The sequence below is a fragment of the Roseitranquillus sediminis genome (genome assembly GCF_016918935.1).
In the GTDB taxonomy this organism is placed as follows: domain Bacteria; phylum Pseudomonadota; class Alphaproteobacteria; order Rhodobacterales; family Rhodobacteraceae; genus Roseitranquillus; species Roseitranquillus sediminis.
The window spans coordinates 279,692-499,925 of record NZ_JAFFOB010000015.1 but is presented as its reverse complement, the minus strand read 5'-3'; the positions used below and the strand labels follow the sequence as shown (position 1 = coordinate 499,925).

Genomic DNA, 220,234 nt, shown 5'->3' with positions numbered 1-220,234 from the left:
GGCCACGACGTGCTGACGAAATGCGATAGCCACTCGCGGGACGGCATCACGCGAGGTCGTCGCGCACCGGCTGGACCAGTTGCCCGAGCGCCGCTTCTACAACCCGGACGCGTGTGAGACACTGGTTTCCCTCTGCGATACGATCCTGCCGAAGCCCAACCGCGCAGCGCTGATCCCGATGGCCCCGCTCATCGGCGCCGCGATGGCTGCGAAGCGTACCGACGGCACGCGGCGCGCCACGCTTCCCACGATGCGTGAGGCATGGCGGCGTGGCCTTGCCGCCATAGACGCCGAGGCGCAGCGCGAGCGACTGCTGCAGGCGATCGACGATGAGGACGTGCGGGCGCCGGAATGGCGTGACCTGCCGCCGCGCCGCCTCTTCCGCCACGTCCTCGCCAACGAGATCGTGCGGATCTACTACGCCCACCCGGACGCCTGGAGCGAGATCGGCTTCGGCGGTCCGGCCTCGCCCCGCGGCTATGTCCGCCTGTCGCCGAACCGGGGCGATGCGTGGGAAGCGGATCTGGAGCGGCCGAAGCGCTGCAGCAAGCGACGGAAATGCCCTCAAACATCCCTGACACCCGTGCCGCCGACGGCCGCGCGCCCGATGTGTACTCGCACGACGGATGGGAGCCCTTGCGCTGCCACGCGGAGGCCGACGAGGTGGGGCCGCAAACTCACGGTGCATGTCAACGACGCCGTCTTGGGGGACGATGGAGGACGAAACCCGCTGGTACAAGATTCGCCCCCCGATGGCCGTGACTGAGCTCTGGAACTACCACGACAGCAAGTACTTCCACGGCGGCTACGCGATCATGAGCCAGGGGCCGCTGCCCACCTGTTCGAGACAACCGGCACGGCGCATCTCATGGGCAGCTGCCCGACAGGCTTCTCGCCCGACGACAGTGTCGTCGATGCCGACGGCCGCGCCTGGAGTTGCGACAACCTCTGGATCTGCGACGGGTCCATCATGCCAACGGGTGGCGGGGTCAATCTGTCGCTGACGATCATGGCCAACGCGGCGCGAATTGCCGACCGGATCAGAGCGCTGGCGACGCGCAGCGAGGTCGCCCGCGCCGCCTGACAAGACGATCTCTGCCCTCAGACAGATACGGTGTCTCGCGGCTTGCGGCTTGCGCCGATCAACGGGAAGAAATTGGTGGAGCCAAGGGGGGTCGAACCCCTGACCTCTTGCATGCCATGCAAGCGCTCTCCCAACTGAGCTATGGCCCCTGAAGTGGACCGGAGCGTCGGGCGCTCCGACCGGCAGTCAGCGTCTATGAGATGCGGCGGGGCGTTTCAAGCCCCGTTTTCCGCAGATCAGCTTTCGTCGTCGCCCTCGTCCGAGACATCGGCGATGTCGTCCAGCGAGACGTCATCGTCGTCGTTGTCGTCTTCGAGGACCTCGTCATCGCTGTCGTCGTCGATATCGACGTCCTCGTCGTCGAGGACCACCTCGTCGTCTTCCACGACATCCTTCTTGGCGTCGCGATCGGGCTTGTCGGCGACCATCATGCGGCCGGTCCGGGACGTGTCGATCACCACGGTCTCTCCCGTGTAGGGGCTGACGATCGGACTGCGATTCATGTCGTAGAAGCGCTTGCCGGTCGTCGGGCACACGCGCTTCGTGCCCCATTCCTCTTTCGGCATGGCCACTCTCTCCATCGGGTGCGAAACGGAAGCCGCGCCTCTGCCACAGCCCGCGGAGGGTGTCAAAGGCTTTCGCCGCTGGCGCTGCGGAGTCGGGGCAGCTAGCCTAGGGCTCCTTCGGATCGAGGGATGAAACAGATGGCTGTGACGCTGGAGGGCGATCCGCCGATCGAGATCGCGACGCGCCGGGGAGCGCGCGCGAGGCGGATCAGCCTGCGCGTCTCGCGGCTCGACGGGCGCGTGACACTGACGGTCCCGGTGGGCGTGAGGGAGGCCGAGGCAGTTCGCTTCGCCATGTCGCGCGAACCGTGGCTGCGACGCGTGCTGGCCTCCACGCCGCCGCGCCGCATTCCCGCGCCCGGCCGCACGCTACCGATCGAAGGTCGCGAACTGCCGATCGTCGCCGCGCGGATCCGATGGGCGGGACTGGACGCGGGCGCCGTACTGGTCCCGCAGGGGCAGCCGGCCGGTCCGCCGCTGGCGCAGCTACTCAAGCGCCTCGCGCGCGAGCGGGCGGAGCCACTGGTGACGCGGCATGCCGCTGCGGCACGCAGGCGCTTCGGGCGGATCTCGTTTCGCGACACGCGGTCGCGCTGGGGCTCCTGCTCGTCGGACGGCAACCTGATGTTCTCGTGGCGCCTGCTGATGGCGCCGCCGCATGTGCTGGATTACGTCGTGGCGCACGAGGTTGCGCATCTCGTCCATCTCGACCATTCGCCGAGCTTCTGGCTCGAGACCGGGCGGCTGTTCCCTGACTGGCGCGCCTCGCGCGACTGGCTGCGGCAAAATGGCGACGCCTTGCAGCGTATCGACTTCGGCTGAGCGCACCGCGGCAGGCAGGGGCCACTTTTTCCACAGGCGCAATCGACATAGATCGCGTGCGCGACGTGAGGTGGAGGACGCAATGAGAGCAGATGAGGTTGAGGTGAGTCCGGATGTCGTGCGGGACCCGGTCTGCGGCATGACCTTCAACCCTGACGCGGCCAAGCCGCGCCATGAGCATGAAGGGCATTTCTACCACTTCTGCTCGGCCGGCTGCCGCGAGAGGTTCGTGTCCGAGCCCCGCAAGTACCTCCAGGCCACGGACCCGGTCTGCGGCATGAAGGTCAATCGTTCGGCGGCGAAGCACATGGCGAAGCACCAAGGCGAGCGGTTCTACTTCTGCTCCGCAAGGTGTCAGGAGAGGTTTGAGGCGGAGCCGGAGTCGTACCTCAAGGGCCAACCGACGCCCGAGCCAATGCCGGCGGGCACGATCTACACCTGCCCGATGCACCCGGAGATCGAGCAGGTCGGCCCCGGCGACTGCCCAATCTGCGGCATGGCGCTTGAGCCCAAGGGGGTGCCGACGGGCGACGAGGGGCCGAACCCGGAGCTCGTCGACTTCCGCCGCCGCTTCGCCGTCGGCGCGGCGCTGACGGTCCCGCTCGTCGTCATCGCCATGGGGCCGATGCTGGGCCTGCCCCTGGGCGAGTGGATCGGCGTGCGCACCGCGCGCTGGCTCGAGCTGATCCTGGCGACGCCGGTGGTGCTCTGGTCGGGCTGGCCGTTCCTGGTGCGCGGCTGGCGGTCGTTCCGCACCTGGAACCTCAACATGTTCAGCCTGATCGGCATGGGCGTCGCGGCGGCGTACCTGTTCAGCGTCGTCGCGGTGCTGGCGCCGGGGCTCTTCCCGATGGGCTTCCGCGACCATTCGGGCCAGGTCGGCGTCTACTTTGAGGCGGCGGCGGTGATCGTGACCCTCGTCCTCCTCGGCCAGATCCTCGAGCTGCAGGCGCGCGAGCGGACGGGCTCCGCCATCCGCGCGCTCCTCGACCTCGCCGCCAAGACGGCGCGGATCGTCCGCCCCGACGGCAGCGAGGAGGAGGTGCCGCTCGAGGACGTGCAGGTGGGCGACCGGCTGCGCGTGCGCCCCGGCGACAAGGTGCCGGTCGACGGCGAGGTCGTCGAGGGCCGTTCGTCTGTCGACGAGTCGATGCTGACCGGCGAGCCGGTGCCGGTGGAGAAGGTCGCGGGCGACAAGGTGACGGGCGCCACGATCAACGGCACCGGCAGCCTGGTGATCGAGGCCGAGCGCGTCGGCAAGGACACGATGCTGGCGCAGATCGTTGAGATGGTGGCGAACGCGCAGCGCTCGCGCGCGCCGATCCAGAAGCTCGCCGACAGCGTCGCGGGCTACTTCGTGCCGGCGGTGATCGCGGTCGCCATCGTGGCCTTCCTCGCCTGGTCGGCCTGGGGGCCGAGCCCGGCCTTCGCCTACGCGCTGGTCTCGGCCATCGCGGTGCTGATCATCGCCTGCCCCTGCGCGCTGGGGCTGGCGACGCCGATGTCGATCATGACCGCGACCGGCCGCGGGGCGCAGGCGGGCGTGCTGATCAAGAACGCCGAGGCGCTGGAGACCTTCGCCAAGGTCGACACGCTGATCGTCGACAAGACCGGCACGCTGACCGTCGGCAAGCCCGAGCTGGTTGCGGTGCTGCCCGAAGCCGGCCACGACGAGGCCGAGGTCCTGCGCCTCGCCGCGAGCCTCGAGCGCGGCTCGGAGCATCCGCTGGCCGAGGCGATCGTCCGCGGCGCCGAGGCGCGCGGCGTGGCGCTGGCCGCGGCGACGGACTTCGAGGCGGTGACCGGCAAGGGCGTCAGGGGCACGGTCGACGGCCGCGCGGTGGCGCTGGGCAATGCGGCGATGCTGGAGGAGCTGGGGGTGGCGGCCGCGGCCTCGACCGAGGCCGCCGACGCGCGCCGCGACGAGGGCGAGACGGTGATGTTCGTGGTGGTCGAGGGCGCTGTGGCCGGCCTCGTCAGCGTCGCGGACCCGGTGAAGGAGACCACACCCGCGGCGCTGAAGGCGCTGCACGCGCTCGGCTTCCGCATCGTCATGGCGACGGGCGACAACGAGCGCACCGCGCGGGCCGTCGCCGGCCGCCTCGGCATCGACGAGATCCGCGCCGACGTCCTGCCGGAGGACAAGGCGCGCATCATCCGCGAGATGCAGGACGAGGGCCGGACGGTCGCGATGGCCGGCGACGGCGTCAACGACGCGCCCGCCCTGGCGCAGGCCAACGTGGGCATCGCCATGGGCACCGGCGCCGACGTCGCGATCGAGAGCGCGGGCTTCACGCTGGTCAAGGGCGACCTGAACGGCATCGTGCGGGCGCGGAAGCTCTCGCTCGCGACGATGCGCAACATCCGGCAGAACCTGTTCTTCGCGCTGGTCTACAACGCCGCCGGGGTGCCGGTGGCGGCGGGCATCCTCTACCCGGTCTTCGGCCTTCTGATCTCGCCGATCTTCGCAGCGGCCGCCATGAGCCTCTCCTCGGTCTCGGTCATCGCAAACGCACTACGGCTACGGGGCGTGAAGCTCGACGCGTGAGAAGTAGCGCGCCCCTGCGGAAGGGGCGCGCGGCCTGAAGGCCTTGGCACGCGTCAGATCACGCGGTTCAGGAACTGCCGCGTGCGGGGGTTGCGCGGGTCGTTCAAGACCCGGTCCGGCGGCCCCTCCTCAACGACGACGCCACCGTCCATGAAGATCACCCGGTCAGCCGCTTCGCGCGCGAAGGAGATCTCGTGCGTGACGACGATCATCGTCAGCCCCTCGTCCGCGAGGCCGCGCATCGTTTCAAGGACCTCGCCCACCAGTTCGGGGTCGAGCGCGGAGGTCGGTTCGTCGAAGAGGATCAGCCGCGGCCGGATCGCCAGCGCCCGTGCAATCGCCACCCGCTGCTGCTGACCGCCGGAGAGCTGCCGGGGATAGAAGTTCGCCTTGTCGGCGAGCCCGATGCGCGCGAGCAGTGCCAGCGCCTCCTCCCGCGCCTCCTTGCGGTTGCGGCCGTGAATGCCGACCGGAGCCTCGAGCACGTTCTCGAGCGCGGTCATGTGCGGATAGAGGGCGAAGTGCTGGAACACCATCCCGATCTTGCGGCGCTGGCGCCGCACGACGCTGTCCGGAAGGCGGTGGAGCCGGCCGTCGCGCAGGTCAAAGCCCATCTGCTCGCCGTCGACGAAGACCGCGCCGCTGTCGATCTCCTCCAGCATGTTGATGCAGCGAAGGAGCGTGGACTTGCCGGAGCCAGAGGGGCCGAGAATGGTGACCACTTCGCCGGCCGTTACCTCGATGTCGATGCCCTTCAGAACCTCGTTCGACCCGAAGGACTTGTGGACGTCGAGGATCCGTACGACGGGCGACTGGACGGTCTGCATCATCATTGCGCGGCCTCCTCCGCGTCAGCCTTGCCGCCTACCGGGCCGCGCTCGCTCCGGCCGTAATGGCGCTCGATGAACCCCTGTCCCACGTTCAGGAGCGAAACGATCAGGAGATACCACGTCACCGCGACGAGCAGCAGCGAAATCACCTCGAAGTTGCGGTTGTAGATCGCCTGTACCGAATAGAGCAGGTCGGACATGGCGATGACGCTGACCAGCGACGTCGCCTTGACCATCGAGATGAATTGGTTGCCCGTCGGCGGCACGATCGACCGCATCGCCTGCGGCAGGATGATCCGGCGCAGCGCCCGGCCACGCGACATGCCGAAGGCCTGGCTCGCCTCGACCTGCCCCCGGTCGACCGACAGAAGCCCGCCGCGGATGATCTCGGCCATGTAGGCCGCCTCGTGCAGCGCAAGCCCGAAGATCGCGGCGGTCAGCGGCGAGATGATGGTGTTCGTCTCCCACGCCGCCAGGACCGGGCCGCCGAAGGGGACTGCGATCTGGAACTCGGGGAAGAGCGTCGACATGTTGTACCAGAAGATCAGCTGGACCAGCAGCGGCACGCCCCGGAAGAACCAGAGGAACCCGGCGGCGAAGCCAGAGAGCAGCCGGTCGGGCGACATCCGCATGACGGCGACGAGGAGCCCGAAAAGCACGCCCAGGAACATCGCGACGACGCTGAGGCCGAGCGTCACCGTCAATCCCTGCAGGATATTCGGGTGGAAGAGGTATTCGCCCACCACGTCCCAGCCGAAGTTGGGATTGCGGGCGACGATCAGGATCGCCTGAATGCAGATATAGGCCAGCACCACCCACGCCACGATGCGCCAGACCGGCAGCGGCCGGTGGGCGCGTGCGACGTCGTGCTCGCCCGCGGCCGAGTCGCCGCCCTCTACGGACGGCGACCCGAGGGTGTTGGCGAACGCAGCCATTCTACCAGGTCGAAAGGTTGATGCCGGGCTCGGCCAGCATGTTGTTCTCAAGGCCCCACTTGGTCATGATTGCCTCGTATGTGCCGTTTTCATGCAGCTCCTGCAGGCCGGCGAGCAGGACGGGGCCGAGCGGCGAATCCTTCGACACCACGGCACCCTGGTAGAGGTCCTGAAAGCCGTTGCTCTTGCCGACGCCCGCCAGCTCGAGCTGACCGTCGGACTGCTGCACGAAGTAAGTCAGCGGCGCCTGCGACGAAAAGAACGCGTCCGCCCGATCGGACCGCACGGCCAGGATCGAGGTCGGCTGGTCCGCGTAGGACTGGACCTCGATCGGCTCCCTGCCCTCGTCGACGCACTTCTGCGCCTGTTCGGTGATGACGCGCTCGGCCGAGCCGCCGGCCTGCACCGCGACGCGGGCGCCGCACGCGGTGTCCAGGCCCTCGATCCCGAGCGGATTGCCCGACTGCACCGCGAAGACCACGAATTCCTGCACCCAGTCGACGAAGTCGTTGGCCTCCTGCCGCGACTGGAAGTCGCCCACGGGGCCCATGGCGAACTCGAACCGGTTCGAGCCGATGCCGCTGAGGAGCGCGGGCAGCCCCGCGACCGAAGCGTGACGGATCTCGACGCCCAGAATCTCGCTCAGCGCATGGGCGATGTCGGCGGACGCGCCGGTCACCACGGTCGAGCTCTCGACGAAGTCGTAGGGCGGGAACGAGCCGGAGTTCACCGCGGTCATGTAGCCCTTCTCGCGGATGTTCTCGGGGAGCTGGGCGTGCAGTTCCTCGTTCAGTGTCTGCTGCGGCACGTCGTCCTGCGCGAGGACCGGCGCGGCAAGTCCCGCAGTGGCAAGGGCGGCGGCCCCCAGGATCGAAGCTCGTATGGTCATTTCAGTCTCCCTTTGCGTCATGCAGCGCGGCCTCGAGCATGGCGAGCCCGAAGCGGCGGTTCTTGAGCACGGGCAGGTCCGCCCGCGCCCTGGCGATCCCCTCGGGATCCAGTTCGGCCAGGATCAGCGTCGGTTGGCTGCCTGCCCTGTGGGTCACGACGCCGAGCGGGTCCACTACCATGCTGGCGCCGATGTTGCGTGGTCCGCACTCGCCGACCGCGACTACATAGCAGGTGTTCTCAAGCGCGCGGGCAGTCACGAGGGTCTCCCAGTGGTGCTCCTTGCCAGGGCCGCGAACCCAGGCCGCGGGCAATATCAGGACGTCGGCACCCTGGATCGCGTGATAGCGCGCGAGTTCTGGAAAGCGCACGTCGTAGCAGGTCATCAGGCCCACCTTGAGCCCAGCGATCTCGATCAGGTCGGGGACGAGGTCACCCGGAGCGACATGCTCGGATTCCTGCGCGGCAAAGGCGTCGTAGAGGTGCAGCTTGCGATAGCTCGCCACGATCTGGCCCTTGCGCAGCACGACATGCGTGTTGAAGACCCTGCCGGATCCCTCGGACGGGACATGCAGGCAGAAGGCGATGGCGAGATCCAGAGCCGCGCTGCCCTCGAGCAGTGCGGACATGAAGGGGCCATTGAGTGGCTGCGCCGCCTTGCGCACGATCTCGGGGTCCGCGATGTCGCGCGCCAGGATGCCCTCGGGCAGGACCAGCAGGTCGCACCCTGCCGCACTCGCCCTCCGGACGAGATCGAGGACGATCTCGAGATTGTCCTGCCAGTTGTTCGCGGCAGCGAATTGGCCCAGCGCAACCCTCATGCGCGACGCTCCTCTCGTTCTTCGGCCCGATCGGCCGGAAATACATCCCCAGGGTGCGCGCGGCGCGCGATCAGCCCCTGTGCGTGTGCCGCATCCATGAATGACTGGATCATCGTCGCGTTGGCCGCCAGGCCGCTGGCGTCCCAGCCGGGGCGCAGCAGGCGGCCCGTGCGCAGCAGGTCGTCGAAGAGCCACGGGGTGGTTTCGGCATAACGCTGCCGCTTGGCACTCCAGACGGCGCTGGACTGGTCCATCAGGTCGCTCACCGACTCTGCTAGCCACGGATGATCGCTCGCCAGATCGGCGCGGATGGCCAGCGCGTGGATGCCCGGGACGAAGCCACGGGCACGATAGTATTCGGCCTCCGCACCGACTATGTCGTCAAGCACCGGGCGGAAGGCGGAGTCCGGCGAGAAGAATCCCGCCGGCATGAACGGCGTGAAGACCGCATCGAGCTCCCCCGAGAGCAGCAGGTCCAGCATTGGCCGCTCGCCCGGCACCGGGTCGATCCAGCCGGGCTGCGCGAAAGGCCCGAGCCGGTCCACGATGGGATGCTCCGCGGTGAGGCGGCCGGCGAACCAGCGCACCTGGTCGATCGGCACGCCCGCGGCGACGAGGGCGTCGCGTGTCCAGGTGTTCCCTGAGTCCTGCCAGCCGGTCACGCCGATGCGCGCACCGCGCAGATCTTCCAGCCGCCGCGCCGGATGATCCCGGCGGGTGATGATGCAGCGGTGACGGAAGGCGCGCATGGGAAAGTTCGCGATTCCGCTGTCGGCCGTATGTCCGGCAAGTCTCTGCTGGACGAAGCGGCTGAGGGACACCTCGGCGACATCGAACCCGTCCGTCTCCGACGGCACTCCCGGCAGCGTCTGCACGCGTTCGATGCGCAGGTCGATCCGCGGGTCCGCGATCTCGCCCAGCAGCAGCGGCGTCAGGTGGTCCCAGTCACGCATCGCGATGCGAAGCAGCAGCGCCATCTAGCCTCCGGTTGACGTTCCGGCGCCTGCATTAAATGTTCATGACGTAACGGACAAATGTTTTTATGCTACTGAACATTTACGGACGGCTCGGGTGAAGATCGAGGCAGAGTGGCTGGCGCGACGTCTGCGCGGCAGGGACGCGAAGGGCATTGCCGTGGAAACCGCGCGTCTGGTGCGGAGCGGCGAACTCCCCGTCGGCAGTCGCCTTCCTGCCCTGCGCGACCTGGCGTTCCACACCGGCATCAGCCCCGCCACGATTTCCGGCGCATGGACGGCGCTCCGCCGGCAGAAGGTCCTGACAGGTCGCGGGCGAAACGGCACATGGGTCACCGAGACCGCGATCGGCAACGCCCCGGCGCGGACCGGGCGGATGGGTGCTTATGGCCCCGGTGCGCTGGACCTCAGCCTCGCGGTCCCGGACCCCGCGCTGCTGCCGCCACTGGAAGCGGCCTTGCGCCACGCGGCGACGGGACCAGACCTTAACAGCTATCGCCGCTCGCGGATCGAGCCGAGCCTGCGCGACGCGGTGGAGCCGACCTGGCCCTATCCGCCGAACGCATTGCTGGCGACGAACGGCGGCTACAACGCGGTTTATGCGGCGGTGCACGCGCTGGTGACACCCGGCGACGCCGTGGCCTGCGAAGAACCGACGGCGATCCGGCTGCTCGACATCCTCGAGGACGCCGGCGCACATATCCTGCCGGTCGCGTGCGACGATCGAGGTCCGCTGCCAGAGGCGCTGGATGGCGCACTGGCGCAGCGGCCAGTGCTCTTCCTCTACCAACCCCGGACCCATTCGGTCACCGGACGACACGTGGATGCCGCGCGGATCGCGGAACTGGGGGACTCGCTGAAGGATCAGGCGACCCTTGTGCTGGAGGACGACGGCCTCGGCGACGTCTCGGCCCACCCGTCGCAAAGCCTCGGCGCGCGCTTTCCCGAGCGGGTGATCCACATCCGGTCGCTGTCCAAGTCCTACGGACCCGACCTCCGCCTCGCGGTCATGTCCGCGCCGGAGGACGTGGTCGAGCGGGTGCAGTCCTACCGCCTGTTCAGCGCGGGGTGGACGAGCCGCCTCCTTCAGAACGCGGCCGCGTGGCTTCTGAGTGATCCAGAAACGGCGGCCCGGCTTGACGAGGCGCGTTCGATCTATGCCGCGCGTCGCAGCGCCCTTCTCGACGCGCTGGAGACGCGCGGCATGGCTGCATTCCGCGGCGACGGGCTCTGCTTGTGGCTACCTGTGCCGTCGGAGCCCTTCGCACTGGTCACGCTCGCCGCCCATGGAATCGTGGTGCTGCCGGGCGAAAAGTGCTTCCTGCACGGCGCCGGGCACATCCGGGTCGGAACGAGCATGCTCGCCGACGGCTACGAGCGCGTGGCCGATGCCCTTCTCCTCGCCTCGCGCCCGCACGGGTGACGACGCGACGCGGCGGTCCGGAGCTTAGCCGCTTGGCTCGCCGCGCCTGCGCGCCTATGACGGCGGAGCGTCATCAAGCGAGGAACCCATGGCCCTGAAACCCAAGGACGCCCCCGACCTCGACCGGTTTGTCTGGGAAGACCCGTTCCGGCTGGACGACCAACTGAGCGAGGACGAGCGCATGATGCGCGACGCCGCGCGCGCCTACGCGCAGGATCGCCTGCAGCCGCGCGTGATCGACGCCTACCGGGAAGAGGTCACCGATCCCGACATCTTCCGCGAGATGGGTGAGATGGGGCTGCTCGGCGTGACGGTGCCGGAGGAGTTCGGCGGCCTCGGCGCCTCGTACGTCACCTACGGCCTCGTCGCGCGCGAAATCGAGCGCGTCGACTCGGGCTACCGCAGCATGATGTCGGTGCAATCCTCACTGGTGATGTACCCGATCCACGCCTACGGCTCGGACGAGCAGCGCGCGAAGTACCTGCCAAAGCTGGCGACGGGCGAGCTTATCGGCTGCTTCGGCCTCACCGAGCCAGACGCGGGTTCGGACCCGGCCGGCATGAAGACCGTGGCACGCAAGTCCGACAACGGCTACGTCCTCTCCGGCTCCAAGACCTGGATTTCGAACAGCCCGATCGCCGACGTCTTCGTGGTGTGGGCCAAGTCCGAGGCGCACGAGGGCAAGGTGCGGGGCTTCGTCCTCGACAAGGGCCTCAAGGGCCTATCGGCGCCCAAGATCGGCGGCAAGCTCAGCCTGCGTGCCTCGATTACCGGTCAGATCGTGATGGACGGCGTCGAGGTGGGCGAGGACGCGCTCCTCCCGAACGTCGAGGGGCTCCGGGGGCCGTTTGGCTGCCTCAATCGCGCACGCTACGGCATCAGCTGGGGCGTCATGGGCGCGGCGGAGTTCTGCTTCCACGCCGCACGGCAGTACGGGCTCGACCGGCACCAGTTCAAGCGGCCGATCGCGCAGAACCAGCTCTACCAGCTCAAGCTCGCCAACATGCTGACGGAGATCTCGCTCGGGCTGCAGGCGAGCCTGCGAGTGGGTCGGCTGATGGACGAGGGCCGCGCGGCGCCGGAGATGATCTCGGTCGTGAAGCGCAATAATTGCGGCAAGGCGCTCGACGTGGCGCGGATGGCCCGCGACATGCATGGCGGCAACGGCATCTCGGAGGAGTACCAGGTGATGCGCCACGCCTCGAACCTCGAGACGGTGAACACCTACGAGGGCACGCATGACGTCCACGCGCTCATCGTCGGCCGGGCGATCACCGGGTTGCAGGCGTTCTTCTGATGAGCGCGCCGCTCGAGGGGCTGAAGGTCGTCGAGCTGGCGCGCATCCTGGCGGGGCCCTGGATCGGGCAGACCCTGGCCGACCTCGGCGCCGACGTGCTGAAGGTCGAGGCACCGGCGGGCGACGACACCCGCCGCTGGGGCCCGCCGTTTGTGGAGCGCGAGGGCGATCGCAGCGCCGCCTACTACTACGCCACGAACCGCGGCAAGCGGCTCATGGTCTGCGACTTCGCCGACGCGGGCCAGCTCGCGGCACTCAAGGCCGAGATCGCGGAGGCGGACGTCGTCGTCGAGAACTTCAAGGTTGGCGGCCTGAGACGCTTCGGCCTTGACTATGAAAGCCTCGCCGCGACGAACCCGCGTCTCGTCTACGCCTCGATCACCGGCTTCGGCCAGACTGGTCCCAAGGCGCACCTGCCGGGCTACGACCTGCTGATCCAGGGCGCGTGCGGCATCATGGACCTGACGGGCGAGGCGGAGGGCGACCCTCAGAAGGTCGGCGTCGCCTGGGTCGACATCCTCACCGGGCTCTACGGCGTCATCGGCATCCAGTCTGCGCTTGCGGAACGCGCGCGCAGCGGGATCGGCCAGCATGTCGACCTCGCGCTCATGGACTGCGCGGTCGCGGCGATGGCGAACCAGGCGATGAACTTCCTCGTCACCGGTCGCGCGCCCCGGCGGATGGGCAACGAGCATCCGAACATCGCGCCCTATCAGGTGTTCCCGGCTTCGGACGGCCATGTCATCATCGCCTGTGGCAACGACCGCCAGTTCCAGGCGCTCTGCGCGCACCTCGACCTTCCGGACCTTGCCGCCGATCCCCGGTACGCGACCAACCCGGATCGCGTCGCGCACCGAGAGACGCTGATCCCGATGCTAGCGGCGGCGACGCGGCGCTTCGACCGTGGCGCGCTCGTCGCCCTGCTTGAGGCGGCAGGCGTGCCCGGCGGCCCGATCAACACCGTCGGCGACGCCGTAGTGGACCCGCAGGTGGCGGCCCGGGGCCTCGTCGTGCACCCCGAGGGTATCGCCGGCCTCCGCACGCCTCTCAGCTTCTCTCGCAGCCACCTGACATTGGCCCGCAGCGCCCCGCCGCTTACGACCAAGGGCGGCGACTGAACCTGCCGCAGGTCTCGGCGCGACACCGTGTCATCCCGCCGTAGCGTCGCCGTGCTTGCCCCCGCGAATTCGCGAACATAAGTGGAACGGATGGGCCAGAAAACGCTCGAGCAGAAGCTCGCCATCCTGAGCGATGCCGCCAAATACGACGCCTCCTGCGCGTCGAGCGGCACCGCGCGCCGCGACAGCCGTGATGGCAAGGGCCTCGGCTCGACCGAAGGGTCGGGGATCTGCCACGCCTATGCTCCCGATGGGCGGTGCATCAGCTTGCTCAAGATCCTGATGACGAACTTCTGCATCTACGACTGCGCCTACTGCGTGAACCGCGTGAGCTCGAACGTCGAGCGGGCGCGGTTCAGCGTCGACGAGGTCGTGACGCTGACTCTGGAGTTCTACCGGCGAAACTACATTGAGGGGCTGTTCCTCTCCTCCGGCATCATCCGATCACCCGACACGACGATGGCCGACATGGTGCGCATCGCCCGCACACTTCGGGAGGAGCACAATTTCCGCGGCTACATCCACCTCAAGACCATTCCCGACGCTAGCCCGGAGCTGATCGAGGAGGCAGGCCTCTACGCCGACCGACTCTCCGTGAACATCGAGCTGCCGACCGACGCCAGCGTCCGCAGCTATGCGCCGGAAAAGGATCCGGCGACGATTCGCAAGGCGATGGCGCAGGTCCGCCTCAAAAAGGAGGAGCATCGCGACCGCAGCCATACCGGCAAGCGCCCGCGCCGCTTCGCTCCCGCCGGACAGTCGACGCAGATGATCGTGGGTGCCGACGCCTCGGACGACTTGGCGATTCTCGGCAACGCGCGGCGGCTTTATTCGTCCTATGGACTGAAGCGTGTCTACTACTCGTCCTTCTCCCCCATCCCCGACAGTTCCTCGGCGCTGCCCTTGATACGGCCGCCGCTGCAGCGCGAGCACCGCCTCTATCAAGCCGATTGGCTGCTGCGCTTCTACGGCTTCGAGCTCGAAGAGCTGACAGCGCCTGCGCGGGAAGGGATGCTCGACCTCGACATCGACCCGAAGCTGGCCTGGGCGCTCGCCAACCGGGCGCGGTTTCCGGTGGACGTGAACCGCGCCGAGCGCGAGACGCTGCTGCGCGTGCCGGGCTTCGGAACGAAAACCGTCAATCGCATCCTCACGACGCGCCGCTTCCGCACATTGCGCTACGACGACGTAGTCCGCATGGGCGCCAACATGAAGCAGGCGCGGCCGTTTGTGACGCTCGGCGGCTGGACCCCCGGCAGCTTGACGGACAGCGCGGACCTCAGGTCGCGCTTCGCGCCGCCGCCGGAGCAGCTGCGGCTTTTGTGACGCATCTGCGGAACCGCGGCGTGTCGCGCCGCGTCGAGATCTGCAGATGCGGACGATCACCCTTCCTCCGATAGCGACCGCTGCCGCGTGGCGCGACGCCGCGCGCGGGCTGGCCTCCGCCGCGGTCCCGCCCGAGGCGGTCGACTGGCGCTACGGCAACGCGGCGCCCGGCCTCTTCGACGAGGCGGCGGCGCCACCGACTGCGGGGCGTTTCACTGTTCCCCGCGCCTTCGTCGAACTGGCCGAGCGTGTTTGCTGGCACTCCGACCCCGAGCGCTTCGCCCGCCTCTACGGCGTCCTCTGGCGCCTCCGCGACCAACCCGGCCTGATCCAAGATCGCGGCGACCCGGCGCTGGCAAAGCTGCGACAGATGGAGAAGTCGGTCGGCCGCGACATCCACAAGATGCGTGCGTTCCTGCGCTTTCGCGAAGTCGGTGACTCCAGCGCGCCAAGACGCGCCTTTGCCGCCTGGTTCGAGCCTGAGCACCACATCGTGGAGCCGAACGCCTCGTTCTTCCAGCGCCGCTTCGGCGACATGGACTGGCTGATCGTCACTCCCGACCTCTCGGCGCGGTTCGAGGCTGGACAGCTGACCTTCGAGCCCGGCCGGCCGCGCCCGGACATCCCGGAGGACGCGACCGAGGCGCTCTGGACGACCTACTTCCGCAACATCTTCAACCCTGCGCGCCTGAAGGTGAAGGCGATGCAAGCCGAAATGCCGAAGAAGTACTGGAAGAACATGCCCGAGGCGCGGGAAATCCCCGACCTCATCGCCTCGGCCGAAGAGCGGGCATTGGCGATGCGCGCAGCCACGCCTACGCAGCCGCCCGCCTACGCCCGCGCCATCAAGGAGCGACCCATGCCCGAACAGCAGCCCCCTGCCCCCGACACCCTCGCCGCGCTGCACGAGGCGGCGAGGGGCTGCACCCGCTGCGACCTCTACCGCAACGCGACGCAGGTGGTCGTGGGCGAGGGCTCGACCGATGCCGAGATGATGTTCGTGGGCGAGCAGCCCGGCGACCAGGAGGACCTCGCCGGCCGCCCCTTCGTCGGCCCCGCCGGACGGCTCTTCGACGAGGTCGTGGCGGAGGCGGGGATCGACCGCTCGCGCACCTTCGTGACCAATGCCGTGAAGCACTTCAAGTTCGCGCCGCGCGGCAAGCGGCGCATCCACCAACGACCCGACGCGGGCGAGATCCAGGCCTGCCGCTGGTGGCTGGAGGCCGAGCGGCGGCTGGTGCAGCCGCTCCTGATCGTGGCGCTGGGCGCGACGGCGGCCGAGTCGCTGACGGGCACCGGGAAGGGCATCCTCAAGCGGCGCGGCACAGTAGAGACGGCGTTCGAGAACGTGCCGGTCTTCCTGACGGTGCACCCGTCCTACCTGCTCCGCCTGCCGGACGCCGACCTAAAGGCGCAGGAGCGCGAGCGTTTCCGCCAAGACCTCGCGGCGGCGCAGGCGCACCTGGTGGAGCTGCGCGCGACCTAGGGCGATGCCTTGGCGATGGCCGGGCGGATCTGCCCCTCGAGCGAGCGCTGCGTGATAGGGCCGGCGAAGCGCAGCACGATCCGCCCCTCGCCGTCGATCACGTAGGTTTCCGGAACTCCATAGAGACCCCAGTCAATCGCTGTGCGCCCCGACGCATCCGCCCCTATCGCGGTATAGGGATCGCCAAGCTCCTCAAGGAATGCCTCGGCGTTCTCCGGGTCGTCCTTGTAGTTGATGCCGTAGATCGGCACCCCCTCGCTCGCCAGGAGCTCGAGGTTCGGGTGCTCCGCACGGCAGGGCGCGCACCAGCTCGCCCAGTAGTTCACCAGCTTCACGCCCGGCTCCTGCAGGACGGCGTAGTCGAAGACAGGCCGCTCGCCCAGCGGCTCGAGCGCGATAGCCGGCGCCACCTGCCCCTCGCGCGCCGACGGCAGCGCGTCCGGATCGTCGCGCTGCATGCCGACGAAGAAGACGGCCGCCAGCGCGAGGAAAGCGACCGGGGGCACCAGGACCAGCGCCGACACCCTAGCCACGACCGCGGCCCTCCAACTCGTCGAGCCGCCGCCGCAGCCGGGCCGCCCGCGCGACGCTGGCCCAGACGATCCCGCCAAGCAATATTGCGCTCGCGCCGTAAGCGGTCAGGATTTCCGCCGCGTACTTGCCGAGATCAGGCACTCATTCGCCTCCGCATGGTCAACACGTGCAGCCGCCGCGCCCGCACCTCGGTCCGCGTCCTGAGCAGCACCAGCGCCACGAACAGCATCACAAACCCCGCGATGCAGACCAGCAGCGGAAAGTAGAACACATCTGCCACGTTCTCCTCGGCGTCGAGCGACAGCGATGCGCCCTGGTGCAGGCCCTGGTTCCAGAACAGCACCGCATAACGCGAGAGAACTGCGAAAACCGAGCCGACGAGACAAAGCACGCTGGTGAGGTCGGCGGCCGTGTCCGGATCCTCGATCGCCTCCCAGAGCGCGATGTAGCCGAGGTAGAACAGGAACAGGATCAGGAACGAGGTCAGCCGCGGGTCCCACGCCCACCAGGTGCCCCACATCGGGCTGCCCCAGACGGCGCCGGTCACGAGCGCGACCAGCGTCATCGTCATGCCCACGGGCGCCGCCGCGCGTGCGGCAAGCGCACTGACGTGGTGACGGCGGATCAGCCAGATCAGCGACGCGACCAGCATCATCAACCAGCCGTTAATCGCCATCAGTGCCGAGGGGACGTGCAGGTAGATGATCTTGACCGTCGCGCCCTGCCGGTAGTCGTCGGGCGTGAAGAAGAAGCCCCAGACCAGCCCGACCGCCAGTGCCACGGCAGCCGCAGCGCCGAGCGCCTGCATCGGGCGGCGGCTGGTGGCCATGAACTTGGCAGGATTGGCATATTCCCAGAGCGACATTGGCGATGCTCTATGCGGTTCGACGGGCCGCCTCAAGACACATGGGCGCGACGGCTCAGCGCAGGTTGACCCGGATCGCCGCCGCCGCCGCGAAGGGGATCAGCGCCACGACCCCGGCTGTAATACCGGCCAGCATCAGCACCGGCGTCGCCACGCTCAGCCCCTCGGCTCCGCGCCGCACTGCTTCCGCCCCGAAGATCAGCGTCGGCATGTAGAGCGGAAGCACCAGCAACGACAGGAGGAGACCGCCGCGCCGGAGCCCCACGGTCAGCGCCGCGCCGAACGCGCCGATCATGCTGAGCGCTGGCGTGCCGAGCGCCAGCGTCGCCACCAGCCACGGCTGCCCCTCGCCCGGCAGCCCCAGCAGCAGCCCGAAGAGCGGCGCGGCCAGCGTCAGCGGCAGGCCCGTCGTCACCCAGTGCGCCGCCGCCTTGGCCGCGACCAGCCCCTCGAGCGGCAGCGGAGACGTCGCCAGCAGGTCGAGCGAGCCGTCCTCAAGGTCGAGCGCGAAGATCCGGTCGAGCGACAGGAGCGACGAGAGCAGCGCCCCGACCCAAAGGATGCCCGGCGCGATCGCCGCCAGCAGGTCCGCCCGCGGCCCCACGGCCAGCGGCACGAGAACGGTAACGATTAGGAAGAACGCCAGCGCGAGGCCGAAGCCGCCGCCGGCCCGCACCGCGAGACGCAGGTCGCGCAGGAAGACGTCTCTCATAAATGCGCCGGATGGATCACGCAAACGCCTCGTCGAACGCGATCGCACGAGAAGGTGCGACGCGATATCGGATCAGGTCGAGTTCCGGCGCCATGATGCCGAGATCGATGTGGGTCGCGATCAGGGCCGACCCGCCAGCGTCCAGATGCCGCCGCAGCGCCTCCACGAAGAGACCCACCGCCCGCGCGTCGAGCGACACCGTCGGCTCGTCGAGCGCCCAGACCGGCCGCGCCACCAGCAGCAGCCGCGCCAGCCCCAGCCGCCGCTTCTGCCCCGCCGAGAGATGCTGCGCCTGCTGTTCGCGCAGGTCGTCCAGCGCGAAGGCCTCCCGTGCCCGCCGTATGTCTTCCGCGCCGTAAATGGCCGCCCAAAAGGCAAGGTTCTCGTCCACCGTCAGCGTCGGCTTCACCGCGTCGGCGTGCGCGGCGTAGGCGACCGCTTCCGGCGGCACTGAGATCGTGCCGGCGAGCGGCGACTGCAGACCAGCGAGCGTCCGCAGCAGCGTCGTCTTGCCCGCCCCGTTGGGGCCGCGCAGGAGCATGAGCTGTCCGATCCCGAGCCTGAACGAAAGGCCGGAGAGTATCGGCAATCCTCCGCGGGCGCAGGCAAGGTCGGTGACGGCAAGCTCCATCCGAGAGCGCTTAGACGATCCGGCGCGGCCGCGAAAGCGGCCCTAGACGGGCATCAGGGCGATGCCGACGCGGCGCCCTTCGGACAGGAGCACGTTGTAGGTCCGGCAGGCCGGCGGCGACGCCATCACCTCGAGGCCCATGCCCGCGGCCTCCACTGCCTCTCGGAAAGCTCGCGGCGGATGCGCGGGCTCCGCACCTGTGCCGAGGAACAGGATGTCCATGGCCTCCGCCAGATCGAGCAGCGGGGCGAGGTCGTCGTAGCCGCCCCAGCGCGTCACACCAGAGGGCAGAACGGCCAGCGGCGCCGCATGCACCGTGCCTGCGATGCGGAAGAAGCCTGGACCGTAGCCGTCGATCGGCAGTGCCCCGGTATAGGTAACCTCGTTCAGGCGCATGTGCGGCACGTAGCGCCAAAGCAGAAATTCGGCAAGCACAGGCATCGCGATGGCCAAGGCGGCTGCGCAGTCGAAGAAGCGGAAGCGCGGAACCGAAGTCGCCTGCCCCGCCCGGACCCGCACCGCCGGGGCTCCTCTGGTGAGGTCAAAAGGCGCACTCCGGCCATTCGGACCGGATCGCCGCCAGCGAAGCCGGACGCCGTTGGCCTTTTCCGCCACCACGGCCGGGCTTCACTGGGATCCTCTGGCCTCGTCAGCATGCTCGAGCGCGATGGTCGTGCGCATAGCCTCGCACACGGCTACCGCAAGCGCGAGATACTCCGAAGATCGGCGCCATCTGCGAGATCGATAGGATACAGCACCGATCTTGCTGCGCATCTTCAAGGAGGCCGCAGCGGCCGGTCGGGCGACTATCGTTCGCGGGCTCAACGCCGAAGGCATCCCGGCGCCGCAGGGCGGCATCTGGTATGCCTCGACGATCCGCGGCGGATCGAAGTTTTGGGGTTCTGCTTCGCAAGTCGATCCGCCAGTCACGCATCGAGACCCGCGTCTTCTCCCGCCTGCGGAGCTGGCTGCTGACATCGGACCTCTCCGCCGCGTCCGATCGGGCCGCCTCCGAACTCGTCCACTCGGCCCCCGCGCTCCTCGCCGCGCTCTTCAAGAAGATCCTGCTCAATCCAGCCAGCATCGCAGTCGACGGCCTTGCGACCTAGACAAAGGCCGGGCGCGCAAAGCGCCGCGACCCGTCAGGCATCGACGTTGGCAAACTGGTTCCCCTGATTGGCGTCGGGCTTTGACCAGTCGCGCTTCACGCCGAGCATCAGGACGATGTTCTTGGCCACGTAGACGGTGGAGTAGGTGCCGATTATCACACCCCAGAAGATTGCGAAGACGAAACCGCGGATCACGTCGCCGCCGAAGATCAGGAGCGGCAGCAGCGCCAGCAACGTCGTTCCCGAAGTCATGACGGTGCGCGACAACGTCTCGTTGGTCGAAAGGTTCAGCAGGTCGCGCAGCGGCATCTTCTTGTATTTGCGCAGGTTCTCGCGGACGCGGTCGAAGATGACTACGGTGTCGTTGATCGAGTAGCCGATGATCGTGAGCAGAGCGGCGATGGTCGCGAGGTCGAAGCGGATCTGCAGCAGCGAGAAGACGCCGATCGTCACGATGACGTCGTGGAAGAGCGCCGCCACGGCGCCGACCGAGAACTGCCACTCGAACCTCAACCAGATGTAGATAAGGATCAGGATCATGGCTGCGCCCACCGCGATGAAGGCGGTCCGGATCAGTTCGCCCGAAACCTTCGGCCCCACCGACTCGACCGAGGGGAAGGTGATCGAGGGATCGACCGTCTGCAGCGCCGCCTCGACGTCGGATATCGTCTGCGCCGAAACGCTCTCCTGGTCCTCCTGCGCCTGGATGCGGACCATCGCGACGTTGCGTTCGTCGCCAAAGGTCGGGTCGAAGACCTCGGTTATCGTAACGTCACCCAGGTTCAGCGGCTGCAGTGCGCTGCGATAGACCCCGACGTCTACCGCCTGCGTGGATTCGGTGCGGATGGTGGTGCCGCCCCGAAAGTCGATCCCGAAGTTGAGCCCCATCGTCAGCCACAGGACAAGTGATAGCAGCATCGCGATCAGCGAGCCGCCGAAGGTCACCTTGGCGTAGCGGAAGAAGTCGATGCGGGTCTCGTTCGGAACCAGTCTCAGGCGCATGTGCTCAGACCTCCAATGTCCTGGGACGGCGGCGCTCGAACCACATCACGATGATGACCCGCGTCACGTAAACGGCGGTGAAGACCGAGGTGATGAGACCGATTGCCAGCGTGACGGCGAAGCCGCGCACGGGGCCGGAGCCGAGAATGAAGAGTATCGCCGCGATCAGAAAGGTCGTGAGATTCGCGTCGATGATGGCCGAGAGCGCGCGCTCGTAGCCGAGCTGGATCGCCCGCGCCGGCCCCCGCGCGCTCTTCATCTCCTCGCGAATCCGCTCGAAGACCAGTACGTTCGCGTCGACCGCCATGCCGATGGTGAGGACGATGCCTGCGATGCCCGGCAGCGTCAGCGTCGCGCCGATGGCCGAGAGCACGCCAAAGATCAGCGCGATGTTCAGAAGCAGCGCCACGTCTGCGATGATGCCGAAGAGGCCGTAACTCAGCGCCATGAAGAGCAGAACCGCCCCGAGCGCGACGAGCGCGGCGATTCGGCCCGCGTCGATGCTGTCCTGCCCGAGCTCGGGGCCGATCGTGCGCTCCTCGAGGAAGGTCATCTCCGCGGGCAGCGCGCCGGCGCGCAAGAGGACCGCAAGCTGGGTCGATTCCTCTACGGTGAACTGGCCGGTGATGATGCCGGAGCCACCGGGGATGTGGCTCTGGATGACGGGGGCCGAGATCACCTCCTCGTCGAGCACGATGGCGAAGGGCGATCCGATGTTCTCGGCCGTATAATCGCCGAACCGCCGTGCGCCCTGGGGGTTGAACCGGAAGCTCACGGCGGGCCGGCCGTTCTGGTCGAAACTCGGCTGCGCATCCACCAGCTCCTCGCCGGACACCACCGGCGACGGCTCGAGGATGTAGTAGGTGCCGGGCTCGTCCATCGACGGATGGACGACGTTGCGCCCCTCGACCGGGGCGTCGGGATCGCCGGTGCGGCCGACGACTGGGTGGAACGTCAGGCGCGCGGTCGTGCCGATGAGGTTCTTCAGCTCCTCGGCCGAGCCGATCCCCGGCACCTGGATCAGGATGCGGTCGTCGCCCTGGCGCTGGATCGTCGGCTCACGGGTGCCGACCTCATCGACGCGGCGGCGGATGATCTCGAGCGACTGGCGCAGCGTGCGCTCGTCCGTCGCCCGCTGCTCGTCCTCGCTCAGCGTCACCACCAGCTCGTCGCCCTGCCCCGCAACCGCAATGTCGCTGCCACCGACGCCGGTGAGCGAGACGATAGGCCGGGCGAGGTCGCGCACGACTTCCAGCGCGCGCGGCATGCCCTCGGCGCGCGAGATTTGCACCCTGAGCTCGCTTCCCGGCGAGGGCTGGCGGCGGATCGTGCCAACCACCTCACGCTCGTCGCGCAGCGCGTCGCGCACTTCGGGCCAGAAGCCGTCGAGGCGGTCGGCGTAGACGTCCTCAAGATGCACCTCGGCGAGGAGGTGCGCCCCTCCGCGCAGGTCGAGGCCGAGATTAACCAGACCCGACGGCATCCAGTCAGGCCAGCTCTCCGCCGCGGTTAGCCGCTCGGGCGTGGCACCTTGCTGCTCGATCGCCTGGACGGCGTCGTTGTGCGCCTCGACCCGTTCGTAGAACAGGTTTGGCAGCGCCAGCATGAGACCGAGCGCCACGAGGCCCCAGATGACCACCCGCTTCCAGAGGGGGATGTCCAGCATGGCGTTCAGCTCGCCGCCGGTTCCGTCTTGTTCAGCACCTGCGCCACGGTCGAGCGCACCACGCGAACGCGCACGCCCTCGGCCACCTCGACCTCGAGCTCGCCGTCGTCCTTGACCTTGCTGACCTTGCCGATGATGCCGCCCTGAGTGACGATCTGGTCACCGCGCCGCAGCGCCGCCACCATCTTCTGATGCTCCTTCACCCGCTTCTGCTGGGGGCGGATCAGGAGGAAGTACATGATCGCGAAGATCAGGATCAGCGGCACGAAGGAGGCGATGGCCCCTCCGGCGCCACCAGCCGCCTGGGCATAGGCCGGCGTTGCAAGCATCTGAGTGTCCTTGGTCAGCTTCGGGCGGAGGGTTCCGCAAATTGGCGCGCACCCTATAAGCGGGGATTCTGGTTGGCAAGCGACGCTCCTGCGGCATCCGCGACATCACCCGATCGTGCGCGCATGTCGGACCTTGTACAGCGACAGGAAGATTCCCGGTTCAAAATGCTGGCGCCTTTCGCCATAGGTCTCGCGACGACGCCCGAGCCCCGAGGAAGTGCCATGCACGACATCCGCGCGATCCGCGAGAACCCCGCTGCCTTCGACGCCGCCATGGCGCGGCGCGGGCTGTCGGGTGTGTCGGCGGAGCTTCTGGCGATGGACGAGGCGCGGCGGGCGAGGATCACCGCGGCGGAGACGGCGCAGGCCGAGCGAAACGCGGCTTCGAAGCAGGTGGGCGCGGCCAAGGCGCGTGGCGACGATGCTGAGTTCCAGCGCCTGCGAGATCTCGTGGCCGCGAAGAAGGACGAGATCGCCCGCCTCGAGGACGAGGCGCGGGCGGAGGATGCCCAGCTCCGCGACGCGCTGCTCGCCCTGCCGAACCTGCCGTTGCCGCAGGTGCCCGACGGGGAGGACGAGGCCGACAACGTCGAGATCCGGCGGCATGGCACGCCACGCACGATGGACTTCACGCCGCGCGAACACTTCGCCCTTCCGGCGGTGGAGATCGGGATGGACTTCGCCACGGCGGCGAAGATCTCCGGCGCCCGCTTCGTCATTCTCTCGGGAGCGGTGGCGCGGCTGCACAGGGCATTGGCGCAGTTCATGCTCGACGTCCATGTCGCCGAGAACGGGCTGACGGAGACATGGACTCCGGTGCTGGTGCGCGACGAGGCGATGCTGGGTACGGGCCAGCTGCCCAAGTTCGGCGAGGACAGCTACCAGACGCGCGAGGGCTGGTGGCTGGTTCCGACCGCCGAGGTGACGCTGACCAATATCGTCTCCGACACGATCGTCGAGGAGAGCTATCTGCCGCGCCGCTACGTTGCCCACACCCAGTGCTTCCGCTCCGAGGCGGGAAGCGCGGGGCGCGACACGGCGGGAATGCTGCGGCAGCACCAGTTCGAGAAGGTCGAGATGGTGTCAGTCGTGCGCGACGAGGCTGCCGGCCTCGCGGAGCACGAGCGGATGACCCGCTGCGCCGAGGGCATTCTCGAGCGGCTGGGTCTGCCCTATCGCACAGTCGCGCTTTGCACCGGCGACATGGGCGCGGGCGCGCGGATCACCCACGACATCGAGGTCTGGCTGCCGGGGCAGGATGCCTACCGCGAGATCAGCTCCGTCAGCTATTGCGGCGACTGGCAGGCGCGGCGGATGAACGCGCGCTTCCGTCCCGAAGGCGGCGGTCGGCCAGAGTACCTGCATACGCTGAACGGCTCCGGCCTCGCCGTGGGGCGGACGCTGATCGCGGTGCTGGAGAACGGCCAACGCGCGGATGGCTCGGTCGACCTGCCCGAGGCACTGCACGGCCGGCTCGGCGCCACGCGGCTCGATGCCCGCGGCGAACTGGTCTGAGGCGGGGCGGATGTCGCGGGCGGCCCTTGTTCTCGTCGGTGCGGTCGCTTTCGCGCTTTCGCCCCTGCTCTTCGGCGGGTTCGGGGGATTTCCGCCCGATCGCTACCCGGTGCCGCAGGTCGATCCGCCGGTGCAGCCCGTCGGGTGGGCGTTCTCGATCTGGGGTATCATCTATTTTTGGCTGATCGTCCATGCGGCCGTCGGCGCAATCACGCGGGCCGGGGCCGAGGACTGGCAGCCGACGCGCTGGCCGCTCCTCGTGGCGCTCGGCGTCGGCGCGATCTGGATCCCTGTGGCGCAGCGGAGCCCGGTCCTCGCGACGCTCCTCATCCTCGTCATGCTGGGGGGCGCGGTGACGGCGCTGCTGAAGGCGCCGATGCGCGACGAGTTGCTGGCGGAGGCGCCGCTCGGGCTCTTCGCCGGATGGCTGACGGCGGCTACGGCGGTGTCGCTGGGCCTGCTGGCGGCGGGCTATGGCGTGCTTGGCGCGACTTGGGCCGCCGTCGCGGCACTGGTTTTGGCGGCCGTCGCAGCGGCGTTCGTCCTCTCCGCGCGGCCTTCGGTCGCCTGTGCGTTGGCGGTGGCTTGGGCGTTTCTGGGCATCGTAGTGCAGAATGCCGGAACGAACACGCTTGTCATGATCTTGGCGGCGGCGGGGATGCTCGCTGTCCCTGCCTTCGCCCTGTGGCGCAGGCGAGGCTGAGGAGAGGCGCCATGGGCACCGGGCTCCTGACCATCGACCTCGACGCGGTCGCCGCGAACTGGCGCGCCCTCGACCGCGCCGCGCCGGGCACCGAGACATCGGCGGTGGTCAAGGCCGACGGCTACGGCCTGGGCATCGACCGGGTCGCGCCGGTTCTGGCGGCGGCGGGCGCGCGGAGCTTCTTCGTCGCCTTCGCCGAGGAGGGGGGAGCGCTGCGCCGCGCGCTGGGGCCGGAGGTGGCCATCTACGTTTTCGGCGGCCACATGGAGGGCGACGCGCCGGCGCTGCGCGACCATGCGCTGATCCCGATGTTGAACTCCCCGGAGCAGGTCGCGCGCCATGCGCGGGACCTGCCGGGCCACGCATACGGCGTGCAGCTCGACAGCGGCATGAACCGCCTGGGGATGGAGGCGGACGAGTGGGCGTCGGTGCGGGATCAGACGCGGGATGCGGTCCTCTTAAGCAGCCATCTGGCCTGCGCGGACGAGCCGGACCACCCACTCAACCGGACGCAGCTCGCGGCCTTTCGCGAAATGACGAACGGAGCCGGGGCGCCTCGCTCGCTCGCCGCGACCGGCGGCACGCTGTTGGGCCGCGACTGGCACTTCGAGATGACGCGGCCCGGCATCGGGCTCTACGGCGGCGCGCCCTTCAAGGCGGCGCAGCCGGTCGTGCGCCTGTCGCTGCCGGTGATCCAGGTGCGCGATGTCGCGGCGGGCGAGAGCGTCGGCTACGGCGCCACCTGGCACGCCGACGCGCCCGCGCGCATCGCTACTGTCTCGGGCGGCTACGCCGACGGCATCATCCGCGCGATGGGCAATCAGGCGCGGCTCTGGGCCGATGATCGGCCCTGCCCGCTCGCGGGGCGCGTCTCGATGGACCTGCTCACGGTCGACGTCACGCATCTCGCCGAAGTGCCGGAGATGCTCGACCTGATGGGCCCGCACCAGACCATCGACGACGTGGCCGACGCCGCGGGGACAATAGGCTACGAAATCCTGACCTCGCTCGGCCACCGCTACCGGCGGCGCTACGTCGGCGGCCCGCGGTGAAGCCCCTTGCCGCCGTGGGCCGCGCAGCGCTGGCGCTGCTCGCGGTGATTGGGCGCGTCGCGCTTTTCGCCGCCTCCAGCCTCAGCCACCTCGTGCGGCCGCCGTTCTACTTCCGCGAGTTCGGGCACGCGCTCCTGACCATCGGCTGGTTCAGCCTGCCCGTTGTCGGCCTCACCACCCTCTTCACGGGCGGTGCGCTGGCGCTTCAGATCTACTCCGGCGGATCGCGCTTCAACGCCGAGGCGGTGGTGCCGTCGATCGTTGCCATCGGCATGGTGCGCGAACTCGGGCCGGTGCTGACCGGGCTGATGGTCGCGGGGCGCGTGGCGGCCGCCATCGCCGCAGAAATCGGCACGATGCGCGTGACCGAGCAGATCGACGCGCTGGCGACGCTCTCAACGAACCCGATGAAGTATCTCACGGTGCCGCGGGTGCTGGCGGCGACACTGGCGCTGCCGGTGCTCGCGGCCGTCGGCGACGCGATCGGGATCATGGGCGGCTATCTGGTGGGCGTGACGCGGCTCGACTTCAACGCGGCCGCCTACATGACGAACACCATCGACTTTCTCGAGACGGGCGATGTGGTGTCGGGGCTGGTGAAGGCCGCCGTCTTCGGCTTCATCGTGGCGCTGATGGGCTGCTATCACGGGATGAACTCGGGCCGCGGCGCACGGGGCGTCGGCCGGGCGACGACGAACGCGGTCGTCTCCGCCTCGATCCTGATCCTCGCGTCGAACTACCTGCTGACTGAGCTCTTCTTCTCCGCATGATCGAGGTGCGCGGCCTCTTCAAGCGGTTCGGCGCCAACGAGGTGCTGCGCGGCGTGGACGTCACCGTGCCAAAGGGGCAGAGCCTCGTGGTCATCGGCGGCTCCGGCACCGGAAAGTCGATCCTCTTGAAGTGCATCCTGGGGCTCGAGCGACCGGACGCCGGTACAATCAGGGTCGCCGGTGAGGACGCGCGGCGCAGCGATCGCGAGGCGTACCTCGCGCGCTTCGGTATGCTGTTCCAAGGCGGCGCGCTCTTCGACTCAATGCCGGTCTGGCAGAACGTGGCGTTCCGGCTGATGCGCGGGCGTGGCAGGCTGAAGCGCGCCGAGGCGAGATCGGTCGCCGTCGACAAGCTCCGGCGCGTGGGTCTTGGGCCGGAGGTGGCGGACCTCTACCCGGCGGAGCTGTCGGGCGGGATGCAGAAGCGCGTCGGCCTCGCCCGCGCGATAGCCGCAGAACCCGATATCATCTTCTTCGATGAGCCGACGACGGGCCTCGACCCGATCATGGCAGGCGTCATCAACGACCTCATCCGCGAGATCGTGGTCGAAATGGGCGCGACGGCGGTCACTATCACGCACGACATGTCGAGCGTGCGCGCCATCGCCGACCGCGTGGCAATGCTGCACGCCGGCAAGGTTCGATGGGAGGGCCCGGTGGACGAGGTGGACAGCGCGCCGGACCCCTACCTACGGCAGTTCGTAGAGGGCTCCGCAGACGGACCGATTCCCGCAGTGCGATGATGCCATTGCGCGGGAACCTGACCGCGCGATCCAGCGTTTCCTGAAGTCACGGTGAGTCTAGAACAGCGATTACGGGTAGTTGCGATGAGCTTGGCAATGTCGCTTCTCGGCTTGATGGCCTCGCTTCTCGCCGCCTGCGCGGCGTTCGGAGTGGCGGTCCTCTTCTTCCGACGGATGCTTGGGAGCACGCGCTCGCGTCAACGGATATATGGCGGAGCAGCCGGGCTGGCAGCGCTGGTCGGGATCGTCAATCTGGCGGCTCCGTTCATAGTTGAGGACGCGTTCCTGCATGGCCTCTTCGCCTATACCGGTTTTGCGCTGGTGGCGGTCTGGTTCGCGATCCGCGCCGTCGTCGACCTAACTGATGAGATCGAGACGTCGGAAGCCTGACCGCCCTTTGACGGCCCGCTTGCCCGCAGCTAGACGCGCGGCATGGCTCGTCCGTCCCGCCTTACCTGCACCGCCTGTGGTGCCGTCCATTCGAAGTGGTCGGGGCGTTGCGACGCCTGCGGCGAGTGGAACTCCATCGTGGAGGAGGCGCCGCTTTCGGCACAGGCGCACCGCGCCGGCCTCGGCGGCGGCAGGGGCAGCCCGCTCCACCTGACGGATCTCGCGACGGCCGAAGCCCCACCGCCGCGCACGGCCAGCGGCCTTGCCGAGCTCGACCGTGTGCTCGGCGGCGGGCTCGTGCCCGCTTCGGCTATCCTCGTCGGGGGCGATCCGGGCATCGGGAAATCCACTTTGCTGCTGCAAGGCGCGGCGGCGTTCGCCAATGCGGGACTGAAATCTCTCTATGTCTCCGGCGAGGAGGCGTCGGCGCAGGTGCGGATGCGGGCGCAGCGGCTGGGACTTGCCGCCTCGCCCGTGCGCCTCGCGGCAGCCACAAGCCTGCGCGACATCCTGACGACACTCGAGGCCGAGCAGCCGGACGTCGTGGTGATCGACTCGATCCAGACGATGTGGTCGGACGCGGTGGAGAGTGCGCCGGGCTCGGTGGCGCAAGTGCGCGCGGCGGCGCACGAGCTGACATCCTTCGCCAAGCGGCGCGGCGTCTCGGTAATCCTGGTCGGCCACGTGACCAAGGAAGGGCAGATCGCGGGACCGCGGGTGGTCGAGCACATGGTCGACACGGTCCTCTATTTCGAGGGCGAGCGCGGCCACCAGTTCCGCATCCTGCGCGCCGTCAAGAACCGCTTCGGCCCGGCCGACGAGATCGGCGTCTTCGAGATGACGGGCGGCGGGCTCGCCGAGGTCGCGAACCCCTCGGCCCTCTTCCTGTCCGAGCGCGACCGGCCGGCGCCGGGCTCGGCCGTTTTTGCCGGAGTGGAGGGAACGCGCCCGATCCTCTGCGAATTCCAGGCGCTGGTCGCGCCGTCGACGCTCGGCCAGGCGCGGCGCAGCGTCGTCGGCTGGGACGGCGGGCGCCTCTCGATGATCCTCGCGGTGCTCGAGGCACGCTGCGGCATTCCTTATTCGGGCCTCGACGTCTACCTCAACGTCGCGGGTGGACTGCGTGTGACCGAACCCGCCGCCGACCTCGCCGCCGCGGCGGCGCTGCTTTCGGCGCGTGAGGACGTCGCCCTGCCCGAGGGCGTCGTCGTTTTCGGAGAGATCGGCCTCTCGGGAATGCTCCGGCCCGTTGCCCAGACCGAAGCACGAATGCGGGAGGCGGCCAAACTCGGCTTCACCGGCGCGATCCTGCCGGAGCGCAGCACAGCCGGTCCGGCGGACGCGGGTTTCGCCCAGCATCGGCTTGCCGACCTCGCCGCCTTTGTGGGAGAGAACTTCGGCGCCGGCTGACGGCGCGCCGCGGAGCGAGTGCATGGAAGGCTTCACCATCGTCGACGGGGTCGTCGCCCTGGTCATCGTGATCTCGGCGATCCTCGCCTACTCCCGCGGTCTGGTGCGCGAGCTGATGGCGGTGGTCGGCTGGATCGCGGCCGCGATCGTGGCGTTCATCTTCGCGCCGACGGTCGAGCCGCTGGTGACCGAGATCCCGGTCGTCGGAGACTTCCTCACGGAATCGTGCGAGCTGTCGATCATCGCGGCCTTCGCCCTGGTGTTCGCGGTTGCGCTGGTGATCGCCTCGATCTTCACGCCGCTCTTCTCCTCCATGGTGCAGAACTCCGCGCTCGGGAGCGTGGACGCCGGCCTGGGCTTCCTCTTCGGCGTCGCGCGAGGGGTACTGCTCGTCGCGGTGGCCTTCCTCGTCTACGATCGCGTGATGGTCGGCGAGACCTTTGCGTCGGTCGAACAAAGCCGTTCCGCGGCGGTTTTCGAGCGCATGCAGGACAACCTAGACGAGCAGATGCCGGAGGATGCGCCGGGCTGGATCGTCGCTCGGTACGAGGAGCTGGTGGCGAGCTGCGGCGCGCAATGATCCGATCGTGACGAAGCTTTCGTGACACTGGCCGGCGGAGCGACTATGTAGCCGCGTGACTCGTGCCTCACCGGATTGGCCGATGCCCTGCTTTCCCGACCGTTCGCCCTTCGACCCTGCCTGGAACGAGGATCGCCTCCGCGAGGAGTGCGGCGTCTTCGGCGTCGTGGGCGTGGCCGAGGCGGCTAATTTCGTCGCCCTCGGGCTCCACGCCCTGCAGCACCGCGGGCAGGAGGCGGCCGGCATCGTCAGCCACGATCCGGCGCAGGGCTTCAACTCCGCCCGGCGATTCGGCTATGTGCGCGACAGCTTCACCGACCCCGTCCTGATGGAGACGCTGCCCGGGCCGATCGCGATCGGCCACGTGCGCTACTCCACCGCCGGCTCGAAGGGCAATACGGCGATCCGCGACGTGCAGCCGTTCTTCGGCGAGTTCTCGATGGGCGGCGCGGCAATCGCGCACAACGGCAACATCGTCAACGCGCTTGATCTGAGGCGTGAGATGATCGACCGCGGCTCGATCTTCCAGTCTTCGTCGGACAGCGAATGCATCATCCACCTGATGGCGCGCTCGCTGCAGCGCACCATCCCCGAGCGGATGAAGGACGCGCTGCGCCGGGTCGAAGGCGCCTTCTCGGTAGTCGCGATGACGCGCACGAAGCTGATCGGCGTGCGCGACCCGCTCGGCGTGCGACCGCTGGTGTTGGGCAAGGTCGGCGACGGCTGGGTGCTGAGCTCGGAGACATGCGCGCTCGACATCATCGGCGCCGAGTTCGTGCGCGAGATCGACCCGGGCGAAATGGTCGTGATCACACCCGAGGCCGGCGTCGAGAGCCACCGGCCATTTGCGCCGTCTCGGCCACGCTTCTGCATATTCGAGCACGTCTACTTCTCGCGACCCGACTCGATCCTCGGCGGGCGTAGCGTCTACGAGACACGCCGGGCCATCGGCGCCGAACTTGCGCGCGAGGCCCCTGCCGAGGCGGACCTCGTCTGTCCGGTCCCTGATTCAGGCACGCCCGCCGCGATCGGCTTCAGCCAGGTCTCGGGCATCCCCTACGCTATGGGGATCATCCGCAACCAGTACATGGGCCGTACCTTCATCGAGCCGACCGAGCAGATCCGCAGCCTCGGCGTGCGGCTGAAACTGAACGTCAACCGGGCGCTGATTCGCGACAAGCGTGTGGTGCTGGTAGACGACAGCGTCGTGCGCGGCACCACGAGCCGCAAGATCAAGGAGATGATCCTCGATGCCGGCGCGGCCGAGGTCCATTTTCGCATCGCCTCGCCGCCGACCGCCTGGCCCTGCTTCTACGGTGTGGACACGCCGCAACGCGAGAAGCTGCTCGCCGCCACGATGAGCGAGGCGGAGATGCGTGACCATCTCGGCGTCGACAGCCTGCGCTTCATCTCACTCGACGGTCTCTACCGCGCAGTTGGCTCTGAGGCGCGCGATCCGGCGCAGCCGCAGTATTGCGACGCCTGCTTCTCGGGCGACTATCCTGTCGCGCCGTCCGACATGATCGAACGTGGGTTCCGTCTGAAAGCGGCCGAGTAAGCGGAACGACGGTCGACTTTCCTCCGGCTGCCGTCCGCTCTATCAGCACGCCATGAACAAACCTGTCGCTCTCGTCACCGGCGCATCGCGCGGCCTCGGCTCGGCCATCGCCGAGATTCTTGCCGCAAGCCACCACGTCGTCGCCGTAGCCCGCACCGTCGGCGGGCTTGAGGAACTCGACGACCGGGTGCAGGCGGCAGGAGGGCAGACTACGCTGGCGCCGATGGATGTCACGGACGCAGACGCCATGGCGCATCTCTGTCGCGGCATCTACGACCGCTGGGGCGGGCTGGAACTTTGGGTCCATACGGCGGTCCACGCGGCACCTTTGAGCCCGGCCACGCATCTCGACGAGCGCGACCTGAAGACTTCGATCGAGGTCAACGTACGTGCGACAGCGCGACTGATCGCCATGGTGGCACCGCTGCTGCGACAATCGGGCCGGGCCGTCTTCTTCGACGACCCGCGTGCCGGCGCGAAATTCTTCGGTGCCTACGGCGCGACCAAGGCGGCGCAGATCGGCCTTGCCCGCTCATGGGCCGCCGAAACTGAGCGAACGGGGCCCGCCGTCCATGTGCTGGAGCCGCGCCCGATGCCGACCGCCGTCCGCGCCCGCTTCTATCCGGGCGAGAACCGTGACATGCTCGAAGCGCCCGCTGACGAGGCGCGCCGATTGCTCGAGCTGGCGCGCTGACGCAACGTGCCCTTTCACAGATCGCGCTCTGCCTGTAACAGGACGCTGTCCGAACATCCCGGAGCTTGCACTTTGACCGTCACCCGCCCGATCATCGCCATGCCCGACGCCCAGACCGTGACCGAGATCCGCCACTGGACCGACCGGCTCTTCAGCTTCCGCGTCACGCGCCCGCGCAGCTTGCGCTTCCGCTCCGGCGAATTCGTCATGCTGGGGCTGATGGGCGACAACGGCAAGCCGCTCCTCCGCGCCTATTCCATCGCCTCGCCGTCCTGGGACGAGGAACTGGAGTTCTATTCGATCAAGGTGCCTGACGGCCCGCTGACGTCGCGGCTGCAGCACATTCAGCCGGGAAACCAGATCGTACTGCGGCCGAAGCCTGTCGGCACGCTGGTGCTCGACGCGCTGCTCCCCGGTCGGCGGCTCTGGTTTTTTGCCACGGGGACGGGCGTCGCTCCGTTTGCTTCGTTAGTCCGGGATCCGGACACTTACGAGCGCTACGACCAGGTCATCCTGACCCACACATGCCGCCACGCCGACGATCTTGGCTACAGCCGGGATCTGGTGGCAGCGACGATGGACGACCCGCTGGTGGGTGAGCAGGCGCAGGCGCAACTGTCTTACTTTCCCACGACTACTGCCGACGAGAGCGCACAGATGGGGCGTATCACTAATCTGCTGCGCAGTGGGGAGGTGTTCCAGGCTCTCGACGTTCCGCCGATCGACCCGGTCAGCGATCGCGCGATGGTCTGCGGCTCGATCGCGCTCAATACGGATATGAAGGAAATCCTTGAAGGCTTCGGTCTCCGCGAGGGGTCGAACAGCAAGCCTGCGGAGTACGTTGTCGAGAAGGCGTTCGTGGATTGAAAATGACCGCCGCGGTGGAAGCCGCGGCGGTCCCGTCTGTCAGCCCTATTCGCCGAGCGCGGTCCGCACTTCTTCGAGCACATCGGCCAGTTGCTCGGGATCGTCCTGTGCCGCCTCGAGGTCGCTCGTCAGCGTCGTCTTCTGCTCTTCGTCGAGGTCCGACGCTTCGATGAGCTCGACCGCCTGATCGTAGTCGAAGCCTTCGACCGTCAGCACGTCTTCCGCGCCGGCCGTCGTCTCCTCCGCAGGCGCGGCGGCGTCGACACCCTCTTCGAAGGTGACCTCGCCTTCGCCCGCCTCAACCGTGATGGTCTCGTCGACTTCCGTCTCAGCGGGCGCGTCGGCCGCGGCGGCGTCATCTTCGGCAGCCACGTCCTCGACCGCATCGGCAGGCTCTTCCGTCGCAGCGTCGTCGGCAGTGAGGCCGGCCGCATCGACCTCTTCCGAAGCCGCGTCGCCCGTCAGACCTGGATCCGTCGCCGTCTCGCTTTCAGTAAGCGCCATGGACTCGTCTGTGGGCACTTCGCCGGTCTCGACGCCGGCATCGACCGGCTGTTCGTCCACGACGGCGTCCTCAACCTCTTCGGGTGCCTCCTCGACCTCCCCCTCCTCGACGACGGGGGCGGGTTCAACCGTGGCGGTCTCAACGGTTTCGTCGGTGCCCCCGAACGGAATGAATATGATCAGGAGGATCACGATGATCGCCGCGACGACGGCGATAAGAAGATTGCGATTCATGGTCAAAGCTCCGTACGTTCGCGGAATATACTCATCCTACGCCCAGGGGGCCCGTCCAGTTCCCGCAGAGCTTGTTTGCAGGCGGCATTCCGCTTGAACGAGGACGACCTTCGGCCTATCTTCTGCCACCGCAGTTTTAACCACACAAGGACGCGTACCATCGCCAGAAGACCCCACAACGCCCCGCCGGTGCGTGACACGGGCCCCCGGGTCAATTCCAAGATCAGGGTCCCCGAAATTCGGCTGATCGGCCCTAACGGAGAGAATGTCGGCGTCGTCACCCCAGAGCGGGGCATGGCCATAGCCGAGGAGGTTGGCCTCGACCTCGTCGAGATTTCTCCCAACGCATCGCCGCCCGTCTGCAAGATCATGGACTTCGGCAAGTTCAAGTATGAAAACCAGAAGCGCGAGAGCGAAGCCAAGAAAAAGCAGAAGACGATCGAGGTGAAGGAGGTGAAGTTCCGCCCCAACACCGACACGCACGATTACGACGTCAAGATGCGGAACGTCACCCGGTTTCTCGAGGCGGGCGACAAGGTGAAGGTCACGCTGCGATTCCGCGGCCGCGAGATGGCGCACCAGAACCTCGGACGTGATCTGCTCGAACGCGTCGCCGCCGATGTGGAGGGCCTGGGCAAGGTCGAGAACATGCCCAAGATGGAAGGCCGGCAGATGGTCATGATGATCGGGCCGAGCCGCTGAGCCGATTCGCCCCCGCCTGGCGCGGGGGCATTCCTGCGACGGCGGCTCAGGGCATCAGGGACTGCACGCTCTCGAACGTCTCCAGCTCGGGCGCGCCTAGATAAATCTCGCGATGGCTTCCGGCGCCCCGATGTGCGGCGCGAAACGCCTCGGATCTCGTCCACTCCGCAAAGGCCGCTTCACTCTTCCACATCGTGTGCGAGGCGTAGAGGCGATAGCCATCCCGCTCCGGACCCTTCATCAGGTGAAACGCCATGAAGCCCGGCACGTCCGCAAGATGGCTGTCGCGCGTGGCCCAGACCTCCTCGAACTGGTCCTCGTGCCCGATCTTCACCTTGAAGCGGTTCATCGTCAGGTACATGGCCCCTCCTCCGGGCTGGCATTCCGCAGCTTGCGGAGTCATCTACGGGTCGCGTGAGCAGAGGATACCGAGATGAAGCTCTTCGTCGGCCTTGGCAACCCGGGTACGCGATATGCCGGCAACCGCCACAATGTCGGCTACATGACGGTCGAGCGGATCGCGGCGGATCACGGCTTCGGACCTTGGCGATCGAAGTTCCAGGGTCAGGTTTCCGAAGGGCGGCTTGGCGAGGATAAGGTCGTGATGCTGAAGCCGGAGACCTTCATGAACCGCTCCGGGCAGGCGGTGGGCGAGGCGGCGCGCTTCTACAAGCTCGACCCGACGGACATCGTGGTGTTTCACGACGAGCTCGACCTGCCGCCGGGCAAGGTGCGCGTGAAGAGCGGCGGCGGTCACGCAGGACACAACGGGCTGCGCTCGCTCCACGGGCATGTCGGCGAAAGCTATCAGCGCGTGAGGCTCGGCATCGGACACCCCGGGCATAAGGACGCGGTCGCAGCCTACGTGCTGCACGATTTCGCCAAGGCCGATCAAGATTGGCTGGACGACGTCCTGCGCGGCGTCTCGGACGGGGCAGCCTACTTGGCCGCCGGTGACGGAGGGCGCTTTATGAACGCCGTGGCGCAGCGGATCGCACCTGCGCGGCCGTCCGCCGGCCCGCCTACGGCGCCATCCGCCGATCCGAAGCCTGCGCCGGACGAGCGATCGCCTCTGCAGCGCCTCGTGGATCGGTTTCGCTGACGCGCGAGAAGGCTCGGCAGGCCACGCCTGCTCCGTTAATAGAAAGGCATCAGGAGAGTTTCGCGATGCTCCAGAAGGACCCGTCGATCAACGTGCTGGGCGAGCCGCTGGAGCACTGCTCCACGCAGCCGCGCACCGGCTTCTTTCGCGACGGCGCCTGCAACACCTGCAGCGAGGACCGCGGCAGTCACACAGTCTGCGCGATTATGACGGCAGAGTTTCTGGCGTTCTCCGCCTATGTCGGCAACGATCTGAGCACTCCGCGGCCCGAGTCTGGATTCCCCGGCCTCAAGCCCGGCGACAGCTGGTGCCTCTGCGCCGCCCGTTTTCTCCAGGCCTATGACGAGGGCCTGCCGCCGAAGGTAAAGCTCGGTGCGACGCACCGCCGCGCGCTCGACATCGTCGCGCTGGAGATCCTGCGCGAGTCCGCGTTCTAGGACGCCACCTTCAGGCGTCCGCCGAAAGCCTCCTCGTCCATAAGATCATCGATAAAGAGGCTCAGAAGCTGCGAGCGTCCGCTGACCCCGGCCTTGCGGTAGATGGCGTTGGTCTGGGCCTTGACCGTGCCTTCGCTCGTCTTCCGCAGCGCCGCGATCTCGGCCGTCGACAGCCCCTTGATCGCAAAGAGCGCGACATCGCGCTCGGCCGGGGTCAGGCGCCACTCGACAAAGCGCTCCTGCATCAGCTCCATGAAGGCGCCGGAGGCCGCGCGCAGCGCCGCCTCGGCCCGCACCGTGCGCACCCTGCTGTTCCTGAGCGCGAGCCCACCCAGGACGATGCCGAGGAGCAGGCCGAGTGAGGCCGCAATCTCGATAACCTCGCGCATCTGCCAGTTGATCGGTGTGTAGGGCAAACCCATCAAGGTCATCAGGATCTCGCCGACGAAGAACAGCGCGCAGAGCGACTGCACCACAATGAGCGCAACGATGGCGCGCCGGCTCAGCAAATCGTCGTGCCTTCTTCAGCTCGCGGCCGGCGCAGTATCAACCCTTGTCCCTGCCGTTCCCGTTCCCGCCACCATTCCCGTTGCCGCCGCCGTTCCCGCCACCGTTACCGTTCCCGCCACCGTTACCGTTCCCGCCACCGTTCCCGTTTCCGCCACCGTTCCCGTTGCCGCCGCCGTTCCCGCCACCGTTTCCGTTCCCGCCACCGTTCCCGTTGCCGCCGCCGTTGCCGTTCCCGTTCCCGCCAGCGTTGCCATTGCCGCCGCTTCCGTTCCCGTTCCCGCCAGCGTTGCCATTGCCGCCGCTTCCGTTCCCGTTGCCATTGCCGCCGGCGCCAGAGTTGCCAGCTCCGCCGTTGCCGTTCCCGCCGCCAGCCGATCCTCTGTCGGCGCCGTCCAATGCTCCGGTCGCTCCACCGCCTCGGGCGTCTTGCGGCGCGTCGATAGAAGGCTCCTGTGACGGACTGCTGCCGCTCCGCGTCACGCCGCCCTGCAGCGTCGGCGCGATCGATGCGGGCGCGCTCTGGGTCTGCGCCGCCTGTTCCGGCGACGCTTCGGACGTGTAGTCGCGCATGATCGCGCCGCTCGACGGGTTGAGGATGATCTCGCGCGTGCGGCCCGGCGAGCTCCCAACGAAGCGCATCCGGCCGAGCCAGGTGCGCGAAACGCGGACCTCGCTGTAACCATCGCGGGCGAGTTCGTTGATGATCGTCTCGCGCGAGGCGGATACCGCCGGCGTGGCGGTCACTCCGATCGTCACGCATAGCATGAGAAGCCGCACGGCGCGTCCCGGCTGAAGGCGCCGTCCGCACCGCCAAGTCGCGCGCCTGAATTGCTCAGCGCCTGTCATTCCTGTTCTTCGCCTACTCGCTACGCACAACTGCTGTACGGGCCGCGGAAGCCCCTCGCCGCTCGTCGGGCATTCTTAACATGGCCGCAGGAAAAAGGCGATCAGGCGGCTGGGTCGATCTCCACGCCCAGCGCCTTGGCCACGGTGAAGATGTCCTTGTCGCCGCGCCCACACATGTTCATGCAGATCAGGTGATCGCTCGGAAGCTCCGGCGCAATCTTCATGACGTGGGCGAGGGCGTGGCACGGTTCCAGCGCCGGGATGATGCCCTCCGTCTCGCAGCAGAGCTTGAACGCCTCTAGCGCCTCCGAATCGGTGATCGACACGTACTCAGCGCGCCCGATGTCGTGCAGCCAGGCATGCTCCGGACCGATGCCCGGATAGTCGAGGCCAGCGGAGATCGAGAAGCCTTCCAGGATCTGCCCGTCGTCGTCCTGCAGCAGGTACGTGCGGTTGCCATGGAGCACGCCCGGCCGGCCGCCGGTCAGCGAGGCGCAATGCTCCATCTTGTCGTTGACGCCCTTGCCGCCCGCCTCGACCCCGATGATCCGCACCTCCTTGTCGTCGAGGAACGGATAGAAGAGGCCCATCGCGTTGGACCCGCCGCCGATCGCGGCGACGATCGTGTCGGGCAGCCGACCCTCCTGCGCCTGCATCTGCTCCTTCGCTTCCTTGCCGATGATCGACTGGAAGTCCCGGACCATCGCCGGATACGGATGCGGGCCCGCCACCGTGCCGATGCAGTAGAACGTGTCGCGCACGTTGGTGACCCAGTCGCGCAGGGCGTCGTTCATCGCATCCTTGAGCGTGCCGCGACCCGAAGTGACCGGCACGACCTTCGCGCCCAGCAGGCGCATGCGAAAGACGTTCGGCTGCTGCCGCTCGACATCGTGCGCGCCCATGTAGACGACGCAGTCGAGCCCGAAGCGGGCGCAGACCGTCGCCGTCGCGACCCCGTGCTGCCCGGCCCCGGTCTCGGCGATGATGCGGGTCTTGCCCATCCGGCGAGCGAGCAGGATCTGCCCCAGCACGTTGTTGATCTTGTGCGCCCCGGTGTGGTTCAGCTCGTCGCGCTTGAGGTAGACCTTGGCGCCGCCCAGCCGCTCCGTCAGGCGCGGCGCGAAGTAGAGCGGACTCGGACGGCCGACATAGTGGGTCCAGAGATCTTCCATCTCGGCCCAGAAGTCCGGGTCGCTCTTCGCCCTCTCGTACTCCGCCTCGAGATCGAGAATGAGCGGCATCAGCGTCTCGGAGACAAACCGCCCGCCGAAATCGCCGAAGCGGCCGTGCTCGTCCGGGCCGGTCATGAAGCTGTTCAGCAGATCCTCGGGCATCGCGGCCATCCCTCCTCAGGTGAGGTCGCGTTTAAACCCGATGTGCGAGGCGGTAAAGCCGAGGCGCTCGTAGAAGGCGTGCGCCCGCGTGCGCGAGCGGTGGGTGGTGAGCTGAACCAGGCGGCAGCCGGCGGCACGGGCACGCGCTTCGGCGTCCCGCATCATCGCGGCGCCTACACCCGAGCCGCGGAGATGCGCGGCGACGCGGACTCCCTCGATCTGCGCCCGGCGCGCGGCGCGGAGCGACAGGCCATCCAGCAGGGTCAGCTGGTAGCACGCCACGACCTCGTCCTCCTCGGCACCTACCACCAGCATCTGAAGCTCGCTGGCGCGCAGCCGGTCGAACGCGTTGAGGTAGATGGACATGTCCCCACCCTCGCGCGCCGCGCCGAGGTGGTCGTCGCGCAGCAGCTCCACGATAGCCGGCACATCCTCGCGCGCGGCGTCACGGAAGCGGATCACGCCCGAGCTGCCGCTATGAACGCGGCGATGCGATCGGCGTCCTTGACCCCGGGCGCGCGCTCGACGCCTGAACTGACGTCGACCTGCCGCGCCCCCGTCAGCCGGATGGCGTCCGCCACGTTCTCCGCCGTGAGACCGCCCGCCAGCATCCAGGGCACGGACCAGCGTCGGCCTGCGATCAGCCGCCAGTCGAAGGCGATACCGTTTCCGCCGGGCAGATCCGCCCCCGCCAAGGGCTTTGCATCTACGAGGAGCTGGTCTGCCACCCGTGCATATTCTTCCAGCGCCGGCAGGTCCGCTTCGCCTGCGACGCCGACCGATTTCATTACCGGCAGTCTGTACCGGTCACGCAGTGCGGCGACCCGCTCCGGTGTCTCGCGCCCGTGGAGCTGCAGCATGTCGAGCGGCACCATCTCCACGATCTCGTCCAGCCTGGCATCGTCGGAATCGACGGTCAGCGCCACCTTCGCGATCCCCTCGGGCACCGAGCGTGCCATGAAAGCGGCATCGTCAAGGTCAAGGTTGCGAGGGCTCGGGGCAAAGAAGACGAAGCCGAGATACCGCGCACCGGCCAGCAGTGCCGCGGGTATATCAGCGCTCTCGGTAATCCCGCAGATCTTGACGCGGACGTCGGGTGGCATCTCAGCGCACGGTGCTGCGGTCGTCCAGCAGCGCCAGCACCTCGTCGTCCTTCCGTCCCGGGCGGCCGGGCGTGTGCGTCATCTCGCGCTCCAGCCGCTCGCGCTCGCGGCGCTGGCGCCGCGCCTCGGCCCTGTAGTGGTGCTCGCGCATCCACTCCCAGACGAAGCCGATCAGCAGGCCCACGGCTATGCCCAAGAAGATCACCAGGAACAGGGGCAGTGTCAGCTCCCACGTCAGGCCGAGGAACCCCGCCATGGCCTCAGGCAGCAGGCGCAACGTCACCGGCGCCGAATTGGCAACGGCCACGGTCACCAAGACCACCACCAGGATGCCGAGCAGGACGTAGTTGATGATGCGCATCTAGTCTTTTCCGTTCAGTCGGTCGCGCAGCAGCTTGCCGGTCTTGAAGAAAGGCACATGCTTCTCATCGACCTCGACCGCCTCTCCGGTTCTGGGGTTGCGGCCGGTCCGCCCGTCCCGCTTCTTGACGGAAAAGGCGCCGAAGCCCCGCAGCTCGACCCGATCGCCTCGTTCCATCGCGGCAACGATCTCCTCGAACACGGTACCGACGATCCGCTCCACGTCCCGCTGATAGAGGTGAGGGTTCTCGTCTGCAATCCTCTGGATCAGTTCGGACCGGATCATCCAGACATTCCCTCTTATCCAGCCGGGCGCACCTTCCCCCCGGCGCCAGCAAGCTAAACAAGTATAATCGCTTAGCGTTCCATCGCCACACTTTTATCGAGACCTGAAACGACGACGGCCCCGCCGAGGCGGGGCCGTCCGATCTCTTGTGCGGTAGACTACCTGTCGCCCTTCAGCGCGGCTCCGAGGATGTCGCCGAGCGAGGCGCCGGAGTCGGACGAGCCATACTGCTCCACCGCTTCCTTCTCCTCCGCGATCTCGCGCGCCTTGATCGAGAGGCCGAGGCGCCGCGTCTTCTGGTCGACGTTGGTGACGCGCACGTCGATCTTGTCCCCGACCTGAAAGCGCTCAGGCCGCTGCTCCGACCGATCGCGGCTGAGATCCGAGCGGCGGATGAACGACTTCGCGCCCTCGTATTCGACCTCGATGCCACCATCCTCGATCGCGGTGACCGCGACGGTGATGATCGAGCCGCGCTTCACGCCGCCGACCGCTTCGGTGAAGCTGTCGTCGAGCGCCTTGATCGAGAGCGAGATCCGTTCCTTCTCGACGTCTGTCTCGAGCACGACTGCCTTGACCACGTCGCCCTTGCGGAAGTTCGCCATGGCGTCCTCGCCGCGCTGGTCCCAGCTCAGGTCGGAAAGGTGGACCATGCCGTCGATGTCGCCCGGCAGGCCGATGAAGAGGCCGAACTCGGTCATGTTCTTGACCTCGCCCTCGACCATCGTGCCCTCCGGATGGGTCTCGGCGAAGACCTCCCACGGGTTGCGCATCGTCTGCTTGAGGCCCAGCGACACGCGGCGCTTGGCGCTGTCGATCTCGAGCACCATGACCTCGACCTCTTGCGAGGTGGAGACGATCTTGCCCGGATGGACGTTCTTCTTGGTCCAGCTCATCTCGGAGACGTGGACCAGGCCCTCGATTCCCGGCTCCAGCTCCACGAAGGCGCCGTAGTCGGTGATGTTGGTCACGCGGCCGGTGTGGACCGAACCCAGCGGGAACTTGGCCTCGACCGTATCCCACGGATCGTCCTGCAGCTGCTTGAGACCCAGGGAGATGCGGTGCGTCTCCTTGTTGATCTTGATGACCTGCACCTTGATCGTCTCGCCGATCTGCACGACCTCGCTCGGGTGGTTGACCCGGCGCCAAGCCATGTCGGTGACGTGCAGCAGGCCGTCGACGCCGCCGAGGTCGACGAAGGCGCCGTACTCGGTGATGTTCTTGACCACGCCGTCGATCGCCTGACCCTCGGTCAGGCCGGCGATGACCTCGGCGCGCTGCTCGGCGCGGCTCTCTTCGAGGATGGCGCGGCGCGACACAACGATGTTGCCGCGGCGGCGGTCCATCTTGAGGATCTGGAACGGCTGCTTGAGGCCCATGAGCGGGCCGGCGTCACGCACCGGACGCACGTCGACCTGGCTGCCGGGCAGGAACGCCACCGCACCGCCGAGATCGACCGTGAAGCCGCCCTTGACGCGGCCGAAGATCGCGCCCTCGACGCGGTTCTCATCGGCATAGGCCTTCTCGAGACGATCCCAAGCGGCCTCGCGGCGGGCCTTGTCACGGCTGATCGACGCCTCGCCGCGGGCGTTCTCGACGCGGTCGAGATAGACCTCGACTTCATCGCCCACCTGAATCTCGGGGGCCTCGCCGGGATTCGCGAACTCTTTGAGGTCGACGCGGCCTTCCATCTTATAGCCGACGTCGATGATGGCTTGGCCCGCCTCGATGGCGATGACCTTGCCTTTGACGACGGAGCCTTCCTCCGGCGTCTCTATTTCGAAGCTTTCGTTGAGGAGGGCTTCGAAATCCTCCATGGATGCGTTTTTCGCCATGCGGCTCAGGGTTCCTTCGGTTGCGTCTTTCACTGGCCAGACGGTTGTGTCCGCCGGTCTTTGGTCAGGCTTCGCGATGCGGTTGCGAACAAAATCAGGGCCGGATTAGGTCCGACCCTGCTCAAGTCTCTCGTTCACGACCGTTACCGCCGTTTCGACGGCTGCCTCTATACTCATGTCGGTCGTGTCGAGCAAGACTGCATCCTCCGCGGGCCGCATCGGTGCAAAGTCGCGGGCGGCATCACGCGCGTCGCGCGCCCGCAGGTCCGCCAAGACCGCCGCCTCGCTCAATTCCCGATCGCTGCTCCGCAGCTCCAACCAGCGGCGGTGCGCTCGGGCCGCGTCCGAGGCCGTTACATAAAGCTTCACGTCGGCCCGCGGGCAGATCACCGTCCCGATGTCGCGTCCGTCAAGGACGGCGCCCCCCTCGCGCCGCGCGAAGTCGCGCTGGAACTCGATCAGCGCCTGCCGCACCTCTGGCAGCGCCGCCACCCGGCTCGCCGCCTGACCCGCCTCGGCCGACCGCAGCCCCTGCGCGGCGAGGTCCGCCGCCGTCAGCGCGCGCGCCGCCTGGACCGGATCCTCCCCGCCCAGCACCCGCCTCCCCGTGGCGCGGTAGAGCAGCCCGGTGTCGAGATGCGCCATGCCGAAGCGCTGGGCGAGGGCGCGCCCGATCGTCCCCTTGCCCGCGGCGGCAGGCCCGTCGATCGCGACGGTGAAGGAACGGCTCCCGAGCGAAGCCGTCACGCGACCTCTTCGGCGGCCATGCGCAGGTCCGCGCCGACGCCGTTCATCAGCGGCTCGAAGGTCGGAAAGGAGGTCGCGATGGGTCCCGCATCGTCGACCGTGACCGGATGCCGGGCGACCATGCCGAGGCAGAGGAACGACATCGCGATGCGGTGGTCCAGACGCGCCGCCACCGTCGCCCCACCCCGAACGCCACCAGGGCCAGCGCCATGCACGACGAGCGTGTCCTCGTCCTCCTCCACGCGCACGCCGCAGGCTTCGAGCCCCCGCGCCATCGCGTCGATACGATCGCTCTCCTTCACGCGCAATTCGCGCACGCCGCGCATGACGGTCGTGCCCTCCGCGTTAGCGGCCAGCACGGCGAGGATCGGGTACTCGTCGATCATGCTCGGCGCGCGCTCCGGCGGCACCTCCACCCCGGTCAGCGTCGAGTGACGGACCCGCAGGTTCGCCATAGGCTCGCCACCCTCGTCGTCGACATCCTCGAACTCGATCTCGGCGCCCATCTCCAGCAGCGTCTCGTAGAGGCCGGCACGCGTGGAATTCAGTCCGACGCCGGGTATCAGCACCTCGGACCCCGGCACCGTCAGCGCCGCCGCGACCAGGAATGCCGCGGACGAGGGGTCCCGCGGCACGACGATCTCCTGCGGACCCAATTCCGGCAGCCCATAGAGCGTGATGATCCGGCCGCCGTCCTTTTCGTCGACCCTGATCTCGGCGCCAAAGTGCGACAGCATCCGCTCGGTGTGGTCGCGCGTCGGCTGCGGCTCGACCACCACGGTCTCGCCCGGAGCGTTCAGCCCCGCCAGCAGCACCGCCGACTTCACCTGCGCCGATGCCACCGGCAGCGTGTAGCGCACCGGCACCGGATGCCGCGCGCCGATCAGCGTGAGCGGCAGCCGCCCTCCCTCGCGCCCGTAGGCGTGTGCGCCGAACTTCGAAAGCGGCTCGACGATGCGCTTCATCGGCCGACTGCGGAGGCTGGCGTCGCCGGTGAAGGTGGCGGTGATGGGAGAGGTAGCCATCGCCCCCATTACGAGGCGTGCGCCGGTGCCGGAGTTGCCGCAGTCGATGACGTCCTCCGGCTCGCCGAAGCCGCCCACTCCGACGCCATGAACCAGCCACTCACCATTGCCCGTGCGCTCAACACGCGCACCGAACGCGCGCATCGCCGCGGCTGTGTCGAGTACGTCCTGCCCTTCGAGAAGTCCGCGAATGCGGCTCTCGCCCACCGCCATGGCGCCGAGGATCAGCGCGCGGTGGCTGACGGACTTGTCCCCCGGCACCTCGACGGTGCCGGAAAGCGGGCCGCAGGGGTGGGACGTCATCGGGACGCGCGCGCCGTGACCGGCCATGTTTCACCTCGCCATTCTGGGCGGCTTTAGGCGATGCGCCGCACCGGGTCCAGCCCGACCACGAGCTCTGGCCATTGCCGGCCATAGACACCATAGTGGCAGCTTGACCCGAACCGGACGCCATTCCACCGATCGCGCTCCTGATGAGCTGACGCCTCCCTCACGCCGCTCGGCAACACGCATGTCGAGTCTGCCGGAACCGGAGCGACGGCGCACACGTTCGCGGGAGTTGCCATGATCAAGGCTCATTCCATGAAAGATCAGATCCATTCGCCCAAGGCTTTGGCGATGACGACGCCGCGCTCCAGGATCCGCGAGGGGCGCCCGTTCCCGCTGGGTGCCACCTGGGACGGGCTCGGCGTGAATTTCGCGCTCTTCTCCGCCAACGCCACGAAGGTCGAGCTCTGCCTCTTCGACATCGAGGGCGAGAAGGAGATCGAGCGCATCGAGCTGCCGGAATACACTGACGAGGTGTGGCACGGCTACCTGCCCGAGGCCCGGCCCGGCACAGTCTATGCTTATCGCGTCCACGGCCCCTACGAGCCCGACGCCGGGCATCGCTTCAACCCCAACAAGCTGCTGCTCGACCCCTACGGAAAGCAGCATGTCGGCGAGCTGAAGTGGGGACCCGAGCTTTTCGGCTACACCATCGGCTCAAAGGACGAGGATCTGTCGTTCGACGAGCGCGACAGTGCCCACCTGATGCCCAAGTGTCGGGTCATCGACCCCGCCTTCACCTGGGGCCAGGCGACGCGCCCGACGGTGCCGTGGGAGGCGACGATCACCTACGAGATGCACGTCAAGGGCTTCACAAAGCTCAACCGGCACATCCCGGAGGACGAACGCGGCACCTTCGCCGGCCTCGCCCACTCCCGCGTCGCCGACTACCTGCGCACCCTTGGGATCACCTCGGCCGAGCTGCTGCCGATCCATGCCTTCGTCGACGACAGCTACCTCGTCGACAAGGGGCTCAGGAACTACTGGGGCTACAACACGATCGGCTTCTTCGCGCCCGAGCCGCGCTACCTGTTCTCTCCGTTCGTGAACGAGTTCAAGGAGATGGTGAACCAGTTCCACGCGGCTGGCATCGAGGTAATCCTCGACGTGGTCTACAACCACACCGCCGAGGGAAACGAACGCGGACCGACCCTGTCCTTCAAGGGGATCGACAACGCGAGCTACTACCGGCTGATGCCGGACAACGCGCGGCACTACATCAATGACACCGGCACCGGAAACACGGTCAACCTCAGTCATCCGCGCGTGCTGCAGATGGTGGCCGACTCCCTGCGCTACTGGGCGACCGAAATGCGCGTGGATGGCTTCCGCTTCGACCTCGCCACCATCCTCGCGCGCGAGGCCTACGGCTATGACGAGGGCGGCGGCTTTCTCGACAGCTGTCGGCAGGACCCGGTGCTCTCGTCGGTGAAGCTCATCGCCGAGCCTTGGGACATCGGCCCCGGCGGCTATCAGGTCGGCCAGTTTCCCCCCGGCTGGGCCGAGTGGAACGACAAGTACCGCGACACTGTGCGCGCCTTCTGGAAGGGCGAGGACGGCAAGCTGCCGGAGTTCGTCTCGCGCATCTCGGGCTCGGCGGACCTCTTCAACCGGCGCGGGCGCAAGCCGTGGGCCAGCGTCAATTTCATCACCGCGCATGACGGCTTCAACCTGAACGACCTCGTCTCCTACAACGACAAGCACAACGAGGCGAACGGTGAGGACAACCGCGACGGCCACTCCAACAACCACTCCTGGAATCATGGCGTGGAGGGCCCGACCGACGACGAGGAGATAGTCCGCCTGCGCGAACGGCAGAAGCGCAACATGATGGCGACGCTCCTCCTCAGCCAGGGCACGCCGATGATTCTGGCAGGTGACGAGTTCGGCCACACCCAGAAGGGCAACAACAACTCTTACGCGCAGGATAACGAGATCAACTGGCTCGACTGGGAGGGAATCGACGACAAGGGCCGGGCGCTGCGGGAGTTCACGCGCAAGCTGATCGCGGTCCGCAAGGCCTACCCGATCCTGCACCGCGGGCGGTTCCTTGCCGGGGAATACAACGAGGAGCTCGACGTCAAGGATGTCACTTGGCTCTCGCCCAACGGCGAGGAGATGGGCGGCGACGACTGGGACGATCCGCGGGCCAAGTGCTTCGGGATGCTGCTGGACGGACGGGCGCAGCCCACCGGCATCAAGCGCCGCGGCTCGGACGCGACGCTGATGATCGTCTTCAACGCCTATCACGACGTGGTGGAATTCTCGCTTCCCGAGGCGCCGGGCGGCTCGCGCTGGGTCGGACTGATCGACACCAACGATCCGGACCGGACGGACACGCCGTCCTTTCCCTTCGGTCATGAGTACGAGGTGACCGGGCACTCGCTCCTGCTCTTCGTGCTGGCGACGGAAGAGAGCCAGCCGCGGCGGCTGCGCGCCGGCGTCTCCGCGATCCTGTCGGTGGCGGACGAGCCGCTGAGCGACGAAATGCTCTGAGCCCGGCTCAGCGGCCCGACTTCAGCCAGTCTCGCGCCTCGCGCAGCGTGCGAAACACCTCGCGCGCGGCGAAGGTGCTGCCGACCTGGAGCCGCTGGAAGGCGGTCGACCGCGCTCCATCCCCAGGTTTCCCGTCTCGTCTTCGGTGGTGGCGCGGATCAGCGCGACATGAAACGGGAGGGCGCGATAGAAGAGCCAGTCCTCGCCCGCGTGGCTGATACGCTCGACCAGATCCTCCTTCGCCCGCATTGACTCGACCGCCGCCGTTCAGCGGGTCGACGAACGTGTCCACCCCGACCTTCGTCACAAGGCCAAGCCGCTTCGCGCGATCTCGCGGTAGAGCTGCGAAATTACGCCCTGCGGCAGGTTTCACGCCGCGATCCGATCCTCCAGCGCCAGCTTGCCGATCTTCGGGGTCAGCCCCCAGTGCCCGCCGATCGCGCGCGCCAGCAGTCCGTCGTGCCCCAGCCGGTTCAGCCCACGTCCGCGCCCATCCCCCCTGTCCGGCAGCATAGACGAGCGTCAGCGCCCGCGGCGCCGCCGTCTGCACGAAGCGCCGCTCCAGGGCATCGAGCAGCGCCTCCGGCACGCCTATCCCCACAAAGCCAGACGTCGCGATCGTGTCGCCGTCATGGATGAGCCTCGTCGGCCGAGACAAGCTTGCCGCTCATCTTGAGCCGACCTTTCGCGGGGTGTCACGGGCTTCGCATGCAACCATCCCCCGGCCTTGCCGACTTCCCCAAGGGTTAGCAGCGCCGTGCCGAAGTCGGCAAGCGCCATCGACCGGATGCACTTGCAGGATGCAGTGTCCTGAGCCATCTGCCTCGAAGGCAGCGGCAACCTCCTGCCGCTGTGCCAGTTGACGAGACATGCTCACGATACTCCCTCGACCGACGGGGCTACGGCGCGCAGGCCGCGTTTCACGCCCATGAGTGCCGCCGCCCGGTCCCTGCCCCGGCCGCGCCTTTCGGAGATGCTGGCGCGTGGCGCATCAGACGCGCAGAGCGAGCGCATCGCCATCGGCGAACTGATCGGCCATTTCGGGCACCGAGCCTTCGGCGCACTTATCCTCTTCTTCGCGGCGCCCAACTGCATCCCGATCCCGCTGCCCGGGCTGTCCTTCCTCTTCGGGATGCCGCTCCTGCTGCTATCGCTCCAGATGGCACTGGGGCGGGACGAGCCGTGGCTGCCGCGCTTCATCCGAGTGCGCTCGATCCAGACCGTCGATTACCGGCGGATCGTCGGCGCCCTGCGCAAGCCGCTCGATCGCATCGAGCGGCTGATCCGGCCGCGCCTGCTGCCCGTCACCTCGCGCAGAGGCGAACGGGTGCTTGGCCTCTTCGGCATCACCTTCGCGCTGGTCCTGTTCCTGCCGCTGCCGTTCGGCAACGCCGTGCCGGGGCTGGGACTGGCGCTGATCGGCATAGGTACGGTCGAGCGCGACGGGCTGGCCGCGCTCATCGGTGTCGCCATCGGTCTCGCCGGCCTCGTCATCGTCGCGGGAGCGGCGGCCGGCCTCGTCCTGGCCGGCCTCGCCCTTGTGACCGAGTTCTTTCTCTAGTCCGCCTGAAGTCTCATTCGGGCTCGTCTCCGACGATGGACAGAAGTCCCCGCAGCGGGATGGTGACCCAGAGCGGCCGGCTCGCCAGCTCGTAGCCCACCTCATAGACGGCCTTTTGCACCAGGAAGAGGTCGAGAAGCGCGCGGAATGCCTCCGGGTCCGGCTGCGAGCGGCAGTCCGCCATCGTCTCGGCGTAGGCGTCGAGGTACTCGCGCGTCGCGAAGGCGCGCCACTCCGCCAGGCGACGCGCGGCGTCCGCATGCTCGCCGGTGACGTCGGTGCGGTGGTTGAGCGCCGACCAGGCGGCATAGTCGAGCGAGCGCAGCATGCCGGCCACGTCCCGCGCGGGAGCGGATTTTGCACGACGCTCCTCGACTGGCCGACGAGGTTCACCCTCGAAGTCGATGATCATGAAGTCGTTCTTCACAACCAGGACCTGCCCGAGATGGTAGTCGCCGTGAATCCGCGTGCGCAGACCCGAGGGCGTCATGCTCCGTACCGAGGCCAGCCGCGCCTTGAGACCTTCGCGGTGTCCCAGCACCCGCTCCGCCATCGCCCGACCCTCGTCGGAGAGGTTCGGCAGCGACTGGCCCAGGCGATCGAGGTTCGCGTCCACCTCGGTCTCGACCTCGTCTGCCCACCCCGCCACGTCCTCGGGCCGGATCGGCTCGGGCGCGAAGGCAGGATCATCGGTCTCGACAGAGAGGGCACGATGCATCTCGGCCGTGCGCTGACCGAGCAGCTGCCCCAGCGCCAGGGGACCCGAGAAAGCCTGAACCTCGCCATCTTCCTCCACGGGCAGTTCGGCCCGATCGAGCTCGCGATCGAGGCCGTCGGTCAGGTGGGCCCACGCGTCGCCCTGATTCTGCACGTACTCGAAAGCGGCGCCGAGCGAGATCGGCCCGGCGCTTTCCCGCTCGTAGTCGATACTGCCGAGGAAGGCGGGTGTGCTCTCGAATCCGCCAACGTCGGTGAGGAATCGGGCGACCTCCACGTCGGGCTGCACACCCTCGCGCAGGCGTCGGTAGAGCTTCATGATGACCTTGTCGCCAAACGCGATCGAAGCATTGCTCTGCTCGAACGACAGCGTCCTCGGCTCGCCGATCTCTTCCATCGCGCGCAGGCGATCGCTGCCGCGGAAGACCAGCTTTCCGTCAGGAGCATCGAGGGTCGCGTCATCGCGGAGTGCCGCGAGCATCGCACTCGTCATCGCCTTGTCGGCGGTGCCGTCTATGAGTGCGCCGACGTTCGGCCCGCGCCGCAGCTTGGCGACCGTCGCCGGCAGCGTCGCCGCACCGTGGGTCAGGCTGTCCTCCCCCCAGACCGCGGAGAGCGGCATGAAGTAGAGTTGTGTCTCGTCGCCGAGCCGGACCTCCAGAGCCGAGAGAGAATGCTTGCCACCATCCATCTCGGCCAATCGCGTCAGGCTGACGCCGTCGATCTTGCGGTCCTTGCTGGCGAACCAGCGCTGGAGCGGCAGGAACCGCGGCAGGGTTTCGCGCTCTAGCTGCGCCCCCTCGCGACCGGCGAGCGCCGTGGACACCTTGCCGTCGCGCGTGGTCAGAGTGAGGAATTCCGGCAGGATCGGCGTCACCTCCTGGTGCCAGCGCGGCGCCTCGACCTCGTCCGCCAGGAGGAACCAGTAGAAACCATAGGCCGGCAGGCTCAGGAGGTAAGGCAGGTCACCGACCGGCGGGAAAGGCGAGCGCCCCGTAAGCTCGACCGGCACTCGTCCGTGATAGGCGCTGAGGTCGATCTCGGCGGCCTGTGCCGACCGCGACAGGTTTGCGACGCAAAGCACGGCCTCGTCCTCCGTCTCGCGGATGTAGGCCAGCACCTTTCGGTTCGACGGGTAGAGCAGACGCATCTCGCCACGGCCGAAGACGTCGTGGTTCTTGCGCACCTGGATCATGCGGCGCATCCAGTTGAGCAGGCTCGAGGCGTCGGCCTGCTGCGCCTCGACGTTGATCGCTTGGTAGCCATAGATCGGATCCTGGATCGCCGGCAGGTAGAGCTGCTGCGGGTTCGCCCGGCTGAAGCCGGCGTTGCGGTCCGAGGACCACTGCATCGGCGTCCGGACCCCGTCGCGGTCGCCGAGGTAGTAGTTGTCGCCCATCCCGATCTCGTCGCCGTAGTAGATGATCGGCGTTCCCGGCATGGACATCAGCAGGCTGTTAAGCAGTTCGATCTTGCGCCGGTCGTTCTGCAGGAGCGGCGCGAGGCGGCGACGGATGCCAAGGTTGATACGAGCGCGCTTGTCGCTGGCGTAGGTCTGCCAGAGATAGTCGCGCTCCTTGTCGGTCACCATCTCGAGCGTCAGCTCGTCGTGGTTGCGTAGGAAGATGCCCCACTGGCAGCCCTCGGGAATCTCCGGCGTCTGCCGGATGATGTCGGTGATCGGGTGCCGGTCCTCTTGGGCAATTGCCATGTACATCCGCGGCATCAGCGGGAAGTGGAAGCCCATGTGGCACTCGTCGCCCTCGCCGAAGTAGGGGCGCGTATCCTCCGGCCACTGGTTCGCCTCGGCGAGCAGCATCCGGTCGGTGTACTTCTGGTCCAGTGCGGCCCGGATCTTCTTCAGCACGTCGTGTGTCTCGGGCAGATTCTCATTGTTGGTGCCGTCCCGCTCGACCAGGTACGGAATCGCGTCGAGCCTCAGCCCGTCGACGCCCATATCGAGCCAGAACTCCATGACCTTGATCACTTCCTGCAACACGCGCGGGTTGTCGAAGTTGAGGTCCGGCTGGTGGCTGAAGAAGCGGTGCCAGAAGAACTGCCCCGCCACCGGGTCCCAGGTCCAGTTGGAAGGCTCGGTATCGGTGAAGATGATCCGGGTCTCAGGCCATTTCGTGTCGTCGTCCGACCAGACGTAGAAGTCACGCGCGGCGCTGCCCTTGCGGGCGTTCCGCGCCTTCTGGAACCAACGGTGCTGGTCCGAGGTGTGGTTGATGACCAACTCGGTGATGACGCGCAGGCCCCGCTTGTGCGCTTCGGCGACAAAGCCCCTGAAATCATTCATCTTTCCGTAGGACGGGTTGATTGCGCGATACTCGGCGATGTCGTAGCCGTCATCCCTCAGCGGCGACGGGTAGAACGGCAACAGCCAGATCGCCGTCGCACCCAGCTCCTGGATATGGTCGAGGCGGCGCATCAGGCCGGCGAAGTCGCCCATGCCGTCGCCGTCGCTGTCCTGATAGGCCTTGACGTGAACCTGATAGATGATCGCGTCCCGGTACCAGTCCCACTGAGTCCGGTCGATGATGCCGTCGGTCCGGTTTCTAGGCTTGCTGTCCTGTACGTTCATGCCGCGCCTCCCCGCGGAAGCAACTGCCAGATCGCATAGGGTCGTTGCTCGGGGCTCAGCGACAGCATGTGGGACTTGCCCTCCCATGTGAATGAGTTTCCGTGCAGGAGGTCCCGCACCTCAATCGCACCGTCATCCGGCAGCCCGAACTCCCACAGCGGAACCTCGAAGGCGAAGTTGCGCGGCGCGAACGGGTCGAGCAGGACGTGGAACAGCAGGTAGCTGTGCGTCGCCTCGTCGAACTTGCCGTAGTAGAGCACCGCGTCGTCGTGGGCGGTGAAGAACCTCAGATTGGTGAAGTCAGCCATCGCCGGATGCTCGTGCCGGATCGAGTTCATCAGGCGGATGTCGTCCTTGATGTGCCCCTCGCGATCGAAGTCCCAATCCCTCAGCTGGTACTTCTCGCTGTCGAGGTACTCCTCCTTGCCCGGCACCGGCGTGGCTTCGTTGATCTCGTATCCGTTGTAGACGCCGTAATTCCCGCCGAGCGAGGCGGCGAGCACCAGCCGGCTGCGAAAGCCCGGCCGGCCCGAGGTCTGCAGGAAAACAGGATTGATGTCGGGCGTATTGACGAAGAAGTTCGGCCGCATGTAATGACGGCACTCCTCCGTCGTCAGCTCCGTCAGATACTCCGTCAGCTCGTGCTTGGTGTTGCGCCAAGTGAAGTAGCTGTAGCTCTGGTTGAAGCCCACCTTGGCGAGCCGCTTCATCAGCTTGGGCCTCGTAAACGCCTCCGCGAGGAACACCGTGTCGGGATACTTCTCGCGCACTTCGGCGATCATCCACTCCCAGAACGGGAACGGCTTGGTGTGCGGGTTGTCGACACGGAAGATCTTCACGCCGTGGTCGATCCAGAAAAGGACGATGTCCCTGAGCTCGTACCAGAGGTCGGGGATCGCCTTTCTGTAGAAGTGGACGTTGACGATGTCCTCGTATTTCTTTGGCGGGTTCTCTGCGAACTTGATGGTGCCATCGGGTCGCCAGTCAAACCACTCCGGATGCTCCTTGATCCACGGATGGTCGGGCGAGCACTGGATCGCGAAGTCGATCGCCACCTCGAGGCCGTGCCTGTTCGCCTCCTTCACCAGCCGGTCGAAGTCCTTCAGCGTGCCGAGCGCGGGATGCACCTCGCGATGCCCGCCCTCCTCGGAGCCGATGGCATAGGGGCTACCGGGGTCGTCGGGCGCGGGAGTGAGTGTGTTGTTGCGGCCCTTGCGGTTCGTCTTCCCGATCGGGTGGATCGGCGGGAAGTAGAGCACGTCGAAGCCAAGGTCGCGCACGTAGTCGAGACGGCCGATGACGTCCTTGAAAGTGCCATGCTCGCCATCCGGCCCCCACGACCGCGGCATCAGCTCGTACCAGGCCGAGAACGCCGCCTTGACCGGATCGACGAAGACCGCCAGCTCCTTCTCGTAGCGCGTCAGGTTCACCCGCGGCCCGGCGCGAAGCATCAGCTCGAGCGCAGCGTCCGACATCAGCAGGTCGATCCGCTGGTGCGGCGCGGCCGGCGTGACTTGGTCGAGCAGCTCTTTCAGCGCCTTCCGGTCCTCGCGGGACGGGCGCGGCCTGGCTTCGAGCGCCGCCTGGACAAGCTCGCGCCCCTCCTCCGCCTCGAGCGTCACGTCGAGGCCCGCGGCGATCTTCTTGCCGGTGTCCTTGTGCCAGTTGGCGAACAGGTCGCGCCAGGCGATGATGCTGTAGCCCCACGGGCCGATGTCGGGGAAAGAGGTGGTCGCGGTCCAGCGATCGTTGATGACATGCGTCATCTCGACCTCACTCTCCTCCCGCGCCCCGTCGGCGCGCGTCACCAGCGCGGCGCGGATGACGTCGTGCCCGTCGCTGAAGACATCCGCCTCCACCTCGAAGGGCCAACCGACTACCGCTCGGGCCGGGAACCGGCCACCGTCGATCTCCGGGTCGATCCCCTCGATGGCGATGCGTCGTTCCGCGAGCGCGCCGAGATCCGGACGGGCGAGAATCGATCCCTTGCGTGTCGACGAGCGTGCCATCTGTTCCCCCGTTTCGTTCGCGCGTGAGCGTGCGCCTTTGCTGATACAATGCGGCACCGACGGCGACAGGTCCAACGAACCTGTGGTCGCTACCAGAAACGTCAGAAATAAACTTGCGGCTCCTGAGCCGGTTGTCGAGCGGGAGCCGCGATCGCGGCGCCCGCGCGTCAGGTGCCGGTGGCCGCGCGGGCGATCTCGTCCAGGAGGGACTGCACCTTCTGCATCTCGCCCTCGGGCAGGTTGCGGTAGCCGACGGCGACCTCGCCGTCCCGCTCGGTCACGAAGATGCCGTAGGGACAGTGGGCGATGTTCATCGGGTCGGCCTCCATCACCTCGCGCGAGACGGCGGCCGAGCAGAACAAAAACACGTCGGCCGCGTCGAAGAGGCGCACGTTGCTGCCCACGTCCTCGGCTGTCCGCTCCAGCATCGCGCCGACATGGCTCACGTAGTCGATGACGAGGCCGCGCCCGATGATCGCCTGCTCGACCTCGAACGCCGCGTCCTCGAAGCTGCCGTCGTAGGCGTAGGTCGTCGCCTCCTGCGCGGCTGCGGCACCGCCGAGCAGAAACGACGCGACGATGGGAAGGCCGATCCGTGCCATGCTTTTCTCCTCCGTCAGCCGTCGATACTTCCAAGGTACGCGATCATCGCGTCGATGTCCTCTTCGGACTGCATTCCGCGGAAGGCCATCTTGGTCCCCGTCATGTAGCCGCGCGGGTCTGCCAGGAAGTCGTGCAGGGACACAGCGTCCCACACGAGGCCCGCTTCGCCCGCGTTCGCCATGGCGCTCGAATAGCGATAATCATCGACGCCACCCGCCACGCGTCCGATAACGCCGTTCAGGTGCGGGCCGACGCGGTTGTCCGCGCCCTCGCCGACCTCGTGACAGGCGCGGCACTGGCGAAAGAGCGCCTCGCCCAACGCGACGAGTTCCGGGTCCGCGCCGACCATCGTGAGGCTACCCTCCGCGTCCGACGGCTCGATGTCCCTGGCCGCGGCCGCAAGGTTCGGGTTGCCTTGATCGGCTGCCGCCGCGGCCTCGCCGCGCGCCTCGCGCGCCTCCTGATCCTCGGGCGTCACGTCGAGGACCGCGGCCCGCATGGTGATACCGACGTTCTCTTTGCAGTCGGTCATGCACGCCTCGCCCGAGAAGAGCGGCAGCTCGACCTCCTCGCGGTCGTCGAGGAAGAAGCCGTCTTCGTTTGGCAACGGAGTCTCCGCCAGGTTCGCCCGGTCCAGCACGAAGTCGTCCGGCACGAGGTCGTTGAGGTAGAGCAGATAGGCCGTCAGCGCGTAGACCTCGTCCGCCGTCAGGGACTGCGCGTCGCCGAACGGCATCGCCCGGTGGACGTAGTCCCAGACGGTGGAGAGATACGGCCAGTAGGAGCCGACGGTCTTGACCGGCCGCGTCCCGTCGAGCGTGCCGAAGCCGCCCATCAGGACCGGCCAGCGCCCCGCTCCCTCGCCGAACGCGCCATGGCAGGTCGAGCATAGGTCGAGGTAGATCTCCTCGCCGGTCAGGACGTCGCCCGACCCTTCGGGCAGCCCGGCGCCGTCCGGCCTGACGTCGATGTCCCAGGCCGCGATCTCCTCCGGCAGGGCCGGCCGGCCGAGGCCGAGCGTCTCGGCCGATGCCGGGGCCGCGAGGACGAGCGCGAGACTAAGACACCTCAACATTCTCCGCCTCCCCCTTCTCGTTGACGGCCCAGGTCTGGATGCCGTTGTTGTGGTAGATCGACTCGGCGCCGCGGATCTCGCGCAGCGCGTGCTTCGTCGGCTGGACATAGCCGGTCGAGTCGTGCGCCCGGCTCTGCAGCAGCAGCGGCCGGCCGTCCCAGTCGAACTCGTGGTAGAAGCGGTGCACCGACTTCGGCAGGCTCGGCCCGTCGATGCGCCCCTCTACCCAGTTGGCGCCGCCATCGAGGCTCACGTCCACCCGCGGGACGGTGCCGCGGCCTGACCAGGCGATGCCGGTGATGACCGTCGGCCCGGGACCGTGGGTGATCGGCGCCTGCGGACTGGGGCTGGTGATCACTGACTTCGCGTCCATCTCCCAGGTGAAGCGTCGCGCCTCACCGTTGGACAGGAGGTCCGTGTACTTCGACGTCTCCTCTCGGTGGTGCCAGGGCTGGTCGCCGACCTCGATCCGGCGGAGCCACTTCACCCACATGTTGCCTTCCCAGCCGGGCACCACCAACCGCAGCGGATAGCCCTGTTCGGGACGCAGCGCCTCGCCGTTCATCTTGAAGGCGACCATGCAATCATCGAGCGCCTTCTCCAGCGGGATCGAGCGCGTCATCGCGCTGGCGTCCGCGCCCTCGGGCAGGATCCAGGCGGCGCTGCCCTTCAGCCCCGCCTCCTCCAGGATCAGCCTCAGCGGGATGCCGGTATACATCACGTTGTGGATCATGCCGTGGGTGTACTGACAGCCATTGAGCTGCGCCCCGCGCCACTCCATCCCGGTGTTCGCCGCGCACTCCAGGAAGTAGATGCGGTTCTCCCGCGGGAAGCGCTTGAGGTCCTCCATCGTGAAGACCAGCGGCGTGTCGACGAGGCCGTTGATCATCAGCCGGTGCTCGGCCGGGTCTATTTCGGCTATTCCGGCGTGGTGCCGCTCGAAGCAGAGGCCGTTCGGCGTGATGATCCCGTCGAGTTCGTGCAGCGGCGTGAAGTTGACACTGCTCACCGGGTCGGCGGTCAGCCAGTCCACGTTGCGCCGCACGACATGCGCCTCGTGCTCCGACGGAACGCCATAAGGTCGTGCGTCAACCCCCTCGCCCAGCGCCTGCATCCAGGGCTGCAACTCGACGATCGCCGGGTCCGGCGTCTGCGCGCGGACGCCTCCCGCGGCAGCCGCGCCCGCCAGCGCCGACGTCAGGAACGTTCGGCGGGTAGGTCCCTTCGCCATCCTTTCGATCCTCCCATCATCTTATTCTCTTAAGTGAATACGATAATGGGTGACCGGTCAAATACCTTCGACGATGACGCTGTCGTTCGGCGGCACGGCGACCGTTCCACGACGTGCGATGTAAGCCTCGAGGACGTCCCAGATCGGCGGCCCCTCCGTGCCCTCGTTGACGCTCGCCCAACCCGCCACGACGTATGCCCGCGTCGGGTCGATCGGCTCGCCGGTGGCGAGCAGCGTCATGTCGCTGATCCGCTGTCCCTGCGTCGCGCCGACGTCGATGCGATAGCCCATGCCACCGACACGCACCATGTCGCCGCCCTGCTGATAGTAGGGGTCAGGGTGGAACAGGTTGTCCGCCACGTCCTCCAGCACCAGCTTCAGCGTCTCGCCGGTCATCTCGGTCCGGTACGCCTCGGGATAGGTCATCGCGGTGGCGTTGAAGATGTCCTCGCGCGTGATGTCCTGCCCCGGCAGCACGCTCGCGCCCCAGCGGAAGCCTGGGCTGAGGGCGATCTCCGCCTCCCGCTCCGAAAGCAGCGCCTGGCAGATCAAGTCGTCCCACGTGCCGTTGAAGTTTCCGCGGCGGAAGAGCAACGTGTCTGTCTGGCCGATCACCTCCGACAGCTCGTCGGCGAAGGGCGCGCGCGCCGCCGCGACCAGCGCCGCCATCTCCGGGTCCGGCGCGATCACGTCCGAGAAGATCGGGATCAGCTTGTGCCGCAGGCCCTGCACGCCGCCGTCGCGCACGTCGAGGTCGACGCGGCTCAGGAACTTGCCGTGGCTGCCGCTAGCGATCAGGTGTGTCTGGCCGACCTGCACCGGGAACGGCAGCGCGTCGTGGGTGTGGCCGGTCAGGATCACGTCGATGCCGGGCACGTTGCCGGCCATCCGGCGGTCCACGTCGAAGCCGTTGTGGCTCAGCACCACCACCACCTCGGCCCCGGCCGCGCGCGCCTCGGCCACCACCTGCGCCATCCGCTCTTCGCGCACGCCGAAGCTGAGGTCGGGGAACATCCACGACGGGTTGGCGATCGGCGTATAGGGAAAGGCCTGGCCGATGACGGCCACCTGCGTGCCGCCGCGCTCGAACATCTGGTAGGGTTGCAGCGCCGGCTCGTCCCAGGTCGCGTCGAAAACGTTGGCGCCGAGGAACGGGAACGCCAGCTCCGTCTCCACGATCTCGGTCACCCGCTCGATGCCGAGCGTGTATTCCCAGTGCGACGTCATCGCCTCGACGCCCAGCGCGTTCATCGCCGCCACCATGTCCGACCCGGCGGTGCGCAGCGCCGTTAGGCTGCCCTGCCAGGTGTCGCCGCCGTCGAGCAGCAGCGCGTCGGGGCGGTCGGCGCGGATCGCGTTGACCACGGTCGCGATCCGGTCGAGGCCGCCCATCCGTCCGTAGGCGCGCGCCAGCGCGACGAAGTCGTCGGGCGTCAGCGCATGGTCCATCGGACTGCCTTCGGCGATGCCGGCCAGCGCCCGCAGCTCCGCCCCCACCAGATGCGGCACCACGCCTGCGGCCTCCCCCACGCCGATGTTGATCGCCGGCTCCCGGAAATAGATGGGCACCGCCTGCGCGTGGATGTCGGTGATGTGGATCAGACTGACGTTGCCGAACGTGTCGAACTGCAGCAGCTGATCCTGCGTCAGCGCCTGCTGCGCCGCCAGTCGCGACCATGCGCCGGGCGCGCCGGTGATGGCGGCGGCAGCCATGCCCGCCTGCATGAAGTGACGGCGCGAGATCATCATCCTGGCCTCCGCATATCCCGGGTATACCCTGCCCGCTGCCGGACAGGGTGGTGCTGCATCAGGTCGAGCCGGATCAGTTCCGGACCGACGGCGCCTCGACCGACAGCCCGTTGCCGCGCGAGGCGACGTAGAGCTCTAGCGCCACGAACTCTGGCGAGCCCACCGGGAAGGTCTCCGCCCGCGTGTCGCGGATGCAGCCGTAGAAGCGCTGGTGCGTCGAGTTCAGCCGTGCATTGCGGAGCCGGTAAACGGGGAAGCCGTTGGTCTGCCCCTGGCTCAGATGGTCGGCGCGAATGTAGTTGCCCCAGTTGTCCTCGTGGCAATTCGCGCAGGCGAGCTCGAGCTGGCCGTAGCGGGTGTAGTAGATCTCCCTGCCCTGCTCCCAGGTGGACTGGGCGGGTCCGTCGATCGCCACGTCGACCGGCATCCCGCGCGAGGCGGTCGAGATCAGCGCCGTCATGTCAATCATCCGGTCGCCGTCATATTCCCAAGCCTCGGCGCCGAGGCGCTCGGTGACGCACTCGTTGATCTGCATCTCCAGCGTCTGGACCTGCTCGCGCTCCTCGTCCCACTTGGGATAGACGGCGCGGACCCCCTCCATGCTCACCGCCGGGTCGTCGTGGCACGAGGCGCAGGACTGCCCCTCGCTGCCCAGCGCCGTGTTCCAGACCTCGGTCGCCTGATCAACCGCCAGCATCGCCGGGTTGTCGAAGTCGTCCATCTGCAGCTGCTGGGTCTCGTCCGTCCGGAACCTCCAGCCCGAGATGATCTCGGGCAGCACGCCGTTCAGATGCTCCGGCGCCTCGGCGCGGGTGGTCATCTCGATCTCGCCGTTGATGACAAGCTCGTCCACCTCGTCGAAGTCGGCGAGGGCCGGGGCGGCGGCGCACACCGCCAGCCCCGTCGCAAGCGCCGCGACATTCAGTCTTCTCATTGCGTTTCCTCCCTCGTCGCGACTTCTGCCGGTCAGCCTACGCTGACCGAGGCCGTCTCTTCGTACACGGACCCGTCGTCGTCGTACCAGGTGAAGACGAAGTCGCCCGACTCCGGGACCTTCGCCTGGAACTCGAAGTACGGGTTCGTCGAGATCGCCGGCTCCAGCGTCACGTCGATCACAGTCTCGCCGTTGAAGGTGGCGACGAAGCGGTTGATGATCGACCGCGGGATGACGTTGCCGCTGGAATCGCGGCGCTGGCCGGACTCCATCTGGTGGCTGATCAGCGTCTTGATGGTGACCGTCTCGCCGGCTTCGGCGGTCGAGGGCACCCGGACGCGGGGTGTCACGTTCTCTGCCATTGTCGTCGTCTCCTGTTAGCCGCCGCAGCCGCCGATGGTGACCTTCACGTTCTGCACTGCACGCGCGAAGCTGCCGTCGGGCATCCGGGCGATCGCGATCACGTCCTGCGTCTCGGCCAGCCGGATGCGGGTCGACGCCTCGTGCGAGCCCGCGAGCGGGCCGAACTTGAAGGTCGCGACCTCGGGGTTCGGGTTGCCGTCGGCGAGGATTGTGACCTCCTCCGCGCCTGGTGCAGAAACGCTGATCGGGACGGTGTTGCCGTTCTCGGCGATCTCGGGCGCCGTCAGCGTCACGCCGGTGTCCGCCATCTCGGCGCCGCCGGTAAAGGCCTGCACCGCCTCGTCCGCGGCGGCCCAGGCCGCGCGCGGCAGGATCGTCAGCGCAGCGGCCCCGAGGCCGAGCGCGAGAACCTCTCTTCTCTCGAACATCTCCAGTCTCCTTGCATGGGGCCGCGCTGGGCGTCACCCCTCCTTGAGCGTCATCAGATAGGCAACCACGTCCTCGATTTCCTGCGCGGTCAGCAACGGGTCCAGATCGCCCTCGGCGGCCTTGCCGGTGAAGGCGTCGCCCGGCCGGACATATCCCTCGACCTTGTAGAAGGCGGGCATGATCGTCCCGGGGAACACGTTCTTCGCATTCGCGACGATGCCGCGCAGCGACGCCTCGCTCCAGCGGTCGCCGACGCCGTCGAGCGGGGGGCCGACCTCGCCGTGGAACGGAAACTCCTCCATGTCGCTGACGGCGTGGCAGGCAATGCAGTTCCCCTGTCCGCGCGATGCCATCACGAGCCGCCCCTGCACCGGATCGCCGGCGGTAGCGGTCAGCGGCTCGCTCACATCTCCGTACTCGTCGTACTGCACGACGGACGGCGGCACCTGCTGTGCCGAAGCCATCCCCGCCGCGACACCCGTCACGGCCAGCGCGAGCGTGATGCGCTTCATGTTTCCTCCCTGGGCTTCTTTTGCCGAAAGCCTACGCACCGTCACCCGGCTGCGCAACAAGTAATTCAAGCCCGCGAATATGATCAGCGGGTATCGCCATCGTCGCGCTCGCGGATCATCCGCGCGTGGTAGCGCTGGAAGTCCTCCTCCGACTGATCGAGGTAGCGCTCCTCGTCAACCCAGGTCAGCAGGTCGAGCGTCGTGCCGGGGGCGAAGGATCCCGGCATGACCGCCACCGCCTGCTCCGCCGCCGACTGGTCCGGGTCGAGCTCGACCGGCAGGAACAGCATCGTCGGCGTGAACATCAGGCCCCACTTGCGCGCCGCGTCCCGCTCGCTCAGCTCCTCGCCGTCGGTGTCGGTGACCTCGGTCGCCCCATGCAGGTTCATCTGCACAACGAAGTAGTTGTCGCGGATGTACTGGTCGACGCGCGGGTCGGCGAAGGTCTCCTCATGCATCTGCGTGCAGTAGATGCAGCCGCGCTGCTCGACCAGCACCATCAGGCGCTTGCCTTCGGCCGCGGCCTCGGCGTGATCCTCCTGCAGGTCCTTGAAGGTGTCGCGCATCCAGTCGGTCTTGTGCAGACCGTCGTCGCCCATCTCCACCGCCCCCGCGGCGGTGGCGGCAACCAGAGCCAGTGCAGCCAACAGTCGTCCCATCTCGATCCTCCTCAGATGAGCAGCCAGAGGCCTGGCGCGGCCTCCAGCATCCAGTTCGCGATCCAGTTGATCGTGTTCGTGCCGATCAGCAAGGCGAAGACGACGAGCAGCACGCCCATCGCCTTCTCCACCTTCGGCAGGTGACGGCGGAAGCCCTTCATCCACCGCATGAACGGCCCGACGAAGAGCGCCGCCAGCACGAAGGGCAGCGTCATGCCGAGGCCATAGACGGTCAGCAGCCGAACGCCCTGCCCCACCGTCTCCTCCCCCGCGGCGGTAAACAGGATCGCCGCCAGCACCGGGCCGACGCAGGGCGTCCAGCCGAAGGCGAAGGCCGCGCCGATGACGAAGGCACCGGCGAGGCTCATGTTCGACGTCTCGCCCGCGTCCGCGCGGAACTGCCGGTAGAGCAGCCCGATCCGCACGACGCCGAGAAAGTGCAGCCCCATCACCAGGATGATCGCCGCCGCGATCCAGCGCAGCACATCGAACCACTCGCGGAAAAGCTGCCCGAAGGCCGTCGCCGTGGCGCCGAAGCCGATGAAGACCACGATGACGCCAAGCGAGAACAGGCTCGCCGTCGCCACCGCCCGCGCCCGCACGGCGCCTGAGACCGCACCGCCGTCGGCGATCTGGTTCATGCTGACGCCAGCCATGTAGCTGAGGTAGAACGGCACGATGGGCAGGATGCAGGGCGACAGGAACGACAGCAGTCCCGCCAGCGCCGCGCCGAGGAGGCTGACGTCGAACATCCCGAAGCCCCTCCCGCTTGTGCCGTTCCGTCAAAGAACCTAGTCTCCGGCAGCGGAGCGCGTCAACATGCAGAACCTCGAATGAGACTCGTCGGAGTGTCGCTGGCCCTCCCGATGGCGCTCGCCGCGCCTCTCGCGGCGGCCGAGTTGGTCATGGTCGAGGAAGCCGGCTGCGTCTGGTGCGCCCGCTGGGACGCCGAGATCGCGCCGATCTATCCACAGACCGAAGAGTCGCGCCTGGCACCGCTGCGCCGCATCCCGCTTCACGGGCCGCACCCAGCTGACATCGTCTTCGACGCGCCGCTCCGGGTGACGCCAACCTTCGTACTGGTCGACGAAGGCGAGGAGGTCGCGCGGATGGAGGGTTATCCCGGCGAGGACTTCTTCTGGGGCCTTCTGGGGCGAATGCTGGACGAACTGGACACGGAGGATACACCATGATGCGTCTCACCGCGCTCCTCGCCGCGCTCGCGCTGCCGGCCGCCGCTCAGGACGATGGTGCCTTCGTCGAGTTCCGCGCGCTGAAGCCAGAGGTCGCGCTCCGCATGGCCGAGGCCGCGCTCGAACACTGCCGCGAGCAAGGTTATCAGGCCGGCGTCACGGTGGTCGACCGCTCCGGCGTGCCGCAGGTCTTCTTGCGGGCGCGCTACGCCGGCCCGCACGTCTTCGAGACCTCGCGCCGCAAGGCCTGGACCGCCGCCAGCTTCCGCACGCCGACCTCCGAGCTCTCCGACGCCACGCAGGCGGGCGAGGACGCATTCGGCATCCGCTATCTCACCGAGGCGCTGCCGCTCGGCGGCGGGCTTCCGGTCGACGCGGGCGGCTCGCTGGTAGCCGCGATCGGCGTCTCGGGCGCGCCGTCGCCCGAGCTCGACGACGAGTGCGCACAGGCGGGGATCGACGCCGTCGCCTTCGAGATTGCCTTCTGATGACGCCGACCGGCTCCTCCGCGCCGTCCGCCGTCGAATTGGACGAGATGACCGCCAGCGCGCAGCAGGCGGCGAGCTTTCTCAAGGCCATCAGTCACGAGGGGCGGCTCCTGATCCTCTGCCACCTCGCGGCCGGCGAGAAATCCGTGACCGAGCTTGAGCACCTGCTCTCGGCGCGGCAGGCAGCGGTGTCGCAGCAGCTGGCACGGCTGCGGCTCGAGGGGCTGGTGGCGTCGCGGCGCGAGGGTAAGGCGATCTACTACGCGATCGCGGACCCACGCGCGCGACGAATGATCGAGACCGTCTACGACCTCTTCTGCGGCGACCGCTGAGCTCTCCCGACGCCTTTCGCGCAGCGCCGCGTCAGTCGGCGACGCCCGGCTGCGAGGAAGTCGATCCCATCCCTCGCCGGCCCCCGTCCGGCCGAACGGCGCCGCGGCGCTCAGACTCCCAGGTAGCGGTCCGTCATCTCCCGCGTCAGATCGCCCGGCCGGCCCATCCAGACATCAGCGCCGCGCTCCAGGATCACGCAGCGGTCCGCCACCGCGCGGATTTCCGCCAGCGACTTGTCCACCAGCAGGATCGACAGCCCGCGCGCCTTCAGCCCAAGGATCGCCTCCCAGATCTCCTGCCGCACCACCGGCGCCAACCCCTCGGTCGCCTCGTCGAGGATCAGGAGGCGCGGGTTCGTCATCAGCGCCCGCCCGATCGTCAGCGTCTGCTGCTCCCCGCCCGAGAGCGTCGCCGCCCGCTGCTGCGAGCGCTCCGCCAGCCGCGGAAACAGCCGTTCCACCGCGCCGAGATCCCACGCGCCCGCCCGCGCCGCCGCGATCAGGTTCTCCCGCACCGTCAGCGGCGCGAAGCAGCGCCGCCCTTCAGGAACCAGTCCGATTCCGAGACGCGCCGTCCGGTGTGCCGGCAGCCGCCGCAGATCCACGCCGGCAAAGCGGATCGCGCCTTCGGACTGCATCAGCCGCATCACGCAGCGGATCGTTGTCGTCTTGCCCATCCCGTTGCGCCCCATCAGCGCCACGACCTCGCCCTCACCAACCGAAAGGCTCACGCCGCGCAGCGCTACCGCGCCGCCGTAGTTCGCCCTCAGGCCCCGCACGTCGAGCAGGCCGCCGCTCACGCCGCCTCGCCGAGATAGACGCGCCGCACGTCGGCATCCGCGCGGATCTCCGCGCCGGTGCCGCTAGCGATCAGCCGGCCCTCCGCCAGTACCGAAACCCGGTCCGACAGCGCGAACACCGCGTCCATGTCATGCTCCACCAGCAGGATCGGCACCCGCGTGCGTAGCCGCGACAGGAGCGCACCCAGTTCCGCCGCCCCCTCGACGCCCATCCCCGCCATCGGCTCGTCGAGCAGCAGGAGCCGCGGCTGCAGCGCCAGCGCCATCGCGATCTCCAGCTTGCGCCGCTCGCCGTGGCTCAGCGCCGCCGCCGGCACGCTCCCGCGCCCCGAGAGCCCTGCATCGGCAATCGCCTCTCGCGCCGGCCCCGTCAGAGCCTCGTCCCGCATCACGTTGCGCCACAGGCCGAACACGCCGCCACGCGAGCCCAGCACCGCGAGCGCCACGTTCTGCAGCACGCTGAAGTCAGGCGCCACCGACGAGACCTGGAAGGTCCGCCCCAGGCCCATCCGCGCCCGTCTCGCGACATCGAGCCGACTGACGTCCCGACCGAGAAGCAGCACCTGCCCCGCATCGGGCCGCACCTCGCCGGCGATGAGGCGGATCAGCGTCGACTTGCCGGCCCCGTTCGGGCCGATCAGCGCGTGGATCTCGCCCGGGCGCAGCTCGAGCGTCACCTCGTCCACCGCCCGCAGCGCGCCGAACCCGCGACTCAACCGCTCTGCCCTGAGGACTGGCTCAGCCATCCCGCCCCGCCAGCGCGCCCATGATGCCTCCGCGCGCGAAGAGGACCACCATGAGCAGCATCGCGCCAAGAAAGAACTGCCAGTAGTCGCTAATACCGCCCAGCAGATGCTCGAGCGCGATGAAGAGCATCGCGCCCGCGACCGGCCCGAAGAGCCGGCCCACGCCGCCCAGGATCACCAGCACCAGGAGTTCGCCCGAGGTCTGCCAGCTCAACATCGCCGGGCTCACGAAGCGGTTGAGGTCGGTATAGAGCGCACCGGCGAGGCCCGTCAGCGCGCCCGAGAGGACGAACGCCCCCAGGAGCACGCTCTTCGGCCGTATGCCGACCGCGGCCAGCCGCTGCCGGTTCTGCCGCGCCGCCTGAAGCGCCAGCCCCAAACGGCTGCCGGCGATCCGCCAACTCAGCCAGAGCGCCAGCATCAACCAGCCGTAGGCGATGGCGAAGAACTGCAGCGGCGCCATCGTGTTCACGCCCGGAAAGCGACTGCGGACGTAGGTCGGCAGCCCGTCCTCGCCGCCGTAGGCCGGCCATGACACCATGAAGTAGAAAGCCATCTGCCCGAAGGCGAGCGTGATCATGATGAAGAACACGCCCGTCGTCCTCAGGCTCAGCGCGCCGATGACAAGCGCGCCCAGCGCGGCCGCCGCAACCGCCACCGGCCAGATCGCCAGCATCTGTGTGGTGCCGCCGATTTCCAGCGGCCAGGTCACGATTGGACGCCCGCTCATCCCGTGACTCGCCAGCACGCCCGCCGCATAGCCGCCGAGGCCGAAGAAGGCGGCGTGCCCAAAGCTTACGAGCCCGCCGTAGCCCAGCGCCAGGTTCAGCCCCACCCCGGCCAGCGCCAGGATCGCCGCCCGCGTCGCCAGCGTCACCCAGAACGGCTCGCCGGCCGCCATCGCGAGAAGCGGCACCGCCAGCAGCCCTAGCGACAGCGCCGTATTCACCCTCGCCTCCCGCGACCAGCGCCGTGCGGGAGCCTGCACCGCCGCCGCCGTCATGCCGGCGCGCCGAAGAGGCCGCCGGGCCGCCAGACCAGCACGGCCGCCATGAGGATGTAGATCGACATGGATGCGAGCGCGGACCCGACCGCGTTCGCCGCCGATGCCTCCATCGCCAGCGCGAACGCCTGCGGCAGCAGAACCCGCCCCAGCGTATCGGTCAGCCCCACCAGCAGCGAACCGAGGAGCGCGCCGCGGATCGACCCGATCCCGCCGATCACGATCACCACGAAGGCCAGGATCAGCACAGGCTCGCCCATGCCCACCTGCACCGACTGCACCGTCCCCACCAGCGCGCCTGCCAGCCCCGCCAGCGCCGCGCCGAGCGCGAAGACCACCGTGTAGAGCCGCCCGATGTCCACCCCGAGCGCGGCGATCATCTCGCGGTCCGCCTCGCCCGCGCGGATGCGCACGCCGATCCGGGTCCGCCCGATCAGCCAGAAGAGCACCGCCGCCACCGCCAGCCCGACACCGATCAGCGCCAGCCGGAACTCCGGGTAGACGATCCCGCCGGGCAGCGTCACCGAGCCGGCCAATACTGCCGGCACGTCGAGATAGAGCGGAAACGATCCGAACGCCCAGCGCGTGCCCTCGGAGAACATCAGGATCAGCGCGAAGGTTGCCAGCACCTGGTCAAGATGGTCGCGGTTATAAAGCCGGCGGATCACCACGACCTCGACCAGCGCCCCCGCCGCCGCCGCCGCACCGAGCGCCGCCGCGAGGCCCAGCCAGAATGACCCCGTCGCCGCCGCGACCGCCGCGCAGGCGAAGGCCCCTACCATGTAGAGCGACCCGTGGGCGAGGTTGATGAGTCCCATCACCCCGAAGACCAGCGTGAGCCCTGCCGCCATCAGGAACAGCATCAGGCCGAACTGCACGCCGTTCAGCACCTGCTCGATCAGCAGGAGCAGGCTCATGCCAACGCCCCGTCAGGCTGTCCCGCATAGGTGCGGCCGGCGCGGAGGTCTGCGGGTGGGCGGATGGGGCCGACCTCCGCGCCGGCCGCGCCCGCCCACCCGCGCTGCGGCCTCACATCCGGCACTGGTCGGCGTAGGCGTCTGCGTGGTCCTCGAGCGCGACGCCGACGATCCGGTTCGTCAGCTCCCCGTCCGCCTCGACCACTTCGCGCACGTAGATGTCCTGGATCGGATGGTGGTTCGGACCGAAGGCGAAGTCGCCCCTTGTGCTCTCGAAGTCCGCCGCCTCAACCGCCGAACGGAACGCGTCCGCGTCATCGGGATGCGCCGTCTCCAGCGCGCTCAGGATCAGGTTCGCCGTGTCGTACCCCTGGCTCGCATAGAGCGACGGCGTCCGCCCGTAGGCCTCGCGGAACGACGCCACGAACGCCTGGTTCGCCGCGTTATCGAGGTCCGGCGACCATTGCGCCGTGTTGCGTGCGCCGAGCGCCGCCTCTCCCACCGCCGGCAGGATGTCCTGGCTGAACGAGAACGCCGGCCCGATCAGCGGCAGCTCGACGCCCGACTGGTCGTACTGCTTGAGAAAGCTGATCCCCATCCCGCCCGGCAGGAAGAAGAACACCGCGTCCGCGTCGCTCGCCCGGATCTGCGCGATCTCGGCGGCGTAATCCGTCTGGCCAAGCTGGGTATAGACCTCGCCCGCGACCTCGCCCTCGAAGAACCGCTTGAAGCCCGTCAGCGAATCCTGCCCCGCCGGATAGTTCGGCGCCATGATGAAGACGCGGCCATAGCCTGCGTCGTTGGCGTGCGCCCCCGCCGCCTCATGCATGTTGTCGTTCTGGTATGATACGCTGAAGTAGTTCTCGTGGCACATCTCACCGGCGAGTTGAGACGGGCCGGCATTGGCCGAAAGGTAGAACCTGCCCTGCGCCGTCGCCGAAGGCACCACGGCCATCGCGAGGTTCGAGAAGATGATGCCGGTCAGGATGTCAACGTCCTCGGACTGGATCATCTCGTCGGCAATCTGCACGGCCACGTCGGGCTTCTGCTGGTCGTCCTCGACGATCAGCTCGACCTCGTGCCCCTCGGCCTGGTCGAGAGCCAGCTGAAAGCCGTCCCGCACGTCGATGCCGAGGCCCGCGCCACCGCCCGAAAGCGTCGTGATCATCCCCACCTTCACCGGCTCGGCTGAGGCCGATCCGCCCATCAGCCCCACAGCCACCGCCACGATCGTCATCGTCCGCATACGCCGTCTCTCCCCGTTGTCTCCCGGCCGGTCTCCGGCCGGCCCCATGCGTTCTGGTAAGCAAACAGGCCGGCCGGGGGAAGGCCGGATACGGCGTCGCGCCTCCCGCTTGCGCCGTTGCTCCGGCCGTGCGACCCTCTCCGCCTGCAACCGAAAGTGCCCGAAAGTCTGCCGTGCACGGGCGGCGACGGGCGTCAGAGGAAATGCGCGGATGAGCCGGTTCATGCCCTCCGAGGTTCACGCCCTGCCCGGCGCCGACGCGTCTCCAGCGGAGGTACGCAACCCGGGCACGCCGCTCGACCTCGACCTCGTGCGTGCCGTGCAGGCCAACACCTCGGCCATCGAGCGCCGCGCCGCCACGCTCCCTGGCCGCCGCTCCGTAAAGAAGGACTGGCAGGCTGCCTGGCTCCTCCGCGCCATAACGCTCATCGACCTCACCACGCTCTCGGGCGACGACACGCCCGGCCGCGTCCGCCGCCTCTGCGCCAAGGCCGCGAACCCGGTCCGTCAGGACATCCTCGACGCGCTCGGGATGCCGCCGATCCACACGGGCGCGGTCTGCGTCTACCACGAGATGGTCCCGGTCGCGGTCGAGGCCCTGCGCGGCACCGGCATCCCGGTCGCCGCCGTCTCCACCGGCTTTCCCGCCGGCCTCTCGCCGTTCCGCCTGCGCGTCGCCGAGATCGAGGAGAGCGTGAAGGCCGGCGCCGCCGAGATCGACATCGTCATCTCGCGCCGCCACGTCCTGACCGGCGACTGGCAGGCGCTCTACGACGAGATGCGGCAGTTCCGGCAGGCCTGCGGCGACGCCCACGTCAAGGCGATCCTCGCCACAGGCGAGCTCGGCACGCTCCGCAATGTCGCCCGTGCGTCCCACGTCTGCATGATGGCCGGCGCCGACTTCATCAAGACCTCGACCGGCAAGGAGAGCGTCAACGCGACCCTGCCGGTGACGCTCACGATGGTCCGCGCCATCCGCGCCTACCACGAGGCGACCGGCCACCGCGTCGGCTACAAGCCCGCGGGCGGCATCTCCAAGGCCAAGGATGCGCTCACCTACCTCGCCCTAATCAAGGACGAGCTCGGGGACCGCTGGCTTCGCCCCGACCTCTTTCGCTTCGGCGCCTCGTCCTTGCTGGGCGACATCGAGCGCCAACTCGAACACCACGTCACCGGCCGCTACTCCGCCGCCAACCGGCACCCGACGGGATAAGGGTCGTGATGGGCAAAAGAACTTTGGAGCTACCTGAATTGCGGATAAGGAGCATCAGGAAGGAGCGCCGCATCTCCCAAGAGAGCCTCGCGGCAATTGCGGGACTATCGCGGTCGCAACTCTCGGAGATCGAAACGTCTCGAACTCCTGTGAACACAGTGAGACTTCGATCAATTGCCCGCGCACTCGAAGTCGAGCCGGCTGACCTCTTCGCTTCATCGGAAGAAGGCGCCGACTTGTCGCGGCTTCGATGTCTGTTTCTCAGACTTGATCCATTACAGCGCACGACGGTTCTCGCGATGCTCGAGGGACTCGTCCAACAGGAGCGCGAGCCCTTCGAAGCTGGCGTGGACGGCACATTAGGGCAGCAGAAGCCATGAACATCAAAAACGACCGCGAAAGCGGGTCTCCATACGGTGTCCATCGGTCGGAGGCTCCGGTGGTATCGGGAGGAAGGCTCCGCGCATGAACGTCCGCGACATCTTCAAGACGATGGAGTACGGCCCCGCTCCCGAGAGCGCAGTCGAGGCCCAGGCCTGGTTGGAGAGCCACGGGCGTAGGTTCGGCTGCTTCATCGGCGGCGCGTTCACCGAGCCGGGCGAGACCTTCGCCAGCCGCAATCCGGCGACGGGGGAGGAGCTGGCGCAGGTCACACAGGCGACGCAGGGCGATGTCGACGTGGCGGTGAAGGCGGCGCGGAAGGCGCAGGGGGACTGGGCGAAGGACCACCACCGCCGGGCGCGGGTCCTCTACGCCCTCGCCCGCCTCGTCCAGAAGCAGTCCCGCCTCTTCGCCGTCCTCGAGACCCTCGACAACGGCAAGCCGATCCGCGAGAGCCGGGACATCGACATCCCCCTCGTCGCCCGCCATTTCTACTACCACGCCGGCATGGCCCAGCTGATGCCGACCGAGCTGCCCGACCGGCAGCCGCTCGGCGTCTGCGGCCAGATCGTGCCGTGGAACTTCCCGCTGCTGATGCTCGCCTGGAAGGTCGCCCCCGCCCTCGCCATGGGCAACACCGTGGTGCTGAAACCGGCTGAGTACACCTCCCTCACCGCCCTCCTCTTCGCCGACCTCAGCCGCGAGGCGGGCGTCCCCCCGGGCGTCCTCAACATCGTCACCGGCGACGGGCGGCCGGGCGAGATGATCGTCGCGGCGGAGGTCGACAAGATCGCCTTCACCGGCTCCACCTCCGTCGGCCGCCGCATCCGCGAGGCGACCGCCGGCCGCGGCATCCCGCTGACGCTCGAGCTCGGCGGCAAGTCCCCCTACATCGTCTTCGACGACGCCGACCTCGACAGCGCCATCGAGGGTCTCGTCGACGCCATCTGGTTCAACCAAGGCCAGGTCTGCTGCGCCGGCTCCCGCCTGCTCGTGCAGGAGAGCGTCGCCGAGACGTTCCACACCAAGCTCAAGCGCCGGATGGACACGCTCCGCGTCGGCGATCCGCTCGACAAGGCCATCGACGTCGGCGCGGTGGTCGACCCGGTTCAGCTGAAGGCGATCACCGAGATGGTCGAGGGCAGCGCCGGCGAGGTCCATCGCGCCAACGTCGAGATCCCCGAGGGCTGCTTCTACCCGCCGACCCTGATCACCGGCCTCGCCCCGTCCGACCGGCTGATGCAGGAGGAGATCTTCGGCCCGGTCCTCGTCTCCACCACCTTCCGAACGCCGGCCGAGGCGGTTCAGCTCGCGAACGACACCCGCTACGGGCTCGCCGCGACGCTCTGGACCGAGAACGTCAACCTCGCCCTCGACGTGGCGCCGAAGCTCGCGGCGGGCGTGGTCTGGGTCAACGCCACCAACCTGTTCGACGCCGCGGCGCCGTTCGGCGGCGTCCGCGAGAGCGGCTTCGGCCGCGAGGGAGGCTGGATCGGTCTCGACGCCTACACCAAACCCGCGGCCAGGGCGCCGAAGCCGCAGCGGATTGAGCCGTTCCCCGCCCCCAAGGGCGGCGATATCGGTCACGGCCCCCTCGACCGCACAGCCAAGCTCTACATCGGCGGCAAGCAGGCGCGGCCTGACGGCGGCTACTCCCGCGCGATCTGGTCACCCAAGGGCCGCCTCCTCGGCCACGCCAGCCTCGCCAACCGCAAGGACGTCCGCAACGCCGTCGAGGCCGCCCGCGGCGCCGCGTCCTGGTCCCGCACCACCGGCCACGCGCGAGCGCAGATCCTCTACTACCTCGCCGAAAATCTCTCCGCCCGCGCCGACGAATTCGCCGCCCGCCTGCGCGACATGACCGGGACCAAGGGCGAGACGGAGGTCGCGGCCAGCATCGACCGTCTGTTCACCGCCGCCGCCTGGGCCGACAAGCTCGACGGACGCGCCGCCGGAGTGCCTGTGCGCGGCGTCGCGCTCGCCATGCACGCGCCGGTGGGCGTCATCGGCGCGCTCTGCCCCTCATCGACGCCGCTGCTCGGTCTCGTCGCGGTACTCGCTCCCGCGCTGGCGATGGGCAACTGCGTCGTCGCCGTGGCGTCCGAGCCGTTCCCGCTGGCGGCGACGGACTTCTACCTGGTGCTGGAGACGTCCGACGTTCCGGCGGGCGTGGCCAACATCCTGACCGGGAGTCACTCCGAGCTTGCGCCGACGCTCGCGGGCCACCTCGACGTCGACGCGGTCTGGTCATTCGGCGACGCCGAGGCAAACGTGGTCGAGCGCAAGGCGGCCGGCAACCTCAAGCGCACCTGGCTCGCCGCCGAACCCGACGTACCCGCGCGGGAAGCCTTGGGCCACGCGACGGAGGTGCGGACGATCTGGATCCCGTACGGCGAAGGCTGAGCCGCCTGATATTCACCGTGCGATCGACATCCCCGCTGCATCACGGGGTTGTGCGGCGGAAAATTGCCGGCTTTACTTGCCGCAAGGGCCGAAGGGGGATGCGGCGATGCGGAATATGATCCTGGGCGGGACGGTTGCGGCCGTCCTTTCGGTATTCGGCGTGCCGGAGGCGATCGCACAGGGGGATCCGCCGGCGGCAGCCGAGGACTCGGTCGAGGCGCTGTCAGAGCGCGCTGCGTCCTTCCGCAGGATCATCGCGGCGCTCGAAAGCGACATCGCCGCGGCAGAGGCGCAGCACACCGACGCACAGGAGCGGCTGGAGGCCACCCGCGCCGCGTTGGCCGAGGCCGAGGCGCGCATCGCGGACCTGAGTGCCGAGGAAGAGGCCGCGGCGACTCGGCTGAGCGAGATCGAGGAGCGGCAATCCGAGCTGGCGGAGGACGAAGCGCGGCGTGCGGAGCTGCAGGCCGAGCTTGACGGGCTGCAGGAGCAGATCGCCGCCGCGCGCCAGACGCTGGGCACGCTGGAGGCGGAAGCCGAAGCGGCGCGCGCCGCGTCGGAACAGGCGGCCGCCGGACAGTCCGAGGCCGAGGCGGCGCTGTCGGAGATGCAGGAGCGGCAGGCCGCGGCCGATGCCCTCGCAGAGGAACTAGCGCGGCTCGAAGCCGCCATCGAGGAGCGGCAGACGACGCTGCAGTCGCTCGAGACGGACGCGTCGGCCGGCCAGTCGGCGGCACAGGAGGATCTTGCGGCCCTGCAGGAGCGGCTCGCCGCCGAGCAGCAGGCGCTGACCGAGGCCGAAGCCCGGCGGCAGGAGGCCGAGCGCGAGGCGGCGGAGGCCGAGGCTGCGCTCCAGGAGATGCGGCAGCAGGCCGAGGAGGTCGGCGCGGGAACGGAGAGCGCTCAGGCGGCTGCGGATGCCGCTGCGGCAGCCGAGGATCGCCGACGCGCCGCCGCCACCGGAGCGGCGCAGGCGGAGGAGGCGCGCCGCGCGTCGGAGGCCGCGGCCGCCGAGGCCGAGGAGCGGCTGGCGGCCCTGCGCGAACAGGTAACGGCCGCGGAAGCCGACCTCTCCGACGCGGAGTCGCGCCGGGACGCTGCGGCGGCGGGCGCGAGCGAGGCAGAGGACGCCTTGACGCGCTTGCGCGATGAGACGGCCGAAGTGGAAGCCGCTGCGGCGGAAGCCGAAAGCCGGCGCACCGCGGCCGAAGGGGAGCTGGAAGCGCTGGGCGTCACGCTGGCCGAGCGGCAGACGCAGGTCGGCGAGGCAGAGGAGCAGCTTGCCGCCCTCCGCGAGGAGGCGGAAGGCTTGGCGTCCGAGGTCGAGCAGAGGCAGGTGACGCTGACTTCGCTCGGCGAGGAACGCGACCGCCTGCGGGAGGAGGCCGCCACGGCCGCCGCCGAGCGTGACCGGGTCACGGACGAGTTGCAGGCAGCGCAGGACCGGCTGGAACAGACAGCCGCCGCACTCTCGGAGCGCGAGACGGCGCTGCAGGACCTCGAGTCGCGACGGCAGGAGGCGGAGGAGCGCCTTGCCTCGCTGGAAGATGAGCTGTCGGCGCGCCAGTCGGCCGTCGAGGCGGCGTCGTCGGAGCAGGCTGCGCTGGAGGCGCGCGTGGCCGAACTTGAGTCCGCAGCGGCGGAGGCCGAGGCCGCCTTGACGACGGCGCAGGACGAGGCGCAGGCGGCGGAAGCGCGGCTGGCGGAGCTGACCGAGGCTGTCACCACGGCCCGCCAGCAGGGCGAGGCACTAACCGGCGAGACCGGTGACGCGCAGGGCCGCTTGAACGAGCTCCAGCAGCAACTGGCCGACGCGCAATCCGCGTTGGAGGAGGCGACGGCCGCGCGCGAGACGGCAGCGGCCGAGACGGCAGACCTTCAGGCGCAGCGCGAGCAGGCACAGAGCAGCCTGGCCGACGCACAGGCCGAGCTGGAAGAGACTTCGGCGCGCCGGCAGGAGCTGGCGCAAGAGGTCGCCGCCCTCGATGACGAGATGGCCGAGCGTCTAGACATCGTGCAGGCTGAAGATGAGCGGCGCAGGCGGGTCGAGAGCGAGCTCGACGCCGCGGAGGCCGAGCTTGAGGAACGGCGGCAGGCCGCCGCCACGCTCGCTGAGGAGGAGGCGCAGCGGCAGGAGGCGCTCGCCGCGCTCGATGAGGAGGCGGCTGCGCTGCGCGAGGAGATCGAGGCCGCCCGCGCGCAGGCGGCCGAACTGACCGCGCAGATGCAGGAGCTGGAGCAGGCGGCGCCCGAGCCAGAACCGGAGCCGAGCCCGGCCGCCGTCGCCGAGGCCGCACCGGCGGGCGAACCCAGATCGGCGCCCGACGTGAGCGCGGCGCTGAGGCGCGCACCCGGCCTCGGCATGGCGACTCCTGCGCAGCTCGACCGGCTCGACGGGATGCTCGTCGACGGCGCCTGCGCCACGGACGCGCTGGAGAGCGTGTTCGGCACGATCAACCGTCAGACGCTCGTGTCGCTGGTGCGCGACCTCGGCGGCTGCTGAAGACCAACCTGGACCGGAGACGCAGATGACCCCGCGCAGACACATTCTCAGCCGGATCGCCGCCGCAGTCGCGACGGTCACCGCGCTCGCACTGCCCGCCGAGGCGCAGGAGTTCGAGAAGAACATCATGACCGGCGGACCGAGCGGCACCTACATCCAGTTCGGACGCGACGTCAGCGCCGTCGCCGCCGAGTGCGGGCTGACACTGAACGTGGTCGAGAGCGCAGGGTCGCTCGAGAACTTCCTCGCCGTCCGCAAGCGTCGGTTCACCCAGTTCGGCATCGTCCAGAGCGACGTTCTGGAATATCTCCAGACCTACGCCTCCGATGACCCGGACATCGCGCGGGCCATCGCCGGGGTACGCATCATGTACCCGCTCTACAACGAGGAGGTGCATGTCCTTGCCACCCGCGAGGTCGAGGGACTGCAGGACCTCAGCGGCCGCCGCGTTGCGGTGGGAGTCGAGGACAGCGGCACGTTCCTGACCGCCTCGCTTATCCTGGATCTCGTCGGCGCAGAGCCGGCGGAGCGAGTGACGATCGGCCCCGATGCCTCGCTCGAGGCGCTGCTGGCGGGCGAGATCGACGCGTTCTTCTACGTGGCCGGCGCGCCGACAGCGCTGTTCCAGAACCCCCAGATCGACGGCGAGCGGTTCCACCTGCTGCCGATCTCGGACCCGACGCTGCAGGCCGTCTACGTTCCGGCGACGATCCCAGCCGGCGCCTACCCCTTCCAGGACGAGGCGATCGACATCGTCGCCGTCAAGGCGGTCCTGATGACTTACGAGTACAATCCGCGCCGCAACCCCTACCACCGGGCGAGCTGCGAGGCGGTGGCGGACATCTCCCACCTGATCCTGACCCGTTTCGACCGCCTGCGCGGGAACGGCCATCCGAAGTGGCAGCAGGTCGATCTCAACGACCTGCCGCCGGGGTGGGAAGTCGGCGACTGCGTCAACGACGGGCTTGCGACCGATTACGTACTTCAGTGCGGTGACGAGCCGACCCGCGCCCCGAGCATCGAGAGCCAGGCCAACGACGCCTATCGCACGCAGATCTGCGCCACGATCGGATGTTGACTTTCAGGGGCGGAGCGGCTGCCAGTCGGTCGCCCGCTCCTCCCCATTGGGCCCGCGCGCGATGACGCGCCATGACGACGCGCCCGCTGGCGGCGCGAGGCGCAGCGCCGAGAGCGTCGTCTCCTCGGCGTAAATCGCAGCGCTGCCCTCGCCCGCGAATTCGACCAGATAGGCCGAGGGATCCGCGCCGCGTCCGCTGGTCCAGACCAGTTCGAGGTATCCGTTCTCGGTTAAGGTCGACGCCAGCGGACGCGGGGCCGTGATGCGGCCAGGCTGCGGCTCGGGCAGAGCCGCGAGCAGTGGCTCGCCCAGAGCGCCGGCTTCGTCGTACCAGCCCCGCGCCAGGGCGAAGTCCATCGCCACGCCGTCGCCCGTCTCGTACATTTGCCCGAGATAATAGGCTGCACGTTCATGTCCCAGCAGGGCGGACCGGGCGTACCGGATCGCGCCCTCGACAGGGCTTTCGAGCGAGATGTTCAGCGCGTCGATGAAGCGCGACGAGGCCAGACTGGCGATGTCGCGCGGGCTGAGCGGCGCGGGCGCGACGGCGGGGATGACCGGATCTTCCACAGCGGCAGGCAGCGCATCGCCGGCGGGCCGCGACGGCGCGCGTGACACCTCGACCGGCAGGTCACGTTCCCCTCCGACGCGAGAGACCTCGCGGAGAAGGGGGGTGAGGATCAGGCCAGCGCAGGCGGCCACGAGTGCGCCGGTGAGGGCGCCGTCGACAAGCCCCGCCAACCGGCGTGCTCCGCGCTCCTGCGGCTCGACCGGTGCGTCTGCGCGTGGAGTCGCCGCGACAGGATCGTGCGGCTCGTCGTGCGCCGCTGGCGCGGGCGTCTCCTGCACCGGATCGGCGTCTGGCGGCGCGGACCGCTCGACCGGAGATGGCGCCGCAAGCGTTGTCGGCACGGGGCGCAGCGAAAGCGGACGCTCCGAACGTCTGGCGGCGCCACGAGGGCCGCCGAAGGGCACCACGACCTGCGGCGCCGTCGCCCTCGAGGCGCCTGCTCGTGCGACCGTCATCTCACCCGTATCGAGCGCCTCCACCGCCTCGGGCTGCCAGAGCGCCGCGACCATCCCCTGCTCGCGCGCCTCATCGATGACGCTGCGGGCGAAGGCTGTGTCGATCTTCTCGAGCCCCTCGCCGAAAGCCGCGACGAGGCAGAGATTGGCGATGGAGTTGACGATCCGGGGCACGCCCAACGCGGCCGCGTGGATGGACGCGATGGCGCCCCTCTCGAACAGGTCGGCGGAGCCTCCGGCAACCTCCAACCGGTGCCGGACGTACGCTTCGGTCTCCTCCGCCATCATCGGGCCGAGGTGATAGGTCGCCCCGACCCGCTGCGCGAACTGCCGATGCCCCCATTGCTGGAGCCGGCGGCGCAGCAGCGGCTGGCCGACCATCACCAGGCTCAGCAGCATGTCCTTGCCGACGTTGATGTTGCTCAGAAGACGCAAGCCCTCCAACCCGTCATCCGAGAGATTCTGCGCCTCGTCCACGACAAGGGCGGTCGCGCGGCCGGCGGCATATTCGTCGATCACGAAGTCCTGGATCGCCCGGACCTGGCGCGGCTTGGAGCTGGGCGCGGACTCCTCGCCGAACGCCATCAGGATCCAGCGATAGAGGTCGCCCTGCTCGCCGATGACGTTCGACAGCAGCCCGATCGTCAGGTCGTCGGGCGCCGTGTCGAGAAGGTGGCGGATCAGGGTTGTCTTGCCGGCGCCGACGTCGCCGGTGACCACCGTGATCGGCGAGCGGCGGCGAATGCCCGCCTCAAGAAGGCCCGCGGCAGCGCGATGCCGACTGGTCCAGAACAGAAACTCCGGGTCTGGAGTCAGCGAAAAAGGCCGGCGCGAAAAGCCGAAGAACTCGTCGTACATCCTGCGATACAGCGCACGGTTGTGGGCGAATCGCAACGGCAGTTTCACGTCGCGCGGACCTTTGCGACGAAGTTTCGGGTTGCATCTCCGGGAGACTTGTCGCGAAGCATCTCCGGCCGGGAAAGCGCAGGATCGGAGGGCAAGACATGCGGATAGCGGTACTGGGCGGCGATGGGTTCGTCGGATGGCCAACCTGCCTTCACCTGTCGGATCTCGACCACGATATCCACATCGTCGACAACCTCAGCCGGCGCTGGATCGACACGGAGCTCGGCGTGCAGTCGCTCACGCCGATGGACTCGATTCAGGAACGCTGCCGCATCTGGCGCGAGGTGACGGGGCGGCGCCTGAACTTCCACCTCATCGACCTCGCCAAGGAGTACGAGCGCCTGAAGGGCTGGCTGGCAGAGCACCGGCCCGACGCGATCATCCATTTCGCCGAGCAGCGCGCGGCGCCCTATTCGATGAAGACCGACCGGCACAAGGTCTACACGGTCAACAACAACGTCAGCGCGACGCACAACCTGCTGGCGGCAATGGTCGAGACCGGCGTCGACGCACACCTCGTCCACCTCGGGACGATGGGCGTCTACGGCTACGGCACCGTCGGCGCGGCAATTCCAGAAGGTTACCTGCCGGTCAAGGTCGACACCACCGACGGCGAGGCGGAACAGGAGATCCTCTATCCGACGCGCCCCGGCTCGGTCTACCACATGACCAAGAGCCTCGATCAGATCCTGTTCCAGTTCTACGCCCAGAACGACGGCCTCCGCATCACAGACCTGCACCAGGGCATCGTCTGGGGAACTCATACCGAGCAGACCCGGCGGCACGAGCAGCTGATCAACCGCTTCGACTATGACGGCGACTACGGCACCGTCCTGAACCGCTTCCTGATCCAGGCCGCGATCGGCTATCCGCTGACCGTCCACGGCACGGGCGGGCAGACCCGCGCCTTCATCCACATCCAGGACAGCGTTCGCTGCATCGAGCTGGCGCTGGCCGATGCGCCTCATGCGGGCGAGCGGGTGAAGATCTTCAACCAGATGACCGAGACGCACCGCGTCCGCGATCTGGCCGAGCTGGTGGCGCGGAAGACGGGGGCCCGCGTGGCCTACTTGCCGAACCCGCGCAAGGAGGCCGAGGAGAACGACCTCGTCGTGAAGAACGACCAGTTCCTCGCGCTGGGGCTCGATCCGACGACGCTGGCCGAGGGGCTCCTCGACGAGATCGTCGAGGTTGCCCGCCGCTATGCTCACCGGATCGATCGCAGCCGCGTCCCCGCCGTCTCGGCCTGGACCCGCGACCTCGCTTCGCGCGTCGAGCGTGACCCGGAGGGAACGCGGCTCCGCTCGGTCTCGGGCGGCACCGCTTGACGGACCTCGCCGCGGATCGGCCTGCGGCGGGTCGCTACGCCTACGTCACCCTCGTCACCAACACGGACTATGCGCTGGGCGCGCGCGCACTCCTGCGCTCGCTGCGCCTGACAGGCACGGAGGCCGATCTCGTAGTGCTGCACACCGGTGGCGTGACGGCCGAAGCGCTGGCGCCGCTTTCCGCACTCGGCGTGCGGCTGGTGCGGACGGAGCTGCTGCCGGTCTCGCCCGCCTTCGCCGAGGCGCACGCCCGCAGCCGCCTGCACACGGCGGCACCGTTCACCAAGGGCGGCAAGCCCCCGTTCCACACGCCGCTCGACAATTTCGCCAAGCTCAGGCTCTGGCAGCTCGACTACGCACGCGTCGTCTTCATCGACGCCGACGCGCTGGTCCTGAGAAACGTCGACCGGCTGTTCGGCTACCCCGAGTTCTGCGCCGCGCCGAACGTCTACGAGAGCCTCGGCGACTTCCACCGGATGAACTCCGGCGTCTTCACAGCCCGTCCGTCGCAGGCCACTTTCGCCGCGATGCTGGCCTCCCTCGACACGCCCGGCGCGTTCTGGCGGCGCACCGACCAGACCTTCCTGCAGCACTTTTTCCCCGACTGGCACGGGCTGCCGGTCTTCGACAACATGCTGCAATACGTCTGGTTCAACCTGCCTGAGCTCTGGGACTGGCGCGCCATCCGCATCCTCCACTTCCAGTACGAGAAACCGTGGCAGCAGCACGACAAGGCCGAGGCGCTGGCACCCCTCATCGACCTATGGCGCGCCTATGCGGGCGACGGCACGGTGCCGGACGTCGCGCAGCTGCCCGTCCCATGAAGCTCGCCGTCACCGGCGGAACCGGCCTCGTCGGGCGCTTCCTTGTCGAGGGTGCCCTGGCGGACGGCCATTCGGTGACGGTCATGTCGCGCCGCGCGCCCGCGCCGGGCTTCTTCTCCAGCCCTGTCGCCCACCGCCGCTTCGCACTGGGCGAGGCGCCGGACCTGACAGGCGCCGAAGCAGTCATTCACGCGGCGTTCGACCACGTGCCGGGGCGCTATCGCGGCGGCGAGGGAGAAGATCCGGACGGCTTTCGACACCGCAACCTCGCCGGCTCGCGCGCCGTCTTCGAGGCGGCTCGTGCTGCGAAGGCGGGCCGCTTCATCTTCCTCTCGTCCCGAGCCGTCTATGGCAGCCACGCACCAGGCATTCGCCTGACGGAGGAGACGCTGCCACGGCCGGACACTCTCTATGGGAAGGTCAAGCTGGAGGCGGAGCAGGCGCTTGTCGCGCTGCTCGGATCTGGAATCGCCACCGTCAGCCTGCGCTGCACCGGCGTCTACGGTCCGCCGGGACCCGGCCAACGGCACAAGTGGCACGAGCTCTTCGACGACTTCCGCTCGGCTCGTGCCATCGAGCCGCGTGTGGGGACGGAGGTGCATGGCACCGACCTCTGGCGCGCGATCCGGCTCCTGCTGACCGAACCGTCGCCGCCTCAGGTCGCCAACGTCTCGGACATCCTGCTGGATCGGCGCGACCTGCTCCGGATGGCGGCCTCTGTCGCGGGCTGGCAAGGGCAGCTCCCCAAGCATGCCGACGCAGACGCGGTCAACGCAATGGACACCACCCGGTTAGGCGCCCTCGGCTGGACGCCTGGCGGAATACCGCTCCTGAAGGCGACCCTCCCCGCCCTGATCCGCGACTAGCGACCCCGCATCCGATTCCATCGAATCCGGGCCCGCTCCGCGATCGGATCGAGGACCGCGATCTTGGTCAGCCTCAGCAGGACGGCGACCAGCAGCACGAGGACCAGCAGGGCGACCACCGCGATCACCGCCCGCCACGGGAAGATCGAGACCTCCGGACCCTCGACCGGCTCGACATGCACCGCATTCGGAAAGATCGAGAACCACTCGCTGCGCCAGCCATAGTGGCGCACCGCCACCCACTGCGGCGCCTCACGATTCGAGACGAGGTCCTGCGCCCGCGCCTGCAGATTTGCGGAGTCGAACTTGAAGTAGGGTGGCCAGCCCCAGCCGGTATCCTCGTTGCGATAGACCATCGGCTCGCCGTCCGGGCGGATCGTCTCGATGAAGCGCACGTCACGACTGTCGAGCGTGGCGCCGCCCGAGTCCGCGCGCGACCAGAAGAGGGCGTTCTGCCCCAGGTCGACCCGCCGCACCTCGGTGTTGACGATGCGGACGACGTCGTTTTGCGGCAGCGTGTAGTGCGCCGCTGCGAGCACGAGGAGGGCGATGATGACCCAGAAGACGGCGTTGAGGTATCTCATGCACCGCAGATTAGCCCGAAGCGCCACGGTGGGCGAGGCTTGATCTTTCGCTCCCGCCCGCCTCATCCTCTCCGCATGATCCGGCGCCGCATCTCCCTCCGACACCGCCTCCAAGGATGAGGCCGGGTTCGCGCAACCTGCTGACCGACGTAGAAGGCCTGCTCGTCGGCAACGCCACCGACCCGGACCTCTGCACGGGGGTCACGGTGGTGACGTCCGAGCAGCCCTTCGCCGCGGCTGTCCACGTCATGGGCGGTGCGCCCGGAACGCGGGAGACCGATCTGCTCGACCCCTCGGCGCTCGTGGACCAGGTGGATGCCCTGGTTCTCTCCGGCGGCTCCGCCTTCGGCCTTGCGGCGGCGCAGGGCACGATGGAGGCGCTGGCGCGGCGCGGACGCGGCTTTGCCGCCGGCGGGCACCGGGTGCCGATCGTGCCCGCGGCGATCCTCTTTGACCTTGGCCAGGGCACACCCTGGACCGCGAACCCCTATCCCGCCTTGGGGGCCGTCGCGCTCGAAGGTGCGGGCCCCGACTTCGCGCTCGGCAGCGTGGGCGCCGGCACCGGCGGGACCGTCGCCGGCCTGCGCGGCGGGCTCGGCTCCGCCTCGGCGCGGCTGTCTTGCGGCGCGACCGTGGGGGCGCTCGTTGCCGTGAATGCCGTGGGTGCGGTGACCATGGGCGACGGCCCGCATTTCTGGGCGGCGCCGTGGGAGCTTGAGGACGAGTTCGGCGGCTTCGGCACGGCCCCCAGCCCTGCGCCGGAACCGCCGCTGACCAAGCTCACCCCCGGCACCGCGACGACCATCGCTGTGGTCGCGACCGACGTGGCCCTTTCCAAGGCCGAGGCGCGCCGCATGGCGGTCGCGGCGCATGACGGTCTGGCCCGCGCAATCGTCCCCAGCCACACGCCCTTCGACGGCGACCTTGTGTTTGCCGCCTCGACCGGCGCGCGCCCGTTGGAGGGGCCGCTGCAGGCGATGATTCTCGGCCACGCCGCCGCCACCTGCCTCGCCCGCGCCGTCGCCCGTGGGGTCTGGCGCGCCAGTGGCGGCGCGTCCGCGCCGTCCTGGCAGGAGCGCTTCGGAATCAGCCGAGAAGGCACCGGGTAAGTTCGCCATCCGCCTCCGCCAGCGAGGCGATCACGTCGAAATGGTGCCGCCCCGGCTCCACCACCAGCGGCGCCTGCCACGCCTCGGCGAGCAGCCGCGCCTGGTCGAGGAACGCCGGACGCTCTGCCGCACCGACCCAGACCGTCACCGGCACGTCCCGCGCCTTCGGCTGCAGGGCAGGACTCTCCGCCGCCGCCTCGCGCGGATCGAGCCGCAGGTCAATGTTCATGCTCGTCGCGATCAGCGGCCGCAGGTCGGCCAGCGGCGAGATGGGCAGGCACATCTCCAGCCGGCGCGCCGCCGCAAGCGGCACGTCGTCGCAAAGCAGGCGCGCCACGAGGTGCCCGCCCGCGGAATGGCCGGTCAGCCGTACCGGCCCCGCCACCTCTGCCGCCGCCGCGTCGACCGCGCGCGCGATCTGCCGCGTGATTTCGGAGATTCGTGCCTGTGGTGCGAGCGTGTAGGACGGGACCGCCACCGCCCACCCGCGCTCCACCGGCCCCGCCGCCAGGTGGGACCACCTCTCGCGCCCGAAGGCGCGCCAGTAGCCGCCGTGCACGAAGACCACCAGTCCCGCCGGCCTATGCTGGGGCAGGAAGAGGTCCAGCCGCTCTGGTTCGCCATCGCCGTAGGGCAGACCGAGCCGTGCGCGCGAACGGCTCCGATATGCTTCCGCGGCGGCGCTCCAGGCGGGCGGATACGTCTCCGCTCCCGGGATGTACGTGGCGTTGGCGTAGGCGTCGTCGTTCTGCAAGGGGGCCCTCCGGTCGCCGCGCACGCTAGCGCCGCCGTTTGCCGCCGCCAATGCCGCCGATGCGTTTCCCTTGTCCGCCCCGAAGCCCTATGCTCGCCGCCGACGAGCACCACGCCCGAGGAGACACCATGCTTGACCAGCAGACCGACCTGACCTCGCTGCTGAAGGACCCCGCCCTGCTGGCCACCCGCGCCTATGTCGCCGGAGAGTGGCAGGACGCCGAAGGTGGCCGCACCTTCGCCGTCAGCAACCCCGCCCGCGGCGACGAGATCGCGCAGGTCGCCGACCTCTCGCGCGCCGAGCTCTCACGGGCGATCGACGCCGCCTACGACGCGCAGAAGGACTGGGCCCGGCGCACCGCGAAGGAGCGCGCGCAGATCCTTCGCCGCTGGTACGACCTGATGGTCGAGAACGCCGACGATCTCGCCACCATACTCACCGCCGAGCAGGGCAAGCCGCGCGCCGAGGCACGCGGCGAGGTGCTTTACGGCGCAAGCTTCGTCGAGTGGTTTGCCGAGGAAGCCAAGCGCGTCTACGGCGAAATCGTGCCCGGCCACGCGCCCGACAAGCGTATCCACGTCCTGCGCCAGCCGATCGGCGTGGCCGCCGCCATCACGCCGTGGAATTTCCCGAATGCGATGATCGCCCGCAAGGCAGGGCCGGCGCTGGCCGCAGGCTGCGCCTTTGTCGTCCGCCCGCCATCGCTGACGCCGCTCTCGGCCCTCGCGCTCGGCGTGCTGGCCGATCGGGCCGGCATCCCTAAGGGCGTGCTGTCGATCCTGCCCAGCACCTCGTCCTCCGAAGCCGGCAAGGAGTTCTGCGAGAACCCGAAGGTTCGCAAGCTCTCCTTCACCGGCTCGACCGAGGTCGGCCGCATCCTGCTGAAACAGGCCGCCGACCAGGTGATGAAGTGCTCCATGGAGCTCGGCGGCAATGCGCCCTTCATCGTCTTCGACGACGCCGATCTCGACGCGGCGGTCGAGGGCGCGATCGTCTGCAAGTTCCGCAACAACGGCCAGACCTGCGTCTGCGCCAATCGCATCTACGTGCAGGCCGGCATCTACGACGCCTTTGCCAATAAGCTCGCGGAGCGCCTCGGCAAGATGAAGGTGGGCGATGGCCTGGAGGACGGCACCGATCTGGGCCCCCTCATCGACGAGGATGCGGTCGCCAAGGTGATGTCCCATATCGAGGACGCGCAGGAAAAGGGCGGCACGGTGCTGACCGGCGGCGGCAGGCACGAATTGGGTGGCCTCTTCTTCCAGCCCACCGTCGTCACCGGCGCGACGCAGGAGATGGCCTTCTCCACCGACGAGACGTTCGGTCCCCTCGCCCCCCTCTACCGCTTCGAGACGGAGGAGGAGGCGATCCGCCTCGCCAACGACACCATCTTCGGCCTCGCCAGCTACTTCTACGCGCGCGACATCTCCCGCGTGACGCGGGTGCAGGAGGCACTCGAATACGGCATCGTCGGCGTCAACACCGGGCTCATCTCGACAGAGGTAGCCCCTTTCGGCGGCGTCAAGCAGTCCGGTCTTGGCCGAGAAGGCTCGCGCCACGGCATCGACGACTACACCGAGATGAAGTACGTCTGCCTCTCCGTCTGAGCCCCACGGGGGCGGCGGCCTTCGGGGCATCGAACCCCTCGGCCGCCCGGCGCCTGCCGGCGCCGCAGCGCTCCAACCCGATGCTCCGCCGAATGGCGGAGCCGCTGAAGGTCCAACGCGCCGGCCGCAGGCCGGTGCGTTTCCGCCGGGTCGCGCAAGCGAAAGGGCGCGCGGTTACCCGCACGCCCCCGGCGTTCGCCAATGCTGCCGGATCAGGCGGCCTGCTCGGTCTCCGTCACCTGCGCGTCCACCGCCTTCGACTCGACGGTGTCGCCGCGCGCGATCTCGATGCGGCGCGGCTTCAGCGCCTCGGGAACCTCGCGCTTGAGGTCGATGTGCAGCATGCCGTTGACATGGCTGGCGCCAGTCACCCGCACATGCTCGGCCAGCGCGAAGCGGCGCTCGAAAGCGCGAGTCGCGATGCCGCGGTGCAGGTAGTTCCGGCCGGACTCCTCGTCGGCCTTCCTGGCCGTGACGATGAGCGCGTTGTCCCTGACTTCGACCGCGAGTTCGTCCTCGGTGAAGCCGGCGACGGCAATCGAGACACGCCAGCCGTCTTCGGCGGTCTTCTCGATATTGTAGGGCGGGTAAGTCTGCGCGCCGACATTGTCGGTCATAACCCGGTCCATCAGGTCGGCGATCTGGTCGAAGCCGACGGTGGCGCGATAGAGCGGGGCAAGGTCGAATGTTCGCATGACTGGTCATCCTCTTCGAGCGATAACGTGGCCGGCCCTTCCACAAGGAACGGGCCGTCGGGTCTTGCCGAAGCCATTGAGGCCTCCGGCACCGTGAATCTGGGAACAGCTGGCCAGCCGTTCAAGAGGTCAACGCGGCACGAGCAGGGCCCTGAGCACGCCCAGCCCCGGCGCCGCGCGTGGCGCGAGCGCGATCTCCGTCCGCAGCATCCGGCCCGAGGCGGAGACGACCGCGACCAGGCTCAGCCTGCCGTCGACCTCCACGAGTACCGGAGAGCCCGACTCTCCCATGCGCACGTCGCACGCCAGCGACAGCGACGCCTCTGTGCCCAGGACCAGGGGACAGCGGCGCTCGCGCGCCCGCGCGGGCGCGCCACCGCGATAGGACGCGACGATCGGCGCCTCGTCGCCCAGCACCTCGCCCACCGGCACCGGTCGTGCTGCGCCTTCGGGCACCGGTGCCGCAAGCCGCGCCAGCGCGAGATCGTAGCGCAGCCGCGCTTCGCTGGCACCGCTCTGCGCCAGGTAGAAGGGATGAACGGCCAGGTCCTGCACCACCTCACGGTGCGCCGGATAGCCGGGATAGCTGCCTGTCCGGAAGCCGACCGGGACGTCGGCCGTGCGGTCGAGCGCCTGCAGCACGCAATGGGCCGCTGTCAGCACCAGATCCGCCTCGATCAGGGTGGCGGTGCAGGCGCTGCGGTCCGACAGGCTCAGCACCCCCACCGCCGCCATCGCCGGAGGCTCGGCCCGCGCCGCGGCCGCGCCGAAGAGAGCGACAAGGCCGAGCGCGAAGAGGCGCGCCATCAGGCGCGGGCGGCGAGGCCTGCCGGCCGCGGTCCGCCGGTGGCCCAGTCGAGCAACTCCACGGTGTGCACCACCGGCACGTCGGTTCCGGAGCCGATCTGCATCATGCAGCCGATGTTGCCGGCCGCGATGACCTCCGGCGACTTCGCCTCCAGCGTCTCCACCTTGCGCTTCTTCAGCTCGGCCGAGATCTCGGGCTGCATCAGGTTGTAGGTTCCCGCCGACCCGCAGCAGAGGTGCGGGTCCGCCGGCTCGACCACGCTGAAGCCTACCTTCTTCAGCAGGTCCTTCGGCGCCGAGCGGACCTTCTGCCCGTGCTGCAGCGAGCAGGCGGAATGGTAGGCGACGCGCATGCCCGTCCCCTCCCACGGTTCGTCCTGCCCCCGGTCCTCGGGCCGCGCGTTCGTCCCGGCGATGCCGCGGCGCGCGGCGTTCGGGTCGACCGGCGGCGTGTCGCGCATGAGGTCCGCGAGCAGCTCGCTGACATCGACCGTCAGGCGGGAAACCTCCGCCGCGTCCGCCGCCAGCGGATCGTCGCGGAACATGTGCCCGTAATCCTTGACCGTGGTGCCGCAGCCCGACGTGTTGATCACGATCGCGTCCAGCCCGTCCCCGCGCGCCTCGGCCATCCAGGCGCGGATGTTGCGCGCGGCGAAGGCGTGGCTCTCCGCCTCCTGCCCCATGTGGTGCACCAGCGCGCCGCAGCACCCCATGCCGCGCGCGATCACCACGTCGCAGCCCTGGCGCCTGAGCAGGCGGATCGTCGCGGCGTTGATGTCGGGGTCGAGCGCGCGCTGCGCACAGCCGGTCATCAGCGCGACCCGCCTGCGTCGCTCACCCTCGGCCGGCAGGACCTGCGGCACCTCGCGCTCCATCGGCGGGATGCGGTCCGGCGCCATCGCCAGCATCGCGCGCAACCGCTTGTCGGGCATGAGTCCGGCGAAGGGCCGCCCTAGCCGCGCCGCCCAGAGCGCCGCGCGAAACCGACGCGGGTAGGGCAGCACGCGCGCCAGCACCCAGCGCAGCGCCCGGTCCATCGGCGGCCGGCGGTAGGTGCGCTCGATATGCGCGCGGGCATGATCGACGAGGTGCATGTAGTGCACGCCAGAGGGACACGTCGTCATGCAGGCGAGGCAACTCAGGCACCGGTCGATGTGCGTGACGGTCTTCTCGTCCGCCGGCCGGTCGTTCTCCAGCATGTCCTTGATCAGGTAGATGCGCCCGCGCGGGCTGTCGAGCTCGTCGCCCAGCACCTGGTAGGTCGGGCAGGTCGCCGTGCAGAAGCCGCAATGGACGCAGGCTCTCAGGATCTCGTTCGACCGCGCCGTGGCAGGGTCGCGCAACTGTTCGGGCGTGAAGTTCGTCTGCATCAGGTCGGCTCGTCGCGTGTGAGAAATGACAGGAGCGTCGCCTCGAACGCTTCGGGCGCATCTTCGTGGACCATGTGCGAGGCGCCAGGCAGCTCGACATGCCCGCCCCGCGGCAGCTCGCGCGCCAGCCGCTGCGCCAGCCGGCGAAACACGTCCGGGCTGTCGCGGCCCGACACGACCAGAGCCGGGCAGCGCACCGCCGCCACGTCGGCTCCCGTCAGGCGCGGCATGTGCGCGTCGATCAATTCGGACTCCATGAAGTTCTCCTCGACCTGACGTGCCCGCTCGGGAGTGAGCGCCTCGAACGCACTCGGTCCCAGCACGCCACCTCCGAAGGCGCGAATCGCGGCCGGCCGATCACCACGCTTGGCCGCGCGCCGCGCGGGCAGCAGCGAATTGACCGCCAGCCGGATCATGGCGGCCGCGAGCCGCGGGTCGGCGGCAATCAGGCGCACGATCTCCGCAGCGCGCGGCGGATCGCTCACCACGAGGGTGAAGATCGCCGGCTCGACCAGCACCAGCCGCCGCACCCGGTCGCTGCGCCGGCCCGCCGCGAGCAGCGCGAGCACGCCGCCCGAGCTGTGGGCGACGAGGTCGAGCGGCCCGTCGATCTGATCCACCACCGCCAACAGGTCGTCGACCTGCCGACCGTAATCGTACCGCTCGCCCGGCTGGAGCGGCGGATTGGGCCGGTGATGGCGACGACTGTAGGTAACCGCCCGGCACCTCGCCGCCACCGCCGCGAAGGCGCTGTCCCAGCTCCGGTCGTCGCTGCCCGAGCCGTGCACGAAAAGGACCGTCTGCCCTGATCCCGCCTCGCGAGCGAAGAGCGTCGCACCCTGCACCGCGAAAGTCGGGCTGCGGTCGGCCTGCGCCGCCGCCGTCACATCAGCCCTGGGTTCAGGATGCCGCGCGGGTCGAAGCGCGCGCGCAGCCCACGGGACAGCGCCGCCACGGCTGCCGCCTCGGGCTGAAAGACACCGAACCGCTGCCGCGTCTCCTGCGACGCGCGCACCAGCGTCGCGTGCCCCCCCACCCCGTGGAGCGCGGCGCGCAGGTCGACGCCGGGCGCGACCCCGGCCCAGACAAGACCGCCGCCCCAGTCTAGGAGCAGGCGCGCATCCGGCAGCCGGCGCGCCACCTCGACGCCATCCGAAGGCTTCACGCTGATCCGCCACACGTCCTCGCCGTCACCCGCGAGCTTGCGCGCGTCCCGCACGGCGCGCCAGCGGTCGGCGACCGCCTCCGCGTCGCGCTCCACCCGGACATTGCCAGACGGCGCCAGCAGTTCCACCAGCCGGTCCGCGCGGTAGGCGACAGAGTCCTCGAAGCCTTCGATGCGAAGCAGCGTCGCGTCGTCAGGGTCGTGCGCCGCGCCCGACACCTCGAACGGCGATGTCAGCGCCGCCGCCATCACCCGCACCGCCTCCGCCGTCTCCAGCCCCTCGAGCGTCAGGGTGGCGGCGGCCGCTGGCGCCGGCAGCACCTTGAACGAAACCTCGGTCAGGATGCCAAGCGTGCCCCACGAGCCCGCCATCAGCTTCACCAGATCGTAGCCGGTGACGTTCTTCATCACCCTGCCGCCATTGCTGACGACCGCTCCGGTGCCGTCCACGAAACGGACGCCCAGCAGGAAGTCCCGCGCCGCACCGACCTGCACCCGTCGCGGGCCGCTGACGTTGGCGGCGACGACGCCGCCGATCGTCGGTTCGCCATCCGAGCCAAGCAGCGGCCGGTGGTCCATCGGCTCGAACGGCAGGCGCTGCCCCTCCGCCGCGAGCGCCGCCTCGATCTCGGCGAGCGGCGTCCCCGCCCGCGCCACCAGCGTCAGCGCGCCGGGTTCGTAGAGGGTGATACCCCTCAGCCGCGCGGTCGACAGGACCTCGCCCTCAATGGTGTTAAGTAAGCCGCGCGTGCCGCCGCCGCGGATTCGCAAGGGGCCACGTGCCGCGCGCACCGCATCCGCCAGTTCGGCCTCGCCGGCCGGCGCGATATCATCCTCCAGGACCGCGTTCATTGTCCGCCCGTCCTGCCGCGTCTCATGCGGCCGCCGCAGGCGCGCCGAGCCGCCGCGTTTCCGACACGTCGAGCGGAAACACCTTGGTCGGGTTCAGGAGCCACTCGGGATCGAAGACATCCTTGACCCGCATCTGTGCCTCCAGGTCGTCCGGCGTATACTGCACCGCCATCAGGTCGCGCTTCTCCACGCCCACGCCGTGCTCACCCGTCAGGCAGCCGCCCGCCTCGACGCAAAGGCGCAGGATGTCGGCCCCCATTGCCTCGGCCTTTTCGAGGTCGCCCGGCTCGTTGGCGTTGAAGAGGATCAGCGGGTGCATGTTCCCGTCGCCCGCGTGAAACACGTTCGCGACCTCCAGCCCGTACCTCTCGCTCAGCTTGCGGATGCCGCCCAGCACCCGAGGCAGCTCGCTCACAGGTATCGTCCCGTCGAGGCAGATGTAGTCGTTGATCTGCCCCATGGCGCCGAAGGCGGACTTGCGGCCGAGCCAGATCCGCGCCGCCTCGTCGGCGTCCGCCGCTTCGCGCAGCTCGACCGGATCGTGGCCGCGCGCGATCTGCTTGATGACGCCGAGCTGCTCGTCGATTTCCGCAGGCGATCCCTCGACCTCGACGATCAGCAGCGCCTCGCAGTCAGGGTATCCGGCGTGGGCGAAGGCCTCGCAGGCGCGGATGCAGGGGCGGTCCATGAATTCGATCGCCACCGGCAGGACGCCCGCCTTGATGATGTCGCTGACGCAGGCGCCCGCCACCTCGTTCGAGGAAAAGCCAATCAGCACCGGCCGCGCGCCCTCCGGCTTCGGCAGGATGCGGAGCGTCGCCTCGGTCACCACGCCGAGCTGCCCCTCCGAGCCGCAGACGACGCCGAGCAGATCCAGCCCGCCCGCGTCGAGATGCGCGCCGCCGAGCTCCACGACGGTCCCGTCCATCAGCACCATCGTCACGCCGAGCAGGTTGTTCGTCGTCACCCCGTACTTGAGGCAATGCGCCCCACCCGAGTTCATGCCGATGTTGCCGGCAATGGCGCAGGCCAGCTGCGACGACGGGTCAGGCGCGTAGAAGAAGCCCTCCTCCTCCACGGCGCCGGTGACGCTGAGGTTGGTGCGGCCGGTCTGCACCCGCACGAAGCGGTTGTCGTAGTCCGTCTCCAGCACCTGGTTCAGGCGCGCTACACCCACGATGACGCTGTCCGCCGTGGGCAGCGCCCCTCCGGCGAGAGAGGTGCCCGAGCCGCGGGGCACCACCGGCACCCGCTCCTCGTGGCAGACGCGCAGCACCGCCGCCACCTCTTCGGTCGAGGCGGGTAGCGTCACGGCCAGCGGCGGGCACTTGTAGGCCGTCAGAGCATCGCACTCATAGGCCCTTACCTCGTGCTCCTCGTGGATCACGGCGCCATCCGGCAGCACGTGCGCCAGACGCTCGACAATGCGGGCCTTGCGCCTCAGCACGTCGGGATTCGGTGCCGGCATATGCATCGCGTTCCTCCCTCGGGGGTGGCACAGCCTAGCCTCCGTCGACAGTTGCATCAAGGCGCGGCGAGACTAGGCTCCGCCCCATGGGCATTGCCGCGCTGTTCGATCTCTTCACGCCGCTCGACGCCATCGCCGTGGCCTGCCTTCTGATCGCCTATAAAGCGATCGGTATCCTCGTCGAGCATCCGGTGGGACGACGACGTTCTGTCACGCTGATGATGTCGGAGTTCCGGCGCAACTGGATGGTCGAGCTCGCCCAGCGCGAGAACCGGATCTTCGACAGCCAGATCATCGGTAGCCTCCGCGCCAGCACCTCGTTCTTCGCCTCGACGAGCATCATCGCCATCGGCGGCGTCCTTGCGGTCGCAGGAAACGCCGAGACGTTGCGCACCGTGACCGGCGGCCTCCTCTCGGACGACCGCCCGGTCGAGGTTCACCAGCTCAAGCTGGTGACGGTTGCGCTCTTCCTGGTAGCGGCCTTCCTGCACTTCGTCTGGTCGAACCGCATTTTCGGGTACTGCTCCGTCGTCATGGCGTCCGTTCCCGCGCCGGGCAACTCGCGAGCGATGCATGTGGCCGCGCAGGCCGGGGAACTCGGCATACGTGCCGCATACAACTTCAACCGCGGGCTCCGCGCGGTCTACTTCGCGCTCACGGCCGCGACCTGGATGATCGGCCCGATCCCGCTCATCGTCGCCACCCTCGCAACGCTCTGGACCCTGTGGGAGCGGGAGTTCCGCTCGCACCCGCACCGCATTCTCGCTCGGGGGGACATGCCATGAGATGGCTCGCACTCGCCTGCCTCGCCGCCTCCGCCGCCGCCGCCGACCCGGCGCGCACTGTCGATGTCGAGGCCGCGCAGCACGGCGGCGGCTGGCGCTTCGACGTGGCGCTGCGCCACGACGACACCGGCTGGGACGACTACGCCGACGGCTGGCGCGTGGAGCTGCCGGACGGCACCGTTCTCGGTACGCGCGAGCTCCTGCATCCCCATGTCGACGAGCAGCCGTTCACCCGCGCCCTGACCGACATCTCGATACCGCCGGACGCCCGACTGGTCGTCATTCGCGCTCGCACCAGCGTCGAGGGCTGGGGCGACGATGTGTCGAGAGTGTCGCTGCAATAGCAGCGCGAAAGGGGATGCGTCCCTTTCGTGACCCCGGCTAATCTCGCTGATCGGCATATCATGAAGACGGTAAGGCAGCATGGATGAGTTCGTGATCTGGCAAAGGGCCGAGGGTGCGCTTGTTTTCGCCGCCTCGCTCGCCGCCGTCGTGTTTCTCGAGCCCGGCTTCGGCTGGTGGCTTGCCATCCTGCTGTTCTTCGCTCCGGACGTCAGCTTCGCCGCCTACCTCCTCGGCCCGAGGCTCGGCGCGATCGGCTACAACCTGCTGCATGTCTTCGGCTTTGGATCCGCGGTCTTCTGCGCGGGGCTACTTGGCGGCTCCGCCACGATCATGGCGCTGGGCCTTCTCTGGCTGGGTCATGCCGGCTTCGACAGGATGGTCGGCTACGGTCTCAAGTCGAGCGCAGGCTTCTGCACCACCCACCTTGGCACGATCGGCGGGACGGAGCGACGCTAGCGCCGCCCCTCTCGCAGCCACGCCCCGACGACCAGTGCCGTGGCCAGCAGCAGCCAGGCCCACGCCGGCAGTAACGGGGAGATCGTCACGTCCTGCGTGAGGTAGGCCTCGCGCGGCGTGATCCCGAACCAGCCGCGCCCCGACGCTGGGCGCCCCTCGCGCACCTGACGCAGGTCCGGTATGCCCTCCTCGATCCGGCGAATGCCGCCGCGGGTCGCTTCGACGGCGGGCGCAAGGCGGTCTTCGGTGGCGATCGTCTCCTCGAATTCGCGCGGCGCGGCAGGGCCCAGCGCGATCACCGCGGTCTCCTCACCCTCGACCAGCCGATAAAGCCCGATCTCCGGCGCAGTCCACGTCGTGGTGAAATGTCCGGGCGAAGTCTCCTCCAGTTCGAGCGTCACCGTCTCGCCGTCAGGCGCCGTCAATTGCACGCTGCCGACCCGGTCCTCCAGCGTGCGGCGGACGACGGTCATCGTCTGCCCCTCGGCAGTCACGCTTAACGCGTCTTCCTCGAGCTCCGGCTCCTTCATCAGCCAGTGGGACAGGCGCCGCAGAAGCTCCATCTGCGGACCGCCGCCCTCGAAGCCGCGGTTCCAGAGCCACGCATGGTCGGAGCCGAGCAAGGCGACACGCCCCTCGCCCACCCGGTCCAGCACCAGGAGCGGGCGCTCGTCGACGCCCGACATCAGCGCGTGACCCGATTCAGCCACCAGGTCGATGAGGCGCATCCAGCGGCCCCACGGCGCCTCTTCGCCCGGCGCCTCTGACATCCGCTCCAGCTCGGCCGTGACGGGATGACGGTCGCCGATATCGGTGACGTCGGGCAGGAAGCCCTCCTCGATCACCCGGCCCGTCGGTGCCGCCGGCAGGATCTCGGCCAGTGGTGAGCGGTAGATCGAGTCCGCGCTGGCGAAGTCCGGCCCTGCGGCGATCAGGAGCGCGCCGCCGTCCATGACGTACTGGCGCACGTTGTCGAGGTAGATCGACGGCAGGATTCCGCGACGCTTGTAGCGATCGAAGATGATGAGGTCGAACTCGTGGATCTTGTCGAGGAAGAGCTCGCGCGTCGGGAATGCGATCAGGCTCAGCTCGTCGACCGGCACGCCATCCTGCTTCTCCGGCGGGCGCAGGATGGTGAAGTGCACGAGGTCGACGGAGGAGTCCGACTTGAGCAGGTTGCGCCACGTGCGCTCGCCCGGATGCGGCTCGCCCGACACAAGCAGGACGCGCAGCCGATCGCGCACGCCGTTGATCTGGACTACGGCGGAATTGTTACGGTCCGTCAGTTCGCCCTCGGCCTCGGGCAGCGTGAACTGAATGACGTTCATGCCGCCGTGCGGCAGTACGACCGGCAGCTCCAGCGCCTCGCCCACCGGCACGCGGAACGTCTGCACCTCGCCGCCGTCGACCGAAATCTCCAGCGCCGCCATCGTCCCGATGCTCGGCGGCACCGCGCCCTGATCCTCAACCCTGAGCGTCAGCGTCACGGGTTCGCCCAGGATCGCGAAGGCCGGCGCATTCTCGACCATCAGCCGGCGGTCCCAGTCGCCCTCGCGCCCCGTCAACAGAGCATGGAGCGGCGCCGGCAGGTCCGGCGCGCGCTCGATGTCGTGAAGCTGCCCGTCGGTCAGCAGGATGGCCCCCGACAGACGGTCCCGCGGCTCCTCCGCAACCGCGGCGGCGAGTGCGGACATGAGGCGCGTCCCGCCGTCGCCTTCGTCGTCGTCCAGCTCGACCACGCGCAGCTCCGTGTCGGGCAGCGCCGCCACCTCCTCCTCGACCCGCTCGATGGCCGCCTCGACCTGGTCGGGCCGGTCCGCGATTCGCTGGCTCGCGCTGCGGTCGACCACGAGGATCACGATGTCGCTCAGTGGCGCGCGGTCCTCGGACTGGATCGACGGGTTCGCGACCGCCGCCAGGAGCGCCGCCGCCGCAAGTCCGCGCAGCCACCAGCCCGCCAGCTTCCGCCACACCGCGAAGACGACGAAGACCGCGGCGAGCGCGGCCAACAGCCACAGCACCGGCCACGGAAGCAGCGGGTCGAAGACCATGCTCCCGGTCATCCGAAGCACCTATTGGAGATCGCCCTGCCCCTCACTGGCCCAGCCTGTCGAGCAGGGCAGGCACGTGCACCTGGTCGGATTTGTAGTTCCCCGTAAGCACATGCATGATGAGGTTCACACCGAACCTCATCGCGATCTCGCGCTGGCGCTCGCCGGCATAGCCGCGGCCAACGGGAAACATCGGCCCGCCCCGCTCGTCAATCGCCCACGCCGCCGCCCAGTCGTTTCCGCCGATCACCACCGGCGTCACGTTGTCGTTGAGGTTGCGGAACGGCATCCCGTCGACCAGCTCGGCGTCGGGCGGCGCGGCCTCGACCCAGACATCGCGCCCGACGTGCCGGCCCGGGAAAGCCTGCAGGAGATAGAACGAACGCGTCAGGACGTGGTCGCTCGGTAATGGCTCGAGCGGCGGGATGTCGAGCGGCGCCGCCAGCGCCTGAAGCCGCCGCCCCGCTGGCGTCGCGCCGCCGAAGCCCGCGACGTCGGCGTCTCGCGTATCGAAGAGGATCAGCCCGCCCGTCCGCAGATAGCGGTTGAGCTTGTCGTAGGCCTCGTCCGACGGCTTCGGCTGGTCAGCGGTCACCGGCCAGTAGAGCATCGGGTAGAAGGCCAGCTCGTCGTTCTCGAGGTCGACCGCTATCGGCTCGGCCGGTTCCACCGAGGTGCGGCTGAAGAGGGTCCGGCTCAGCCCCCTAAGTCCAGCCTCGGCCACCTGATCGACGTGCGCGTCGCCTGTAATCACGTGGGCGAGAACCACCTCGGACGTCGCCTCGATGGCCTCGTCGTCCTGTGCCGCAGCCGGTGGAGCCAGCGCCGCAACAATCGCGAGCGCCGCCGCCATCACCGGCACACGTATGAGCAAGGCTGAAACCAGCAGCAGGCTCGCCGACGGTGCCCAGACTGCCGCCTGCCCCGCCACGGCGGCGTGGGCGGCACCGTCCAGCCCCGGCACGATCGCGAGGGCCAGCGCCGCGGTCGCCGTTGAGCCGCGCAGCCGGCCGGAGAGCCAGAGCGACGCCAGGATGTCGAGCATCAGGAGCGCCAGTGCCGCAGCCAGGAACCAGCCCTTGAGCGGCCTCTCGCGCAGCACCTCCAGCCCTTCGACGGTAATCCGCTCCGGCCACGCCGCCTGCGCGAGCTCGGTCTCGTCGTGGATCACGTTCAGCGCAATGCGGCGATCCTCGCCCGCATAGAGGCCCGGCGGCGTCTCCGGTCCCGGCTCGGCCTCGGCCAGTGTCTCTCCCGGCACGCCCGGCCGCGTTCCGGCCTCCTCGACCTCGCCGAAGGCCGTCAGCACCTGGTCCACCGTCCATGTCGTGCCTACCAACTCATCGGCGGACGGCTGAGACGGCCGCGTCGACACCGCCAGCCGCTCCAGCATCTCGACGAAGAGTCCTGAGAGCGGCAGCGTCGACCATTCCGCATTGGCGGTGACGTGGAACAGCACCACTTGCCCCTCGCCCACCCGCTTGCGCGTCACTAGCGGCGTACCGTCGGCCAGCGAAGCAATCACGCGCTCGGCGAGCGAGGGGTCGGGCTGCGCCATCACCTGGGCATTGACCCGCACCTCCTCCGGCACCACCAGGCCGTGAAACGGCGAGTCCTCGTCGAAGGGCCGCAGCGCCTTCGGCTCGCCCCAGCTCATCGCGCCGCCGACCGAGCGCCCGCCCGCGCGCAGGCGCACCGGCAGCAGCGGATCTTCGTCGGCACGACTGACTTCGGACGCGGCGAGCCGGGGCCCGGCGAACCGCAGCAGCAACCCGCCCTCCTCGACCCAGTCCAGCAGCGCGCCGGAGGCGTCGACGCGCGCCACGTCGGCCAGCACCACGACGTCCGGGTTGGCGAGCAGAACGTCGTCGATCGCCCCGGTGATGAGGTCGGCCGTCGGCTCGAGGGCCTGCTCGATGTAATGTGTGGGCGACAGCAGCTCGAGCCCCTCGCGGTCGGCGGTGGCGGCGATCAGCGCCACCTCGCGCCGACGCAGCGCATCGTCGGTCAACGCAACCGCGCCCGCCGAGCGGATGCCCGCCAGCTCGAAGCGCGTGATCCGGTTGCGCAGCTCGGCGGGGAGGGAAAGGCGTACCTCGGCTTCGCTCTCGCCCTCGGCGAACTCCAGCGAAACCCGCGACAGATCGCGCGGCGTGCCCTGAGGGTCAAGGCCGTGCGCAACGACCTCGGCGGCCTGGCTACCCTCCGCCGCCGACCTGACGGCGGAAACGACGATCGCCCCGTCGTCGAACCGCGCCGGCGCCAGGCCGAGCACTGGCCGCGGATCCTCGAACACCACCACCTCGCCGTGCGCCTCGAGCGCCGCCAGCAGATCGGCCCGCGAGGGGCGCGCCAGCCCATCGGACATCCAGAAGGTGTCGAAGTCGCCGTCCAGCCCTTCCGCCCAGTCGGCGACTGCTTCCGCGTCTGGCGCCCATGCCTGCGGCCGGACACCGGCAAGCTGCGACAGCCAGGACGCCGCCGCCTGGAACGGCGCTCCCTCCGCCGGCAGGTCAGTCAGCGACAGGACCGCCGCCGTCCGCCCGGCCCGCGATGCCTCGTCCAGCAGCGCCTCAACCCGGTCCTGGCGCCGCGGCCAGTCGCGCGCGTCGGCCCAGGTCCCGTCGAGCAGGATCAGAAGCGGTCCCGCCCCCTGCCGCTCGTCCTGCGGATTGAGAACGGGTCCCGCGAACGCGATGATCACCGCGGCCACCGCCAGCATCCGCAGGAGTAGCAGCCACCAGGGCGTCCGGTCGGTCTGCGTCTCGTCGTCGCTCAGCCCCAGCAGCAGCGCGACACCCGGGAATCGCCGCCGGACCGGCGCCGGCGGAACGGCCCGCAGGATCAGCCAGAGAATCGGCAACGCGACCATCGCCACCAGCAGGAGCGGTGCCGTGAAGCCGAGAGGACCCACGGTCCACATCAATGCACCCGCTCCATCGCCCCGTAGAGCCACAACAGCGCCGAGGAGGGTGCGTCATCGGTGTGGTGGGTGTGAAACTGCCAGCCGGTGGTTCGCGCCAGCATGGAGAGCCGCGCCTTCCGCTCTTTCAGGCGCTCGATGTAGCGGTTGCGCAGGTCGCCCGCCTTGAGCGTCTCGTGCCTGATCGTGCCGCCGATGCTCTCGAAGATCGTGCGCCCGTCGAAGGGAAACGCCTCCTCCTGAGGATCAAGCACCTGCAGCAACGCGCCCTTCACCCCCCGGTCCGCAGCGCGCGTCAGCGCCGCCTCGACCGGTGCCGGATCGCCGAGGAAGTCCGAGACGTAGAGCGCGCGGCTTTGAGGCAGCATGCCCCGCACTTCGGGCGCGCCATAATCATCGCCCTCGCCCGCCTCGCTCAGCGTCGCCGCCAGCCGCATGAGCTGCACTTCGCCCGACCGGGGCGGCAGGCCGGTGCCCGAGAGGCCCACGCGCTCGCCGCCGCGGATCAGCAGCACGGAGAGTGCCATCGCCAGCATGGCCGCCCGGTCCGCCTTCGCCGGCAACCGGCCGGTCGAGGCGAAGCGCATCGACTGCGACCGGTCGACCCAGATCACGATGCTCTGCGCCGCCTGCCACTCGCGCTCGCGGACGTAGTGCGCGTCGGATCGGCCGGATCGCCGCCAGTCGATGAATCGCGCCTCGTCGCCGCCATGAGCCGGCCGGTACTGCCAGAACTCGTCGCCCACGCCCGCACGACGGCGGCCGTGGCTGCCCAGCAGCACCGTCGCCGCCAGATGCTCGGCCGCCGCCAGCAGCGGCGGAAGCGGCGCCGCGAGCGCCTCGGCTCGTCCGCGCAGCTGCGCGGCTTCGCTCACGCTGCGGCCTCGACCCGCGCGACCCGCTCGACGGTCTCGCCGATCAGCCGCGGCAGGCTCTCGCCCCGCGCCCGTGCGGCGAAGGTCAGCGCCATCCGGTGCGTCAGGACCGGCTCGGCCATCCAGGCCACGTCCTCGGCCGATGGCGCGAGTCGCCCGTCGAGCAGCGCCCGCGCCCGCACCGTCATCATCAGCGCCTGTGCGGCGCGCGTGCCCGGCCCCCAGCCCACGCTCTGGCGCACCGAATCGGGCGCGCTCGGGTCGCCGGGACGGCAGGCGCGCACCACGTCGAGGATCAGCTCGACCACCGCCTCACCCACCGGCATCCGTCGCAGCAGTGTCTGCGCCCGCAGCAGCTCCTCGGCAGTAAACACCGCCGTCGCCACTTCCTCGCTCACGCCGGTGGTGGCGAGCAGGATCCCGCGCTCCGTCTCGCGGTCGGGATAGGGCACGTCGATCTGCACGAGAAATCGGTCGAGCTGCGCCTCAGGCAGCGGATAGGTTCCCTCCTGCTCGATCGGGTTCTGCGTCGCGAGCACATGGAATGGCACACCGAGGGCATGATGCGCGCCGGCGACCGTCACCGACCGCTCCTGCATCGCCTGCAGGAGCGCCGATTGCGTCCTCGGCGAGGCGCGGTTGATCTCGTCCGCCATCAGGAGCTGGCAGAAGATCGGCCCGCGGATGAAGCGGAACGATCGCGACCCGTCCGCCGCTGTCTCCAGCACCTCGGAGCCCAGAATGTCGGCCGGCATCAGGTCGGGGGTGAACTGGATTCGCCCGCCGCTCAGCCCCATCACCGTGCTCAGCGTCTCGACCAGCCGCGTCTTGCCGAGGCCCGGCAGCCCGATAAGCAGCCCGTGACCACCGCAGAGCAGCGAGGAAAGGACCAGGTCCACCACCCGCTCCTGCCCGATGAAGCGCCGGGTGATCGAGCCGCGCGCCTGGGCCAGCTTGTCGCCCAAGGCATCGATTTGAGACAGGAGCTCGTCCGCCTCGGCCATGACATGTCCTTCCGCCTCGTTATGATGTCCTGCGAGAAGTATCCCGCGGGGCGATCATGGCAAAAGAGGGCAAGACACAAAAGGGCGTGATGCCCACGGCGGACGGGCTGGCGGCATCGGCATCCGCCGCGTCCGGACGCAGACTGCCGCCGGTGCATCTGTGGAACCCGCCCTACTGTGGCGAGATTGCCATGGAGATCCGCCGCGACGGCACCTGGTTCTACGAGGGCACGCCGATCGGGCGGCCGGCGCTGGTGCGGCTCTTCTCGACGATCCTGAAGCGCGAGGGCGACAGGATCTATCTCGTGACGCCGGTCGAGAAAGTGGGTATTCGCGTCGAGGACGCGCCGTTCGTCGCCGTCGACTCCACCAGCGACGGCGACGCGCTCGTCTTCGAGACGAATGTCGGCGACCGCGTCAGGGCGGGCCCCGACCACCCCATCCGCGTCGAGCGTGCGCCGGACGGGGAGCCGTCGCCCTACATCCATGTCCGCGGCGGCCTCGAGGCACTGATCGACCGCAAGACCTTCTACCGCCTCGTCAAGCACGCCGAGCACGCCGAGCACGAGGGTGAATGCTGGTTCGGCCTCCGCTCCGCCGGCACGTTCTTCCCCCTCATTCCGTCGGCCGAGTTGCCGGACTGACGACAGCGACGCCGTTTCCCGGCACATGGCGCGCTCCGCTGGTGCTGCCACGGCGCGAGGGATCCTCACGCAACTGCCGCGCCGACAGGCGCGGCCACCCCCAACTCCGGGCAAGCGCGCAGCGCGCAGTCCCGGGGGCGGGAGCGCCCCGCTCATTTGACCGTCATCAGCCGAAAGGAAACTACTGCTGGACCTGCTCAACCGCCACGCGCACGTCCAGCGTCTCTTCGCCGATACCCTGCGCCATACCCCGGATGGGCGCCGCGTCGGCGGCGTCGAAGCCGCTGCCGAGGCGGATGTAACGCTCGTCGGGGCAGCACCGGTTGGAGACGTCGAAGCCGACCCAGCCCAGCCCCTCCACCCAGAGCTCCGCCCAGGCATGGCTCGCCTCGCCGGCGGCCAGCACCGTAGCCTCGCCGTCGTCCTGCTCCTCCGGCGCGGCGCGTCCCTCCTGCCGCTGACCACCAGCGTCCTGCGACTGGGTCATGCCGCCAAGGCTTTGGCTCTGCCCGGAGGCGCGAAGTCCTCCGCCGGTAAGCAGGTAGCCGGTGACATAGCGCGCCGGCAGGCCTGCAATGACGGCCGTGGCGATGAGCGCGTGCGCGTGATCCTGGCAGACACCCACCCCGGCCTCCAGCGCCTCGGCCGCGGTCGTCGCCTCGTGGGTGCGCCCCGGCTCGTAGCGGATCGCATCCGAAACCGCGGCCGCCAGGGAATGCGCCCGGTCCAGCGGCGTCGCGCCGCCCGCGCTCTCCGCCAGCTCGGTCAGCGCCAGGTCGGAGCGGGTGGCGCGCGTGGTCCGCAAATAGGCCAGCGGCGGCACCTGCTCGCGATGTCCGCGCAGCACGCCCGACAGGTCCGCCGTCTCGACCTGCCCCGTCACGTCGACCATCAGCTCCTCGACCGGCCCCAGCATGAACATCGTGCGAATGTGGTTGCCGGCACCGTCGGTCAGCTCCGCGCCGAAGACCGCATCCTCCACCTCGACCCGCCAGTCGAGCACGCGTTGCCCCTCAAAGCTCGAGGGCGTCAGGCGGTGGCTCTGCACCACGGCACGCATCGGCGCGGCAAACCGGTAGGTTGACCGGTGCCGGACGGAGAGCCTCATCTGATGTCTCCGTTCAGGTAGCCCTCGTGGATCAGCTGGGCGAGCTGCCCGTTCTCCAGGATGAAGCGGCTCAGGAACTCGTGCAGCCCCTCGTCCTGGATGTCCTCTATGCGCGCCTCGACCAGCTCGGCCGCCATCTCGCGCGCCTTGCCCTGCGCGCCGGTGGTGCGGCCATAGCCGCGCGCCAGACGCTCCAGATGCTGCGCACTGCCCTCGACCGATGCCAGCAGCGAGCGCGGCGACTGGCGGTTCAGGATCAGGAAGTCGGCGATCTTGGCCGGCGTGACCTCGCCGCCGTAGGCCCAGGCAAAGGCGCGGTGCGCCGACATCGAGCGCAGCAGCGTGCGCCACTGGTAGTTGTCGAGACCCGAGCCCACCAGGTCGACCTGCGGCAGGAGGACGTAGTACTTGACGTCGAGCAAGCGCGCCGTCGCGTCCGTCCGCTCCACGTAGTAGCCGAGGTTCAGGAAATCGTAGCCGTCGTTCCGGAGGTGCGTCAGACTCATGGTGCCGCGCATCATCGCGGTCGTGCGCATCGTCCACTCGACGAGGTCGCCCAGCGGCAGCTTCGAGCGCTCCGTCCGCCTGAGCTCGCGCAGCTCGCCGAACGCGGCATTCAGCGCGTCCCACATCTGCGTTGTGAGCGCGGTGCGGACGATCCGCCCGTTCTCCCGCGCGCGGGTGATGCAGGAGGCGACCGACGATGGGTTGTCCTCGTCGAAGAAGAGGTGCGTGACCACGTCCCGCTCGCGCACCTGGCCGTACTTTGCCGTGTAGTCCGGCGCCGTGCCTGCCGAGAGCAGAACCGAGTGCCACTCGTTGCGATAACCTCCGCCGATGTTGGGCGTAAGCGACGTCCGCTCGCCCACCGACAGGAGCCGCGCGATCGTCTCGGCCCGCTCGAGGTAGCGGGTCATCCAGTAGAGGTTCTCGGCGGTGCGGCTCAGCATCAGTCTGCCATGACCCAGGTGTCCTTGACGCCCCCGCCCTGACTCGAGTTGACCACGAGCGAGCCCTCCTTCAGCGCCACCCGCGTCAGGCCGCCCGGCACCAGCTCGACCGTCTCGCCAACGAGGCAGTATGGGCGCAGGTCGACGTGACGCGGCGCGATGCCCTCGTCCACGAAGGTCGGACAGGTCGATAGCGCCAGCGTCGGCTGTGCGATGTAGTTCTCGGGCCGCTCACGGATCAGGTGGGCAAAGCTCTCGATCGTCGCCTTGTCGGCCTTCGGCCCGACCAGCATCCCGTAGCCGCCCGAGCCATGCACCTCCTTGACCACCAGTTCCGGCAGGTGCTCCAGCACGTACTGGCGGTCGTCGGCCTTGGCGCACTGCCAAGTCGGCACGTTGCGCAGGATCGGCTCCTCGCCCAGGTAGAAGCGGATCATCTCGGGTACGAAGGTGTAGATCGCCTTGTCGTCGGCAACGCCCGCGCCGGGAGCCGAGCAGATCGTGACGCCACCCGAGCGGTATACGTTCATCAGCCCCGGCACGCCGAGCATCGAGTCCGGCCGGAAGCAGAGCGGGTCAATGAAGGCGTCGTCCAGCCGGCGGTAGATCACGTCGACCTTCTTCGGGCCCTGCGTCGTCCGCATCCAGACGAAATCGCCCTCGACGAAGAGGTCGGTTCCCTCGACCAGCTCGACTCCCATCATGTCGGCCAGGAACGAGTGCTCGTAATAGGCACTGTTGAAATGGCCCGGCGTCAGGATCACCACCGTCGGCTCTGCGTCGCACTTGATCGGCGCGACCGAGGCGAGCGTGCGCCGGAGCAACGTCGGATAGTTCTCGACGGGCGCGATCCGGTTCTCGCGAAAGAGCTGCGGGAACATCCGCATCATGATCTCGCGATTCTCGAGCATGTAGCTGACGCCCGAGGGCGTTCTGCAGTTGTCCTCGAGCACGAAGAACTCGTCGGGGCCGGTGCGGACGAGGTCGATGCCCACGACATGGCTGTAGACACCGCGCGGCGGTCGGAAGCCCACGACCGCCGCCTCGAACGCCTCATTGCAATAGACGAGTTTGGCGGGAATGCGCCCGGCGCGCACGATCTCGCCCCTCTTGTAGACGTCGACGAGAAAGGCGTTGAGCGCCCGCGCCCGCTGCTTGATCCCGCGCTCTAGCCGGAGCCACTCGTCGGCGGCGAATACCCGCGGGAACATATCGAAGGGGATCAGCCGGTCGGGGTCGCCGCCCTCGCCGTAAACCGCGAAGGTGATGCCGATGCGGCGGAACAGCGCCTCCGCCTCGGACTGCTTCATCCCGCGGAGCTCGGGCGGCATCTCCCGGCTCCAACCGTCGAGGGCGGCGTATGGCGCGCGCACCCCGTCGCCCTCGAACATCTCGTTGAAATAGCGCGGCTGTGCCGACCCCTCGTCCATTACCCGATGTTAGCCGTCGTTCGCCGCGAGATGGAAGGGGGGTCGTAAGAGGGTGAAGGAGATTGCCCCAGAGGACCCCATCCCGCCACAGGATGCGCCAATCTGCTCAGAAAATGATCCAGAGCAGCAAGAGGACAACGACAGCCGCGACGATCCACATCGTCCAGTTGCGCTTCGTCCCGGTGTCGTGGGTCGGCGTGGTGCCGGAGCTCGCCTGCGGGTGCGTATCGCGCGGACGCGTCACGTCGTCGCCAGCAATCGGTCGGGCGCCAGCGGCGGTCGGCGCGTTCGCACGATGCTCCACCTCCGCCTCATGCGCCTGGCGCACCTCTTCGCGCGTAGGCGAGTCGCCGCCCGCTTCGGCGTCCGTGCCCAGCGGCGCGGAGGCCGGATCAGAATGGCCGATCTTGTCGCCGCTCTCGCCCCGGTCGATGTCCCGGCGTAGTCGGTCAGTGGTCGACGCGTCGCCTCCCGGCGGCACTTGGCCGACCTCGCGTTCCGGTCGGTCGCTCTCGCGGTCCTTGTCGCTCATGACGCTGTTCCTTTGCTAGTTGCAGGATACTACCGCCGGTGCGGATCAGAGAAAGACGATCAGAAGCAGAACGACGATCGCCGCTCCCGCCGCGATGATTGGTATCGACCAGCGCTGGCCTTCCTTCGGCACGCGCTCGGTGGGGCCAGTCGCCGCGGCACCGGGGCGCTGTATCGCGTCCTCCGCCGGGCTGCGCTTCGTTGCGGGCGTGTCCGCACCGGGTTGATTCGGCGGCGCCGTCACATCCTCGCCCCGACGCCCGTCGTTCTTGGTGTCTGACATATCAGCTCCTTTCGGCCAAGACGACAACAGGCGAGGCGGCCCCGATGTTCCGAAGGTCTGGCGTCGCCGCGCCGCCAGCCTAGCTGAGATCATCATGAGCGAGCCGCTACTCATCTTCACCGACCGAGGGATCTGCTGTCCGGCGGGCGGCTTTTACATCGACCCCTGGCGGCCGGTCGAGCGGGCGGTGATCACCCACGGCCACGCCGACCACGCGCGGCCCGGCCACTCCAGCTATCTCGCGACCGAGAACGCCGCACCGGTGATGCGGCACCGGCTGGGCGACATCCGCCTGGAGACGGCGCGCTATGCCGAGCAGCGGCGGATCGGGGACGTGACGGTCTCGTTCCACCCGGCAGGACACGTCCCAGGTTCAGCCCAGGTGCGGGTCGAACGCGCAGGCGAGGTCTGGGTGGTCTCGGGCGACTACAAGACCGCCGATGATGGCTTTTGCGAACCGTGGGAGCCCGTACGCTGCCACGCCTTTGTCACCGAATGCACCTTCGGCCTGCCGGTCTTCAAGTGGCGCCCGCAGGCCGAGGTCGTGGCAGACCTCCACGCATGGTGGCGCGCCAACGCCCTCGACGGACGGTTCAGCGTCATTGGCGCCTATGCGCTTGGCAAGGCGCAGCGCGTGCTCGCGGCGCTCAACTCCTCGGCTGGTCCAATCCTGACGCACGGCGCGGTCGAGGCCACGAACGAGGTGGCGCGCGCGCAGGGCCTGCCGCTACCGCCGACCGTGCGGGTGACGCCCGAGACGGACCTCAAGGCCTATCCCGGCGCGCTGGTCGTCGCGCCGCCCTCGGCGCTCGGCAGCCCTTGGATGCGGCGCTTCGGCCCGGCCTCCACCGGCTTCGCGTCCGGCTGGATGGCACTGCGCGGCATCCGCCGCAGGCGCGCAGCAGATCGCGGCTTCGTCCTCTCCGACCATGCCGACTGGGACGGTCTCAACGCCGCCATCGCCGCCACCGGCGCCGAGAGGGTCTTCGTGACGCACGGCTACACGCAGATCTTCTGCCGCTGGCTCTCGGAGCAGGGTTACGATGCCGCTATCGTCGAGACCGAGTATGAGGGCGAGTCGCTCGACGCGCCGGCCGAGGAGGAAGCCGCGTGATGCAGATCGAGCTCTACCGCCCGCCGCCGGAAAAGCCGCCCCGGCCCGATCCGGCACCGTTCCCGCGACCGCGCCCGCCCGGCACGCCGGGACGTCCGCGTCCCTGAGCGCGACCGCATGAAGCGCTTCGCCGACCTCTTCTCGCGCCTCGACCAGACGACCCGCACCAACGCCAAGGTCGAGGCGCTGGCGACATACTTCGCCGAGGCGCCCGAGAGCGACCGGCTCTGGACCATCGCGCTCCTCTCCCACCGCCGGCCGAAGCGGACGGTGACGACGACGAGGCTGCGCGAGTGGGCGGCGGAGCGGGCCAACGTGCCACTCTGGCTCTTCGAGGAAGCCTATCCGATCGTCGGCGACCTGGCGGAGACGATCGCGCTCATCCTCCCCGATCCTTCGCAGGATTCCGATCTGCCCCTCACGCACTGGATCGGCGAGGTCCGCGCGCTCGCCGCGCTCGACGAGACGGCGCGAAAGGCGCGGGTGCTCGCCGCGTGGGACCGGCTCGACCGGACCGAGCGTTTCCTTTTCAACAAGCTCATCACCGGCGGCTTCCGAATGGGCGTCAGCCAGAAGCTGATGACGCGGGCTCTTTCCCGCGCGACCGGGGTCCCGGAGCCCGACCTCGCGCACCGGCTGATGGGCGACTGGACGCCCGAGAGCACCAGCTACGAGGGCCTGATCCTCACGCCCGACCCATCCGCCGACCTCTCCAAGCCCTATCCCTTCTACCTCGCCTACCAGCTCGACGAGGGGCCGGAGGCCTTGGGCGACCCTGCTCTCTGGGCCGCCGAGCGCAAGTGGGACGGGATCCGCGGCCAGCTCATCCTCCGCGGAGCCGAGCACCACCTCTGGTCGCGCGGCGAAGATCTGATGACCGACCGCTTCCCCGAGCTCGCGCGCTTGATCGACTTCGTGCCGCAAGGCACGGTGATGGATGGGGAAGTCCTCGCTTTCCGCGATGACGCGCCGCTGACCTTCAACGCCCTGCAGAAACGCATCGGGCGCAAGACGGTGCCTAAGAAGCTGCTGGCCGAGGCGCCGGTGATCCTGATGGCCTACGACCTGCTCGAATGGGAGGGCGAGGACATCCGCGCCGCGCCATACGCAGAACGTCGCGCGACTCTCGAAAGCCTCGTGCGCCCGCTGCCGGCCGAGGCGCCGATCCGCCTCTCGCCCCTCGTCGACTTCGACGGTTGGGATCGTCTCGCCGCGGAACGGGAGCGATCGCGCGAGCTCTGCGCCGAAGGCGTGATGCTCAAGCGGCTCGACTCGCCCTACCGCGACGGACGGCGCAAGGGCGACTGGTGGAAGTGGAAGGTCGACCCGCTGACCGTCGACGCGGTGATGGTCTACGCCCAGCAGGGCGCCGGACGGCGCGCCAACCTCTTCACGGACTTCACCTTTGCGGTCTGGAGCGGGGGCGATCTGGTCCCCTTCACCAAGGCCTATTCCGGGCTGACGGACGAGGAGTTCCGCCGCATCACCTCCTGGGTCAGGCGCAACACGCTGGAGCGCTACGGCCCGGTGCGGGCGGTGAAGCCCGAACATGTGTTCGAGATCGCCTTCGAGGGCATTCAGGAGAGCACGCGCCACAAGTCCGGCGTGGCGCTGCGATTTCCGCGGATGGCCCGCTGGCGGCACGACAAGCCGCCCGGCGAGGCCAACACGCTCGAAGACCTCAGAGCGATGCTCGCTGCCTACGGGTGAGTGAACGTGCTGGTCCGAGGCTGAGCCGCTTCCACGTGCTGCGCGGGACGCGTGATGCCACCGGGTCGCGACGCTGATCTCGGCCTTCGGAACCCTGCATGAGGCTCGGGCTTTGGTTCGGAAGAACCGAGGACACGATGCCCGACAGCAACTCTCCGCCCGTCGAAATTCCCGAGGCCGAATCCACGGCCTCGACCTTCCCGCGCGACCGGCCGAAGGAGCCGACCGTGCGCGCGCCTGTCGGCGCCTGCGACTGTCACCTGCACATGGTGGCAGGACCGGCCGAACTCCCGATGGTCGATCGCCGTGCGGACGACCCGGTGGCCGGGCACGGATTCGAGGGCTGGATGGGGCTGCTCCGGGTCCACCTCGATGCTATTGGCTGCACCCGCGGCGTGGTGGTTCAGTCGGTGATCTATGGTGCCGACAATCACGTGACCATCGAGGCGGTGCGGCGGCTGGGCGAACAGTTCCGCGGGGTGGCGCTGGTGACGGACGAGGTGCAGGACGGGACGCTCGACCACCTGTCGCACCACCGGATGAAGGCGGTGCGAGTGAACCGCGTCCATGGCGGTCCGCTCAACTGGGAGGGGGCGGAGGCGCTGGCTCCGCGCCTCGCAGACCGCGGCATGCACATCGAGATGCTGATCCACGCAGACCGTGACCTGCCGGCACTGGCCGACCGGATTGCGGCACTGCCGGTTCCCGTGGTCATCGACCATTGCGGCTGGCCCTCCTCGGCGGAAATGAGCGGCGAAGGCATCGACGCGCTTTGCCGGCTGGTCCAAGGCGGACAGGTCTGGGTCAAGCTGTCGGGCCTCTACAGGTTCACTCCGCGCCCCCATCTCGAGTCCGACGACCTCGTGCGACGGCTGGTCGAGGCGAATCCGGGGCGCTGCGTCTGGGGCTCCGACTGGCCGCACCTCCTGCTGGGCGAGGCCGAGATGCCGGACGCCGGCGTACTCTTCGACGCCTTCACGCGCGTGGTCGAAGACACGCAGACGCGTCAGCGCATCCTCGTCGACAACCCCGCCACGCTCTACGGGTTCTGACTTCGGGTTGCGACGCAGGGCCGGAGCGCCCTATCTCCTGCGGGACCCCCGATCAGGAGACGCCCGATGAACCGACCCGTATTCGATGCCGAAGTGCAGGCCGCAGGCCGCGACCTCGGGAAACTGCCCGAGTGGGACCTGACGGACCTCTACCAGTCGGAGGAGGCGCCGGAGATCGCGCGCGACCTCGACTGGCTCGAAGCAGCCTGCGCCGACTTCGCCGCCACATACCAGGAGAAGCTCTCCGATCTCGATGCCGACGGCCTGCTGGCCTGCGTCCATGCGTACGAGAAGATCGAGAACATCGCTGGCCGCATCATGTCGTTCGCCGGCCTCCGGCACTACCAGAACAGCACGGACTCCGGCCGCGCAAAGTTCTTGACCGACTGTCAGGACCGGATCACCGACTATACCGCACCGCTCGTCTTCTTCTCGCTCGAGATCAACCGGATCGACGACGCGACGCTGGAGGGCTGGTTCGCCGCCAGCGACGCCCTCGCCCGCTACAAGCCCGCCTTCGACCGGCTGCGCGCGATGAAGCCCTACCAGCTCAGCGACGAGCTCGAGCGCTTCCTGCACGACCAGTCGGTCGTCGGCGCCTCCGCCTGGAACAAGCTCTTCGACGAGACCATCGCCGCGCTCGAGTTCGAGGTCGACGGCGAGGTAATGGGGATCGAGGCCACGCTGAACCTGCTGACCGAGCAGGACCGCCGCAAGCGCGAGGGCGCCGCCCGCGCCATCGCCGGCGTCCTGTCGAACAACGTCAAGACCTTCGCGCGCATCCACAACTCGCTCATCAAGGACAAGGACGTAACGGACCGCTGGCGCAAGCTGCCGACGCCGCAGATGGGCCGGCACCTGTCGAACGACGTCGAGCCCGAGGTCGTCGAGGCGCTACGCGATGCCGTAGTTGATGCGTACCCCAAGATCAGCCACCGCTACTATGAGCTGAAGCGCAAGTGGCTTGGCCTCGACAAGCTCCAGGTCTGGGACCGCAACGCGCCGCTGCCCATGGCGAAGACCCGCACGATCGGATGGGACGAAGCGCGCGAGACGGTCATGGGTGCCTACGCCCGCTTCGACCCCAGGATGGCGGAGCTGGCGGAGCCCTTCTTCGAACGCGGCTGGATCGACGCCGGGGTCAAGCCGGGCAAGTCGCCGGGCGCCTTCGCGCACCCGACCGTCACCGACGTGCATCCCTACATCATGCTGAACTACCTCGGCAAACCGCGCGACGTGATGACGCTGGCGCACGAGCTCGGCCACGGCGTGCACCAGCGTCTCGCCGCGCCGCAGGGCGAGCTCTTGGCATCGACCCCGCTGACGCTGGCCGAGACCGCGAGCGTCTTCGGGGAGATGCTGACCTTCCGCCGCCTGCTCGCCAACGCCGCCGACGATGCCGAGCGCAAGGTCCTGCTGGCCGGCAAGGTCGAGGACATGATCAACACCGTCGTGCGGCAGATCGCCTTCTATGACTTCGAGTGCAAGTTGCACGAGGCGCGGCGCGGCGGCGAGCTGACGCCCGACGCGATCGGCGCGCTATGGATGAGCGTCCAGGGCGAAAGCCTCGGCCCCGCGTTCGAGTTCATGCCGGGCTACGAGAGCTTCTGGGCTTACATCCCGCACTTCGTCCATTCGCCGTTCTACGTCTACGCCTACGCGTTCGGCGACGGCCTCGTGAACGCGCTGTACGCCGCCTACGAGGAAGGAGACGAGGGCTTCCAGGCCAAGTACTTCGACATGCTGAAGGCCGGCGGCTCCAAGTACCACCGCGAGCTGCTTGCGCCCTTCGGCCTCGACGCCAGCGATCCCGCCTTCTGGGACAAGGGCCTCAGCATGATCTCGGGCTTCATCGACCAGCTCGAGGCGATGGAGTGAGACGGACGCCCCGGCCGCGGCCGGGGCGCCGCACCTGTCAGCGGAGAAGCGCCACCGTCACCTCGTCGCTGCGCGTCATGCTGGGATAGGCGCGGCTCAGCACGTGCCACAGCGCCTCGGCGTCTTCCTCTCCGCTGTCGCGCGCCTCGCGGTCGTCGACCTCCGAGAACGGCTTGTGGCGCACGTCCGTCACGGCGACCTCGATCGCCACGCTTCCGTCCGGCGACCTCAGCCGCATCGGCCCGGTCTCCACCTCGTGCCGGCCATGCCAGACCGCCGCCGCAACGCGGCCGTCGCCCGCGCCCTGGATCAGGTGCTCGGCCAGTGTCATCTCCTGCATCGGGTCCTCCGTTGAACTGCCTGTCGAGGGGGCAATTCCCGAGACCGCCGCGCGGTTCGACGGGAAGTGCCCCGGCGCTCCGGTTTCAGGTCGTGACCCCTTCAAAACGCGGCTCGTGTCTGCTTCGCTTCGGCCGAGGCGGATCCGGAGGAGCGGAATGATCGAACCCTTGCGATGGGGCATACTCGGCGCGGCGAAATTCGCCCGCCAGCACATGGGGCCGGCGATCCACGAGGCAGATGACGCGGTACTTGCCGCCATCGCCACCCGAGATGTGGCGCGGGCCGAGCCTTTCCGCGCCTTCGTCCCCGGCATCGCCGTTTACGACAGCTATGAGGCACTGCTTGCCTCGCCGAACATAGACGCGGTCTACATCCCGCTGCCGAACCACCTGCACGTGGACTGGACGCTGCGGGCCCTCGCCGCCGGCAAGCACGTGCTGACCGAGAAGCCGGTCGCCCTGCAGGAGGCCGAGGTCGACCAGCTGATCGCCGCGCGCGACACGGCCGGGCGGCTGGCGGCCGAGGCCTTCATGATCGTCCACCACCCGCAGTGGCAGTTCGCACGCGCGCTGGTTCAGGACGGTGCGATCGGCGAGCTGCGCCACGTCCAGGGCGGCTTCAGCTTCGACAACAGCGCCGAGCCGCAGAACATCCGCAACCGCGCCGAGACCGCCGGCGGCGCCCTCCGCGACATCGGCGTCTACCCGTTCGGCGCCACGCGCTACGTCACCGGCGCCGAGCCCGAGCGGCTGCAATCGGTCCTGACCAGGGGGGAGGGCGTCGACGTGACCGCCCACGTCCAGACGCAGTTCCCCGGCTTCACCTTCACCTGCTACGTCTCGATGCGGATGCACCCCTACCAGGAGATGGTGTTCCACGGCACGCGGGGCGTCCTGCGCCTGACCGCTCCCTTCAACGCCAACGTCTCGAGCGAGGCGCAGGTGCACCTGACGCGCAGCGGCCACCCCGAGTCGCTGTGGCGCTTCACGGTGGAGCGGCAGTACCGCCTGCAGGTCGAGGCGTTCGGTCGAAGCGCGCGCGACGGCACGCCCTATCCATGCCCGCTGGAGTGGAGCCGCGGGACCATCGCCATGGTCGACGCCGCCCTGCGCGAGGGGTGACGGCGGGGAACGCGGATCCAGCGCGGCACGTTCGCCTCGGTGGCAAGGGGAGCGGCGGCATGACGGACAGCAAGCGCATCCTGATCTTGGGCGCGGGCGGCAAGACCGGGCGCGAGGCGGTGCGGCAGGCCCTCGACTCAGGTCACCACGTCCGAGCCGTGGAAAAGGGCCGCGCGCCGGATCTGCCGCCGCACGACCGATTGACCACGACCACGGCCGATGTGCTCGACGATGATCTCGTGCCGCTGATGCAGGGCGTGGACGCGGTTGTCTCGACACTCGGCCTGCGCCTGTCGCCGATGACAGCGCTCGGCCCGCCTCCACTCTACACCGAGGGCGCTCTCAGAATCACGCAGGCGATGAAGTCCGCCGGCGTGCAGCGGCTGGTCGTGATCTCGGCCAGCTTCGCCGCGAACCGGCAGCAGGCGCCGCTTTGGTTTCAGGCGGCCGCGATGCCATCGCTCATGCGGATCTTCGACCAGATGGCCGACATGGAGCGCGTCCTGCGCGCGACCGAGGGCGTGGACTGGACCGCGGTCCGTCCCGGCTGGCTGCTCGACCTGCCATCGACCGGCGACTACACGGTGGCCGAAGACGTGATCCCGCGCGGCATGATCCGCACCCGGCACGGCGACCTCGCCCACTTCATGCTGCGCTGCGCCACCGGCGGCGACTGGATCCGTGGCACGCCCGCCATCGCGAGGCCCGAGGCGCTGCGTCACTCGACGCCGCCGGCGCTGCTGGCCGAGATCCGCGGCGCGCTCGGCCTCTCCTGACGCGTCAGGAAACGTCGCGGCAGAAGGTGTCGTAGAGCGCACCCATCAGCACCTCGAGCTCAGGGTCGGCAATGCGATAGTAGATCGTCTGCGCCTCGCGCCGCGTCGCGACCATCCCCGCCTCGCGCAGCCGCGCGAGGTGCTGGCTCAGCGCCGACTGACTCAGACCGACCGCAGTTTGGATGGCGCCAACCGACATCTCGCGCTCGGCAAGCTTGCAGAGGATCAGCAGGCGCTTGGCATTGCCCAGCAGCGCCAGCCGGTCCGCCACATATTCCGCCCGCTCCTCCAGAGCCGCGACCGCAGGATCGGTCATCCTACGCCCTTCCATATTAGCCTTGACTAATTCAGTGTCGTCTAATATGTAGATCGCAACGACGGCCGAGGCAAGTCGCCCGCCGCCACCCAGCAATGAAGGAGAGGGAGCATGAATTCCGCCGCCCCCACCGACTTCACGCCTTGGATGTCGCTCGGCGGCGGTATCCTCATCGGCCTCAGCGCAGTCATGGTGATGGCGCTCTTCGGCCGGATCGCGGGCATCGCCGGCATCACCAACGGCGTCCTCGGCGCCGTCGTCCCGATGGGTAGCGCGCCGTCGGACCGCGGCTGGCGCTTCGCCTTCATCCTCGGGCTCATCGCCGCGCCGCTGACCGTGGCGCTGACAGGCGGCACCATCGAGCAGACCGTGTCGGAGAACCTTTCCGGGATGGCGCTCGCCGGCCTGCTCGTGGGCGTCGGCACCGGACTGGGCTCCGGTTGCACCTCGGGCCACGGCGTCTGCGGCATCGCGCGCCTTTCGCGCCGCTCGCTCGTCGCCGTGGCGATCTTCATGGCAGCCGCCTTCGTCACCGTCTTCATCCTGCGCCACGTGACGGGAGGCTTCTGATGCGCAACCTCATGGCGTTCGCCTCCGGCCTCGTCTTCGGCGTCGGCCTTGTGATCTCCGGCATGGCCAATCCAGCCAAGGTGCTGAACTTTCTCGATCTTGCCGGCACCTGGGACCCCAGTCTCGCCTTTGTCATGGGCGGCGCGGTCGCGGCGGCCTTCATCGGCTACCGCCTTGTCTGGCGATTCGAGTCACCTGCGCTGGGCGACCGCTTCGACATCCCGACCAGTACCGGCATCGACCGCCCGCTCGTTATCGGCGCCGCTGTCTTCGGCATCGGCTGGGGCATCGGCGGCTTCTGCCCCGGTCCTGCCTGGACCGCGCTGCCGCTGCTCGCGCCGGGAACCCTCGTCTTCCTTCCGATGATGCTGGTCGGGCTCTGGCTCGGCTCGCACGCCAAGAACCTTCCGATCCTGACTTCCAAAGGAGCCTAACGATGAGCAAGCTCAAGGAGCGCGTCGTCCGCCATTCCCCCTCGCGCGGCGAGGGCAGCCCCGACATCTGGGGCATCTACGAGCCGGACACCGGATCCATCCAGTACATCTGCGCCGATCCCGAGACGAAGAAGGCTGCGCTCATCGACGTTGTGTGGAACTTCGACCCGCAGCACTACCGCTTCTCGACCGAGAGCATGGACCAGGTGCTCGATCTCGTGCGCGAGAACGGTCTGACGGTGGAGTGGGTGCTCGACACCCACCCGCACGCCGATCACGTGATGGCCTCCGCGCATCTCAGAGAGCGTACGGGCGCCCCGAATGCAATCGGCCGGAAGGTCCATGACATCGCCGAGCTCTGGCGCGAGATCTATCACATGCCCGAAGCCTTTGACCCCGACGCCGACTTCGACCACCTCTTCGCCGAGGGTGAGAAGTTCCGGATCGGCAACCTGGAGGCGAGGGTGATGCTGTCGCCCGGCCACACGCTCGGCTCCATCACCTATGTCTGCGGCGACGCGGCCTTCACCCATGACACGCTGATGCAGCCCGACGTTGGCACCTCGCGGGCCGACTTTCCGGGCGGCAACACCGAGCAGCTCTGGGATTCGATCCAGGACATCCTGGCGCTGCCACCCCAGACGCGCCTCTTCGTCGGCCACGACTACGGAACCGACGGCCGCGATGAGCCGATGTGGGAAGCGACGGTGGCCGAGCACAAGGCCGGAAACCGGCACGTGAAGGACGGCACAAACCGCGAGGACTGGATCAGGCGCCGCAACGAGCGCGACGACACGCTGCCGCTGCCAGACCGGATCCTGGCGGCGCTGCAGATCAACCTCCGCGGCGGACGACTGCCCGAGGCCGAGAGCGACGGGCGGCACTACCTCAAGCTGCCGGTCGACCGGTTCTGATCCGGATGCCGCCCAGTGCCGCGCATGGCTTCGGCCGTCGGCCCGGCACGCCGACGTGCGCGCGCCGCCGTCCGGGGCTCGATGCCCCGGACGGGCGCCCTCCCCTTTCGGCCACCCCGCCGGAACCCTTCATCCAAGCGACCTGAGAGATGCTCCGCTACCTGCCGATCCTCGACTGGGGCCGCCACTACGACCGTCGGACGCTGAGCGCCGACCTGCTGGCGGCCTTGATCGTCACGATTATGCTGATCCCTCAGTCCCTCGCCTACGCGATGCTGGCCGGGCTGCCGCCGGTCGTCGGCCTCTACGCCTCGATCCTGCCGCTCGTCGCCTACGCCGTCTTCGGCACCAGCCGGACCCTCGCCGTAGGGCCGGTCGCCGTCGTCTCGCTGCTGACGGCCACCGCCGCCGGCGCCGTGGCCATCCCCGGCAGCGGCGAGTACCTCGTAGCCGCCATCGCGCTCGCTCTGCTGTCGGGGCTCATCCTCCTTGCGATGGGGCTCTTCCGCCTCGGCTTCGTCGCGAACCTCCTGTCGCATCCGGTGATCTCGGGCTTCATCACCGCCTCCGGCATCCTCATCGCCACCAGCCAGCTCAGGCACATCCTCGGCATCGACGCGGGCGGCCACACGATGGTCGAGCTCGCCCGCTCCCTCGTCGACGGGCTGCCCGAGACGAACCTGCCGACGCTCGCGGTGGGCGCTGCGGCGACCGCGTTCCTCTTCTGGGCGCGCTCCCGGCTCCGAGCCGCACTTCGGCATATCGGCGTGCCGTCGTGCGCTGCCGCGATGCTGGCCCGCACCGGTCCCGTTCTCGCCGTCGCCCTCTCGATCCTGGCTGTCGTCCTCCTCGACCTCGGCGCGGCCGGAGTCGCCGTCGTGGGCGACGTGCCGCAGGGGCTACCACCGCTCGCCCTGCCGCCGCTCGACTTCGGGCTCTGGGCGGCGCTGCTGCCGGCCGCGCTTCTCATCTCGGTCATCGGGTTCGTCGAGTCGGTCTCGGTCGCGCAGACCCTTGCCGCCAAGCGCCGCCAGTCGATCCGCCCGGACCAGGAACTGATCGGCCTCGGCGCCGCCAACCTGGCCGCCGCCTTTTCCGGCGGCTACCCGGTGACCGGCGGCTTCGCCCGCTCCGTCGTCAACTTCGACGCGGGCGCCGAGACCCCCGCCGCCGGCGCCTACACCGCCGTCGGCATCGCGGCCGCGTCGCTGTTCCTCACGCCCCTGCTCTACCACCTGCCGGTCGCCGTGCTGGCGGCCACGATCATCGTCGCGGTGCTCAGCCTCGTGGACATCGGGGCGCTCCGCCGCACCTGGAGCTATTCGCGCTTCGACTTCGCCGCACTCGCCGGCACCATCCTCGTCACGCTGATCCGAGGGGTCGAGGCCGGCATTCTGACCGGCGTCGCCATCTCCGTGCTCCTGCATCTCTGGCGCACCTCACGGCCGCACGTTGCGGTGCTGGGGCAGGTCCCCGGCACCGCCCACTTCCGCAACATCCTGCGGCACGACGTGATCTCGGCGCCGCAGGTCCTGAGCCTGCGCATCGACGAGAGCCTCTATTTCGGCAACGCCCGCGCCATCGAGGACGTCGTCCAGCGCGAGGTCGCCGCGCGGCCCGAGGTGCGCGAGGTCGTCCTGAATTGCGCCGCGGTCAACGGCATCGACGCCAGCGCCCTCGAAAGCCTCGAGCTCATCATGCACCGGCTGCAGGACGCGGGCATCAGACTGCACCTCAGCGAGGTGAAGGGTCCGGTGATGGACCGCCTCGCCCGCACCGAGTTCCTCCGCCACCTCAGCGGCGGCGTCTATCTTTCCCACCACGAGGCGCTCGCCGACCTCGCGCCCGACACGACGCGGGACGCGGACGCGCGCGCGCGCCCGGATCTCGATCCCGCGCAGCCGTTCCCGGAGCGGCCGGCGCGGCGGCCGACCTGACGGATCAGACCGCCCGATCGACCATCATCTTCTTGATCTCGGCGATCGCCTTTGCCGGATTCAGTCCCTTGGGGCACGTCTTGGCGCAGTTCATGATCGTGTGGCAGCGGTAGAGCTTGAACGGATCCTCGAGGTCGTCCAGCCGCTCGCCCGTCGCCTCGTCCCGGCTGTCGTCGATCCAGCGCCAGGCGTGCAGCAGCGCGGCCGGACCCAGGAACCGGTCCTGGTTCCACCAGTAGGACGGGCAAGCGGTCGAGCAGCAGGCGCACATGATGCACTCGTAGTAGCCGTCGAGCTTGCGCCGGTCCTCGATCGACTGCCGCCACTCCTTCGCCGGCTCGTTGGTCTCGGTCCTGAGCCAGGGCTCGACGCTCGCGTGCTGGGCGTAGAAGTGGGTCAGGTCCGGCACCAGGTCCTTGACCACCGGCATGTGCGGCAGCGGATAGATCTTGATGTCGCCCTTGATGTCGTCGAGCCCGTAGATGCAGGCCAGCGTGTTGATCCCGTCGATGTTCATCGAGCACGAACCGCAGATCCCCTCGCGGCACGACCGGCGGAAGGTCAGCGTCGGGTCGATCTCATTCTTGATCTTGATGAGCGCGTCGAGGACCATCGGCCCGCACGTGTCCATGTCGACGAAGTAGGTGTCGACGCGCGGGTTCTCTCCGTCGTCGGGGTTCCAGCGATAGATCTGGAACTTGCGCACGTTCGTCGCGCCCTCCGGCTTCGGCCACGTCTTGCCGGTGCGGATGCGGCTGTTCTTGGGAAGCGTCAGTTGGACCATCTTCGTCTCCTCAGATCGCGGCGGCGCCGAATGTGCGCGCCGCGAGGCATTGTTGTGTGGCCGGCCTGCGGGCGATGTCGACCATGAGGTCGATCGCCGAGGGCGTCAGCCCGGTGAGCGTCGTCTCGGCCAACTCGTAAAGCTCCGGCACGGCAGCATTGTCGATGACGCAGTCCGTGAGGGTCTGGACCGGCAGCCCGGGAAACCGGTCGGCGAGGATCGGCTGCACGGCCGCCCGCGCGGCTTCGCGTGCGACCTGTTCGCGGGAGATGGGCACGCACGCCGCCAGCGCAGCCGCCACAACGATGATCGCCCAGCTCGCGCGCCGCCCGCTCAAAACTGTGACTCCCGCTCCGGCTCGGCGCACGCCGTGCGACCGGGCCTCACCACCGCACCGACGTTCAGGCCCACGTCCGTATGCATTCCCTCGTCGCTCACGCCCATCTCCGCAATACCGCCGAGCAGCGGATTGATCTCTCCCGTCCCGGAGCAGAACGCCCGTCCCGCCCCCGATCCACCGGCGCATCCGGCGAGCAGGCAGAACGCCACCGCCACGGCCAGCGGGTGCGATTCCGCCCACTGGGCGCGCTCAGAAAGGGCACGCATCGAGCAGCCGCTCCTTCAACCGCTCATTGTCCGGCACCGGCGCTTCCTTCGCGAGACGCAGCAGGTCCTGCACGGGCGTCTCCCTCCCAACGCGGACGGGCTCCGGCGGGATCTCGACCCCGCCCGCCAAATAGTAGTCGTCAAACTTGACTCCATCCCCCTTGAGCGGCGCCCCGAACGAAACTCGGGCCGAGGGCCGCCCATAGACGTGCGAAACGATGAGACCATGCAGCGAGCTTGATACGGTCGCCGAGCAGGACAGGATCGCCGCGACGACTTCCCGCACCGGCCGCGTCACATCGATCACCCTCACCTCCGGGAGGTCGGCGAATATTTCTTGCGCCTCCTTGGCATTGACGAAGTGCGGGATCACCCCGAGTTCGTGAGTGACATCCGCATGCCGCTGACCCAAGACGTCCGGCAAGAGGATCGCAGGATCGCCGAAGACGTCCGGGCATACGTAGCCCTGTTCGCGACAGCGAGCGCGGGTCATCGGCCCCCGCACCGCGCGGATCTCCCTCGGGCGCCTGAAGCCAACCTCGCGCTCGATGATGCCCGAGCCCCAGACGATCGCCGCGTCATCCCGTTTGATGTGCCCCATGATGCTGCCGGCGGTGACGTAGGCCGATCCGCCGGTCCTATCGTTGAGCTTGTGGTAGAGCGGCGGTCGCCCCTGCCGATCCTCATAGAGCAACGGGCCAATCCAGTCGCCGAAGTTCCTCGGCTCGCCATCGGTCCAGCTCCAGACCATGTTTCTGCCGTCGAGCAGTCCCCAATTCTGCGCGATGCGCGTCAAGCGGCTGGGCTTCCGGACTGATGCTCCGGTCGCGGACACCGGGTTAGTAGACCCGCGCCTTCGGCGCGATCTTCTTGAGGTCGATGCCCCCCTCGTTGTGACCGATCAGCGGGTTGAGGTGCACCGGGCGGTAGCCGAGCGTCACGCCGCCGTTGACCCAGGCCAGCGTGTGCTTGCGCCAGTTTTCGTCGTCGCGGTCCGGGAAATCCTCGTGCGCGTGGGCGCCGCGGCTCTCCTTCCGGGCTTCGGCGCTGACGATGGTGGCCAGCGCGTTGGGCATGAGGTTGGTCAGCTCCAGCGTCTCCATCAGGTCGGTGTTCCAGATCATGCTGCGGTCGGTGACGCGCAGGTCGTCCACCTTGGCGGCCACCGCCTCCATCTTCTTCATGCCTTCCGCCAGCGTCTTCTCCGTACGGAAGACGGCCGCATCCTGCTGCATGGTCTTCTGCATCTCGAGCCTCAGGTCGGCCGTTGGCGTTCCGCCCTTCGCGTGACGCAGCGCATCGAACCTCGACAGCGCCTTCTCGACGCTCGCCTTGTTGGTCTCGGGGTTGCCGCGGGTCCGGTCCACCACCTCGCCCGCCTTGATCGCCGCGGCGCGGCCGAAGACCACGAGATCGATCAGGCTGTTCGAGCCGAGCCGGTTGGCCCCGTGCACGGAGGCGCAGCCCGCCTCGCCCACCGCCATCAGGCCCGGCGCGATGCGGTCGGGATCCTCCTCGGTGGGGTTCAGCACCTCGCCCCAGTAGTTCGTGGGGATGCCGCCCATGTTGTAGTGCACCGTCGGCAGGACCGGGATCGGCTCCTTGGTCACGTCGACGCCGGCGAAGATGCGGGCCGACTCGCTGATCCCCGGCAGCCGCTCGTGCAGCGTCTCGGGCGGCAGGTGGTTCAGGTGCAGGTGGATGTGGTCGCCGTCCTTGCCGACGCCCCGCCCCTCGCGGATCTCCATCGTCATGCAGCGGCTGACGACGTCGCGGCTGGCGAGATCCTTGTAGGTGGGCGCGTAGCGCTCCATGAACCGCTCGCCTTCGGAGTTGGTGAGATAGCCCCCCTCGCCGCGGGCGCCCTCGGTGATCAGGCAGCCGGCGCCGTAGATGCCGGTCGGGTGGAACTGCACGAACTCCATGTCCTGCAGCGGCAGCCCGGCGCGGGCGACCATGCCGCCGCCGTCGCCGGTGCAGGTGTGCGCCGAGGTGGCCGAGAAGTAGGCGCGCCCGTAGCCGCCGGTGGCGAGTACCGTCATCTTCGCGTTGAAAACGTGGATCGACCCGTCCTCGAGGCTCCAGGCGACGACGCCCTGGCAGACGCCGTCCTCGGACATCACGAGGTCAATCGCGAAGTACTCGATGAAGAACTCGGCCTTCTGCTTCAGGCTCTGGCCGTAGAGCGTGTGCAGGATCGCATGGCCGGTCCGGTCGGCGGCGGCGCAGGTGCGCTGGACCGGCGGCCCCTCGCCGAACTCGGTCGTGTGGCCGCCGAACGGGCGCTGGTATATGCGGCCGTCCTCGGTGCGGCTGAATGGCACGCCGTAGTGTTCCAGCTCGTAGACCGCCTTCGGTGCCTCGCGCGCGAGATATTCCATCGCGTCGGTGTCGCCGAGCCAGTCCGACCCCTTCACCGTATCGTACATGTGCCACTGCCAGTGGTCGGGCCCCATGTTGCCGAGGCTGGCGGCGATGCCACCCTGCGCGGCGACCGTGTGGCTGCGGGTCGGAAAGACCTTGGTGATGCAGGCGGTCCGAAGCCCCTGCTCCGCCAGACCCAGCGTCGCGCGCAGGCCGGAGCCGCCGGCGCCGACGACGATGGCGTCGTAGGTGTGTTCGGTATGATCGTAGGCCGCCATCACTCGCTCCTTACAGCGCCAGGCTGGCGAGCGCGAAGAGCCCCACCGCCGCCGCTCCATAACTGATGCAGATCATCGCCATGACGAGCGCCTTGCGCGTCAGACCGTCGGAATAGTCCTCGATCATGATCTGCACGCCGCCGCGGAAATGGACCATTCCCACGATCAGCGTCAGCGCCGCCACGATCGCCGGGAACGGCCGGCCATAGTAGACGACGACCTCCTGCCAAGGCCGCCCGAGCGCCGAGCCGAAGGTGAAGACGAAGAGCGGCACGAGGATGACCAGCGCGACCGACGTCACCGTCATGTTCCAGTGATGGTCGGTCCCGTGGCCCGTGGCGCCCGTGCCGCGGGCGCGCTTGCGGTCTGTGATGAACGCCATGTCCCTGTCCCCTCAGATCACCAGCACGGTCAGCAGCGTCAGCACCACCGAGCCGCCGATCGCCACGTAGCCCATCGTGTAGGCCGTCGGAAGGTCGAGGCCCCGCCCCGTGTCCCAGATCAGGTGCCGGATCCCCGCGAGCGAGTGGTACCAGAGCCCCCAGAGCGACAGGAACATCACCAGATCGCCGAACCAGGACCGGAGGAAGCCGTCCGCCCGTTCGAATGCATCCGGCCCCGTCGCCGCCGCCAGCAGCCACCAGACGATCAGCAGCACCGTGACCAACATCGCGTTGCCGGTGATCCGCGTCAGGATCGACGTCACCGACGTCATCTGGAGCCGGTAGTACTTGCCCAGCATGAAGGGCGAGAGCGGTCGGTTTCCCCGTTCGAGTTGGGCCATGGGCGTCCCCGTTTCTGCTTTGCTGACCGTCATAGCCGAATTGCCGCCGGTGTCACCGTCTGCGCCGGGAAAAAATGCCGCGGCTGCACACGAAGCTGTGGCTAGACGGGGCAGGCCGCCCAGATGTCGAGGTCGAGGAGCACCCCGTCACGATAGCGCCCATCCTCGCCCAGCACCGGCCCCGGCTCGGTGCCCGCCCGCGCGGCAACCAGCCGCAGGCGCAGTGCCCCCGCCCCCGGCGCGTCGAGTTCGGCGCGGTCCAGCACCTCGGACCAAGCCGTCACCGTGTCGCCCGCGAAGCAGGGGGCGACATGGCTGCCCGCGTTCAGCGCCAGCACGGGTTGCGCGTTGGCAAGGCCATTGAACGAGAGCGCCCGCGCAAGGCTGACGACGTGTCCGCCATAGACGAGCCGCCGCCCGTCCGGCCGGCTGCCCGCGTCGAAATGCACCCGCGCGGTGTTCTGCCACAGGCGCGTCGCCATCATGTGCTCCGCCTCCTCGACCGTCACCGCGTCGGCGTGGTCGACGACCTCGCCGACGGCGTAGTCGGCCCAACGCCGAGTGTCGCCCGCCATCTCGAAGTCGTAGTCGTCGAAGTCGAGGCCCCAGGGCAGCACCAGGTCCGCCGGCAGCACCGCCGGGGCCAACTTCGGCACCACCGGCTCCGGCGCCTCGCCGCCCTCCTCGCGCCTGCGCACCATGACCCACCGGACGTAGCTCAGCACCCGGTCGTCGCGCTGGTTGAGGCCGGTGGTGCGGACGTAGACCACGCCGCTCCGCCCGTTCGAGTTCTGCCTCAGGCCGATCACCTCGCTCTCGGCCCTCAGCGTGTCGCCCGGATGCACCGGCGCCAGCCACCGCCCCTCGGCATAGCCGAGGTTGGCGACCGCGTTCAGGCTGATGTCGGGCACCGTCTTGCCGAAGACGGTGTGAAACACGATCCACTCGTCGAGCGGCGCGGGCTCCAGCCCGCACTCGGCGGCGAACGTGTCGGACGAGGCCAGAGCGTGCCGCGCGGGGTAGAGCGCGTGGTAGAGCGCCCGCTCCCCCTGCGTCAGGGTGCGCGGCACGGCATGTCGGATCGTCTCGCCCAGATGGAAGTCCTCGAAGAACCGCCCCCGACTCACTGCTCGCCCAGCTTCATCGACGGGTCATAGTCGGTCGGCACTTCCTTCGTCACCGCCTGCGCGCAGCGCATCACGCCGTTGGCGTGGTCCCACGCGTAGGCGGGCGCGCCGTGCAGCTCCCACCCCTTGGACAAGGCCGCGCTGACCTTGTGGCAGAAGGCCGAGTTGTCCTCGCCCGTGAGCAGTCTGTAGAGCCGCGTCATCGCCTCACCCGAAGGGCCAGTAGCCGAGCCAGCCATGGATCAGCGCGACCACGACGTAGAGCACGATCCCGCCGACCACCGCCCTTATCTCCTTGGAGATCGGTGCGGGCGGCGGCGGCGTCCAGGCCGGCTCCGCCCGATTGATCAGCACCATCTCCACTAGCGCCCAGACTAGGAGGCCGCCGAACAGGATCAGCGACGGCACGTCGCCGTTCACCAGCAGGTGCCCCACCGCCCAGAGCGAAAAGCCGATCAGCTGCGGATGGCGCGTCAGCCGGGTCACGCGCGTCTTCATCCCCGCCGCCGCGAAGAGGTAGAAGCCGATCAGCACCAAGAGGTTGTTGATCCCGACCAGTGCCTGGCTGCGGCCCCAGAAGAAGGCGCCCTCGGCGCTCCGATAGCCGATTACCATCAGCACGACCGAGAGGACGAGCAGCACCGCGAAGATCCCCTTCGCGCGGTCTCCCATCCGCTCGGCCATCGCCGAGCGGGCGTCCGGCGCCACCCGTTTGAAGAGGTGCGCGCCCCACCAGAGCGCAAGCCCGAGGATCAGCCAGATCATGCCGTCGCCATCCGTGAGATCGCCTCGGCCCGCGCCAGCGTCGCGCGCGCCGTCTCCACGTGCAGGTTTTCGACGATGCGCCCGTCGAGGACCGCCACGCCCTCGCCCCGCGCCATCGCGCCCTCGAATGCCTCGATCTGCGCCCGCGCCGTCGCCACCTCGTCCTCCGACGGAGCGAAGATGCGGTTCGCGGTCTCGAGCTGCGACGGGTGGATCAGCGTCTTGCCGTCCATGCCCAGCTCGCGGCCCTGCCGGCACTCCTCGGCCAGCCCCGCCTCGTCGCGGAAGGCGTTGTAGACGCCGTCGACGCAGACAATCCCCGCCCCACGCGCCGCCATCAGGCAGGCCTGCAGCGCGAACATCAGCGGCAGACGGTCCGCCCGGTGCAGACAGCCAAGCTCCTTTGCGAGGTCGTTCGTGCCCATGACGAAGCCGCCCATGAGCGGCGCCCGCGCGATGGCGGCCGCGTTCAGCACGCCCGCCGGCGTCTCGATCATCGTCCAGATGGCGGCGTCCGAGCCCGCCGCGTCGAGCACCCGCGCGGCCGCCTCCACGTCCTCGGGCGCGATGACCTTGGGCAGCAGCACCGCCTCGACCGGCACCTTCGCCGCCGCCGCCAGATCGTCCGCGCCCCACTCGGTCTCCGCGGCATTCACCCGAATCAGCTTCGCCCGCGCGCCATAGCCCCCGGCGTCCAACGCGGCCGCCAGCGTCTGCCGCGCCGCGGCCTTCTCGTCCGGCGCAACGGCATCCTCGAGGTCGAAGATGATGGCGTCACAGGCAAGGCCGCGCGCCTTGTCCAGCGCACGCTCCTTCGACGCTGGGATATAGAGAACCGAGCGCCAGGGCCGGGCCGCGTGATCCATCCTGTCCCCCGTTGGGCTTGGCCAAGCCCAACATGCGCCGCCTGTTTCCGCAAGTGCGAAAGGCACCCGCGCAACACCCACCGCACGCTTCCTTCAGCGCCGTTTACCCGACCGCACTCAACCTGAGCGTGCGGTCCGCTGCGGACCGTGCTGCCAACTGGAGATCCGTCATGAACCGCCACGTCTTCATGATGTCGCTGGGCTTCGGCGCGCTCGCGCTCACCGCCCAGAATGCACTGTCCCAGGAAACCACCACCTGCGCGCCGCGCGAGATCGTGCTGCAGAAGCTCTCGGACCGCTGGGGTGAGATCCGGCAGTCGGTCGGCCTCGGCCGCGGCAACCGGATAGTCGAGGTCTTCGCCTCGGGCGACACCGGCACCTGGACCATACTCGCCACCTCGCCCTCGGGCCTCTCCTGCGTCGTCGCCGTCGGAACGGCATTCGAAGCGCTGAGCGAGCCCGCGGGCGACCCCGCCTAGGTCAGCGCCTCCCAGACCAGCTTGGCGCCGGTCAACGACAGGAGCGCGTAGGTTATCGCGAAGAAAAGGGTCTCCGGCACCAGCCGGTGCGCCCGCACCCCGATCCACACGCCCGCCAACGCCACCGGGACGAGCACCAGGTTCGCCGCCAGGGTCTGCGCGGTGAATATCCCCAGGAGCGCGTAGGGCACGACCTTGAGGAGGTTGACGGCCCAGAAAACGAGCACCGTCGTCGCCTGGTACGCGGTCTTGGTCGCCCCCTGCGCCAGCAGGTATACCGCGACCGGCGGACCGCCCGCATGGCTGACGAAGCTGGTGAAGCCCGCCGCCAGCCCGGCGAGGAGCCCGAGCCACCCCGGCGCCTCGACCTGCCGGATCCGCACCAGCCCCCGCATCCGCGCCAGCTGCCAAGCGACGAAGAAAAGCGCGACGAGGCCGATCAGCAGCCGGATCAGGTCCTCGTCCGCCACCCGCCAGAGCAGCGCGCCCAGCGCCACGCCCGGCACCGATCCCGCGATCAGCACCCGCGCGTCGCGCCACCGCCAGCGTCGCCAATATGGCCGCAGAGCGGCCACGTCCATCAGCATCAGCATCGGCAGCATCACACCGAGCGCCGTGCCCGGATCGACCACCAGCGCCAGGATAGCCGACGCCGCGAACGCGGCGCCGGAGCCGAAGCCGCCCTTCGAGATGCCCGCGAACAGCACCGCCGGCACGGCGAACCAGTAGAACCCCGCCTCCAAGCCCGCCCTCCCAACCAGATACCTGCGCCTCGCCTAGCCGATCCCAACGTCCGCCGTAAGCCGCACGGCGGACCGAGGGGCAAGCTTGCGCGACCGCGCGCGAGGGACTAGGCCATCGCGAAATCGCATGCTGAGAGGAGCCTTCCAGATGGCCAGACCCAAGATCGCGCTGATCGGCGCCGGACAGATCGGCGGCACGCTCGCCCATCTCGCGGCGATGAAGGAGCTGGGCGACGTCGTCCTCTTCGACATCGCCGAGGGCACGCCGCAGGGCAAGGCGCTCGACATCGCCGAGTCCGGCCCGTCGGAAAAGTTCGACGCCGCCGTGACCGGCACCAACGACTATGCCGACATCGCCGGCGCCGATGTCTGCATCGTCACCGCCGGCGTCCCGCGCAAGCCCGGGATGAGCCGCGACGACCTTCTCGGCATCAATCTCAAGGTCATGAAGGCCGTGGGCGAGGGCATAAAGGCCAACGCGCCCGACGCCTTCGTCATCTGCATCACCAACCCGCTTGACGCCATGGTCTGGGCGCTGCGCGAATACTCCGGCCTGCCGCACGAGAAGGTCGTGGGCATGGCGGGCGTGCTCGACTCGGCCCGCTTCCGCCACTTCCTCAGCCTCGAGTTCGACGTCTCCATGCGCGACGTCACCGCCTTCGTCCTGGGCGGCCACGGCGACACGATGGTGCCGCTCACCCGCTACTCCACCGTCGGCGGCATTCCCCTGCCCGACCTCGTCAAGATGGGCTGGATCACGCAGGAGCGGCTCGACGCGGTGGTGCAGCGCACCCGTGACGGCGGCGCCGAAATCGTCGGCCTCCTCAAGACCGGCTCGGCCTTCTACGCCCCCGCGACCAGCGCCATCGAGATGGCCGAGGCCTACCTCAAGGACCAGAAGCGCCTGCTGCCCTGCGCCGCTTGGGTCGAAGGCGCCTACGGACTCAAGGGGATGTATGTCGGCGTGCCGACGATCATCGGCGCCGGCGGGGTGGAGCGCGTCGTGGCCATCGAGCTCAACAAGGACGAGCAGTCCATGTTCTCGAACTCCGTCGACGCGGTGCGCGGCCTGGTGGACGCCTGCAAGGGCATCGACGAAGGCCTGAACTGATATAGCGTTCGCCATAGGTCGCTGCCGCCGCGGGCCGGCCGCCAGCACGGCGGCCGGCCCGCTGCCCTTTGCGGCGCCGACGGGGCGCGCGACGGCTGGGAACCCGGCGACTCCCTCGGTTTGTTCCTGCAAACGCGCGGAGTTGCCCTTTCTTTTACGGCGCGCACGTGGCATTGCACCCGGCGACAACACCGAACGGGGGCCGGAGATGAACATCCACGAGTACCAGGCCAAGTCGCTCCTGCGCAGCTACGGCGCTCCGGTCAGCGACGGCCGCATCGTCACCCGCGCCGAGGAAGCCAAGACCGCCGCGGGTGAGCTCGACGGCCCCGTCTGGGTGGTCAAGGCGCAGATCCACGCCGGCGGCCGCGGCAAGGGCAGCTTCAAGGAGCCTGACGCGGGCGAAAAGGGCGGCGTTCGCCTCACCAAGTCCGTCGAGGAAGCCTCCGACGAGGCCCGGCGGATGCTCGGCCGCACTCTCGTCACGCATCAGACCGGCCCGGAGGGCAAGCAGGTCGGCCGCGTCTACATCGAGGACGGCTCCGGCATCTCGCGCGAGCTCTACCTCGCCCTCCTCGTCGACCGGCAGACCTCCCGCATCTCCTTCGTCTGCTCGACCGAGGGCGGCATGGACATCGAGGAGGTCGCCGCCTCCACGCCGGACCGCATCCTCTCCTTCTCCGTCGACCCGGTGACCGGCTACCAGCCGTTCCACGGCCGCCGCATCGCCTATGCGTTGGGGCTCGAGGGAAAGCAGGTCAAGCAGTGCGTCGCGCTCATGGGCATGCTCTACCGTCTCTTCGTCGAGAAGGACGCCGAGATGGTCGAGATCAACCCGCTGATCGTGACCGACGAGGGCGACCTCAAATGTCTCGACGCCAAGATGGGCTTCGACGGCAACGCCCTCTACCGCCAGCAGGAGATCGCGAGCCTGCGCGACGAATCCGAGGAAGACGCCAAGGAACTCCAGGCCTCCAAGTACGACCTCAACTACATCGCTCTCGACGGCGAGATCGGCTGCATGGTCAACGGCGCCGGCCTTGCCATGGCGACGATGGACATCATCAAGCTCTACGGCTCGGCCCCCGCCAACTTCCTCGACGTCGGCGGCAGCGCCACCAAGGAAAAGGTCACCGAGGCCTTCAAGATCATCACGTCGGACAAGAACGTGAAGGGCATCCTCGTAAACATTTTTGGCGGCATCATGCGCTGCGACGTCATCGCCGAGGGCGTGGTCGCCGCGGTCAAGGAAGTGGGCCTCGAGGTACCGCTCGTCGTCCGGCTCGAGGGCACCAACGTCGAGAAGGGCAAGGAGATCATCAAGACCTCCGGCCTCAACGTCATCGCCGCCGACGACCTCGCCGACGCCGCCGACAAGGTGGTCAAGGCGGTCAACGGCTGATCGAGGACGAGCCGCGGGTCACCACGGGGAGGAATGGTCATGGTTGTTGCAGCAGCACGGAAGATCTTCGGACGCGCGCCGCATGCCGCGGCCCTGTCTGCGGCGGCTTTCTGCGCCTGGGTCGCGCCGGCGGCGGCTCAGGCCATTCCGCCGTCCGAACTGGCCGAGCTCGCGATGCGCGTCTGCATCCGCGCGACGCCGGACGCCAGTGAGGGCGTGCAGGCCGAGGGCTTCGAAGTGCGCTCCCGCCTCGGGCGAACCGTGATCTATGCGCACGGGGCCGGGCCGACGATGATCCTGACCGCGCAGCCGAACTTCTTCGCCTGCGAGCTGCGCGCCCCGCAGGCCGACGAGGCCTACCTGCCCCGCCTGCTGGCCGAGATCGAGCCGGCCATCCGGCGCCGCTTCGGCGACTTGGAGCCGACGGCGTTGGAGAAGGGGCGCCTCTGGCAGACCAATACCGAAGATGACGTGCTGGTCCAGATCGAGGTCGCCGAGAGAGAGACAGGAAGCGTCGCCATCGTCGCCTCGGCCGATGCCGCGCCGCTCACGCCACCGCAATCAGACTAGACCGCAGAGGAGCGCCTGGATGGCCGTACTCGTCGACAAAGACACCAAGGTGATCTGCCAGGGCTTCACCGGCTCGCAGGGCACCTTCCATTCCGAGCAGGCCATCGCCTACGGCACGCGGATGGTCGGCGGCGTGACGCCCGGCAAGGGCGGGCAGACCCATCTCGACCTGCCGGTCTTCGACTCGTGCCACGAGGCGGTGGCGAAGACGGGCGCGAACGCCAGCGTCATCTACGTCCCGCCCCCCTTCGCCGCCGACTCGATCCTCGAGGCGATCGACGCGAGGATCCCGCTCGTGGTCTGCATCACCGAGGGCATCCCGGTCCTCGACATGATGAAGGTCAAGCGCGCGCTCGACGGCTCGGGCACCACGCTGATCGGGCCGAACTGCCCGGGCGTCATCACGCCCGACGCCTGCAAGATCGGCATCATGCCCGGCCACATCCACAAGCGCGGCAAGGTCGGCGTCGTCTCCCGCTCGGGCACGCTCACCTACGAGGCGGTCAAGCAGACCACCGATGTCGGCCTCGGCCAGTCGACCTGCGTCGGCATCGGCGGCGATCCGATCAAGGGGACCGAGCATATCGACGTGCTGGAATGGTTCCTCGCCGACGACGAGACGCAAGCGATCATCATGATCGGCGAGATCGGCGGCACCGCCGAGGAGGAGGCCGCGCAGTTCCTCGCCGACGAGCGCAAGGCGGGCCGCTGGAAGCCCACAGCCGGCTTCATCGCCGGCCGCACCGCCCCCAAGGGCCGGCGCATGGGCCATGCGGGCGCAATCGTCGCCGGCGGCAAGGGCGACGCGGAATCGAAGATCGCGGCGATGAAGGAGGCCGGTATCGTCGTGGCGGACAGCCCCGCCGGCCTCGGGGAAGCGGTGGTCAAAGCCATCGGGTGACATGAGGTTCGCTGAGGCGGTCAGGACGTGCCTACGCAAATACGCCACCTTCTCGGGACGCGCGACCCGCTCGGAATATTGGTGGTTCGTGCTGTTCCTGATCCTGGCCTCTGCGGTGGCCGGCGTCGTCGACGCCGCTCTCTTTGGCGGAGACCCAACCGTGGCTGACGGCGCGCCCGAGGCCGGCTCCGGGCCCGTCGCGGGCGTCTTCAAGCTCGCCACCCTGCTGCCCGGCATCGCCGCCGGATGGCGCCGGATGCACGACACCGGCCGCTCCGGGCTCCACCTCGTCTACCCGCTGATCGTCATGGTCGGTATCGCCACCTTCGCCGGCGCCACCGGCGCGGTCGGGCTCGAAAGCCAGGCCTTCCAGGGGGTCGTCGGCCTCGTCCTCGTCGTCGCGCTCCTCGTCTTCGTGATTTCGCCCCTCCTCGTGCTCTGGTGGCTGACCCGCCCGTCGCAGCCCGGCCCCAACCGCTTCGGCCCGGCGCCGGGCGAGGCGTTGTGATGCGTCGGGCGAGAGAGACCCTTCACGCCGCTCGCGCGGGGGAGTACCGAGCCAAAGACCCAAGGGCGATTCCCGCTCCGCCAGCGCAGCCGTCCGACTCGGCGCGGACCCGCGTCCGGAGTGCCCGCGTTGACCCGAGCGAACCCGCGCCAGCCCACGACCAGCCGAGCCGAGCCTCGAAGGTAGCCCAATGACCGACCAGTCCTCCAACGACATCTTCCGCGCCTCGTCCTTTCTCCAAGGGCACAATTCGGAATACATCGAGCAGCTCCACGCTCGCTTTGCCGACGATCCGAATGCAGTCGACGAGAGCTGGGCGGAGTTCTTCCGCCAGCTCGGCGACGATCGGAGCGCCGTGGCGGCAGAGGCGAAGGGGCCCTCCTGGTCTCGCCCCGACTGGCCGCCTGCGCCTTCGGACGAGCTGACCGCCGCGCTCGACGGCCAGTGGATGCGCGAGGCGCGCGCCGCCGGCGAGAAGATCTCCGCCAAGGCCGCCGAAAAGGGCGTCAGCCTCACCGACGACGACGTGAAGCGCGCCGTCCTCGACTCGATCCGCGCGCTGATGATCATCCGCGCCTACCGGATCCGCGGGCACCTCGTCGCGGACCTCGACCCGCTGGGGATGCGCCAGGTCACTCCCCACCCCGAGCTCGACCCCGCCAGCTACGGCTTCACCGAGGCCGACATGGACCGGCCGATCTTCATTGACAACGTCCTCGGGCTCGAGGTGGCGCCGCTGCGCGAGATCCTCGAGATCGTGCGGCGCACCTACTGCGGCACCTTCGCGCTCCAGTACATGCACATCTCGAACCCCGACGAGGCCGCCTGGCTCAAGGAGCGGATCGAGGGCTACGGCAAGGAGGTCAGCTTCACCCGCGAGGGGCGGCGCGCCATCCTCAACAAGCTGGTCGAAGCCGAGGGTTTCGAGCGCTTCCTCCACGTCAAGTACATGGGCACCAAGCGCTTCGGCCTCGACGGCGGCGAGAGCCTGATTCCGGCGATGGAGCAGATCATCAAGCGCGGCGGCGCCCTCGGCGTGCAGGAGCTCGTCATCGGGATGCCGCACCGCGGCCGCCTGAGCGTCCTCGCCAACGTGATGTCGAAGCCCTACCGCGCGATCTTCAACGAGTTCCAGGGCGGCAGCTTCAAGCCCGAGGATGTCGACGGCTCGGGCGACGTGAAGTACCACCTCGGCGCCTCGTCGGACCGCGAGTTCGACGGCAACACCGTCCACCTGTCGCTGACCGCCAACCCCTCGCACCTCGAGGCGGTGAACCCCGTCGTCCTGGGCAAGGCGCGGGCGAAGCAGGACCAGCTGGGAGACCCGGAGCGTTCGGGCGTCCTGCCGGTTCTCCTGCACGGCGACGCCGCCTTCGCGGGCCAGGGCGTGGTGGCCGAGTGCTTCGGCCTCTCCGGCCTGCGCGGTCACCGCACCGGCGGCACGATCCACATCGTGGTCAACAACCAGATCGGGTTCACCACCGCACCGTCCTTCAGCCGCTCGTCGCCCTACCCGACGGACATCGCGCTGATGGTCGAGGCGCCGATCTTCCATGTCAACGGCGATGATCCCGAGGCCGTCACCCACGCCGCCAAGGTGGCGACGGAGTTCCGGCAGAAGTTCCACAAGGACGTGGTCATCGACATGTTCTGCTATCGTCGCTTCGGCCACAATGAGGGCGACGAGCCTATGTTCACGCAGCCCGAGATGTACTCCCGCATCAAGGGCCACAAGACGACGCTTGAGCTCTACTCCGAGCGCCTCGTCGCCGACGGCCTCGTCCCCCAGGACGAGATCGAGACGATGAAGCAGGACTTCCAGAAGCTCCTCGGCGAGGAGTTCGAGGCCGGCCGCGAGTACCGACCCAACAAGGCCGACTGGCTCGACGGCCGCTGGTCGCACCTCGACCGGCAGGGCGACAAGTACCAGCGCGGCAAGACCGCCATCAAGGAAAAGACCCTGCGCGAGATCGGCCGGGCGCTGACCACGGCGCCCGAGGGCTTCGGTCTTCACCGCACGGTGGGTCGCCTCCTCGAGTCCAAGAAGCAGATGTTCGAGAGCGGCCACGGCTTCGACTGGGCCACCGCCGAGGCACTGGCCTTCGGCTCGCTCCTGCTCGAGGGCTATCCCGTCCGCCTCGCCGGCCAGGATTCCACCCGCGGCACCTTCAGCCAGCGCCACTCGGCCTTCATCGACCAGAACTCCGAGGACCGCTACTACCCGCTGAACCACATCCGCGAGGGGCAGGCGCGCTACGAGGCCATCGACTCGATGCTCTCCGAATACGCCGTTCTCGGCTTCGAGTACGGCTATTCGCTGGCCGAGCCCAACGCGCTCGTGATGTGGGAGGCGCAGTTCGGCGACTTCGCCAACGGCGCCCAGATCATGTTCGACCAGTTCATCTCGTCGGGCGAGCGCAAGTGGTTGCGCATGTCGGGTCTCGTCATGCTGCTGCCGCATGGCTACGAGGGCCAGGGCCCCGAGCACTCGTCCGCCCGGCTGGAGCGGTTCCTGCAGCAATGCGCCGAGGACAACTGGATCGTCGCGAACTGCACCACGCCCGCCAACTACTTCCACATCCTGCGCCGCCAGCTCCACCGCAGCTATCGCAAGCCGCTGGTGCTGATGACGCCGAAGTCGCTCCTGCGCCACAAGCTCGCGGTCAGCGACCTCGGCGACTTCACCACCGGCTCGTCCTTCCACCGGATCCTCTGGGACGACGCCGAGAAGGGCCACAGCGAGACGAAGCTCCAGGCGGACGACAAGATCCGCCGCGTCGTCCTCTGCTCGGGCAAGGTCTATTACGACCTGCTGGAGGAGCGCGACGCACGCGGCATCGACGACATCTACCTGATGCGGGTCGAGCAGTTCTATCCGTTCCCGGCGCTCAGCCTCGTGCGCGAGCTCGGGCGCTTCAAGAACGCCGACTTCGTGTGGTGCCAGGAAGAGCCCAAGAACCAGGGCGCCTGGACCTTCATGGAGCCCAACGTCGAGTGGGTGCTGACCCGCATCAAGTCGAAGAACAAGCGCCCGATCTATGCCGGGCGGCCGGCCAGCGCCTCGCCCGCCACCGGCCTCGCAAGCCAGCACAAGTCACAACAAGCCGCGCTCGTCGACGACGCGCTGACCATCAAGGGGTAGTCACATGAGCATCGAAGTCCGCGTCCCCACCCTGGGCGAGAGCGTCACCGAAGCCACCATCGCCACCTGGTTCAAGAAGCCCGGCGACCGCGTCGAGGTCGACGAGATGCTCTGCGAGCTCGAGACCGACAAGGTGACCGTCGAGGTTCCCTCCCCCGCCGCCGGCGAGATGGGCGAGATCGTGGCGGCCGAGGGCGAGACCGTCGGCGTCGATGCGCTCCTCGCCACCATCGCCGAGGAAGGCAGCGCCGGCCCCGAGGAAACCCGCCCCCGCGCCCGCAGCGACAAGCGCAAGACTCCCGCCGAGGAGACCTCGGAAGCGCCGCAGCCGGAGAAGGCCAAACCCGCCGCCGGGGGCGGTGACAAGGTCGACGTCATGGTCCCCACCCTCGGCGAGAGCGTGACTGAGGCCACCGTCGCCACCTGGTTCAAGAAGGTCGGCGACGAGGTCGCGCAGGACGAGATGCTCTGCGAGCTCGAGACCGACAAGGTCAGCGTCGAGGTCCCCGCGCCGCAGGCCGGCACCCTCGCCGAGATCGTCGCGAACGAGGGCGACACGGTGCAGGCCAACGGCAAGCTAGCGGTCCTCTCCTCCGGCAGCGCCGCCGCCGCCGCGGCCCCCGCGCAGGAGGAGGCGCCCGCCCCCACCGGCCAACCGCAGACCGCCCCAGAGCACCGCCGCGACGTCGAGGACGCGCCCTCGGCCAAAAAGATGATGGCCGAGAAGAACCTCTCCCGCGACGACGTGCAGGCCACCGGCCGCGAGGGCCGCGTGATGAAGCAGGACGTGCTCCGCGCGCTCGAGCAGCCGCGCGAGGCGCCGCAGGCCAAGCCCGCCGCCCGCGGCCCCAGCCCCGCCCAGGACGCCGACCGCGAGGAGCGGGTCAAGATGACCCGCCTGCGCCAGACCATCGCCCGCCGGCTGAAGGACGCGCAGAACACCGCCGCGATGCTGACGACCTACAACGAGGTCGACATGACCGAGGTCATGGCGCTGCGCAGCGCGTACAAGGACCTCTTCGAGAAGAAGCACGGCGTGAAGCTCGGCTTCATGTCGTTCTTCACCAAGGCCTGCTGCCACGCGCTCAAGGAGGTGCCCGAGGTCAATGCCGAGATCGACGGCACTGACGTCGTCTACAAGCACTTCGTCCACATGGGCATCGCCGTCGGCACGCCGACCGGCCTCGTGGTGCCCGTGGTGCGCGACGCCGACGCCATGTCGTTCGCCGAGATCGAAAAGAAGATCAACGAGCTCGGCGCCAAGGCCCGCGATGGCAAGCTTTCCATGGCCGACATGCAGGGCGGCACCTTCACCATCTCGAATGGCGGCGTCTACGGCTCGCTGATGTCCTCGCCGATCCTGAACCCGCCGCAGTCGGGCATCCTCGGCATGCACAAGATCCAGGAGCGCCCGATGGTCATCAAGGGCGAGATCAAGCCCCGCCCGATGATGTACCTCGCCCTCAGCTACGACCACCGCATCGTCGACGGCAAGGGCGCCGTCACCTTCCTCGTCCGCGTCAAGGAAGCGCTCGAGGACCCTCGCCGCCTGCTGATGGACCTGTGACGCCCGTCGCAGGTCCAGGGTGGCTGCCCCCGGCGCCGAGACTGGACGAACCTGAGGCGGGAACGACGCGAACTGGCGGCACCGGCCGACGTCTTCACGGACCGGCGTTGAACGCTGGCGGCGGTTGGTGATCCGCCCGGCACCGCTCGCCCTCGCCGCCGCGCTCGCCCTCTCGGCCTGCGCGCCGATGATGCGTGACGACACCAGCGTCCGCGCCTTTCGATCGAACGAGGTCTATGGCGGCGATGCGCTGCTCTACCTCTTTGTGTTCAACCCTGAGCGGCCGCGCGCCCTCTCGGAGCGCAAGCGTCTGGCGAGGGCGCATGTGAGGGGGATGCCGGGCTGTTCCTGGGTTGATGCGCCGGACGACGTGCTTGCGTCCGAGACCGCCCAGCAGGGTGCGCGCTACACCGAGACGCTACTCGTCGCGCCGGTCCGCTGCTCTTGACGCGGGCGCTCTGTCAGGACCGTGCGGGCACGGTCCGGTTCGTTTCCGAAGCGGCATGTTCGTCCGCCGGTCGCGCCACCGTCCGCGGCGCATCTTCCGCAAGCCATGGCGCCATCGCCAGGACCAGAAGCTCTCCGACGCAGTCGCTCTTGCGGATCATTACCCTTCCTCGCTGCGGCATCACTGTGCCGAATCTACGCCCCGTCGCGCTACATCGGCAGTCAGGGGAACCCTACCCCGCAAACCTTTAGGAGGCCTGACATGCAACTCCTCTGCCGCATCGAGACGCAACGTCACGGGAACTGGCGCGCCGAATTCGACGGGGAGGCGGAGACCCGCGGCAACGCCGGGTTGACCCTCCTGCAACTTTGGCGAGAGGCAGACGCCCCGGACACCATGCTCGCCCTTTTCGAGGTCAATGATCGCGAGCGCGCCGCCGCCTACCTCGGCACCGACGCCAGCCTGAGCGGCACACTGGGCTCCTGCACCTTCCTCGAAACCGCGTGACGCCCGAGCTTACCGTTCTCGCGCTCGCGGGGCTCCTGCAGGGGGTGCAATTCGTGCTGATGTCGGTGCCCGCCAATCTCGAGCTCGGACCGCGCAAGACGCTCGGCCCCCGCGACGAGACCGGCCTCGAGCAGCAGCTCAGCCGCCGCACCGCGCGCCTCTACCGCGCCCTCGGCAACCACTTCGAGGCGCTCGTCCTCTTCACCCTCGCCGTAGTTGTGGTCACCCTCGCCGGCGAGGGCTCCGCCTTCACCGCCGCCTGCGCCTGGCTCTACCTCGCGGCGCGCGTGCTCTACGTCCCGGCCTACGCGCTCGGCTGGGTGCCGTGGCGGTCGGTCATCTGGTCGGTCGGATTCTCCGCCACGATGCTGATGATCGTCGCCGCGCTCTTGTAAATCTCGGGCGCAACCTTGAACGAACTTGCAAAACCGGGTCTGAGGTCTTGCAAGATTTTGCAAGACTCGCCGGAGGAGAACCCATGGCAACCTACGACGTCATCGTGATCGGCAGCGGCCCCGGCGGCTACGTCTGCGCCATCCGCTGCGCCCAGCTCGGCCTCAAGACCGCCTGCGTCGAGGGGCGCGACACGCTGGGCGGCACTTGCCTCAACATCGGCTGCATCCCGTCCAAGGCGCTCCTGCACGCCACCGAGCAACTGCATGAATCCCAAACGAATTTTTCGAAGATGGGGCTGATGGGCGAGGCCCCGTCGGTCGACTGGGAAAAGATGCTCGCCTACAAGGACGACGTGGTCGCGCAGAACACCAAGGGCATCGAATTCCTCTTCAAGAAGAACAAGATAGACTGGATCAAGGGCTGGGCCTCGATCCCCGCCAAGGGCCAGGTCAAGGTCGGCGACGAGACGCACGAGGCGAAGTCCATCGTCATCGCCTCCGGCTCCGAGCCCACCGCCCTTCCCGGAATCGAGGTCGACGAGGAGCGCATCGTCACCTCCACCGGCGCCCTCGCCCTCAAGAAAATTTCGCAATCACTTGCGGTTATTGGCGCAGGCGTCATCGGCCTCGAGCTCGGATCGGTCTACGCCCGCCTCGGTGCCAAGGTCACGGTGCTCGAGTATCTCGACCACATCACCCCCGGCATGGACCCCGAGGTCCAGAAGCAGTTCCAGAAGATCCTCGCCAAGCAGGGCCTCACCTTCGTCCTCGGCGCCGCCGTCCAGTCCGTCGACACCGGCGGCGACACTTCGACGGTCAGCTACAAGCTCCGCAAGAACGACAGCGAGCAGACGCTGGAGGCCGAGACCGTCCTCGTCTCCACCGGCCGCCGCCCCTTCACCGCCGGCCTCGGCACCGAAGAACTCGGCATCGCGATGACCGAGCGGGGGCAGATAAAGGTCGGGAACCATTGGCAAACCAACGTCGACGGCATCTACGCCATCGGCGACTGCATCGAGGGCCCGATGCTCGCCCACAAGGCCGAGGACGAGGGGATGGCGGTGGCCGAGGTGCTGGCCGGCCAGCACGGCCACGTCAACTACGAGGTGATCCCGTCGGTCATTTACACCCACCCCGAGGTGGCCATGGTCGGCCTGACGGAAGAGCAACTCAAGAAGGCGGGACGCGACTACAAGGTCGGCAAGTTCTCGTTCATGGGCAACGGCCGCGCCAAGGCCAACTTCGCCGCCGACGGCTTCGTCAAGATCCTCGCGGACAAGCAGACCGACCGCATCCTCGGCGCCCACGTCATCGGCCCGATGGCGGGAGACCTGATCCACGAGGTCTGCGTTGCGATGGAGTTCGGCGCCGCGGCCGAGGATCTCGCCCGTACCTGCCACGCTCACCCGACCTACTCCGAGGCGATGCGCGAGGCGGCGCTGGCCTGCGGCGACGGTCCGATCCACGCCTGACGGCGTCATCGGGTCCCGCGCGGCAACGCCGCGCCGCCGGGCCGAGCGGCAGGGGCACGTCCCCTGCCCGAGGTCCGGCGCCCCCCTTTCGGCTCAGGCGTTGAAGAGGAAGTGCAGGACGTCGCCGTCCTTCACCTCGTAGCTCTTGCCCTCGACCCGCATCCGTCCCGCTTCCTTGGCGCCCTGCTCGCCGCCCAGCGCCACGTAGTCGTCGTAGCCGATCGTCTCCGCCCGGATGAAGCCACGCTCGAAGTCGCCGTGGATCACGCCCGCCGCTTGCGGCGCCAGCGTCCCCCGCTGCACCGTCCAGGCCCGCGCCTCCTTCGGACCGACGGTGAAGTAGGTCTGCAGACCGAGGAGGTCGTAGCCCGCGCGGATCAGCCGGTCGAGGCCAGGCTCCTCCAGCCCCAGCTCGGCCAGAAACTCCGTCGCCTCCTCGGGGGCGAGCTGCGCCAGCTCTTCCTCGATCCGGGCCGAGATGACCACCGTCGCCGCGCCCTGCGCCCGCGCCATCTCTGCCACCCGCGCCGACTGAGCGTTGCCGTCCCCCGCCTCGTCCTCGGCCACGTTACAGACGTAGAGCACCGGCTTCGAGGTCAGCAGCTGCAGCCCTTTCCACGCCTTCGCGTCGTCCTCGGACACCTCGACCGTCCGCGCCGGCCGGCCGTCCTCCAGTGCCGCCTGCGCCGCCTTCAGGAGCCGCTCCTGCTGCACCGCCTCCTTGTCGCCGCCACGCACCTTGCGCACGAGGCCCTGCATCCGCCGCTCGATCGACTCGAGGTCCGCCAGCATCAACTCGGTCTCGATCGTCCCGGCGTCGGCGACCGGATCGATCCGCCCCTCCACATGGGTGACGTCGCCGTCCTCGAAGCAGCGCAGGACGTGCGCGATCGCGTCCACCTCGCGGATGTTTGCCAGGAACTGGTTGCCGAGCCCCTCGCCCTTCGAGGCGCCCTTCACCAGCCCCGCGATGTCGACGAAGGTCATTCGCGTCGGGATCACCTGCCGGGACTTGGCCAGCGTGGCCAGCTTCTCGAGACGGGCATCGGGCACCGCCACCTCCCCCACGTTCGGCTCGATGGTGCAGAAGGGATAGTTCGCCGCCTGAGCCGCGGCGGTCCGGGTCAGCGCGTTGAAGAGCGTCGACTTGCCGACGTTCGGCAGCCCGACGATGCCCATCCGAAAACCCATGCGATCACTCCTCGTGCGAAGAACCGGGCGCGGTCTATGCGCCGGTCTCCGCCTTGGCAAGCGCGGGACGCTTGCGGCGACTCGGCTCACGTGCGTCTCATCTCCGCGTCAGCAGAGCGAGAGGAGCGCCGAATGCAGCCCATCCCCTATCTCTTCTTCCGCGGCGATTGCGCCGAGGCTATGCGGTTCTACGCCCGGACATTCGGCGCGGGCGAGCCCGAGATCATGCCGTTCTCCGCGATGCCGGAGGAGGAGCGCGCCCGGATGCCGGGCGTCGCGCCCGACGCGGTGATGCACGCAGCGCTGAAGGTCGGCGACGGCTGGCTCTATGCCAGCGACGATCCGAGCGGCGAGACGCGGCCCATGGACGGCAGCTCGATCGCGCTGTCGTTTCCGTCAGAAAGCGAGGCGCGCCGGGCCTTCAACGCGCTCGCCGACGGTGGGGACGTTCGGATGCCGTTCGAGCCGACCTTCTGGTCCCCCGGCTTCGGCACGCTGACCGACCGCCATGGCACGCGCTGGATGATCATGGCCGACGGGCCCGAGGGCTAGTAGCGCCGCTCGCGCCGGTCCGCGTGGGACTGGTAGATCAGGATCCACGCCAGCACGATGAACATCGGGTGGGTCAGCCCGCCCGAGAAGATGATCGCGGGGATCCAGATCAGGAAGGTGACGATGGCCACGATCGGCCGCCCTGCGAGCAGGATCGACAGCGGGGGCAGGAGAAGCGCCAGGACATAGTTCATGGCCAGACAGATAGGTGCGCCCTTGCGCGTGGAAAAGTCTCCCGTTGCGCCCGTGGCGCCGAGGCGGCAAAAGCGCCTGCGTCGCACCGGGGAGGACAGCCATGACGCGCATCGACGACACGTTCCGGCGACTGCGGGAGGACGGGCGCAAGGCGTTCGTGGCTTACATAATGGCCGGCGACCCTGATGCCGAGACGTCGCTCGCGGTGATGCGCGGCATGCCCGAGGCGGGGGTCGACGTGATCGAGCTGGGCCTGCCCTTCACCGACCCGATGGCCGACGGGCCCACGATCCAGCGCGCGGGACAGCGGGCGCTGGCGGGTGGACAGACGCTGACGCGCACGCTCGACATGGTCCGCGCCTTTCGCGAGGACGACGCGACGACGCCGATCGTGCTGATGGGCTACTACAACCCGATCTACTCCCGTGGGGTCGCACGCTTCCTCGAGGAGGCGACGGAGGCCGGCATCGACGGGCTGATCGTCGTGGACCTGCCGCCGGAGGAGGACGACGAGCTCTGCATTCCCGCACAGGCGGCGGGGCTGAACTTCATCCGCCTCGCCACACCCACGACGGACGACAGGCGGCTCCCCAAGGTGCTGACCAACGCGTCGGGCTTCGTCTACTACGTCTCGATCACCGGCATCACCGGCGCGGCCGAGGCGCAGGCCGCCGACGTCGCGCCCGACGTCGCGCGCATCAAGGCGCAGACGGACCTGCCGGTGGCGGTCGGCTTCGGCATCAAGACGGCAGCCGCGGCCGAGGCGATTGCCGGCGTGGCCGACGGCGTGGTCGTGGGCTCGGCCATTGTCGAGCGGATCGGACGGGGCGACCCACCCGCGGACGTGCTGGCCTTCGTGCGCGAGCTGGCCGAGGGCTCTCACCGCACCTGACATTGGCCGCGACCTGGCGCATCCGGTGGCGGGAACCGGCCGCGATGCCTATGTGATGGACGATTGGCGGAACGCGTCGACGCGCCAGCGGTTGATCATTGGCGGCAAGGTCTGCCCTGCCGTAGAATTAGGCAAGCCTTCGGGGGCATGGGGACGGAATGCAGAGACTTGTCCTTGCCGTCCTAATCCTGGCCCTGCTGGCGGGATTGGTGGTCGTGCTGGCGCTTGGCCTGCGAGCCGCAGCACGGTCGGGCGGCGCAGCGTTCGAGAGCGGCGAATTCGGGAACACTACCTTGCAGAAACTGGCCTATGCCGCACTCTTCGTGCTGATCGTCGGCGTTTCGGTGGGCCTGCTGGGGGGCCTCTGATGGCCCGCCGGTTCGGTGGCCGCCACTCCCCCGGAGCGGAGGGGCAGCCGACGCCCGCGCGACGCGCGCCCGAGCGCATGGCGATGCGGCGCAACCTGCTCTGGATCGCTCCTCTCCCCCTGCTCCTGACAGCGTTCTCGGGCGGCGCACTGACCCTGGCGGCCGATCTCGCGGCGCTGGCGCTTCTGCTCGGCGCGGCATGGATGGTCGGCGAGGGACTGAAGGCCGAGGCGGTCTATGACGAGCGGCGGGTTGCGAAGCGGCCGGCGATCCCGCGCAAGCTCTTCGCCTCAGCCATGACCGGCGCCGGGGTGGCGTTGGCGGCATGGAGTCCGGAGGGGGGCGCCGTGGCTTCGGTCATCTATGGCGTAATCGCGGCGATACTTCACGTCGCGGCCTTCGGGCCGGACCCGCTGCGCGACAAGGGCGTCACCTCCGACGACCCGGCAACGGATCGCGTCGCCCGGGCGGTGGACGAAGGAGAGCGGATGCTGCGCGAGATGCGCGAGGCGATCGGGCGGACAGGCGACCGGCAACTCGGGACGCGCGTCGAGCGGTTCCGCGACACCGCGCGCACACTCTTTCGGACCGTCGAGGAGGACCCGCGCGACCTGAGCGGCGTCCGGCGGTATCTGAGCGTGTACCTGGTCGGCGCCCGCGACGCGACGGTGCGCTTCGCCGACCTGTGGTCGCAGCGTCACGATGCACAGGCGCGTGCCGATTACGTTGCACTGCTCGACGATCTGGAACAGACCTTCGCCGGACGGACACGGCGTCTGATCGAGCTGAGTCGGACCGACCTTGACGTCGAGATTGGCGTCCTGCGCGACCGGCTTGAGCGGGAAGGCGTGCGGACCGAATGACGCGACACGAGGAGACCGGAGGGATGTCGGAGAAGACCCGCAGCCAGGCCGCCGCCACCAGCGCCGAGGTCGATGCGGTGACCGGCCACGAGCTCGCGCCGCCGGCGCCCGACCTGCCGAGGCTCGACGACGCGCCCACCGCGACGCGGTCGGAGATCGAGATGCGGCTCGCCGAGCTCGACATGACCGACACCGGGTCGATCGTCGCCTTCGGCTCGCGCGCGCAGCAGGAGCTGCAGTCGATCAGCCAGTCGATGCTGGCCGACGTGCGCAACAAGGACGTGGGACCGGCGGGCGACAGCCTGCGCGAGATCGTGGCGACGCTGCGAGGCTTCTCGCTCGAGGAGCTCGACCCGAACCGCCGCCGCTCGTGGTGGGAGCGGCTGGTCGGCCGCGCCAAGCCGATGGCCAAGTTCCTCGCGAAGTACGAGGAGGTGCAGGGCCAGATCGACGGCATCACCGACCGGCTCCTGCGCCACGAGCACCAGCTGCTCAAGGACATCAATTCGCTGGACCTGCTCTACGACCGGACGCTCGACTTCTACAACGAACTTGGCCTCTACATCGCCGCGGGCGAGGAGAAGCTGCGCCGGCTCGATGCAGAAGAGATCCCGAGCAAGGAGCGGGAGATGTCGGACGGTCAGGGCGACGACGTCATCGAGGCGCAGGGCCTGCGCGATCTGCGGGCCGCGCGCGACGATCTCGAGCGGCGGGTGCACGACCTGCGGCTGACGCGGCAGGTGACGATGCAGTCGCTGCCCTCGATCCGGCTGGTGCAGGAGAACGACAAGAGCCTCGTCACCAAGATCAACTCGACCCTCGTCAATACGGTGCCGCTCTGGGAGACGCAGCTGGCCCAGGCGGTGACCATCAACCGCTCGCGCCAGGCCGCCGGCGCGGTGCGCGAGGCGACGGACCTGACCAATGACCTGCTGCGTGCCAACGCCGAGAACCTGCGCCAGTCCAACAAGGAGATCCGCCAGCAGATCGAGCGCGGCGTCTTCGACGTGGAGGCGGTGAAGGCGGCGAACGACAACCTGATCGGGACGATCCAGGAGACGCTGCAGATCGCGGACGAGGCGAAAGCGCGCCGCTCCGCGGCCGAGGCAGAGCTGCGCCAGATGGAGACTGAGCTGAAGTCGACCCTCGCTGCCGCCCGCGCCTCGAGACCCGTCACCTGACGCGCGATGCGACCGATCCTGTTCCTTTTCGCCCTGCTGCTGGCGGCGTGCGAGATGCCGGAGGTGGCGCCACCGAGCGTGACGCCGGAGCCTCGGCCCGTGCGCGCCCGCCCGGCGCCGCCGCCGCCGGGCCCGTCGCTCGATCTTGCCCGCTACTACCGCGGGGTTCAGGAGGGGCTGGTCGCGCGCGGCCTCCTCAGGACCGATGGCGGCGGACCCGACACGCCGTTCGACGCCGACGATCTCGTCCGCAACTTCGAGCGGATCGCGCTCTTCGAGGAGTATGCGACCGTTGGCGGCCGGATCGTTGCGCTGGAGACCGAAAGCCAGGTGCACAAGTGGGTCGAGCCGGTGCGCATCGAGCTCGAAGTCGGTGCTGGCGTCGACCCCGCGAAGGCCGCGAGGGACCGTGCGGCGGTCGAAGCCTATGCGGAACGCCTTGCAGCCGTGTCGCGGCATCCGATCCGCACCGTCGCGTCGAACGGCAACTTTCACGTGCTGATCCTGACCGAAGACGACCGGCGCGCGATCGGGCCGCGCCTCGCTCGGATGATCCCCGGCATCAGCAAGGCCGCGGTCGAGACGGTGGTTGACCTGCCGCGGCAGAACTACTGCCTGGTCTTCGCGCTCGACCGGGTCGGCACCGGCGTCTACACGCAGGCGGTCGCGGTGATCCGGGCCGAGCATCCCGAGCTGTTGCGCCTGTCGTGCATCCACGAGGAGATCGCACAGGGCCTCGGCCTGTCGAACGACAGCCCGCTCGCGCGTCCCTCGATCTTTAACGACGACGAGGAGTTCGGGCTGCTCACCACTCATGACGAGTACCTGCTGAGGATCCTCTACGATCCGCGCATCCGTCCCGGCATGAGCGGCGACGAGGCGTTGCCGATCGTGCGCGAGATCGCCTACGAGATCCTGCCGGCCAGCTGAGGGAGAAGCCGATGGCCATCTGGGACTTCCTGTCGGGACAGTTCATCGACGTCATCCACTGGACCGACGACACCCGCAACACGATGGTCTGGCGGTTCGAGCGCCACGGCCACGAGATCAAGTATGGCGCCAAGCTGACGGTGCGCGAGGGGCAGGCGGCGGTCTTCGTCCACGAGGGGCAGCTCGCCGACGTCTTCATGCCGGGTCTCTACCTGCTCGAGACCAACAACATGCCGGTGATGACGACGCTGCAGCACTGGGACCACGGCTTTCGCAGTCCCTTCAAGTCCGAGATCTATTTCGTCGCCACGACTCGCTTCACCGACCTGAAGTGGGGCACCAAGAACCCGGTGATGCTGCGCGACCCGGAGTTCGGGCCGACCCGCCTGCGCGCCTTCGGCACCTATGCGATCCGGGTGACCGACCCGGGCCGCTTCCTGCAGGAGATCGTCGGCACCGACGGCGAGTTCACCTCTGACGAGATCACCTTCCAGATCCGCAACATCATCGTGCAGGAGGTGAGCCGGGTGCTGGCGGCCTCCGGCATCCCGGTGCTGGACATGGCGGCGAACACCGCCGACCTCGGAAAGCTGGTCGCGACCGAGGTGGCCGGCACGCTGGCGGAATACGGGCTGACGATGCCCGAGCTCTACATCGAGAACGTCTCGCTGCCGCCGGCGGTGGAGCAGGCGCTCGACAAGCGCACCTCGATGGGCCTCGTCGGCGATCTGGGGCGCTATACCCAGTTCTCGGCGGCCGAGGCGATGACGCGGGCGGCGGAGAACCCCGGCGCGGCCGGCGGAGGCCTGGGCGCGGGGCTCGGGGCCGGGATGGGACTCGCCATGGGCGCGCAGGCGGCGCGGCAGGGGCCGTGGGGTGCGGCGCCTGCCGCGGCGACGCCCCCGCCGCCCCCGGTCGAGCATGTGTGGCACCTGGCCGAGGGTGGCGAGACGCGCGGACCCTACAGCAAGGCGGATCTCGGGCGCATGGCCTCGGCGGGGGAGATGACGCGGCAGACCTACGTCTGGACCGCCGGGCAGGACGGCTGGAAGCGCGCCGAGGATGTGGACGAGCTGGCGCAGCTCTTCACCGTGCTGCCGCCACCGCCGCCGGGGGCCTGACCCGCATGGCGGAGCGTGGACCGGCAAGGGGGGCGCAGCCTCGGGGGCATCGAGCCCCGTCGGCTGCGCGCGACAAGCCTTGCGGCTCGCCGCGGTCCACGTGGCAGGTGTAACGCATGGCAAAGGTGCCGGTCACGTGACCGAGGATCACCGGTTTCCCTGCGGCACCTGCGGCTCGGACATGCGGTTCGAGCCAAGAACGCGGCGGCTCGTGTGCCCGCATTGCGGCAACAGCGCGGAGATCGAGAACCGGCCGGCCGACCTGCACCCCCTACCCGAGCACGATTTTCGCGCGGCGCTGGACGCGCGCCTGCCGCAGACCGACATCGAGGAGACACGGACGCGCACCTGCCAGAGCTGCGGCGCAACGGTGGAGTTCGACGAGGCGCTGCATGCGCGGGAGTGCCCGTTCTGCGCGACACCCATCGTCACCGATACCGGGCTGCATCGCCACATCAAGCCGGGCGGCCTGCTGCCCTTCGAGGTCGACGAGGCGGCGGCACATCAGGCGATGACCGAGTGGCTGGGCAGCCTCTGGCTCGCGCCGAACGGCCTGAGGGACTACGCGCGCAAGGGGCGGCGGATGAGCGGCGTCTACGTCCCCTACTGGACCTTCGACGCGCGAACCGAGACCCACTATCGCGGCGAGCGCGGGACCACCTACGTGGAGATGCGGACGGTGGTGCGGGACGGCAAGCGGCAGTCGGTCCCGGTGACGAAGGTGCGCTGGCGCGCCGTCACGGGCCGCGTCGCGCGCACTTTCGACGACGTGCTGGTGCTGGCCTCGCGCAGCCTGCCCAAGAAGCACACCGGTGCGTTGCCGCCCTGGGACCTGTCGCGTTTGTCGCCCTATGCGCCCGAATTCATTGCCGGGTTCCGCGCCGAGGCCTACCGGGTCGAGCTGGCCGACGCCTTCGTCGAGGCGCGGGACTGGATGGACCGCGTGATCGAGCGCGACGTCCGCTTCGACATCGGCGGCGACCGCCAGCGCATCCACCAGATGCAGACGCAGGTCGACGGCGTCACCTTCAAGCACGTCCTGCTGCCGGTCTGGGTCGCCGCCTACAAGTACCGCGGCGAGAGCTACCGCTTCGTCGTCAACGGCCAGACGGGCCGGGTGCAGGGCGAGCGGCCCTGGTCGCCATGGAAGGTGGCGCTCGCCGTTTTGCTGGCCGTGATCCTGGCCGCCGTCGCGGGGTACTTCGGCGCGCTGCAGTCCTGAGCAGGTGTGACCCGCCTGCCGCGCGCGCCTGAGGGTCTGCACGGCCGCCCCGAGCAAAGCTTGGCATCCGGCGGCAGATCGCCGACGCTGGGTCAGCTCGGGACGGGGAGTGGCTGATGATCCTTTGCTGTGGCGAGGCGCTGATCGACATGCTGCCACGGCGCACCGAGGCGGGCGCGCTGGCCTACGCGCCACATGTCGGCGGCGCAGTCTTCAATACGGCCATCGCGCTCGGGCGCCTCGACGTGGCGACGGGCTTCTTCACCGGCCTTTCGACCGACATGTTCGGACTCCGCCTGGAGCGGGCGCTGGCGGAAAGCGGCGTCGACACCGCGCTCTCCCACCGCTCGGACCGGCCGACGACGCTGGCCTTCGTCGAGCTGACACAGGGGCAGGCACGCTACGTCTTCTACGACGAGGGCACCGCAGGGCGGATGCTGGCGGGCGACGAGCTCCCGGCCCTGCCCGACGAGATCAAGGCGCTCTTCTTCGGCGGGATCAGCCTGGTCGCCGAGCCCTGCGGCACCGCCTACGAGGCGCTGATGGCCAAGGCCGCCGCCAGCCGCGTGACGATGATCGACCCCAACGTCCGCCCGGGCTTCATCCGCGACGAGGCAGCGTACCGCGGCCGGATCGGGCGGATGATGGCGCTGGCAGACATCGTGAAGCTTTCCGACGAGGACCTGCACTGGCTCGAGGGGCCGGGCGACGCGGTGGCGCTGGCCGGCGACATCCTCAAGCGGGGACCGCATCTCGTCTGCATCACCGAGGGGGCGCGGGGCGCGACTGGCTACACCGCGGCCGGCGCGGTTCATGTCGACGCGCCGCGCGTGACGGTGGCGGATACCGTCGGTGCCGGCGATACCTTCAACGCGGGTCTGCTGGCCGGGCTCGCGCGCGGCGGCGTGCTGCGGCGCGATGCGCTACGACAGCTGGACGAGGCGGCGTTGCGGGATGCACTCGACCTCGGGGTGCGCGCGGCCGCGATCACGGTCTCACGCGAGGGAGCCAACCCGCCGCGCGCGTCCGAACTGTGACGGCACCGGGCGGACGCGACGGAGGCAGCTTTTGCGCGCATTGATCCAGCGGGTGAGCGAGGCACGGGTCGCTGTCTCGGGCGCCGTCGTGGGCGAGATCGGGCCGGGGCTGCTGATCCTCGTCTGCGCGATGCGCGACGATCCCGACGACGTGCACGAGCGACTGGCGCGGCGCGTGGTGCGGCTGCGCATCTTCCGGGACGAGGAGGGGCGGATGAACCGCTCGCTCCTAGACACCGGCGGCGCGGCGCTGATCGTCAGCCAATTCACGCTCGCCGCCGACACGCGCAGCGGCAACCGGCCCGACTTTTCCACGGCGGCCCCCCCGGACCGGGGCGAGGCGCTCTACCTGCGCTTCGCCGAGGCGATCGCGCGCGAGGGCGTGCCGGTCGCGACCGGCCGCTTCGGCGCCACCATGCAGGTCTCGCTGGTGAACGACGGGCCGGTGACGATCTGGATGGAGAGCTAGCCCGCGGAACCTGCCGGCGCCCGGAACATTGGGCGAACGAGCAGGAGGACATGCCATGACCGACAAACCGACAGAACACCCCAAGAGCGACGCGCCCGGCAACGCCGAAAAGCCGGTGGAGGACTGGACCACGGGCGGCGAGCCGATGACCGGCGCGCAGGCGAGCTACCTCAAGACGCTGTGCGAGGAGGCGGGCGAGAACTTCGACCCCGATCTCAGCAAGGCCGAGGCGTCGAAGCGGATCGACTCGCTGCAGGACCGGACCGGCCGCGGGGGCTGACGGCTCAGCGCACGGCGGGGCGGAAGGCGGCGAGGATCGACATGATGATGAAGATCGGGATGCCGAGCTCCAGCACCTCCTCGCTCTGCCCCGCCAACTCGTCGATCCGCTCGGGCACGATGATGCCCAGCGGCTCGAGCTTGCGGCCGAGACCGTCGAGGCTCTTGCTGATCACGGTGAGGGCGAGGGCCGCAGCGAGGTAGATCGCCCAGCGTCCTCGGGCGAAGACCTCCCGCACGAAGTGACGCGCCGTGCGGCGCAAGAGCACCACGATGGTCACGATCAGTCCGCCCACCACGAGCACGCCGATCATCTTCTCGATGAGGAGGGTGTCGTAGGTGAGGATCTTGATGCTGAGCAGCCCCTCACTGGTGAACCGCTTGTCGAAGTCGAGCTCGCGCATCGCCATCGCGAGAATCAGCACGGGGACCGGCCAGTAGAGCCGCCGGTAGCCCCGCGCCGCCCAGAGGAACAGCGCAAAGGCGACGAGATAGAGGATGGCGGAGCCGGTCTCGATCGCCCCCTCCTCGCGCGTCAGCTTCGCGCCCTCCGGCCGCACCGCCGCGTCGATCAGGACAAAGACGAGGACGACCGCGAGGCAGGCGACACCGGACACGACCGGGCGCAGCAGCGGGTTATGCGATCCTCTCGGCACCATTCCGCCATCGTGTGCGCGTCGCGGCCGATGTCCAGATGCCGCCATTTCGCGTTGGCCATTCGGCTGGATCGGGATACTCAGTCGCAACACTTTGGGGAGGGGTGCAGTCAGTGAACGGGAAGAGCGAGTCCAACCGGCAGGCGGCGCTGGATTATCACGAGTTTCCGAAGCCAGGCAAGCTGGAGGTGCGAGCGACCAAGCCGCTCGCAAACGGCCGCGACCTCGCTCGCGCCTATTCGCCCGGGGTGGCAGAGGCCTGCCTCGACATCCGCGACGATCCGGCGAACGCCGCCCGCTTCACCGCCCGCGGGAACCTCGTGGCGGTCGTCACGAACGGCACCGCAGTGCTCGGCCTCGGCAATATCGGGGCGCTGGCGTCGAAGCCGGTCATGGAGGGCAAGGCGGTCCTCTTCAAGAAGTTCGCCAACATCGACTGTTTCGACATCGAGCTGAACGAGAGCGACCCGGAGCGCCTGGCCGACATCGTCTGCGCGCTGGAGCCGACCTTCGGCGCGATCAACCTCGAGGACATCAAGGCGCCGGACTGCTTCGTGGTGGAGAAGCTCTGCCGGGAGCGGATGAATATCCCCGTCTTTCACGACGACCAGCATGGGACGGCAATTGTCGTGGGCGCGGCGGCCACGAACGCGCTGCGCGTGGCGGAGAAGTCGTTCGAGGAGATCAAGGTCGTCTCGACCGGCGGCGGCGCGGCGGGCATCGCCTGCCTCGACATGCTGCTCAAGCTCGGCGTCCGGCGCGAGAATGTCTGGCTCCTCGACCTGCACGGCCTGATCCACGAGGGGCGCGAGACGGACATGAGCCCGCAGAAGGCGGCCTACGCGCAGCCGGGGCGCGCGCGCGAGCTGGCCGAGGTGATCGAGGGGGCCGACCTCTTCCTCGGCCTCAGCGGCCCGAACGTGCTGAGGCCCGAGATGGTGGCGCGGATGGCCGAGCGGCCGATCATCTTCGCTTTGGCCAACCCGACGCCCGAGATCGACCCGGATACGGCGCGCGAGGTGGTGCCCGAGGCGATCATTGCCACCGGCCGGTCGGACTATCCGAACCAGGTCAACAACGTCCTCTGCTTTCCCTTCATCTTCCGCGGCGCGCTGGACGTGGGCGCGACGACGATCAACGACGAGATGAAGATCGCCTGCATCGAGGGGATCGCCGCCCTCGCCCGCGCCGCATCGAGCGCCGAGGCCGCGGCGGCCTACCAGGGCGAGCGGATGACCTTCGGCCGCGACTACCTGATCCCCAAGCCCTTCGACCCGCGCCTGATGGGCGTCGTCGCCACCGCGGTCGCCCGCGCGGCTATGGAAAGCGGCGTCGCGACCCGGCCGATCGAGGACTTCGCGGCGTACAAGCGCCGGCTCGACGGCTCGGTCTTCCGCTCCGCGCTCATCATGCGACCGGTGTTCGAGGCCGCCGCGACGGCGAGCCGGCGCATCGTGTTCGGCGAGGGCGAGGACGAGCGCGTTCTGCGGGCTGCCCACGCCATGCTGGAGGAGACGACCGACCGGCCGATACTGATCGGGCGCCCCGAGGTGATCGAGCTGCGCGCCGAACGCGCCGGGCTGACGCTGCGTCCCGGCGCCGACTTCGAGCTGGTGAACCCGGAGAACGACCCGCGCTACCGCGATTATTGGACCACCTATCACGAGATCATGGCCCGTCGCGGCGTGACGCCCGACCTCGCCCGCGCGATCATGCGCACCAACACCACCGCCATCGGCGCCGTCATGGTGCAGCGCGGCGAAGCCGACAGCCTGATCTGCGGCACGTTCGGCCAGTATCTCTGGCACCTGAACTACATCGAGCAGGTGCTGGGCAGCGGCGAGCTGCATCCGATCGCCGCCCTCAGTCTGATGATCCTCGAGGACGGGCCGCTCTTCGTCGCGGATACCCACGTCCATCCCGAGCCGACGCCCGAGCAGATCGCCAACACCGTCGTCGCCTCGGCCCGGCACGTGCGCCGCTTCGGCCTGGAGCCGCGGATCGCGCTCTGCTCGCACAGCCAGTTCGGCAATCTCGACATCGGCAGCGGCCGGCGCATGCGCGGTGCGCTTGAGATCCTCGATGCCGAGGAACGGGATTTCGCCTACGAGGGCGAGATGCACGCCGATGCGGCGCTCGACGCCGACGTGCGCGAGCGGATCTTTCCGAACAGCCGCTTCGCCGGCGCGGCCAACGTGCTCGTCTTCGCCAACACCGACGCGGCCTCGGCGGTGCGCAACGTGCTGAAGGCCAAGGCGAACGGGCTCGAGGTCGGACCGATCCTGATGGGCATGGGCAATCGTGCGCACATCGTGACGCCGTCGATCACCGCGCGGGGCCTTCTGAACATGTCCGCACTCGCCGGTACGCCCGTCGCACATTACGGCTGAAGGCTGCGGCGTCGCCGGCGCGGTGCCGGGGCTTCCGACATTGATCCTGAGGGATGACTACGCTCGCTGCGCCTCGAAGACGGCGGCGTACTCCTGACACAGGTGCGCCGCCGCAGCATTGCTGCGGCGGCGCGGCGTGCATCTACTTCTTGGTCTGCTTGCCGCCGGACTTCTGCGGCTTTTCCTTCTTGTCGGCCATGGCCGTGCAACCTCTGAAACGGAGAGGCCCGATGCCGCTCCTGATCGAAATCAATGCACCAAGATTCGCGCTGCGCAAGAGGATTTGCGAGGCTGGGACACCGCCACACGATGCGGATTTTATTGCTTGCTCCCGGCGGCTTTTTTTAGATGCACCCTGAGGGGGACAGGTCATGAGCTACGCCAATGTCTACGAGTGCTGGAAGCGCGATCCCGAAGCGTTCTGGATGGAGGCGGCGCAGAGCATCGACTGGCACCGCGCACCTTCCCGCGCGTTGATCGACGAGCGGGCGCCGCTCTACGAATGGTTCTCCGACGGCCTCGTGAACGGCTGCCACAACGCAGTCGACAGGCACGTGGAGGCCGGCCACGGCGAAAGGACCGCGATCATCTGGGACAGTCCGGTGACGGGGCAAACGCGACACACCAGCTACGCCGAACTGCGCGACCTCACGGCTCGGTTTGGCGGTGCGCTGGCGCGCGCCGGCGTCGGCAAGGGCGACCGGGTGGTAATATACATGCCGATGGTCCCCGAGGCGGCGGTGGCGATGCTGGCCTGCGCCAGGATCGGGGCGATCCATTCGGTGGTGTTCGGCGGCTTCGCCGCGAACGAGCTGGCCAAGCGGATTGACGACGCAGCGCCCAAGGCCGTCATCGCAGCCTCCTGCGGGGTAGAGCCGAACCGCACGGTGCACTACAAGCCGCTGCTCGACGCGGCGCTCGAGGCGGCGTCGCACAGACCCGACCTCTGCGTGATCCTGCAGCGTGAGCAGGAGACGGCGGAGCTTGAGCCGGGGCGCGACCATGAGTGGCACGCGTTCCAGGAGGGGGCGGAGCCGGCGAAATGCGTTCCCGTCGAAGGCAACCATCCCGCCTACATCCTTTACACCTCCGGTACGACGGGGCCGCCCAAAGGCGTCGTGCGCGCGACGGGGGGGCATCTGGTGGCGCTCGACTGGTCGATGGCGAACATCTACGGGGTCGCGCCGGGCGAGGTCTACTGGGCAGCGAGTGACGTGGGCTGGGTCGTCGGCCACAGCTACATCGTCTACGCGCCGCTGATCCACGGATGCACCACGATCATCTTCGAGGGCAAGCCGGTCGGCACCCCCGACGCCGGCACCTTCTGGCGGGTAATGCAGGATCACGCCGTCAGCGTCTTCTTCACCGCGCCGACCGCCATGCGCGCCATCAAGCGCGAGGACCCGCGGGGCGACCTGCTGGCGAACTATGACCTTTCCCGACTGCGGACCCTGTTCCTCGCAGGCGAGCGCGCCGACCCAGACACGGTCGACTGGTGCGGCCGGGTCCTGAACGTGCCGGTGGTCGACCATTGGTGGCAGACGGAGACGGGCTGGGCCATCGCCGCCAATCCCGTCGGAATCGAGCCGCTGCCGGTCAAGGTCGGCTCCCCCTCGGTGCCGATGCCAGGTTATGACGTACGCATACTCGGCGAGGACGGCGGCGAGCGGCCCGTGGGCGAGCTCGGCTCGATCGCGGTGCGGCTGCCGCTGCCGCCGGGCACGCTGCCCACGCTCTGGAACGCCGACGATCGCTTTCGCGAAAGCTATCTCGCCCGGTTCCCCGGCTTCTACGAGACTGGCGACGCCGGCTACGTGGACGAGGACGGCTACCTCTGGATCATGGCGCGCACCGATGACGTCATAAACGTCGCCGGCCACCGCCTCTCGACCGGCGCGATGGAGGAGGTGCTGGCGAGCCATCCCGACGTGGCGGAATGCGCGGTGATCGGTGTTGCCGATCGCCTCAAGGGCCAGCTGCCGATGGGTTTCCTTTGCCTCAACAAGGGCTGTGACCGTCCGCACGAGGACGTCGTGCGAGAGGCGGTCGCGCTGGTGCGCGAGCGGATCGGGCCGGTCGCGGCCTTCCGGCACGCGGTCGTCGTGGACCGCCTGCCGAAAACCCGCTCCGGCAAGATCCTCCGCGCGACGATGGCCAAGGTCGCCGACGGCGAGAACCCGGCGCCGCCCGCCACGATCGACGATCCGAGCATCCTGAGCGAGATCCGCAGCGCGCTCGAGCCCATCGGATACGCGGGACGCCGCTGACGACAAATCGACTGTCTTTTCCGACAGGTTGGCGTGCGCGTTGTTTATCGGTTAGAACTTTCGGCGTTCCGGTCGGACGTGCGGCCGCTCGCTCGTCCGGGACCGCTACCATCAGGCGTTGCCCACCGCAGTGGACGCTGCGGTTCGCAACCTCGGAGACCAGATGCGACGTTTCAGCGACAGTGACGAGGGCCGCCGCGAGCGGCATCAATTCGGCGCTTCCGCCGCGCCCGCGCCGGCGGCCCGTCCAGCGCCACCGTCAGAGTGTCGCCAGCCCGGCAATAGCCCCAACGACATCGACGTCGAGACATTCGCGCGAATGTGCGAGATGATCCCGGAAGGTGAGCGGCGGCGGCTGCGCGATCTCTGCGTCGAGGATCTCGCAAGCGCGCGCGAGGGCCTGCTCGCGGCCGGCGGAGCTTCGGACCGCGCCGCGCTGCAGCGCCACCTTCATGTCCTCGCGGCACTGGGCGAAACCACTGGCGCGGTGCAGATGGGCGCCGAGGCGCGGCTCCTCCAGCGTGCGCTGCGCAGCGGCGCAAGCTTTGGTTTGCCCGAGGCGGCCGATCGTCTTGCGATTCTGGTGACCGCGGCACGGGACTGTTTCGCTGCACTCCGCATAAGCGAGGACGGACGGATCGGATGACGCCGCCAGTTCTGATCGTCGAGGACACGCCGACGCTGCAGGCGCTCTATGCTGGCATCCTGGCCAGCGGCGATTTCACGACGCAGCTCGCGGACACGGCCGAACGCGCGCGCGAGATCTATGCGGCGCAGGCACCGCAGGTGGTGCTGATCGACCTGACCCTGCCCGACGGCGACGGGATCCAGCTGATGAAGGAGCTGCTTTCTTCCAATCACCAGGCGCGCTTCATCGTCATCACCGCGGACGGCTCGGTCGACCGGGCGGTCGAATCGATGCGCTCCGGCGCGAGCGAGTTTCTGGTGAAGCCCTTCGACGATGCGCAGCTCCTCTCGGCAGTGCGTGATGCCCTCCGAAGCGCGCCGGGCCTGAGGAGCTTTCGTGCGGCGCAGGAGAGTGACGGCGCCACGCCACCGGCCAGCTTCATCGGATCCAGTCCCGCCATTCGCCACGTATACGAGATCATCCAGGCCGTCAGCCGCTCGAAGGCGACCGTCTTCATCACCGGCGAGAGCGGCACCGGCAAGGAAATCTGCGCCCGCGCCGTCCACGCCACCTCGTCGCGCGCCGACGGACCCTTCATCCCGATCAACTGCGGTGCCATCTCTCCGGATCATCTGGAGAGCGAAGTCTTCGGCCACCTGAAGGGCTCCTTCCCTGGCGCTCTGGCCGACAAGGAGGGGGCGGCCGCCCTCGCCAATGGCGGCACGCTCTTTCTTGACGGGATCTGCGAGATGGACATGCATCTGCAGGTCAAGCTCCTGCGGTTCCTGCAGACTTCCGAGATCGCGCCGGTTGGCTCGACAACTCCCAGGAAGGTGGACGTCCGTATTGTCGCCGCCACCAACCGCGATCCCCAGGCGATGGTGGCGCAGGGCCGGATGCGCGAAGACCTCTACTACCGCCTGCATGTCGTGCCCATCGCCATGCCGCCGCTCCGCGACCGCGGCGACGACGTGCTGGAGATCGCGGACGCCATGCTGCGACGCTTCAACGCGACCGAGAGCCGGAACTTCCTCGGCCTCACCAGCGAGGTTCGGTCGATCTTCCGGCGCTACGCATGGCCAGGCAACGTGCGTCAGCTCGGCAACGTGCTGTGGAACATCGTGCTGCTGAACGAGGGCCCGTACCTGACCTCCGGGATGCTGCCGCCGCTGCTCCTCGAGGCGACGGAGACGCCGCCTCAGGCACCGCCCCCCTCCCGCGAGGACCCGCTCGAAGGGCTGACGCTGGCCGAGGCCGAGCGGCTACTGATCGAGCGCGCCATCGACCGGGCCGGCGGCTCCGTTCCGCGGGCGGCGCGGGCGCTCGACGTCTCGGCCTCGACGCTCTACCGCAAGCGCGCTCTGTGGCAGGAGGACGAACGCTCGGTCAGGTGAACTGCTCGCGCGTGAGCCGCTCCTCTAGGCCGTGGCCCGGGTCGAACAGGATCCGGTGGCGCACCCGCGGCTCGCTCCGGATCTCGACGGCCAGCACCTTGCGATTCGACCGGCTGTCCGCATCGGCCATCACCGGACGCTTTTCCGCCTCCAGAACCTCGAAGCGCACCCGCGCCGACTTGGGCAGCAACGCGCCCCGCCAGCGTCTCGGACGGAACGCCGCCATCGCCGTCAGCGCCAGCACGTCGGAACCGATCGGCAGGATCGGCCCGTGCGCCGAAAGGTTGTAGGCCGTCGACCCAGCCGGCGTCGCCACCAGCGCCCCGTCGCAGACGAGCTCCTCCATCCGAACCTTGCCGTCGACGATGATCCTGAGCTTCGCCGCCTGGGGGCCGGCGCGCAGCAGGCTGACCTCGTTGATGGCGAGCGCCTCGGTCACCTCGCCATCGACGCCCTCGGCGCGCATCGCGAGCGGGTTGATCACCTCCTCCTCCGCGTCGGCCAGGCGCTCGAGCAGGCCGTCCTCGCTGAACTCGTTCATCAGGAACCCGATGGTGCCGCAGTTCATGCCGTAGGTCGGCGCGTCGAGGTGCATGGTGCCGTGCAGGGTGTGGAGCATGAAGCCGTCGCCGCCCAGCGCGACGATGACGTCCGCCTCGTCCATCGGCACGTCGCCGTAGCGATCGGTCAGGCCCCGCTTGGCCTCCGCCGCGATTTGGGCCTCGCTGGCGGCGAAGGCGATCTTCCGGACCTGCCGCATCCCGTCTCCGTGCCTGGGCGTCCGCCAAGTCATCGCCCGCGCGCCGCACGAGCACAAGGCGGCAGCAGGCGCGACGGCTTCCCGCCGGCCCGCGACTCGGGTAGGAAGCGCTCGACCCCGACGAGGAGACGCGACATGAATGCCCCTTCCCGCGACGACGGCTTCTTCACCGAGGCGCTCTCGGACCGCGACCCGGAGCTTTTCGCCGCGATCGAGGGCGAACTCGGGCGGCAGCGTCACGAGATCGAGCTGATCGCCTCAGAGAACATTGTCAGCCGCGCGGTGCTGGAAGCGCAGGGCTCGGTCCTGACGAACAAGTATGCTGAGGGCTATCCCGGCCGCCGCTACTACGGCGGCTGCGAGTGGGCAGACCGGGCGGAGACGCTGGCGATCGAGCGCGCGAAGCAGCTTTTCGGCTGCGGCTTCGCCAACGTGCAGCCGCATTCGGGCAGCCAGGCGAACCAGGCGGTGTTCAACGCGCTCATCAAGCCGGGCGACACGATCCTCGGGATGAGCCTCGACGCGGGCGGGCATCTGACCCACGGCTCGAAGGCGAACCAGTCGGGCAAGTGGTTCGAGGCGGTCTCCTACGGGGTGCGGCGGCAGGACAACCTCATCGACTACGACCAGATGGCGGAGCAGGCCGAGGCGCACCGGCCGAAGCTGATCATCGCCGGGGGGTCGGCGATCCCGCGGGTGATCGACTTCGCGCGGATGCGGGAGATCGCGGACAGCGTCGATGCGGTGCTGCTGGCCGACGTGGCGCACTTCGCGGGATTGATCGCGGCGGGCGTCTATCCCTCTCCCTTCCCGCACGCCCACGTCGTCACGACGACCACACACAAGACGCTGCGCGGTCCGCGCGGCGGCATGATCCTGACCGACGACGAGGCGATCGCCAAGAAGGTCAACTCGGCCATCTTCCCCGGCATCCAGGGTGGCCCGCTCATGCACGCGATCGCCGCCAAGGCGGTCGCCTTCGGCGAGGCGCTGCGGCCGGAGTTCCGGGTCTATCAGGAGCAGGTGATCCTCAACGCGCAGGCGCTCGCCGACGGCCTGATGTCCAGGGGGCTCGAGATCGTCACCGGCGGCACGGACTGCCACGTCATGCTCGTGGACCTGCGCCCGAAGGGCCGCAAGGGCAACGAGACCGAGGCGGCGCTGGAGCGCGCGAACATCACCTGCAACAAGAACGGCGTGCCGTTCGATCCGGAGAAACCGTCGGTGACGTCGGGCATCCGCCTCGGGTCCCCCGCCGCCACGACGCGGGGCTTCGGCGAGCCGGAGTTCCGGCAGATCGCCGACTGGATCTGCCAGGTCGTCGACGGGCTCGGCGACACGTCGGTGGAGAGCCGGGTGCGCGGCGAGGTCGTGGCGCTCTGCGAACGCTTCCCGATCTACCAGTGAAGCTCGCGGCGCAGACGCAAGGCGCAGGGGCGCCACTGGTCATCGCGCACGGCCTCTTCGGGTCGGGGCGCAATTGGGGCGTGGTGGCGAAGCGTTTGGCGGACATTCGGGAGGTCACGACTGTCGACATGCGCAATCACGGCGACAGCCCGTGGCGCGACGACCACTCCTACGAGGCGATGGCGGACGATCTGGCCGAGGTGGTCGGCGACCGTCCGGCCGACGTGATGGGTCACTCGATGGGCGGCAAGGCGGCGATGGTGCTGGCGCTGCGGCGGCCCGATCTCGTGCGGCGCCTCGTGGTCGTCGACATCGCCGCCGTCGCCTACGAACACAGCCAGATGGAACTGGTGGAGGCAATGCGCGCCACCGACCTCACGGGCATCGAGCGTCGCAGCGAGGCGGCGGAGCGGATGCCGGTGGACGATCCGCAGGTGAAGGCGTTCCTGCTGCAGAGCCTCGATGCGGCGAATCGGTGCTGGAAGCTGAACCTCGACGTCTTCGCCCGCCAAATGGATGCGATCACCGGCTGGCCCGGCACCGACGGTCGCTTCGACGGCCCCGCCCTGCTGATCCGCGGCGAGGCCAGCGACTATGCGCCGGACGAGCGGCTGGAGGAGACGCGGCGGCTCTTCCCCCGGCTTGAGGTCGTGACGGTGCAGGGCGCCGGCCACTGGGTCCATGCCGAGAAGCCGCGCGAGGTAGAGGCGGCGGTTCGGAGCTTCCTCGACACCTGAGCAAGGAACAGCTTGCGCCCCCGTCGCGTTTCCCGCGAAACGGAGGTTGAAAGATGTTCAAGCTGTTGCTGCCCGCTTTCGTCCTGCTCGCCGCCTGCAACACGGTGCAGGGCATGGGCCAGGACGTCGAAGTCGCCGGCGAGACGGTCCAGCGCGAGGTCGCCCAGGCACGTTGATCGCGCCGCCGCCTGACTAGCGGACGACGAACACCGAGCATGGCGCGTGCGAGGCGACATCGCCCGCATGGGACTGGAAGATATGCTCGGCAAGACCGGGCATGTGGCTCGCCATGACGATCAGATCGGCGCCCATTTCCTTTGCGGCGCCGATCAGCAGGCGATCGAGCTCGACAGCGGCGTCATGTGCGGTGATCGCGTGCGAGTCGGTCGTAATTCCATGAGCGGACGCCTGATCCCGCGCGAACGCCGCCAACTTCTCGGCATACTCCCTTGGCGAATGGGCCACGCTGCTCGGCGTTTCCGCGGTCACGCCGACGTAGACGAGGCTCGCCCCGCCCATGTCCGCCGCCAGTCGTGCCGCCACATCGAGCGCCTTGTCCAGCTTGTCCGCGTGGGCGAGGTCCACCGGGACCATGATCCGCTTGTACATGTCGCGCCTCCGTTAGGTCGACCAAGGCTAGCGTGGCGCGGTGGCCGGGCGCAACTCGCGCCGGCCTTGGCAGACGAGGACGTCGGCCAAGCAGCGGGTCATGCATCTTGTCTCCGGCTCCATGAGGTTTACGCTTCTTCAGGTAATCATGCGCAGAAGGGGAAATCCTGCAGGATCTGGGCGAAGCTTTCCTCGTCGCGCTGCGCCTCGTCCTCTCGGGCGACGCCGATCTGATGGAGATCGTGGTGCTCTCGCTCCGCGTGAGCCTGACGGCGACGGCACTCGCGTGCCTGATCGGCCTGCCGCTCGGGGCACTGCTCGCAGTCGCGCGGTTTCGCGGAAGGAACGCGCTCCTGGTGCTGGTCAACGCGCTGATGGGGCTGCCGCCGGTGGTGGTCGGCCTGCTGGTCTACCTCCACCTCTCCAGGTCCGGCCCGCTCGGTTTCCTCGGTCTGCTTTACACGCCGACGGCGATGATCGTCGCACAAACGATCCTCATCACGCCGATCGTCGTCGCGCTTTCGCGGCAGGTGCTCGATGACCTGCACGCCGAATACGCCGAGCAGTTCCGGTCGCTTTGTCTCGGACGCGGGCAGGCCGTCTTCGCACTGATCTGGGACGGCCGATACTCGCTGATGACGGTCGGACTCGCCGGCTTCGGTCGCGCCGTGGCCGAGGTCGGCGCCGTCATCGTGGTCGGCGGCAACATCGACCACCTGACCCGGGTGATGACCACGGCGATCGCGCTCGAGACCTCCAAGGGAGACCTTCCCCTCGCCCTCGGGCTTGGCTTGATCCTGATGACGCTGGCGCTTGCGGTCAACGCGATGGTGCACGGCCTGCGCGTCACTGCCGTGCGATACGCGCATGCATGAGGCGCGGATCGGGACCGCAATGCCCGTCGCTGCACGGGCGCCGGCGCTCATGCCGCTCGAGGTGCGCGGGCTGGCCTACGAGGCAGGCGGCGCGGCGCTGGTCGACGGGATCGACCTGACGCTCACGGCCGGAGAGATCACCATCGTTCTGGGCGCTAACGGCGCAGGCAAGAGCCTGCTCCTGCGCCTGCTGCACGGCCTGATCCCGGCTTCGCGCGGCGAGATGCTGTGGAACGGCTCGCCACTGGACCGAATGGTGCGCGCGCGGCAGGCGATGGTGTTCCAGAAGCCGGTCCTCCTCCGCCGTTCTGTCGCCGCAAACATCGACTTCGTGCTCGCCGCGCGGGGCGGCCGGGACGCGGCGCGCCGGGACGCGCTGCTCCACGAGGTCGGGCTGTCGGACCATGCGGGGCAGCCTGCGCGCCTGCTCTCCGGCGGAGAGCAGCAGCGGCTGGCGCTTGCGCGCGCGCTCGCCACGCGACCCGAAGTGCTGTTCCTCGACGAGCCGACAGCCAGCCTCGACCCGGCCTCGATCGTCAAGATCGAGCAGATGGTCGCCGCGGCGCATGGCGTCGGCACCAAGATCGTGTTTGTCACACAAGACCTCGGGCAGGCGCGCCGACTGGCGGGCGATGTGGTGTTCCTGTCCCGCGGCCGCGTCGCCGAACACAGTCCGGCGGAAGAGTTCTTCGCAGAGCCGGCATCCGAGGCAGCACGCGACTACATCTCCGGCCGCATCGTCATCTGAAGGACCGTGGGGAGAGACATGAAACGAGCAGTCGCGTTCTGGGCCCTTACCCTGGCGCTGGGCACGATCGGCAGCGCGTATGGCCAAGGGGCGTCGATCCTGGTCCAGTCGACGACCTCGACCGCCAACTCGGGGCTCTACGATCACCTGCTGCCGGAATTCGAGCGCGAGGAGGGAATCCGCGTCGACGTGGTGGCCGTCGGCACGGGTCAGGCGATCCGCAACGCGCGCAACTGCGACGGCGACGTCCTGCTGGTCCACGCGAAGGACCAGGAAGTGGCGTTCGTAGCCGACGGCATGGGTGTTGAGCGCTTCGACCTCATGTACAACGATTTCGTCCTCGTCGGGCCGGTGTCCGACCCGGCGGGCATCTCCGGCATGGCCGATGCGCAGGAGGCCCTGAAGCGCGTCGCCGAGGCCGAGAAGCCCTTCGCCTCGCGCGGCGACGCCTCCGGCACTCACAGCGCGGAGATGGCGCTCTGGGCCGACGCCGGCGTCAACCCCATGGCTGCCTCGGGCGCCTGGTATCGCGAAACCGGCTCGGGCATGGGGGCCACGCTGAACACGGCGGTCGGCATGGAGGCCTACGCCCTGACCGACCGCGCCACCTGGGTCAGCTTCGCGAACAAGGCCGACTTCGAGATACTGGTCGAGGGCGACGAGGACCTCGTCAATCAGTATGGCGTGATCCTTGTGAATCCCAGGCGCTGCCCCAGCGTCGACGCGGCGGCGGGACAGGCGTTCGTTGACTGGCTCCTCTCCGAGGACGGGCAGAGCGTCATCGCCGAATTCCGCGTGGACGGGCAGCAGCTCTTCTTCCCCAACGCGCAGGACTGAGGCGCCATCGCCGCTTGTCGGTCGCGGCGAGGAGGTTCGGCTTCACGCTGCGACGCCCGCGGGCTACGACGCAGGGCGCGTCGGTGTCGTCCGCTGGAACGCGCCAGGCGCCTGACACGAGGCTTCACCGGCCGGGGTGACGCGCGCGCAATGGACACGCGCTGCGGTCATCTGGAGAATGAACAGATGACCGACAGCATCATCTCCCTGGTCTCGCTCCGGAACCGTCGGGTGGCTTCGTGATGGAGCCGTCCGACCGGGCGCTCCGCGAAAGGTACGAGCCGCGGCTGCGCGAGGAGCTGGCGGAGATCCGCCGCGCGTCGAGCGCGTCGAGCGGGGACCGCCGCCCGGTGGAGCTCGACCAGCAGAGCGTCGGCCGCCTCTCGCGCATGGATGCCCTGTAGGGTCAGGCGATGGCGGCGGGCGTGGAGGCGCGCCGGCACGCCCGCATGCGCGCGATCGAAGGCGCCCTCACCCGACTTGAGCACGGTGAGTTCGGCTTCTGCGTCGCGTGCGGCGACCACATCGGAGAAAAGCGGCTTGACCTCGACCCGACGGTGACGCGATGCGTCTCGTGCCTCTCCTAGGCACTCCTCCCGCACGTCCCGCCGTTCCCGTCACCCGAGTCCTCGCCGATGCTGCTGTTCCTTCGTGACAATCTGCGCTGGCTCTCCGCCGGCTTCCTGCTGACCTTCGCGTCGGGCTTCGGGCAGACGTGGTTCATCTCGCTCTTCGCCGGCTTCATCAAGGACGAGCACGGGCTGACCGACGGGTCCTGGGGCGGCCTCTACACCATCGCCACGCTCAGCGCCGCCGCGCTGATGTTCTGGCGCGGCTCGATGGCCGACAGCGTCAGGATCGAGCGACTCGCCCCCGCGACGGCGCTTGTCTTCGCCGCAGCGGCGATGGCGATGGCCTTCGTGCAGTCGCTCTGGCTGCTCGGCATCACGATCTTCCTGCTGCGCTTCTGCGGCCAGGGCATGTTCACCCACATCGCCATGACGGCGATGGGGCGCTGGTTCCACGCGCGTCGCGGACGGGCCGTGTCGATCACCAATCTCGGTCACCCGGCCGGCGAGATCCTGGTCCCGCTCCTCGCCGTTCTCGCCATAGGCACGATCGGGTGGCACGCCACCTGGGCCGCAGTGGCCGCAATCCTCGCCTTGATCATCGTGCCGCTCCTGCTCTGGATGCTCTCGCAGGACCGCACGGCGCGCGGGGCGACAGGCGCGAGCGAGCTGCCCGGCCTCTCGGGACGCCATTGGGGCCGTCGGGAGGCGGCGCGGCATTGGCTGCTTCCGGCGCTGCTCCCGATCATCCTGACGCCCGGCTTCATCGGGACGGTGGTCTTCTTCCACCAGGTGCACGTCGCCGAGACCAAGGGCTGGGCGCTGGCCGCCATGGCGCCGGGCTATACGGCCTTCGCCGTCTCCGCCGTCGTCGCGGCGCTCGCTGCGGGCTGGGCGGCCGACCGCTTCGGCGCGCACCGGCTGCTGCCGGCGCTCCTCGTCCCGATGGGGATCGGCGTCGCGATCATCGGCCCGGCGGAGCAGGTCTGGGGTGGTATCTGGCGCTCGGTTTCATCGGCCTGACGCAGGGCACGGCGAGCGCGCTCTGGGGCGTCATCCTGCCGGTCGTCTACGGCACGCGGCACCTCGGCTCGGTTCGTTCCTTGGTCACGACCGTCATGGTCATCTCGACCGCCATCGGACCGGGCATCACCGGCATCCTGATCGACTGGGGCATCGATTTCCCGGCGCAGAGCCTCGTCATGGGACTCTGGTGCATCGGCCTCAGCGTGTTCTGCCACATCGTGCAGCGGCGCCTCGCGCGCGAGCTGCTGCAGCCAATGCCGCTGGCCTCCTGACCTGGCAAGGCGGCGCGACCCGAACGGCCGGACCGCCAAGACGCCTCCTGCGCAAGGAGCTTTCGGACGTCGATCACGTCCGGCCCCGCGGTCGGCGACATCATCGGCAGCTCGCGCACCTTGTCGTCCCACGTGACCCTGGCGGTCGCGGTCGTGGCGTCCGGACCCGGAACGACCCTACCTTCGAATGCAGGCCTTGAGATGGCCCGGCGCCGTCTCCTCGAGCGGGGGGATCACCTCGGCGCATTCGGTCGTCGCGATCGGGCACCGGGTCCGGAAGACGCAGCCGCTGGGCGGGTGGATCGGGCTCGGAATCTCGCCCTTGAGCAGGGTCCGGCTGCGACGTGCCTTGGGGTCGGGTCGCGGCACCGCTTCGAGGAGCGCCTGCGTGTAGGGGTGAACCGGGTTGGAGTAGAGGGCGCGCGCTGGCGCCACCTCCATGATGCGGCCGAGATACATCACGATCACCCGGTCAGCGATGTACTCAACCACGCCGAGGTCGTGGGCGACCATCAGCATGGCGAGGTCGAGCTCGCGCTGCAGATCGCGAAGCAGATTGAGCACCTGCGCCTGCACCGACACGTCGAGTGCAGAGACCGGCTCATCTGCCAGCACGAAATCGGGCCCGACGGCAAGTGCGCGGGCGATGCCGATGCGCTGGCGCTGGCCGCCGGAGAACTCGTGCGGGTAGCGCGACAGATGCGCGGCACCGAGGCCGGTCTTCTCGAGAAGATCGACAATGAGGTCGCGGCGCTCCGCCCGGTTCCGCGCTAGCCGGTGGGTGTCGAGCGCCTCGCCGATGATGCGTTCGGCGGTAAAGCGCGGGTTGAGGCTGCCGAACGGATCCTGGAACACGATCTGCATCCGGCGCCGGTAGGGGCGCAGCTGGCGGGCGGAAAGCGCGGTGATGCTGACGCCGTCGAAGCGAACCTCGCCTGAGGTCGGCTCGATCAGGCGCAGGATCGAGCGGCCGAGCGTGGTCTTGCCCGACCCCGACTCGCCCACCAGCCCGACGACTTCGCCGCGGCCCACATCGAGGCTCGCGTCCTGCACAGCCTTTACCGTCTCGCGGGTCCGCGAGAACGGGCTGCCCTTGACCGGAAAGAGCTTGCTGAGGTTCCGTACCTGCAGGAGCGGTTCGCTCGCCGCCCCGGTCATGCCGGCACCTCGCGCGGAGCCTCGATCTCGCGCCACCTCACGCAGCGGACATGGTGATCTTGGGCCACCCGCTCGAGCTCCGGCACGGAGCGGCGGCAGATTTCGGCGGCATGGGGACAGCGCGGATGGAAGCTGCAACCCTTCGGCAATCGCGAAGGCGACGGGATGCTTCCGGGGATCGCGTATAGCGGTTCCTGCTCATCCGCGAAGCGATCAACCCGCGGAACCGAGCGCAGGAGCCCCTGGGTGTAGGGCATGCGCGGCTGCTCGAAGATCGCCTCGACGGGTGCGTCCTCGACCGCGCGGCCCGCGTACATGACGACCACGCGGTCGGCGATCTCGGCAACGACGCCGAGGTCATGGGTGATGAAGAGGATCGACATCCCGATCTGCTGCTGCAGCGTCCGCATCAGCTCGAGGATCTGCGCCTGGATGGTGACGTCGAGCGCGGTCGTCGGTTCATCGGCTATCAGCAGCTTTGGATTGCAGCAAAGCGCCATGGCGATCATCACCCGCTGCCGCATCCCGCCAGACATCTCGTGCGGGAAGACGTGGACGCGCTTGGCGGCCTCCGGGATGCCGACAAGATCCAGCATCTCGGCGGCGCGCCGCAGCGCAACTTTCGGAGAGGCGTCCTGATGAAGGCGCACCGCCTCGGCAATCTGCTCCCCCACGGTGTAGACGGGGTTGAGGCTCGTCATCGGCTCCTGAAAGATCATCGCGATCTCGTTGCCGCGGATGGCGCGCATCTCGGCCTCGGACTTGGCGAGGAGGTCCTCGCCCTCAAAGACGATCTCATCGGCGGCGACGCGACCCGACGCAGGGTCGAGCAGGCGCATGATGGAGAGGCTCGCCACCGACTTGCCGGAGCCCGACTCGCCGACGAGCGCGAGCGTCTCGCCTCGTCGAATATCGATGCTGAGGCCGTCGACGGCACAGACGGTCTCCTCCTCGCCCACGAAATGAGTGCGCAGGTTCCGCACCGAAAGCAGGGGCGGCGCCTCGTTCATGCCGGAACGCCGGCCGCTGCGTCAGCGCGGAAGAGCGATGCGGGGATGGAAACGCCGAGGCCCGGCCCGTCGGGCAACCGCGCATAGCCGTCGGCAACCTCGATCTCGTCGGCGCCGTCAAGCCTGACCGAGGAGACCCCTGCCCCGACCTCGGCCGCGAAGGGAAACGCTCTGGAACCGGCGGCTAGGTGAAGGTTCGCGGCCACGCCGAGCGCGGTCTCATAGGGACTGACGGCGACGCAGGTCAGGCCCGCTGCCTCGGCGATGGCGACAACCTTGCGGGCCTGGTGTAGCCCGCCGAGCTTGATGAGCTTCACGATCAGCACATCGACCGCCTCAGCGACGACGAGACCCAGCGCGTCGGACACGCCAAAGAGGCTCTCATCCGCCGCGATCGGCGTGCCGAACTGCCGGAGCTGCGCGAGACCCCGCCAGTCCCACCCGCGCAACGGCTGCTCGAGGTACTGCAGCCGGCAATCCGCGACCGCGCGGAGGAAACGTTGCGCCTCGGGGAGGGTGAAGCCCGCATTGGCGTCGGCACGGATCTGGAGCTCGGCAGGAAATCGTTCGCGCAGCATGCGGATGACGGCGATGTCGCGGTCGATGTTCGCGCCTACCTTGAACTTGACGGTGCGGATGCCGCGGTCCCACAGGGCACGCACGCGCGCCTCCACCTCGCCGGGCTCCTCGATGCCGACGGCCCCGCCGACGGGGATGCGGTCGCGCAGCTTGCCTCCCAGGAAGGCATGCACCGGCAGGCCGGCGATGCGGCCCTGGAGGTCGTGGATCGCGTTGATGAGGGCCGCCTTCGATGCATGGTGCTCGGGCAGCGCCCGCTCCAGCGCCAGGTGGGCGGCTTCCATGTCGAACGGGTCGATGCCCCTCAGAGCGGGGCCGAAGACCTCGCGGGTGACTGAGGCCATCTCCTGCGCGCGCTCGCCGCTGAAATGCGGCAGGGGCGAGCCTTCGCCATGACCGATCGCACCGTTCGAATCCTCCACCGCTACGAAGAGGTGGCGCCGGCGCGTCACGTTCGAGCCGTACGAGGTTTTGAGCGTCTCGTTCTCGAGCTCGGCAACCGCGATCCTGACCGAACGGATCGCCATCAGGCGGCTCCGAGCTTGACGGGCTGGGGGAAGGTGACGGCGCTGTGGGTCAGGCCGGCGCCCACCAACATCTCGGCGGCGCGAAGCGAGAGGCGGACGGAATTCACCACCGGAACGCCGATCCGGGGGGCGATCTCGTCCGCGAGGAGCGACATGCTGGCGCAGGCGCAAACGATCGCGTCGGCGCCGTCCTCGTTGACGCAGCGGCGGCCGAGCGCGATCAGGTCGGCGACGGTCTTCGGGTCGCGGTCGCGGATCCTCTCGACCGGTACACCGAACGAGCGGATGGACGCGACGAAGGGATGCATACCCGTCCTGTGGATCTGCTCGCGCACGATCGGAACCGTCTCGGGCAGCGGCGACAGCACCGAGAAGTGCTGCCCGATCATGCGGGCCGTCAGGAGCGCCGTTTCGCCCGGCGCGATCACCGGGATGCGCACCCGCTCCCGAGCGGCTTCCACGCCGGGGTCGCCGAAACAGCCGGTGATGACCGCGTCGAACCCGCGCCGCTCGGCCTCGATCGCACGTTCGATCACCCAGACCGCGAGCTCGATCTCCTCGCCGCGGCTCTCGATGCTGGAGGGTCGCTTCGCCGTGCCCGCGAAGTCGGCCATGTTGTCGAGTTCGACGCCCGGGCTGGCCAGCCCCTGGAGGTAGGACATCCGTTCGTTCGTTCCGAGGAAGCAGATACGCATGCGCGTCTCCCTATTTGCGAGGATCGGTGGCGTCGCGCAGTGCGTCGCCGATGCTGTTGAATGCCAGCACGCAGATGAAGATGAGCGCGCCGGGGTAGACTGTCAGGATCGGGGTCTGGAAGATGTAGCCGCGCGCGTCGGCCAGCATGTTGCCCCACGAGGGCATCGGCGGGCGGACGCCGAAGCCGAGATAGCTGAGCGCCGACTCGACGATGATTGCCTCGGCGATGCCGAGTGTCGCCGCGACGATGATCGAGGGCGTCGATTGCGGCAGGATGTGGCGGAAGAGGATCGTCAGCCGTCCGACGCCGAGCGCCTTGGCGGCCTCGACGTACTGGTTCTCGCGGATCGCGGTGATCTCGCCGCGGACGATCCGCGCCACCGGCATCCAGGTTGTCGCGGCGATCGTCAGGATGAGGATCGGCAGCGACGAGCCGAAGAGCGCCAGCGTCGTGAGCAGGAAGAAGAACAGCGGGATCGACAGCATTCCGTCGATGAGACGGCTGACGATCGAATCGATCCAGCCGCCGAAGTACCCCGCCAGCCCGCCGAGGGTCGCACCGATGGCGATCGCGCCGGTGACGCTGGCTAGGCCCACGGCGAGCGACACCCGCCCGCCGTAGATGAGCCGGCTGAGCACGTCGCGACCGTTTTCGTCGGTGCCGAGCCAATGCTCCGCGGATGGACCCGAGAGCATGTTGAACATGTCCATCCGGGCCGGATCGTACGGTGCGATCCACGGCGCGAGGATGGCGACGACGATCATCAGGCCGAGGATCGTGACGGAGACGACGGCGCCGGGTTTGCGCCAGAAGCTGCGCCAGCTTCGGGCGAAGGGCGAACGCGACCTGGGCGCCGCGGGCAAGAGCTCATCCGTAGCGGACACGGGGATCCAACTTTGCGTAGAGGAGGTCGACGATCAGGTTCGAGATGATCACCGTCACGGAGACGACGAGCGTGATCCCCATGATCGTGGGATAATCCTGGTTGTAGGCCGCCGAGACTGCGAGCCGCCCCATGCCAGGCCAAGTGAACACCGTCTCGGTCACCGCAGCTCCGCCGATCAGACGTGGCACGAGAAGGCCGAGGAGCGTCACGACCGGGATCAGAGCGGTTCGGAAGGCATGCCGGATGATGACCGCGCGCTCAGCGACCCCCTTGGCGCGCGCGGTCCGCACGTAGTCCTGCCGCAACACGCCGATCATCGCCGAGCGCGTGTAGCGGACAAGCTCGGCCATGAGCGAGGTGGAGAGCGCGATCACCGGCAAGATGAGGTGGAGCGCGACGTCGATGACCGAACCCTGCCCCGGCGTGAACATGCCGCCGGCGGGCAGCCAGCGCAGCAGCACGGCGAAGAGGATGATGAGCATCAGCCCGTACCAGAACACCGGCAGCGACAGTCCGAAGAAGCTGACCGTGGTCAGGACGCGGTCGATCCAGCTGTTGCGGCGCACCGCCGCGACGATGCCGAGCGGAATGGCCACGGCGACCGCGACGAGGAGCGATGCCCCAGAAAGGAGCAAAGTCGCCGGCAGCGCATCGGCGATGAGCTCGCCCACCGGACGGCCGACACCCAGGCTGACGCCGAGGTTCCCCTGCAGGACCTGGCCGAGCCAGCGGAGGTACTGTTCCCAGACCGGCCGATCCAGACCGTAGATCGCGCGCAGTCGCTCGGTGTCCTCCGGGGTCATGTTCGGGTCGATGAGGATGCTCGGCCCTCCGGGGGCCGAGCTGATGAGCACGAACGTCGCCAGCGTGATCAGCATGAGCAGCGCCAGAGACTCCAGCAGCCTCCGGATTGCGTAGTGGATCACCGGCGCTCTCCGCCTATTGCTTCGAGATCAGGTGCGACCAGGCCAGCGCGTCGCGGTACCCCGCCTCGGGGAAGCGTTCGACGGCCGTGCTCAGCGCCTGGATCTCGTCCGGGTAGACCGTGAAGACGTTGGGCTGGTCCTCGTGCATGATCTGCTGGACCTGCTTGTAGAGCTCCGCCCGTTCGGCCCGGTCCCGTGCCGTCGCGCCCTCGTTGAGCAGCCGGTCGATCTCGGGGTTCTCGTACTGCCAGGAGTTAGCGAGCGAGTCCGAAAGGTAGAAGTTCGCCACGCCGTCCGGATCGGGCGGAGTGATAAGGTAGTTCGGGTTGGTCTCGTAATCCGGCGGGTCCTGCCGGATTCGGGTGACGATCGCTCGATACTCGGACGTCTCGAAGTCGACCTCGACCCCGAGCTGGCCCCATTGCTGCTGAGCGACCAGCGCGGTGCGGGCCCGCGTCGGGTTGGACGGATCATAGAGCATCGTGAAGCTTAGCCGCTCACCGTCCTTGGCCCTGACGCCGTCGTTGCCCATGACCCACCCGGCCTCGTCGAGCAGCGCCGCGGCCGCGTCGGGATCGAACGGCAGAGGCTCGATCGTTTCGTCGTGAGCCCAGCCCATCGTCGGCGGGAACGGCCCAGTTGCCACCTGGCCGCGTCCGGCGAAGATGGCCTGCAGCAGCTGCTCGCGGTCGAGGCCCATGGTCAGCGCGCGGCGCACCGCCGGGTCCGACAGCGCCCCGACGTCGTTGTTCAGCGCGATGAACTCGTGCCGGGTGATAGGCACCGACTGAATCTGGATTGCCGAATTGCCTTCGACCGACTCAAGCTGGAACGGCTCGATCACGACGAGATCGATCTCACCCGACTGCAGCATCGAGAGCTGCGCGTTGGCGTCTGGCACCACACGGAATGTCATTGCGTCGAGGTACGGAGCGCCGTCGAAGTAATCCTCGTTCGCCTCGAGCTGGACGTAGGAGCCGGGGCTGTACTCGGCGAACTCGAAGGGGCCCGTGCCGATCGGGTTCTGCAGGAACTCCGACGGGTTGACCATCTCCTGCGGGCTAAGATCGCCCAGCAGGTGCTCGGGCAGGATCATCGCGTTGTAGCCCAGAAGCACCGGCAGCGACGGCTGGGGCTGCGAGAGCTTCACCTCGACGGTCAGATCGTCGACCTTGGTCGCCTCTTCGATAAGTCGGAAGTTGTTCGCGAGGTAGAACGGCACGTCCGGGTTCGTCCACACGTCGTTGATCGTGTAGACGACGTCGTCGGCATTGAACGGCTCGCCGTCGTGCCAGGTCACGCCGTCACGCAACGTGAAGGTGTAGGTCATCCCGTCGTCCGACACCTCCCAGCTTTCGGCGAGGTCGCCAACCGGCTCCAGCGTTTCGAGGTCATAGCGGACGAGCGCGCTGTAGACCGCCTTGTTCACGAGGATGTTGTAGAGGCCTCCGGCGACCGGCCAGATCTGCGGGTCGTCGTTGATGGGCAGGCTGAACGTACCTCCGCTGGTCTGCTCCTGCGCCGGCAGAGTAACCGGTGCAAGACAGGCGAGGGCCGCGCAGGTAGCGGCTAATCTTCTCATGTCAGATCCTTTCCCTTTGGACTTGTTCATGCTTCGCACGCTTCGACGGCGCGCTTGATCTCGTGGTTCACCATGTTGCGGTTGCGCACGAGACGGTTCAGGAGGAACCCGTAATCGTCGGATTCCGGGTCGAGCGACGGCAGCTTCTTGGCGGCCGCGAGGCTGGGAAACTCCGGCAGCGGCATCGCCGGATCGTGATCGAAGCGGTTGCCGTAGGTGAACCTCAGGGTCGTGAGGGCGTGCGAGACGGTCTTGATGGCCTTGTTCGCCCTGTCTGCAGGCAGCGACCTGACCGCAGGCAGCGCGTCCGCCAGGCGATCGAGGCTCGTGGTTACCGACGAAAGATCGATGTGGGAGCCTGCCTCGCCCGCGATGCCGTCGAGCTGAGACTTCAGCTCCGCCACCTGCGCCTCGAGATCGAGGGGCAGGACCTCATCCTGCGTCAGGCGCAGGAGCGAGTGCGCGTAGATGCGCGTGTCCTTCTCCAGCACCTCGCGATCCGCCTTGTCGAGAAGGTCCTCCTCGGCATGCCACCACCAGCCCATGCCGCAGCCGCCGACCGCGGCGCGCTGGCCCTCGGGCCGGTTCGAGAGGAGCATGTAGAGCGACGGCAGCCCGACGCCCCAGAAGGACTGGTCGCCGGCGCGCAGCGGCCGGTCGATGGCGGGCGTCTGCCCCGTCAGCTCGACCACTGCATCGGTGACGATCCGGGCGGTTTCGGGAACGGCCGTGACTTCGGAATAGTCCGTGGCGCCAAGCGAGCCGGGGGAGTCGATGTTGATGTAGGCCACGCAGTTCTCATCGAGATCCTGCCAGTGATTGTCGGCGTACCAGGTCGAGCCCGAATAGCGGCCCGTGGAATGGCCGACCCACCAGGCGACGCGCACCCCCCGCCGGAGCTTCGACTGGTGCTTCTTGAGGACGCGCGCCAGCTCCATGCACGAGACGTTGCCGGTGGCGTTGTCTGTCGCGCCATAGTGCCAGGAGTCGATGTGGCCGGCGACGAGGACGAAGTCCTTCTCCTTTCCGGGGATGTCGGTGACAGGCATCTTCACGGTCCTCCAGCCGGTCTCGGTGACCGAATGGAGCGTCGCCGTGACTTCGCCCTTGTCGATCGCGGCGCGCAGGCGCAGCCCATCATTGTGCTTGATCGAGATGATCGGAAAGCTCGGGATGTTGCCTGCGGTCTCCGGCGTGGGGGTGCCCCAGACAGGGGTCACGATGCCCTCGTGGATCACGTCCTCGTCGCTGGGCCACATGTGGATGTAGCCCAGCGCGCCGGCCTTCTTGGCGGCGAGCATCGTAGCGCGCGAGCCGCTTTCACTGATTACGATCTTGCCGCCCACTGTCTCGGGAGTAATCAGGTTCACGGCGTTGTCGGCCTTGAACATGTTGGTGCCGCCCTGGATCGACACCAGGCCACCGGAGACACCTTCGTCAGGCGTGTTGGCGCTGAAGGCGCGCGTCTTGGCCGGGATCTGCACCTTCTCGCCGTCGATCCGCACCTCGAGCCCGCCCGAGATGGGGTGGGAGATGTAGGCGCGGTATTCGTGCACCGTCACCGGCAGGCCCCAGCCCTCGAGCACCGAGCGCACGTAGTCGACGGCGGCGAACTCGCCCTCCGTGCCGGTCGTGCGGTCCCACTCGCACAGCTTTTCCAGATGGGGCCACATCTGCTCCGCCGAAATGTCGTTCAGGAGCTCCGCCTTCAGGTCGCTCATGCTACTCCTCATCTGCTCAAGGTGACGTTGTATTCGTAAAGGTCGCTGCGGATCGCGCAGTCGACGTATTCCACCGGCCGGTCGAACTCGACGAAAGCCGTGCGCCGGATCCAGAGGATCGGCGCCGCCGGAGAGATCTGCAGCAGCTCGCACTCGCCCGCGTCGGGCAGACGGGCGCCGATCGTGTCCTCACCGTAGATGATGTGCAGTTGCCGCTTGCGCTCGATCAGCTGGTACAGAGGCCCCGAGAAATCGTCTTCGGGATCGAGGCCGACGGATTCCGGGATGTAGTTGTTGATGATCGCGAAGGGCGATCCGACGATATCGCGCACGCGGACGAGGTGCAGGACGCGCTCGTCGCGTGGGAGCTCGAGCTTCTCGCGGATGGCGGGGCTTGCAGTGATGAATTTCGCCGACATCGTTCGCGCGTTGGTGGCGACACCTTGCACCCGCAGATCGTCCGTGAGGCCACGCAGCATTGCACTCCGCACCGGGGCCTGTGCGCGGATGACGATCGTGCCGACACCCGCCCTGGATTTGAGCAGTCCTTCCGTGGTCAGCGCCTGAATGGCATTTCGCACGGTGGCGCGGCTGACGTTGTAGGAGCGAGACAGCTCATGCTCGGTCGGGACTTTCTGACCCACCGGATATTGGCCCGCCGCGATCCGGGTCCGAAGCACGGATGCCAGCTGCCGGTAGAGCGGGAGCGGAGCTTTGGGTTCGGTCAGGATAGGCCGCTCACTTTGTTCGTACATCTGGACGCAACGGGAGGAAGCCCCGGGCAGTCGGCTTCAATGCGCCGGTGGAATCAGCGTTGAGTCAACCCCTGCCGGCCGTATCCGCGTGGAATTAGAAGACTGCGCCTAAAAATTATATTGTTCGTACATTTGAATTTTCTCGGGTCACGACGGCCGTGCCGGTGGCTAGCGAAGGTCGATGCGTGGAACGGCAAAATGCGCTTGCGCGTCCCGGTCAGGCGCGTCTCTCTGTCAGCGCATTCGTGTTCCCGCGCAGGCCGATCCCTCTTTGCAGGAGCCGAAGTCGCGGGAGCTGGGGCAGTAAGTACCGCTTGTGTGATGTCACAGCGCCGATCAGGAACTGAAGTGAAACATCGGACGAAAGTGGAGACGGCATGACGAAGACCGCGGCGGAACTGCTCAATGGCATCCGAGGCTGGGTCGAGATCGAGAGCCATACGCCCGACCTCGAGGGGCTGGCGCGCCTCGCTGACCGCGTGACGCAGGAGTACGAGGCATTCGGCGCCGAAGTCGAGCGGGTGACGGGCCGCGATGGGTACGGCGACCACCTCGTCGTTCGGGCGCCATGGGCGCGACGCGAGAACGTGCCAGGCATCCTGATCCTCAGCCACATCGACACGGTCCACCCGCGCGGCACGATCCGGAAGATGCCCTTCCGTCTCGAAGGAGATGTCGCCTACGGGCCCGGCATCTATGACATGAAAGGGGGCGCATACATTGCGATGGATGCCGTGGCCGCCGTCGCGGCAAACGGAGGAGCGCCATTGCCCGTGACGCATCTCTTCGTCTCGGACGAGGAGGTCGGCAGCCCGACGTCCCGCGATCTGATCGAGTCGCTTGCTCGGGGCGCGAGATACGTCCTGGTAACTGAGCCCGCGCGCGAGGGAGGGCGGATCGTCACCGCACGCAAGGGCACGATGCGCTACACGGTGCGGACGTTCGGCCGGCCGTCCCATTCGGGAACGCGGCATCAGGATGGACGGAGCGCAATCGCCGAGATCGCCCGCATCGCGCTCAAGTTCCACGCGCTGACCGACTACGACCGTGGCATCACCTGCAACGTCGGCGAAATTGGAGGGGGAACCGGCGTGAACGTGGTGCCCGCCGAGGCGTGGGCCGCCATCGACGTCCGCGTTCCCGACGCCGCTGCGACCGCCGAGATCGAGGCTTTCGTCGCCTCGCTCGAACCGGAGGAGCCGGAGGTGACGATCGAGGTTGAGGGTGGCCTGAACCGTCCAGCCTATGAAGCATCCGCGGGCGGAACGGCGCTCTTCGAGCACGCGCGCAAACGCGCCGCAGAGCTTGGCTTCGAACTTGAGGGCCTCAAGACCGGCGGTGGCAGTGACGGGAACTTCACCGCGACGCTCGCGCCAACGCTCGACGGGCTCGGCGTCGACGGCCAAGGCGCCCACACGCTTCACGAACAGCTCTATGTCTCGTCGCTCGAACCGAGGCGCGACCTGTTGCGGCGCTTGATCGAGACGCTGGAATGAGGACTGGCGAACTGACGTCTCGGCGGGTATCAGGGATGGAGCGAGGTACGGAACGTGCTCGCCAGCGGCGAAGGTCTCGCACGAGCTCAAGAGCTGGAGGTTTCCGGTCGAGAGAGAGGATCGGACCTGATGTCCAGGATGAGGCTGACCGGGCAAGGCCGAGGGACGCTTGAGGCGGAACGCTCTTCGTATCGGGCGGTGCGGACGAGAAAGCGGTTGCGAGGCAGCCTCGTCGACTGAATTTCCCGCGAGCTGTCCCGCCGCCGCCGTGCTCGCTGGATGGCCCGCCACTTCGGTCCCTACGCCGTCTTGGACGCGATGAGGACCCAGCGCCGGCGCCCCGGATCCTCCGCTTATTCCGCGTCGCCCCTTGCTCTTTGCGAGGCGAACTCCATTTCGTACGTTGCGACGTTATTCTTTTTCGAACCTCTGCCTCCGTTGACCCGGCTCTCAGTTGATCGATCCAGACCGACAAGCCGGGCTGCCGCACCCTGCGGGCAGCATCTCAGACAGGAGGCCGCGGATATGGCCAACGGCACCGTGAAATGGTTCAATGACACCAAAGGCTTCGGCTTCATCGCGCCCGAAAGCGGCGGCAAGGATGTGTTCGTTCACGCCTCCGCCCTCGAGCGGGCTGGCCTTACCGGCCTCGCCGATGGGCAGAAGGTGACCTACGATGTGGAGTCGGGCCGTGACGGCCGCGATTCCGCAGCAAATCTCGCCCTCGCATGACCAATTGATCCGGGGCGGGCTTCATTCGTCCCGGGTCTTCCCGCTCCGGGGCTTCCGGGTCAAAGCCTTTCCGGTCCATGAGAGCGGTTTTTCCCGGATCCGCAACAGCCCTTGGCTGGAGATCGGGAACAAGCGCCCGACGGTATCTTCCTTGCAGGCTGGCGGCCGATCTCGCCTGCGTGTGGCAGCGGCTTTGATCCCCGGTTCATCGAAAGACACTTGTATGCAGAACAAGCACACTCTCTTCCGTCCGTCGAAGATCGAGTCCAAGGCGGACGCTACCACGAAGATCGTGAAAGACATCTCTGAAGCCGAGACCGCCGCGCGGCATAAAAAGACTGCGAGACTTCGCGCCGCGCGGGAAGAGCGGGACGCCTCCGAAGCAGCGCAGAGAGCTGCCGCTCCCAAGGCAAAGCCGCGGAAGAAGTCCGTGGCGAAGGCGCCGTCCAAGAGCTGACGGAGCCAACATTGATTTACGACGCCATCGCGATCCCCAACTCGGGCACTCGCGCACAGTCTCGTTCCGCATACGAAGCACAGGATGCCCGCATCTGGGTCCGTGTCCTGGGGCGCTACCGCGAACCGCTTCAACTGCGGAGTGCGCTGGAACTGCTCGTCACTCTCGTCCCGTTCGTCGCGCTCTGGGCGCTGGCCTGGTCGAGCCTATCCGTCAGCTATTCACTAGCGGTGGCACTCGCTGTCCTGAACGGCGGCTTTCTCGTCCGGCTCTTCGCGATCCAGCACGACTGCGGACACGGCTCCTTCTTCAAGAGCCGGACCGCCAATGACTGGATGGGCCGCGCGCTCGGGGTCCTGACCCTGACGCCATACGCCGTCTGGCGGCGGACCCATTCCGTCCACCACGCCTCTTCCGGCAATCTCGACAAGCGAGGGATGGGCGACGTGCTGACGCTGACCGTGGCCGAGTATAGGGCCCTCTCGCCCCTCGGGCGGCTGCGCTACCGTCTCTATCGGCATCCGCTGGTCCTGTTTGGGCTCGGCCCGTCTTATCTGTTCCTGGTGCAGAACCGGCTGCCGCTGGGGCTGACGCGATCTGGCTGGACCTACTGGGCCAGCGCGATGGGCACGAACCTGATGCTGCTACTGGCCTTGGGAGCGGTCGGCTACGCGGGAGGGGCTTCCCCGCTCCTGCTCGTCTTTCTCCCGACGACGATCGTCGCAGCCTCGATTGGCGTCTGGCTCTTCTATGTGCAGCATCAGTTCGAGGAGACGAGTTGGGATTCTGATCCCGAGTGGCAGCTCCACGACGCGGCGCTGCATGGCAGCTCGCACTACGTCCTTCCAGGTGTCCTGCGTTGGTTCACTGCCAACATCGGTGTGCATCACGTGCACCACCTCCAGAGTCGCGTCCCGTTCTACCGCCTGCCGGAGATCCTGCGCGACCATCCCGAACTGAACGAGGCGCAACGGCTCACTCTCGGCGAGAGCCTGAAAACCGTCAGGTTGCAGCTCTGGGACAACCGTAGCCGACGGCTCGTCTCTTTTGCGGAGGCCACGTCCCTCTGATCGGCGCGCGAGCCTCACAGCAGTCGATCAAGGATCGTCCCCCAGGTGAACGACCAAATCCGAAAGGCGAGCACGACGTGCTCGCCTCGATCGGTCCGATCACTTGCGCTTTTTCTCTCCAAGCGACACCGGCCCGGTTGCAGCAGAACCCGCGATTGCCGAGACCTTTGGCTTCTCCTGCTTGGGTTTCTTCGCTTCCTTGTTTCCGCGCCTACTGTTGCCTTTTCCCATCACGACCTCACGTAGCGAAGGTTCCGCGTTCGGCGGTATGGTCTCAGCCAGGCAGAGCAATGCGGCGAGTTGAACTGATGGTCAGGTTCCGGCCGAGCGGCGCAGGCAGAAGAAGCTGCATCTCGAAGTCTAGCGAAACGAGCCGGTAGGCTGTTCCGGCGACTGTCTCGGTTGCGTATCTGACGGTGATCTGTTCCGGCTGACCCGCATGAAAACCGCTGTGGATCGCCTCCTCCAGCATGGTGCCATTCGCCGACGGATCAATCATGATTGCCCGTTGTGCGCGATCGGCGGCCGCGTCGAGAGCGTTGCGGATGTGAAGCCCCCGGCCGAACTCGACGAGCCCGAGCAGCAGCAGGATGAACGGCAGCCCGATAATCGCGAACTCCAGGGCGGCTGCCCCGCTCCTGTCGAAGAGAAGCCTCGGCAAGCTCTTCATCGTACCTGGACGGAGGCGGCGCGCGTGAGGTCTCGGGCAGGCAGCAGGATGCCGAGATAGGCGCGAACGCCCTTGATGTCGTAAAAAATAGCGGTCGGGAGACTGCCGCCACATGTCGTGGAGCACGACGTGGGGGTGCCCGAAGACTCGGGGCAGGCGCAAAAGCGGTCAACCGTCCAGGTTGTAACCTGCTGTCCGCTGCCGGTGGCGTCGACCGCGGCAAGAACAGCTTCCACCCTGGTCTCGCCGGGATCGCGCAAGGCCGCTTCGGCGCCGTTGCGAAGGGCTTGATCGATCTCGAATGATTCGTGGACCGCCAGTCCGATGTCCGCAGTCGACAGCACCGCGAGCACCAGCACCGGCGCAATGATGGCGAACTCCACGCTCGCGCTGCCGCTGACGGGATCGCGTCGACGACGGCTGAGGTTCATCGCCGCCTCCGGCCGAGAAGCCGTCCAACGACGCCTCTTCGCACCGGCTTTCTGCGACTGTTCTCGTCGATACCAGTCATCCGCGACGCAAGTGCCGCGATGGCTACCGCTGCCTCCGATCTTGGGGATGCTTCGACCATCAGGCGGCCCGACATCTCGGCCGAAGCCGCAGTCGCGTCGAAGGGAATCGTGGCGGGCGCTCGGACGCCGAGAATCCGGACGTAGTCGTCCACCGAGACTTGCGGCTTTCCCCGTAGCGGCATTCGGCTGAGTATGATCTCCGGCAGTGCGTCGTTCGGACGCATCTTCTGGATCATCTCGAGAAGCGTGCGGGAGTTGCGAAGCGACGGCAGATCCGCAGTCGCGACGACGCCCACGCGATCGGCCGACGACAATGCTTCGGCGATCCAAGGGGACCAGCCGTGCGGCAGATCGAGTATGACGAACCGAGCGAGGCGTCGGGCTTGGTCGACGAGGTGGCGCATTATCCCCAGATCGGGTGCGGTCAACTGATCCAGCCTGTCGGGCGCGGTCAGCACGCCGAGACGCTTCTCGCGCCAATGAACAAGACGTTCCAACAGATCGTGATCGAGATTCTCTCGCTCTCTCACGGCATCTGCGAAGCCTTGAGGGCTCGTGATATCGAATTGCAGGGCTGCGGTGCCAAATCCGAGGTTCGCGTCGATCAGCAGAGTCGTCGCCTCGAATTTTCGGCTGAGGGTCGACGCGACATTGTGCGCGACCGTCGAGGCCCCGGTGCCGCCCCGGGCGCCCACGAACGCCAGGACGAGGCCGAGTTCTTTTTCGTCGGTTTCCGCGAAGATCGACAGGATGGAATCGAGCAGGTGAAGCGGGCCGAACGGCTGCACGATGTAGTCGCTCACGCCCAACTTGATCAGTCGCCGATAAAGGCTGATGTCATTGCGCGATCCGATCACCACCAGCCGCGCGTCTGGCGGACAGCACTCGGCGAGCGCCTCTACGTGCCACTGCAGCTGATCGGCCGATCCACTGTCCTCGACCAGGATGAGATTGGCGGCCGGCTGCTCGCGGTATCGCTCGATAGCCTCCGAGAAGCCGCCGCGGTGGACGGCGAACTCGCTGCGAACGGCACGCCGGTCTCCGGCGGCGCGGCCGAGGACCTCCGCGATCTCGTCGCTCTGCACGAAAGCGTCGATGCGGATCCGCGGCAGCATGAGCCGCGGCTCGGGGATATCGACGAGATCGTCGGGGCTATCCCACGTCAGTGGCGATGCGGGAACAACCGGGGCGGATAGTCCGGTCAGACGATCGTCGACGCGGACGTCGCCTGTCTCGAGGCAGCTCCCTGCCGGGTCTTCGGCGTGCTCGCGAAGACGCATTTCTCGTGCGTTAGCCATCGACGCCTCCTTTGACAGCGGCGAGAACGGTCCGCGGCACGCCGGCGGAGATGATCGTGACCTCGCGCTGGCGCGGCCCCGCTTCGGCGACGTCGCCTGTATCATTGCGTACAACGAGTTCCGGCAGCAGCGCCGGCGCCGCCCCCTCGAGCATCGCGAGATCGCCGATACCGCTCAGGCCGAAATCATCGGCGGCGCGGAGCGCCAAGGCAAGCTGCCCTGAGGCCGCCGCGGCCATGAGAATCTCGGCTTGTTCTGGCGTCACCTCAAGCGTCGCTGTGCTTCCGATCAGGGTAGACCCGCCGCTGGCGCCAGCCGTCGCCTCCGGGACCTCACTTTCGACCAGCGCGCCTTCGTCGAAGGTCGTCTGCCCGATCGCCAGGACCCTGACATTGGTCAGAATCGTCCGTGTCGTGCCGGTCGCGGTTCCGTCGCCGTCGATGTCGCGTACGACAGTGTGGAGGACATCCACCCGGTCGTTCGGCAGCACGAAGCCGCCCGCGGTCTTGTCATCGCTGATCGGCACGCCCAGCCCGCGCATCCCCGGCTGCAGGACCATCGACAGAAAACCGCCGGCATTCTCGGACAGGTGCTGCGACCTGATCGGCTCACCGGCATAGAGGTTCGAGCGAAGCACGCGCCCCGTCAACGTGTCCGGCGCGCCCGGCTGTTCCTCTTCGAGGATCATCCCGGAGCTCACCCGGTCTGCGGGCCAGGCCGTCCAGATCAGGTGCGACCGGTCGATTCTCGCGCCGCGGGTCAGGTCCACGGTCGGCGTCAGCACATCGACCTTCGGCTCCTCGAGGATGACGGTCTCCGGCTCCGGCAGTTCGCGCCAGGTGGCTTGCAGCGCCAGCCAGCCGGCCCCGCCGCCGGCGACAATGGCAATCATGACGATGGCGAGGCGCATCATTGGAGGTTCTCCTTAAGCCTGGGACAGCATCGTCAGCGTCGCCACGACACCAGCGGGTGCCATCGCGACTGCGTAGGGGACCGAGATGGCGTCGGCGTTGAGACGTTCCTGCCACCGCAGTCCAACAAGGGCCTGCGCGGCGGCCGAGCGACTCAGGATCACGAGGCTCGCCGCCAGGACCGCACCGAACACTGCGGTGGCGAGAACAAAGACCAGCGTCGCCTCCAGGCCGAGCCACAGCGCGGCGGCAGCTGCGAGCTTGGCGTCGCCGCCACCGAGTAGACCCAGCTCGAACATCGTCCAGGTCACGATCAGGGTCGTGGCGCCCGCAAGGAACGCCGCCGGCAAGGCGCCCACGCCCGGCCCGAGCAGCCACACGGCGAACGGGCCCATCCCGGCCATTGCAAGCGTCAAGCGGTTCGGGATCCGGAGATCGGCAGCGTCGCAATACGCCGCCCATCCGAGAAAGCCGAGAAATACGACTGAAAAAATCCACGATTCGATCATCGGCACGTCTCCTATTCCACCAGAGCGATGATCTCGCCCACCGGGATTCGCCGGGTGCCTGCTGCCGAGCAATCGACATTGAGCGACGAATTGCCCGTGAAGGTGACGCGCCGCGTGACGATCTGCGTGCACCCGTAGGTCCCGCTGAAGTTTCCGCTGTAGCTGAGGTCGCTTGAGGAGAGGTAAACGGCGCCATTGAGGGTCGACCCTGCGTTACCGTTGATACTATGCGAGAGGCCGACATCGTCGCGATCGCTGTAGAACAGGATCCCGGAGAAAGGTCCCGAGGTCGGCGCCGACAGGTCGAGCGTCGCGCTGCCGTTGAAGGCCATTTCGGCGCCGTTGGTCAGGAAGAAGGTGACACCGCTGCCCGTGACGTAAGCCGAGGCATTGATCCGAAAGGTACCGCCATCGACGATGTAAAGACCGGGAGAGAACGTGACGTCGCCCTTGAGCTCCAGGCCGCCGCAGTATCGGCGCAGCGGCATGCCGAGCGGATGCGTCTCATGCGGAGTGACGGTAATCGTCTTGTTGTTGCTACCGACGCTGCTGTCCGAGCACGTGCCGATGTTCATCGGCTCCGCGAGATCGGCATAGGGGTCCCTGATCGCCGGCGACTGCGTGTGGGGCGAGGTGCAGGCCGTCAGGTTGAGACCGCTCGTCGCGCTTACTCCGCCGACGCTGTGGACACATCCCGCTGTCAGTTCGACCTTGCCGCCTTGCATCAGGAACGCATCGTAAGCATTTGAATTTGTTGCTACGTCGCAGCCGTCGAATATGACCTCCGACGAACCGCCCACCGTGATCGCCCCACCGACGGTCGGGTCGAGGGTGAGCAGGCAGGCGTTCCCGCCACCGCGAACTTCCGCCACGGCCCGAGCCGAAATCTCCACAGGCTCGGTCGTGTAGATCAGGGTGAAAAAGCGCGTCTGCTGCCGCTTCACGACGACCTCCACGGCCTTCGCGCTGCCGGCGCGGCTGCCGGTGGCCGGCGGATGCGCCAGGGCGAGCGTGTCGTCGCCGGTGCGGAAGTCGCTCGCCTCGGCGATCTTGCCGGCGGCGGCCACCATCTCGGCATTGCCGCGGCCCGACCGCAACTGCACGGCGGCAGCGTAGGCAGCGAGGTCGCTCGCCTGCTGCAGCTTGCGGTGGCTCAGATACCAGTAGCCGGCCTCGGCACCGAGGGCCATGCCGCCCACCAGCACGGGGAACGCGATGGCCGCCATTACCGCGATAGCGCCGTTCGTATCGCCTGTGAAACGATGCAATGTCCGCCGGAACTTGAAGATTGCGCGGGCCACCATCGTCAATCCTGCATGATCTGGATGATTGCCGGCGTCATGATCACCGCGAATAGAACGGGCAGGAAGAACAGGATCATCGGTACCGTCAGCTTGGGCGGCAGAGCAGCGGCCTTCTTCTCGGCCGCCGCCATGCGAAGCGACCGGCTCTCCTTCGACAGCACGCGCAGAGCCTGGCCGACAGGCGTTCCATACTTCTCTGACTGGATCAGGCTGGTGACGACCGAGCGGACCTCCTCGACATCGACCCGCGTGGCGAGCCGACGATAAGCCTGCTGCCGATCGGGCAGGTAGGAGAGCTCGGCGGTGGTGAGCGAGAGCTCCTCGCTCAAGACCAGGCTCTGGACCGCGATCTCCTCGGCGACCCTGCGGAATCCGGCTTCGATCGTCATGCCCGACTCGACGCAGATCAACAGCAGGTCCATCGCGTCCGGCCAGTTGCGCCTGACCTCGGTCTGCCGTTTCTGCAGCCGGTTCTTGAGCAGGACGATCGGCCCGTACCACCCGGCGAAGGCTGCGACCGCGGCGATCAGGGCCCGCAGTACGACACTGATGTCGAGAATGAGCGCCGAGTAGAACGCCGCGGCCGCACCGAAGCCGAGGGCCAGGATGACCCGCATCGCCGTCACCTTGATCGCGGCTGCTGGACCGCGATACCCGGCCTGGTGTATCAGCCTCTGCGTCTGCGGGTTCTGGATCAGCCGGCCGAGATTGAGACGCTTGACGATGGTGGTGTAGAGCCGCCTCGGCGCGGCGTGACGCAGGTTGATCACCGCATCGCCGCTCGTGGCGCGAGCCTTGGCCGCCATGTCGCGCATGTGCCGTTCCGCGCCCGCCGCACGCGCCATGCGTTGCCGCTGCTGCTGCCGCTCGAGGAGCGGCCAGGACAGAGCCGTCACGGTCGATATCGCGGAAACCGCTGCGATCAGCGGCGCGAGCCGAGCAGGATTGTCGAGAACCCCGTAGACGATATCCAGAAGATCCATCGGCCGCCCCTCAGTAGTCGAACGCGATCATCTTGCGCATCACGAAGACGCCGATCAGCATCCAGATCGCCGACGCGACCAGGACCACGTTGCCGATGGCTTCGGTGAAAAGCAGCGAGATATAGGCAGGGCTCGTGATGTAGACGAGCGTCGCGACGACGACCGGCAGCGCGGCGATGATCGCGCCAGAGGCCTTTGCCTCGGAGCTCATCGAGCCGATCTTGGCACGCAACTGCACCCGGGCCCTTAGTACCGAGACGAGGTTGTCGAGCGATTCCGCGAGCCGTCCGCCGGTCTTGGTCTGCAGCCCGATGACGATCGCGAAGAAGTTCGCCTCCGTGAGCGGGACGCGGTCCGCGAGCCGGTCGACCGCCTCGGCGATCGGCACGCCGTGGCCTTGCTGCTCCACCATGCGTGCGAATTCCGAACCGAGCGGGTCGGGGACCTCGCGCGAGACGATCCGCAAGCAATCGTTGAGCGGCAGTCCCGACTTCACACCGCGGACGATGATGTCGAGCGCGTTCGGGAAGTCCTTCTCCATCGCCTTTTTCCGCCGCGCGCGACGGACGCGCAGGAAGATGAGGAACAGGCCCGGTCCGGTTGCCAGGCCGAACAGGCCCGCGGCAATCTGGGAAAGGCCTGCAAGACGAGCGCCGCTGCCGAGAGACAACGCGAGTATGGCCACGACCACCGGGACCATCCAGACCGGCCAGAGCAGACCCGCTTGCTGGAGGGCGAAGCGGAACGAAAGTCCCTTGCCAGTCCGGCGCCGACGCACCATCGCACTTGCGTTGCGCAGCACCTCGTCCTCAGCATTGCCGACGCGCCGCCTGTCGATGCTGACGGAAGGCGCATGGCACTGGAGCCGGCGATAGCGCCGCTCCCGCTCTGCTGCATGCCCGGAGAAGATCGACCAGATCGCGGCGGAAACGGCCACCACGACCAGCCCCGCTATCAGGAACGGGATCAGCGCCGGGTCGAGTTTGGTCACCGGCCTACTCCAAGCTGATGCCTGTCGTGATCCATTGCGCGTCGTTCGTCCCGCCGGTCGGAAGCGTCCAAGGCGTCGAGAAGGCGCTTATCCTCGCCGTAGTAGCGCGCGCGCTCCCAGAAGTAGGGGCGCCCGTTGCCATTCGACCGATGCTCGCCAAGGATGATGCCGCGCGCGTCTTCGCCCGTGATCTCGTAGAGGAAGAGGTCTTGCGTCGTGATGACGTCCCCCTCCATCCCTACCACCTCCGTGATGTGGGTGATGACCCGGCGACCGTCGCGGAGCCTCGCCGCCTGAACTATGACGTCGATCGACGATACCATCATCTCGCGCACGGTCTTCGACTGCAGGTTGAAGCCACCGATCGAGATCATCGATTCCAGTCGCGCCAGCGCCTCGCGGGGACTGTTGGCGTGCAGCGTGCCCATAGAGCCGTCATGGCCGGTGTTCATCGCCTGCAGGAGGTCGAACGCTTCGGGGCCGCGCACCTCGCCGACGATGATCCGCTCGGGCCGCATCCTGAGGCAGTTCTTGACCAGGTCGCGCATCGTTACCTCGCCTTCGCCCTCGAGGTTGCGCGGCCGGGTCTCAAGTCGCACGACATGCGGCTGCTGCAACTGCAGTTCGGCCGAATCCTCGCAGGTGACGATTCGCTCGTCATGGTCGATCGAGGCGGTGAGGCAGTTCAGCAGCGTCGTCTTTCCTGAGCCGGTGCCTCCCGAGATCAGCACATTGCAACGGATCCGGCCGATGATCTTCAGGATCTCGGCGCCCTCATGCGAGATCGATCCGAACCTGACCAGATGGTCCAGCGTCAGCTTGTCGCGCTTGAACTTGCGGATCGTGAGCGTCGGACCGTCGATCGCCAGCGGCGGCGCGATCACGTTGACCCGGCTCCCGTCGGGCAAACGAGCGTCGCAGATCGGCGAGCTCTCGTCGACGCGTCGGCCGACGGCGCTGACGATACGCTGGCAGATGTTGAGCAACTGCTCGTCGCTGTCGAAGCGGATGTCGGTCTCCTGGGTCTTGCCGTTCACCTCGATGAAGACCCGGCCGGCGCCGTTAACCATGATGTCGGCAATGTCGTCGCGGTCGAGCAGCGGCTGCAGCGGCCCGTAGCCCAGCACCTGGTTGGCGATGTCGGTGACGATCCGGGCACGGTCCGCGCTGGCGACGCCGATCTGCCGCTCGTCGATGATCTCGGTCAGGATCGCCGCGATTTCACTGCGTGCGTGCTCCGGCTCGAGTTTCGAGAGCGCGGGCAGGTCGATCTGATCGACCAGCGCGGAGAAGAGCTGCTGCTTTAGCGACTTGAAGAGGTCGGCCTCAGTGTCCACGCGCCGAGACGACTGCTGCACTGGGACACTTGGGCGCGCAATTTCGGCAACCGCCGCCGGCCCCGTGGCGTGAGCCCTCTCGGCGTCAATCGGCGCTACTTCGACGCGCTCCGCAGAAGCCCGCTCCCGCGAAAGTACAGCGGCCTCTCTCCGGCGTCCGAATCCCGCAGTTCGTTGCAGCATTAACCTTGCCTTGGCGAAAGGTGGATCGGCCGGCGAAATGCCGGCCGATTCAGCGAAGATCAAAATTAGCTGGGGGTCGGGGCCAGCGCGGCTGCGATCTGGTCGAACACACCTTCCAGAGCGGGACCGGCAATTGCGATCGCAGCGATGATCACGATCGAGATTCCGCCGGCGATCAGGCCGTACTCGATGGCGGTGGCGCCACTGTCGTTGCGGGCAAACTTGTGGATTAGCTTCATGTCTTCCGGGTCCTTTCAATTTGCCCGACTATCCGGGCGGAGGGTGAGCTCAAACGGATAGGCGGGATTTGCGTATCCGCTCCTTTCGACCGCATTCGAGACAATCTGGATCATCTGCGAGGCGTGAAGGTGCCGTCCACCGAGACCTTAAGATCGTCCGACCACGTCGATCGGATGAGGTGTTGTGGGGTCGAATCGGTTATCGAGCTCTGAACGGAATTCGCTTTGTGGGAAGAGCTTTACGAAACTTCGTGATGCTTCGGTCACAGACGCGCGAGGTCGCCGCAGATGTGGCTGACTAGAGCTGCTCAGGCAGGCGTTTGAGCTCGCAGGCCCCGTATCAGAGCTGCGGGACGTTCCCATCGGCGACAGGAATGTCGGAGGTTGGCCTCGGATCGAACTGGCGCGATGCCGGGGCATGCAGGCCCATCCCGTCCAGCGGAGCACATGCCGGATCGCATCGGAGAAGCTCGCGCTCCTGACCGCGTCTTACCACGATCGTTGTGCCCCGCTCGGCCACGCGCAGCGCGATGTGGTCTATTTCGGCGCCGTCGTCGTCGAGCACGATGACGTTCGTCTCGCCAGGCTCAAGCCCTGTCAGAACCAGAATGTCGGAGGCCGCGAGCGACGCCGCCGCGACCTCCGAGTCGCCGACGATGACCGTTCCCGGCTCGCGAGAGTAGCGTCTGAGCTCGGCCTGCCCCGGCGCAACCGTGACCGCCGCTAGCGCTTGCTTCTGCGCGACGTTGATGTCAGCCAGGCTCTCGGATGCCGCCGCTGCCGGAAGAGCGGGTACCACACCATATGCCACCAGAGCGGCGATCATGAAACGCCGTGGCTCTGTAGTCTGCCTCTGGCTTCTGCGCATGAGAGAGCGAGCCTCTTTCTATCACGCACGCGGACTGGTTCCACATGCCTCTGGGTCGTTGCGGACTACAGGGCTCAAGGTTGAAATCTGGTTTACTTCCATCAAGGCCAGCGCCGTTCGTATGCCGAATGGGGATGCGGCAGGCCTAAGTTTCTCCTTCACACCCCTCGAGCATTTACCTTTCGCTTGCTCTGCAGCACAAAGCGGCTAAGGGATCCTTCTGCTGAACCCATCGTGGTAGCTGGAGCGCATGAGCTGGCTTTCAGTCACGACACGCAAGTTCAGGAACCGGTCCGCCTGCAACGAACTCACTGACGATCTGGCTCGACCCCGGAATGTATCGGGACGCTACGCCGACAAGCCGACGCGGCCGACGCGGCCGACGGCAAGTATGGCGGCCCCAGGCGGCGGGTCTGGCGCAGGATACGCCTCGGATCGACGAGGAGACGCTGGAGTTCCGTTCCCTCGGGATCACCGGGAGGCACATCGGCGATGCACGGGCCCTGCCCGATCTGCTCAGCCACGTCCGGGCGGACGAGGAGATCGGCTCTGTCACCGCCAACGGCGCCTGCGATACCCGCGAATGGCACGATGCGATTGCTGCCCGCAGCGCCTGTGCCGCAATCCCGCCGCGCAGGACCGCAGGCCCGTGGAAGATGTCGCTCCTGGTGCAGTTGCAAGGATGAAGCGGTGCGGCATCGAGCTAACTCGGCCGGGCGCCGTGGGGACGATGGAGCGGATAACACCGCCGGAGCCGCGTCGTGGCGACGATGCATTGCGCAGACCTGCGCCAGCGCCTCATGGCCCGGGGCCTCGAGTACGAGGTTGCCGAACACCTGGTCCGGATCGTCGTCCTGAAGGCTACACCGCGCTCGGCTTACCCGGCACCGACATTGGCAAAGCTCTTCTGGAGGCGCGGGAGCCTGCGATCGCCGGCGACCTGCATAAAATCGTGAATCAAAGCCGCGGCGGTGGTGAAGCCGACCTTCCGGCCCTTCTGGCAGGCGGTCTGACCGAGCCCGCACACGACGTGCGTCTTGCTCGTGCCGCTCGATCCCAGAGCGAGGAGTTCCCCCCGGCGGTCGATGAATCCGCAGCGCGCCAGCTCCATGGTCAGCGCCTTGTCGAGAGACGGGATCGCCGAGAAGTCGAATCTGTCGAGGCTCCTGGCCGCCGGGAGTTCGCCATGGTGCCGCCATTGGCTCGAGAACCATGGCGGACGCGGCCTTGATGCAGCCTGCGGTCATGAGACGCCACAGCGGCACATGTCACCGCGACGTCGGGAGGATCGATGGTAGCGGATGGCCGTGCGCTGTTCCTCGTCGCCGAGTGGACCGGCCTCTAGGCGCCGGGCGAGGAGGCGCAGCGCGAGAGCTACCCCTACCTCATCAACAATGGGCGCGCGAACCTCGTGTGGCAGTCGGCCTATCTCGACAAGGACAACGACCTGGTCATGGACCGCTGGCCGTACCCTTTCATCGAGATGCATCCCGACGACATGGCCGGGATCGGCGTCGCCGAGGGCGATCTCGTCGAGGTCTGGAACGACACCGGCTCGACCCAGGCCATGGCCTACCCGACGCCGACGGCGCGCCGCGGCGAGACCTTCATGCTCTTCGGCTACCCGACCGGCTTGCAGGGCAACGTCATCAACGGCGACGGCGTGAACGAGCTGGTGATCCCGAACTACAAGCAGACCTGGGGCAACATCCGCAAGCTCGCCGACCGCCCCGCCTCGGTGTCGCACCTGTCGTTCAAGTCGAAGGAGTACATCGGCTAAGCTATTGGGCCGCGGCGCGCCGCCGCGGCCGCCTCGGCTCATCGGTCGCTTCCGCTCGGTTATCCAAGAGTCTCGAGCCGCCATCGCAGCAGATGCGATTGATGTCGCGGTTGGACAACGCGCGCCGACCTCCAATCAACTTCACGCTTACAATCAGCAATCGACAGCCCGGTGAGTCTGGTCAGCCACCCCGATCAGGACTCTGCGGAGGTACCGAGAAGCGCTCTGTCGGGTTCACCGAATGTCAGCTCTGGCGACGACGACCCAAACCACGGCAGTCGCAGAGAATGGCCGCTCATGGCGCATCGCGACGGCTTCGACGGCTTCGACGGTTGCGGAGCGCGTCGCGGGCGCGGTCGTCGGCGAAGGTCTGCTTCGACGGGATCGGCTCCGAATTGCGCGACCGCAGAGAATTCACACTCTCCGCCCTTCCTACGGGGGGTTTTGCTGACGCAGCGATGATCGAGCGTCCGCAGCGAACGGCAGGCAGGTCCCGCGCTGCTGACATTCTTCGAGAGCGCGCTTTCGCGTGAACTGGGAGGGATCGTCGCCTTGGGACCTCAAAAGCTCGGTGGGGGTGTAGGTAGCACGCGCGCGCCTCCCCTCTCTGCCGATTTTCGCCGCCATTTCCGCAACTTCCTCACTGGGTTGAAAAAGGGGAGAGATCACCCACACGGGGTGATCGGCGCCCAACCTCAACCTTTTCCGCTCACCGCCTCAACTTCCCCCAACCGCCGCCGTCGGCGGCGCGCTGCGCCAATCTGAAAGGGGCGCTAACCCTAGACTGCACTGGGCGCACCGCGCCGCTGGTCCGGGTTGCCCTAGCGCGTCGGCCTTCCCCGCGATCGACGTGGCCGATGAGCTCGCACCGGAAGGTCCTACGCAAGGACAACGGAGTGCCGCGGGCGCACTGGCTCGGGCAGCTCCCAGGATCTGTGTGGGAAGCAGGTCAGGAGAGAGAAGGCAGGCGCCGATGGCCGACCGCCGGTCTGGCTCCTCTGATTGAGAGCCAGAACGGTGGACGGCCGGAGAGGCGCCTCGAGTGAAGGATGACGACGGGAAGACCTTGACCCCGGCCATGAGCCGGTTCCTCGAAGCGGAGAACAACATGTTCGATGAAATAATTCCCTACGTCGTTGGCCACGATGTCTCAGGCGATCCTGTCGCACCACTGCGCGTTTTCGTCGGCGAAAATCGAGACGCGCTGATCCAGGCGGCAGCGCTGCTCGCCGGTCGCCGGGGCGCCCGCCTCGCCTTCAGCGTCGCCGACGATCTGGCCTAGCGGCACCCGGCAGTTGGCGGAACAAGCGGACATCCGTGCGCAGAAGGCGCTACTTCCCGAGGCCCACACGATCGGCCCTACCATCGAGGATTGTCGCTTGCGGCTCTGGCCTCCGATCGAGAACAACGCGATTTGAATATAGCCGAGCTCCGACTGATATGCGATGCACGGCGGAGCGGAGCAGTTCGGCCGAAAAAAGTTATGGTAGAAAAGTTCAAAGATGTCGAGCGCCAGTTTGCACTCCTCGTTGCCGTCGTCCGTGGTGCTTTCAAGCCGAGCCTCGCAGCTCTGGTTCGCCGCACAATCAATGAACATTTGCCGAGATAACGCTGAGCTCCGAGATCACCGCCATCCATTTTTCGTGCGCATGATAAGGTGGGCAGTCGATGATCCGTTGGTCTCCATAGCAATTGTAGCGCTCGCATATCTCGTCGCAGTCGTTTTGTCCGATCTGGAATGGCTCCACGGCTTCAGCCTGGCAGCCGATGGGCAGGCGAGCGTTAGAGACTTTTGGACTTTCAACATCGGTCTTCTCGCCGTCCACGCCGCATTGATTGGCGTAGTCTTCCCTCTTGTGATCGCCTTCGTTGGCCTTCTCAATCAGGGCCGAGCCACTTTTTCTTCGAGACTCACGATATACGTCGACTCATCTCGAGCTCTCTTCGTGGGAATGAGTTCGCTGTTCCTGTGCCTCGCTCTCCTTGCCCAACTACTTTTTGCAGAGCGAATTGGCGACGCGGGTGCCACAGCAACGCTCCTTTCTCTGGCTTGGTTTTCAGTCAATGCTCTTGCGCTTGCTTATTTTGTTCTGAAGACAATCGCCTTTCTTCATCCCGCTCGACGTGCGCCCATTATGCGCGCCTATGTGGCGAACGAGGTCTGGCCGCGAGAGATGACGGCAGTGGTCGCTGCCAGTCGGTGAGCAAGTGCCGTGGAAGACGGTCATCTGCCCGAAGGTGATGACGTTGACCCTTTAGCAAGCGGAGCGCGCGCACGTGCGACATGCCGCCCATTGGAGTGGAGGCGAGTCGCGTGTCTCCCGCCATCTCCCGTTGTCAGGTTTGGAATTCTTGCGCCTGTAGTATCGCTCTGGCTGACCCAATCACGCGAGCGCAAGGACGAAGTAACGCACCTCTCTCGAGCGACCCTGCCTTTCGGACCGGTCGCGCGCTGGGCATTGCGAGCAGCATTTCAATTCCGCCAAGTGCCTGCCGAAAACGAGGCTTTCAGAGAGAGCAGCCGGGTCTTGAGCGAAATGATCGCAGACTTGCTCGTCCTAATCGACGCGCGTCAAGTCAGCGAGTTTCATGAACAGATTCGCGAGGTCGCCGGTTCAGGCGAGGAATTCAGTGACGGCAGCTACGCGGCCCACATTGACCCTTTGATTGAAGCCATGAGCGGGTCCAGAGACTCTCCCAGAGTCGCAAGGCGCACTTACACCTTCTCTGGCGGGCCATCTTTTTCGGCTTTGATGCAAGCGCAATCGATCGCGCTCATTGCAACAACTTCACGCCCAACGATTCCCGGCGCTCGCATCCGGCGGCTTCTCACTCTATCGGACGATAAAGCTCTCAGGCGAATGGATAGCAATATCAGTTCAATGTTGTCTGCCCTCGACGGACTGGATACTGACCGATACTATAGCTTGCTTTCGGCTGTTGATGTTTCCATAGACGGTCAAACGAAGGACATACGTCGAGGTTATGTTAGGCAGCCACTCGAGCAGTCACTTGAGATTCTCAGGAGGCGTCGTGACGAGGCAATTCTGGCCGCCGAACTCGATGACGCTCGACTGCAAGAAATATCCTCAGCAGCAGCTTCCGCGGCGTTCATAGCTAATGACTTTCCGCGTCATCTCTTCGGAGAGATTTCACCGACTTCCGAGCCATTGACTCCGTTCACCATTACGTTCGACGGACTGAATAAAGGAGAGTTCACCAACCTACCGATGGCTCAGCCCGTTCTGAACGAGGAGGAATGGTGGCGCGAGACCGTCTCACACCAAGTGGCGGCTGTGGTCTGGTCGGACGTCATCCGAGGAATGGATTGGCAGGAGATCGAGGGCCGAACACCTGATGAGTTTTGGCGCGCGGTCCGGGACGGCAGTGCGAGGAATCGCGCTGATGGCCACGATCCAGTCCTCGTAATCGGCAATGCAAGCGGGCCCGGATGGCACTCTGACTGGCAGTGGCCCGAACTGTCCGACGGCGCTTCGCCTCCGGAAGATTTGATCATCATACGAGAGGAGGATCACGTCAATTCGTATGAGTTCTCGATGAATGACACGCCGGTGTATAGCGCGCGGATCGAGCCCGGCGTGGTATATCTGATCCCAGCGCAACTACTTCATGCGTTCCACTGTCATGTATATGAAAACGGCCTGTCAGTGTCTCTCGCTTTTCAGACCCAGCACGATGATCCTTGGCTGGGATCGATGCACACGAGCTTCGAGCGCGACATAGTATTGGCGGATTTGAGGGCCTACCGTATCCGGTGGACGGATGATGAGAACGCGCTTTCAGAGATGAGCGGGTAGAGTGGAGGGTGACGGTTCACTCGTGCTTGCAAGTGGGCTACCGCATGCGCTTGGCATGCATCCGATCTGCGTAAGCGCCATAGGAAAACGCTCGCGAATCGAAAAACGAGCGATTGGTTCGTCCTATCGCCTCACTAATCGGTGGGTAGATCGCAACTCGAACCTGCGCCCGCTCCCGAAGGGGGCGGGTTCAATACTCAGTAGGAAACTCGCACTGCGGCTTCCCCTGTATTTGAGTTTCCTCTTCCGCTCAGGGCTCTGTCCCGGGACACTGCGCCTCCAGCGGGACGCTCGCGCGGCGGGCGGCCCCGGGCGGGCGTGCGACCGGAGCGGATAGCGTCCGCACCTGCGCCTCCGGCGGCCGGGAGCAGTCGTTCCTCGCTCTCCCCCTGAACCCCCGTTGCTTTGGCCTTCCCAGCCCTGGACGGCGTATCTCACCACCCGCCCCGGACGGGAACAACGCGGAGGTAGTTCGATGCGCTCAGGTCCGCCTGTCGCGATCCGGCTCCTTGTCGAGAGCCCGATCGGATAGCCGGCCCGGTAGACGCGCCAAGAAGGAATGTTGAAGGCAGGACGATCTCGGCCCCGGCTAACCTGCCGGCTCCTCTCGACGACGACTTCGACAGCAAAGAGCGCGCACGTTTCGCACTTCTCGACCCCGCATCGCCGATAGTGAGGAGATCTGCCTCGTCACCGACGGGCTGCGCGATGCCATCGACATGACCGATCTGGATCACCCGTCAGCATCGCGCCTTTCGGCAGCGGCGTGGGTCCGTACCTTCCCCGACGTCGCTGGTTCGCTCCTGACCGGCGGCGCTTGACCGAGAGCATCTGATACGGAGCCCTCGCCCGCGGGCTCTCGCGTGGGGCCTCTATGTCCATGATGCACATTCTACGCCCCAACTCGTAGCGGATGCGGACGACCGCTACCAATGTCTTGACGGCTTCGCATCCATCGAAACCGCAACGCTGCCGGAGCCTCGTGACTTGCGGATGCGTAGGGGCCGGTGAGGTCCTAAGCGGGCTCGCAGAACTCGTGGGCCTGCGACATGCGAGGCTCGCGCGCCATGCCTCGATGTCGTTCTGCGAAAGCGGGCAGCGATCGGGACCGGAGTTCTCGACGAGGCCTGCATCAGCGGTGGCCCCCCCCAAGTCTCGACGCGGCTGTGCGGTTCTACGGCGCCCGGCTCGGGCGATCCATCTTTGTGCTCGACTACGCCCGTGCCTTCGGTGTCAGCGCCCATCCGCCAGCGGCGGCGCTCTTGAAGACGACAGCAGATCTTCCATCGCCCCTGCTATGGACTGTCGTCCGAAAAACCCATCTGAACTTGCTTCCACGACCGCCCTCGTCGCCACGCCTCAGGAACGGCGCGAAGACGCCTTCCTCGACGACGCCGACTTCAGCCGTCGGGACGGGGCCAAGCTTCTACGGCCTGTTCTCCGTCCTGGGGTTCAAGACGGAGGCGGAGGCGGCGGCCGAACTCGTCGGCCTCTGCGCCGCCCTCGGCCCGACGGCTCGGCTGTGATGGCCGAACTGGCGGAGATCGCGATCTCGCTGAACATGCTGTTGTTCCGGGAGATCGACGCGCTCGCCATGCAGGGCTGCGCGTCATTCGATCTATGGCGTCGTGCGCTGGTCAGGTGCGCGGTGGCTAACTTCTGCGCCCGCCTCGCCGCGACCTGATCGGCTCGTTCAGTCCTTGAGGCGGTCGTCAGAGAGACGCTCGATGACCGCCTCCACTTCCGACATTCTCCAGCGCGAGGAGCTGCCCAGCTTCAGCGGCTTCGGGAACCTCTTGTTCTTGATGTCGCGGTAGATGCTGGCGCACGACCGCTTGAGGATCTCCATAAGCGTGGCGATCCCGACGAGGCTCTCGGGGTTGGGCGAAGTGGTGTGCATGATGATCTCCTTGTCGCGATGCGAGGGGGAGATCGGTCCGTTTCTTGCGGGCGAAAAACGTCGCAGCGCGTCTCGGGCGAGAACTTCTCGGGCGCGCTCATTGAAAACCCAGGACTTGCTGCTGCGCTGCTCAGCACGGATCGTGCACGCCGTGGATTGGAGCGTCGCCAGCCAACACCGCATTCTTGCCACCCCGGCGCCACCCCGCGCTGTGTTCCGCAGATCGGGCCTTGAACCCATATAGGAGGAAGTCACCGAGAATACTGGGGAAATTTGGTAGCGGAGGAGGGACTTGAACCCCCGACACGCGGATTATGATTCCGCTGCTCTAACCAACTGAGCTACTCCGCCAGAAGCGAGGGCGGGGATAGGCGAGCGGGGGTATCGCGTCAAGCGGATATTCCGCCCTCCGGCCCGCTCTGCCTCACCCGCCATGCGGGGCGGGGACGCGCCCCGCCGTCGACGGTCAGTTGCGCGACTGGTCGACGAGCTTGCCCTCGCCGATCCAGGGCATCATGCCACGCAGGCGCTCGCCCACTTCCTCGATCTGGTGCGCGTCGTTGTTGCGACGGGTCGACTTGAAGAAGGGCTGGCCGACCACGTTCTCTGTCATGAAATCGCGGACGAAGGCGCCGGACTGGATGTCGTCCAGAATGCCCTTCATGCGCTCCTTCGTCTCCTTGTAGGGCAGGACACGCGGGCCGGAGACGTACTCGCCGTATTCGGCCGTGTTCGAGATCGAGTAGTTCATGTTGGCGATGCCGCCCTCGTAGATCAGGTCGACGATCAGCTTCACCTCGTGCAGGCACTCGAAATAGGCCATTTCGGGCGCATAGCCCGCCTCGACCAGCGTCTCGAAGCCGCAGCGGATCAGCTCTACCAAGCCGCCGCAGAGCACCGCCTGCTCGCCGAACAGATCGGTCTCGCACTCTTCCTTGAAGGTGGTCTCGATGATTCCGGAGCGGCCGCCGCCGATCGCGGAGCAGTAGGAGAGGCCGAGCTCGAGTGCGCGGCCCGAGGCGTCCTCGTGCACCGCGACGAGGCAGGGGACGCCGCCGCCGCGCGCATACTCGCTGCGCACCGTGTGGCCGGGACCCTTGGGTGCCATCATGATGACGTCGACGCCGGGCTTGGCCTCGATCAGGCCGAAATGGATGTTGAGGCCGTGCGCGAAGGCTATGGCCGCACCCTCGCGTATGTTGTCGTGGACGTGCTTGCGGTAGGTCTCGGCCTGCAGCTCGTCCGGCATGGTGAACATCATCAGGTCGCACCACGCGGCCGCGTCGGCGATCGACATCACCTGCAGGCCGGCGGCCTCGGCTTTCTTTGCCGATGCCGATCCCTCGCGCAGCGCCACGGCGACGTTCTTCGCGCCGGAGTCCCGGAGGTTCAGCGCGTGCGCATGACCCTGGCTGCCGTAGCCCAGGATGGCCACCTTCTTGTCCTTGATAAGATTGATGTCGCAGTCACGGTCGTAATAGACGCGCATTGGTTTTCCATCCCTCGTTTCGGCGCATTCGCGGTCTCGCGGCGCTGTCTAGAGGAAAACGGCGCGGATGCAATGTCCGCAGGCCTTCAGGTGTCGAGAGCATTTGCCGTCGGCCCGGCAGAGCGGTAGGCCACAAGGGCAAACAGGAGGGATGCTGATGACCGCCTTGCTCGACGATGTGGATCCCGACGGACTGCTCGAATATTCCGTTGTCTTCACCGATCGCTCGCTCAACCACATGAGCCTCGCCTTTCAGGAGATCATGCGCGAGCTCTCGGGCACGCTGCGTGACGTCTACGCCGCCGACGCGGTGGCGATCGTGCCTGGCGGCGGTACCTACGCGATGGAGGCTGTCGCGCGGCAGCTCGCGACGAACGCCCGCGCCATGGTACTCCGCAACGGCTGGTTCAGCTATCGCTGGAGCCAGATCTTCGAGATGGGCGGCATCCCGCAGTCGGAGACCGTGCTGAAGGCGCGTCGCACCGGCAACGAGGTTCCCGCGCCCTTTGCTCCGGCGCCGCTCGACGAGGTGGTTGAGCGCGTTCGGTCCGAGCGGCCGGAGGTCGTCTTCGCGCCGCATGTCGAGACCTCTGCCGGGATCATCCTTCCCGACGACTACATTCGCGGCGTCGCCGAGGCGGTGCACGAGGTCGGCGGCCTTTTCGTGCTGGACTGCGTGGCGTCGGGCTGCGTCTGGGTGGACATGAAGGCGCTTGGGGTCGACGTCCTGATTTCGGCGCCACAGAAGGGCTGGTCGGCCTCGCCCTGCGCCGGGCTGGTCATGCTGTCCGAGGCGGCGCGCGAGCGCGTGAAGGCGACGCGCAGCACGAGCTTCGCCGCCGATCTGGGCAAGTGGCTTTCGATCATGGAAGCCTACGAGGGCGGCGGGCACGCCTACCACGCCACGATGCCCACCGATGCGCTGCGCGTCTTCCGCGACACGATGGGCGAGATGCGCGCGTGGGGCTTTGAGCGGCTCAAGACGGCGCAGTGGGCGCTGGGCGAAAGGGTGCGTGGCGCGCTGGAGGCGCGCGGCGTGCGCTCGGTCGCGGCCGACGGGTTCGGCGCACCCGGGGTCGTGGTGAGCTATACCGACGATCAGGCGGTTCAGACCGGCCGCGCCTTCGCCCAGCAGGGTGTCCAGATCGCGGCTGGCGTGCCGCTGATGTGCGACGAGGGCGAGGAATTTCGAAGCTTCCGGATCGGGCTCTTCGGCATTGACAAGCTGCGCGACGTTGACGGCAGCGTCGCGCGATTGAAGGCTGCTCTGGCCGAAGTGCTCTAGAACCCGCCGTCGCCCAGGCCGGCGCGCATCACGCCGCGCCTGAGCGGCGCGAGGCCATGGACCGCCGCCAGGCCGGCCTGCCGCAGCGCCTGGACCGGCGCCTCGTTCGAGCGGCAGATGCGGTTGAAGAGGTCGATGGCCGTCGCGCGGGCACGGACATCCGCCTCGCGCGCGCGGACATACGCGGCCAGCGGCGCTTCGGCACCGGGATCATCGGCACCTTCGACAGCCGCGGTCAGCGCCGATACGTCGTGCAGCGACGTGTTCAGGCCCTGCGCCCCGATCGGCGGCAGGACGTGAGCGGCCTCGGCCATCAGCGCCACGCGCGGTGCCGTCAGCCGCTCGGCTCGGCTGGTGACGACAGGCCAGACCCGCCGCGGCCCGACCAGCGTCAGCGGTCCGAGGATGCCGAGGGAGCGCTGTGCCAACTCGGCTTCGAACTCCTCCGGCGGCATGGTGGCGAGGCGCGATGCGCGCGGTCCGTCCTCCATCCAGACGACGGCCGAAGCCGGCCGCTCCTGGTGATCGCGCACCGGCACCAAGGTGAAGGCGCCGCCGCGGTTGTAGATCTCAGTCGAGACGTTCCCATGCGGCTCCGGATGGATGACGGTGAACGCCAGCGCCTTCTGTCCGTAGCGCGTCGTGTGGGAGGGGATCTCCGCCGCCTCTCGCACGGGGGAGTTGCGGCCGTCGGCGCCGATCACGAGCCGGACGCGCAGCGGCTGGCCCTCGGTCAGTGTGACGAGCACTTCGCGGTCCCGCACCAGCATCCGCTGGAACCCGACGCCGAGGCGCAGGTCGACGCCCGGCATCTGGCCCGCCACTCGGACCAGCTCGCGTCGTGTCAGCCAGTTCGGCAGGTTCCATCCGAAGGTCTCGGCGCCGATGTCGTCAGGGCGGAACTCGCGCCGCGACCGTTCGACCGGCGGCCATCCCGAGCTGTCGATCACCCGGAGCGCGTCCAGCGGCGTCGCGTGCGGCTCGAGCGCGCTCCAGAGCCCCGCTTGGTCGAAGAGCCGGCGCGCGGGGCGCAGGAAGGCGGTGGTGCGCAGATCGGCTTCGGGATCCTCCGCCTCCCTCGGCAGCGCGGGATCGACGAGGCAGACACGGCATCCCTGGTTCCCGAGCGCTGCCGCCGCCACGAGTCCTGCAATGCCGCCGCCGGAGATCAGGATATCCGCGTCCATCGCCGGTGACCTAGCCCGCCTGCACCATGCCGGAAAGGCGCCTTCAGCCGCCGAGGCGCGCGAGGAAAGCCGTAAGGTCGACGGTGTGGTGGTGCACATGCGGCGCTTCCACGGCCTCTGGCGCGACCAGTACCGTGCGCATACCCAGCGCGTGCGGCTCCCGCAGGTTGCGCACGTCGTCCTCGAACATCGCCGCCGTCGCCGGCTCGCAGCCGTCGGTCCCGAACACCGTCTGATAGGCGACGATCTCAGGTTTCGGCCGGTAGCGCGCGTGTTCCACGCCATAGACCGCGTGGAACAGCCCCTCGAGCCCGCGCGCCGCCAGTACGCGGCGGGCATAGGGGGCGGAGCCGTTGGTGAAGACGATGCGCCGCCCAGGCAGTGCCCCGATTGCCGCGGCGAGGTCGGGATCGGGCGTCAGGGCATCCAGCGCGATCTCGTGCACGACCTCCAGATAGGGATCGGGGTCGATCCCGTGCTCCTCCATCAGGCCGGCGAGCGTGGTGCCATACCGCCGCCAGTAGTCGGCTCGCAGCGCGTCGGCCGCGGCCCGATCGAGCCTCAGCGCCTCCATCACCCATTGCGTCATCTTGAGCTGGATCTGCTCGAAGAGGCGCACCTCGGGCGAGTAAAGGGTGTTGTCGAGGTCGAAGACCCAGTGGCGCACGTGGGCGAACGAGGCGGCATGCATGGCTTCGCCATAGCCGATGCGGCGTCATCGGTCCACCTCGACAGGCCGCGGGGGCGGGGGATAGGTTGCGCCATGACCGGAGCCAAGCCGCAGAGAGACGCCTACGATCCGATCCTGCAGGCGATCGACACCGGCATCTATCGCCCCGGCGACCGGCTGGTGGAGAGCGAGCTGGGCAAGCGTTTCGCTGTCTCGCAGACGCCGAGCGCGAGGCGCCCCAGCGGCTCGAGAAGCAGTCCCTGCTGGTGCGGGACGGGCGCAGCCTGATCGTAGCGGCGCTCGACCACAACCAGAGGGCGGAGCTCTATGTGGTCCACGCAGGGCTCGAGGCGCTCGCCGCTCAGGAGGCGGTGCGGCATGCGATCGGAGAGGAGGTGCGGGTGCTGTCGGCCATGCTGGAGGAGGATCGGTCGCTGGTCGGCGATCCCCCTGCCCTCGCGCGGGCGAACCGACGCGTTCACCGGCAGATCCACCTCGCGTCGCACAACCGCCACCTGGTCCAGCAGCTCGACCTCGTCACCGCTCCATGGCGCTGATGGCTGAGACGTCGCTGGCCGTTCAGGGTCGCGGCGCCCGTCGCGCTCGACGAGCACGCGTTCATCGTCGACGCGATCGCGCGGGGTGACGGGCCTGCGGCGGACGTGGCCAGCGGTGGCACATCCCGGCCGTCTACGAGACGCGCCTCAGGCACGAGGCGGGTGCGGAGGGTTGAGCCTCAGCCGGCCCGTCCGACCTCCTGCGCCGGTTCGCCGAGCAGCTGGGGCGGCCGCGGCGGCGCGGGAACGGCTGTCGGCTTGGCACCAGCGACACCAGGCGACACGCCATGCTGGGTCTTGTCCCAGAAGAACGGCTTCGTCAGCAGCTCCAGCAGCCCTTTCCATGCCGCAATGGCACCAAGCGAGTAGTAGACATGGAGCGTCGGCGCCCAAGGGATCAGCCAACGGTGCGACGGCCTTGCCACGCCCAGCGCGGCGACGGCGACATTCAGTGCCTCCGTCGCCAGAAACAGGCCGCCGATGGTCCAGAGGACCGGCGCCGGCGTCCCCGCCATCGGGTGGGGCAGCCCAAGAAAGAGCAGCCAGAAGGACCAGAGCACCGGCGCCAGTGCGAACTGCGACAGCGTGCCGAGGAACATCACCTGCACGCCAAAGAAGCGCCAGGCCCCCAGATCGCGCCACAGGCAAACCGGGTCTCGCATGTGCGCGGCATAGGTCATCGCGTAGCCCTTGAGCCAGCGCGAGCGCTGCTTCACCCACCGCCAGGCCCGGCAGTTCGCTTCCTCCTGCGTCACCGTCGTCAGGAGTTCCGTTCGATAGCCGCGGCGCGCCAGTCTCAGGCCCAGGTCGGCATCCTCGGTGACATTGTGCGCGTCCCAGCCGCCCAGCGCTTCCAGCACGTCGCGGCGAAAGAACAACGTTGTTCCCCCTAGCGGCACAACGAGCCCTAGTCGCGCGAGACCCGGCAGGACCAGGCGGAACCATGCGGCGTACTCGATGGTAAAGCATCGCGAGAGCCAGTTCTGCGACGCGTTGTAGTAGTCGAGCACGCCCTGGAGACACGCGACCTCGGGTCCGCGCATTGCGAAGCCGGTCACCACGTGCCGGATCTGGTCGGGGTCTGGCCGATCCTCGGCATCGTAGACGCCGATGATGGAGCCGCGGCAGAAATCGAGCGCGTAGTTCAGCGCGCGCGGCTTTGTCTGCACCCCGCCGTGCGGCACGACGACCTGCCGCATCCATGGCGGCAGGACCGTCTCCGCGATCGTTTGCTGCGTGACGGTGTCGTCCTCCTCGACGACGAGGCAGATGTCGAGCAACTCGTGCGGGTAGTCGAGGCGCGACAGCCGCGCAATCAACCGACCCGCGATCTCCTTCTCACGGAGGAGCGGCACGAGGATGGAAACCGCCGGCATCCGCGTCAGTGGCGTCACCGCGGCCTCGCCGGATGCACCGCGTTTCCGGTCGCGCAGGACGGCCACCGTCGCCGCGGCCTTCAGCGCCGCCGTCGCGACCAAGGTCAGCACCGCCCACGCGGCAAAGATGCCGAAGCCCACCAGCGGCTCGAGCGCCGTGAGCGCGAGGCCCGCCAACGTCAGCGTCAGCACCGCCGCGGCCACCAGTCGCCCCAGGCGGCCGCGGCAGCTCATCTCGGCCGGCACCCGAAGTTCGGCAAGACGCGCCAGGTGGCGCTGCCGCACGGCGAGGATGGCCCGCTCCACCGCCTGCGGAGCGGCCACGGCCATCCGGACAGGACCGACGATCTGCGCGAGCGCGTCCTTCTGCGCCTCGAAGAGGTCCGGGCGGCTGGTGGCGATGACGACGTCGCTGCCGGCGCGCCGCCAGGGAACCATCCGCTCGCGCAGGCATCGTGACGCGCCGACCGCATCGACAAGGCGCGCGTCGGCTGGCTCCTCGACGAGATCGGCGAGCGAACCTCCCCACTGCTGGGCCACCGTTTCGTAGAGATCTGCTTCCGAAACCAGGCCGTGTGCCAGCAGCACATCCTCGAGCCGCAGGTCGCGTCCGGCCTGCATGACCTGCGCCTGCACCAGATCGCGGTGCGAGACGAGCCCGCGCTCGACGAGCAGCGCGCCGAGGTCCGGTCGTTCACGCGGCGCCTGCGCAGGCCCGTCGGCCGGGCGCGCGGTATCGGTAACTAGGCGGAGATTGGTCTGGAGCATGGCAGCCGGCGCGACGAACGTACCGGCGTTATCTGCGCCCGAGCGGTAAAGGAAGAATTAACGGTAACGGATGGTTAACGCCGCCCTCAGCCGCGCTGCATCGAGGACGCGAATCGCTCGAAGAGGTAGTAACTGTCTTGCGGGCCCGGGCTCGCCTCCGGGTGGTACTGGACGGAGAAGACCGGTCGGTCGCGCATGCGAATGCCGCAGTTCGACCCGTCGAAGAGCGAGACGTGCGTCTCGATCACGTTCTCGGGGAGGCTCTGCGAGTCGACGGTAAAACCGTGATTCATCGAGGTGATCTCGACCTTGCCCGTCTCGCGGTCCTTGACCGGATGGTTCGCGCCATGGTGGCCGTGGTTCATCTTGATGGTGCGCGCGCCGAGGGCGCGCGCCAGCACCTGGTGCCCGAGGCAGACGCCCATGACGGGTAGCTCTGTCCGGTCCAGCACCTCGCGGATCATCGGCACGGCGTATTCTCCCGTGGCGGCGGGATCGCCGGGACCGTTGGTGAGGAACAGGCCCTGCGGATCGAGGTCGAGGATGTCCTGCGCGGTCGCGGTCGCCGGCAAGACAGTGACGTCACAGCCCGCCGACGCCAGCGAACGAAGGATGTTGCGCTTGGCGCCGTAGTCGATGGCGACCACGCGCAGGCCCGGCTCTTCGCGGCGGGCGTAACCCTCGGGCCAGGCCCACCGCATCTCGTTCCAGCGGTAGGACTGGGCGCAGGTGACGTCCCGCGCAAGGTCACGGCCGACCAGCCCGGGAAAGGCGCGTGCCTTTGCCACCAGTTCGGCGATGTCGAAGCGCCCCTCGGGGTCGTACGCCAGCGCGACATGCGGGGCACCCTGATGCCGGATCGCACGCGTCAGCCGCCGGGTGTCGATGCCGCCGATGCCGATCCGGCCCCGCCGCTCGAGCCACGGCGCCAGCGCCTCGGCGGCGCGCCAGTTCGAAGGCTCGGTCGGGTCCCATTTCACCACGAGACCGGACGCGACCGGGTCCGCCGCCTCCTCGTCTTCCGGCGTCACGCCGACGTTGCCGACGTGGGGGAAGGTGAAGGTGACGATCTGACCCGCGTAAGACGGATCCGTCATGATCTCCTGATAGCCGGTCATCGCCGTGTTGAAGCAGAGTTCGGCCACCGTCTGACCAGTGGCGCCGAAGCCGCGACCGAAGAACACGGTCCCGTCGGCGAGGGCAAGACAGGCGGTCGGGTGCGCGATCATCGGTGCTCTCCAGGGGGCGGGACGGCGCGGAACCTATGACCGCCCCTTGGAGGGGTCAAGGCTGCGTCGGGGATGCCAGTTGTCCCTTGGCGGCCGCCGGGCTATCTCCGCGCCTCAGGATGCAAGAGGCGAGGCACCGAATGGCGCTGCGGAACCAGATCGAGGACGCGCTCAAGGTCGCCATGCGCGACAAGGAGGCGGAGCGTGTCTCCACGTTGCGCCTCATCAACGCCGCCATCCGTGATCGCGACATAGCGATGCGCGGGCAGAGCGAGGAGGGTGGCGTCACCGACGAAATCGTGCTGCAGATCCTCGGCAAGATGGTGAAGCAGCGGCACGAGAGCGCCCGCGCCTACGAGGAAGGCGGGCGGCTGGAGCTTGCCGAGAAGGAGCGCCGGGAGATCGCCATCATCGAAGGCTTCTTGCCGCGGAGGCTCTCCAAGGACGAGGTGTCGGCAGCCATCGACCAAGCTATCGCGGAGGCCGGCGCGAGCTCGATTCGTGACATGGGCCGGGTCATGGGCATCCTGAAGTCCGAGTACCCGGGCCGGATGGACTTCGCCGCCGTTGGCCCAATGGTCAAAGCGCGCTTAGGGTAGCTGCGCTCCGCTCTGCGCCGCAGGTCCGCTTGATGCGAATCAGCGCGCTTTCGAGTTCGGAATGAAGCGCCAGCCGCTCCTCGGCAGAGAGGAACGCGCCGATCTCCACCTCACGAGCGCCGCCGCGCAGAGTGAGGTAGTTCTCCACCGGACCGCCTGTGCGATGGAGATGGACGCTGACCCACGCTGGGTCCGCTGACCAGAGCCGCTCGTCGCCGTGCACCTCGCGTCGCACCAGCTCGACCCTCCGTGGCGCGAGAGACAGCGTCTCGGTCAGGCGCCCCTGCGCCGCGCTGACCCGCAGCGCCACCCAGACCAGCGCCAGCGCACCAAGCAGGAAGGGCAGGAGCATCCAGACAAGCACCGTCCCGATCAGGGGCAGGAGCGGCACCGCCAGCAATGCCGCGGTCGCGCCTACGAACGTGACAAAGCCGTTCGCGCTGAGGGACCTGTGCGGCCAGAGGTGTAACCGAAGCACCGGCGCAATGCAGGACACGGCCCCGTCGGGGGCCGCGTCTCTTGTTTCTTGCCATTCAAGCGGCATCGCCCTCAGTGCGCGACGCTGCGGTCCCAGTCGGTGCGCTTCGGCAGCGTCTCGAACGTGTGCTCGGGCGGCGGCGTCGGTAGCGTCCACTCGAGCGTGTCCGCGTGCTCGTTCCAGTAGTTAGGCCGGGCCTCGCGCGCACCGCGGAAAAGCGAGTAGGCGATCACACCGATGAAGAACAGGAACGAGGCGAAGGAGAGGAACGCGCCCCAGCTCGACACGCTGTTCCAGAAGGCGAACCCGTCCGGATAGTCAATGTAGCGGCGCGGCATCCCCTGCCGGCCGAGGAAGTGCTGCGGGAAGAAGGTGAGGTTGGCGCCGATGAAGAACGTCCAGAAGTGCACCTTGCCCGCCCACTCGGGATACTGGCGCCCGGTCATCTTGGAGAACCAGTAGTAGATCCCCGCAAAGATCCCGAAGACGGCGCCGAGGCTCATCACGTAGTGGAAGTGCGCCACCACATAATAGGTGTCGTGGTAGTAGCGGTCTATCGATGCCTGGCTCAGCACGATGCCAGTCACGCCGCCCACCGTGAAGAGGAAGATGAAGCCGATCGCGAAGAGCATCGGCGTCTCGAACGACAGGCTTCCGCCCCACATCGTGGCGATCCATGAGAAGATCTTGATGCCGGTCGGCACCGCGATAACCATCGTCGCCAGCATGAAGTAGCTCTGCTGGGTCAGGCTCATCCCCACCGTGTACATGTGGTGCGCCCAGACGACGAAGCCGAGCACGCCGATCGCGATCAGCGCCCAGACCATCGGCAGGTAGCCGAAGATCGGCTTGCGGCTGAACGTCGCCACGACGTGGCTGACGATGCCGAAGGCGGGCAGGATCACGATGTAGACCTCGGGGTGCCCGAAGAACCACAGGATGTGCTGGTAGAGCACCGGGTCGCCCCCACCCGCCGGGTCGAAGAACGTGGTGCCGAAATTGCGGTCGGTGATCAGCATCGTGACCGCGCCCGCAAGTACCGGCAGCGCCAGCAGGATCAGCCAGGCGGTGACGAAGATCGACCATGCGAACAGCGGCACCTTGAAGAGGGTCATGCCCGGAGCCCGCATGTTGAGGAAGGTCGTGATGATGTTGATCGCGCCGAGGATCGAGGATGCACCGGACAGGTGGACCGCGAAGAGCGCAAGATCGGTCGAGAAGCCCTGCTCGGTTGTCGAGAGGGGCGGGTAGAGCACCCAGCCGATACCGGAGCCCGCCTGACCGTTGCCGCCGGGAGCGAAAACCGAGCAGACCGCCATCGTGGTGCCGGCGACGAACAGCCAGTAGCTGAGGTTGTTCATCCGCGGAAACGCCATGTCTGGCGCGCCGATCTGCAGCGGCATGAAGAAGTTGCCGAAGCCGCCGAAGAGCGCCGGGATCACCACGAAGAACATCATCAGCACACCGTGCGCGGTGATGAGCACGTTGTAGAGGTGACCGTTCGGCGTGCAATTCTCTACCGCCGCGGGCAGCAGTCGCGCACCCTCGCGGCACATGTACTGGACGCCCGGATCCATCAGCTCGAGCCGCATGTAGACAGTGAAGGCGACCGAGATGAAGCCGGCGAGCGCAGCCGTCAGCAGGTAGAGGATGCCGATGTCCTTGTGGTTCGTGGACATGAACCAGCGGGTGAAGAACCCGCGATTGTCCTCATGCTCGTGGCCATGTACGGCGGCGTCGGCCATGGGATGTCTCCTGATTGCACGATCCGGGCGCACGACGAGCGCCGCGTTCTCGGCGTTCTAAAGTCCTCGCGGCGAAGGAGCAACGCCCTCTTGTACCGGCTGCCGCGGAAAAAGTGTCGCGCCCCTGCGCTCGGGAATCGGCGGGAGAGACGGAAAGACCTTCGGAAACGTGCGGCGAAGCGCGTCGTCGACGTCGCCCATCGTCACCGGCAGACCGAGATCGACGAGACTCGTCACGCCGTGCCCGGCGATGCCGCAGGGCACGATGCCGTCAAAGTGGCTCAGGTCCGGCTCGACGTTGATGGAGAGGCCGTGGAAACTGACCCAGCGGCGTATACGGACACCGATCGCGGCGATCTTGTCCTCGCGGACGCTGCCATCCGGGTGCGACGGCTTCTCGGGACGCACGACCCAGACGCCCACCCTGCCCTCGCGCCGCTCGCCGCGGACGCTGAACTCGGCCAGCGTCGCGATCACCCACTCCTCTAGTGCATGAACGAAGCGGCGCACGTCCCGCCCGCGCGCGCCGACGTCCAGCATGACGTAGACGACCCTCTGTCCCGGTCCGTGATAGGTGTACTGCCCGCCGCGGCGGGTCGCATGGACCGGGAAGCGCGACGGGTCGCGCAAATCCTCCGGCCGTGCGCTCGTCCCGGCGGTGTAGAGCGGCGGGTGCTCAACCAGCCAGACCGCCTCGTCCTCCTCGCCCCGCGCGATGCCCGCCGCAAGAGCCTCCATCCGGCGCACCGCCTCCTCGTATGCGGTCAGGCCGCGGGACGTGAGGAAGGCCGTCACGTCACCCTCGCTCGGGCCAGCAGCTGACGCATCGGCAGATTCCGCTCCGGCAAGCAACGGATTCGTGATAGGGTCGCGCGCATATATCGAAAGTCATAGCTGGAGGCTCTTCCATGTTTGCTAGGCGCTTTACAACTGCATGTCTCATGTCGGCGGTGGCCATCACGGGTGCCAGCCGTGCCGCGGCGGATGCCGGCGACGCCATTGCGGGCGCGCTCGTCGGCGGCATTATCGGGCATGCGATCGCCAAGGACCAGCAGCGTCGGCAGCAGCGGACCGTGGTCGTCCGTCGCTCCGCTCCCGCAGTCAGCAGTGCCCAGCGGCAGATCAACCGCGACATGCAGACCGCGCTCAACTACTTCGGCTTCAGCGCAGGCGCGGTGGACGGTGCCGTAGGGCCGGGCACGCGGGCGGCGGTCTCCCGCTACCAGGCGCAGATGGGTTATCCGGCCAGCGGCCATATCCAGCCGCACGAGCGCGACTACCTGATGTCCGCCTACAGTTGGGCCTCGACCGGTGGTGCGGCGGTGACGAGCGTGCGGACGCCGCAGGAGCTGCTGGTCGCCTACCGATCCCACCTCGCCGGGATGCAGCAGCCTCAGATGGCGTTCACGCAGGCCATGCCTCCAATGGCCGGACCTCAGCCGCAGGTCGCAGCACAGCCTCCCGCGGTGGCCGCCGCCGCGCCAGCCACCGTCCTCGATCCGGAAGCCGCAGAGGTCGTTACGGCAGCGGCTCCACAGGTGTCGCTGCCCAACTTCATGGGTGCCGACGCCGCGGAGTCGCTGGCGTCGCACTGCAACAAGGTCTCGCTCCTGACCAGCACGAATGGCGGTTTCACCACACCGGCCACGATGACCGACGCCGCTTTCGCGCTGAACGAGCAGTTCTGCCTCGCGCGGACCTACGCCATCGCCGCCGGCGAGGAGCTTGCCGGCAAGGTCGAGGGCGTCACAAGCGCCGAGATGGTCGAGCAGTGCCGCGCCTTCGCGCCGACGATGCGGCCGCACGTCTCGGCCCTGTCGCTGCGGCCGGGGGCGGATGTCCTGGCGGATGTCGCGTCGTTCGTGCTCGAGACCGGCTTGTCGCCGGCCCAGCTGGCGGGGACGTCCCGGATCTGTCTCTCGGTCGGCTACAGGACCGATGACCTCGAAGTCGCGCTTGGTTCGGCCCTGCTGCTGACAGCACTTGGCGAGCGGGTCTACGGCGAGCTTCTGGGGCATCACCTGGCACAGGGCTTCGGCGCCTCGCAGCGTCCGGACCTCGCGCTCGCCTGGTACCAGATGAGCGCCGAAGCGATAGATCAGGGTCAGCGGGCCGTCTTCGCGCCCGGGCAGCCCGAGCGCCAAACGCTCATCACGCTTGCCGCGGCCGAACTGAACGGCGGCGACGCGGACTCGACGGCGCTGCCGTCTCCGCAGCCTGCGGCGGTCCTGCCGACTTTCAGCGTCAACCAATAGGCACACTGGCCGGGGTCGCCTCTTCCGGCCCCGGCGAAATTGCCTCTTCACACGCAGTTTCGCTTTGGTTATGACCCCGGCACCCAAGCCGGGACAGTGCGGTCGTGGCGGAATTGGTAGACGCGCAGCGTTGAGGTCGCTGTGGGGTAACACCCGTGGAAGTTCGAGTCTTCTCGACCGCACCAGCCTGGAGCCTTTCGGTAACTACTGATTGAGAGTCGCTCCGGTAGGGTCACCGGCATCCGCGCAGGTGATCCATGCCGCTTAACAAGGCTCTCGCAGAAAAGATCAGGCTGCAGAACCGCCAGACCATGCGGGATCTGCCGAGCCGCTTCCTGTCGATCTCGATCGCCGCGATCCTCGCGACCTGGTACCTGCCGCTGCAGATCACCGTCGGCTTCTTCGTGCCGTACCTGATCCTGGAGCTGCTCGGCTGGTTCTACATGCGGCGCTGCGACAAGCGCATCGATCACCGCTGGATGGCCGGCCTGCTGATCCTCGCTTGGAGCGGCGCCAGCCTCTTCAGCATGTTCATGGTCCAGATCTGGAACGTGGACGGCGTGGCTCCGAAGGTCGTCGCCTTCAGCGGCATCGCGACGGCCCTCATCCACTGCGTCATGGTGCGCTCGACCTGGATGCTCTTTGGTCTCGCATCGGCTATCCCGCTGATCGCTGGACTACTTTATGCGGTCGTCCGAGAGATCCTGTTGACCGGCACCGTGATGGATGCGCTGGCCGGTGGTGCGCTGCTGACCGTCATGGTGGCCTACCTCCTGCGAAGCATGATCGACATGCACCAGACCCGCGTCGAGCTGCTGCAGACGAGCGAGAGGGCGCAGGCCGCAAGCAAGGCCAAGAGCCGGTTTCTAGCCGCCATCAGCCACGAGATCCGGACGCCTCTGAACGCGATTTACGGAATGGCGCAGGCGCTGCGGGAGGACCCTGAGCCCGAGCGGATCGAGGAGCGGTCGACACTCCTGCTCAAGGCCAGCATGTCGCTCAAGGCGATCGTGGACGACGTTCTCGACCACGCGAAGATCGAGGCGGGTCGCTTTCGCCTCGCCTGCGTTCCGACGCGTGTCGGCCCGGAGGTTTCCGAGGTCGTCGAGATGTTCCACATGCCGGCGGCGGAGAAGGGCCTCGCGCTCTCCCTGCGGACAGAAGGGCACATCCCTCCTCTGGTCAGCTGCGACCCGCTGCGCATTCGCCAGGTTCTGAGCAACCTGATCTCGAACGCCGTGAAGTTCAGTGAGCGCGGCCGCATCGACGTCATCGTACGTGCCGAGCCCGACGGAGAGGCAGTGGTTTTCTCCATCGATGTCGCCGACGAGGGACCCGGCCTCACCGATCAAGACATGGAGCAGCTTTTCCGCGACTTCGCCCGGATCGAGCGCGAAGACCGTCCTACCAGCGCCGGCACCGGACTGGGCCTCTCGATCGCGCGCGGCTTCGCCCGCATGATGGGCGGAGACATCACCGTCGCGTCGCAGCCCGGGCAGGGCTCTATCTTTACGTTCAAGTTCCGTGCGGCAATCGTCGAGCCGTCGCCTTTGGCAGACGCAAGCGGCGGCAAGTCGGCATCTCTGGTCGGGGTCCGCTCGATCCTGCTCGTCGACGACACGGCGTCCAACCGCTACGTGGTCCGCGCGCTGCTGCGGCAGTACCACGTGGAACTCGTCGAGGCGGAGAATGGGCAGGAAGCGCTCGAGGCCCTGAGACAACGCGACTTCTCGCTGGTGCTGCTCGACATGCACATGCCGGTGCTGGACGGCCCGCAGACCATTGCGGAGATGAAGCAGGCCGGCGGGCGGATTTCGCAGACGCCGGTCATCGCGCTGACGGCCGACGCCGCGCCCGAGGACAGGGAGCGCTACCTCGCGCACGGGATCTCGGGCTACCTGGCAAAGCCCATAAGGCGCGCGGACCTTCTCGCCGAGATCGCTCGCGTCGTGCCGCCTTCGTCCGCCGAAGCCGCCTGACCCTACGGCAGGATCGCCAGCCAGACCCAGGTCGTCAGGATCGACGCCGCCGTGCCTACGAGCACCGACGACGCCGCCACTCGCCGCGCGACGCCGTAGAGGTTGGCGAAGAGATAGGTATTGATGCCGGGCGCCATGGCCGAGGTGATGACGGCGGAGCGCAGTCCCGCCTGGTCCAGCCCCACGAGCTGCGACAGGCTCCAGACGATGGCCGGGTGCAGGATCAGAGACACGGCGCACACGAACGCAATTGCCAGTACATCGCCCTCTGGCCGGTAGCGGTAGAGGACGCCGCCCAGCGCGAACAGCGCCGCTGGCAGGGCCGCACGCGCCATCAGGTCGACGGCATCGGAGAGGACAGCCGGAAGCGCCACGCCTGCGAGGTTCATCGCCAGTCCGGCGAGGATCCCCAACACGAGGCCATTGCGGAAGACGGCGTAGAGGATCGAGCGTGCCGCGCGTAATGGCCCGTCCCCGCCGGCGCGGACCAGCTCCATTGCCGTCAGGCCAACGACATAGCAAAAGGGCGAGTGAAGCGCGATGATCGCATAGTTCGGCCCCAGCGCGTCGGGGCCATAGGCCCGTTCGGTTATGGCGAGACCGAGGAGCAGGCTGTTCGAGAAGAGCGTGCAGAAGCCGATCGCGACCGCGTGGTCCCATGGCCGCCGAAACAGGAGGCGCCCTCCGGCGATGCCGACGGCAAAGCAGGTGACGGCGCCGATGTAGAACGGCCCCAGCAACCTGAGGTCGAAGGCGGCGCCGAGGTCGAGGCCGGCGATAGCCCGGAACAGCAGACATGGCAGTGCGAACGACTGCGCGAACGTCATCAGTCCGTTCACCGCGGCGTCCGGGAAGAGCCCACGCCAAGTAGCCAGGTAGCCGAAGCCGAGCACCAGGAAGACTGGAATGATCGCCTCGAGCAGGCCCTGCACGGGCGCCTCCTCAGGTTTCGCAGATGATCGTCATGCCGTCGTAGGCGGGCGTCACGTGCGCCGGCGTTTCCGCGGCGACGGTCGCGTGATCCAGATCGATATGCATGTTTGTCAGCACCGCCCGCCGCGGCCCCGCCTCCTCGATCCACTCAAGCGATTGGGCGAGGTGCGTGTGCGTCGGGTGCGGCGTTCGCCGGAGCGCGTCGAGCACCCAGCAGTCGAGATCGTGCACCGCTGCCCACGCCTCGTCCGTCATCTCCGATATGTCCGGAAGATACGCCAAGTCTCCGACGCGGAACCCGAGGGCATCGATCGAGCCGTGCCGCACGCGGAAAGGCCGCAGCTCGACCGGCCCGCCGGCTCCGTCGACGTGGATGGTGCCATCGATCCGGTTCATCTCGCATATCGGCTTGTAGTGCGAATCATCCGGCTGCACGAAGGCGTAGCCGAAGCGGGCGAGCAAGCTCGCCTCGGTCTCGGCGTCGGCCCAGACCGGCAGGCGCCGGCGCATGTTGAAGACGATCATGCGCAGGTCGTCGAGGCCGTGAACGTGATCCGCGTGGCCGTGGGTGTAGACCACCGCATCGAGCTCGCCCACGCCGGCGTCCAAAAGCTGCGCGCGCAGATCAGGCGACGTGTCGATCAGGATCCGCGTCGTGCCATTGTTCTCCCGACGCTCGACAAGCATCGAGCAGCGGCGACGGTTGTTGCGCGGGTCGGCCGGATCGCACTCGCCCCAGTGGCCGCCCAGCCGCGGCACGCCGCCCGACGATCCGCAGCCGAGGATCGTGAAGACGAGCCGCGCCATCAGGCGGCTTGTGCCCAGGCGGCGGCCTTGTGGAAGAGACGCTCGAAATTGGCCTCGGTCTCAGCGGCGAAATCGGCGTAGGTCATGCCGAACAGGTCGGCTCCGACGCGTGCGGTATGGGCGGTGTAGCCAGGCTCGTTCCGCTTGCCGCGGTGCGGCGGAGGCGCGAGATACGGCGCGTCGGTCTCGACGAGGATCCGCTCGACCGGCGCCGCGGCGAAGATATCGCGTAGCTCGGTGGAGCGCGGGAATGCGGCGATGCCGGACATCGAGAGGTAGAAGCCGAGGTCCAGCGCCGCCCACGCAAGGTCGGCGCCGGACGAGAAGCAATGCATCACGCAGGCGTAGGCGCCGGCGCGGTGTTCCTCCGTCAGGATTTGCGCCATGTCCTCGTCCGCGTCCCGCGCATGGATGATGAGCGGCAGGCCCGTCCGGCGCGCGGCCTCGATGTGGATGCGGAGGCTCTCCTGCTGCACGTCCTTGCTCTCGGCGGTGTAGTGGTAGTCGAGCCCGGTCTCGCCGATCCCCACCATCTTCGGATGCCGCGCCAGCGCCACCACTTGATCCACCGTCGCCAGCGGCTCCTCCGCGGCGCTCATCGGATGTGTGCCGGCGGCGTAGAAGACGCCCTCATGCGCCTCGGCGATCGCCCGCACCTGCGGCTCCTGCCTGAGACGGGTGCAGATCGTCACCATCCGCCGCACGCCCGCGGCGGCGGCCCGCTCGACCAAGGCCGCGACCTCGCCCTCGAACTGGGGAAAGTCGAGGTGGCAATGGCTGTCGGTGATCGCGGGCGGGGTCATGCGTCTCGGCGGGGGGTGATGCGTGCAGCCGTGTCGTTGGCCTTGAGGAGCATATCAAGGAGAAGCGATGCAGGGTCAAGGTTGACCGCCCGCGCGTGGCGCGCCCGCGCCGCCAACGCCTGCTGCAGCTCGGCCCATCGCCGCGACGCCGCCGGATGGGGCGCGAGTCGCGCGGCGAGCACCGCCTCGCCCGGGGCCGCCTCCGCCGCCGGCGGATGGCTAGCCCCCCAGCGCGCCAGCCGGCCGAGCGCAAGGTCGAAGAGCCTGAGCGTCACGTCGAGCCGCGCCTCGTTCGACCGTCCCGTCAGCGCGTTGGCGAGCGACAGCGCTCCCGCCCTGTCGAGGAGCGGCGCCGTGTCGAGGAGCGCCACAAGGCGACGGTACGTCTCCGGCCCCTCGACCGAGGCGAGCCGCACAGCCTCGCCCACCGACCCGCCTGAGAGCTCCGCAAGGGCCGCGGCGTCGCCAGCCGCCTCGACGCCCGCCGCCGCAAGCGCCTCGGCAAGCGCCGCCGGCTCCAGCGACTGGCATCGCAGGACACGGCAGCGCGAGCGGATGGTGGGGAGAAGGGCGGCCGGGCGGTGCGCGACGAGCAGGAGGATTGCATCGCGCGGCGGCTCCTCGAGCACCTTGAGGAGCGCGTTCGCAGCCTGGACGTTCATCTCGTCGGCGGCGTCGACAATGACGATGCGATGCCCGCCGTCGGGCCGCGATAGGCCGAAGAACCCCGCGAGGCGGCGCACCTCGTCAACCGTGATGACGGTCTTGAGCCGCTTGGCCTTGTCGTCCCAGCTGCGGCGCAGGAGAAAGACGCTGCCCTCGGCGAGCGACGCGACGCGGCGTGCGACCGGGTGGTCTTCGGGAACGTCGACCGTGTCCGCTGGCCCTTCCGTCCCTCGCGCCAGGAGGAAGCGCGCGATGCGCCATGCCAGGGTCGCCTTGCCGACGCCCCGCGGCCCGGTGATCAGCCACGCATGGTGCAGGCGTCCTGACGCGTGTGCATCGAGAAAGGCGCGCTCGGCCGCCTCCTGCCCCACCAGCCGCAGCGTCTCACGCGGATGGGGAGCCGCAGCGACGCGGTCGGCTTCCTCGGCTTCTTCGCTCATGCGAGGGCTGCGCGGGCGACGTCGGCCGCGACCTCCTGCTCCGGACGGCTGCCGTCAATGACGTGAAACCGGTCGGGGCGGCTGGCGGCGAGCTCCAGAAAACCTTTTCGCAGAGCATCCTGAAAGGCGGGGCCGAAGCGCTCGAACCTGTCCTCGGAGGAGCGTCGGGCGCCCTCCCGCCGGCGCGCAACGTCGACATCCGTGTCGATCAGGATGGTCAGATCCGGCTCGCGGCCGATCGTCCTGGCGTGCAGCGCGTCGACCATCTCACGTAGATCCGCCCGGACGGCGCCCTGGTAGACGCGCGTGCTGTCCGCGAACCGGTCGCAGACCACGTCGCGTCCGGCGGCGAGCGCGGGGGCGATCGTGCGCTCCAGATGGTCGCGGCGCGCGGCAGTGAAGAGCAGGATCTCGGTCTCGGGCGACCAGCGATCGGTCTTCCCCTCGACCAGCAGGCGGCGGATCGATTCCGCGCCGGGCGAACCGCCGGGCTCCCGCGTCAGCACGACATCCCGCCCCGCGTCCCGCATAGCGGCGGCAAGCAGCGCCGCCTGCGTCGTCTTGCCGGAGCCGTCGATGCCCTCGAACGAGATGAATCGCGCCGGCATCAGCGCAGCGCCTGAACTTCTCCCAGCGCCTTGTCGAAGAGGATGATCGCCGCGCTGCGGATCCGCGGCACGAAGCCGCCCGCGGGAACGGCGCGCTCGGCCACGAGGGGCAGGCGCGCCTCGGTCATGTCCTCTCGCGGGATGACGAGTTCGGCGATCTGCTCGCCCGCCTCGATCGGCGCCTGAATCGGACTCCGATAGACGATCTCGGCCCGCGGCTCGTCCCGCTGCGTGGCAGGAAGCAGGACCGTCATCGCCTCCGGCGCCACCAGCGCGACCTGCGGCCGCTGCCCCATCCAGACGGGCACGTCGCCGAAGCGCTGACCCTCCTCCGCAACCGTCTTCTCGACGAACTGCCGGAAAGCCCAGTTGACGACCCGCTCTGCCTCCTCCGAGCGCTCCTGCTCGCTTTGCATCCCACTCAAAGCAAAGACGATGCGCCGGCTGCCCTGCTGCGCCGAGCCGACGAGGCCGTAGCCCGCCTCCTGCGTGTGGCCGGTCTTGAGCCCGTCCGCGCCGATGCCGAGGCCGAGCAGCGGATTGCGGTTGAACCTGTTCTGCGGCGCCCGCCCGTCAAACGGGAACTCCTGCTGCGCGAAATAGCCGTAGTACTCTGGAAACTCGGTGATCAGCAGCGACGCCAACCGCCCCAGATCCTCCATGCTCATGCGGTGGTTCGGGTTCGGCCATCCGCTCGCGTTGGTGAAGCTCGAGTTCTCCAGACCGAGTTCCTGCGCGCGATCGTTCATCAGCCGCGCGAATGCATCCTCTGTGCCCGCCAGCCCTTCGGCCACGACCACGGTCGAGTCGTTGCCCGACTGCACGACGATGCCCTGGATCAGCTCCTCTACCGTCGGCCGGTCACGCTGATCGAGATACATCGTCGAACCGCCCATCGCCGCAGCGCGATCAGATACGCCAAACCGCGTCTCCATCGTCACGCGACCGTCCCTCAGCGCCTCGAAGAGCATGTAGAGCGTCATCAACTTGGACATGCTGGCAGGCGGCAACGGAACGTCGGACTGCTTTTCCAGCAGCACGGTTCCGGTCGTCAAATCGGCCACCCAAGCCGATTGCGCCCGCGTCTCGAACGCGGCGCTGGCCGGCGCCACCGTGAGAAGACAAGCAGCCAAGCCCATGACAACACGTAGCATTCCTATTCTCCTTTCCCTATTCGGCAACGAAGTAGGCATCGCCATAGCCCAGTGTCACGACACGTTCCCGTGCGGCCTCGCGCGCCGCCTCGTCCGTGGCCGGACCTACAAGCACGCGCCATGTCGGTCGACCGTTCCCGCCGCGCCTGCGGACTTCAGCCCGGAGCCCCTCCGCGCGAAAATCCTCGGCCGCGGCTTCCGCCTCCCCGGCAGAGGGGAAGGTTGCCGCCTGCACGTAAGGCCGCTCCGGTCCGCCGGCCTGCGTCAGCGCCACGACGTCCGTTTCCGCCTCCCTGAGAGCGACCACGCGCAGCTCGGCCGGCTGACCGGCGAGCAGACCGAGGCTCTCCGCCGCCTCGGACGAAACCTGCAGCGGCGGCCCCGGCAACTCACGCTCGCGGCGGAAGAGCGCACCGTCTACCGCTGTCCCGTCCGACGTCCGGACGATCCGCACGCGCTCGGGATCCTCGACATCCGGATGCGCAACCCACGCGCCGCCGAGCGAGGGACGACCGTCCCAAAGCGCCTCTGCCGTGATCTCCAGCACATCCGGCGCCTCCACCTCGCTTTCGCCGGTCGACATCCGAGCGGCCTCCGGACTTGGCGCGCTCGAGGGCCCGCGCAGGCTGCCGCGGTCGCAAGATGCGATCGGGATGATCACCAGAACCAAGACTGCCCCGAGCTGAAAACGCACTGCCCTTGCCCTCGCCTCGATCCGCAGGCCATCGGCCTGCCGCCCGCTTGGCGGGTCGCTTGCGCGTCACACTACCGCCACCCGCGGCGGCTGAAAAGCCCGCGGGGTGACGCTTCACAAAGCGCTCCCGTGCGGCTAAGCCGTCCGCGGGAGAAGTGGCAGAGTGGTCGAATGCGGCGGTCTTGAAAACCGTTGAAGGTGAAAACCTTCCGTGGGTTCGAATCCCACCTTCTCCGCCACGCCGGCAGTTGTCCGAGGGTCGTGCCCGTGGTCGGCGGACAGAATTCTTCAGGACTTGTCGTTGAGGTGGCAGGCGCTGATCTGGCCCGGGGCTACCTCCTGCAGCTTGGGGGCGACGCGGGCGCAGATGTCCATCGCGTGCGGGCAGCGCGGATGGAAGTGGCAGCCAGACGGAGGCGCCAGCGGACTTGGCAACTCGCCCTTGATCGCATGGAAGCTCTTGTGCCGGACGCTGATGCGGGGAATTTCCGCGAGAAGAGCCTGGGTGTACGGGTGATTTGGCCGCGCGAAGAGTTCCGTCTTCGGGCCCTGCTCGACGATGCGGCCGAGGTACATGATCGCAACTCGGTCCGCGAGGTGGTTCACGACGCCGAGGTCGTGACTGATGAACAGGTATGTGAGGTTGAACTGCTCCTGCAGGTCCATGAAGAGATTGATGATCTGAGCCTGGATCGAGACATCGAGCGCCGCCACCGCCTCGTCGCAGACGATGAACTCGGGATCGACCGCCAGGGAACGGGCGATGCCGATACGCTGACGCTGGCCGCCGCTGAACTGGTGCGGGAACCGGCTGCGGAGCGCCGGGTCGAGTCCAGCCTCACGGAGCTTCTCGCAGACGTAGGCATCGAAGTCGCCCTTGATGATGCCATGCTTTCGCGGCGCCTCTCCCACGATGCTGCCGACGCGCTGCCTGGGATTGAGGCTCGAGAACGGGTCCTGGAAGATGATCTGGCGCGCGAGGTTCGCGTTGTCGCGCTCGCGGCCGGAGAGCGACGACACGTTCTGGCCGCGGAACTCGATGCGCCCCTCGCTCGGCTCCAGGATGCCGGCGACGATGCGGCCGAGCGTGGACTTGCCGCAGCCGGATTCTCCGACCAGGCCCAGCACCTCACCCTCGTCTATCGTGAGGCTCACATCGTCGACCGCGCGCACCACCGGCGGCTTCCGCGCCATGCCGAAGCGGGTCATCAGGCGCGCCGCAAGATCCTGCCGCGTCGTGAACTGCTTGCTAAGTCCATGCAGGGCGAGAACAGGGTGGCTCATGACACTGGCTCCGCGAGCGGGTGGAAGCACCGCAAGGTGCGCCCCGGCGACGGCGCCGTGAGGCGCGGCGTATGCTGGCAGACCGACGTCGCGTGGGCACAGCGGGAGCGGAAGGGACAGCCGGCGGGCAGGTTCAGCATGTTCGGCGTCATGCCCGGGATCTGCTTCAGTCGACGGCGCCCCTCGCTCCGGCTCGGGATGCTGTCGATCAGGCCCATCGTGTAGGGATGCATCGGCTGGTCGAGAACCTCGTCGATGGTGCCCGACTCGACGATCTTGCCGGCGTACATGACGGCGATGGAGTCAGCGAGCCCGGCGATGATCGACAGGTCGTGCGTGATCCAGACGAAGGACGTGTCGAAATTTCGCGCGAGCTGCTGGACCTCGGACAGGATCTGCGCCTGGATCGTCACGTCGAGCGCGGTCGTCGGCTCGTCGGCAATGATGAGATCGGGGCGATGCAGCATCGCTATGGCGATGGCGACGCGTTGGCGCATCCCCCCCGAGAACTGGTGCGGGTAGGCCCGCAGCCGCTCTTCGGGCGAGGCGATGCCGACGAGACCAAGCGCATCGCGTGACCGCTCCCATGCCTCTCGCCTGCTGACCTTCTCATGCGCGAGGATGGTCTCGATCATCTGCGTCTCGACCCGCAGGACCGGGTTCAGGGTCATCATCGGGTCCTGCAGGATCATCGCGATCTTGGTGCCGCGGAGCTGGCGCATGTCGCGGTCACTGATCTGGAGCAGGTCGCGGCCGTGGAAGAGGATCTCTCCGCCGTCAATTCGGCCGGGTCGATCGATGAGTCGCATGATGGAGAATCCGGTAATCGACTTGCCCGATCCAGATTCGCCCACAAGCCCCATGATCTGGCCGCGGCCGACGCTGAACGAGACGTCGTCGACGGCGCGGAGCTGCCCCGCATGCAGATGGAAGGTCGTGCGCAGACCACGGACATCGAGGGTCGGCGCGCCGGTGCGTATCTGGGCCGGGGCATTCATCGTTGATTGCTCGGATTGAGGATCTCGCGCAGGTGGTCGCCCACGAGGTTGATCGAGACGATGAGGATCAGCAGCGCAACGCCAGGGTAGACGCTGATCCAGTAGCGGCCGGCGATGACCTGCTCGTAGCCATTGGATATCAGCAGGCCGAGCGATGGTTCCGTGATCGGGACACCGAGACCCAGGAATGACAGTGTCGCCTCGAGCGAGATGGCCCGAGCCACCTGGATCGTGGCGATGACGATGAGCGGCGGAAGGCAGTTCGGCAGCAGGTGACGAAAGACCTTGCGTGCCCGCCCGAGGACGAGGCTGTCGGCGGCCTCCATGTACTCCCGCTGGTTCTCGACCAGCGCCGTCGCGCGCACGGTGCGCGCGTAGTAGGCCCATTCCACGACGATGATCGCAACCACCACGTTCACGAGGCCGGGGCCGAGGAAGGCGAGGATCATCATCGCGATCAGGATCGTCGGGAACGAGAGGTGCAGATCGACCAGTCGCATCACGAGGGCGTCGAAGCGCCCACCGAAGAACCCTGCCATCAGGCCCATCGAGGCGCCGAACATGCAGGCGATAATGGCTGATCCGACTCCTACGGTAAGTGAGGTCCTGAGGCCGTAGAGCATGCCCGAGAGCATGTCGCGGCCCTGCCCGTCCGAGCCGAGCCAGAACACGTACTCGCCCATGAAGTCTTCGGACCGGGGCGGCAGAAACGAATTCATGATGTTGAGCGTGTTCAAGTCGTACGGGTCCTGCGGCGCCACCAGTGGTGCGAGGATCGCCGCCAGCACCATCAGCACGAAGACGACGAGACCGGCGACGGCGAGACGCGAGTTGAGAAACTGCCGTACGAACTGCCGGAATTGGGTCTGGTCGTTCTCCATCTTCTGCGGCGGCGGGGGACTCGTCCTGTATTCGGTGAGGGCGGTCATGACATCATCCCCTGGCGCACGCGCGGATCGAGAACCGCGTAGAGAATATCGACGATGAGGTTCAGCACGACGAACATCAGGACGATGATGATGAGGTACGCCAGGATAACCGGCCGATCGAGGATCTGGATGCTGTCGATGATCAGCTTGCCCATGCCCGGCCAGGCGAAGACCGTCTCGGTCACCACGGCGAAGGCCACGACAGAGCCAAGTTCGAGCCCGATGATGGTGACGATCGGAATCATGATGTTCTTGAGAACGTGCACTCCGAGCACCCGGCGTTCCGGCAGCCCCTTGGCGCGAGCGAACTTCACGTAGTCCTTTGGCAGGGTCTCGCGGACGATCGCCCGTGTCAGGCGAAGGAGCAGCGACATCTTGAAGAGCGCTAGGTTGATCGCCGGCAGCAGCAGGTGCGCAAGTCCATCCCATGTGAGGAAAGACCAGCGCAGGCCGAGCACGGTTACCGTCTCTCCGCGACCGCCGCTCGGCAGCCAGCCGAGCTCCACCGAGAAGAGCATGATCAACATGATCCCGACCCAGAAGGTCGGCAGCGAGAAGCCGAAGATGCTGCCCGCCATGATGGCGCGGCTGACGCTCTTTTCCGGATAGAGACCGCAGTAGATGCCGAGCCCGATGCCGATGACGATGCTGATCGCCATGGCCGTCGCCGCGAGTTCGAACGTCGCCGGCATGCGGGAGAGGACGAGTTCCAGAGCTGGGACCCCGTAGACGTAGCTCGTGCCGAGATCACCCCTGACGAGGTCGGAGAGAAAGCTCACGTATTGCAGCGCGAACGGTCGGTCGAGGCCCAGGTTCTCGCGGATGCGGGCAAGATCCGCCTGTGTCGCCTCGGGCGGCGCGAAGGTCGTTACCGGATCGCCGACCACGTGCAGGCCAACGAAGACGATGATGGTCATCGCCAGGACGACCATGGCCGCTTGCAGCAGCCGGCGGAACAGCCAGGTGGTCATCGTCTCTCGCTCACTCCTCGCATTCGATGGCGGCGTGTTTCACGGCTCCACAGGCGTTGAACGAAGGGTCTTCGCACGCCTGCTGCGCGGCGCTTACGCCACCACCCGGGCGGCGCGGTGGCCTGCAAGAAGCTCGCGCGCGGACAGGTCCTCCAAGGCCATAAGCCGGTCGAACAGTCCTTGAGCCTCGTGCTCGGCGCCCCCGTATTCGATGCAGGCGGAGAACTTGGCCTGCAGGTCCCTTTCGGTCAGGGGCTCTCGGGCGTGCCCGCGCGCGTAGCGCACCTCGGCACTCTTCAACTCGTCGCCGTCTTTCAGGCGCACCATGACCTGGTCGAAGAGCGCGGCGTTCGGATGGTCAGGATCGTAGTTCTGCGTCAGATCCAGATCGACGCGGCT

At 68.1% G+C, this 220,234-nt stretch carries 228 protein-coding genes, 4 tRNA genes and 5 pseudogenes (1 of these 237 only partly in view); 108 read left to right on the top strand and 129 right to left on the bottom strand.

Annotated features, from left to right (window positions below; genetic code table 11):
- Positions 1 to 79 precede the first annotated feature (79 nt).
- Positions 80 to 766 (top strand): gluconate 2-dehydrogenase subunit 3 family protein, encoded by a 687-nt coding sequence (locus tag JM664_RS10595; RefSeq protein WP_227419867.1) that lies wholly within the window; start codon positions 80 to 82, stop codon positions 764 to 766.
- Positions 767 to 769: 3 nt separating this feature from the next.
- Positions 770 to 1,084: a GMC family oxidoreductase gene (locus JM664_RS10590; RefSeq protein ID WP_319637527.1), complete on the top strand. Its 315-nt coding sequence runs from the start codon at positions 770 to 772 to the stop codon at positions 1,082 to 1,084.
- Between the two features lie 73 nt (positions 1,085 to 1,157).
- Here JM664_RS10590 and JM664_RS10585 read toward each other — a convergent pair.
- Together JM664_RS10585 and JM664_RS10580 are read right to left on the bottom strand one after the other, a co-directional pair.
- Positions 1,158 to 1,233 (bottom strand) — tRNA-Ala (locus tag JM664_RS10585).
- 87 nt (positions 1,234 to 1,320) lie between these two features.
- Positions 1,321 to 1,650 (bottom strand): TIGR02300 family protein, encoded by a 330-nt coding sequence (locus tag JM664_RS10580; protein ID WP_227419866.1) that lies wholly within the window; start codon positions 1,648 to 1,650, stop codon positions 1,321 to 1,323.
- 138 nt (positions 1,651 to 1,788) lie between these two features.
- On the opposite strand from JM664_RS10580, the gene JM664_RS10575 reads away from it, so the two are divergent.
- Together JM664_RS10575 and JM664_RS10570 are read left to right on the top strand one after the other, a co-directional pair.
- Positions 1,789 to 2,472 carry a M48 family metallopeptidase gene (locus JM664_RS10575; protein ID WP_227419865.1) on the top strand — a complete coding sequence of 228 codons (684 nt, stop codon included), beginning with the start codon at positions 1,789 to 1,791 and terminating at the stop codon, positions 2,470 to 2,472.
- Positions 2,473 to 2,554: 82 nt separating this feature from the next.
- On the top strand, positions 2,555 to 5,020 hold the full coding sequence (locus JM664_RS10570) for a heavy metal translocating P-type ATPase (RefSeq protein WP_227419864.1): 2,466 nt from the start codon (positions 2,555 to 2,557) through the stop codon (positions 5,018 to 5,020).
- 53 nt (positions 5,021 to 5,073) lie between these two features.
- On the opposite strand, the gene JM664_RS10565 is transcribed toward JM664_RS10570, so the two are convergent.
- The 5 genes from JM664_RS10565 to JM664_RS10545 are packed head-to-tail and all read right to left on the bottom strand — an operon-like array spanning position 5,074 to position 9,471.
- Positions 5,074 to 5,853 carry an amino acid ABC transporter ATP-binding protein gene (locus JM664_RS10565; protein ID WP_319637526.1) on the bottom strand — a complete coding sequence of 260 codons (780 nt, stop codon included), beginning with the start codon at positions 5,851 to 5,853 and terminating at the stop codon, positions 5,074 to 5,076.
- Positions 5,850 to 6,785, bottom strand: a complete 936-nt coding sequence (locus JM664_RS10560) for an amino acid ABC transporter permease (RefSeq protein ID WP_227419863.1) — start codon at positions 6,783 to 6,785, stop codon at positions 5,850 to 5,852. The genes JM664_RS10565 and JM664_RS10560 overlap by 4 nt, the downstream gene beginning before the upstream one ends.
- A 1-nt stretch (position 6,786) precedes the next feature.
- Positions 6,787 to 7,674 carry an ABC transporter substrate-binding protein gene (locus JM664_RS10555; RefSeq protein WP_227419862.1) on the bottom strand — a complete coding sequence of 296 codons (888 nt, stop codon included), beginning with the start codon at positions 7,672 to 7,674 and terminating at the stop codon, positions 6,787 to 6,789.
- Between the two features lies 1 nt (position 7,675).
- Positions 7,676 to 8,494 carry a deaminated glutathione amidase gene (locus JM664_RS10550; RefSeq protein WP_227419861.1) on the bottom strand — a complete coding sequence of 273 codons (819 nt, stop codon included), beginning with the start codon at positions 8,492 to 8,494 and terminating at the stop codon, positions 7,676 to 7,678.
- Positions 8,491 to 9,471: a substrate-binding domain-containing protein gene (locus JM664_RS10545; protein ID WP_227419860.1), complete on the bottom strand. Its 981-nt coding sequence runs from the start codon at positions 9,469 to 9,471 to the stop codon at positions 8,491 to 8,493. Before JM664_RS10545 ends, JM664_RS10550 begins: the two co-directional genes overlap by 4 nt.
- A 94-nt stretch (positions 9,472 to 9,565) precedes the next feature.
- On the opposite strand from JM664_RS10545, the gene JM664_RS10540 reads away from it, so the two are divergent.
- From JM664_RS10540 to JM664_RS10520, 5 genes are all read left to right on the top strand, one after another.
- Positions 9,566 to 10,891, top strand: coding sequence for an aminotransferase-like domain-containing protein (locus tag JM664_RS10540; RefSeq protein WP_227419859.1), 1,326 nt, complete (start codon positions 9,566 to 9,568; stop codon positions 10,889 to 10,891).
- Between the two features lie 88 nt (positions 10,892 to 10,979).
- On the top strand, positions 10,980 to 12,188 hold the full coding sequence (locus JM664_RS10535; RefSeq protein WP_227419858.1) for an acyl-CoA dehydrogenase: 1,209 nt from the start codon (positions 10,980 to 10,982) through the stop codon (positions 12,186 to 12,188).
- A complete protein-coding gene (locus JM664_RS10530; protein WP_227419857.1) occupies positions 12,188 to 13,306 on the top strand; it encodes a CaiB/BaiF CoA transferase family protein in 1,119 nt (372 codons plus the stop codon). Before JM664_RS10535 ends, JM664_RS10530 begins: the two co-directional genes overlap by 1 nt.
- A gap of 90 nt (positions 13,307 to 13,396) precedes the next feature.
- On the top strand, positions 13,397 to 14,632 hold the full coding sequence (locus JM664_RS10525; RefSeq protein WP_227419856.1) for a putative DNA modification/repair radical SAM protein: 1,236 nt from the start codon (positions 13,397 to 13,399) through the stop codon (positions 14,630 to 14,632).
- 46 nt (positions 14,633 to 14,678) lie between these two features.
- On the top strand, positions 14,679 to 16,118 hold the full coding sequence (locus JM664_RS10520) for a UdgX family uracil-DNA binding protein (RefSeq protein ID WP_227419855.1): 1,440 nt from the start codon (positions 14,679 to 14,681) through the stop codon (positions 16,116 to 16,118).
- On the opposite strand, the gene JM664_RS10515 is transcribed toward JM664_RS10520, so the two are convergent.
- The 6 genes from JM664_RS10515 to JM664_RS10490 are packed head-to-tail and all read right to left on the bottom strand — an operon-like array spanning position 16,115 to position 19,256.
- Positions 16,115 to 16,651 (bottom strand): DsbE family thiol:disulfide interchange protein, encoded by a 537-nt coding sequence (locus JM664_RS10515; RefSeq protein ID WP_227419854.1) that lies wholly within the window; start codon positions 16,649 to 16,651, stop codon positions 16,115 to 16,117. The two genes, JM664_RS10520 and JM664_RS10515, sit on opposite strands and share 4 nt — an antisense overlap.
- The gene (ccmD, locus tag JM664_RS10510) at positions 16,644 to 16,793 is read right to left on the bottom strand and encodes a heme exporter protein CcmD (protein WP_227419853.1); all 150 of its coding nucleotides are present in this window, start codon (positions 16,791 to 16,793) and stop codon (positions 16,644 to 16,646) included. The genes JM664_RS10515 and ccmD overlap by 8 nt, the downstream gene beginning before the upstream one ends.
- Positions 16,786 to 17,517: a heme ABC transporter permease gene (locus JM664_RS10505; RefSeq protein WP_227419852.1), complete on the bottom strand. Its 732-nt coding sequence runs from the start codon at positions 17,515 to 17,517 to the stop codon at positions 16,786 to 16,788. The genes ccmD and JM664_RS10505 overlap by 8 nt, the downstream gene beginning before the upstream one ends.
- A 55-nt stretch (positions 17,518 to 17,572) precedes the next feature.
- Complete coding sequence (gene ccmB, locus JM664_RS10500; protein WP_227419851.1) at positions 17,573 to 18,229, bottom strand: heme exporter protein CcmB; 657 nt, start codon at positions 18,227 to 18,229, stop codon at positions 17,573 to 17,575.
- A 16-nt stretch (positions 18,230 to 18,245) separates the two neighbouring features.
- Positions 18,246 to 18,860 carry a heme ABC exporter ATP-binding protein CcmA gene (ccmA, locus tag JM664_RS10495; RefSeq protein WP_227419850.1) on the bottom strand — a complete coding sequence of 205 codons (615 nt, stop codon included), beginning with the start codon at positions 18,858 to 18,860 and terminating at the stop codon, positions 18,246 to 18,248.
- Between the two features lie 42 nt (positions 18,861 to 18,902).
- Entirely contained in the window at positions 18,903 to 19,256 is a 354-nt protein-coding gene (locus tag JM664_RS10490; RefSeq protein ID WP_227419968.1) for an Mth938-like domain-containing protein, read from the bottom strand.
- 467 nt (positions 19,257 to 19,723) lie between these two features.
- Here JM664_RS10490 and JM664_RS10485 point away from each other — a divergent pair, with 467 nt between their 5' ends.
- A complete protein-coding gene (locus JM664_RS10485) occupies positions 19,724 to 19,969 on the top strand; it encodes a hypothetical protein (protein WP_227419849.1) in 246 nt (81 codons plus the stop codon).
- Positions 19,970 to 20,002: 33 nt separating this feature from the next.
- Here JM664_RS10485 and secF read toward each other — a convergent pair whose 3' ends face one another.
- From secF to yajC, 3 genes are read right to left on the bottom strand one after another with little or no spacing between them, the layout of a single operon-like run.
- The gene (gene secF / locus JM664_RS10480; RefSeq protein WP_227419848.1) at positions 20,003 to 20,971 is read right to left on the bottom strand and encodes a protein translocase subunit SecF; all 969 of its coding nucleotides are present in this window, start codon (positions 20,969 to 20,971) and stop codon (positions 20,003 to 20,005) included.
- Between the two features lie 4 nt (positions 20,972 to 20,975).
- Positions 20,976 to 22,637 (bottom strand): protein translocase subunit SecD, encoded by a 1,662-nt coding sequence (gene secD / locus JM664_RS10475; protein ID WP_227419847.1) that lies wholly within the window; start codon positions 22,635 to 22,637, stop codon positions 20,976 to 20,978.
- 5 nt (positions 22,638 to 22,642) lie between these two features.
- A complete protein-coding gene (gene yajC, locus JM664_RS10470; protein WP_227419846.1) occupies positions 22,643 to 22,966 on the bottom strand; it encodes a preprotein translocase subunit YajC in 324 nt (107 codons plus the stop codon).
- Positions 22,967 to 23,188: 222 nt separating this feature from the next.
- Here yajC and serS point away from each other — a divergent pair, with 222 nt between their 5' ends.
- From serS to JM664_RS10415, 11 genes are all read left to right on the top strand, one after another.
- Positions 23,189 to 24,481, top strand: a complete 1,293-nt coding sequence (gene serS, locus JM664_RS10465) for a serine--tRNA ligase (RefSeq protein WP_227419845.1) — start codon at positions 23,189 to 23,191, stop codon at positions 24,479 to 24,481.
- 10 nt (positions 24,482 to 24,491) lie between these two features.
- Positions 24,492 to 25,184 carry a tryptophan-rich sensory protein gene (locus JM664_RS10460; protein ID WP_227419844.1) on the top strand — a complete coding sequence of 231 codons (693 nt, stop codon included), beginning with the start codon at positions 24,492 to 24,494 and terminating at the stop codon, positions 25,182 to 25,184.
- 11 nt (positions 25,185 to 25,195) lie between these two features.
- Positions 25,196 to 26,236 (top strand): alanine racemase, encoded by a 1,041-nt coding sequence (gene alr, locus JM664_RS10455; protein WP_227419843.1) that lies wholly within the window; start codon positions 25,196 to 25,198, stop codon positions 26,234 to 26,236.
- Complete coding sequence (locus tag JM664_RS10450; RefSeq protein WP_227419842.1) at positions 26,233 to 27,006, top strand: MlaE family ABC transporter permease; 774 nt, start codon at positions 26,233 to 26,235, stop codon at positions 27,004 to 27,006. Before alr ends, JM664_RS10450 begins: the two co-directional genes overlap by 4 nt.
- Entirely contained in the window at positions 27,003 to 27,749 is a 747-nt protein-coding gene (locus tag JM664_RS10445; protein WP_227419841.1) for an ABC transporter ATP-binding protein, read from the top strand. Before JM664_RS10450 ends, JM664_RS10445 begins: the two co-directional genes overlap by 4 nt.
- A gap of 96 nt (positions 27,750 to 27,845) precedes the next feature.
- A complete protein-coding gene (locus tag JM664_RS10440; protein WP_227419840.1) occupies positions 27,846 to 28,139 on the top strand; it encodes a hypothetical protein in 294 nt (97 codons plus the stop codon).
- Between the two features lie 42 nt (positions 28,140 to 28,181).
- Positions 28,182 to 29,549, top strand: a complete 1,368-nt coding sequence (gene radA / locus JM664_RS10435) for a DNA repair protein RadA (protein ID WP_227419839.1) — start codon at positions 28,182 to 28,184, stop codon at positions 29,547 to 29,549.
- Positions 29,550 to 29,571: 22 nt separating this feature from the next.
- A complete protein-coding gene (locus tag JM664_RS10430) occupies positions 29,572 to 30,129 on the top strand; it encodes a CvpA family protein (RefSeq protein WP_227419838.1) in 558 nt (185 codons plus the stop codon).
- Between the two features lie 82 nt (positions 30,130 to 30,211).
- On the top strand, positions 30,212 to 31,687 hold the full coding sequence (gene purF, locus JM664_RS10425) for an amidophosphoribosyltransferase (RefSeq protein ID WP_227419837.1): 1,476 nt from the start codon (positions 30,212 to 30,214) through the stop codon (positions 31,685 to 31,687).
- A 52-nt stretch (positions 31,688 to 31,739) separates the two neighbouring features.
- On the top strand, positions 31,740 to 32,381 hold the full coding sequence (locus JM664_RS10420) for an SDR family NAD(P)-dependent oxidoreductase (protein ID WP_227419836.1): 642 nt from the start codon (positions 31,740 to 31,742) through the stop codon (positions 32,379 to 32,381).
- Positions 32,382 to 32,480: 99 nt separating this feature from the next.
- Positions 32,481 to 33,248: a ferredoxin--NADP reductase gene (locus JM664_RS10415; protein ID WP_227419967.1), complete on the top strand. Its 768-nt coding sequence runs from the start codon at positions 32,481 to 32,483 to the stop codon at positions 33,246 to 33,248.
- A gap of 45 nt (positions 33,249 to 33,293) precedes the next feature.
- Here JM664_RS10415 and JM664_RS10410 read toward each other — a convergent pair whose 3' ends face one another.
- Positions 33,294 to 33,986, bottom strand: a complete 693-nt coding sequence (locus tag JM664_RS10410) for a hypothetical protein (RefSeq protein ID WP_227419835.1) — start codon at positions 33,984 to 33,986, stop codon at positions 33,294 to 33,296.
- 93 nt (positions 33,987 to 34,079) lie between these two features.
- Between JM664_RS10410 and infC the strand changes: the two genes are divergently transcribed.
- Complete coding sequence (gene infC, locus JM664_RS10405) at positions 34,080 to 34,688, top strand: translation initiation factor IF-3 (protein ID WP_227419834.1); 609 nt, start codon at positions 34,080 to 34,082, stop codon at positions 34,686 to 34,688.
- A 46-nt stretch (positions 34,689 to 34,734) separates the two neighbouring features.
- Here infC and JM664_RS10400 read toward each other — a convergent pair whose 3' ends face one another.
- On the bottom strand, positions 34,735 to 35,049 hold the full coding sequence (locus JM664_RS10400) for an antibiotic biosynthesis monooxygenase family protein (RefSeq protein ID WP_227419833.1): 315 nt from the start codon (positions 35,047 to 35,049) through the stop codon (positions 34,735 to 34,737).
- A 72-nt stretch (positions 35,050 to 35,121) separates the two neighbouring features.
- Between JM664_RS10400 and pth the strand changes: the two genes are divergently transcribed.
- Both pth and JM664_RS10390 read left to right on the top strand, forming a co-directional pair.
- Complete coding sequence (gene pth / locus JM664_RS10395) at positions 35,122 to 35,790, top strand: aminoacyl-tRNA hydrolase (protein ID WP_227419832.1); 669 nt, start codon at positions 35,122 to 35,124, stop codon at positions 35,788 to 35,790.
- 65 nt (positions 35,791 to 35,855) lie between these two features.
- Positions 35,856 to 36,227 (top strand): DUF2237 family protein, encoded by a 372-nt coding sequence (locus tag JM664_RS10390; RefSeq protein WP_227419831.1) that lies wholly within the window; start codon positions 35,856 to 35,858, stop codon positions 36,225 to 36,227.
- On the opposite strand, the gene JM664_RS10385 is transcribed toward JM664_RS10390, so the two are convergent.
- The 10 genes from JM664_RS10385 to aroA form a co-directional block, all read right to left on the bottom strand.
- Positions 36,224 to 36,736: a helix-turn-helix transcriptional regulator gene (locus tag JM664_RS10385; protein ID WP_227419830.1), complete on the bottom strand. Its 513-nt coding sequence runs from the start codon at positions 36,734 to 36,736 to the stop codon at positions 36,224 to 36,226. The two genes, JM664_RS10390 and JM664_RS10385, sit on opposite strands and share 4 nt — an antisense overlap.
- Before the next feature lie 37 nt (positions 36,737 to 36,773).
- Positions 36,774 to 37,514 carry a hypothetical protein gene (locus JM664_RS10380; protein ID WP_227419829.1) on the bottom strand — a complete coding sequence of 247 codons (741 nt, stop codon included), beginning with the start codon at positions 37,512 to 37,514 and terminating at the stop codon, positions 36,774 to 36,776.
- A gap of 170 nt (positions 37,515 to 37,684) precedes the next feature.
- Positions 37,685 to 38,917 (bottom strand): tryptophan synthase subunit beta, encoded by a 1,233-nt coding sequence (trpB, locus tag JM664_RS10375; protein WP_227419828.1) that lies wholly within the window; start codon positions 38,915 to 38,917, stop codon positions 37,685 to 37,687.
- 15 nt (positions 38,918 to 38,932) lie between these two features.
- Positions 38,933 to 39,379, bottom strand: coding sequence for a GNAT family N-acetyltransferase (locus JM664_RS10370; protein WP_227419827.1), 447 nt, complete (start codon positions 39,377 to 39,379; stop codon positions 38,933 to 38,935).
- Positions 39,376 to 40,020, bottom strand: coding sequence for a phosphoribosylanthranilate isomerase (locus tag JM664_RS10365; protein ID WP_227419826.1), 645 nt, complete (start codon positions 40,018 to 40,020; stop codon positions 39,376 to 39,378). Before JM664_RS10365 ends, JM664_RS10370 begins: the two co-directional genes overlap by 4 nt.
- 1 nt (position 40,021) lies before the next feature.
- The gene (locus JM664_RS10360) at positions 40,022 to 40,381 is read right to left on the bottom strand and encodes a LapA family protein (RefSeq protein WP_227419825.1); all 360 of its coding nucleotides are present in this window, start codon (positions 40,379 to 40,381) and stop codon (positions 40,022 to 40,024) included.
- Positions 40,382 to 40,666 (bottom strand): integration host factor subunit beta, encoded by a 285-nt coding sequence (ihfB, locus tag JM664_RS10355; protein WP_227419824.1) that lies wholly within the window; start codon positions 40,664 to 40,666, stop codon positions 40,382 to 40,384.
- Positions 40,667 to 40,824: 158 nt separating this feature from the next.
- Positions 40,825 to 42,501, bottom strand: a complete 1,677-nt coding sequence (rpsA, locus tag JM664_RS10350; protein WP_227419823.1) for a 30S ribosomal protein S1 — start codon at positions 42,499 to 42,501, stop codon at positions 40,825 to 40,827.
- A 105-nt stretch (positions 42,502 to 42,606) separates the two neighbouring features.
- Complete coding sequence (locus JM664_RS10345; RefSeq protein ID WP_227419822.1) at positions 42,607 to 43,248, bottom strand: (d)CMP kinase; 642 nt, start codon at positions 43,246 to 43,248, stop codon at positions 42,607 to 42,609.
- Positions 43,245 to 44,603, bottom strand: coding sequence for a 3-phosphoshikimate 1-carboxyvinyltransferase (gene aroA, locus JM664_RS10340; RefSeq protein WP_227419821.1), 1,359 nt, complete (start codon positions 44,601 to 44,603; stop codon positions 43,245 to 43,247). The genes JM664_RS10345 and aroA overlap by 4 nt, the downstream gene beginning before the upstream one ends.
- 288 nt (positions 44,604 to 44,891) lie before the next feature.
- On the opposite strand from aroA, the gene glgX reads away from it, so the two are divergent.
- Entirely contained in the window at positions 44,892 to 47,096 is a 2,205-nt protein-coding gene (gene glgX, locus JM664_RS10335; protein ID WP_406675791.1) for a glycogen debranching protein GlgX, read from the top strand.
- Between the two features lie 21 nt (positions 47,097 to 47,117).
- Here the strand turns inward: glgX and JM664_RS10330 are convergent, their stop codons facing one another.
- Both JM664_RS10330 and JM664_RS10325 read right to left on the bottom strand, forming a co-directional pair.
- Entirely contained in the window at positions 47,118 to 47,345 is a 228-nt protein-coding gene (locus tag JM664_RS10330) for a hypothetical protein (RefSeq protein WP_227419819.1), read from the bottom strand.
- 120 nt (positions 47,346 to 47,465) lie between these two features.
- A complete protein-coding gene (locus tag JM664_RS10325) occupies positions 47,466 to 47,609 on the bottom strand; it encodes a hypothetical protein (RefSeq protein WP_227419818.1) in 144 nt (47 codons plus the stop codon).
- A gap of 460 nt (positions 47,610 to 48,069) precedes the next feature.
- Between JM664_RS10325 and JM664_RS10320 the strand changes: the two genes are divergently transcribed.
- Positions 48,070 to 48,657 carry an exopolysaccharide biosynthesis protein gene (locus tag JM664_RS10320; protein ID WP_264465602.1) on the top strand — a complete coding sequence of 196 codons (588 nt, stop codon included), beginning with the start codon at positions 48,070 to 48,072 and terminating at the stop codon, positions 48,655 to 48,657.
- A gap of 13 nt (positions 48,658 to 48,670) precedes the next feature.
- Here the strand turns inward: JM664_RS10320 and treS are convergent, their stop codons facing one another.
- The 12 genes from treS to JM664_RS10260 form a co-directional block, all read right to left on the bottom strand.
- Positions 48,671 to 51,961, bottom strand: coding sequence for a maltose alpha-D-glucosyltransferase (treS, locus tag JM664_RS10315; protein ID WP_227419816.1), 3,291 nt, complete (start codon positions 51,959 to 51,961; stop codon positions 48,671 to 48,673).
- On the bottom strand, positions 51,958 to 53,970 hold the full coding sequence (locus tag JM664_RS10310) for an alpha-1,4-glucan--maltose-1-phosphate maltosyltransferase (RefSeq protein WP_227419815.1): 2,013 nt from the start codon (positions 53,968 to 53,970) through the stop codon (positions 51,958 to 51,960). Before JM664_RS10310 ends, treS begins: the two co-directional genes overlap by 4 nt.
- Before the next feature lie 167 nt (positions 53,971 to 54,137).
- Positions 54,138 to 54,572: a DUF302 domain-containing protein gene (locus JM664_RS10305; RefSeq protein WP_227419814.1), complete on the bottom strand. Its 435-nt coding sequence runs from the start codon at positions 54,570 to 54,572 to the stop codon at positions 54,138 to 54,140.
- Between the two features lie 14 nt (positions 54,573 to 54,586).
- Complete coding sequence (locus JM664_RS10300) at positions 54,587 to 55,648, bottom strand: c-type cytochrome (protein ID WP_227419813.1); 1,062 nt, start codon at positions 55,646 to 55,648, stop codon at positions 54,587 to 54,589.
- Positions 55,632 to 56,879, bottom strand: coding sequence for a sulfite dehydrogenase (gene soxC, locus JM664_RS10295; RefSeq protein ID WP_227419812.1), 1,248 nt, complete (start codon positions 56,877 to 56,879; stop codon positions 55,632 to 55,634). The genes JM664_RS10300 and soxC overlap by 17 nt, the downstream gene beginning before the upstream one ends.
- Positions 56,880 to 56,936: 57 nt before the next feature.
- Positions 56,937 to 58,625, bottom strand: a complete 1,689-nt coding sequence (soxB, locus tag JM664_RS10290) for a thiosulfohydrolase SoxB (RefSeq protein ID WP_227419966.1) — start codon at positions 58,623 to 58,625, stop codon at positions 56,937 to 56,939.
- Positions 58,626 to 58,701: 76 nt separating this feature from the next.
- The gene (gene soxA, locus JM664_RS10285) at positions 58,702 to 59,562 is read right to left on the bottom strand and encodes a sulfur oxidation c-type cytochrome SoxA (RefSeq protein WP_227419811.1); all 861 of its coding nucleotides are present in this window, start codon (positions 59,560 to 59,562) and stop codon (positions 58,702 to 58,704) included.
- A gap of 32 nt (positions 59,563 to 59,594) precedes the next feature.
- On the bottom strand, positions 59,595 to 59,924 hold the full coding sequence (gene soxZ / locus JM664_RS10280; protein ID WP_227419810.1) for a thiosulfate oxidation carrier complex protein SoxZ: 330 nt from the start codon (positions 59,922 to 59,924) through the stop codon (positions 59,595 to 59,597).
- A 15-nt stretch (positions 59,925 to 59,939) separates the two neighbouring features.
- Complete coding sequence (gene soxY / locus JM664_RS10275) at positions 59,940 to 60,353, bottom strand: thiosulfate oxidation carrier protein SoxY (RefSeq protein ID WP_227419809.1); 414 nt, start codon at positions 60,351 to 60,353, stop codon at positions 59,940 to 59,942.
- A 33-nt stretch (positions 60,354 to 60,386) separates the two neighbouring features.
- On the bottom strand, positions 60,387 to 60,866 hold the full coding sequence (gene soxX, locus JM664_RS10270) for a sulfur oxidation c-type cytochrome SoxX (RefSeq protein ID WP_227419808.1): 480 nt from the start codon (positions 60,864 to 60,866) through the stop codon (positions 60,387 to 60,389).
- An 83-nt stretch (positions 60,867 to 60,949) separates the two neighbouring features.
- Positions 60,950 to 61,525, bottom strand: coding sequence for a thioredoxin family protein (locus tag JM664_RS10265; RefSeq protein WP_227419807.1), 576 nt, complete (start codon positions 61,523 to 61,525; stop codon positions 60,950 to 60,952).
- 11 nt (positions 61,526 to 61,536) lie between these two features.
- Positions 61,537 to 62,277 (bottom strand): cytochrome c biogenesis CcdA family protein, encoded by a 741-nt coding sequence (locus tag JM664_RS10260; RefSeq protein WP_227419806.1) that lies wholly within the window; start codon positions 62,275 to 62,277, stop codon positions 61,537 to 61,539.
- 81 nt (positions 62,278 to 62,358) lie between these two features.
- On the opposite strand from JM664_RS10260, the gene JM664_RS10255 reads away from it, so the two are divergent.
- The 3 genes from JM664_RS10255 to JM664_RS10245 are packed head-to-tail and all read left to right on the top strand — an operon-like array spanning position 62,359 to position 63,538.
- On the top strand, positions 62,359 to 62,718 hold the full coding sequence (locus JM664_RS10255; RefSeq protein ID WP_227419805.1) for a thioredoxin domain-containing protein: 360 nt from the start codon (positions 62,359 to 62,361) through the stop codon (positions 62,716 to 62,718).
- Positions 62,715 to 63,206, top strand: coding sequence for a GlcG/HbpS family heme-binding protein (locus tag JM664_RS10250; protein WP_227419804.1), 492 nt, complete (start codon positions 62,715 to 62,717; stop codon positions 63,204 to 63,206). The genes JM664_RS10255 and JM664_RS10250 overlap by 4 nt, the downstream gene beginning before the upstream one ends.
- 47 nt (positions 63,207 to 63,253) lie before the next feature.
- The gene (locus JM664_RS10245; protein WP_406675790.1) at positions 63,254 to 63,538 is read left to right on the top strand and encodes an ArsR/SmtB family transcription factor; all 285 of its coding nucleotides are present in this window, start codon (positions 63,254 to 63,256) and stop codon (positions 63,536 to 63,538) included.
- 110 nt (positions 63,539 to 63,648) lie between these two features.
- On the opposite strand, the gene JM664_RS10240 is transcribed toward JM664_RS10245, so the two are convergent.
- From JM664_RS10240 to JM664_RS10220, 6 genes and pseudogenes are all read right to left on the bottom strand, one after another.
- The gene (locus tag JM664_RS10240; RefSeq protein WP_227419802.1) at positions 63,649 to 64,338 is read right to left on the bottom strand and encodes an ABC transporter ATP-binding protein; all 690 of its coding nucleotides are present in this window, start codon (positions 64,336 to 64,338) and stop codon (positions 63,649 to 63,651) included.
- Positions 64,335 to 64,466: an ABC transporter ATP-binding protein C-terminal domain-containing protein gene (locus tag JM664_RS19020; RefSeq protein ID WP_406675789.1), complete on the bottom strand. Its 132-nt coding sequence runs from the start codon at positions 64,464 to 64,466 to the stop codon at positions 64,335 to 64,337. Before JM664_RS19020 ends, JM664_RS10240 begins: the two co-directional genes overlap by 4 nt.
- Positions 64,467 to 64,565: 99 nt before the next feature.
- Positions 64,566 to 65,027 (bottom strand): annotated as a pseudogene (locus JM664_RS19015) (ATP-binding cassette domain-containing protein); the annotation flags it as partial.
- Between the two features lie 49 nt (positions 65,028 to 65,076).
- Positions 65,077 to 66,087 carry a branched-chain amino acid ABC transporter permease gene (locus JM664_RS10230; RefSeq protein ID WP_227419800.1) on the bottom strand — a complete coding sequence of 337 codons (1,011 nt, stop codon included), beginning with the start codon at positions 66,085 to 66,087 and terminating at the stop codon, positions 65,077 to 65,079.
- Positions 66,084 to 67,004, bottom strand: coding sequence for a branched-chain amino acid ABC transporter permease (locus tag JM664_RS10225; protein WP_227419799.1), 921 nt, complete (start codon positions 67,002 to 67,004; stop codon positions 66,084 to 66,086). The genes JM664_RS10230 and JM664_RS10225 overlap by 4 nt, the downstream gene beginning before the upstream one ends.
- Positions 67,005 to 67,116: 112 nt before the next feature.
- Complete coding sequence (locus tag JM664_RS10220) at positions 67,117 to 68,241, bottom strand: ABC transporter substrate-binding protein (RefSeq protein ID WP_406675788.1); 1,125 nt, start codon at positions 68,239 to 68,241, stop codon at positions 67,117 to 67,119.
- 232 nt (positions 68,242 to 68,473) lie between these two features.
- On the opposite strand from JM664_RS10220, the gene deoC reads away from it, so the two are divergent.
- The 5 genes from deoC (at position 68,474) to JM664_RS10195 (ending at position 75,828) form a co-directional block, all read left to right on the top strand.
- Positions 68,474 to 69,463, top strand: coding sequence for a deoxyribose-phosphate aldolase (gene deoC, locus JM664_RS10215; RefSeq protein ID WP_227419965.1), 990 nt, complete (start codon positions 68,474 to 68,476; stop codon positions 69,461 to 69,463).
- Between the two features lie 8 nt (positions 69,464 to 69,471).
- Entirely contained in the window at positions 69,472 to 69,843 is a 372-nt protein-coding gene (locus JM664_RS19010; RefSeq protein ID WP_227419964.1) for a helix-turn-helix domain-containing protein, read from the top strand.
- 85 nt (positions 69,844 to 69,928) lie between these two features.
- Positions 69,929 to 72,247 (top strand): aldehyde dehydrogenase family protein, encoded by a 2,319-nt coding sequence (locus JM664_RS10205; protein ID WP_227419797.1) that lies wholly within the window; start codon positions 69,929 to 69,931, stop codon positions 72,245 to 72,247.
- Positions 72,248 to 72,353: 106 nt separating this feature from the next.
- A complete protein-coding gene (locus JM664_RS10200; RefSeq protein ID WP_227419796.1) occupies positions 72,354 to 74,750 on the top strand; it encodes a coiled-coil domain-containing protein in 2,397 nt (798 codons plus the stop codon).
- A gap of 25 nt (positions 74,751 to 74,775) precedes the next feature.
- Positions 74,776 to 75,828: a TAXI family TRAP transporter solute-binding subunit gene (locus tag JM664_RS10195; protein ID WP_227419795.1), complete on the top strand. Its 1,053-nt coding sequence runs from the start codon at positions 74,776 to 74,778 to the stop codon at positions 75,826 to 75,828.
- Positions 75,829 to 75,831: 3 nt separating this feature from the next.
- Here JM664_RS10195 and JM664_RS10190 read toward each other — a convergent pair whose 3' ends face one another.
- On the bottom strand, positions 75,832 to 77,760 hold the full coding sequence (locus JM664_RS10190) for an ExeA family protein (RefSeq protein ID WP_227419794.1): 1,929 nt from the start codon (positions 77,758 to 77,760) through the stop codon (positions 75,832 to 75,834).
- A gap of 98 nt (positions 77,761 to 77,858) precedes the next feature.
- Here JM664_RS10190 and JM664_RS10185 point away from each other — a divergent pair, with 98 nt between their 5' ends.
- The 3 genes from JM664_RS10185 to JM664_RS10175 are packed head-to-tail and all read left to right on the top strand — an operon-like array spanning position 77,859 to position 80,778.
- On the top strand, positions 77,859 to 79,088 hold the full coding sequence (locus JM664_RS10185; RefSeq protein ID WP_227419793.1) for an NAD-dependent epimerase/dehydratase family protein: 1,230 nt from the start codon (positions 77,859 to 77,861) through the stop codon (positions 79,086 to 79,088).
- A complete protein-coding gene (locus JM664_RS10180) occupies positions 79,085 to 79,912 on the top strand; it encodes a glycosyltransferase (RefSeq protein WP_227419792.1) in 828 nt (275 codons plus the stop codon). The genes JM664_RS10185 and JM664_RS10180 overlap by 4 nt, the downstream gene beginning before the upstream one ends.
- The gene (locus tag JM664_RS10175) at positions 79,909 to 80,778 is read left to right on the top strand and encodes an NAD-dependent epimerase/dehydratase family protein (protein ID WP_227419791.1); all 870 of its coding nucleotides are present in this window, start codon (positions 79,909 to 79,911) and stop codon (positions 80,776 to 80,778) included. Before JM664_RS10180 ends, JM664_RS10175 begins: the two co-directional genes overlap by 4 nt.
- Here JM664_RS10175 and JM664_RS10170 read toward each other — a convergent pair.
- Positions 80,775 to 81,362 (bottom strand): DUF1523 family protein, encoded by a 588-nt coding sequence (locus JM664_RS10170; protein ID WP_227419790.1) that lies wholly within the window; start codon positions 81,360 to 81,362, stop codon positions 80,775 to 80,777. The genes JM664_RS10175 and JM664_RS10170 overlap by 4 nt on opposite strands.
- A gap of 116 nt (positions 81,363 to 81,478) precedes the next feature.
- On the opposite strand from JM664_RS10170, the gene JM664_RS10165 reads away from it, so the two are divergent.
- The gene (locus tag JM664_RS10165; RefSeq protein ID WP_227419789.1) at positions 81,479 to 82,471 is read left to right on the top strand and encodes a P1 family peptidase; all 993 of its coding nucleotides are present in this window, start codon (positions 81,479 to 81,481) and stop codon (positions 82,469 to 82,471) included.
- On the opposite strand, the gene JM664_RS10160 is transcribed toward JM664_RS10165, so the two are convergent.
- Positions 82,449 to 83,225: an alpha/beta hydrolase gene (locus tag JM664_RS10160; RefSeq protein ID WP_227419788.1), complete on the bottom strand. Its 777-nt coding sequence runs from the start codon at positions 83,223 to 83,225 to the stop codon at positions 82,449 to 82,451. The genes JM664_RS10165 and JM664_RS10160 overlap by 23 nt on opposite strands.
- Positions 83,226 to 83,353: 128 nt before the next feature.
- Here JM664_RS10160 and JM664_RS10155 point away from each other — a divergent pair, with 128 nt between their 5' ends.
- A complete protein-coding gene (locus tag JM664_RS10155) occupies positions 83,354 to 84,832 on the top strand; it encodes an NAD-dependent succinate-semialdehyde dehydrogenase (RefSeq protein ID WP_227419787.1) in 1,479 nt (492 codons plus the stop codon).
- 212 nt (positions 84,833 to 85,044) lie between these two features.
- Here the strand turns inward: JM664_RS10155 and JM664_RS10150 are convergent, their stop codons facing one another.
- The 6 genes from JM664_RS10150 to JM664_RS10125 form a co-directional block, all read right to left on the bottom strand.
- The gene (locus JM664_RS10150; protein WP_227419786.1) at positions 85,045 to 85,527 is read right to left on the bottom strand and encodes an Hsp20 family protein; all 483 of its coding nucleotides are present in this window, start codon (positions 85,525 to 85,527) and stop codon (positions 85,045 to 85,047) included.
- Positions 85,528 to 85,656: 129 nt separating this feature from the next.
- Entirely contained in the window at positions 85,657 to 86,334 is a 678-nt protein-coding gene (locus tag JM664_RS10145) for a trypsin-like serine peptidase (protein ID WP_227419785.1), read from the bottom strand.
- Positions 86,334 to 87,704 carry a glycolate oxidase subunit GlcF gene (glcF, locus tag JM664_RS10140; protein WP_227419784.1) on the bottom strand — a complete coding sequence of 457 codons (1,371 nt, stop codon included), beginning with the start codon at positions 87,702 to 87,704 and terminating at the stop codon, positions 86,334 to 86,336. The genes JM664_RS10145 and glcF overlap by 1 nt, the downstream gene beginning before the upstream one ends.
- The gene (locus JM664_RS10135) at positions 87,704 to 88,591 is read right to left on the bottom strand and encodes an alpha/beta fold hydrolase (RefSeq protein WP_227419783.1); all 888 of its coding nucleotides are present in this window, start codon (positions 88,589 to 88,591) and stop codon (positions 87,704 to 87,706) included. The genes glcF and JM664_RS10135 overlap by 1 nt, the downstream gene beginning before the upstream one ends.
- On the bottom strand, positions 88,588 to 89,721 hold the full coding sequence (gene glcE / locus JM664_RS10130) for a glycolate oxidase subunit GlcE (RefSeq protein WP_227419782.1): 1,134 nt from the start codon (positions 89,719 to 89,721) through the stop codon (positions 88,588 to 88,590). Before glcE ends, JM664_RS10135 begins: the two co-directional genes overlap by 4 nt.
- Positions 89,722 to 89,743: 22 nt before the next feature.
- Positions 89,744 to 91,195: an FAD-linked oxidase C-terminal domain-containing protein gene (locus JM664_RS10125; protein ID WP_227419781.1), complete on the bottom strand. Its 1,452-nt coding sequence runs from the start codon at positions 91,193 to 91,195 to the stop codon at positions 89,744 to 89,746.
- Between the two features lie 80 nt (positions 91,196 to 91,275).
- Here JM664_RS10125 and JM664_RS10120 point away from each other — a divergent pair, with 80 nt between their 5' ends.
- The 3 genes from JM664_RS10120 (at position 91,276) to JM664_RS10110 (ending at position 92,775) form a co-directional block, all read left to right on the top strand.
- A complete protein-coding gene (locus JM664_RS10120) occupies positions 91,276 to 91,974 on the top strand; it encodes a DUF599 domain-containing protein (protein ID WP_227419780.1) in 699 nt (232 codons plus the stop codon).
- Entirely contained in the window at positions 91,971 to 92,318 is a 348-nt protein-coding gene (locus JM664_RS10115; protein WP_227419779.1) for a hypothetical protein, read from the top strand. The genes JM664_RS10120 and JM664_RS10115 overlap by 4 nt, the downstream gene beginning before the upstream one ends.
- Positions 92,319 to 92,397: 79 nt before the next feature.
- Complete coding sequence (locus JM664_RS10110; protein WP_227419778.1) at positions 92,398 to 92,775, top strand: DUF4260 domain-containing protein; 378 nt, start codon at positions 92,398 to 92,400, stop codon at positions 92,773 to 92,775.
- Here JM664_RS10110 and JM664_RS10105 read toward each other — a convergent pair.
- Genes JM664_RS10105 through JM664_RS10090 form a run of 4 tightly spaced genes read right to left on the bottom strand, consistent with a single transcriptional unit; the run spans position 92,772 to position 99,628 of the window.
- Positions 92,772 to 94,838: a hypothetical protein gene (locus JM664_RS10105; protein ID WP_227419777.1), complete on the bottom strand. Its 2,067-nt coding sequence runs from the start codon at positions 94,836 to 94,838 to the stop codon at positions 92,772 to 92,774. The two genes, JM664_RS10110 and JM664_RS10105, sit on opposite strands and share 4 nt — an antisense overlap.
- Positions 94,839 to 94,869: 31 nt before the next feature.
- On the bottom strand, positions 94,870 to 97,749 hold the full coding sequence (locus JM664_RS10100) for a DUF4159 domain-containing protein (RefSeq protein WP_227419963.1): 2,880 nt from the start codon (positions 97,747 to 97,749) through the stop codon (positions 94,870 to 94,872).
- Positions 97,749 to 98,624, bottom strand: coding sequence for a DUF58 domain-containing protein (locus JM664_RS10095; RefSeq protein ID WP_227419776.1), 876 nt, complete (start codon positions 98,622 to 98,624; stop codon positions 97,749 to 97,751). Before JM664_RS10095 ends, JM664_RS10100 begins: the two co-directional genes overlap by 1 nt.
- A complete protein-coding gene (locus JM664_RS10090; protein ID WP_227419775.1) occupies positions 98,621 to 99,628 on the bottom strand; it encodes an AAA family ATPase in 1,008 nt (335 codons plus the stop codon). Before JM664_RS10090 ends, JM664_RS10095 begins: the two co-directional genes overlap by 4 nt.
- A 56-nt stretch (positions 99,629 to 99,684) precedes the next feature.
- Here JM664_RS10090 and JM664_RS10085 point away from each other — a divergent pair, with 56 nt between their 5' ends.
- Positions 99,685 to 100,272, top strand: a complete 588-nt coding sequence (locus tag JM664_RS10085) for a DUF1285 domain-containing protein (RefSeq protein ID WP_227419774.1) — start codon at positions 99,685 to 99,687, stop codon at positions 100,270 to 100,272.
- A gap of 181 nt (positions 100,273 to 100,453) precedes the next feature.
- Here JM664_RS10085 and JM664_RS10080 read toward each other — a convergent pair whose 3' ends face one another.
- The 5 genes from JM664_RS10080 to JM664_RS10060 all read right to left on the bottom strand — a co-directional run bounded on the left by JM664_RS10080 (position 100,454) and on the right by JM664_RS10060 (position 104,574).
- Positions 100,454 to 101,380: a transglutaminase family protein gene (locus tag JM664_RS10080; protein ID WP_227419773.1), complete on the bottom strand. Its 927-nt coding sequence runs from the start codon at positions 101,378 to 101,380 to the stop codon at positions 100,454 to 100,456.
- Complete coding sequence (locus JM664_RS10075) at positions 101,377 to 102,330, bottom strand: alpha-E domain-containing protein (RefSeq protein ID WP_227419772.1); 954 nt, start codon at positions 102,328 to 102,330, stop codon at positions 101,377 to 101,379. The genes JM664_RS10080 and JM664_RS10075 overlap by 4 nt, the downstream gene beginning before the upstream one ends.
- Positions 102,330 to 103,760, bottom strand: a complete 1,431-nt coding sequence (locus JM664_RS10070) for a circularly permuted type 2 ATP-grasp protein (protein WP_406675780.1) — start codon at positions 103,758 to 103,760, stop codon at positions 102,330 to 102,332. The genes JM664_RS10075 and JM664_RS10070 overlap by 1 nt, the downstream gene beginning before the upstream one ends.
- Before the next feature lie 106 nt (positions 103,761 to 103,866).
- Positions 103,867 to 104,292 (bottom strand): hypothetical protein, encoded by a 426-nt coding sequence (locus JM664_RS10065; RefSeq protein WP_227419771.1) that lies wholly within the window; start codon positions 104,290 to 104,292, stop codon positions 103,867 to 103,869.
- A 45-nt stretch (positions 104,293 to 104,337) separates the two neighbouring features.
- A complete protein-coding gene (locus JM664_RS10060; RefSeq protein ID WP_227419770.1) occupies positions 104,338 to 104,574 on the bottom strand; it encodes a hypothetical protein in 237 nt (78 codons plus the stop codon).
- 94 nt (positions 104,575 to 104,668) lie between these two features.
- Here JM664_RS10060 and JM664_RS10055 point away from each other — a divergent pair, with 94 nt between their 5' ends.
- The 4 genes from JM664_RS10055 (at position 104,669) to JM664_RS10040 (ending at position 110,328) form a co-directional block, all read left to right on the top strand.
- Positions 104,669 to 105,688, top strand: a complete 1,020-nt coding sequence (locus tag JM664_RS10055) for a ligase-associated DNA damage response exonuclease (RefSeq protein ID WP_227419769.1) — start codon at positions 104,669 to 104,671, stop codon at positions 105,686 to 105,688.
- A gap of 117 nt (positions 105,689 to 105,805) precedes the next feature.
- The gene (locus tag JM664_RS10050; protein ID WP_227419768.1) at positions 105,806 to 107,398 is read left to right on the top strand and encodes an ATP-dependent DNA ligase; all 1,593 of its coding nucleotides are present in this window, start codon (positions 105,806 to 105,808) and stop codon (positions 107,396 to 107,398) included.
- A 98-nt stretch (positions 107,399 to 107,496) separates the two neighbouring features.
- Positions 107,497 to 108,450 (top strand): amidohydrolase family protein, encoded by a 954-nt coding sequence (locus JM664_RS10045; RefSeq protein ID WP_227419767.1) that lies wholly within the window; start codon positions 107,497 to 107,499, stop codon positions 108,448 to 108,450.
- A 66-nt stretch (positions 108,451 to 108,516) separates the two neighbouring features.
- Positions 108,517 to 110,328 carry a M3 family oligoendopeptidase gene (locus JM664_RS10040; RefSeq protein ID WP_227419766.1) on the top strand — a complete coding sequence of 604 codons (1,812 nt, stop codon included), beginning with the start codon at positions 108,517 to 108,519 and terminating at the stop codon, positions 110,326 to 110,328.
- Positions 110,329 to 110,365: 37 nt separating this feature from the next.
- On the opposite strand, the gene JM664_RS10035 is transcribed toward JM664_RS10040, so the two are convergent.
- Positions 110,366 to 110,668, bottom strand: a complete 303-nt coding sequence (locus tag JM664_RS10035) for an ASCH domain-containing protein (protein WP_227419765.1) — start codon at positions 110,666 to 110,668, stop codon at positions 110,366 to 110,368.
- 157 nt (positions 110,669 to 110,825) lie between these two features.
- Here JM664_RS10035 and JM664_RS10030 point away from each other — a divergent pair, with 157 nt between their 5' ends.
- Both JM664_RS10030 and JM664_RS10025 read left to right on the top strand, forming a co-directional pair.
- The gene (locus tag JM664_RS10030; protein ID WP_227419764.1) at positions 110,826 to 111,791 is read left to right on the top strand and encodes a Gfo/Idh/MocA family protein; all 966 of its coding nucleotides are present in this window, start codon (positions 110,826 to 110,828) and stop codon (positions 111,789 to 111,791) included.
- Positions 111,792 to 111,850: 59 nt separating this feature from the next.
- Positions 111,851 to 112,567: an NAD(P)-dependent oxidoreductase gene (locus tag JM664_RS10025; RefSeq protein ID WP_227419763.1), complete on the top strand. Its 717-nt coding sequence runs from the start codon at positions 111,851 to 111,853 to the stop codon at positions 112,565 to 112,567.
- A 4-nt stretch (positions 112,568 to 112,571) separates the two neighbouring features.
- Here the strand turns inward: JM664_RS10025 and JM664_RS10020 are convergent, their stop codons facing one another.
- Positions 112,572 to 112,883, bottom strand: a complete 312-nt coding sequence (locus JM664_RS10020) for an ArsR/SmtB family transcription factor (protein WP_227419762.1) — start codon at positions 112,881 to 112,883, stop codon at positions 112,572 to 112,574.
- Positions 112,884 to 112,994: 111 nt separating this feature from the next.
- Between JM664_RS10020 and JM664_RS10015 the strand changes: the two genes are divergently transcribed.
- The 4 genes from JM664_RS10015 (at position 112,995) to JM664_RS10000 (ending at position 116,738) form a co-directional block, all read left to right on the top strand.
- Positions 112,995 to 113,453, top strand: a complete 459-nt coding sequence (locus JM664_RS10015) for a YeeE/YedE family protein (RefSeq protein WP_227419761.1) — start codon at positions 112,995 to 112,997, stop codon at positions 113,451 to 113,453.
- The gene (locus tag JM664_RS10010; protein WP_227419760.1) at positions 113,453 to 113,887 is read left to right on the top strand and encodes a DUF6691 family protein; all 435 of its coding nucleotides are present in this window, start codon (positions 113,453 to 113,455) and stop codon (positions 113,885 to 113,887) included. The genes JM664_RS10015 and JM664_RS10010 overlap by 1 nt, the downstream gene beginning before the upstream one ends.
- Before the next feature lie 2 nt (positions 113,888 to 113,889).
- Positions 113,890 to 114,801: an MBL fold metallo-hydrolase gene (locus JM664_RS10005; protein WP_227419759.1), complete on the top strand. Its 912-nt coding sequence runs from the start codon at positions 113,890 to 113,892 to the stop codon at positions 114,799 to 114,801.
- A gap of 149 nt (positions 114,802 to 114,950) precedes the next feature.
- On the top strand, positions 114,951 to 116,738 hold the full coding sequence (locus tag JM664_RS10000; RefSeq protein WP_227419758.1) for a SulP family inorganic anion transporter: 1,788 nt from the start codon (positions 114,951 to 114,953) through the stop codon (positions 116,736 to 116,738).
- A gap of 4 nt (positions 116,739 to 116,742) precedes the next feature.
- Here JM664_RS10000 and JM664_RS09995 read toward each other — a convergent pair whose 3' ends face one another.
- From JM664_RS09995 to JM664_RS09945, 11 genes are all read right to left on the bottom strand, one after another.
- Positions 116,743 to 117,522 carry a succinate dehydrogenase iron-sulfur subunit gene (locus tag JM664_RS09995; protein WP_227419757.1) on the bottom strand — a complete coding sequence of 260 codons (780 nt, stop codon included), beginning with the start codon at positions 117,520 to 117,522 and terminating at the stop codon, positions 116,743 to 116,745.
- Between the two features lie 10 nt (positions 117,523 to 117,532).
- The gene (locus JM664_RS09990) at positions 117,533 to 117,859 is read right to left on the bottom strand and encodes a hypothetical protein (protein ID WP_227419756.1); all 327 of its coding nucleotides are present in this window, start codon (positions 117,857 to 117,859) and stop codon (positions 117,533 to 117,535) included.
- A complete protein-coding gene (locus JM664_RS09985; protein ID WP_227419755.1) occupies positions 117,856 to 118,128 on the bottom strand; it encodes a hypothetical protein in 273 nt (90 codons plus the stop codon). The genes JM664_RS09990 and JM664_RS09985 overlap by 4 nt, the downstream gene beginning before the upstream one ends.
- Complete coding sequence (locus JM664_RS09980; protein WP_227419754.1) at positions 118,112 to 118,924, bottom strand: polysaccharide pyruvyl transferase family protein; 813 nt, start codon at positions 118,922 to 118,924, stop codon at positions 118,112 to 118,114. Before JM664_RS09980 ends, JM664_RS09985 begins: the two co-directional genes overlap by 17 nt.
- 43 nt (positions 118,925 to 118,967) lie before the next feature.
- Positions 118,968 to 120,770 carry a succinate dehydrogenase flavoprotein subunit gene (gene sdhA / locus JM664_RS09975; protein ID WP_227419753.1) on the bottom strand — a complete coding sequence of 601 codons (1,803 nt, stop codon included), beginning with the start codon at positions 120,768 to 120,770 and terminating at the stop codon, positions 118,968 to 118,970.
- A gap of 10 nt (positions 120,771 to 120,780) precedes the next feature.
- Positions 120,781 to 121,152 (bottom strand): succinate dehydrogenase, hydrophobic membrane anchor protein, encoded by a 372-nt coding sequence (locus JM664_RS09970; RefSeq protein WP_227419752.1) that lies wholly within the window; start codon positions 121,150 to 121,152, stop codon positions 120,781 to 120,783.
- Between the two features lie 12 nt (positions 121,153 to 121,164).
- A complete protein-coding gene (gene sdhC / locus JM664_RS09965; RefSeq protein WP_227419751.1) occupies positions 121,165 to 121,554 on the bottom strand; it encodes a succinate dehydrogenase, cytochrome b556 subunit in 390 nt (129 codons plus the stop codon).
- Positions 121,555 to 121,655: 101 nt separating this feature from the next.
- Complete coding sequence (locus JM664_RS09960; protein WP_227419750.1) at positions 121,656 to 122,681, bottom strand: MaoC family dehydratase; 1,026 nt, start codon at positions 122,679 to 122,681, stop codon at positions 121,656 to 121,658.
- Complete coding sequence (locus JM664_RS09955) at positions 122,678 to 122,884, bottom strand: DUF1737 domain-containing protein (RefSeq protein WP_227419749.1); 207 nt, start codon at positions 122,882 to 122,884, stop codon at positions 122,678 to 122,680. Before JM664_RS09955 ends, JM664_RS09960 begins: the two co-directional genes overlap by 4 nt.
- A 4-nt stretch (positions 122,885 to 122,888) precedes the next feature.
- Positions 122,889 to 123,446 carry an NnrU family protein gene (locus JM664_RS09950; protein ID WP_227419748.1) on the bottom strand — a complete coding sequence of 186 codons (558 nt, stop codon included), beginning with the start codon at positions 123,444 to 123,446 and terminating at the stop codon, positions 122,889 to 122,891.
- Positions 123,443 to 124,312 (bottom strand): HpcH/HpaI aldolase/citrate lyase family protein, encoded by an 870-nt coding sequence (locus JM664_RS09945; RefSeq protein WP_227419747.1) that lies wholly within the window; start codon positions 124,310 to 124,312, stop codon positions 123,443 to 123,445. The genes JM664_RS09950 and JM664_RS09945 overlap by 4 nt, the downstream gene beginning before the upstream one ends.
- A 170-nt stretch (positions 124,313 to 124,482) precedes the next feature.
- On the opposite strand from JM664_RS09945, the gene JM664_RS09940 reads away from it, so the two are divergent.
- Positions 124,483 to 124,791 (top strand): hypothetical protein, encoded by a 309-nt coding sequence (locus JM664_RS09940; protein WP_227419746.1) that lies wholly within the window; start codon positions 124,483 to 124,485, stop codon positions 124,789 to 124,791.
- Here the strand turns inward: JM664_RS09940 and JM664_RS09935 are convergent.
- A complete protein-coding gene (locus JM664_RS09935; protein ID WP_227419745.1) occupies positions 124,788 to 125,534 on the bottom strand; it encodes a sulfite exporter TauE/SafE family protein in 747 nt (248 codons plus the stop codon). The genes JM664_RS09940 and JM664_RS09935 overlap by 4 nt on opposite strands.
- 148 nt (positions 125,535 to 125,682) lie before the next feature.
- On the opposite strand from JM664_RS09935, the gene mdh reads away from it, so the two are divergent.
- From mdh to JM664_RS09895, 8 genes are all read left to right on the top strand, one after another.
- A complete protein-coding gene (gene mdh, locus JM664_RS09930) occupies positions 125,683 to 126,645 on the top strand; it encodes a malate dehydrogenase (protein ID WP_227419744.1) in 963 nt (320 codons plus the stop codon).
- A 208-nt stretch (positions 126,646 to 126,853) separates the two neighbouring features.
- On the top strand, positions 126,854 to 128,047 hold the full coding sequence (sucC, locus tag JM664_RS09925) for an ADP-forming succinate--CoA ligase subunit beta (protein ID WP_227419743.1): 1,194 nt from the start codon (positions 126,854 to 126,856) through the stop codon (positions 128,045 to 128,047).
- 39 nt (positions 128,048 to 128,086) lie between these two features.
- The gene (locus JM664_RS09920; RefSeq protein WP_227419742.1) at positions 128,087 to 128,617 is read left to right on the top strand and encodes a hypothetical protein; all 531 of its coding nucleotides are present in this window, start codon (positions 128,087 to 128,089) and stop codon (positions 128,615 to 128,617) included.
- A 19-nt stretch (positions 128,618 to 128,636) separates the two neighbouring features.
- Entirely contained in the window at positions 128,637 to 129,518 is an 882-nt protein-coding gene (sucD, locus tag JM664_RS09915) for a succinate--CoA ligase subunit alpha (protein WP_227419741.1), read from the top strand.
- A 1-nt stretch (position 129,519) separates the two neighbouring features.
- Complete coding sequence (locus JM664_RS09910; RefSeq protein ID WP_227419740.1) at positions 129,520 to 130,026, top strand: DUF805 domain-containing protein; 507 nt, start codon at positions 129,520 to 129,522, stop codon at positions 130,024 to 130,026.
- 190 nt (positions 130,027 to 130,216) lie between these two features.
- Positions 130,217 to 133,168 carry a 2-oxoglutarate dehydrogenase E1 component gene (locus JM664_RS09905; RefSeq protein ID WP_227419739.1) on the top strand — a complete coding sequence of 984 codons (2,952 nt, stop codon included), beginning with the start codon at positions 130,217 to 130,219 and terminating at the stop codon, positions 133,166 to 133,168.
- Between the two features lie 4 nt (positions 133,169 to 133,172).
- Positions 133,173 to 134,735: a 2-oxoglutarate dehydrogenase complex dihydrolipoyllysine-residue succinyltransferase gene (gene odhB / locus JM664_RS09900; protein WP_227419738.1), complete on the top strand. Its 1,563-nt coding sequence runs from the start codon at positions 133,173 to 133,175 to the stop codon at positions 134,733 to 134,735.
- Between the two features lie 127 nt (positions 134,736 to 134,862).
- Positions 134,863 to 135,183, top strand: a complete 321-nt coding sequence (locus JM664_RS09895) for a hypothetical protein (protein ID WP_227419737.1) — start codon at positions 134,863 to 134,865, stop codon at positions 135,181 to 135,183.
- Positions 135,184 to 135,196: 13 nt separating this feature from the next.
- On the opposite strand, the gene JM664_RS09890 is transcribed toward JM664_RS09895, so the two are convergent.
- A complete protein-coding gene (locus tag JM664_RS09890; RefSeq protein WP_227419736.1) occupies positions 135,197 to 135,343 on the bottom strand; it encodes a hypothetical protein in 147 nt (48 codons plus the stop codon).
- Positions 135,344 to 135,444: 101 nt separating this feature from the next.
- Here JM664_RS09890 and JM664_RS09885 point away from each other — a divergent pair, with 101 nt between their 5' ends.
- The 3 genes from JM664_RS09885 to lpdA all read left to right on the top strand — a co-directional run bounded on the left by JM664_RS09885 (position 135,445) and on the right by lpdA (position 137,557).
- Positions 135,445 to 135,690 (top strand): hypothetical protein, encoded by a 246-nt coding sequence (locus tag JM664_RS09885; protein WP_227419735.1) that lies wholly within the window; start codon positions 135,445 to 135,447, stop codon positions 135,688 to 135,690.
- A complete protein-coding gene (locus JM664_RS09880) occupies positions 135,687 to 136,085 on the top strand; it encodes an MAPEG family protein (RefSeq protein ID WP_227419734.1) in 399 nt (132 codons plus the stop codon). The genes JM664_RS09885 and JM664_RS09880 overlap by 4 nt, the downstream gene beginning before the upstream one ends.
- Before the next feature lie 83 nt (positions 136,086 to 136,168).
- Entirely contained in the window at positions 136,169 to 137,557 is a 1,389-nt protein-coding gene (gene lpdA / locus JM664_RS09875) for a dihydrolipoyl dehydrogenase (RefSeq protein ID WP_227419733.1), read from the top strand.
- 93 nt (positions 137,558 to 137,650) lie between these two features.
- On the opposite strand, the gene ychF is transcribed toward lpdA, so the two are convergent.
- Positions 137,651 to 138,748 (bottom strand): redox-regulated ATPase YchF, encoded by a 1,098-nt coding sequence (gene ychF, locus JM664_RS09870; RefSeq protein WP_227419732.1) that lies wholly within the window; start codon positions 138,746 to 138,748, stop codon positions 137,651 to 137,653.
- A 132-nt stretch (positions 138,749 to 138,880) separates the two neighbouring features.
- On the opposite strand from ychF, the gene JM664_RS09865 reads away from it, so the two are divergent.
- The gene (locus JM664_RS09865) at positions 138,881 to 139,300 is read left to right on the top strand and encodes a VOC family protein (RefSeq protein ID WP_227419731.1); all 420 of its coding nucleotides are present in this window, start codon (positions 138,881 to 138,883) and stop codon (positions 139,298 to 139,300) included.
- Here the strand turns inward: JM664_RS09865 and JM664_RS09860 are convergent.
- Positions 139,297 to 139,494 carry a hypothetical protein gene (locus JM664_RS09860; RefSeq protein ID WP_227419730.1) on the bottom strand — a complete coding sequence of 66 codons (198 nt, stop codon included), beginning with the start codon at positions 139,492 to 139,494 and terminating at the stop codon, positions 139,297 to 139,299. The genes JM664_RS09865 and JM664_RS09860 overlap by 4 nt on opposite strands.
- Positions 139,495 to 139,595: 101 nt before the next feature.
- Between JM664_RS09860 and trpA the strand changes: the two genes are divergently transcribed.
- From trpA to JM664_RS09810, 10 genes are all read left to right on the top strand, one after another.
- Complete coding sequence (gene trpA, locus JM664_RS09855; RefSeq protein ID WP_227419729.1) at positions 139,596 to 140,387, top strand: tryptophan synthase subunit alpha; 792 nt, start codon at positions 139,596 to 139,598, stop codon at positions 140,385 to 140,387.
- A gap of 158 nt (positions 140,388 to 140,545) precedes the next feature.
- Positions 140,546 to 140,755 carry a hypothetical protein gene (locus tag JM664_RS09850; protein ID WP_227419728.1) on the top strand — a complete coding sequence of 70 codons (210 nt, stop codon included), beginning with the start codon at positions 140,546 to 140,548 and terminating at the stop codon, positions 140,753 to 140,755.
- Complete coding sequence (locus JM664_RS09845) at positions 140,755 to 141,618, top strand: 5-bromo-4-chloroindolyl phosphate hydrolysis family protein (protein WP_227419727.1); 864 nt, start codon at positions 140,755 to 140,757, stop codon at positions 141,616 to 141,618. Before JM664_RS09850 ends, JM664_RS09845 begins: the two co-directional genes overlap by 1 nt.
- A 23-nt stretch (positions 141,619 to 141,641) precedes the next feature.
- Entirely contained in the window at positions 141,642 to 142,799 is a 1,158-nt protein-coding gene (locus JM664_RS09840; protein ID WP_227419726.1) for a toxic anion resistance protein, read from the top strand.
- Between the two features lie 6 nt (positions 142,800 to 142,805).
- Complete coding sequence (locus JM664_RS09835) at positions 142,806 to 143,729, top strand: DUF2927 domain-containing protein (protein ID WP_227419725.1); 924 nt, start codon at positions 142,806 to 142,808, stop codon at positions 143,727 to 143,729.
- A gap of 11 nt (positions 143,730 to 143,740) precedes the next feature.
- Positions 143,741 to 144,850, top strand: a complete 1,110-nt coding sequence (locus JM664_RS09830) for an SPFH domain-containing protein (protein ID WP_227419724.1) — start codon at positions 143,741 to 143,743, stop codon at positions 144,848 to 144,850.
- Positions 144,851 to 144,986: 136 nt separating this feature from the next.
- A complete protein-coding gene (locus tag JM664_RS09825; protein WP_227419723.1) occupies positions 144,987 to 146,072 on the top strand; it encodes a primosomal protein N' (replication factor Y) - superfamily II helicase in 1,086 nt (361 codons plus the stop codon).
- 116 nt (positions 146,073 to 146,188) lie between these two features.
- On the top strand, positions 146,189 to 147,109 hold the full coding sequence (locus tag JM664_RS09820; RefSeq protein WP_227419722.1) for a carbohydrate kinase family protein: 921 nt from the start codon (positions 146,189 to 146,191) through the stop codon (positions 147,107 to 147,109).
- 31 nt (positions 147,110 to 147,140) lie between these two features.
- Entirely contained in the window at positions 147,141 to 147,578 is a 438-nt protein-coding gene (gene dtd / locus JM664_RS09815; protein WP_227419721.1) for a D-aminoacyl-tRNA deacylase, read from the top strand.
- A 55-nt stretch (positions 147,579 to 147,633) separates the two neighbouring features.
- Positions 147,634 to 147,858 (top strand): DUF3072 domain-containing protein, encoded by a 225-nt coding sequence (locus tag JM664_RS09810; RefSeq protein WP_227419720.1) that lies wholly within the window; start codon positions 147,634 to 147,636, stop codon positions 147,856 to 147,858.
- A gap of 4 nt (positions 147,859 to 147,862) precedes the next feature.
- Here JM664_RS09810 and JM664_RS09805 read toward each other — a convergent pair whose 3' ends face one another.
- Positions 147,863 to 148,474 carry a hypothetical protein gene (locus tag JM664_RS09805; RefSeq protein WP_227419719.1) on the bottom strand — a complete coding sequence of 204 codons (612 nt, stop codon included), beginning with the start codon at positions 148,472 to 148,474 and terminating at the stop codon, positions 147,863 to 147,865.
- Positions 148,475 to 148,626: 152 nt separating this feature from the next.
- On the opposite strand from JM664_RS09805, the gene JM664_RS09800 reads away from it, so the two are divergent.
- The 4 genes from JM664_RS09800 (at position 148,627) to JM664_RS09785 (ending at position 155,192) form a co-directional block, all read left to right on the top strand.
- Complete coding sequence (locus tag JM664_RS09800; RefSeq protein WP_227419718.1) at positions 148,627 to 150,903, top strand: NADP-dependent malic enzyme; 2,277 nt, start codon at positions 148,627 to 148,629, stop codon at positions 150,901 to 150,903.
- A gap of 371 nt (positions 150,904 to 151,274) precedes the next feature.
- Positions 151,275 to 153,170 carry an AMP-binding protein gene (locus tag JM664_RS09795; protein WP_227419717.1) on the top strand — a complete coding sequence of 632 codons (1,896 nt, stop codon included), beginning with the start codon at positions 151,275 to 151,277 and terminating at the stop codon, positions 153,168 to 153,170.
- 163 nt (positions 153,171 to 153,333) lie between these two features.
- Positions 153,334 to 153,816, top strand: a complete 483-nt coding sequence (locus JM664_RS09790; protein ID WP_227419716.1) for an Hpt domain-containing protein — start codon at positions 153,334 to 153,336, stop codon at positions 153,814 to 153,816.
- Positions 153,813 to 155,192, top strand: coding sequence for a sigma-54-dependent transcriptional regulator (locus JM664_RS09785; RefSeq protein ID WP_227419715.1), 1,380 nt, complete (start codon positions 153,813 to 153,815; stop codon positions 155,190 to 155,192). Before JM664_RS09790 ends, JM664_RS09785 begins: the two co-directional genes overlap by 4 nt.
- Here JM664_RS09785 and JM664_RS09780 read toward each other — a convergent pair.
- Positions 155,185 to 155,952 (bottom strand): NAD kinase, encoded by a 768-nt coding sequence (locus JM664_RS09780; RefSeq protein ID WP_227419714.1) that lies wholly within the window; start codon positions 155,950 to 155,952, stop codon positions 155,185 to 155,187. The two genes, JM664_RS09785 and JM664_RS09780, sit on opposite strands and share 8 nt — an antisense overlap.
- Positions 155,953 to 156,087: 135 nt before the next feature.
- Between JM664_RS09780 and glyA the strand changes: the two genes are divergently transcribed.
- Genes glyA through JM664_RS09765 form a run of 3 tightly spaced genes read left to right on the top strand, consistent with a single transcriptional unit; the run spans position 156,088 to position 158,272 of the window.
- Positions 156,088 to 157,359 (top strand): serine hydroxymethyltransferase, encoded by a 1,272-nt coding sequence (gene glyA / locus JM664_RS09775; RefSeq protein WP_227419713.1) that lies wholly within the window; start codon positions 156,088 to 156,090, stop codon positions 157,357 to 157,359.
- Positions 157,356 to 158,096 (top strand): alpha/beta fold hydrolase, encoded by a 741-nt coding sequence (locus tag JM664_RS09770; RefSeq protein WP_227419712.1) that lies wholly within the window; start codon positions 157,356 to 157,358, stop codon positions 158,094 to 158,096. The genes glyA and JM664_RS09770 overlap by 4 nt, the downstream gene beginning before the upstream one ends.
- A gap of 53 nt (positions 158,097 to 158,149) precedes the next feature.
- A complete protein-coding gene (locus JM664_RS09765; RefSeq protein WP_227419711.1) occupies positions 158,150 to 158,272 on the top strand; it encodes an entericidin A/B family lipoprotein in 123 nt (40 codons plus the stop codon).
- Between the two features lie 16 nt (positions 158,273 to 158,288).
- Here the strand turns inward: JM664_RS09765 and JM664_RS09760 are convergent, their stop codons facing one another.
- A complete protein-coding gene (locus tag JM664_RS09760; protein ID WP_227419710.1) occupies positions 158,289 to 158,705 on the bottom strand; it encodes a universal stress protein in 417 nt (138 codons plus the stop codon).
- Between the two features lie 167 nt (positions 158,706 to 158,872).
- On the opposite strand from JM664_RS09760, the gene JM664_RS09755 reads away from it, so the two are divergent.
- From JM664_RS09755 to JM664_RS09730, 7 genes are all read left to right on the top strand, one after another.
- Entirely contained in the window at positions 158,873 to 159,580 is a 708-nt protein-coding gene (locus JM664_RS09755) for an ABC transporter permease (RefSeq protein WP_227419961.1), read from the top strand.
- A 19-nt stretch (positions 159,581 to 159,599) separates the two neighbouring features.
- On the top strand, positions 159,600 to 160,328 hold the full coding sequence (locus JM664_RS09750) for an ATP-binding cassette domain-containing protein (RefSeq protein WP_227419709.1): 729 nt from the start codon (positions 159,600 to 159,602) through the stop codon (positions 160,326 to 160,328).
- 18 nt (positions 160,329 to 160,346) lie between these two features.
- A complete protein-coding gene (locus JM664_RS09745; protein ID WP_227419708.1) occupies positions 160,347 to 161,165 on the top strand; it encodes a substrate-binding domain-containing protein in 819 nt (272 codons plus the stop codon).
- Positions 161,166 to 161,407: 242 nt separating this feature from the next.
- The gene (locus JM664_RS18870) at positions 161,408 to 161,569 is read left to right on the top strand and encodes a hypothetical protein (protein WP_319637525.1); all 162 of its coding nucleotides are present in this window, start codon (positions 161,408 to 161,410) and stop codon (positions 161,567 to 161,569) included.
- A gap of 45 nt (positions 161,570 to 161,614) precedes the next feature.
- Entirely contained in the window at positions 161,615 to 161,752 is a 138-nt protein-coding gene (locus JM664_RS18865; RefSeq protein WP_319637524.1) for a TraR/DksA family transcriptional regulator, read from the top strand.
- Between the two features lie 48 nt (positions 161,753 to 161,800).
- A complete protein-coding gene (locus JM664_RS09735; RefSeq protein ID WP_227419707.1) occupies positions 161,801 to 162,757 on the top strand; it encodes an MFS transporter in 957 nt (318 codons plus the stop codon).
- An 80-nt stretch (positions 162,758 to 162,837) separates the two neighbouring features.
- Complete coding sequence (locus JM664_RS09730) at positions 162,838 to 163,032, top strand: hypothetical protein (protein WP_227419706.1); 195 nt, start codon at positions 162,838 to 162,840, stop codon at positions 163,030 to 163,032.
- A gap of 177 nt (positions 163,033 to 163,209) precedes the next feature.
- On the opposite strand, the gene JM664_RS09725 is transcribed toward JM664_RS09730, so the two are convergent.
- From JM664_RS09725 to JM664_RS09685, 9 genes are read right to left on the bottom strand one after another with little or no spacing between them, the layout of a single operon-like run.
- The gene (locus JM664_RS09725; RefSeq protein ID WP_227419705.1) at positions 163,210 to 164,190 is read right to left on the bottom strand and encodes an ABC transporter ATP-binding protein; all 981 of its coding nucleotides are present in this window, start codon (positions 164,188 to 164,190) and stop codon (positions 163,210 to 163,212) included.
- Entirely contained in the window at positions 164,187 to 165,200 is a 1,014-nt protein-coding gene (locus JM664_RS09720) for an ABC transporter ATP-binding protein (RefSeq protein WP_227419704.1), read from the bottom strand. Before JM664_RS09720 ends, JM664_RS09725 begins: the two co-directional genes overlap by 4 nt.
- The gene (locus JM664_RS09715; protein WP_227419703.1) at positions 165,197 to 166,306 is read right to left on the bottom strand and encodes a mandelate racemase/muconate lactonizing enzyme family protein; all 1,110 of its coding nucleotides are present in this window, start codon (positions 166,304 to 166,306) and stop codon (positions 165,197 to 165,199) included. The genes JM664_RS09720 and JM664_RS09715 overlap by 4 nt, the downstream gene beginning before the upstream one ends.
- The gene (locus tag JM664_RS09710; protein WP_227419702.1) at positions 166,306 to 167,001 is read right to left on the bottom strand and encodes an aspartate/glutamate racemase family protein; all 696 of its coding nucleotides are present in this window, start codon (positions 166,999 to 167,001) and stop codon (positions 166,306 to 166,308) included. The genes JM664_RS09715 and JM664_RS09710 overlap by 1 nt, the downstream gene beginning before the upstream one ends.
- A 10-nt stretch (positions 167,002 to 167,011) precedes the next feature.
- Positions 167,012 to 167,866, bottom strand: a complete 855-nt coding sequence (locus JM664_RS09705) for an ABC transporter permease (protein WP_227419701.1) — start codon at positions 167,864 to 167,866, stop codon at positions 167,012 to 167,014.
- A 4-nt stretch (positions 167,867 to 167,870) separates the two neighbouring features.
- A complete protein-coding gene (locus JM664_RS09700) occupies positions 167,871 to 168,815 on the bottom strand; it encodes an ABC transporter permease (RefSeq protein ID WP_227419700.1) in 945 nt (314 codons plus the stop codon).
- A 13-nt stretch (positions 168,816 to 168,828) separates the two neighbouring features.
- The gene (locus JM664_RS09695; RefSeq protein WP_227419699.1) at positions 168,829 to 170,397 is read right to left on the bottom strand and encodes an ABC transporter substrate-binding protein; all 1,569 of its coding nucleotides are present in this window, start codon (positions 170,395 to 170,397) and stop codon (positions 168,829 to 168,831) included.
- 26 nt (positions 170,398 to 170,423) lie between these two features.
- Positions 170,424 to 172,118 (bottom strand): M28 family peptidase, encoded by a 1,695-nt coding sequence (locus JM664_RS09690; RefSeq protein ID WP_227419698.1) that lies wholly within the window; start codon positions 172,116 to 172,118, stop codon positions 170,424 to 170,426.
- Between the two features lie 8 nt (positions 172,119 to 172,126).
- On the bottom strand, positions 172,127 to 172,873 hold the full coding sequence (locus JM664_RS09685) for a GntR family transcriptional regulator (RefSeq protein WP_227419697.1): 747 nt from the start codon (positions 172,871 to 172,873) through the stop codon (positions 172,127 to 172,129).
- A 377-nt stretch (positions 172,874 to 173,250) separates the two neighbouring features.
- Between JM664_RS09685 and JM664_RS09680 the strand changes: the two genes are divergently transcribed.
- From JM664_RS09680 to JM664_RS09665, 4 genes are all read left to right on the top strand, one after another.
- A complete protein-coding gene (locus JM664_RS09680; RefSeq protein ID WP_227419696.1) occupies positions 173,251 to 174,369 on the top strand; it encodes a M20 family metallopeptidase in 1,119 nt (372 codons plus the stop codon).
- A gap of 525 nt (positions 174,370 to 174,894) precedes the next feature.
- Entirely contained in the window at positions 174,895 to 175,101 is a 207-nt protein-coding gene (locus tag JM664_RS09675) for a cold-shock protein (RefSeq protein WP_227419695.1), read from the top strand.
- Positions 175,061 to 175,558, top strand: a complete 498-nt coding sequence (locus JM664_RS09670; protein WP_227419694.1) for a hypothetical protein — start codon at positions 175,061 to 175,063, stop codon at positions 175,556 to 175,558. Before JM664_RS09675 ends, JM664_RS09670 begins: the two co-directional genes overlap by 41 nt.
- Positions 175,559 to 175,590: 32 nt before the next feature.
- The gene (locus JM664_RS09665) at positions 175,591 to 176,628 is read left to right on the top strand and encodes a fatty acid desaturase (RefSeq protein WP_227419960.1); all 1,038 of its coding nucleotides are present in this window, start codon (positions 175,591 to 175,593) and stop codon (positions 176,626 to 176,628) included.
- 274 nt (positions 176,629 to 176,902) lie between these two features.
- Here the strand turns inward: JM664_RS09665 and JM664_RS09660 are convergent, their stop codons facing one another.
- The 3 genes from JM664_RS09660 to JM664_RS09650 are packed head-to-tail and all read right to left on the bottom strand — an operon-like array spanning position 176,903 to position 178,667.
- On the bottom strand, positions 176,903 to 177,298 hold the full coding sequence (locus JM664_RS09660) for a TadE/TadG family type IV pilus assembly protein (protein ID WP_227419693.1): 396 nt from the start codon (positions 177,296 to 177,298) through the stop codon (positions 176,903 to 176,905).
- Positions 177,295 to 177,729 (bottom strand): TadE/TadG family type IV pilus assembly protein, encoded by a 435-nt coding sequence (locus JM664_RS09655; protein WP_227419692.1) that lies wholly within the window; start codon positions 177,727 to 177,729, stop codon positions 177,295 to 177,297. Before JM664_RS09655 ends, JM664_RS09660 begins: the two co-directional genes overlap by 4 nt.
- Positions 177,726 to 178,667 carry an AAA family ATPase gene (locus JM664_RS09650; RefSeq protein WP_227419691.1) on the bottom strand — a complete coding sequence of 314 codons (942 nt, stop codon included), beginning with the start codon at positions 178,665 to 178,667 and terminating at the stop codon, positions 177,726 to 177,728. The genes JM664_RS09655 and JM664_RS09650 overlap by 4 nt, the downstream gene beginning before the upstream one ends.
- 45 nt (positions 178,668 to 178,712) lie before the next feature.
- Here JM664_RS09650 and JM664_RS09645 point away from each other — a divergent pair, with 45 nt between their 5' ends.
- Positions 178,713 to 179,006: a hypothetical protein gene (locus JM664_RS09645; protein WP_227419690.1), complete on the top strand. Its 294-nt coding sequence runs from the start codon at positions 178,713 to 178,715 to the stop codon at positions 179,004 to 179,006.
- A 94-nt stretch (positions 179,007 to 179,100) separates the two neighbouring features.
- On the opposite strand, the gene cpaB is transcribed toward JM664_RS09645, so the two are convergent.
- The 8 genes from cpaB to JM664_RS09605 all read right to left on the bottom strand — a co-directional run bounded on the left by cpaB (position 179,101) and on the right by JM664_RS09605 (position 186,376).
- Complete coding sequence (cpaB, locus tag JM664_RS09640) at positions 179,101 to 180,021, bottom strand: Flp pilus assembly protein CpaB (protein WP_227419689.1); 921 nt, start codon at positions 180,019 to 180,021, stop codon at positions 179,101 to 179,103.
- A 12-nt stretch (positions 180,022 to 180,033) separates the two neighbouring features.
- On the bottom strand, positions 180,034 to 180,528 hold the full coding sequence (locus JM664_RS09635) for a prepilin peptidase (RefSeq protein WP_227419688.1): 495 nt from the start codon (positions 180,526 to 180,528) through the stop codon (positions 180,034 to 180,036).
- 11 nt (positions 180,529 to 180,539) lie between these two features.
- On the bottom strand, positions 180,540 to 181,832 hold the full coding sequence (locus JM664_RS09630; RefSeq protein WP_227419959.1) for a pilus assembly protein TadG-related protein: 1,293 nt from the start codon (positions 181,830 to 181,832) through the stop codon (positions 180,540 to 180,542).
- Between the two features lie 2 nt (positions 181,833 to 181,834).
- The gene (locus tag JM664_RS09625; protein ID WP_227419687.1) at positions 181,835 to 182,815 is read right to left on the bottom strand and encodes a type II secretion system F family protein; all 981 of its coding nucleotides are present in this window, start codon (positions 182,813 to 182,815) and stop codon (positions 181,835 to 181,837) included.
- Positions 182,816 to 182,825: 10 nt separating this feature from the next.
- The gene (locus JM664_RS18860; protein ID WP_227419686.1) at positions 182,826 to 183,806 is read right to left on the bottom strand and encodes a type II secretion system F family protein; all 981 of its coding nucleotides are present in this window, start codon (positions 183,804 to 183,806) and stop codon (positions 182,826 to 182,828) included.
- A complete protein-coding gene (locus JM664_RS09615) occupies positions 183,803 to 185,143 on the bottom strand; it encodes a CpaF family protein (RefSeq protein ID WP_227419685.1) in 1,341 nt (446 codons plus the stop codon). Before JM664_RS09615 ends, JM664_RS18860 begins: the two co-directional genes overlap by 4 nt.
- 248 nt (positions 185,144 to 185,391) lie before the next feature.
- Positions 185,392 to 185,565 (bottom strand): Flp family type IVb pilin, encoded by a 174-nt coding sequence (locus JM664_RS09610; protein ID WP_227419684.1) that lies wholly within the window; start codon positions 185,563 to 185,565, stop codon positions 185,392 to 185,394.
- A gap of 340 nt (positions 185,566 to 185,905) precedes the next feature.
- Positions 185,906 to 186,376: a pilus assembly protein N-terminal domain-containing protein gene (locus tag JM664_RS09605; protein WP_227419683.1), complete on the bottom strand. Its 471-nt coding sequence runs from the start codon at positions 186,374 to 186,376 to the stop codon at positions 185,906 to 185,908.
- A 444-nt stretch (positions 186,377 to 186,820) separates the two neighbouring features.
- Here JM664_RS09605 and JM664_RS19005 point away from each other — a divergent pair.
- Positions 186,821 to 187,325 (top strand): annotated as a pseudogene (locus tag JM664_RS19005) (transposase); the annotation flags it as partial.
- Here the strand turns inward: JM664_RS19005 and JM664_RS09595 are convergent.
- Positions 187,311 to 187,607 (bottom strand): annotated as a pseudogene (locus tag JM664_RS09595) (ATP-binding protein); the annotation flags it as partial. The pseudogenes JM664_RS19005 and JM664_RS09595 overlap by 15 nt on opposite strands.
- 213 nt (positions 187,608 to 187,820) lie before the next feature.
- On the opposite strand from JM664_RS09595, the gene JM664_RS09590 reads away from it, so the two are divergent.
- The 5 genes from JM664_RS09590 to JM664_RS09570 all read left to right on the top strand — a co-directional run bounded on the left by JM664_RS09590 (position 187,821) and on the right by JM664_RS09570 (position 193,715).
- On the top strand, positions 187,821 to 188,213 hold the full coding sequence (locus JM664_RS09590; RefSeq protein WP_227419957.1) for a molybdopterin dinucleotide binding domain-containing protein: 393 nt from the start codon (positions 187,821 to 187,823) through the stop codon (positions 188,211 to 188,213).
- A gap of 1,042 nt (positions 188,214 to 189,255) precedes the next feature.
- Positions 189,256 to 189,495 carry a hypothetical protein gene (locus JM664_RS09585; RefSeq protein WP_227419681.1) on the top strand — a complete coding sequence of 80 codons (240 nt, stop codon included), beginning with the start codon at positions 189,256 to 189,258 and terminating at the stop codon, positions 189,493 to 189,495.
- Between the two features lie 361 nt (positions 189,496 to 189,856).
- Entirely contained in the window at positions 189,857 to 190,417 is a 561-nt protein-coding gene (locus tag JM664_RS09580; RefSeq protein ID WP_227419680.1) for a hypothetical protein, read from the top strand.
- Positions 190,418 to 190,741: 324 nt separating this feature from the next.
- On the top strand, positions 190,742 to 192,031 hold the full coding sequence (locus tag JM664_RS09575) for a hypothetical protein (RefSeq protein ID WP_227419679.1): 1,290 nt from the start codon (positions 190,742 to 190,744) through the stop codon (positions 192,029 to 192,031).
- 1,525 nt (positions 192,032 to 193,556) lie between these two features.
- On the top strand, positions 193,557 to 193,715 hold the full coding sequence (locus JM664_RS09570; RefSeq protein WP_227419678.1) for a hypothetical protein: 159 nt from the start codon (positions 193,557 to 193,559) through the stop codon (positions 193,713 to 193,715).
- 9 nt (positions 193,716 to 193,724) lie between these two features.
- On the opposite strand, the gene JM664_RS09565 is transcribed toward JM664_RS09570, so the two are convergent.
- The 3 genes from JM664_RS09565 to ilvC form a co-directional block, all read right to left on the bottom strand.
- Positions 193,725 to 193,931, bottom strand: coding sequence for a helix-turn-helix transcriptional regulator (locus tag JM664_RS09565; protein WP_227419677.1), 207 nt, complete (start codon positions 193,929 to 193,931; stop codon positions 193,725 to 193,727).
- Positions 193,932 to 194,205: 274 nt separating this feature from the next.
- Positions 194,206 to 194,282 (bottom strand) — tRNA-Met (locus JM664_RS09560).
- A gap of 115 nt (positions 194,283 to 194,397) precedes the next feature.
- On the bottom strand, positions 194,398 to 195,420 hold the full coding sequence (gene ilvC, locus JM664_RS09555; protein ID WP_227419676.1) for a ketol-acid reductoisomerase: 1,023 nt from the start codon (positions 195,418 to 195,420) through the stop codon (positions 194,398 to 194,400).
- Positions 195,421 to 195,577: 157 nt separating this feature from the next.
- On the opposite strand from ilvC, the gene JM664_RS09550 reads away from it, so the two are divergent.
- Positions 195,578 to 196,705, top strand: coding sequence for an aminotransferase class V-fold PLP-dependent enzyme (locus tag JM664_RS09550; RefSeq protein WP_227419675.1), 1,128 nt, complete (start codon positions 195,578 to 195,580; stop codon positions 196,703 to 196,705).
- Here the strand turns inward: JM664_RS09550 and JM664_RS09545 are convergent.
- Together JM664_RS09545 and JM664_RS09540 are read right to left on the bottom strand one after the other, a co-directional pair.
- The gene (locus JM664_RS09545; RefSeq protein ID WP_227419674.1) at positions 196,702 to 197,892 is read right to left on the bottom strand and encodes an FAD-dependent monooxygenase; all 1,191 of its coding nucleotides are present in this window, start codon (positions 197,890 to 197,892) and stop codon (positions 196,702 to 196,704) included. The two genes, JM664_RS09550 and JM664_RS09545, sit on opposite strands and share 4 nt — an antisense overlap.
- A gap of 43 nt (positions 197,893 to 197,935) precedes the next feature.
- Positions 197,936 to 198,583 (bottom strand): pyrimidine 5'-nucleotidase, encoded by a 648-nt coding sequence (locus JM664_RS09540; protein WP_227419673.1) that lies wholly within the window; start codon positions 198,581 to 198,583, stop codon positions 197,936 to 197,938.
- Between the two features lie 72 nt (positions 198,584 to 198,655).
- On the opposite strand from JM664_RS09540, the pseudogene JM664_RS09535 reads away from it, so the two are divergent.
- Positions 198,656 to 199,295 (top strand): annotated as a pseudogene (locus JM664_RS09535) (GntR family transcriptional regulator).
- 3 nt (positions 199,296 to 199,298) lie between these two features.
- Here JM664_RS09535 and JM664_RS09530 read toward each other — a convergent pair.
- Both JM664_RS09530 and carA read right to left on the bottom strand, forming a co-directional pair.
- Positions 199,299 to 201,263, bottom strand: coding sequence for a glycosyltransferase family 2 protein (locus tag JM664_RS09530; RefSeq protein ID WP_227419672.1), 1,965 nt, complete (start codon positions 201,261 to 201,263; stop codon positions 199,299 to 199,301).
- A gap of 86 nt (positions 201,264 to 201,349) precedes the next feature.
- The gene (carA, locus tag JM664_RS09525) at positions 201,350 to 202,492 is read right to left on the bottom strand and encodes a glutamine-hydrolyzing carbamoyl-phosphate synthase small subunit (RefSeq protein WP_227419671.1); all 1,143 of its coding nucleotides are present in this window, start codon (positions 202,490 to 202,492) and stop codon (positions 201,350 to 201,352) included.
- Between the two features lie 140 nt (positions 202,493 to 202,632).
- Between carA and JM664_RS09520 the strand changes: the two genes are divergently transcribed.
- On the top strand, positions 202,633 to 203,091 hold the full coding sequence (locus tag JM664_RS09520) for a GatB/YqeY domain-containing protein (RefSeq protein WP_227419670.1): 459 nt from the start codon (positions 202,633 to 202,635) through the stop codon (positions 203,089 to 203,091).
- Here the strand turns inward: JM664_RS09520 and JM664_RS09515 are convergent.
- From JM664_RS09515 to lipB, 3 genes and pseudogenes are all read right to left on the bottom strand, one after another.
- Positions 203,072 to 203,635, bottom strand: a complete 564-nt coding sequence (locus JM664_RS09515; RefSeq protein ID WP_264465596.1) for a DUF2244 domain-containing protein — start codon at positions 203,633 to 203,635, stop codon at positions 203,072 to 203,074. The two genes, JM664_RS09520 and JM664_RS09515, sit on opposite strands and share 20 nt — an antisense overlap.
- Before the next feature lie 5 nt (positions 203,636 to 203,640).
- Entirely contained in the window at positions 203,641 to 205,314 is a 1,674-nt protein-coding gene (ctaD, locus tag JM664_RS09510) for a cytochrome c oxidase subunit I (RefSeq protein ID WP_227419668.1), read from the bottom strand.
- A 150-nt stretch (positions 205,315 to 205,464) separates the two neighbouring features.
- Positions 205,465 to 206,109, bottom strand: a pseudogene (gene lipB / locus JM664_RS09505) (lipoyl(octanoyl) transferase LipB); the annotation flags it as partial.
- Between the two features lie 146 nt (positions 206,110 to 206,255).
- Between lipB and JM664_RS09500 the strand changes: the two are divergent.
- From JM664_RS09500 to JM664_RS09490, 3 genes are all read left to right on the top strand, one after another.
- Positions 206,256 to 207,569 carry a peptidoglycan-binding domain-containing protein gene (locus JM664_RS09500; RefSeq protein ID WP_227419667.1) on the top strand — a complete coding sequence of 438 codons (1,314 nt, stop codon included), beginning with the start codon at positions 206,256 to 206,258 and terminating at the stop codon, positions 207,567 to 207,569.
- A gap of 98 nt (positions 207,570 to 207,667) precedes the next feature.
- A tRNA-Leu gene (locus tag JM664_RS09495) sits at positions 207,668 to 207,754 on the top strand.
- A gap of 126 nt (positions 207,755 to 207,880) precedes the next feature.
- Positions 207,881 to 209,548: an ATP-binding protein gene (locus JM664_RS09490; RefSeq protein ID WP_227419666.1), complete on the top strand. Its 1,668-nt coding sequence runs from the start codon at positions 207,881 to 207,883 to the stop codon at positions 209,546 to 209,548.
- 2 nt (positions 209,549 to 209,550) lie between these two features.
- Here the strand turns inward: JM664_RS09490 and JM664_RS09485 are convergent, their stop codons facing one another.
- From JM664_RS09485 to JM664_RS09455, 7 genes are read right to left on the bottom strand one after another with little or no spacing between them, the layout of a single operon-like run.
- On the bottom strand, positions 209,551 to 210,480 hold the full coding sequence (locus JM664_RS09485) for an AEC family transporter (protein WP_227419665.1): 930 nt from the start codon (positions 210,478 to 210,480) through the stop codon (positions 209,551 to 209,553).
- A gap of 10 nt (positions 210,481 to 210,490) precedes the next feature.
- Positions 210,491 to 211,288, bottom strand: a complete 798-nt coding sequence (locus JM664_RS09480; RefSeq protein WP_227419664.1) for an MBL fold metallo-hydrolase — start codon at positions 211,286 to 211,288, stop codon at positions 210,491 to 210,493.
- Entirely contained in the window at positions 211,288 to 212,091 is an 804-nt protein-coding gene (locus JM664_RS09475; RefSeq protein WP_227419663.1) for a TatD family hydrolase, read from the bottom strand. The genes JM664_RS09480 and JM664_RS09475 overlap by 1 nt, the downstream gene beginning before the upstream one ends.
- Positions 212,088 to 213,197, bottom strand: a complete 1,110-nt coding sequence (locus tag JM664_RS09470; RefSeq protein WP_227419662.1) for a DNA polymerase III subunit delta' — start codon at positions 213,195 to 213,197, stop codon at positions 212,088 to 212,090. Before JM664_RS09470 ends, JM664_RS09475 begins: the two co-directional genes overlap by 4 nt.
- On the bottom strand, positions 213,194 to 213,805 hold the full coding sequence (tmk, locus tag JM664_RS09465) for a dTMP kinase (RefSeq protein ID WP_227419661.1): 612 nt from the start codon (positions 213,803 to 213,805) through the stop codon (positions 213,194 to 213,196). Before tmk ends, JM664_RS09470 begins: the two co-directional genes overlap by 4 nt.
- Positions 213,805 to 214,959, bottom strand: a complete 1,155-nt coding sequence (locus JM664_RS09460; protein WP_227419660.1) for a D-alanyl-D-alanine carboxypeptidase family protein — start codon at positions 214,957 to 214,959, stop codon at positions 213,805 to 213,807. Before JM664_RS09460 ends, tmk begins: the two co-directional genes overlap by 1 nt.
- A gap of 16 nt (positions 214,960 to 214,975) precedes the next feature.
- A complete protein-coding gene (locus tag JM664_RS09455) occupies positions 214,976 to 215,542 on the bottom strand; it encodes an SPOR domain-containing protein (protein ID WP_227419659.1) in 567 nt (188 codons plus the stop codon).
- Between the two features lie 260 nt (positions 215,543 to 215,802).
- Between JM664_RS09455 and JM664_RS09450 the strand changes: the two genes are divergently transcribed.
- Positions 215,803 to 215,892 (top strand) — tRNA-Ser (locus tag JM664_RS09450).
- Between the two features lie 49 nt (positions 215,893 to 215,941).
- Here the strand turns inward: JM664_RS09450 and JM664_RS09445 are convergent.
- The 5 genes from JM664_RS09445 to JM664_RS09425 form a co-directional block, all read right to left on the bottom strand.
- The gene (locus tag JM664_RS09445) at positions 215,942 to 216,937 is read right to left on the bottom strand and encodes an ABC transporter ATP-binding protein (protein ID WP_227419658.1); all 996 of its coding nucleotides are present in this window, start codon (positions 216,935 to 216,937) and stop codon (positions 215,942 to 215,944) included.
- Complete coding sequence (locus JM664_RS09440; protein ID WP_227419657.1) at positions 216,934 to 217,935, bottom strand: ABC transporter ATP-binding protein; 1,002 nt, start codon at positions 217,933 to 217,935, stop codon at positions 216,934 to 216,936. Before JM664_RS09440 ends, JM664_RS09445 begins: the two co-directional genes overlap by 4 nt.
- Entirely contained in the window at positions 217,932 to 218,864 is a 933-nt protein-coding gene (locus JM664_RS09435) for an ABC transporter permease (protein WP_227419656.1), read from the bottom strand. Before JM664_RS09435 ends, JM664_RS09440 begins: the two co-directional genes overlap by 4 nt.
- Positions 218,861 to 219,835, bottom strand: coding sequence for an ABC transporter permease (locus tag JM664_RS09430; protein ID WP_227419655.1), 975 nt, complete (start codon positions 219,833 to 219,835; stop codon positions 218,861 to 218,863). The genes JM664_RS09435 and JM664_RS09430 overlap by 4 nt, the downstream gene beginning before the upstream one ends.
- A gap of 93 nt (positions 219,836 to 219,928) precedes the next feature.
- A protein-coding gene (locus JM664_RS09425; RefSeq protein WP_227419654.1) for an MmgE/PrpD family protein crosses the window boundary here: on the bottom strand, positions 219,929 to 220,234 show its 3' portion. 1,068 nt of this gene lie beyond the right edge of the window; 306 of the gene's 1,374 nt are visible here — the last part of the coding sequence; its start codon lies beyond the right edge, outside the window; the stop codon is at positions 219,929 to 219,931.

Bases quoted from the DNA above. Each gene is read 5' to 3' on its own strand.
- JM664_RS09860 (WP_227419730.1), bottom strand. From the start codon at position 139,494: ATGAACTATGTCCTGGCGCTTCTCCTGCCCCCGCTGTCGATCCTGCTC.
- JM664_RS09865 (WP_227419731.1), top strand. From the start codon at position 138,881: ATGCAGCCCATCCCCTATCTCTTCTTCCGCGGCGATTGCGCCGAGGCT.
- JM664_RS10490 (WP_227419968.1), bottom strand. From the start codon at position 19,256: ATGCGCCTGAACGAGGTTACCTATACCGGGGCACTGCCGATCGACGGC.
- JM664_RS09715 (WP_227419703.1), bottom strand. From the start codon at position 166,306: ATGGCGATCCGTTCGGTCAGGATCGCGGTTGCCGAGCTCGAGAACGAG.
- JM664_RS18870 (WP_319637525.1), top strand. From the start codon at position 161,408: ATGGAGCCGTCCGACCGGGCGCTCCGCGAAAGGTACGAGCCGCGGCTG.
- JM664_RS10200 (WP_227419796.1), top strand. From the start codon at position 72,354: ATGCGGAATATGATCCTGGGCGGGACGGTTGCGGCCGTCCTTTCGGTA.
- sucC (WP_227419743.1), top strand. From the start codon at position 126,854: ATGAACATCCACGAGTACCAGGCCAAGTCGCTCCTGCGCAGCTACGGC.
- JM664_RS09470 (WP_227419662.1), bottom strand. From the start codon at position 213,197: ATGAGCGAAGAAGCCGAGGAAGCCGACCGCGTCGCTGCGGCTCCCCAT.
- glcE (WP_227419782.1), bottom strand. From the start codon at position 89,721: ATGAACGCGGTCCTGGAGGATGATATCGCGCCGGCCGGCGAGGCCGAA.
- trpA (WP_227419729.1), top strand. From the start codon at position 139,596: ATGACGCGCATCGACGACACGTTCCGGCGACTGCGGGAGGACGGGCGC.
- JM664_RS09680 (WP_227419696.1), top strand. From the start codon at position 173,251: ATGACGAAGACCGCGGCGGAACTGCTCAATGGCATCCGAGGCTGGGTC.
- JM664_RS09625 (WP_227419687.1), bottom strand. From the start codon at position 182,815: ATGGATCTTCTGGATATCGTCTACGGGGTTCTCGACAATCCTGCTCGG.
- JM664_RS09635 (WP_227419688.1), bottom strand. From the start codon at position 180,528: ATGATCGAATCGTGGATTTTTTCAGTCGTATTTCTCGGCTTTCTCGGA.
- JM664_RS10365 (WP_227419826.1), bottom strand. From the start codon at position 40,020: ATGCCACCCGACGTCCGCGTCAAGATCTGCGGGATTACCGAGAGCGCT.
- JM664_RS10075 (WP_227419772.1), bottom strand. From the start codon at position 102,330: ATGCTGAGCCGCACCGCCGAGAACCTCTACTGGATGACCCGCTACCTC.
- JM664_RS18865 (WP_319637524.1), top strand. From the start codon at position 161,615: ATGCGCGCGATCGAAGGCGCCCTCACCCGACTTGAGCACGGTGAGTTC.
- JM664_RS09910 (WP_227419740.1), top strand. From the start codon at position 129,520: ATGAGGTTCGCTGAGGCGGTCAGGACGTGCCTACGCAAATACGCCACC.
- JM664_RS09695 (WP_227419699.1), bottom strand. From the start codon at position 170,397: ATGAGAAGATTAGCCGCTACCTGCGCGGCCCTCGCCTGTCTTGCACCG.
- JM664_RS09540 (WP_227419673.1), bottom strand. From the start codon at position 198,583: ATGCATGCCGCCTCGTTCGCCCACGTGCGCCACTGGGTCTTCGACCTC.
- JM664_RS10440 (WP_227419840.1), top strand. From the start codon at position 27,846: ATGTCGCTTCTCGGCTTGATGGCCTCGCTTCTCGCCGCCTGCGCGGCG.
- serS (WP_227419845.1), top strand. From the start codon at position 23,189: ATGCACGACATCCGCGCGATCCGCGAGAACCCCGCTGCCTTCGACGCC.
- JM664_RS09565 (WP_227419677.1), bottom strand. From the start codon at position 193,931: ATGCACACCACTTCGCCCAACCCCGAGAGCCTCGTCGGGATCGCCACG.
- JM664_RS09655 (WP_227419692.1), bottom strand. From the start codon at position 177,729: ATGAACCTCAGCCGTCGTCGACGCGATCCCGTCAGCGGCAGCGCGAGC.
- JM664_RS10410 (WP_227419835.1), bottom strand. From the start codon at position 33,986: ATGAATCGCAATCTTCTTATCGCCGTCGTCGCGGCGATCATCGTGATC.
- JM664_RS10125 (WP_227419781.1), bottom strand. From the start codon at position 91,195: ATGCATATGCCGGCACCGAATCCCGACGTGCTGAGGCGCAAGGCCCGC.
- JM664_RS10250 (WP_227419804.1), top strand. From the start codon at position 62,715: ATGATGCGTCTCACCGCGCTCCTCGCCGCGCTCGCGCTGCCGGCCGCC.
- tmk (WP_227419661.1), bottom strand. From the start codon at position 213,805: ATGCCGGCGCGATTCATCTCGTTCGAGGGCATCGACGGCTCCGGCAAG.
- JM664_RS19020 (WP_406675789.1), bottom strand. From the start codon at position 64,466: ATGGACGCGGTGTTCGCGCTGTCGGACCGGGTTTCGGTACTGGCGGAG.
- JM664_RS10550 (WP_227419861.1), bottom strand. From the start codon at position 8,494: ATGAGGGTTGCGCTGGGCCAATTCGCTGCCGCGAACAACTGGCAGGAC.
- JM664_RS09530 (WP_227419672.1), bottom strand. From the start codon at position 201,263: ATGCTCCAGACCAATCTCCGCCTAGTTACCGATACCGCGCGCCCGGCC.
- JM664_RS10530 (WP_227419857.1), top strand. From the start codon at position 12,188: ATGAGCGCGCCGCTCGAGGGGCTGAAGGTCGTCGAGCTGGCGCGCATC.
- JM664_RS10145 (WP_227419785.1), bottom strand. From the start codon at position 86,334: ATGGCGCGCCTCTTCGCGCTCGGCCTTGTCGCTCTCTTCGGCGCGGCC.
- JM664_RS10560 (WP_227419863.1), bottom strand. From the start codon at position 6,785: ATGGCTGCGTTCGCCAACACCCTCGGGTCGCCGTCCGTAGAGGGCGGC.
- JM664_RS10310 (WP_227419815.1), bottom strand. From the start codon at position 53,970: ATGGCACGCTCGTCGACACGCAAGGGATCGATTCTCGCCCGTCCGGAT.
- soxZ (WP_227419810.1), bottom strand. From the start codon at position 59,924: ATGGCAGAGAACGTGACACCCCGCGTCCGGGTGCCCTCGACCGCCGAA.
- JM664_RS09785 (WP_227419715.1), top strand. From the start codon at position 153,813: ATGACGCCGCCAGTTCTGATCGTCGAGGACACGCCGACGCTGCAGGCG.
- soxY (WP_227419809.1), bottom strand. From the start codon at position 60,353: ATGTTCGAGAGAAGAGAGGTTCTCGCGCTCGGCCTCGGGGCCGCTGCG.
- JM664_RS10025 (WP_227419763.1), top strand. From the start codon at position 111,851: ATGACGGACAGCAAGCGCATCCTGATCTTGGGCGCGGGCGGCAAGACC.
- JM664_RS09445 (WP_227419658.1), bottom strand. From the start codon at position 216,937: ATGAGCCACCCTGTTCTCGCCCTGCATGGACTTAGCAAGCAGTTCACG.
- JM664_RS09690 (WP_227419698.1), bottom strand. From the start codon at position 172,118: ATGAGCGACCTGAAGGCGGAGCTCCTGAACGACATTTCGGCGGAGCAG.
- yajC (WP_227419846.1), bottom strand. From the start codon at position 22,966: ATGCTTGCAACGCCGGCCTATGCCCAGGCGGCTGGTGGCGCCGGAGGG.
- ihfB (WP_227419824.1), bottom strand. From the start codon at position 40,666: ATGATCCGGTCCGAACTGATCCAGAGGATTGCAGACGAGAACCCTCAC.
- alr (WP_227419843.1), top strand. From the start codon at position 25,196: ATGGGCACCGGGCTCCTGACCATCGACCTCGACGCGGTCGCCGCGAAC.
- ychF (WP_227419732.1), bottom strand. From the start codon at position 138,748: ATGGGTTTTCGGATGGGCATCGTCGGGCTGCCGAACGTCGGCAAGTCG.
- JM664_RS09455 (WP_227419659.1), bottom strand. From the start codon at position 215,542: ATGTCGACCGGCGAAAGCGAGGTGGAGGCGCCGGATGTGCTGGAGATC.
- JM664_RS09745 (WP_227419708.1), top strand. From the start codon at position 160,347: ATGAAACGAGCAGTCGCGTTCTGGGCCCTTACCCTGGCGCTGGGCACG.
- JM664_RS10085 (WP_227419774.1), top strand. From the start codon at position 99,685: ATGGCAAAAGAGGGCAAGACACAAAAGGGCGTGATGCCCACGGCGGAC.
- JM664_RS09630 (WP_227419959.1), bottom strand. From the start codon at position 181,832: ATGGTGGCCCGCGCAATCTTCAAGTTCCGGCGGACATTGCATCGTTTC.
- JM664_RS10000 (WP_227419758.1), top strand. From the start codon at position 114,951: ATGCTCCGCTACCTGCCGATCCTCGACTGGGGCCGCCACTACGACCGT.
- JM664_RS09830 (WP_227419724.1), top strand. From the start codon at position 143,741: ATGGCCATCTGGGACTTCCTGTCGGGACAGTTCATCGACGTCATCCAC.
- JM664_RS10165 (WP_227419789.1), top strand. From the start codon at position 81,479: ATGAGGCCGGGTTCGCGCAACCTGCTGACCGACGTAGAAGGCCTGCTC.
- JM664_RS09885 (WP_227419735.1), top strand. From the start codon at position 135,445: ATGCAACTCCTCTGCCGCATCGAGACGCAACGTCACGGGAACTGGCGC.
- JM664_RS09985 (WP_227419755.1), bottom strand. From the start codon at position 118,128: ATGCGTGCCCTTTCTGAGCGCGCCCAGTGGGCGGAATCGCACCCGCTG.
- JM664_RS09995 (WP_227419757.1), bottom strand. From the start codon at position 117,522: ATGGTCCAACTGACGCTTCCCAAGAACAGCCGCATCCGCACCGGCAAG.
- JM664_RS09735 (WP_227419707.1), top strand. From the start codon at position 161,801: ATGCTGCTGTTCCTTCGTGACAATCTGCGCTGGCTCTCCGCCGGCTTC.
- pth (WP_227419832.1), top strand. From the start codon at position 35,122: ATGAAGCTCTTCGTCGGCCTTGGCAACCCGGGTACGCGATATGCCGGC.
- JM664_RS09720 (WP_227419704.1), bottom strand. From the start codon at position 165,200: ATGAACGAGGCGCCGCCCCTGCTTTCGGTGCGGAACCTGCGCACTCAT.
- JM664_RS10100 (WP_227419963.1), bottom strand. From the start codon at position 97,749: ATGTGGACCGTGGGTCCTCTCGGCTTCACGGCACCGCTCCTGCTGGTG.
- JM664_RS09435 (WP_227419656.1), bottom strand. From the start codon at position 218,864: ATGACCGCCCTCACCGAATACAGGACGAGTCCCCCGCCGCCGCAGAAG.
- JM664_RS19010 (WP_227419964.1), top strand. From the start codon at position 69,472: ATGGGCAAAAGAACTTTGGAGCTACCTGAATTGCGGATAAGGAGCATC.
- JM664_RS10525 (WP_227419856.1), top strand. From the start codon at position 13,397: ATGGGCCAGAAAACGCTCGAGCAGAAGCTCGCCATCCTGAGCGATGCC.
- cpaB (WP_227419689.1), bottom strand. From the start codon at position 180,021: ATGATGCGCCTCGCCATCGTCATGATTGCCATTGTCGCCGGCGGCGGG.
- JM664_RS10040 (WP_227419766.1), top strand. From the start codon at position 108,517: ATGAACCGACCCGTATTCGATGCCGAAGTGCAGGCCGCAGGCCGCGAC.
- JM664_RS10015 (WP_227419761.1), top strand. From the start codon at position 112,995: ATGAATTCCGCCGCCCCCACCGACTTCACGCCTTGGATGTCGCTCGGC.
- JM664_RS10330 (WP_227419819.1), bottom strand. From the start codon at position 47,345: ATGCGGGCGAAGGAGGATCTGGTCGAGCGTATCAGCCACGCGGGCGAG.
- JM664_RS10070 (WP_406675780.1), bottom strand. From the start codon at position 103,760: ATGGACGAGGGGTCGGCACAGCCGCGCTATTTCAACGAGATGTTCGAG.
- JM664_RS10460 (WP_227419844.1), top strand. From the start codon at position 24,492: ATGTCGCGGGCGGCCCTTGTTCTCGTCGGTGCGGTCGCTTTCGCGCTT.
- aroA (WP_227419821.1), bottom strand. From the start codon at position 44,603: ATGGCCGGTCACGGCGCGCGCGTCCCGATGACGTCCCACCCCTGCGGC.
- JM664_RS09940 (WP_227419746.1), top strand. From the start codon at position 124,483: ATGAACCGCCACGTCTTCATGATGTCGCTGGGCTTCGGCGCGCTCGCG.
- JM664_RS09955 (WP_227419749.1), bottom strand. From the start codon at position 122,884: ATGACGCGGCTCTACAGACTGCTCACGGGCGAGGACAACTCGGCCTTC.
- ctaD (WP_227419668.1), bottom strand. From the start codon at position 205,314: ATGGCCGACGCCGCCGTACATGGCCACGAGCATGAGGACAATCGCGGG.
- JM664_RS10110 (WP_227419778.1), top strand. From the start codon at position 92,398: ATGGATGAGTTCGTGATCTGGCAAAGGGCCGAGGGTGCGCTTGTTTTC.
- deoC (WP_227419965.1), top strand. From the start codon at position 68,474: ATGCCCTCCGAGGTTCACGCCCTGCCCGGCGCCGACGCGTCTCCAGCG.
- JM664_RS09780 (WP_227419714.1), bottom strand. From the start codon at position 155,952: ATGCGGCAGGTCCGGAAGATCGCCTTCGCCGCCAGCGAGGCCCAAATC.
- JM664_RS09460 (WP_227419660.1), bottom strand. From the start codon at position 214,959: ATGCTACGTGTTGTCATGGGCTTGGCTGCTTGTCTTCTCACGGTGGCG.
- JM664_RS09515 (WP_264465596.1), bottom strand. From the start codon at position 203,635: ATGCCGCTTGAATGGCAAGAAACAAGAGACGCGGCCCCCGACGGGGCC.
- JM664_RS10400 (WP_227419833.1), bottom strand. From the start codon at position 35,049: ATGTACCTGACGATGAACCGCTTCAAGGTGAAGATCGGGCACGAGGAC.
- JM664_RS10570 (WP_227419864.1), top strand. From the start codon at position 2,555: ATGAGAGCAGATGAGGTTGAGGTGAGTCCGGATGTCGTGCGGGACCCG.
- JM664_RS10230 (WP_227419800.1), bottom strand. From the start codon at position 66,087: ATGACGGCGGCGGCGGTGCAGGCTCCCGCACGGCGCTGGTCGCGGGAG.
- JM664_RS10205 (WP_227419797.1), top strand. From the start codon at position 69,929: ATGAACGTCCGCGACATCTTCAAGACGATGGAGTACGGCCCCGCTCCC.
- JM664_RS10155 (WP_227419787.1), top strand. From the start codon at position 83,354: ATGCTTGACCAGCAGACCGACCTGACCTCGCTGCTGAAGGACCCCGCC.
- JM664_RS10150 (WP_227419786.1), bottom strand. From the start codon at position 85,527: ATGCGAACATTCGACCTTGCCCCGCTCTATCGCGCCACCGTCGGCTTC.
- JM664_RS09790 (WP_227419716.1), top strand. From the start codon at position 153,334: ATGCGACGTTTCAGCGACAGTGACGAGGGCCGCCGCGAGCGGCATCAA.
- JM664_RS09520 (WP_227419670.1), top strand. From the start codon at position 202,633: ATGGCGCTGCGGAACCAGATCGAGGACGCGCTCAAGGTCGCCATGCGC.
- JM664_RS09795 (WP_227419717.1), top strand. From the start codon at position 151,275: ATGAGCTACGCCAATGTCTACGAGTGCTGGAAGCGCGATCCCGAAGCG.
- JM664_RS10035 (WP_227419765.1), bottom strand. From the start codon at position 110,668: ATGCAGGAGATGACACTGGCCGAGCACCTGATCCAGGGCGCGGGCGAC.
- JM664_RS10220 (WP_406675788.1), bottom strand. From the start codon at position 68,241: ATGACGATCGTGGCGGTGGCTGTGGGGCTGATGGGCGGATCGGCCTCA.
- JM664_RS09430 (WP_227419655.1), bottom strand. From the start codon at position 219,835: ATGACCACCTGGCTGTTCCGCCGGCTGCTGCAAGCGGCCATGGTCGTC.
- JM664_RS09850 (WP_227419728.1), top strand. From the start codon at position 140,546: ATGCAGAGACTTGTCCTTGCCGTCCTAATCCTGGCCCTGCTGGCGGGA.
- JM664_RS10050 (WP_227419768.1), top strand. From the start codon at position 105,806: ATGAAGCGCTTCGCCGACCTCTTCTCGCGCCTCGACCAGACGACCCGC.
- JM664_RS09570 (WP_227419678.1), top strand. From the start codon at position 193,557: ATGGCCGAACTGGCGGAGATCGCGATCTCGCTGAACATGCTGTTGTTC.
- JM664_RS09905 (WP_227419739.1), top strand. From the start codon at position 130,217: ATGACCGACCAGTCCTCCAACGACATCTTCCGCGCCTCGTCCTTTCTC.
- JM664_RS10090 (WP_227419775.1), bottom strand. From the start codon at position 99,628: ATGGCCGAGGCGGACGAGCTCCTGTCTCAAATCGATGCCTTGGGCGAC.
- trpB (WP_227419828.1), bottom strand. From the start codon at position 38,917: ATGCCCGAGGATCTGCTGAACAGCTTCATGACCGGCCCGGACGAGCAC.
- carA (WP_227419671.1), bottom strand. From the start codon at position 202,492: ATGATCGCGCACCCGACCGCCTGTCTTGCCCTCGCCGACGGGACCGTG.
- JM664_RS10020 (WP_227419762.1), bottom strand. From the start codon at position 112,883: ATGACCGATCCTGCGGTCGCGGCTCTGGAGGAGCGGGCGGAATATGTG.
- JM664_RS10555 (WP_227419862.1), bottom strand. From the start codon at position 7,674: ATGACCATACGAGCTTCGATCCTGGGGGCCGCCGCCCTTGCCACTGCG.
- JM664_RS09660 (WP_227419693.1), bottom strand. From the start codon at position 177,298: ATGAAGAGCTTGCCGAGGCTTCTCTTCGACAGGAGCGGGGCAGCCGCC.
- JM664_RS09550 (WP_227419675.1), top strand. From the start codon at position 195,578: ATGACCGCCTTGCTCGACGATGTGGATCCCGACGGACTGCTCGAATAT.
- JM664_RS10045 (WP_227419767.1), top strand. From the start codon at position 107,497: ATGAGGCTCGGGCTTTGGTTCGGAAGAACCGAGGACACGATGCCCGAC.
- JM664_RS09475 (WP_227419663.1), bottom strand. From the start codon at position 212,091: ATGACCCCGCCCGCGATCACCGACAGCCATTGCCACCTCGACTTTCCC.
- ccmA (WP_227419850.1), bottom strand. From the start codon at position 18,860: ATGGAGCTTGCCGTCACCGACCTTGCCTGCGCCCGCGGAGGATTGCCG.
- JM664_RS10300 (WP_227419813.1), bottom strand. From the start codon at position 55,648: ATGTTGAGGTGTCTTAGTCTCGCGCTCGTCCTCGCGGCCCCGGCATCG.
- soxA (WP_227419811.1), bottom strand. From the start codon at position 59,562: ATGAGAAGACTGAATGTCGCGGCGCTTGCGACGGGGCTGGCGGTGTGC.
- JM664_RS09765 (WP_227419711.1), top strand. From the start codon at position 158,150: ATGTTCAAGCTGTTGCTGCCCGCTTTCGTCCTGCTCGCCGCCTGCAAC.
- sdhC (WP_227419751.1), bottom strand. From the start codon at position 121,554: ATGGCCCAACTCGAACGGGGAAACCGACCGCTCTCGCCCTTCATGCTG.
- glcF (WP_227419784.1), bottom strand. From the start codon at position 87,704: ATGCAGACGAACTTCACGCCCGAACAGTTGCGCGACCCTGCCACGGCG.
- treS (WP_227419816.1), bottom strand. From the start codon at position 51,961: ATGAACGTACAGGACAGCAAGCCTAGAAACCGGACCGACGGCATCATC.
- JM664_RS10225 (WP_227419799.1), bottom strand. From the start codon at position 67,004: ATGAGCCTGCTCCTGCTGATCGAGCAGGTGCTGAACGGCGTGCAGTTC.
- JM664_RS10030 (WP_227419764.1), top strand. From the start codon at position 110,826: ATGATCGAACCCTTGCGATGGGGCATACTCGGCGCGGCGAAATTCGCC.
- JM664_RS09725 (WP_227419705.1), bottom strand. From the start codon at position 164,190: ATGACCGGGGCGGCGAGCGAACCGCTCCTGCAGGTACGGAACCTCAGC.
- rpsA (WP_227419823.1), bottom strand. From the start codon at position 42,501: ATGGCGAAAAACGCATCCATGGAGGATTTCGAAGCCCTCCTCAACGAA.
- JM664_RS10120 (WP_227419780.1), top strand. From the start codon at position 91,276: ATGGGCATTGCCGCGCTGTTCGATCTCTTCACGCCGCTCGACGCCATC.
- JM664_RS09500 (WP_227419667.1), top strand. From the start codon at position 206,256: ATGTCGGCGGTGGCCATCACGGGTGCCAGCCGTGCCGCGGCGGATGCC.
- JM664_RS10415 (WP_227419967.1), top strand. From the start codon at position 32,481: ATGCCCGACGCCCAGACCGTGACCGAGATCCGCCACTGGACCGACCGG.
- mdh (WP_227419744.1), top strand. From the start codon at position 125,683: ATGGCCAGACCCAAGATCGCGCTGATCGGCGCCGGACAGATCGGCGGC.
- JM664_RS10575 (WP_227419865.1), top strand. From the start codon at position 1,789: ATGGCTGTGACGCTGGAGGGCGATCCGCCGATCGAGATCGCGACGCGC.
- JM664_RS10065 (WP_227419771.1), bottom strand. From the start codon at position 104,292: ATGAGCGACAAGGACCGCGAGAGCGACCGACCGGAACGCGAGGTCGGC.
- JM664_RS09440 (WP_227419657.1), bottom strand. From the start codon at position 217,935: ATGAATGCCCCGGCCCAGATACGCACCGGCGCGCCGACCCTCGATGTC.
- JM664_RS10195 (WP_227419795.1), top strand. From the start codon at position 74,776: ATGACCCCGCGCAGACACATTCTCAGCCGGATCGCCGCCGCAGTCGCG.
- JM664_RS09675 (WP_227419695.1), top strand. From the start codon at position 174,895: ATGGCCAACGGCACCGTGAAATGGTTCAATGACACCAAAGGCTTCGGC.
- JM664_RS10185 (WP_227419793.1), top strand. From the start codon at position 77,859: ATGCGGATAGCGGTACTGGGCGGCGATGGGTTCGTCGGATGGCCAACC.
- JM664_RS10580 (WP_227419866.1), bottom strand. From the start codon at position 1,650: ATGCCGAAAGAGGAATGGGGCACGAAGCGCGTGTGCCCGACGACCGGC.
- JM664_RS09890 (WP_227419736.1), bottom strand. From the start codon at position 135,343: ATGATCCGCAAGAGCGACTGCGTCGGAGAGCTTCTGGTCCTGGCGATG.
- purF (WP_227419837.1), top strand. From the start codon at position 30,212: ATGCCCTGCTTTCCCGACCGTTCGCCCTTCGACCCTGCCTGGAACGAG.
- ilvC (WP_227419676.1), bottom strand. From the start codon at position 195,420: ATGCGCGTCTATTACGACCGTGACTGCGACATCAATCTTATCAAGGAC.
- JM664_RS10265 (WP_227419807.1), bottom strand. From the start codon at position 61,525: ATGGGACGACTGTTGGCTGCACTGGCTCTGGTTGCCGCCACCGCCGCG.
- JM664_RS09950 (WP_227419748.1), bottom strand. From the start codon at position 123,446: ATGATCTGGCTGATCCTCGGGCTTGCGCTCTGGTGGGGCGCGCACCTC.
- odhB (WP_227419738.1), top strand. From the start codon at position 133,173: ATGAGCATCGAAGTCCGCGTCCCCACCCTGGGCGAGAGCGTCACCGAA.
- JM664_RS10535 (WP_227419858.1), top strand. From the start codon at position 10,980: ATGGCCCTGAAACCCAAGGACGCCCCCGACCTCGACCGGTTTGTCTGG.
- JM664_RS10305 (WP_227419814.1), bottom strand. From the start codon at position 54,572: ATGGCACGGATCGGCCTTCCCATCGTCGCGTCGTTTCTGCTCGGCGGT.
- JM664_RS10485 (WP_227419849.1), top strand. From the start codon at position 19,724: ATGCCTCGACGATCCGCGGCGGATCGAAGTTTTGGGGTTCTGCTTCGC.
- JM664_RS10545 (WP_227419860.1), bottom strand. From the start codon at position 9,471: ATGGCGCTGCTGCTTCGCATCGCGATGCGTGACTGGGACCACCTGACG.
- JM664_RS09480 (WP_227419664.1), bottom strand. From the start codon at position 211,288: ATGGCGCGGCTCGTCTTCACGATCCTCGGCTGCGGATCGTCGGGCGGC.
- JM664_RS10055 (WP_227419769.1), top strand. From the start codon at position 104,669: ATGAGCGAGCCGCTACTCATCTTCACCGACCGAGGGATCTGCTGTCCG.
- JM664_RS10260 (WP_227419806.1), bottom strand. From the start codon at position 62,277: ATGTTCGACGTCAGCCTCCTCGGCGCGGCGCTGGCGGGACTGCTGTCG.
- JM664_RS09970 (WP_227419752.1), bottom strand. From the start codon at position 121,152: ATGGCGTTCATCACAGACCGCAAGCGCGCCCGCGGCACGGGCGCCACG.
- sdhA (WP_227419753.1), bottom strand. From the start codon at position 120,770: ATGGCGGCCTACGATCATACCGAACACACCTACGACGCCATCGTCGTC.
- ccmB (WP_227419851.1), bottom strand. From the start codon at position 18,229: ATGAGAGACGTCTTCCTGCGCGACCTGCGTCTCGCGGTGCGGGCCGGC.
- soxB (WP_227419966.1), bottom strand. From the start codon at position 58,625: ATGATCTCGCGCCGTCACTTCATGCAGGCGGGCATGGCTGCCGCCGCC.
- JM664_RS10390 (WP_227419831.1), top strand. From the start codon at position 35,856: ATGCTCCAGAAGGACCCGTCGATCAACGTGCTGGGCGAGCCGCTGGAG.
- JM664_RS10060 (WP_227419770.1), bottom strand. From the start codon at position 104,574: ATGTCAGACACCAAGAACGACGGGCGTCGGGGCGAGGATGTGACGGCG.
- JM664_RS09685 (WP_227419697.1), bottom strand. From the start codon at position 172,873: ATGTACGAACAAAGTGAGCGGCCTATCCTGACCGAACCCAAAGCTCCG.
- JM664_RS09545 (WP_227419674.1), bottom strand. From the start codon at position 197,892: ATGGACGCGGATATCCTGATCTCCGGCGGCGGCATTGCAGGACTCGTG.
- JM664_RS10360 (WP_227419825.1), bottom strand. From the start codon at position 40,381: ATGCGCATCATCAACTACGTCCTGCTCGGCATCCTGGTGGTGGTCTTG.
- secF (WP_227419848.1), bottom strand. From the start codon at position 20,971: ATGCGCCTGAGACTGGTTCCGAACGAGACCCGCATCGACTTCTTCCGC.
- JM664_RS10325 (WP_227419818.1), bottom strand. From the start codon at position 47,609: ATGCTGCCGGACAGGGGGGATGGGCGCGGACGTGGGCTGAACCGGCTG.
- JM664_RS10520 (WP_227419855.1), top strand. From the start codon at position 14,679: ATGCGGACGATCACCCTTCCTCCGATAGCGACCGCTGCCGCGTGGCGC.
- glyA (WP_227419713.1), top strand. From the start codon at position 156,088: ATGAATGCCCCTTCCCGCGACGACGGCTTCTTCACCGAGGCGCTCTCG.
- JM664_RS10175 (WP_227419791.1), top strand. From the start codon at position 79,909: ATGAAGCTCGCCGTCACCGGCGGAACCGGCCTCGTCGGGCGCTTCCTT.
- soxX (WP_227419808.1), bottom strand. From the start codon at position 60,866: ATGAAGCGCATCACGCTCGCGCTGGCCGTGACGGGTGTCGCGGCGGGG.
- JM664_RS10080 (WP_227419773.1), bottom strand. From the start codon at position 101,380: ATGAGGCTCTCCGTCCGGCACCGGTCAACCTACCGGTTTGCCGCGCCG.
- JM664_RS09835 (WP_227419725.1), top strand. From the start codon at position 142,806: ATGCGACCGATCCTGTTCCTTTTCGCCCTGCTGCTGGCGGCGTGCGAG.
- JM664_RS10565 (WP_319637526.1), bottom strand. From the start codon at position 5,853: ATGATGATGCAGACCGTCCAGTCGCCCGTCGTACGGATCCTCGACGTC.
- JM664_RS09710 (WP_227419702.1), bottom strand. From the start codon at position 167,001: ATGCGTATCTGCTTCCTCGGAACGAACGAACGGATGTCCTACCTCCAG.
- JM664_RS10255 (WP_227419805.1), top strand. From the start codon at position 62,359: ATGAGACTCGTCGGAGTGTCGCTGGCCCTCCCGATGGCGCTCGCCGCG.
- JM664_RS10430 (WP_227419838.1), top strand. From the start codon at position 29,572: ATGGAAGGCTTCACCATCGTCGACGGGGTCGTCGCCCTGGTCATCGTG.
- glgX (WP_406675791.1), top strand. From the start codon at position 44,892: ATGACGACGCCGCGCTCCAGGATCCGCGAGGGGCGCCCGTTCCCGCTG.
- JM664_RS10505 (WP_227419852.1), bottom strand. From the start codon at position 17,517: ATGTCGCTCTGGGAATATGCCAATCCTGCCAAGTTCATGGCCACCAGC.
- JM664_RS09845 (WP_227419727.1), top strand. From the start codon at position 140,755: ATGGCCCGCCGGTTCGGTGGCCGCCACTCCCCCGGAGCGGAGGGGCAG.
- soxC (WP_227419812.1), bottom strand. From the start codon at position 56,879: ATGGCGAAGGGACCTACCCGCCGAACGTTCCTGACGTCGGCGCTGGCG.
- JM664_RS10115 (WP_227419779.1), top strand. From the start codon at position 91,971: ATGAGATGGCTCGCACTCGCCTGCCTCGCCGCCTCCGCCGCCGCCGCC.
- JM664_RS10420 (WP_227419836.1), top strand. From the start codon at position 31,740: ATGAACAAACCTGTCGCTCTCGTCACCGGCGCATCGCGCGGCCTCGGC.
- JM664_RS09820 (WP_227419722.1), top strand. From the start codon at position 146,189: ATGATCCTTTGCTGTGGCGAGGCGCTGATCGACATGCTGCCACGGCGC.
- JM664_RS09760 (WP_227419710.1), bottom strand. From the start codon at position 158,705: ATGTACAAGCGGATCATGGTCCCGGTGGACCTCGCCCACGCGGACAAG.
- JM664_RS10170 (WP_227419790.1), bottom strand. From the start codon at position 81,362: ATGAGATACCTCAACGCCGTCTTCTGGGTCATCATCGCCCTCCTCGTG.
- JM664_RS10245 (WP_406675790.1), top strand. From the start codon at position 63,254: ATGACCGCCAGCGCGCAGCAGGCGGCGAGCTTTCTCAAGGCCATCAGT.
- JM664_RS09750 (WP_227419709.1), top strand. From the start codon at position 159,600: ATGCCCGTCGCTGCACGGGCGCCGGCGCTCATGCCGCTCGAGGTGCGC.
- JM664_RS10320 (WP_264465602.1), top strand. From the start codon at position 48,070: ATGCTGGCGCGTGGCGCATCAGACGCGCAGAGCGAGCGCATCGCCATC.
- radA (WP_227419839.1), top strand. From the start codon at position 28,182: ATGGCTCGTCCGTCCCGCCTTACCTGCACCGCCTGTGGTGCCGTCCAT.
- secD (WP_227419847.1), bottom strand. From the start codon at position 22,637: ATGCTGGACATCCCCCTCTGGAAGCGGGTGGTCATCTGGGGCCTCGTG.
- JM664_RS09610 (WP_227419684.1), bottom strand. From the start codon at position 185,565: ATGAAGCTAATCCACAAGTTTGCCCGCAACGACAGTGGCGCCACCGCC.
- JM664_RS09945 (WP_227419747.1), bottom strand. From the start codon at position 124,312: ATGGATCACGCGGCCCGGCCCTGGCGCTCGGTTCTCTATATCCCAGCG.
- JM664_RS10010 (WP_227419760.1), top strand. From the start codon at position 113,453: ATGCGCAACCTCATGGCGTTCGCCTCCGGCCTCGTCTTCGGCGTCGGC.
- JM664_RS10005 (WP_227419759.1), top strand. From the start codon at position 113,890: ATGAGCAAGCTCAAGGAGCGCGTCGTCCGCCATTCCCCCTCGCGCGGC.
- JM664_RS09810 (WP_227419720.1), top strand. From the start codon at position 147,634: ATGACCGACAAACCGACAGAACACCCCAAGAGCGACGCGCCCGGCAAC.
- JM664_RS09490 (WP_227419666.1), top strand. From the start codon at position 207,881: ATGCGGGATCTGCCGAGCCGCTTCCTGTCGATCTCGATCGCCGCGATC.
- lpdA (WP_227419733.1), top strand. From the start codon at position 136,169: ATGGCAACCTACGACGTCATCGTGATCGGCAGCGGCCCCGGCGGCTAC.
- JM664_RS09920 (WP_227419742.1), top strand. From the start codon at position 128,087: ATGGTTGTTGCAGCAGCACGGAAGATCTTCGGACGCGCGCCGCATGCC.
- JM664_RS09840 (WP_227419726.1), top strand. From the start codon at position 141,642: ATGTCGGAGAAGACCCGCAGCCAGGCCGCCGCCACCAGCGCCGAGGTC.
- JM664_RS10105 (WP_227419777.1), bottom strand. From the start codon at position 94,838: ATGACCGGGAGCATGGTCTTCGACCCGCTGCTTCCGTGGCCGGTGCTG.
- sucD (WP_227419741.1), top strand. From the start codon at position 128,637: ATGGCCGTACTCGTCGACAAAGACACCAAGGTGATCTGCCAGGGCTTC.
- JM664_RS10445 (WP_227419841.1), top strand. From the start codon at position 27,003: ATGATCGAGGTGCGCGGCCTCTTCAAGCGGTTCGGCGCCAACGAGGTG.